General features: G+C 62.3%; 211 protein-coding genes, 2 tRNA genes and 15 pseudogenes (2 of these 228 cut by a window edge). 128 read left to right on the forward strand and 100 right to left on the reverse strand.

What is annotated here, in order from left to right; genetic code table 11:
- Together nudC and ACZ1G0_RS02555 are read left to right on the forward strand one after the other, a co-directional pair.
- Positions 1-872: pseudogene (gene nudC, locus ACZ1G0_RS02550) on the forward strand (NAD(+) diphosphatase) (it extends 66 nt beyond the left edge of the window).
- Positions 873-917: 45 nt separating this feature from the next.
- On the forward strand, positions 918-1,382 hold the full coding sequence (locus ACZ1G0_RS02555; protein ID WP_472735501.1) for an SRPBCC family protein: 465 nt from the start codon (positions 918-920) through the stop codon (positions 1,380-1,382).
- Positions 1,383-1,390: 8 nt separating this feature from the next.
- Here the strand turns inward: ACZ1G0_RS02555 and ACZ1G0_RS02560 are convergent, their stop codons facing one another.
- Positions 1,391-2,230 (reverse strand): prephenate dehydratase, encoded by an 840-nt coding sequence (locus tag ACZ1G0_RS02560; protein ID WP_472735502.1) that lies wholly within the window; start codon positions 2,228-2,230, stop codon positions 1,391-1,393.
- Positions 2,231-2,333: 103 nt separating this feature from the next.
- On the opposite strand from ACZ1G0_RS02560, the gene ACZ1G0_RS02565 reads away from it, so the two are divergent.
- The 5 genes and pseudogenes from ACZ1G0_RS02565 (at position 2,334) to ACZ1G0_RS02585 (ending at position 8,659) form a co-directional block, all read left to right on the forward strand.
- A complete protein-coding gene (locus ACZ1G0_RS02565; protein ID WP_472735503.1) occupies positions 2,334-2,858 on the forward strand; it encodes a c-type cytochrome in 525 nt (174 codons plus the stop codon).
- A gap of 162 nt (positions 2,859-3,020) precedes the next feature.
- On the forward strand, positions 3,021-4,877 hold the full coding sequence (locus ACZ1G0_RS02570) for an extracellular solute-binding protein (protein ID WP_472735504.1): 1,857 nt from the start codon (positions 3,021-3,023) through the stop codon (positions 4,875-4,877).
- The gene (locus ACZ1G0_RS02575; RefSeq protein WP_472735505.1) at positions 4,878-5,960 is read left to right on the forward strand and encodes a microcin C ABC transporter permease YejB; all 1,083 of its coding nucleotides are present in this window, start codon (positions 4,878-4,880) and stop codon (positions 5,958-5,960) included.
- Position 5,961: 1 nt separating this feature from the next.
- The gene (locus ACZ1G0_RS02580) at positions 5,962-7,053 is read left to right on the forward strand and encodes an ABC transporter permease (protein WP_472735506.1); all 1,092 of its coding nucleotides are present in this window, start codon (positions 5,962-5,964) and stop codon (positions 7,051-7,053) included.
- Positions 7,050-8,659 (forward strand): annotated as a pseudogene (locus ACZ1G0_RS02585) (ABC transporter ATP-binding protein). The gene ACZ1G0_RS02580 and the pseudogene ACZ1G0_RS02585 overlap by 4 nt, the downstream one beginning before the upstream one ends.
- On the opposite strand, the gene hemN reads toward ACZ1G0_RS02585, so the two are convergent.
- Positions 8,656-10,008 carry an oxygen-independent coproporphyrinogen III oxidase gene (gene hemN / locus ACZ1G0_RS02590; protein ID WP_472735507.1) on the reverse strand — a complete coding sequence of 451 codons (1,353 nt, stop codon included), beginning with the start codon at positions 10,006-10,008 and terminating at the stop codon, positions 8,656-8,658. The pseudogene ACZ1G0_RS02585 and the gene hemN sit on opposite strands and share 4 nt — an antisense overlap.
- Positions 10,009-10,070: 62 nt before the next feature.
- Between hemN and fnrL the strand changes: the two genes are divergently transcribed.
- From fnrL to ccoS, 9 genes are all read left to right on the forward strand, one after another.
- Entirely contained in the window at positions 10,071-10,826 is a 756-nt protein-coding gene (gene fnrL / locus ACZ1G0_RS02595) for a transcriptional regulator FnrL (RefSeq protein WP_472735508.1), read from the forward strand.
- A 327-nt stretch (positions 10,827-11,153) separates the two neighbouring features.
- Positions 11,154-12,752, forward strand: a complete 1,599-nt coding sequence (ccoN, locus tag ACZ1G0_RS02600; RefSeq protein ID WP_472735509.1) for a cytochrome-c oxidase, cbb3-type subunit I — start codon at positions 11,154-11,156, stop codon at positions 12,750-12,752.
- A 12-nt stretch (positions 12,753-12,764) separates the two neighbouring features.
- Positions 12,765-13,490 carry a cytochrome-c oxidase, cbb3-type subunit II gene (gene ccoO / locus ACZ1G0_RS02605; RefSeq protein ID WP_472735510.1) on the forward strand — a complete coding sequence of 242 codons (726 nt, stop codon included), beginning with the start codon at positions 12,765-12,767 and terminating at the stop codon, positions 13,488-13,490.
- Positions 13,491-13,502: 12 nt separating this feature from the next.
- Entirely contained in the window at positions 13,503-13,688 is a 186-nt protein-coding gene (locus ACZ1G0_RS02610; RefSeq protein WP_472735511.1) for a cbb3-type cytochrome c oxidase subunit 3, read from the forward strand.
- Positions 13,685-14,563 (forward strand): cytochrome-c oxidase, cbb3-type subunit III, encoded by an 879-nt coding sequence (ccoP, locus tag ACZ1G0_RS02615; RefSeq protein ID WP_472735512.1) that lies wholly within the window; start codon positions 13,685-13,687, stop codon positions 14,561-14,563. The genes ACZ1G0_RS02610 and ccoP overlap by 4 nt, the downstream gene beginning before the upstream one ends.
- Before the next feature lie 209 nt (positions 14,564-14,772).
- Complete coding sequence (gene ccoG, locus ACZ1G0_RS02620; protein ID WP_472735513.1) at positions 14,773-16,194, forward strand: cytochrome c oxidase accessory protein CcoG; 1,422 nt, start codon at positions 14,773-14,775, stop codon at positions 16,192-16,194.
- Complete coding sequence (locus tag ACZ1G0_RS02625) at positions 16,191-16,670, forward strand: FixH family protein (RefSeq protein ID WP_472735514.1); 480 nt, start codon at positions 16,191-16,193, stop codon at positions 16,668-16,670. Before ccoG ends, ACZ1G0_RS02625 begins: the two co-directional genes overlap by 4 nt.
- A 3-nt stretch (positions 16,671-16,673) precedes the next feature.
- Entirely contained in the window at positions 16,674-18,860 is a 2,187-nt protein-coding gene (locus tag ACZ1G0_RS02630; protein ID WP_472735515.1) for a heavy metal translocating P-type ATPase, read from the forward strand.
- A 9-nt stretch (positions 18,861-18,869) separates the two neighbouring features.
- The gene (gene ccoS, locus ACZ1G0_RS02635; protein WP_472735516.1) at positions 18,870-19,028 is read left to right on the forward strand and encodes a cbb3-type cytochrome oxidase assembly protein CcoS; all 159 of its coding nucleotides are present in this window, start codon (positions 18,870-18,872) and stop codon (positions 19,026-19,028) included.
- Here ccoS and ACZ1G0_RS02640 read toward each other — a convergent pair.
- From ACZ1G0_RS02640 to fliF, 5 genes are all read right to left on the reverse strand, one after another.
- Complete coding sequence (locus ACZ1G0_RS02640) at positions 19,018-19,497, reverse strand: hypothetical protein (protein ID WP_472735517.1); 480 nt, start codon at positions 19,495-19,497, stop codon at positions 19,018-19,020. The genes ccoS and ACZ1G0_RS02640 overlap by 11 nt on opposite strands.
- On the reverse strand, positions 19,497-20,219 hold the full coding sequence (gene fliP, locus ACZ1G0_RS02645) for a flagellar type III secretion system pore protein FliP (protein WP_472735518.1): 723 nt from the start codon (positions 20,217-20,219) through the stop codon (positions 19,497-19,499). The genes ACZ1G0_RS02640 and fliP overlap by 1 nt, the downstream gene beginning before the upstream one ends.
- The gene (locus ACZ1G0_RS02650; protein ID WP_472735519.1) at positions 20,216-20,479 is read right to left on the reverse strand and encodes a FliM/FliN family flagellar motor switch protein; all 264 of its coding nucleotides are present in this window, start codon (positions 20,477-20,479) and stop codon (positions 20,216-20,218) included. Before ACZ1G0_RS02650 ends, fliP begins: the two co-directional genes overlap by 4 nt.
- On the reverse strand, positions 20,472-20,969 hold the full coding sequence (locus ACZ1G0_RS02655) for a hypothetical protein (protein WP_472735520.1): 498 nt from the start codon (positions 20,967-20,969) through the stop codon (positions 20,472-20,474). Before ACZ1G0_RS02655 ends, ACZ1G0_RS02650 begins: the two co-directional genes overlap by 8 nt.
- A gap of 101 nt (positions 20,970-21,070) precedes the next feature.
- The gene (gene fliF, locus ACZ1G0_RS02660; RefSeq protein ID WP_472735521.1) at positions 21,071-22,777 is read right to left on the reverse strand and encodes a flagellar basal-body MS-ring/collar protein FliF; all 1,707 of its coding nucleotides are present in this window, start codon (positions 22,775-22,777) and stop codon (positions 21,071-21,073) included.
- Between the two features lie 115 nt (positions 22,778-22,892).
- Between fliF and ACZ1G0_RS02665 the strand changes: the two genes are divergently transcribed.
- From ACZ1G0_RS02665 to ACZ1G0_RS02705, 9 genes and pseudogenes are all read left to right on the forward strand, one after another.
- Positions 22,893-23,378, forward strand: a complete 486-nt coding sequence (locus tag ACZ1G0_RS02665; RefSeq protein ID WP_472735522.1) for a flagellar basal body-associated FliL family protein — start codon at positions 22,893-22,895, stop codon at positions 23,376-23,378.
- A 9-nt stretch (positions 23,379-23,387) separates the two neighbouring features.
- A complete protein-coding gene (locus tag ACZ1G0_RS02670) occupies positions 23,388-23,789 on the forward strand; it encodes a DUF6468 domain-containing protein (RefSeq protein WP_472735523.1) in 402 nt (133 codons plus the stop codon).
- A complete protein-coding gene (locus tag ACZ1G0_RS02675) occupies positions 23,789-24,349 on the forward strand; it encodes a MotE family protein (protein ID WP_472735524.1) in 561 nt (186 codons plus the stop codon). The genes ACZ1G0_RS02670 and ACZ1G0_RS02675 overlap by 1 nt, the downstream gene beginning before the upstream one ends.
- Positions 24,350-24,355: 6 nt before the next feature.
- Positions 24,356-25,219, forward strand: coding sequence for a flagellar motor stator protein MotA (gene motA, locus ACZ1G0_RS02680; RefSeq protein ID WP_472735525.1), 864 nt, complete (start codon positions 24,356-24,358; stop codon positions 25,217-25,219).
- Positions 25,216-27,198: a hypothetical protein gene (locus tag ACZ1G0_RS02685; protein ID WP_472735526.1), complete on the forward strand. Its 1,983-nt coding sequence runs from the start codon at positions 25,216-25,218 to the stop codon at positions 27,196-27,198. Before motA ends, ACZ1G0_RS02685 begins: the two co-directional genes overlap by 4 nt.
- Before the next feature lie 58 nt (positions 27,199-27,256).
- Positions 27,257-29,332 (forward strand): flagellar biosynthesis protein FlhA, encoded by a 2,076-nt coding sequence (gene flhA / locus ACZ1G0_RS02690; protein ID WP_472735527.1) that lies wholly within the window; start codon positions 27,257-27,259, stop codon positions 29,330-29,332.
- A complete protein-coding gene (locus ACZ1G0_RS02695) occupies positions 29,329-30,102 on the forward strand; it encodes a flagellar biosynthetic protein FliR (RefSeq protein ID WP_472735528.1) in 774 nt (257 codons plus the stop codon). The genes flhA and ACZ1G0_RS02695 overlap by 4 nt, the downstream gene beginning before the upstream one ends.
- Positions 30,099-31,204, forward strand: a pseudogene (locus ACZ1G0_RS02700) (EscU/YscU/HrcU family type III secretion system export apparatus switch protein). Before ACZ1G0_RS02695 ends, ACZ1G0_RS02700 begins: the two are co-directional and overlap by 4 nt.
- The gene (locus tag ACZ1G0_RS02705) at positions 31,177-31,539 is read left to right on the forward strand and encodes a hypothetical protein (RefSeq protein WP_472735529.1); all 363 of its coding nucleotides are present in this window, start codon (positions 31,177-31,179) and stop codon (positions 31,537-31,539) included. Before ACZ1G0_RS02700 ends, ACZ1G0_RS02705 begins: the two are co-directional and overlap by 28 nt.
- On the opposite strand, the gene ACZ1G0_RS02710 is transcribed toward ACZ1G0_RS02705, so the two are convergent.
- From ACZ1G0_RS02710 to ACZ1G0_RS02720, 3 genes are all read right to left on the reverse strand, one after another.
- Positions 31,511-33,808 (reverse strand): glycosyl hydrolase family 28-related protein, encoded by a 2,298-nt coding sequence (locus tag ACZ1G0_RS02710; RefSeq protein ID WP_472735530.1) that lies wholly within the window; start codon positions 33,806-33,808, stop codon positions 31,511-31,513. The genes ACZ1G0_RS02705 and ACZ1G0_RS02710 overlap by 29 nt on opposite strands.
- Before the next feature lie 153 nt (positions 33,809-33,961).
- Positions 33,962-34,363 (reverse strand): DUF4864 domain-containing protein, encoded by a 402-nt coding sequence (locus ACZ1G0_RS02715; RefSeq protein ID WP_472735531.1) that lies wholly within the window; start codon positions 34,361-34,363, stop codon positions 33,962-33,964.
- A gap of 57 nt (positions 34,364-34,420) precedes the next feature.
- Positions 34,421-36,064, reverse strand: a complete 1,644-nt coding sequence (locus tag ACZ1G0_RS02720) for a lysine--tRNA ligase (RefSeq protein ID WP_472735532.1) — start codon at positions 36,062-36,064, stop codon at positions 34,421-34,423.
- A 103-nt stretch (positions 36,065-36,167) separates the two neighbouring features.
- Between ACZ1G0_RS02720 and ACZ1G0_RS02725 the strand changes: the two genes are divergently transcribed.
- Complete coding sequence (locus ACZ1G0_RS02725; RefSeq protein ID WP_472735533.1) at positions 36,168-36,584, forward strand: tellurite resistance TerB family protein; 417 nt, start codon at positions 36,168-36,170, stop codon at positions 36,582-36,584.
- Here the strand turns inward: ACZ1G0_RS02725 and ACZ1G0_RS02730 are convergent.
- The 5 genes from ACZ1G0_RS02730 to ACZ1G0_RS02750 form a co-directional block, all read right to left on the reverse strand.
- Complete coding sequence (locus ACZ1G0_RS02730; RefSeq protein ID WP_472735534.1) at positions 36,581-38,119, reverse strand: ATP-dependent DNA helicase; 1,539 nt, start codon at positions 38,117-38,119, stop codon at positions 36,581-36,583. The genes ACZ1G0_RS02725 and ACZ1G0_RS02730 overlap by 4 nt on opposite strands.
- A gap of 40 nt (positions 38,120-38,159) precedes the next feature.
- Positions 38,160-38,774, reverse strand: a complete 615-nt coding sequence (locus ACZ1G0_RS02735; protein WP_472735535.1) for an acyl-homoserine-lactone synthase — start codon at positions 38,772-38,774, stop codon at positions 38,160-38,162.
- Between the two features lie 102 nt (positions 38,775-38,876).
- Positions 38,877-39,590 (reverse strand): helix-turn-helix transcriptional regulator, encoded by a 714-nt coding sequence (locus ACZ1G0_RS02740; protein ID WP_472735536.1) that lies wholly within the window; start codon positions 39,588-39,590, stop codon positions 38,877-38,879.
- A 379-nt stretch (positions 39,591-39,969) separates the two neighbouring features.
- The gene (ccrA, locus tag ACZ1G0_RS02745; protein ID WP_472735537.1) at positions 39,970-41,262 is read right to left on the reverse strand and encodes a crotonyl-CoA carboxylase/reductase; all 1,293 of its coding nucleotides are present in this window, start codon (positions 41,260-41,262) and stop codon (positions 39,970-39,972) included.
- A gap of 112 nt (positions 41,263-41,374) precedes the next feature.
- Complete coding sequence (locus ACZ1G0_RS02750) at positions 41,375-42,754, reverse strand: 1-acyl-sn-glycerol-3-phosphate acyltransferase (RefSeq protein WP_472735538.1); 1,380 nt, start codon at positions 42,752-42,754, stop codon at positions 41,375-41,377.
- A 148-nt stretch (positions 42,755-42,902) separates the two neighbouring features.
- On the opposite strand from ACZ1G0_RS02750, the pseudogene ACZ1G0_RS02755 reads away from it, so the two are divergent.
- Positions 42,903-44,884, forward strand: a pseudogene (locus ACZ1G0_RS02755) (methylmalonyl-CoA mutase family protein).
- Between the two features lie 36 nt (positions 44,885-44,920).
- Positions 44,921-45,523: a nicotinate-nucleotide adenylyltransferase gene (locus tag ACZ1G0_RS02760; RefSeq protein WP_472735539.1), complete on the forward strand. Its 603-nt coding sequence runs from the start codon at positions 44,921-44,923 to the stop codon at positions 45,521-45,523.
- A gap of 72 nt (positions 45,524-45,595) precedes the next feature.
- Here ACZ1G0_RS02760 and ACZ1G0_RS02765 read toward each other — a convergent pair whose 3' ends face one another.
- Positions 45,596-45,907 carry an ETC complex I subunit gene (locus ACZ1G0_RS02765; protein WP_472735540.1) on the reverse strand — a complete coding sequence of 104 codons (312 nt, stop codon included), beginning with the start codon at positions 45,905-45,907 and terminating at the stop codon, positions 45,596-45,598.
- A 388-nt stretch (positions 45,908-46,295) separates the two neighbouring features.
- Between ACZ1G0_RS02765 and uvrB the strand changes: the two genes are divergently transcribed.
- Positions 46,296-48,452, forward strand: coding sequence for an excinuclease ABC subunit UvrB (uvrB, locus tag ACZ1G0_RS02770; protein WP_472735541.1), 2,157 nt, complete (start codon positions 46,296-46,298; stop codon positions 48,450-48,452).
- 185 nt (positions 48,453-48,637) lie between these two features.
- Here the strand turns inward: uvrB and ACZ1G0_RS02775 are convergent, their stop codons facing one another.
- A complete protein-coding gene (locus tag ACZ1G0_RS02775) occupies positions 48,638-49,480 on the reverse strand; it encodes a DMT family transporter (protein ID WP_472735542.1) in 843 nt (280 codons plus the stop codon).
- A gap of 93 nt (positions 49,481-49,573) precedes the next feature.
- On the opposite strand from ACZ1G0_RS02775, the gene dacB reads away from it, so the two are divergent.
- Both dacB and ACZ1G0_RS02785 read left to right on the forward strand, forming a co-directional pair.
- Positions 49,574-51,049, forward strand: coding sequence for a D-alanyl-D-alanine carboxypeptidase/D-alanyl-D-alanine endopeptidase (gene dacB, locus ACZ1G0_RS02780; RefSeq protein ID WP_472735543.1), 1,476 nt, complete (start codon positions 49,574-49,576; stop codon positions 51,047-51,049).
- Complete coding sequence (locus tag ACZ1G0_RS02785; RefSeq protein WP_472735545.1) at positions 51,042-51,518, forward strand: tRNA (cytidine(34)-2'-O)-methyltransferase; 477 nt, start codon at positions 51,042-51,044, stop codon at positions 51,516-51,518. The genes dacB and ACZ1G0_RS02785 overlap by 8 nt, the downstream gene beginning before the upstream one ends.
- On the opposite strand, the gene ACZ1G0_RS02790 is transcribed toward ACZ1G0_RS02785, so the two are convergent.
- The 6 genes from ACZ1G0_RS02790 to ACZ1G0_RS02815 all read right to left on the reverse strand — a co-directional run bounded on the left by ACZ1G0_RS02790 (position 51,505) and on the right by ACZ1G0_RS02815 (position 55,451).
- Positions 51,505-52,305 carry a DUF1217 domain-containing protein gene (locus ACZ1G0_RS02790; RefSeq protein ID WP_472735546.1) on the reverse strand — a complete coding sequence of 267 codons (801 nt, stop codon included), beginning with the start codon at positions 52,303-52,305 and terminating at the stop codon, positions 51,505-51,507. The genes ACZ1G0_RS02785 and ACZ1G0_RS02790 overlap by 14 nt on opposite strands.
- Positions 52,302-52,706, reverse strand: coding sequence for a flagellar biosynthesis repressor FlbT (gene flbT, locus ACZ1G0_RS02795; protein ID WP_472735547.1), 405 nt, complete (start codon positions 52,704-52,706; stop codon positions 52,302-52,304). The genes ACZ1G0_RS02790 and flbT overlap by 4 nt, the downstream gene beginning before the upstream one ends.
- Positions 52,706-53,080 (reverse strand): flagellar biosynthesis regulator FlaF, encoded by a 375-nt coding sequence (gene flaF / locus ACZ1G0_RS02800; RefSeq protein ID WP_472735548.1) that lies wholly within the window; start codon positions 53,078-53,080, stop codon positions 52,706-52,708. Before flaF ends, flbT begins: the two co-directional genes overlap by 1 nt.
- Positions 53,081-53,153: 73 nt before the next feature.
- On the reverse strand, positions 53,154-54,638 hold the full coding sequence (locus ACZ1G0_RS02805) for a flagellin N-terminal helical domain-containing protein (RefSeq protein WP_472735549.1): 1,485 nt from the start codon (positions 54,636-54,638) through the stop codon (positions 53,154-53,156).
- Between the two features lie 209 nt (positions 54,639-54,847).
- Positions 54,848-55,168: a hypothetical protein gene (locus ACZ1G0_RS02810; RefSeq protein ID WP_472735550.1), complete on the reverse strand. Its 321-nt coding sequence runs from the start codon at positions 55,166-55,168 to the stop codon at positions 54,848-54,850.
- Positions 55,161-55,451: a rod-binding protein gene (locus ACZ1G0_RS02815; protein WP_472735551.1), complete on the reverse strand. Its 291-nt coding sequence runs from the start codon at positions 55,449-55,451 to the stop codon at positions 55,161-55,163. The genes ACZ1G0_RS02810 and ACZ1G0_RS02815 overlap by 8 nt, the downstream gene beginning before the upstream one ends.
- 73 nt (positions 55,452-55,524) lie before the next feature.
- Here ACZ1G0_RS02815 and fliK point away from each other — a divergent pair, with 73 nt between their 5' ends.
- Together fliK and ACZ1G0_RS02825 are read left to right on the forward strand one after the other, a co-directional pair.
- The gene (gene fliK, locus ACZ1G0_RS02820) at positions 55,525-57,774 is read left to right on the forward strand and encodes a flagellar hook-length control protein FliK (RefSeq protein ID WP_472735552.1); all 2,250 of its coding nucleotides are present in this window, start codon (positions 55,525-55,527) and stop codon (positions 57,772-57,774) included.
- Positions 57,775-57,787: 13 nt separating this feature from the next.
- Positions 57,788-58,444, forward strand: coding sequence for a flagellar hook capping FlgD N-terminal domain-containing protein (locus tag ACZ1G0_RS02825; protein WP_472735553.1), 657 nt, complete (start codon positions 57,788-57,790; stop codon positions 58,442-58,444).
- Here the strand turns inward: ACZ1G0_RS02825 and ubiB are convergent.
- Both ubiB and ubiE read right to left on the reverse strand, forming a co-directional pair.
- Positions 58,441-59,970, reverse strand: coding sequence for a 2-polyprenylphenol 6-hydroxylase (gene ubiB / locus ACZ1G0_RS02830; RefSeq protein ID WP_472735554.1), 1,530 nt, complete (start codon positions 59,968-59,970; stop codon positions 58,441-58,443). The two genes, ACZ1G0_RS02825 and ubiB, sit on opposite strands and share 4 nt — an antisense overlap.
- A gap of 1 nt (position 59,971) precedes the next feature.
- A complete protein-coding gene (gene ubiE / locus ACZ1G0_RS02835; protein ID WP_472735555.1) occupies positions 59,972-60,724 on the reverse strand; it encodes a bifunctional demethylmenaquinone methyltransferase/2-methoxy-6-polyprenyl-1,4-benzoquinol methylase UbiE in 753 nt (250 codons plus the stop codon).
- A gap of 64 nt (positions 60,725-60,788) precedes the next feature.
- Between ubiE and mutM the strand changes: the two genes are divergently transcribed.
- The 8 genes from mutM to gyrB all read left to right on the forward strand — a co-directional run bounded on the left by mutM (position 60,789) and on the right by gyrB (position 69,744).
- A complete protein-coding gene (gene mutM / locus ACZ1G0_RS02840) occupies positions 60,789-61,643 on the forward strand; it encodes a bifunctional DNA-formamidopyrimidine glycosylase/DNA-(apurinic or apyrimidinic site) lyase (RefSeq protein WP_472735556.1) in 855 nt (284 codons plus the stop codon).
- 63 nt (positions 61,644-61,706) lie between these two features.
- Positions 61,707-62,483, forward strand: coding sequence for an enoyl-CoA hydratase (locus tag ACZ1G0_RS02845; RefSeq protein ID WP_472735557.1), 777 nt, complete (start codon positions 61,707-61,709; stop codon positions 62,481-62,483).
- Between the two features lie 145 nt (positions 62,484-62,628).
- Entirely contained in the window at positions 62,629-62,895 is a 267-nt protein-coding gene (gene rpsT / locus ACZ1G0_RS02850; RefSeq protein ID WP_472735558.1) for a 30S ribosomal protein S20, read from the forward strand.
- 234 nt (positions 62,896-63,129) lie between these two features.
- Positions 63,130-63,573, forward strand: a complete 444-nt coding sequence (locus ACZ1G0_RS02855; RefSeq protein WP_472735559.1) for a rhodanese-like domain-containing protein — start codon at positions 63,130-63,132, stop codon at positions 63,571-63,573.
- A gap of 28 nt (positions 63,574-63,601) precedes the next feature.
- A complete protein-coding gene (dnaA, locus tag ACZ1G0_RS02860) occupies positions 63,602-64,954 on the forward strand; it encodes a chromosomal replication initiator protein DnaA (protein ID WP_472735560.1) in 1,353 nt (450 codons plus the stop codon).
- A 59-nt stretch (positions 64,955-65,013) separates the two neighbouring features.
- On the forward strand, positions 65,014-66,132 hold the full coding sequence (dnaN, locus tag ACZ1G0_RS02865) for a DNA polymerase III subunit beta (protein ID WP_472735561.1): 1,119 nt from the start codon (positions 65,014-65,016) through the stop codon (positions 66,130-66,132).
- Between the two features lies 1 nt (position 66,133).
- A complete protein-coding gene (recF, locus tag ACZ1G0_RS02870) occupies positions 66,134-67,252 on the forward strand; it encodes a DNA replication/repair protein RecF (protein ID WP_472737760.1) in 1,119 nt (372 codons plus the stop codon).
- Between the two features lie 80 nt (positions 67,253-67,332).
- Entirely contained in the window at positions 67,333-69,744 is a 2,412-nt protein-coding gene (gene gyrB / locus ACZ1G0_RS02875; RefSeq protein ID WP_472735562.1) for a DNA topoisomerase (ATP-hydrolyzing) subunit B, read from the forward strand.
- A gap of 69 nt (positions 69,745-69,813) precedes the next feature.
- Here the strand turns inward: gyrB and ACZ1G0_RS02880 are convergent, their stop codons facing one another.
- The 4 genes from ACZ1G0_RS02880 to ACZ1G0_RS02895 are packed head-to-tail and all read right to left on the reverse strand — an operon-like array spanning position 69,814 to position 76,543.
- Positions 69,814-71,889 (reverse strand): hypothetical protein, encoded by a 2,076-nt coding sequence (locus ACZ1G0_RS02880; RefSeq protein ID WP_472737761.1) that lies wholly within the window; start codon positions 71,887-71,889, stop codon positions 69,814-69,816.
- Positions 71,890-71,892: 3 nt separating this feature from the next.
- On the reverse strand, positions 71,893-74,628 hold the full coding sequence (locus tag ACZ1G0_RS02885; protein WP_472735563.1) for a DUF4159 domain-containing protein: 2,736 nt from the start codon (positions 74,626-74,628) through the stop codon (positions 71,893-71,895).
- The gene (locus ACZ1G0_RS02890; RefSeq protein WP_472735564.1) at positions 74,625-75,530 is read right to left on the reverse strand and encodes a DUF58 domain-containing protein; all 906 of its coding nucleotides are present in this window, start codon (positions 75,528-75,530) and stop codon (positions 74,625-74,627) included. Before ACZ1G0_RS02890 ends, ACZ1G0_RS02885 begins: the two co-directional genes overlap by 4 nt.
- A complete protein-coding gene (locus ACZ1G0_RS02895; protein ID WP_472735565.1) occupies positions 75,527-76,543 on the reverse strand; it encodes an AAA family ATPase in 1,017 nt (338 codons plus the stop codon). The genes ACZ1G0_RS02890 and ACZ1G0_RS02895 overlap by 4 nt, the downstream gene beginning before the upstream one ends.
- Before the next feature lie 71 nt (positions 76,544-76,614).
- Here ACZ1G0_RS02895 and ACZ1G0_RS02900 point away from each other — a divergent pair, with 71 nt between their 5' ends.
- Positions 76,615-77,175: a DUF1285 domain-containing protein gene (locus tag ACZ1G0_RS02900; RefSeq protein ID WP_472735566.1), complete on the forward strand. Its 561-nt coding sequence runs from the start codon at positions 76,615-76,617 to the stop codon at positions 77,173-77,175.
- Between the two features lie 18 nt (positions 77,176-77,193).
- On the opposite strand, the gene ACZ1G0_RS02905 is transcribed toward ACZ1G0_RS02900, so the two are convergent.
- Together ACZ1G0_RS02905 and ACZ1G0_RS02910 are read right to left on the reverse strand one after the other, a co-directional pair.
- Positions 77,194-79,512 carry a methyl-accepting chemotaxis protein gene (locus ACZ1G0_RS02905; RefSeq protein ID WP_472735567.1) on the reverse strand — a complete coding sequence of 773 codons (2,319 nt, stop codon included), beginning with the start codon at positions 79,510-79,512 and terminating at the stop codon, positions 77,194-77,196.
- A gap of 123 nt (positions 79,513-79,635) precedes the next feature.
- Positions 79,636-81,813, reverse strand: coding sequence for a thiamine pyrophosphate-dependent enzyme (locus ACZ1G0_RS02910; RefSeq protein ID WP_472735568.1), 2,178 nt, complete (start codon positions 81,811-81,813; stop codon positions 79,636-79,638).
- Between the two features lie 132 nt (positions 81,814-81,945).
- Here ACZ1G0_RS02910 and ACZ1G0_RS02915 point away from each other — a divergent pair, with 132 nt between their 5' ends.
- From ACZ1G0_RS02915 to choV, 3 genes are read left to right on the forward strand one after another with little or no spacing between them, the layout of a single operon-like run.
- A complete protein-coding gene (locus tag ACZ1G0_RS02915; protein WP_472735569.1) occupies positions 81,946-82,869 on the forward strand; it encodes a choline ABC transporter substrate-binding protein in 924 nt (307 codons plus the stop codon).
- A gap of 3 nt (positions 82,870-82,872) precedes the next feature.
- Positions 82,873-83,706 (forward strand): choline ABC transporter permease subunit, encoded by an 834-nt coding sequence (choW, locus tag ACZ1G0_RS02920; RefSeq protein WP_472735570.1) that lies wholly within the window; start codon positions 82,873-82,875, stop codon positions 83,704-83,706.
- Complete coding sequence (choV, locus tag ACZ1G0_RS02925) at positions 83,703-84,722, forward strand: choline ABC transporter ATP-binding protein (protein ID WP_472735571.1); 1,020 nt, start codon at positions 83,703-83,705, stop codon at positions 84,720-84,722. Before choW ends, choV begins: the two co-directional genes overlap by 4 nt.
- On the opposite strand, the gene ACZ1G0_RS02930 is transcribed toward choV, so the two are convergent.
- The 11 genes from ACZ1G0_RS02930 to ACZ1G0_RS02980 all read right to left on the reverse strand — a co-directional run bounded on the left by ACZ1G0_RS02930 (position 84,723) and on the right by ACZ1G0_RS02980 (position 92,651).
- Positions 84,723-85,103 carry a VOC family protein gene (locus ACZ1G0_RS02930; protein WP_472735572.1) on the reverse strand — a complete coding sequence of 127 codons (381 nt, stop codon included), beginning with the start codon at positions 85,101-85,103 and terminating at the stop codon, positions 84,723-84,725. It lies immediately after the preceding gene.
- Between the two features lie 62 nt (positions 85,104-85,165).
- Positions 85,166-85,906: a helix-turn-helix domain-containing protein gene (locus ACZ1G0_RS02935; RefSeq protein WP_472735573.1), complete on the reverse strand. Its 741-nt coding sequence runs from the start codon at positions 85,904-85,906 to the stop codon at positions 85,166-85,168.
- The gene (locus ACZ1G0_RS02940) at positions 85,899-86,870 is read right to left on the reverse strand and encodes a DMT family transporter (RefSeq protein ID WP_472735574.1); all 972 of its coding nucleotides are present in this window, start codon (positions 86,868-86,870) and stop codon (positions 85,899-85,901) included. Before ACZ1G0_RS02940 ends, ACZ1G0_RS02935 begins: the two co-directional genes overlap by 8 nt.
- 57 nt (positions 86,871-86,927) lie before the next feature.
- Complete coding sequence (locus ACZ1G0_RS02945; protein ID WP_472735575.1) at positions 86,928-87,287, reverse strand: hypothetical protein; 360 nt, start codon at positions 87,285-87,287, stop codon at positions 86,928-86,930.
- Between the two features lie 98 nt (positions 87,288-87,385).
- Positions 87,386-87,844 (reverse strand): GNAT family N-acetyltransferase, encoded by a 459-nt coding sequence (locus ACZ1G0_RS02950; protein ID WP_472735576.1) that lies wholly within the window; start codon positions 87,842-87,844, stop codon positions 87,386-87,388.
- On the reverse strand, positions 87,841-88,947 hold the full coding sequence (gene leuB, locus ACZ1G0_RS02955) for a 3-isopropylmalate dehydrogenase (protein WP_472735577.1): 1,107 nt from the start codon (positions 88,945-88,947) through the stop codon (positions 87,841-87,843). The genes ACZ1G0_RS02950 and leuB overlap by 4 nt, the downstream gene beginning before the upstream one ends.
- Before the next feature lie 11 nt (positions 88,948-88,958).
- On the reverse strand, positions 88,959-89,549 hold the full coding sequence (locus ACZ1G0_RS02960) for a hypothetical protein (RefSeq protein ID WP_472735578.1): 591 nt from the start codon (positions 89,547-89,549) through the stop codon (positions 88,959-88,961).
- A gap of 20 nt (positions 89,550-89,569) precedes the next feature.
- Positions 89,570-89,971: a hypothetical protein gene (locus ACZ1G0_RS02965; protein WP_472735579.1), complete on the reverse strand. Its 402-nt coding sequence runs from the start codon at positions 89,969-89,971 to the stop codon at positions 89,570-89,572.
- Between the two features lie 5 nt (positions 89,972-89,976).
- On the reverse strand, positions 89,977-90,792 hold the full coding sequence (locus ACZ1G0_RS02970) for a hypothetical protein (RefSeq protein WP_472735580.1): 816 nt from the start codon (positions 90,790-90,792) through the stop codon (positions 89,977-89,979).
- 305 nt (positions 90,793-91,097) lie between these two features.
- On the reverse strand, positions 91,098-91,703 hold the full coding sequence (gene leuD / locus ACZ1G0_RS02975; RefSeq protein WP_472735581.1) for a 3-isopropylmalate dehydratase small subunit: 606 nt from the start codon (positions 91,701-91,703) through the stop codon (positions 91,098-91,100).
- Positions 91,704-91,853: 150 nt separating this feature from the next.
- A complete protein-coding gene (locus tag ACZ1G0_RS02980; RefSeq protein ID WP_472735582.1) occupies positions 91,854-92,651 on the reverse strand; it encodes a DUF4198 domain-containing protein in 798 nt (265 codons plus the stop codon).
- Here ACZ1G0_RS02980 and ACZ1G0_RS02985 point away from each other — a divergent pair.
- The 15 genes and pseudogenes from ACZ1G0_RS02985 to ACZ1G0_RS03055 all read left to right on the forward strand — a co-directional run bounded on the left by ACZ1G0_RS02985 (position 92,650) and on the right by ACZ1G0_RS03055 (position 105,935).
- Positions 92,650-93,594, forward strand: coding sequence for a HupE/UreJ family protein (locus ACZ1G0_RS02985; protein ID WP_472735583.1), 945 nt, complete (start codon positions 92,650-92,652; stop codon positions 93,592-93,594). The genes ACZ1G0_RS02980 and ACZ1G0_RS02985 overlap by 2 nt on opposite strands.
- The gene (locus ACZ1G0_RS02990) at positions 93,555-93,779 is read left to right on the forward strand and encodes a HupE/UreJ family protein (protein WP_472735584.1); all 225 of its coding nucleotides are present in this window, start codon (positions 93,555-93,557) and stop codon (positions 93,777-93,779) included. Before ACZ1G0_RS02985 ends, ACZ1G0_RS02990 begins: the two co-directional genes overlap by 40 nt.
- A 126-nt stretch (positions 93,780-93,905) precedes the next feature.
- Positions 93,906-95,858, forward strand: a complete 1,953-nt coding sequence (locus ACZ1G0_RS02995) for an AMP-binding protein (RefSeq protein WP_472735585.1) — start codon at positions 93,906-93,908, stop codon at positions 95,856-95,858.
- Between the two features lie 58 nt (positions 95,859-95,916).
- Positions 95,917-96,735, forward strand: a complete 819-nt coding sequence (locus ACZ1G0_RS03000) for an ABC transporter ATP-binding protein (RefSeq protein ID WP_472735586.1) — start codon at positions 95,917-95,919, stop codon at positions 96,733-96,735.
- Between the two features lie 44 nt (positions 96,736-96,779).
- Positions 96,780-97,769, forward strand: coding sequence for a branched-chain amino acid ABC transporter permease (locus ACZ1G0_RS03005; protein WP_472735587.1), 990 nt, complete (start codon positions 96,780-96,782; stop codon positions 97,767-97,769).
- 5 nt (positions 97,770-97,774) lie between these two features.
- Positions 97,775-98,002 (forward strand): hypothetical protein, encoded by a 228-nt coding sequence (locus ACZ1G0_RS03010; RefSeq protein WP_472735588.1) that lies wholly within the window; start codon positions 97,775-97,777, stop codon positions 98,000-98,002.
- Between the two features lie 6 nt (positions 98,003-98,008).
- Positions 98,009-99,085 (forward strand): branched-chain amino acid ABC transporter permease, encoded by a 1,077-nt coding sequence (locus ACZ1G0_RS03015; protein ID WP_472735589.1) that lies wholly within the window; start codon positions 98,009-98,011, stop codon positions 99,083-99,085.
- 56 nt (positions 99,086-99,141) lie between these two features.
- Positions 99,142-100,428 carry an ABC transporter substrate-binding protein gene (locus ACZ1G0_RS03020; RefSeq protein WP_472735590.1) on the forward strand — a complete coding sequence of 429 codons (1,287 nt, stop codon included), beginning with the start codon at positions 99,142-99,144 and terminating at the stop codon, positions 100,426-100,428.
- A gap of 124 nt (positions 100,429-100,552) precedes the next feature.
- Positions 100,553-101,385: pseudogene (locus ACZ1G0_RS03025) on the forward strand (ABC transporter ATP-binding protein).
- A gap of 10 nt (positions 101,386-101,395) precedes the next feature.
- A pseudogene (locus tag ACZ1G0_RS03030) lies at positions 101,396-102,558 on the forward strand (phenylacetate--CoA ligase family protein).
- Positions 102,559-102,769: 211 nt separating this feature from the next.
- Positions 102,770-103,597 (forward strand): S-formylglutathione hydrolase, encoded by an 828-nt coding sequence (gene fghA, locus ACZ1G0_RS03035; RefSeq protein WP_472735591.1) that lies wholly within the window; start codon positions 102,770-102,772, stop codon positions 103,595-103,597.
- A complete protein-coding gene (locus tag ACZ1G0_RS03040; protein ID WP_472735592.1) occupies positions 103,594-104,214 on the forward strand; it encodes an HAD family hydrolase in 621 nt (206 codons plus the stop codon). The genes fghA and ACZ1G0_RS03040 overlap by 4 nt, the downstream gene beginning before the upstream one ends.
- Positions 104,211-105,107 (forward strand): ornithine cyclodeaminase family protein, encoded by an 897-nt coding sequence (locus ACZ1G0_RS03045; RefSeq protein ID WP_472735593.1) that lies wholly within the window; start codon positions 104,211-104,213, stop codon positions 105,105-105,107. Before ACZ1G0_RS03040 ends, ACZ1G0_RS03045 begins: the two co-directional genes overlap by 4 nt.
- On the forward strand, positions 105,094-105,522 hold the full coding sequence (locus ACZ1G0_RS03050; protein ID WP_472735594.1) for an alpha/beta fold hydrolase: 429 nt from the start codon (positions 105,094-105,096) through the stop codon (positions 105,520-105,522). The genes ACZ1G0_RS03045 and ACZ1G0_RS03050 overlap by 14 nt, the downstream gene beginning before the upstream one ends.
- Positions 105,489-105,935: an alpha/beta fold hydrolase gene (locus tag ACZ1G0_RS03055; protein WP_472735595.1), complete on the forward strand. Its 447-nt coding sequence runs from the start codon at positions 105,489-105,491 to the stop codon at positions 105,933-105,935. Before ACZ1G0_RS03050 ends, ACZ1G0_RS03055 begins: the two co-directional genes overlap by 34 nt.
- On the opposite strand, the gene ACZ1G0_RS03060 is transcribed toward ACZ1G0_RS03055, so the two are convergent.
- Positions 105,870-107,117, reverse strand: a complete 1,248-nt coding sequence (locus ACZ1G0_RS03060; protein WP_472735596.1) for an MFS transporter — start codon at positions 107,115-107,117, stop codon at positions 105,870-105,872. The genes ACZ1G0_RS03055 and ACZ1G0_RS03060 overlap by 66 nt on opposite strands.
- A 100-nt stretch (positions 107,118-107,217) precedes the next feature.
- Here ACZ1G0_RS03060 and zapE point away from each other — a divergent pair, with 100 nt between their 5' ends.
- Entirely contained in the window at positions 107,218-108,291 is a 1,074-nt protein-coding gene (gene zapE, locus ACZ1G0_RS03065; RefSeq protein ID WP_472735597.1) for a cell division protein ZapE, read from the forward strand.
- A gap of 81 nt (positions 108,292-108,372) precedes the next feature.
- On the opposite strand, the gene ACZ1G0_RS03070 is transcribed toward zapE, so the two are convergent.
- The 6 genes from ACZ1G0_RS03070 to ACZ1G0_RS03095 are packed head-to-tail and all read right to left on the reverse strand — an operon-like array spanning position 108,373 to position 110,755.
- Complete coding sequence (locus ACZ1G0_RS03070) at positions 108,373-108,546, reverse strand: hypothetical protein (RefSeq protein WP_472735598.1); 174 nt, start codon at positions 108,544-108,546, stop codon at positions 108,373-108,375.
- Positions 108,543-108,740, reverse strand: coding sequence for a hypothetical protein (locus ACZ1G0_RS03075; protein WP_472735599.1), 198 nt, complete (start codon positions 108,738-108,740; stop codon positions 108,543-108,545). Before ACZ1G0_RS03075 ends, ACZ1G0_RS03070 begins: the two co-directional genes overlap by 4 nt.
- A complete protein-coding gene (locus tag ACZ1G0_RS03080; RefSeq protein ID WP_472735600.1) occupies positions 108,737-108,907 on the reverse strand; it encodes a hypothetical protein in 171 nt (56 codons plus the stop codon). The genes ACZ1G0_RS03075 and ACZ1G0_RS03080 overlap by 4 nt, the downstream gene beginning before the upstream one ends.
- Positions 108,908-108,938: 31 nt before the next feature.
- Positions 108,939-109,538, reverse strand: a complete 600-nt coding sequence (locus ACZ1G0_RS03085) for a LysE family translocator (RefSeq protein ID WP_472735601.1) — start codon at positions 109,536-109,538, stop codon at positions 108,939-108,941.
- Positions 109,539-109,543: 5 nt separating this feature from the next.
- The gene (locus ACZ1G0_RS03090) at positions 109,544-110,200 is read right to left on the reverse strand and encodes a ChrR family anti-sigma-E factor (RefSeq protein ID WP_472735602.1); all 657 of its coding nucleotides are present in this window, start codon (positions 110,198-110,200) and stop codon (positions 109,544-109,546) included.
- A complete protein-coding gene (locus ACZ1G0_RS03095; protein WP_472735603.1) occupies positions 110,201-110,755 on the reverse strand; it encodes a sigma-70 family RNA polymerase sigma factor in 555 nt (184 codons plus the stop codon).
- A 199-nt stretch (positions 110,756-110,954) separates the two neighbouring features.
- On the opposite strand from ACZ1G0_RS03095, the gene ACZ1G0_RS03100 reads away from it, so the two are divergent.
- The 6 genes and pseudogenes from ACZ1G0_RS03100 to ACZ1G0_RS03125 all read left to right on the forward strand — a co-directional run bounded on the left by ACZ1G0_RS03100 (position 110,955) and on the right by ACZ1G0_RS03125 (position 115,889).
- Positions 110,955-112,253 (forward strand): NAD(P)/FAD-dependent oxidoreductase, encoded by a 1,299-nt coding sequence (locus ACZ1G0_RS03100; protein WP_472735604.1) that lies wholly within the window; start codon positions 110,955-110,957, stop codon positions 112,251-112,253.
- Positions 112,250-113,008, forward strand: a pseudogene (locus ACZ1G0_RS03105) (DUF1365 domain-containing protein). The gene ACZ1G0_RS03100 and the pseudogene ACZ1G0_RS03105 overlap by 4 nt, the downstream one beginning before the upstream one ends.
- The gene (locus tag ACZ1G0_RS03110) at positions 113,005-114,222 is read left to right on the forward strand and encodes an MFS transporter (RefSeq protein WP_472735605.1); all 1,218 of its coding nucleotides are present in this window, start codon (positions 113,005-113,007) and stop codon (positions 114,220-114,222) included. The pseudogene ACZ1G0_RS03105 and the gene ACZ1G0_RS03110 overlap by 4 nt, the downstream one beginning before the upstream one ends.
- 3 nt (positions 114,223-114,225) lie before the next feature.
- Entirely contained in the window at positions 114,226-114,789 is a 564-nt protein-coding gene (locus tag ACZ1G0_RS03115; RefSeq protein ID WP_472735606.1) for a DUF3833 domain-containing protein, read from the forward strand.
- A complete protein-coding gene (locus ACZ1G0_RS03120; RefSeq protein WP_472735607.1) occupies positions 114,782-115,525 on the forward strand; it encodes an SDR family NAD(P)-dependent oxidoreductase in 744 nt (247 codons plus the stop codon). The genes ACZ1G0_RS03115 and ACZ1G0_RS03120 overlap by 8 nt, the downstream gene beginning before the upstream one ends.
- 58 nt (positions 115,526-115,583) lie before the next feature.
- Positions 115,584-115,889, forward strand: a complete 306-nt coding sequence (locus ACZ1G0_RS03125; protein ID WP_472735608.1) for a DUF3775 domain-containing protein — start codon at positions 115,584-115,586, stop codon at positions 115,887-115,889.
- A 56-nt stretch (positions 115,890-115,945) separates the two neighbouring features.
- On the opposite strand, the gene ACZ1G0_RS03130 is transcribed toward ACZ1G0_RS03125, so the two are convergent.
- The 3 genes from ACZ1G0_RS03130 to ACZ1G0_RS03140 form a co-directional block, all read right to left on the reverse strand.
- A complete protein-coding gene (locus ACZ1G0_RS03130; protein WP_472735609.1) occupies positions 115,946-117,088 on the reverse strand; it encodes a saccharopine dehydrogenase family protein in 1,143 nt (380 codons plus the stop codon).
- A gap of 66 nt (positions 117,089-117,154) precedes the next feature.
- Positions 117,155-118,201, reverse strand: coding sequence for a saccharopine dehydrogenase (locus tag ACZ1G0_RS03135; RefSeq protein ID WP_472735610.1), 1,047 nt, complete (start codon positions 118,199-118,201; stop codon positions 117,155-117,157).
- Between the two features lie 10 nt (positions 118,202-118,211).
- Positions 118,212-118,859 (reverse strand): histidine phosphatase family protein, encoded by a 648-nt coding sequence (locus ACZ1G0_RS03140; RefSeq protein WP_472735611.1) that lies wholly within the window; start codon positions 118,857-118,859, stop codon positions 118,212-118,214.
- Between the two features lie 130 nt (positions 118,860-118,989).
- Here ACZ1G0_RS03140 and fdhF point away from each other — a divergent pair, with 130 nt between their 5' ends.
- The gene (gene fdhF, locus ACZ1G0_RS03145) at positions 118,990-121,746 is read left to right on the forward strand and encodes a formate dehydrogenase subunit alpha (RefSeq protein ID WP_472735612.1); all 2,757 of its coding nucleotides are present in this window, start codon (positions 118,990-118,992) and stop codon (positions 121,744-121,746) included.
- 108 nt (positions 121,747-121,854) lie between these two features.
- The gene (locus ACZ1G0_RS03150; RefSeq protein ID WP_472735613.1) at positions 121,855-122,694 is read left to right on the forward strand and encodes a DUF3800 domain-containing protein; all 840 of its coding nucleotides are present in this window, start codon (positions 121,855-121,857) and stop codon (positions 122,692-122,694) included.
- A gap of 165 nt (positions 122,695-122,859) precedes the next feature.
- On the opposite strand, the gene leuC is transcribed toward ACZ1G0_RS03150, so the two are convergent.
- Positions 122,860-124,266, reverse strand: a complete 1,407-nt coding sequence (leuC, locus tag ACZ1G0_RS03155; protein WP_472735614.1) for a 3-isopropylmalate dehydratase large subunit — start codon at positions 124,264-124,266, stop codon at positions 122,860-122,862.
- Between the two features lie 211 nt (positions 124,267-124,477).
- Between leuC and ACZ1G0_RS03160 the strand changes: the two genes are divergently transcribed.
- Positions 124,478-125,848, forward strand: coding sequence for a mechanosensitive ion channel family protein (locus ACZ1G0_RS03160; protein WP_472735615.1), 1,371 nt, complete (start codon positions 124,478-124,480; stop codon positions 125,846-125,848).
- Here the strand turns inward: ACZ1G0_RS03160 and ACZ1G0_RS03165 are convergent.
- Positions 125,812-126,018, reverse strand: a complete 207-nt coding sequence (locus ACZ1G0_RS03165; protein ID WP_472735616.1) for a helix-turn-helix domain-containing protein — start codon at positions 126,016-126,018, stop codon at positions 125,812-125,814. The genes ACZ1G0_RS03160 and ACZ1G0_RS03165 overlap by 37 nt on opposite strands.
- Complete coding sequence (locus ACZ1G0_RS03170) at positions 126,018-126,551, reverse strand: hypothetical protein (RefSeq protein WP_472735617.1); 534 nt, start codon at positions 126,549-126,551, stop codon at positions 126,018-126,020. The genes ACZ1G0_RS03165 and ACZ1G0_RS03170 overlap by 1 nt, the downstream gene beginning before the upstream one ends.
- Positions 126,552-126,620: 69 nt before the next feature.
- On the opposite strand from ACZ1G0_RS03170, the gene ACZ1G0_RS03175 reads away from it, so the two are divergent.
- The 9 genes and pseudogenes from ACZ1G0_RS03175 (at position 126,621) to ACZ1G0_RS03215 (ending at position 133,443) form a co-directional block, all read left to right on the forward strand.
- Entirely contained in the window at positions 126,621-126,767 is a 147-nt protein-coding gene (locus tag ACZ1G0_RS03175) for a hypothetical protein (protein WP_472735618.1), read from the forward strand.
- Entirely contained in the window at positions 126,764-127,126 is a 363-nt protein-coding gene (locus tag ACZ1G0_RS03180) for a hypothetical protein (RefSeq protein WP_472735619.1), read from the forward strand. Before ACZ1G0_RS03175 ends, ACZ1G0_RS03180 begins: the two co-directional genes overlap by 4 nt.
- A gap of 212 nt (positions 127,127-127,338) precedes the next feature.
- A complete protein-coding gene (gene rsfS / locus ACZ1G0_RS03185; RefSeq protein WP_472735620.1) occupies positions 127,339-127,758 on the forward strand; it encodes a ribosome silencing factor in 420 nt (139 codons plus the stop codon).
- Position 127,759: 1 nt separating this feature from the next.
- Positions 127,760-128,227, forward strand: coding sequence for a 23S rRNA (pseudouridine(1915)-N(3))-methyltransferase RlmH (gene rlmH, locus ACZ1G0_RS03190; protein ID WP_472735621.1), 468 nt, complete (start codon positions 127,760-127,762; stop codon positions 128,225-128,227).
- A 280-nt stretch (positions 128,228-128,507) separates the two neighbouring features.
- A pseudogene (gpmI, locus tag ACZ1G0_RS03195) lies at positions 128,508-130,012 on the forward strand (2,3-bisphosphoglycerate-independent phosphoglycerate mutase).
- Positions 130,009-131,130 (forward strand): murein hydrolase activator EnvC family protein, encoded by a 1,122-nt coding sequence (locus ACZ1G0_RS03200; protein ID WP_472735622.1) that lies wholly within the window; start codon positions 130,009-130,011, stop codon positions 131,128-131,130. Before gpmI ends, ACZ1G0_RS03200 begins: the two are co-directional and overlap by 4 nt.
- Before the next feature lie 12 nt (positions 131,131-131,142).
- Positions 131,143-132,480 carry a S41 family peptidase gene (locus ACZ1G0_RS03205; protein WP_472735623.1) on the forward strand — a complete coding sequence of 446 codons (1,338 nt, stop codon included), beginning with the start codon at positions 131,143-131,145 and terminating at the stop codon, positions 132,478-132,480.
- Positions 132,477-132,949 (forward strand): annotated as a pseudogene (locus ACZ1G0_RS03210) (RNA pyrophosphohydrolase). Before ACZ1G0_RS03205 ends, ACZ1G0_RS03210 begins: the two are co-directional and overlap by 4 nt.
- Positions 132,946-133,443: a hypothetical protein gene (locus tag ACZ1G0_RS03215; RefSeq protein WP_472735624.1), complete on the forward strand. Its 498-nt coding sequence runs from the start codon at positions 132,946-132,948 to the stop codon at positions 133,441-133,443. Before ACZ1G0_RS03210 ends, ACZ1G0_RS03215 begins: the two are co-directional and overlap by 4 nt.
- Here ACZ1G0_RS03215 and pip read toward each other — a convergent pair.
- Positions 133,436-134,427, reverse strand: a pseudogene (gene pip, locus ACZ1G0_RS03220) (prolyl aminopeptidase). The gene ACZ1G0_RS03215 and the pseudogene pip overlap by 8 nt on opposite strands.
- 63 nt (positions 134,428-134,490) lie before the next feature.
- On the opposite strand from pip, the gene ubiG reads away from it, so the two are divergent.
- Complete coding sequence (ubiG, locus tag ACZ1G0_RS03225) at positions 134,491-135,234, forward strand: bifunctional 2-polyprenyl-6-hydroxyphenol methylase/3-demethylubiquinol 3-O-methyltransferase UbiG (protein ID WP_472735625.1); 744 nt, start codon at positions 134,491-134,493, stop codon at positions 135,232-135,234.
- Here the strand turns inward: ubiG and ACZ1G0_RS03230 are convergent.
- The 4 genes from ACZ1G0_RS03230 to ACZ1G0_RS03245 are packed head-to-tail and all read right to left on the reverse strand — an operon-like array spanning position 135,231 to position 137,506.
- Entirely contained in the window at positions 135,231-135,665 is a 435-nt protein-coding gene (locus ACZ1G0_RS03230; RefSeq protein WP_472735626.1) for a MarR family winged helix-turn-helix transcriptional regulator, read from the reverse strand. The genes ubiG and ACZ1G0_RS03230 overlap by 4 nt on opposite strands.
- Position 135,666: 1 nt before the next feature.
- Complete coding sequence (locus ACZ1G0_RS03235) at positions 135,667-136,497, reverse strand: carbon-nitrogen hydrolase family protein (RefSeq protein ID WP_472735627.1); 831 nt, start codon at positions 136,495-136,497, stop codon at positions 135,667-135,669.
- Positions 136,497-136,751: a glutaredoxin 3 gene (grxC, locus tag ACZ1G0_RS03240; protein ID WP_472735628.1), complete on the reverse strand. Its 255-nt coding sequence runs from the start codon at positions 136,749-136,751 to the stop codon at positions 136,497-136,499. The genes ACZ1G0_RS03235 and grxC overlap by 1 nt, the downstream gene beginning before the upstream one ends.
- Positions 136,752-136,777: 26 nt before the next feature.
- Complete coding sequence (locus tag ACZ1G0_RS03245; RefSeq protein WP_472735629.1) at positions 136,778-137,506, reverse strand: double zinc ribbon domain-containing protein; 729 nt, start codon at positions 137,504-137,506, stop codon at positions 136,778-136,780.
- A gap of 23 nt (positions 137,507-137,529) precedes the next feature.
- Between ACZ1G0_RS03245 and ACZ1G0_RS03250 the strand changes: the two genes are divergently transcribed.
- Both ACZ1G0_RS03250 and hemH read left to right on the forward strand, forming a co-directional pair.
- Complete coding sequence (locus ACZ1G0_RS03250) at positions 137,530-138,366, forward strand: methyltransferase domain-containing protein (RefSeq protein WP_472735630.1); 837 nt, start codon at positions 137,530-137,532, stop codon at positions 138,364-138,366.
- Positions 138,367-138,370: 4 nt separating this feature from the next.
- Complete coding sequence (gene hemH, locus ACZ1G0_RS03255; RefSeq protein WP_472735631.1) at positions 138,371-139,441, forward strand: ferrochelatase; 1,071 nt, start codon at positions 138,371-138,373, stop codon at positions 139,439-139,441.
- A 34-nt stretch (positions 139,442-139,475) separates the two neighbouring features.
- On the opposite strand, the gene ACZ1G0_RS03260 is transcribed toward hemH, so the two are convergent.
- The 4 genes from ACZ1G0_RS03260 to ACZ1G0_RS03275 all read right to left on the reverse strand — a co-directional run bounded on the left by ACZ1G0_RS03260 (position 139,476) and on the right by ACZ1G0_RS03275 (position 142,297).
- Positions 139,476-139,601 carry a hypothetical protein gene (locus ACZ1G0_RS03260; RefSeq protein ID WP_472735632.1) on the reverse strand — a complete coding sequence of 42 codons (126 nt, stop codon included), beginning with the start codon at positions 139,599-139,601 and terminating at the stop codon, positions 139,476-139,478.
- Positions 139,602-139,748: 147 nt separating this feature from the next.
- Positions 139,749-140,147: an 8-oxo-dGTP diphosphatase MutT gene (gene mutT / locus ACZ1G0_RS03265; RefSeq protein ID WP_472735633.1), complete on the reverse strand. Its 399-nt coding sequence runs from the start codon at positions 140,145-140,147 to the stop codon at positions 139,749-139,751.
- Complete coding sequence (argJ, locus tag ACZ1G0_RS03270; RefSeq protein WP_472735634.1) at positions 140,144-141,466, reverse strand: bifunctional glutamate N-acetyltransferase/amino-acid acetyltransferase ArgJ; 1,323 nt, start codon at positions 141,464-141,466, stop codon at positions 140,144-140,146. The genes mutT and argJ overlap by 4 nt, the downstream gene beginning before the upstream one ends.
- Before the next feature lie 3 nt (positions 141,467-141,469).
- A complete protein-coding gene (locus ACZ1G0_RS03275; RefSeq protein ID WP_472735635.1) occupies positions 141,470-142,297 on the reverse strand; it encodes a peptidylprolyl isomerase in 828 nt (275 codons plus the stop codon).
- Positions 142,298-142,486: 189 nt separating this feature from the next.
- On the opposite strand from ACZ1G0_RS03275, the gene secA reads away from it, so the two are divergent.
- Both secA and ACZ1G0_RS03285 read left to right on the forward strand, forming a co-directional pair.
- Entirely contained in the window at positions 142,487-145,189 is a 2,703-nt protein-coding gene (gene secA, locus ACZ1G0_RS03280; RefSeq protein ID WP_472735636.1) for a preprotein translocase subunit SecA, read from the forward strand.
- Between the two features lie 87 nt (positions 145,190-145,276).
- Positions 145,277-146,308, forward strand: coding sequence for a hypothetical protein (locus ACZ1G0_RS03285; RefSeq protein WP_472735637.1), 1,032 nt, complete (start codon positions 145,277-145,279; stop codon positions 146,306-146,308).
- Here ACZ1G0_RS03285 and radC read toward each other — a convergent pair.
- The 3 genes from radC to sfsA all read right to left on the reverse strand — a co-directional run bounded on the left by radC (position 146,305) and on the right by sfsA (position 148,701).
- Positions 146,305-147,039, reverse strand: coding sequence for a RadC family protein (gene radC, locus ACZ1G0_RS03290; RefSeq protein WP_472735638.1), 735 nt, complete (start codon positions 147,037-147,039; stop codon positions 146,305-146,307). The two genes, ACZ1G0_RS03285 and radC, sit on opposite strands and share 4 nt — an antisense overlap.
- An 84-nt stretch (positions 147,040-147,123) precedes the next feature.
- A complete protein-coding gene (gene map / locus ACZ1G0_RS03295; RefSeq protein ID WP_472735639.1) occupies positions 147,124-147,933 on the reverse strand; it encodes a type I methionyl aminopeptidase in 810 nt (269 codons plus the stop codon).
- Positions 147,934-147,978: 45 nt separating this feature from the next.
- Positions 147,979-148,701 (reverse strand): DNA/RNA nuclease SfsA, encoded by a 723-nt coding sequence (gene sfsA, locus ACZ1G0_RS03300; RefSeq protein ID WP_472735640.1) that lies wholly within the window; start codon positions 148,699-148,701, stop codon positions 147,979-147,981.
- Between the two features lie 46 nt (positions 148,702-148,747).
- Between sfsA and ACZ1G0_RS03305 the strand changes: the two genes are divergently transcribed.
- From ACZ1G0_RS03305 to ACZ1G0_RS03320, 4 genes are read left to right on the forward strand one after another with little or no spacing between them, the layout of a single operon-like run.
- A complete protein-coding gene (locus ACZ1G0_RS03305; RefSeq protein WP_472735641.1) occupies positions 148,748-149,467 on the forward strand; it encodes a competence/damage-inducible protein A in 720 nt (239 codons plus the stop codon).
- The gene (locus ACZ1G0_RS03310) at positions 149,464-150,177 is read left to right on the forward strand and encodes a GNAT family N-acetyltransferase (protein WP_472735642.1); all 714 of its coding nucleotides are present in this window, start codon (positions 149,464-149,466) and stop codon (positions 150,175-150,177) included. The genes ACZ1G0_RS03305 and ACZ1G0_RS03310 overlap by 4 nt, the downstream gene beginning before the upstream one ends.
- 2 nt (positions 150,178-150,179) lie before the next feature.
- Positions 150,180-150,743, forward strand: a complete 564-nt coding sequence (locus ACZ1G0_RS03315) for a peroxidase-related enzyme (protein WP_472735643.1) — start codon at positions 150,180-150,182, stop codon at positions 150,741-150,743.
- A complete protein-coding gene (locus tag ACZ1G0_RS03320) occupies positions 150,740-151,630 on the forward strand; it encodes an OmpA family protein (protein ID WP_472735644.1) in 891 nt (296 codons plus the stop codon). The genes ACZ1G0_RS03315 and ACZ1G0_RS03320 overlap by 4 nt, the downstream gene beginning before the upstream one ends.
- A gap of 18 nt (positions 151,631-151,648) precedes the next feature.
- Here the strand turns inward: ACZ1G0_RS03320 and ACZ1G0_RS03325 are convergent, their stop codons facing one another.
- The 6 genes from ACZ1G0_RS03325 to ilvD all read right to left on the reverse strand — a co-directional run bounded on the left by ACZ1G0_RS03325 (position 151,649) and on the right by ilvD (position 158,430).
- The gene (locus ACZ1G0_RS03325) at positions 151,649-152,554 is read right to left on the reverse strand and encodes a LysR family transcriptional regulator (RefSeq protein ID WP_472735645.1); all 906 of its coding nucleotides are present in this window, start codon (positions 152,552-152,554) and stop codon (positions 151,649-151,651) included.
- A 142-nt stretch (positions 152,555-152,696) separates the two neighbouring features.
- Complete coding sequence (locus ACZ1G0_RS03330; protein ID WP_472735646.1) at positions 152,697-154,715, reverse strand: FAD-dependent oxidoreductase; 2,019 nt, start codon at positions 154,713-154,715, stop codon at positions 152,697-152,699.
- 70 nt (positions 154,716-154,785) lie between these two features.
- Entirely contained in the window at positions 154,786-155,034 is a 249-nt protein-coding gene (locus tag ACZ1G0_RS03335) for a hypothetical protein (protein WP_472735647.1), read from the reverse strand.
- Positions 155,035-155,151: 117 nt separating this feature from the next.
- Positions 155,152-155,925, reverse strand: a complete 774-nt coding sequence (locus ACZ1G0_RS03340; RefSeq protein ID WP_472735648.1) for a DUF6478 family protein — start codon at positions 155,923-155,925, stop codon at positions 155,152-155,154.
- 41 nt (positions 155,926-155,966) lie between these two features.
- Positions 155,967-156,716, reverse strand: coding sequence for a hypothetical protein (locus tag ACZ1G0_RS03345; RefSeq protein ID WP_472735649.1), 750 nt, complete (start codon positions 156,714-156,716; stop codon positions 155,967-155,969).
- Positions 156,697-158,430: a dihydroxy-acid dehydratase gene (ilvD, locus tag ACZ1G0_RS03350; RefSeq protein WP_472735650.1), complete on the reverse strand. Its 1,734-nt coding sequence runs from the start codon at positions 158,428-158,430 to the stop codon at positions 156,697-156,699. The genes ACZ1G0_RS03345 and ilvD overlap by 20 nt, the downstream gene beginning before the upstream one ends.
- A 126-nt stretch (positions 158,431-158,556) precedes the next feature.
- Here ilvD and ACZ1G0_RS03355 point away from each other — a divergent pair, with 126 nt between their 5' ends.
- The 7 genes from ACZ1G0_RS03355 (at position 158,557) to ACZ1G0_RS03385 (ending at position 164,558) form a co-directional block, all read left to right on the forward strand.
- Positions 158,557-159,480 (forward strand): lysostaphin resistance A-like protein, encoded by a 924-nt coding sequence (locus ACZ1G0_RS03355; protein ID WP_472735651.1) that lies wholly within the window; start codon positions 158,557-158,559, stop codon positions 159,478-159,480.
- A gap of 75 nt (positions 159,481-159,555) precedes the next feature.
- Positions 159,556-160,062: a hypothetical protein gene (locus ACZ1G0_RS03360; protein WP_472735652.1), complete on the forward strand. Its 507-nt coding sequence runs from the start codon at positions 159,556-159,558 to the stop codon at positions 160,060-160,062.
- Positions 160,063-160,174: 112 nt separating this feature from the next.
- Complete coding sequence (gene accD / locus ACZ1G0_RS03365; RefSeq protein WP_472735653.1) at positions 160,175-161,098, forward strand: acetyl-CoA carboxylase, carboxyltransferase subunit beta; 924 nt, start codon at positions 160,175-160,177, stop codon at positions 161,096-161,098.
- Entirely contained in the window at positions 161,095-162,363 is a 1,269-nt protein-coding gene (locus ACZ1G0_RS03370; protein ID WP_472735654.1) for a bifunctional folylpolyglutamate synthase/dihydrofolate synthase, read from the forward strand. The genes accD and ACZ1G0_RS03370 overlap by 4 nt, the downstream gene beginning before the upstream one ends.
- A 10-nt stretch (positions 162,364-162,373) precedes the next feature.
- Positions 162,374-163,024: an RluA family pseudouridine synthase gene (locus tag ACZ1G0_RS03375; RefSeq protein ID WP_472737762.1), complete on the forward strand. Its 651-nt coding sequence runs from the start codon at positions 162,374-162,376 to the stop codon at positions 163,022-163,024.
- A 136-nt stretch (positions 163,025-163,160) separates the two neighbouring features.
- Positions 163,161-163,820 carry a peroxiredoxin gene (locus ACZ1G0_RS03380; RefSeq protein ID WP_472735655.1) on the forward strand — a complete coding sequence of 220 codons (660 nt, stop codon included), beginning with the start codon at positions 163,161-163,163 and terminating at the stop codon, positions 163,818-163,820.
- A gap of 177 nt (positions 163,821-163,997) precedes the next feature.
- The gene (locus ACZ1G0_RS03385; protein WP_472735656.1) at positions 163,998-164,558 is read left to right on the forward strand and encodes a hypothetical protein; all 561 of its coding nucleotides are present in this window, start codon (positions 163,998-164,000) and stop codon (positions 164,556-164,558) included.
- Between the two features lie 74 nt (positions 164,559-164,632).
- On the opposite strand, the gene ACZ1G0_RS03390 is transcribed toward ACZ1G0_RS03385, so the two are convergent.
- Genes ACZ1G0_RS03390 through tsaD form a run of 6 tightly spaced genes read right to left on the reverse strand, consistent with a single transcriptional unit; the run spans position 164,633 to position 168,724 of the window.
- Complete coding sequence (locus tag ACZ1G0_RS03390; RefSeq protein WP_472735657.1) at positions 164,633-165,295, reverse strand: lipoyl protein ligase domain-containing protein; 663 nt, start codon at positions 165,293-165,295, stop codon at positions 164,633-164,635.
- Positions 165,292-165,975: an orotidine-5'-phosphate decarboxylase gene (pyrF, locus tag ACZ1G0_RS03395; RefSeq protein ID WP_472735658.1), complete on the reverse strand. Its 684-nt coding sequence runs from the start codon at positions 165,973-165,975 to the stop codon at positions 165,292-165,294. Before pyrF ends, ACZ1G0_RS03390 begins: the two co-directional genes overlap by 4 nt.
- Before the next feature lie 60 nt (positions 165,976-166,035).
- A complete protein-coding gene (locus tag ACZ1G0_RS03400; RefSeq protein WP_472737763.1) occupies positions 166,036-166,446 on the reverse strand; it encodes an EVE domain-containing protein in 411 nt (136 codons plus the stop codon).
- Positions 166,446-166,718 carry a YciI family protein gene (locus ACZ1G0_RS03405; protein WP_472735659.1) on the reverse strand — a complete coding sequence of 91 codons (273 nt, stop codon included), beginning with the start codon at positions 166,716-166,718 and terminating at the stop codon, positions 166,446-166,448. The genes ACZ1G0_RS03400 and ACZ1G0_RS03405 overlap by 1 nt, the downstream gene beginning before the upstream one ends.
- Positions 166,719-166,721: 3 nt before the next feature.
- Positions 166,722-167,654, reverse strand: coding sequence for an NAD(P)H-dependent glycerol-3-phosphate dehydrogenase (locus tag ACZ1G0_RS03410; protein WP_472735660.1), 933 nt, complete (start codon positions 167,652-167,654; stop codon positions 166,722-166,724).
- Positions 167,651-168,724, reverse strand: coding sequence for a tRNA (adenosine(37)-N6)-threonylcarbamoyltransferase complex transferase subunit TsaD (gene tsaD, locus ACZ1G0_RS03415; protein WP_472735661.1), 1,074 nt, complete (start codon positions 168,722-168,724; stop codon positions 167,651-167,653). The genes ACZ1G0_RS03410 and tsaD overlap by 4 nt, the downstream gene beginning before the upstream one ends.
- Before the next feature lie 75 nt (positions 168,725-168,799).
- Here tsaD and ACZ1G0_RS03420 point away from each other — a divergent pair, with 75 nt between their 5' ends.
- From ACZ1G0_RS03420 to ACZ1G0_RS03435, 4 genes are all read left to right on the forward strand, one after another.
- Positions 168,800-169,360, forward strand: coding sequence for a uroporphyrinogen-III synthase (locus tag ACZ1G0_RS03420; protein ID WP_472735662.1), 561 nt, complete (start codon positions 168,800-168,802; stop codon positions 169,358-169,360).
- A gap of 213 nt (positions 169,361-169,573) precedes the next feature.
- A complete protein-coding gene (locus ACZ1G0_RS03425; protein ID WP_472735663.1) occupies positions 169,574-170,803 on the forward strand; it encodes a COG4223 family protein in 1,230 nt (409 codons plus the stop codon).
- Between the two features lie 11 nt (positions 170,804-170,814).
- Positions 170,815-172,299 carry a heme biosynthesis HemY N-terminal domain-containing protein gene (locus ACZ1G0_RS03430; RefSeq protein WP_472735664.1) on the forward strand — a complete coding sequence of 495 codons (1,485 nt, stop codon included), beginning with the start codon at positions 170,815-170,817 and terminating at the stop codon, positions 172,297-172,299.
- Between the two features lie 41 nt (positions 172,300-172,340).
- Positions 172,341-172,416 (forward strand) — tRNA-Thr (locus ACZ1G0_RS03435).
- 40 nt (positions 172,417-172,456) lie between these two features.
- Here ACZ1G0_RS03435 and ACZ1G0_RS03440 read toward each other — a convergent pair.
- From ACZ1G0_RS03440 to polA, 3 genes and pseudogenes are all read right to left on the reverse strand, one after another.
- Positions 172,457-172,992, reverse strand: a pseudogene (locus tag ACZ1G0_RS03440) (pseudouridine synthase).
- Entirely contained in the window at positions 172,993-173,721 is a 729-nt protein-coding gene (locus ACZ1G0_RS03445; protein WP_472735665.1) for an SGNH/GDSL hydrolase family protein, read from the reverse strand.
- Between the two features lie 62 nt (positions 173,722-173,783).
- Positions 173,784-176,581: pseudogene (gene polA / locus ACZ1G0_RS03450) on the reverse strand (DNA polymerase I).
- A 34-nt stretch (positions 176,582-176,615) separates the two neighbouring features.
- Here polA and ACZ1G0_RS03455 point away from each other — a divergent pair.
- The gene (locus ACZ1G0_RS03455) at positions 176,616-177,095 is read left to right on the forward strand and encodes a hypothetical protein (protein ID WP_472735666.1); all 480 of its coding nucleotides are present in this window, start codon (positions 176,616-176,618) and stop codon (positions 177,093-177,095) included.
- 15 nt (positions 177,096-177,110) lie between these two features.
- Here the strand turns inward: ACZ1G0_RS03455 and trhA are convergent, their stop codons facing one another.
- Positions 177,111-177,767, reverse strand: a complete 657-nt coding sequence (trhA, locus tag ACZ1G0_RS03460; RefSeq protein ID WP_472735667.1) for a PAQR family membrane homeostasis protein TrhA — start codon at positions 177,765-177,767, stop codon at positions 177,111-177,113.
- Between the two features lie 349 nt (positions 177,768-178,116).
- On the opposite strand from trhA, the gene ACZ1G0_RS03465 reads away from it, so the two are divergent.
- On the forward strand, positions 178,117-178,590 hold the full coding sequence (locus ACZ1G0_RS03465) for a hypothetical protein (RefSeq protein ID WP_472735668.1): 474 nt from the start codon (positions 178,117-178,119) through the stop codon (positions 178,588-178,590).
- Here the strand turns inward: ACZ1G0_RS03465 and ACZ1G0_RS03470 are convergent.
- Positions 178,587-178,766: a zinc-finger domain-containing protein gene (locus tag ACZ1G0_RS03470; protein ID WP_472735669.1), complete on the reverse strand. Its 180-nt coding sequence runs from the start codon at positions 178,764-178,766 to the stop codon at positions 178,587-178,589. The genes ACZ1G0_RS03465 and ACZ1G0_RS03470 overlap by 4 nt on opposite strands.
- Before the next feature lie 91 nt (positions 178,767-178,857).
- Here ACZ1G0_RS03470 and ACZ1G0_RS03475 point away from each other — a divergent pair, with 91 nt between their 5' ends.
- Entirely contained in the window at positions 178,858-179,784 is a 927-nt protein-coding gene (locus ACZ1G0_RS03475; RefSeq protein ID WP_472735670.1) for an ABC transporter ATP-binding protein, read from the forward strand.
- A 179-nt stretch (positions 179,785-179,963) separates the two neighbouring features.
- Positions 179,964-181,783: pseudogene (typA, locus tag ACZ1G0_RS03480) on the forward strand (translational GTPase TypA).
- Between the two features lie 126 nt (positions 181,784-181,909).
- On the opposite strand, the gene ACZ1G0_RS03485 reads toward typA, so the two are convergent.
- Positions 181,910-182,314, reverse strand: coding sequence for a hypothetical protein (locus tag ACZ1G0_RS03485; protein ID WP_472735671.1), 405 nt, complete (start codon positions 182,312-182,314; stop codon positions 181,910-181,912).
- 124 nt (positions 182,315-182,438) lie between these two features.
- Between ACZ1G0_RS03485 and ACZ1G0_RS03490 the strand changes: the two genes are divergently transcribed.
- Complete coding sequence (locus ACZ1G0_RS03490; RefSeq protein ID WP_472735672.1) at positions 182,439-183,062, forward strand: trimeric intracellular cation channel family protein; 624 nt, start codon at positions 182,439-182,441, stop codon at positions 183,060-183,062.
- Between the two features lie 41 nt (positions 183,063-183,103).
- On the opposite strand, the gene ACZ1G0_RS03495 is transcribed toward ACZ1G0_RS03490, so the two are convergent.
- A complete protein-coding gene (locus ACZ1G0_RS03495) occupies positions 183,104-183,676 on the reverse strand; it encodes a LabA-like NYN domain-containing protein (protein ID WP_472735673.1) in 573 nt (190 codons plus the stop codon).
- Positions 183,677-183,803: 127 nt separating this feature from the next.
- On the opposite strand from ACZ1G0_RS03495, the gene folK reads away from it, so the two are divergent.
- From folK to recO, 13 genes are all read left to right on the forward strand, one after another.
- Positions 183,804-184,361 (forward strand): 2-amino-4-hydroxy-6-hydroxymethyldihydropteridine diphosphokinase, encoded by a 558-nt coding sequence (gene folK, locus ACZ1G0_RS03500; protein WP_472735674.1) that lies wholly within the window; start codon positions 183,804-183,806, stop codon positions 184,359-184,361.
- Between the two features lie 86 nt (positions 184,362-184,447).
- On the forward strand, positions 184,448-184,801 hold the full coding sequence (rpoZ, locus tag ACZ1G0_RS03505; protein WP_472735675.1) for a DNA-directed RNA polymerase subunit omega: 354 nt from the start codon (positions 184,448-184,450) through the stop codon (positions 184,799-184,801).
- A 12-nt stretch (positions 184,802-184,813) separates the two neighbouring features.
- The gene (locus tag ACZ1G0_RS03510; RefSeq protein WP_472735676.1) at positions 184,814-186,940 is read left to right on the forward strand and encodes a RelA/SpoT family protein; all 2,127 of its coding nucleotides are present in this window, start codon (positions 184,814-184,816) and stop codon (positions 186,938-186,940) included.
- Positions 186,941-186,967: 27 nt separating this feature from the next.
- Complete coding sequence (locus tag ACZ1G0_RS03515) at positions 186,968-187,612, forward strand: DUF2062 domain-containing protein (protein WP_472735677.1); 645 nt, start codon at positions 186,968-186,970, stop codon at positions 187,610-187,612.
- On the forward strand, positions 187,605-188,351 hold the full coding sequence (locus ACZ1G0_RS03520; RefSeq protein ID WP_472735678.1) for a pyridoxine 5'-phosphate synthase: 747 nt from the start codon (positions 187,605-187,607) through the stop codon (positions 188,349-188,351). Before ACZ1G0_RS03515 ends, ACZ1G0_RS03520 begins: the two co-directional genes overlap by 8 nt.
- Complete coding sequence (locus tag ACZ1G0_RS03525) at positions 188,338-188,775, forward strand: ABZJ_00895 family protein (protein WP_472735679.1); 438 nt, start codon at positions 188,338-188,340, stop codon at positions 188,773-188,775. The genes ACZ1G0_RS03520 and ACZ1G0_RS03525 overlap by 14 nt, the downstream gene beginning before the upstream one ends.
- Complete coding sequence (locus tag ACZ1G0_RS03530; RefSeq protein ID WP_472735680.1) at positions 188,772-189,404, forward strand: LysE family translocator; 633 nt, start codon at positions 188,772-188,774, stop codon at positions 189,402-189,404. The genes ACZ1G0_RS03525 and ACZ1G0_RS03530 overlap by 4 nt, the downstream gene beginning before the upstream one ends.
- Before the next feature lie 125 nt (positions 189,405-189,529).
- The gene (acpS, locus tag ACZ1G0_RS03535; RefSeq protein ID WP_472735681.1) at positions 189,530-189,931 is read left to right on the forward strand and encodes a holo-ACP synthase; all 402 of its coding nucleotides are present in this window, start codon (positions 189,530-189,532) and stop codon (positions 189,929-189,931) included.
- A 53-nt stretch (positions 189,932-189,984) separates the two neighbouring features.
- Positions 189,985-190,770, forward strand: coding sequence for a signal peptidase I (lepB, locus tag ACZ1G0_RS03540; RefSeq protein WP_472735682.1), 786 nt, complete (start codon positions 189,985-189,987; stop codon positions 190,768-190,770).
- A complete protein-coding gene (gene rnc, locus ACZ1G0_RS03545) occupies positions 190,767-191,447 on the forward strand; it encodes a ribonuclease III (RefSeq protein WP_472735683.1) in 681 nt (226 codons plus the stop codon). Before lepB ends, rnc begins: the two co-directional genes overlap by 4 nt.
- A 220-nt stretch (positions 191,448-191,667) precedes the next feature.
- Positions 191,668-192,603, forward strand: a complete 936-nt coding sequence (gene era / locus ACZ1G0_RS03550) for a GTPase Era (protein WP_472735684.1) — start codon at positions 191,668-191,670, stop codon at positions 192,601-192,603.
- Positions 192,600-192,932: a DUF1491 family protein gene (locus tag ACZ1G0_RS03555; protein WP_472735685.1), complete on the forward strand. Its 333-nt coding sequence runs from the start codon at positions 192,600-192,602 to the stop codon at positions 192,930-192,932. The genes era and ACZ1G0_RS03555 overlap by 4 nt, the downstream gene beginning before the upstream one ends.
- Positions 192,933-192,941: 9 nt before the next feature.
- Positions 192,942-193,670: a DNA repair protein RecO gene (gene recO, locus ACZ1G0_RS03560; protein ID WP_472735686.1), complete on the forward strand. Its 729-nt coding sequence runs from the start codon at positions 192,942-192,944 to the stop codon at positions 193,668-193,670.
- A gap of 69 nt (positions 193,671-193,739) precedes the next feature.
- Here recO and ACZ1G0_RS03565 read toward each other — a convergent pair whose 3' ends face one another.
- The gene (locus ACZ1G0_RS03565) at positions 193,740-194,138 is read right to left on the reverse strand and encodes an META domain-containing protein (RefSeq protein WP_472735687.1); all 399 of its coding nucleotides are present in this window, start codon (positions 194,136-194,138) and stop codon (positions 193,740-193,742) included.
- 152 nt (positions 194,139-194,290) lie between these two features.
- Between ACZ1G0_RS03565 and ACZ1G0_RS03570 the strand changes: the two genes are divergently transcribed.
- Complete coding sequence (locus ACZ1G0_RS03570; protein WP_472735688.1) at positions 194,291-196,312, forward strand: AsmA family protein; 2,022 nt, start codon at positions 194,291-194,293, stop codon at positions 196,310-196,312.
- A gap of 45 nt (positions 196,313-196,357) precedes the next feature.
- Here ACZ1G0_RS03570 and ACZ1G0_RS03575 read toward each other — a convergent pair whose 3' ends face one another.
- Positions 196,358-196,948 (reverse strand): GcrA family cell cycle regulator, encoded by a 591-nt coding sequence (locus ACZ1G0_RS03575; protein ID WP_472735689.1) that lies wholly within the window; start codon positions 196,946-196,948, stop codon positions 196,358-196,360.
- A gap of 123 nt (positions 196,949-197,071) precedes the next feature.
- Between ACZ1G0_RS03575 and ACZ1G0_RS03580 the strand changes: the two are divergent.
- Positions 197,072-197,856, forward strand: a pseudogene (locus tag ACZ1G0_RS03580) (ABC transporter permease).
- On the opposite strand, the gene ACZ1G0_RS03585 reads toward ACZ1G0_RS03580, so the two are convergent.
- From ACZ1G0_RS03585 to ACZ1G0_RS03595, 3 genes are read right to left on the reverse strand one after another with little or no spacing between them, the layout of a single operon-like run.
- A complete protein-coding gene (locus tag ACZ1G0_RS03585) occupies positions 197,846-198,706 on the reverse strand; it encodes a DMT family transporter (RefSeq protein ID WP_472735690.1) in 861 nt (286 codons plus the stop codon). The pseudogene ACZ1G0_RS03580 and the gene ACZ1G0_RS03585 sit on opposite strands and share 11 nt — an antisense overlap.
- A complete protein-coding gene (argF, locus tag ACZ1G0_RS03590) occupies positions 198,703-199,629 on the reverse strand; it encodes an ornithine carbamoyltransferase (protein ID WP_472735691.1) in 927 nt (308 codons plus the stop codon). The genes ACZ1G0_RS03585 and argF overlap by 4 nt, the downstream gene beginning before the upstream one ends.
- Positions 199,630-199,687: 58 nt before the next feature.
- On the reverse strand, positions 199,688-200,875 hold the full coding sequence (locus ACZ1G0_RS03595) for an acetylornithine transaminase (RefSeq protein ID WP_472735692.1): 1,188 nt from the start codon (positions 200,873-200,875) through the stop codon (positions 199,688-199,690).
- Positions 200,876-201,200: 325 nt separating this feature from the next.
- Between ACZ1G0_RS03595 and ACZ1G0_RS03600 the strand changes: the two genes are divergently transcribed.
- Positions 201,201-209,639: a Hint domain-containing protein gene (locus ACZ1G0_RS03600; RefSeq protein WP_472735693.1), complete on the forward strand. Its 8,439-nt coding sequence runs from the start codon at positions 201,201-201,203 to the stop codon at positions 209,637-209,639.
- 69 nt (positions 209,640-209,708) lie between these two features.
- Here the strand turns inward: ACZ1G0_RS03600 and ACZ1G0_RS03605 are convergent, their stop codons facing one another.
- The 5 genes and pseudogenes from ACZ1G0_RS03605 to ACZ1G0_RS03625 form a co-directional block, all read right to left on the reverse strand.
- The gene (locus ACZ1G0_RS03605) at positions 209,709-210,587 is read right to left on the reverse strand and encodes an extensin-like domain-containing protein (RefSeq protein ID WP_472735694.1); all 879 of its coding nucleotides are present in this window, start codon (positions 210,585-210,587) and stop codon (positions 209,709-209,711) included.
- Positions 210,588-211,511, reverse strand: coding sequence for a prephenate/arogenate dehydrogenase family protein (locus ACZ1G0_RS03610; protein WP_472735695.1), 924 nt, complete (start codon positions 211,509-211,511; stop codon positions 210,588-210,590).
- Positions 211,508-212,599 carry a histidinol-phosphate transaminase gene (gene hisC, locus ACZ1G0_RS03615; RefSeq protein ID WP_472735696.1) on the reverse strand — a complete coding sequence of 364 codons (1,092 nt, stop codon included), beginning with the start codon at positions 212,597-212,599 and terminating at the stop codon, positions 211,508-211,510. Before hisC ends, ACZ1G0_RS03610 begins: the two co-directional genes overlap by 4 nt.
- 185 nt (positions 212,600-212,784) lie before the next feature.
- Positions 212,785-214,975 (reverse strand): annotated as a pseudogene (locus ACZ1G0_RS03620) (primosomal protein N').
- A complete protein-coding gene (locus ACZ1G0_RS03625; RefSeq protein ID WP_472735697.1) occupies positions 214,972-215,601 on the reverse strand; it encodes a LysE family translocator in 630 nt (209 codons plus the stop codon). The pseudogene ACZ1G0_RS03620 and the gene ACZ1G0_RS03625 overlap by 4 nt, the downstream one beginning before the upstream one ends.
- Before the next feature lie 82 nt (positions 215,602-215,683).
- Here ACZ1G0_RS03625 and fsa point away from each other — a divergent pair, with 82 nt between their 5' ends.
- The 4 genes from fsa to ACZ1G0_RS03645 all read left to right on the forward strand — a co-directional run bounded on the left by fsa (position 215,684) and on the right by ACZ1G0_RS03645 (position 218,795).
- Positions 215,684-216,337: a fructose-6-phosphate aldolase gene (gene fsa / locus ACZ1G0_RS03630; protein WP_472735698.1), complete on the forward strand. Its 654-nt coding sequence runs from the start codon at positions 215,684-215,686 to the stop codon at positions 216,335-216,337.
- A gap of 69 nt (positions 216,338-216,406) precedes the next feature.
- Positions 216,407-217,123: a DUF484 family protein gene (locus ACZ1G0_RS03635; protein WP_472735699.1), complete on the forward strand. Its 717-nt coding sequence runs from the start codon at positions 216,407-216,409 to the stop codon at positions 217,121-217,123.
- Entirely contained in the window at positions 217,120-218,070 is a 951-nt protein-coding gene (locus tag ACZ1G0_RS03640; RefSeq protein ID WP_472735700.1) for a tyrosine recombinase XerC, read from the forward strand. The genes ACZ1G0_RS03635 and ACZ1G0_RS03640 overlap by 4 nt, the downstream gene beginning before the upstream one ends.
- A 38-nt stretch (positions 218,071-218,108) precedes the next feature.
- Entirely contained in the window at positions 218,109-218,795 is a 687-nt protein-coding gene (locus ACZ1G0_RS03645; RefSeq protein WP_472735701.1) for a CDP-alcohol phosphatidyltransferase family protein, read from the forward strand.
- Here the strand turns inward: ACZ1G0_RS03645 and ACZ1G0_RS03650 are convergent.
- From ACZ1G0_RS03650 to ACZ1G0_RS03660, 3 genes are all read right to left on the reverse strand, one after another.
- Entirely contained in the window at positions 218,792-219,106 is a 315-nt protein-coding gene (locus tag ACZ1G0_RS03650) for a Flp family type IVb pilin (protein ID WP_472735702.1), read from the reverse strand. The two genes, ACZ1G0_RS03645 and ACZ1G0_RS03650, sit on opposite strands and share 4 nt — an antisense overlap.
- 163 nt (positions 219,107-219,269) lie before the next feature.
- Complete coding sequence (locus ACZ1G0_RS03655) at positions 219,270-220,067, reverse strand: inositol monophosphatase family protein (RefSeq protein ID WP_472735703.1); 798 nt, start codon at positions 220,065-220,067, stop codon at positions 219,270-219,272.
- A 56-nt stretch (positions 220,068-220,123) separates the two neighbouring features.
- Positions 220,124-221,038, reverse strand: coding sequence for a LysR family transcriptional regulator (locus tag ACZ1G0_RS03660; RefSeq protein ID WP_472737764.1), 915 nt, complete (start codon positions 221,036-221,038; stop codon positions 220,124-220,126).
- Positions 221,039-221,132: 94 nt separating this feature from the next.
- On the opposite strand from ACZ1G0_RS03660, the gene metF reads away from it, so the two are divergent.
- On the forward strand, positions 221,133-221,999 hold the full coding sequence (gene metF / locus ACZ1G0_RS03665) for a methylenetetrahydrofolate reductase [NAD(P)H] (protein WP_472735704.1): 867 nt from the start codon (positions 221,133-221,135) through the stop codon (positions 221,997-221,999).
- Positions 222,000-222,186: 187 nt separating this feature from the next.
- Here the strand turns inward: metF and ACZ1G0_RS03670 are convergent, their stop codons facing one another.
- Positions 222,187-223,362, reverse strand: a complete 1,176-nt coding sequence (locus ACZ1G0_RS03670) for a BaiN/RdsA family NAD(P)/FAD-dependent oxidoreductase (RefSeq protein ID WP_472737765.1) — start codon at positions 223,360-223,362, stop codon at positions 222,187-222,189.
- Positions 223,363-223,451: 89 nt separating this feature from the next.
- Here ACZ1G0_RS03670 and ACZ1G0_RS03675 point away from each other — a divergent pair.
- The 3 genes from ACZ1G0_RS03675 to ACZ1G0_RS03685 form a co-directional block, all read left to right on the forward strand.
- Positions 223,452-223,527, forward strand: a tRNA-Gln gene (locus tag ACZ1G0_RS03675).
- A gap of 245 nt (positions 223,528-223,772) precedes the next feature.
- Complete coding sequence (locus ACZ1G0_RS03680; protein WP_472735705.1) at positions 223,773-224,543, forward strand: SHOCT domain-containing protein; 771 nt, start codon at positions 223,773-223,775, stop codon at positions 224,541-224,543.
- A gap of 105 nt (positions 224,544-224,648) precedes the next feature.
- Positions 224,649-226,362, forward strand: partial view of an O-fucosyltransferase family protein gene (locus ACZ1G0_RS03685; protein WP_472735706.1) — the 5' portion only. It continues 386 nt past the right edge of the window; 1,714 of the gene's 2,100 nt are visible here — the first part of the coding sequence; the start codon lies at positions 224,649-224,651; its stop codon lies off the right edge, out of view.

The raw sequence follows: 226,362 nt of genomic DNA on the forward strand, positions 1-226,362 counted from the left end.
GACCCGGTGGCGCTGGGTCGCTTGCGTGCGGGGGGCGTGTGCTGCCCCTGTGGCGCGGCAAGGTGGCGATGAACGCCGCCCGGGACGGGTTGGCCTATATCGAGGGGCCGCCCCAAGGTCTGGAGGTGTTTTTGGGCCAAGACGCTCAGGGCGGCATCTGGGCCCGGGATGTGTCGGGTTGGACCGTGGATGGGGCCGATCTGGCGGGCACGGGGTTCAGCGATCCGTCCGAACAGACCCACCGCAACCTGCCCAAGGGGGCCGCCTTTTGCGAGCTGCGCGGCGTGATGACTCAAGTGTCCGCCCGGGACGCCGAACTGGCCGCCACCGCCCGCGCCATGGTAGAATGGCACCGCACCCACAGCCATTGCGCCAACTGCGGCGCGGCCAGTGACGTGACCAAGGCGGGCTGGTCGCGCACCTGCGGGGCCTGTGGGCGGTTCCATTTCCCGCGCACGGACCCGGTGGTCATCATGCTGATCACGCGCGGCAATTCCGTTCTGGTGGGCCGGTCGCCGGGCTGGCCCGAGGGGATGTATTCCCTGCTGGCGGGCTTTGTCGAACCCGGCGAAACCCTGGAGGCCGCGGTGCGCCGCGAGGTCTGGGAAGAAACCGGCGTGCGCGTGGGCGAGGTGGGCTATCTCGCCAGTCAGCCCTGGCCGTTTCCCGCCTCTCTGATGTTTGGCTGCCACGGGCAGGCCACGTCCGAGGCAATCAACATCGACCCCGAAGAGATTGAGGACGCCCTGTGGGTCACACGAGAGGAGATGGCACAGGCGTTTGTCGGCGCCCATCCGGTGATCACCCCGGCGCGCAAAGGGTCCATTGCGCAGTTTCTGCTGGAAAACTGGTTGGCGGATACTTTGCAGTAATCGTTTTGCGGTCTATTCTTAGGGGAACAGGCGAAAGGTGTGGCGATGAAATTCAAGTCCAAGAACGAGGTCGAGGCCCCGATTGAACATGTGTTCGAACACATCCGCACGTCCAATCGCCTGCGAGAGGTGGCGAAAAAACGCAAGGTGAAGGTCACCCGCACGCCCGAGGGGCCGATGGTGCAAGGCACCCGTTGGGACAGCGAGTTCACATTTCGCGGCACCAAGCGGCGCATGACCTTTGCATTGGACCAGTTGATCACGCCCGAGGCGTTTCGGTTTTCCGGCGGGTCGGACGGCATGGACATCTGGGTCAACATCGACCTGCTGCCCCTGACCCCGCACACCTGCCACATGACCATAGAGGTGGAGGCGAAGCCGAAATCCCTTGGCGCGCGTCTGCTGATGCAATCGGCGCGGCTGGCCAAGCGGCGGCTGGAAAAGCGGTTCAAGAACCGCACCGCCAAACTGGCCAAGAAGATCGGCGAAAGCTATCTGGTCGACGCCTAGGCCCCAGGCTACCCTTTGCCGAAATGATCGGGGTCCGCCGGGTAGACGCCCAGCACCTTGATCATGGAGGTGAAATACGCCAACTCCTCCAACGCGCGGGCCACGGCGGGATCGTCCGGGTGGCCTTCGATATCGGCATAAAACTGGGTCGCGGTGAACTGTCCGTCCACCATGTAGCTTTCCAGTTTGGTCATGTTCACCCCATTGGTCGCGAATCCTCCCATGGCCTTGTAAAGGGCCGCCGGGATATTGCGCACGCGGAACACGAAAGTGGTTTTGACCGGGCCGTCGGGTTTTGTCTGCGCCGGGTCCCGGGACATCAACAGGAACCGCGTGGTGTTCTTGTCGTGATCCTCGATGTGACGGGCCAGGACGTTCAGCCCGTAAATCTCCCCCGCCAGTTCGGACGCCAGCGCCGCCGTGCCTGCATCGCCCAAGGCCGCAACGTCCTTGGCCGCGCCCGCCGTGTCGGCGGCAATTTCCGGGCGGATGCCGTTGTCGCGCAGAAAATCCCGGCACTGGCCCAGCAACACCACGTGGGATTGCGCGACCTTGATGTCCTGTAACGCAACACCCGGCAGGGCCAGCAGGTTGATGTGCACGCGCACGAAAGCCTCTGATATGATGTGCAGATCGCTGTCGGGCAGCAGGGAATGGATATCCGCCACGCGCCCGTAGGTGGAGTTTTCCACGGGCAGCATTGCCAGATCCGCGCGCCCGTCCCGTACGGCGTCAATGGCCGATTCGAAAGTCGGGCAGGGCAGGGGGTCGAGGCCCGGCATGGCGTCCCGGCAGGCCTGATGGGAATAGGCGCCAAGCTCTCCTTGGAAGGCAATCCGTCCGGTCATGGCGCTATTTCCTCAAGTTGGGCGTTTCGTCGCGCCATGTACACCTTGCCCTGCATCGGGGAAAGACCCATATACGCGCAAACAAGCGACAGTGAGGCGAACAATGTTCGATACGATGACGATTACGAAAGTTGGCGGCTCCCTCTGTGCGGCGCTGCTGGTGTTTATGCTGGGCGGCTGGGCTGCCGAGGGGCTGTACCATGTGGGCGGCAAACACCACAAAGGCGAAGAGCGCGTGATGGGCTGGAACATCCAAGTTGCCGAGGATGAACCGGGCGAAGTCGAAGAAGTGATCCAAGTCGCATTTGCCGATGTTTACGCTGCTGCCGATGCCGGTGCTGGCGAGCGTCTGTGGCGTCAGTGCCAAGCCTGTCACAAGTTGGAGCCCGGTGCGAACGGCACAGGCCCCTACCTGCACGGTCTGGTCGGTCGTGAAAAGCACATGGCGGACGGCTATGCCTATTCCGACGCCCTGCTGTCCCAAGACGGCGCATGGACGCCCGAGAACATCAGCGCCTTCCTTGAGAACCCACGCGAATACGCCCCCGGCACCAAGATGGCCTACCGTGGCATGGCCGACGTGGAAGATCGTGCGAACCTGATCGCCTACATCGCGACCTTCAACTAAGTCGCCTTGCAAAGCGTCAAAGCCGCCCCCGGGGGCGGCTTTTTTGATTCTGCGCCCTAAATCTTGTCACAGATACGTCAGGTGGGTTGAAGTTTGCGGGCCTTCGTCCTTTTGTGAAGGAAACAAGCGGCCAAGATGCCCGGACAACACGGAGGATTGCAGATGCAGATGACACGCGGTTGGATTGCGACGCTGGCGGCGGGGATGCTGGCCCTGCCTGCGTTGGCCGAGGATATCACGGTCACCCACGCCTACACGAATTTCGGCGCGCCTGTGCATGGGCCCGACATCCCGCATCTGCCTTATGTGAACCCCAATGCCCCCAAGGGCGGTGAAATCAGCCTGTGGTCCCAAGCCAATTTTGACAGTTTCAGCGGCTACACGCGCAAAGGGGTCGAAGAGACGACCCAGCGGTCCCTGATCCCCGAACGCATCCTTGCCAGTGCCGCGGACGACCCCTACGCCGCCTACTGCTATCTGTGCACCACCATGGAATACCCCGCCAGCCGCGACTGGGTGATTTTCAACCTGCGCGATGACGTGACCTTCTCCGACGGGCGCCCTCTGACCGCCGAGGATATCAAGTTCAGCTTTGATCTGGTGATGGAACAGGGGATCACGGAATTCCGCGCCGTCGTGTCCAGTTTTATCGACACGGTCGAGGTGCTGGACACGCACCGCATCAAATTCACCTTCACCGATACGGCCCCGCGCAACGATGTGATCAGCTTTGCCGGTGGGACGACTGCGTTTTCCAAATCGCACTTCGAGGAAAACGCGCTGCGGCTGGATGAAACCCAGAATGTGCCCTTCCTTGGCACCGGGCCGTATGTGTTGGACGAGGTCGATATGGGCCGGTCCGTGACCTATGTGCGTGACCCCGATTGGTGGGGGGCGGATCATCCGTTCAACATCGGACGGTACAATTTCGACAGCGTCCGGGTCGAGGTCTTTGCCGATGCCGCCGCTGCGATGGAGGGGTTCAAGGCGGGCACCTACACCATGCGGATCGAGAACAGCTCTCTGCAATGGGCAACGGCCTATGATTTCCCGGCGCTGGAAAACGGTTTCGTCAAGAAGGAGGAACTGCCCGACGGGTCCATCGGGTCCGCTCAGGGGTTCGTGTTCAACCTCAAGCGCGAGATCTGGCAGGACCCCCGCGTGCGCGATGCGGTCAGCCGGATGTTGAATTTCGAATGGGCGAACGAGACCTTGTTCTACGGTCTGTACAAGCGCCCCGAAAGTTTCTGGCAGAACACCAACCTGCAAGCCCGCGGCCTGCCCGAGGGTGAGGAGTTGGCGCTGTTGACCCGTTTGGTGGACGAAGGTCTGCTGGATGCCGCGATCCTGACCGAAGAGGCGCGCGTGCCCTTTGCCAACCGCGCCTCTGACAACGCGCCCGGTCGTCGGGCGTTTCGCGCAGCCGCAGCGGATCTGGAGGCGGCGGGCTGGGTGTCCGGTCCCGATGGGATCCGCGTGAAGGACGGCCAGACGCTGGACCTTGAAATCCTCAGCTTTTCGCCCGCCTTTGACCGGATCATTAACCCCTACGTGGAAAACCTGAAACGGGCGGGGATCAATGCGCGCCTGAACCGCGTCGACGTCAGCCAGTACATCGAACGCCGCCGCAACGGCGATTGGGACCTGACGACCCATACCCCGACCCAAGGGTACGAGCCGACGATCACCAGCCTGAAACAATGGTTCCATTCCGAGACCGCCGAGGACAGCAGCCGCAACCTGATGGCCCTGCGCGACCCCGGCATCGACGCACTGATCGAGGCGTTTGACGGGGCCGAGACACTGGAACAGGTTGAGGCGCGCGCCCGTGCGCTGGACCGTGCCTTGCGCGCCTATGGCTTCTGGATCCCCCAATGGTTCAAGGACACCCATTGGGTCGCCTATTGGGACCAGTACAGCTATCCCGATCCCCTGCCGCCTTTGGCCTTGGGCACTTTGGACCTGTGGTGGTTCGATGCCGACAAGGCGCAGGCCCTGCGCGATGCGGGTGCCCTGTAAGTGGCGGCCTATATCTTTCGACGTCTGCTGTTGATGATCCCCACGCTGCTGGGGATCATGATCATCAATTTCAGTCTGATCCAGTTCGTGCCCGGTGGCCCCGTGGAACAGGTGCTTGCCAATCTCGAAGGGCAGGGCGACGTACTGGCGGGCATATCCGGGGCCGCCAATGAGTTGGCCGCCGACAGCAGTGGCGAGGGCGGCTATCTCGGCTCCCGCGGCCTGCCCCCCGAGTTCATCGCAGAGCTAGAGGCGCAGTTCGGGTTCGACAAACCGCCCCTTGAACGGTTCCTGACCATGATGTGGGACTACATGCGGTTCGATTTTGGCGAAAGCTATTTCCGGTCCATCAGCGTTGTCGACTTGGTGCTGGAAAAAATGCCTGTGTCCATCACGCTGGGTCTTTGGTCCACGGTGCTGGCCTATCTGATCTCGATCCCCTTGGGCATCCGCAAGGCAGTACGCGACGGGTCCAGCTTTGACACTTGGACCAGCGGGTTGATCATCGTGGCCTATGCCATCCCCGGCTTCCTGTTTGCGATCCTGTTGCTGGTGTTGTTCGCGGGCGGGTCCTACCTGCAATGGTTCCCCCTGCGCGGCCTGACGTCTGATAACTGGGAGGAGTTGTCGGCCATCGGCAAGGTGCTGGACTACCTGTGGCACATCATTCTGCCCGTGACCGCCAGCACGATCGCCGCCTTTGCGACCCTGACCCTGCTGACCAAGAACAGCTTTCTGGACGAGATCAAGAAGCAATACGTGATGACCGCCAAGGCCAAGGGGCTGGCCGAGAACCGCGTGCTGTATGGGCATGTGTTCCGCAACGCGATGTTGATCATCATCAGCGGCTTTCCGGCCCTGTTCGTCGGTGTGTTCTTCGGCGGGTCCTTGATCATCGAGACGATCTTCAGCCTGGACGGTCTGGGCCGCATGGGGTTCGAGGCGACAGTGGCCCGCGACTACCCCGTGATCTTTGGCACGCTGTTCGCCTTTACCCTGATCGGGCTGGTGGTGAACCTGATTTCCGACCTGACCTATGTGTGGATCGACCCGCGCATCGACTTTGCATCGAGGGAGACCTGATATGGCCCTCCTCTCTCCGCTCAACCAACGGCGCTTGCGCAATTTCAAGGCGAACCGGCGGGCGTTTTGGTCGTTCTGGATCTTCGGGGTTTTGTTCGGCCTGACCCTGTGCGCCGAACTGATCGCCAACGACAAACCCCTGTTGGTCAAGTTTGAGGGCGAGTATTACACGCCCTTTCGCACGTTCTATCCCGAAACGGCCTTTGGCGGCGATTTCGCCACCGAGGCTGTGTACAGGGATATCGAGGTGCAATGCCTGATCATATCCGGCGGGCAAGAGACCTGTTTTGACGACCCCGAGGGGGTGATCGAAACGGCCCAATCCCTGCCCGACGCGGGCTGGATCATGTGGCCGATCATCCCCTACAGCTACAACACGGTGAACAACATCGACGGCTCTGCCCCCAGTGCGCCGGACGCCAACCATTGGCTGGGCACGGACGACACGGCGCGGGACGTGCTGGCGCGGGTGATCTATGGGTTCCGGTTGTCGGTCCTGTTTGCGCTGATCGTGACCCTGTTGACCACGGTGATCGGCATCGCGGCGGGGGCGGTGCAGGGATATTTTGGCGGCTGGGTGGACCTGTTGTTCCAACGCTTGATCGAGATTTGGGGATCCACCCCCAGCCTGTACATCATCATTATTGTGGCGGCGATCATCCCCATGAACTTCTGGCTGTTGGTCGGGCTGACGGTCCTGTTCGGCTGGACCGTGCTGGTGGGTGTGGTGCGTGCGGAATTCCTGCGCGCGCGGAACTTCGAATATGTCCGCGCGGCCCGCGCCTTGGGCGTCAGCAATGCCACCATCATGTTCCGCCACGTCCTGCCCAACGCCATGGTCGCCACGATCACCATGCTGCCGTTCATCGTGACGGGGGCCATTGGGGGGCTGGCGACGCTGGATTTCCTCGGGTTCGGTCTGCCGTCCTCTGCTCCGTCCCTGGGCGAGCTGACGTTGCAAGCCAAGCAGAACCTGCAGGCGCCATGGCTGGCCTTTACGGCATTTTTCACCTTTGCGATCATGCTGTCGCTGCTGGTGTTCGTGTTCGAAGGGGTGCGCGATGCGTTCGACCCCAGAAAGACCTTTTCATGAGCCTTCTGTCGATCAAAGACCTTAGCATCGGGTTCCGCCAAGACGGTGGTGTTTCCCAAGCCGTGCGTGGCGTCAGCTTTGACGTGGCCCAGGGGGAAACCGTAGCGTTGGTGGGGGAATCCGGGTCGGGCAAATCCGTGACCGCCCTGTCCACCGTGTCCCTGTTGCCGGAGTCTGCCGACGTGTCGGGATCCATCACCTATGGCGGCACGGAAATGGTCGGCGCGTCCGAGGCGGATTTGCGCCGGGTGCGTGGCAACGACATCAGCTTTATCTTTCAGGAACCGATGACGTCCCTGAACCCGCTGCACACCATCGAAAAGCAGATCGTCGAAAGCCTGGCCCTGCACCAGGACCTGACGGGCGATGCGGCGCGGGACAGGGTGATCGAGCTTTTGACCCAAGTGGGCATCCATGATCCCGAAAGCCGCCTGTCGGCCTATCCGCACCAACTGTCCGGCGGGCAGCGCCAGCGGGTGATGATCGCCATGGCGCTGGCCAATGGGCCGGAATTGCTGATCGCTGATGAACCCACGACCGCGCTGGACGTGACCATTCAGGCGCAAATCCTCGATTTGCTGGCGGATCTGAAACGGGACATGGGCATGAGCCTTTTGTTCATCACCCATGACTTGGGCGTTGTGCGCAAGATCGCCGATCGGGTCTGTGTGATGAAGAACGGCGAGATCGTGGAAACCGGCCCCACGGCCGAGATTTTCGCCAATCCCCAGCATCCCTACACCAAGACCCTGCTGGCCGCCGAACCCTCGGGCACGCCGGACGCGCCGCCTGCGGGGGCGAGGTGATGGTGGAAACGGACGCCCTGCGCATCTGGTTCCCGATCACGGCGGGGTTCCTGCGCCGCACCGTGGGGCACGTGAAGGCCGTCAACGCCGCCACCCTGTCTATCCGCGCGGGCGAAACCATCGGCATCGTGGGCGAAAGCGGGTCCGGCAAGACGACGCTTGCGCTGGCGATCATGCGCCTTGTGTCCAGCGAGGGGCCGATCCGGTTCATGGGGCAAGACATTCAGGGCTGGAAATCGAAACAGCTGCGGTCCTTGCGCAAGGACATGCAGATCGTGTTCCAAGACCCCTATGGGTCCTTGTCCCCGCGCATGACCATTGCGCAGATCGTGGCCGAAGGGCTGTCGGTCCATGATCTGGGCGACGGGCGCTCGGACCGCGAATTGGTGGCAGAGATCCTGACCGAAGTGGGTCTTGATCCGTCCATGATGGACCGTTACCCGCACGAGTTTTCCGGGGGTCAGCGGCAGCGCATCGCCATCGCGCGGGCCATGATCCTGCGGCCCAAGCTGGTGGTGCTGGACGAACCGACATCGGCCCTGGACATGACCGTGCAGGTGCAGATCGTCGATCTGCTGCGGGATTTGCAAAAGAAATACGGGCTGGCCTATCTGTTCATCAGCCACGACCTAAAGGTCGTGCGCGCCCTGTCGCACAAGGTGATGGTGATGAAGCGCGGCGATATCGTCGAGGCGGGGGATGCGGGGCAGATCTTTGACGCGCCGCAAACCGAATATACCCGGGCCTTGATGGCCGCGGCCTTTGACATGAAGGCCGCAGAGATTGTCAAAGAGGCCTAGAAGGCCGCCGAGTGGCTGCCGGCCTCCATGTCGTAGGCGTCAAAGGCGCGGGCGATCATGCGGCACAGGGCCTGGCCCTCTGGCTTGATCTCGAACCCGGCGGGTGTGACGTCCACAGCCCCGGCAAACTTGGTCGCAGCCTCGGCGAACAGCATGTCCAGAAGGGCAGCATCCGCCCCCATGGCCAGCATCTCCGCCCGATCGATCCGCCAATCGCACATCAGCGTTTCGATCATGCGCGACCGGATGATGTCGTCCTTGGTGAAGGCATGCCCGCGCGCGGTGGTGAATTCGCCCGCCCGCGCTGCCTTTTGGTATTTGGCCGTGGCACTTTCGTTCTGGGCATAACCCTGCGGAAAGCGCGAGATGGACGACGCGCCCAACCCGATCAACACATCACAGGTGTCATCGGTGTAGCCTTGGAAGTTGCGGCGCAGATGCCCTGTCTTCGCGGCCTTGGCCAGCGAATCTGTGGGGCGGGCGAAATGGTCGATGCCAATCGTCTCGTACCCGTCCCACGCGAACAGGCGGCGCGCGGTGTTGAACAGATTAACGCGTTCCTCGGGCGTGGGCAGTTGATCCGTGGGGATCAGGCTTTGGCGCCGCGCCATCCAAGGCACGTGGGCATAGCCGTACAATGCCACCCGGTCCGGGGACAGGGACAGCAATTGCTGCACGGAATGGGACAGGCGTTCGCGAGTCTGCATGGGCAGGCCAAACAGAATATCAGCGTTCAGGCTGTTGACCCCGACGGCGCGCAGGCCTTGCACGGCGGCCTCTGTCACCTCGTAGGATTGTTCGCGGCCAATGATCTCTTGGATTTTTGGATCAAAGTCCTGCACCCCAATAGAGGCGCGGTTCATCCCGATCGCCGCCAGCGCGTCGAGGCGTGCGGCATCAATCTCGTTTGGATCTATTTCGACCGAGAATTCAGCGTCTTCCGCGAATGGCAGCATATCATGCAGCGCCTTGCCCAGTTTCAGGATCAGATCCGGTGACAACAGGGTGGGCGTACCGCCGCCCCAATGGAGGCGTTGCAGGCTGACGCCTTGGGGCAGGGTGGCGCGTAGGGTTTTGATTTCTTCCAGCAGGGTGTCCACATAGGTGACGACCGGATCGTTGCTGCTGACACCTTGGGTGCGGCAGGCGCAGAACCAGCACAGGCGGCGGCAAAAGGGAACGTGCAAGTAGACGGACACCTTCGAACCGCGGGGGATTGCGGTGACCCAAGACTTGAATGTGTCGGGGCCTACGTTGCCTGCAAACTTTGTCGAGGGCGGGTAGCTGGTATAGCGCGGGACTTTTGCATCAAAAAGTCCGTATCGCTTGAGTTGTATTTGATCCATCATAAGCCTACACTGAAGGCGGGGAGCGGTTTCGGCTTTGATCGAGATCAACTTGAAAGACCAAAATGACCCGCAGTGTCACCATACCTAAGGCTGCGCACCAGGATTGTAGTGATTGCCCGATCAGACATCGGGCGGTGTGTGCAAGGTGTGAGAACGACGAGCTAGAGCGGCTTGAAGCGATAAAGTACTACCGTACCTTCGAGGCCGGGCAGCAAATCGCCTGGGCCGGAGAGCGGCTGGACTTTGTGGCGTCGGTCGTTGACGGCGTTGCGACGCTGACCCAGACCATGGAAGACGGGCGCCGTCAGATGGTGGGCTTGCTGTTGCCGTCTGATTTCCTGGGTCGGCCAAATCGTCCGCGCGCCGCATATGATGTGGTTGCCACGACGGATGTAACCTTGTGCTGTTTCCGCCATGCGCCGTTTGGTGAGTTGTTGCACGACGTGCCCCATATCTCCCAACGGCTGTTGGAGATGACACTGGACGAGCTTGACGCCGCCCGGGAATGGATGCTGTTGCTGGGTCGCAAGACGGCGCGGGAAAAGATTGCCAGTCTGCTGTCCATTATCGCTCGGCGCGATGCAGCGTTGCAGGGGGGCATGACCAGTGGCACGCAAGTGGCATTCGATCTGCCCCTGACGCGCGAGGCGATGGCCGATTATCTGGGCCTGACCTTGGAAACCGTAAGCCGTCAAATGTCCGCTCTCAAGAAGGACGGTGTGATCCAACTGCAGGGCAAGCGGCATATCATCGTTCCTGATTTTAACAGGTTGATGGAAGAATCGGGCGACGACAACGACGGTGGGTTCGAAGTCTAGTCCTGTTCCACTTTGCCTGTGACATCTGGTCCCCCATCTGCGGAGCGGGGGGCCTTTAAGCGTTTTGCAGGACTGGCCTTTTAGGGGTAAGGCCATAGCATGGCCCCCAGATAAACTAATATTTACAATATCTTAGAGGTGATGGGCGTTCTGTTGAACCTTGCGCTGTTCTTATTCTTTGTCGTGGCCCCCTTTCTGGGTTCCATGGTCGCTCTTTGACTTGGATCAAGGTTCGCGACCGCGCCTTTCGCCATCTCTGACCCATAGACAAAAGCCCGAACCCCCGAATTCACGGGGGGCAGGGCACTACAAAAGGGGTCGAAAGAGATGTCAGACTATCTCAAACTGCTCGTGCTGGCTGTGATTACGGTTTGTGCCGCAATCGCCGCCAACTACGCGCGCGACGTCGCATACTTGGTCCATGCCATCCTTGTGATGGTGACCGCCGGGGGCCTGTTCCTTTGGCAATTGCGTCGTACAGATGAACCGAAACCAGCACCCGTGAACGAATATATGGATGGTCCAGTGAGAGCTGCGGCCATCGCAACCGTTTTCTGGGGTGTCGTCGGGTTTCTTGCGGGGACGTTCATTGCGTTCCAACTGGCGTTCCCGGTGCTCAACTTTGAATGGGCCCAAGGGTATTTGAACTTTGGCCGTCTGCGCCCGCTGCACACATCGGCGGTCATTTTTGCATTCGGGGGCAACGCCCTGATCGCATCGGCGTTCTACGTGGTGCAGCGCACCTCCGCTGCGCGCATGTGGGGCGGGAACCTGTCGTGGTTCGTGTTCTGGGGCTACCAGTTCTTTATCGTACTGGCCGCAACCGGTTACATCCTGGGCGGGACCCAAGGCAAAGAATACGCCGAACCTGAGTGGTACGTCGACATCTGGCTGACCGTCGTCTGGGTCGCCTTCCTGGCTGTCTACGTGGGCACGCTGGTGAAACGCAAAGAGCCGCACATCTACGTGGCCAACTGGTTCTACCTGGCCTTCATCATCACCGTGGCCATGTTGCACCTTGTGAACAACCTGTCCCTGCCCGTGTCGATCTATGGCTCGCGCTCTGTTCAGGTGATGTCCGGTGTGCAGGATGCGATGACCCAGTGGTGGTACGGCCACAACGCTGTGGGCTTCTTCCTGACTGCGGGCTTCCTGGGCATGATGTACTACTTCATTCCCAAGCAAGCTGACCGTCCGGTGTTTTCGTACAAACTGTCGATCATCCACTTCTGGGCGCTGATCTTCCTGTATATCTGGGCCGGTCCACACCACCTGCACTATACCGCGCTGCCTGACTGGGCCTCGACCCTTGGCATGGTGTTTTCGATCGTGCTGTGGATGCCTAGCTGGGGTGGGATGATCAACGGTCTGATGACGCTGTCAGGCGCCTGGGACAAGCTGCGCACGGACCCCGTGCTGCGGATGATGGTGACCTCGGTCGCGTTCTACGGGATGTCGACCTTCGAGGGGCCGATGATGTCGATCAAGGCCGTGAACTCCCTGTCGCACTACACCGACTGGACGATCGGGCACGTGCACTCCGGCGCGCTTGGCTGGAACGGCATGATCACCTTCGGGATGCTGTACTTCCTGTTCCCCAAACTGTGGAACAAGACGTCGCTCTATTCGCTGAAACTGGTCAGCTGGCACTACTGGTTGGCCACCATCGGGATCGTGCTCTACGCGTCCTCGATGTGGGTGACCGGGATCATGGAAGGCCTGATGTGGCGTGAAGTGGATGCCAACGGGTTCCTTGTGAACAGCTTTGCTGACACCGTATCCGCCAAGTTCCCAATGTATGTGGTCCGTGGCCTGGGTGGGGTAATGTTCCTCGGCGGCTCGCTGATCATGGCTTACAACCTGTGGATGACTGTTGTGAAGGGCGAGGCCAAGGCCGACACCCGCGCAGCTGTCCCCGCCGAATAAGGAGACGAACAGATGTCTATCCTTAACAAACACGGTAAGATCGAGCGTAACGTGACCTTGCTGATGGTGCTGTCTTTCCTGACAGTCTCCATCGGTGGGATCGTCCAGATAGCGCCACTGTTCTACCTGGAAAACACCATCGAGGATGTAGAGGGCATGCGCCCCTACTCCCCGCTGGAGCTGGCCGGGCGTGAGGTCTACATCCGCGAGGGCTGCTATGTCTGCCACTCTCAGATGATCCGGCCCATGCGCGACGAGGTGGAACGCTATGGCCACTATTCGCTGGCGGCGGAATCGCAATACGATCACCCGTTCCAGTGGGGGTCCAAGCGGACCGGGCCTGATCTGGCCCGCGTGGGCGGTCGGTATTCGGACGACTGGCATGTGGATCACCTGATCAACCCCCAGTCGGTCGTGCCTGAATCCATCATGCCCAGCTATGGCTTCTTGATGAACCGCGAAGTGGACGCCGAGATGGTCCGCGATCTGGTCGTCACCCACCGCATGGTCGGCGTGCCCTACACCGATGAAATGGTGGAAAACGCCGTTGCAGACGTGAGTGCGCAAACCGACCCATGGGGGGACGTGGATGCGATCACCGCCCGCTATCCAAAGGCACAAGTCCGTAACTTCGATGGCCAAGAGGCTGTCACGGAAATGGATGCCCTTGTGGCCTACCTGCAAATGCTTGGCACGCTGGTCGACTTCTCGACCTTCATCGCCGACGAAAGCCGTTAAGGAGACCTGATTATGGATACCTATTCAATCACCCGGGAATTCGCTGACAGCTTTGGTTTGCTGGCCATGTTCCTGCTGTTCATGGGGATCATCCTGTTCGCCTTCCGTCCCGGATCGAACAAGATCCACAAGGACATCGCGAACACCCCCTTCCGCAACGAGGATCGGCCCATCGTCGATCAGGAGGATCAGTCATGAGCGATCACGACAAAAAATCCAGAACCCACCAAGAAGGTGACCCGAACACAACGGGTCACAGCTGGGACGGGATCGAGGAATTCGACAACCCGATGCCCCGCTGGTGGCTGTGGACTTTCTATGCCTGTATCATCTGGGGGCTGATCTATGTTGTTCTGTACCCCGCGTGGCCCATGCTGTCGAAGGCCACGCCCGGTTTGCTGGGCTATTCCACCCGAGGCGAAGTCGCTGCTGACATCGCCGCCGTCGAGGCCCAGTTGAAACCCCAGTGGGACAAGCTGGAAACCATAGAGCTGGCCGGTCTTGCAGAGACTGATGCCGACTTGCACGGCTTTGCCGTCAACGGCGGGGCCGCGATCTTCCGCACATGGTGTGCGCAGTGTCACGGGTCCGGTGCGGCAGGCGCGGTGGGCTATCCCAACCTGCTGGATGACGACTGGCTTTGGGGCGGTACGATGGAGGATATCCAGATGACCATCGCCCACGGCATCCGCCAAGAGGAAGACCCTGACAGCCGCTTCAGCCAGATGCCCGCCTTTGGCGACATCTTGGCCGAAGAGGAAGTGGCACAGGTCGTGCACTACGTCCGGGCCCTGTCCGGGGCCGACCATGATGCAGACCTCGCGGCTGCGGGCACCGAGCTGTTCCTCGACAATTGTTCCAGCTGTCACATGGAAGATGGCACAGGCGATATCTACCAAGGTGCGCCGAACCTGACCGATGCCATCTGGCTGTACGGCGGGTCCGTGGATGCGCTGACCTATACGGTCAACAACGCGCGCTACGGGGTCATGCCATCGTGGAACACGCGTTTGACCGAGGGTGAAATCCGCGCCGTCACGGCCTACGTCCACCAGTTGGGCGGCGGCGAGTAAGCCTTACGCCCGCATTTTCCGGCGGTCCTCCCGTCTGCCGGAAAGACAGCACCGGTCCCTGCCTGTTCGCGCAAGGGGGCCGGTGTTTTGCTTTTTGACACAGGTCAAGGTGCGTGCAGTCGTCCTGGGCTAGTGTGGGAATCACAGACGTAGTGCCCGGATCACCACTCCCCTCCTCTCCGGGCGTCCCAACCCAAAGCGAGCCCACGATGTCAACGACACCGGACAAGCCTCCATCTCTATACGCCGCACAAGAACCCATCTTCCCGCGTGACGTAAAAGGTTGGTTCCGCAGATTCAAATGGGGCGTGATGTTGGTCACGCTGGGCATCTACTACCTTGTCCCGTGGATTCGCTGGGACCGCGGCCCAGAATTGCCGGACCAAGCGGTGCTGCTGGATCTGGCCGGGCGGCGCTTTTTCTTCTTTTGGGTCGAGATCTGGCCCCACGAATTCTACTTCGTCGCCATGCTGTTGATCATGGCGGGTTTGGGGCTGTTCCTGTTCACCTCGGCCCTGGGTCGGGTGTGGTGCGGGTATGCCTGCCCCCAAACCGTCTGGACCGATCTTTTCATCGCCGTGGAGCGTTGGATCGAAGGCGACCGCAACGCCCGTGTGCGTCTGTGGAAGGCCAAGTGGGACGCCCGCAAATGGCGCCTGCGCCTGACCAAGTGGACGGTCTGGCTGTTCATCTCGGTCGCAACCGGTGGGGCATGGGTTTTCTACTTCACCGACGCGCCGACCCTGCTGCGCGACCTGCTGACCTTCAGCGCGCACCCGATCGCCTACACCACGATCGCCATTCTGACTGCGACGACCTTCATCTTTGGCGGGTTCATGCGCGAGCAAATCTGTCTGTACGCCTGCCCATGGCCCCGGATCCAAGGTGCCATGATGGACGAGGATACCCTGACCGTGGCCTACCGCGATTGGCGCGGAGAGCCGCGCGGCAAGAAGCGCAGCGCGGACACAGGGGACTGTATTGACTGCATGGCCTGTGTGAACGTCTGCCCAACGGGGGTGGACATTCGCGATGGGCAACAGATGGGCTGCATCACCTGTGGTCTTTGCATCGACGCCTGCGACGACATCATGGAGAAGATCGGCAAGCCACGCGGGCTGATCGACTACATGGCGCTGACGGACGAAACCCGCGAACGGGCAGGAGAGCCGATCAAACCCGTGATCAGTCACATCCTGCGCCCCCGCACGATCATCTACACCCTGCTCTGGGGCGGGATCGGTATAGCCCTCGTGGTCCTGCTGTTCATGCGGTCCGCCATCGACATGACCGTGGCCCCGATCCGCAACCCGGTGAACGTGATCCTGTCCGATGGGTCCATCCGCAACACCTACGACATTCGCCTGCGCAATATGTCTGGCCGGGAAAAGCCGTTCTACATCTCGATCAAGGGCGACGAGGACTTGATCCTCCAGCTGGAGGGGCGCGACGGCCAAGTCACCTACGTGCCCGCCAATGAGACATACCTGCAACGCGTCTACGTTATTGCCCCTAGTGGGTCTGACGTGGCCGCCGAACACCGCACGGACCTGCGCTTCTGGGTTGATGATTTCATCAACGAGGAACGCGCCCACACCGACACCGCATTCTTTGGGAGGACACCAGAATGACTGCAACCAACACGGACACCCCCGTCAAGGAACTGACTGGCGGCAAATTCTTTGCCATCATGGTCACCATGTTCGGGATCATCATCACCGTGAACGTCTTTATGGCCTATTCGGCGATCTCGACCTTTCCCGGGCTGGTGGTCAAAAACGGCTATATTGCCTCGCAGACGTTTGACGATGAACGGGCCGCGCAACAAGCCCTGGGCCTGACCTTCGCCGCCGCCTACGAAAATGGCACAGTGCACGTGAACATCGACAGCCTTGCCGCGATGCCGCCCCAAGTGGCCGAAGTGACCGTTGTGATCGGACGTCCAACCCACGACCGGGATGACATTGCGCTGCCCGTGGAACGTGTGGCCGGTGGCTATGCCGGGACCGTTGATCTGGAACCGGGCGCTTGGGTTGTGCGTCTGACCGGCACCGTGGCGGATGGTACGCCCTTCCGCTACGACATGGGGCTCGCGGTGCGTCGCTGACCCATGACCTACGTTGCTGAACATTCTCGGCCCATGGCCTGCCCCGCTTGTGTGGGGTTGCCGGATATGCCCCAAGACGCAGGTGTGACCGAGGGGGACATCATCCTTGCCCTGCCCTCCATCCATTGCGCCGCGTGCATTTCCGGGGTCGAGCGTGTTTTGGCCAAGGTGCCCGGTGTCAGCCAGTCGCGGGTCAACCTGACCCTGCACCGGGTCATGATCCGCGCCACCTCCGACGTCACCCCGGATGACTTGATCGAGATTTTGACCGATGCAGGCTATCCGGCCCAAGAACTAGACGCCGCCCTGCTCGAGGCCGGTGGGCGCGACGATCACGGGCGGATGTTGCTGATGCGTCTGGGTGTGGCAGGCTTTGCCATGATGAACGTCATGCTGCTTTCGGTGGCAGTCTGGTCCGGGGCGGATGCGTCCACGCGGGATATGATGCACTGGATTTCGGCGGCGATCACCCTGCCGGCCATCGTGTTCTGCGCCCAGCCTTTCTTTGTGTCGGCGTGGTCGGCCCTGCGCGGACGGCGTTTGAACATGGACGTGCCGATTGTTCTGGCGATCTTGCTGGCGGCGGGCACGTCGCTTTATGAAACCGCGCTCAGTGGGCATCACGCGTATTTTGATGCGGCCATTACGCTCACGTTCTTTCTGCTGGCAGGCCGGTATCTGGACCACCGCACCCGCGCCTCTGCCCAATCCGCCGCGCAAGAGCTTTCGGCCCTCGAAGTCCACCGCGCCCTCAAGATTGTCGGCCTCACCGAAGTGGTCGTCCCCGTGGCGGAACTTCGCGCAGGTGATCTGGTGCGTGTCATGCCCGGTGCACGCTTTCCGGTGGACGGTGTCGTGCGCGCTGGCCAAAGCGAGGTGGACACCTCGTTCCTGACAGGTGAAAGCCTGCCTGCCTTTGTGGGGCAGGGCGGGACGGTCCATGCAGGCGCCATCAACCTGACCGGGCCGCTCGACGTGACCGTGACGGCGGCGGGCGAAGACACGTCCTTGCGCCAGATTGCCAACCTTGTGGCGGTCGCGGAAAGTGGCCGCGCGCGGTACACATCGCTGGCCGATCAGGCGGCGAAACTCTACGCCCCCGGCGTCCACATCCTGTCGGTTTTGGCGGCGGCGGGGTGGTTCATCTACACCCAAGACATGCGCGTGTCCCTAAACATCGCGGCGGCGGTCCTGATCATCACCTGCCCCTGTGCCCTTGGCCTCGCGGTGCCTGCGGTGACAACGGCGGCCAGTGGTCGGCTGTACCGCAGGGGCCTGCTGGTCAAACACGAAACCGCGTTGGAGCGTTTGGCCGAGGTCGACACAATCGTGTTCGACAAGACCGGCACCCTGACCGAAGGCGCGCCGTGCCCGACCAACCTGACCGATTTGACCCAAGCACAAGCGGCGCTGGTGCTGGCCTTGTCCCAAGGCTCTGCCCATCCGTTGTCCATGTCCCTTTGCGCCGCCTTGCGTAGGGTGGGTGTCTCGGCGGCTGATGTCGCGGACGTGACCGAGGTGCCCGGTTTTGGCGTCCAAGGCACGTTGGACGGTCGCATGGTCCGCTTGGGGCGCGGGTCGTGGGTCGGTGCATTGACCGAGGCAGAGACGACCGCAACCTACCTGCAAATGGGCGATGATCTTCCCTTGGCCCTGACGTTCGAGGATTCCTTGCGCGAAGGTGCGCAACAAGCCGTCGCCGGTCTGCGCGCCATGGGCAAAAACGTGATCATGCTGTCGGGCGACGCCCATGCGCCTGTGGCGCGACTGGCCCATGCGGTCGGCATCACCGACTACACGTCGCAGATGCTGCCAGCCGACAAGGCGGCGATGATCCAAGACATGTCCGACGCGGGTCACAAGGTGATGATGATCGGGGATGGCCTGAACGATACGGCGGCACTGGCCGCGGCCCATGTATCCATGTCCCCCGCCTCTGCCCTGGATGCGGCGCGCATGGCCTCTGATATCGTATTGGTGAAATCCGACTTGTCAGTTGTGCCCGATATGGTCGCCTTGGCGGGCCAAGCGCGCAAACGCATCCGCGAGAACTTCCGTCTGGCAACATGGTACAACGTGCTGGCCGTTCCATTGGCGATTGCCGGTCTCGCGACCCCATTGATTGCAGCACTGGCTATGTCCGCATCGTCCCTGACGGTGTCCCTTAACGCCCTGCGGCTGCGCAAGTAAGGAGAGAGCATGAGCGTCTTGGCATATCTGATCCCGGTCTCTTTGTTCCTTGGCTTGGTGGGTCTGGTCGCGTTCCTTTGGACGTTGAACGCGCGGCAATACGACGATCCCGAAGGGGACGCCCAACGCATTTTGCGTACCGATTACGACGATGTCCCTAAGGCCTAGCGCTCTGCAGTGCGGTCAGGGCCGTTTGCACACGCCGCGCCCGGGCACCGTCCATGGCGCGAAGGGCTTGGGATTTGGTCTGGCTGCTTTGGTTTTGCAGCACAAGCGCCACGACCGCTGGGTGTTCGGCGTCCAAGTCAGCCTCCCCGACCAAGGCCGCAACCGTTGTGCGCACAACCGCCAAAGAGGGCGCTTTGCGCTGCTTTGGCTGGGCAACGGGCGGTGCCTTACGCTCCAGCCGTTTCAAAAGCGCGCGCGCGCCCCGTCTCAGGTCAGCTTCTGACAGCGCGCCCTCTGGTGCTTTGGCATCCGCTGCGGAGGCCGCCTGTTCCCGCAAAGACTGCAAATCCGGTGCCGCAGTCTCTCGATTTATCAGTTGCAGCAAAAGTCGGGCCCGGTCGCTGACGTCAAGGTCGGCGTTTACGTCAATTTGGGTCGCGGGGGCGGTGGGTTTCGGGGCGGGTTGCATCACATATAACTCCGGACAAGGGCGCTGGTGACGAGGGTCCAACCATCGGCCACAACAAAGAACGCTAGTTTGAAGGGAAGAGAGACGATGGCCGGGGGCACCATCATCATGCCCATGGACATCAGGATCGCGGCCACCACCATGTCGATGATCAGAAACGGCAGAAAGATCAGGAACCCAACCTGGAAAGCGCGGGCGACCTCACTGATCAGGAAAGAGGGGATCAGAACCGACAGCGGCGCTTGATCGGTCTCAGGCACGCCGTCCGGAAACCGAAGCACCGCCATTTCTGCAAACGTATCCGGGTCCACGCGGGCCAGCATGAAGGCACGAAAGGGTTCCATTGTTGGGGCAAAGGCTTGTTCCACGGACAGCGTGCCCTCGACCAAAGGGGACAGCCCTGATCGCCAGCTTTCCATAAAAACCGGCTCCATCACGAAGTAGGTGAGGAACAGCGCCAGACTGATCAGCAGCATATTGGGCGGCGACTGTTGCAACCCGATGCCTTGGCGCAGAATGGCAAGGACCGTCACGATGAACGGAAAACAGGTGATCATGATGGCCAAGCCGGGTGCAAGGCTTAAGACCGTGATCAGGGCGATCAGTTGCAGCGTGCGCGCCGTCAGCGCACCGTCACCCCCAAGATCAATGGAGATATCCTGCGCCTGGGCGCCCTGCGCCGCGAGAATGATCAGCAGAGCAATGGCGAGGCGGCGCATCATGGTCCGTCCTCGCTGACCACGTCAGTCAACTTGACCGCAAGCTGTCCGCCGGTGGTCCCCTCGACCTCCTGCAACTCACCCCGTGCGATCAATCTGTCCCCGATATAGAGTTCGACAGGGTCATTGACCGTGCGATCCAGCTCTAGGATCGTGTCTTGTTGCAACGACATCAATTGTCCGACGGTTGGTCGCGCATGGCCGACACATACGCGTATCTCGACCGGCACCCTGACCAGTGGGTTGTCCTTGATGCTATCCATGTGCTGCGTCCTTGAATGCTAACTGTGTATCGCCAAAAATGCTATCGACCTCGTCGAGAATTCCCATGATATCAACGCTATGGGTCGTTTCACCGACTGTCAGTCGTGCTTGGGACAGGCCCATGGTGGGATCCGTGTGTACGTCGACTTCGGGCAGGTCGGGATGGGCGCGCAAGAAAGAACGTACGGCCTGCGCTTCGTCCTCCGAGACCGTGATTGCCACGGCAACGGATCCTGCGGCGGGCATTTGCGTTTGGATCATTTCAACGAGGTGATGCTTAAAGCTGTGTTGGGCGATGCGTGGCAGGATCTTGTCGAGCAGTTCGCCGAGAAACCCCTGAACATCTGTGTTGACCCGGTGTTGAACCGCTTCGATCTGCGTCTGCATTTCAGAAAGGCGCAGGCCCAGTGCCTCTGACACGCGTTGTTCGGTGTCCTTGATATTGGTCAGACAGTCCTCCCAGCCGTCGCGATAGGCGGCCTCGGTCATTTTTGCGATTTGATCGTCGCTTGGACCAGCGGGCGCCGGGGCGGATGTCGTGACCGAAGCCACGGGTTGGGCGAAATCTTCCCAGATGAACGGAGCGGCGCTCATTGCACTTCCTCCTCGGATTCATCCATCCATCCGCGCAGGATTTCGACTGTTTCTTCGCGCCGATCTTCGATCAGCTGCATCAAACGCTCGACCGGGTCCTGATCGTCTTCGGCGCCGGTTCCGGCCTGAGGTGTCATGAATTGGCTGAGGTCTGCGACCGTTCCAAGGGCCGGCATTTCAAAGGCCTCGTCGCCATCCTCAATTGTGCCGTCCATGGGCGGCAAGTCTGGCAAGCTGAAGTTGGAGCCGTCAGCCTGGCCCTGCATCGCGGCGGGCGCCCCCAAGGCTGGGGGCAGCTGCGTTGCCCCTTGCAAGGCGGGCGCATTTGGTGCGGGCAACGCCGCCGGTTTGCTTTGCTTCAGCATCGGGCGGAGCACAAAGAAGGCAAGCGCAAATACGATTGCCGCCAAAACCAACTGCTGAAGGACGGCCGTCAGGTCGACAGGCTGTAACCATGAGGGCGCGGCACCTGGTGTGCCAAGGATGTCGGGTACGGGCTGCAACTCCAAAGACTTGATCGTCACGGCATCACCGCGTTCGGCGGAAAAACCCACGGCGGACTTTACGAGGTCTTCAAGCACCTCCAACTCCGCCTCCGGGCGGGCTTGCCATTGATATGTCCCCTCCGTTCCTGCCGTGCGCAACCCGTCCACAAGAACCGCCACCGTGATCCTTTCGATCTGACCGCTGTCCCGTTGAATCCGTCGTTCCGTGGCCGATACGTCGTAGTTGATGCGTTCCCGTGTCGATGTATCCTCGGAGTTTGACCGCCGTTCCCCCGCACCTGCGTCACCCTCGGGCAGGTTACTGGCCACGGTGACGGCATTCTGACTGCCCGTGTCGGACGAAACGGTCGCACGCTCTTCTATCTCGGTGCTGATGACGACGCGGCTGGCGGGGTCTACGACCCGTTCGATCAACTGCACATCGTCGCCGTTCGTATCGACGCTGACCTCAACAACAAAATTGCCGGCACCCAGTCGCGCGGTCAGCAGCCTTTCAACCCGTTGTTGCAGAAGCAACGCCTTGTCTTGCGCATCGCTTAACCCTGTGTCCGCGTCCGAGTTAGACAAAAGACGTCCAGAGTTTGCGTCAAGGACGGAAACATCTTCTGCCAGCAATCCGGGCGTTGCGGAGGCCACCAAGAACTGGATTGCGCGCGTTTGCTCGCCCGTCAGGGCCCCTTGTCGGGCGCTGACCGATACCGAGGCGGTTGGGCGTACGTCCCTTTGAAAGGGCGCAGCTGTCGATTTGGCGATATGCACCCGTGCCATCTGGATAGCAGGCCCGGCCATGATGGTGCGGGCCAACTCCCCCTCCTTGGCGCGCCAGTATGCGGCGTCAAACATTTGCGATGTTGTCCCAAAGCCGGACATCCCGTCCAATAACTCATAGCCGGCGGCCCCATTTGCGGGCAGGCCCTGGCCGGCCAAGGTCAGGCGCAGGCGGTCGCGCTCGGTCGATGGGACATAGACCGACGTGCCCTCAACCCGGTACGGCACCCCTTCTTGGTCCAATGCGGCGACAACGTCTCCGGCCGATGTGGCGTCCATTTGGGCGTAAAGCAGCGACATCGTCGGGGCTGTTGCCGTGCGCGCGATGAAAAAGACCGTTGTAAGAAGCGCAATCCCCGCCAGCGCCCCAATGACCCTGTTCTGTACCGACAGTCCCGTCCAAGTCGTAGCAATACGTTCCAAAGGCATTCTCCTTCAATCACCACTCTTTTGAGTGCCGTTGCGGAACAATTGCTGAACGAAATTAACAACCGGTTAGCTATAGGCCGGTATTTCAATCCCAATCGCAGATTTGGGAAAAAACATGACGGATACGACAGACATCCCCGAAGAGTCGCCCAAGAAGGGCAGCAAACTGCCGCTTCTGGCCGCCTGTCTTGTTGCGCTCTTGGGCGCGGGTGGCGCGTTCTATGCAACCTTTAGCGGGATGCTTTTTACGGGCCAACCCTCAGAAATAACAGAACAATCGTCAGAAACCACGCAGGGTATGGACGTCGAGTTTCTGGCGCTGGACCCCATGATCATCTCCATCAACGAAGGTGACAGAGTGCGACAGCTCAGATTTTCGGCGCACCTCGAAGTATCCGGCGATTCGCTCAGCCGCGTATCGGACCTGTCCCCGCGCATCGTGGATGTTCTGAACACTTATTTGCGGGCCGTTGATCTGGCCCTGCTCGAAGATCGCCGCGCGCTGATCCAGCTGCGGGCGCATATGTTGCACCGGGTGCAGATCGTAGTTGGCGATGATGTCGTGCGCGATCTTTTGATCACTGAATTTGTCCTCGTTTAGGAGCGTATCATGCTGTCTCTTATTTCTGACGCTCTGCTGTTTGCCGCTGCTCTTGGTGCAGGGGTCTACTGCTTTGTGCTTTCGCGAAAAATCAAGCGGCTCAACGGGTTCGAATCCGGTGTCGGTGGTGCCATTGCCGTATTGTCGAAACAGGTCGATGATATGAAGCGTGCACTTGAGAAGGCCGAAAAGCAGGCCGGATCGGCAACGGCTGGCCTGCGCGAGGCCATCGTCGAAGGTGAACAGATCGCCGATCGGCTAGAGTTGATGATGGCGTCTTTGCACGACGTCGCTGATCCTCCCGAGGACACATTTGTGCAGGCCAAACCATCCGCGCCCCCAGTTGAAACCGAGGAACCCGAGGTTCCATTCTTTCATGCCCGTCGGGCGCGTTTTTCGGGAACGGACTGATGGCGCAGGTCGCAAAGCGCAAGATAACCGGCTTGGTGCCCACACTGGTTCTGCTGTTTCTGGCGTCTGCTGCGTTTCGCTTGGCAGACGTGGGTGTTGCTATCGCCGAAGATACGCAGGACCTTTTCCCGCCCCAGCAGATGCAGACCACACCAGAGTTGGCCATCATCGCCGAAGACTTGCTGGCCGAAAAAGCACGGTTGGAGGATTGGAACCGCAGGCTGGAGCTGCGCGCACAGGATCTTGCCGTGGCCGAGGTCGAAATCCGCGAGGCGCTGACCCAGCTCGAAGCAACAGAGCAGGCCCTTGCCGCACGCATGAGCGCATCCTCCAGCGCGGCCGATGACGATTTGGGCCAGCTGACAGCGGTCTACGAGGCCATGAAGCCGAAAGAAGCGGCCGCGATCTTCGAGGCCATGCCGCCGGAATTCGCTGCCGGTTTTCTGTCACGCATGCAGCCGCCCTCTGCGGCGGCGGTCTTTGCAGGCCTGTCGCCGGAGCAGGCCTATTCCGTCAGCGTGGTCTTGGCCGGGCGCAATGCAAACGCAGTCAGAGAGTGATCAAAAATGCTAGGTGTAATCGGAATTATCTGTGTCTTTGCCATGGTCTTTGGCGGCTACATCGCGGCCGGTGGCAAAATGGATATCATCCTCAAGGCGCTCCCCTACGAGATGACGATGATTGGTGGCGCGGCTGTGGGCGCATTCTTGATCGCCAACGACATGTCGGCGGTCAAACACACGCTTAAAGACATCGCCAAGGTCTTTAAGGGACCGCAGTGGAAAAAGCAGGACTACAAAGATCTATTGTGTCTTCTGTTCGCCTTGATCCGCCTTGGTCGCCAAAACGCAGTGGCCCTTGAAGAACATATCGAGGCGCCCGCGACCTCGTCCATTTTTCAGGAATACCCACGTATCTTGGCCGATGCAGAGGTCATTAACCTGATCTGCGACACCCTGCGCGCCGTTTCTATGAACTACGATGATCCGCACCAAGTCGAAGAGGTGTTGGAAAAGCGGATGGATGCCAATGCGCACCATGCCGAACACTCCTCTCATGCCTTGCAAACGGTGGCCGATGGCCTGCCTGCCCTTGGGATTGTTGCGGCGGTGCTGGGGGTGATCAAGACGATGGGGTCCATTGATCAACCGCCAGAGGTACTGGGCAAATTGATTGGTGGCGCGCTTGTCGGGACGTTTCTAGGCGTGTTTCTGGCCTATGGTCTGGTGGGTCCGTTTGCGGCGCGGCTGAAGACCATCATGGAAGAAGACGCGCATTTTTACGAACTTGTCCGCGAAGTATTGGTGGCCAACTTGCACAACCATGCCACGAACATCTGCATTGAGGTCGGACGCCAGAATACACCAACGCACAATCGGCCCAGCTTTGCCGACCTCGAAGAAGCGCTGAAATCGGTGCAGATGACATGAAGCGGTTTTGGATCGTATTGGCGGCTTGGATGTGCTCGGCCCAACCCGGGCAGGCGCAGCAGATCACGGCGCGCTCTGGCGAACACAGTGATTTTTCCCGAATCGTGTTCGAATATCCTGCGGATCAGTCGTGGGCCGTGGAACGGACCGGGGACGGCCATGTGGTGACCTTGTCAAACACGCTTCGCGTGGATGTCGCAGGGGTGTTGGGGCGCCTTCCAAGTGGTCGGTTGAACGCAATTTCGTCCGCGGCCGGCGAAATCACTCTCAATCATGCATGCGATTGTTCAGTAGAGGTTTTTCGTTTCGACAATGCGTTTCTTGTGATTGATCTGGCGGGCGCGCCCGAGGCGGCAGCGCCGGAATCCGTTGCCAGCGTAGCGCTGCCATTGCAGTTCAACGCGGTTGCAGACGCCACGGTGATTGACCCGCGCGCGGCGAACCTCGGTGCTGTCCACACACAACAGAACCCGGCACCTGACGTGGATTCGGCGCTGCAGGATTTAGTGGCAGAGGCGTTGGATCGGTCAATGGTGGCACACACGGCCCTTGATCAAATGCAAGTCGGCACCGCTGAACCCGGCGCGGCACAGTCTCAATTTACGATCTCGTCGGGATTGCGGCAGGGTTTGGATGCGTTTGACGCCAGCGCGGACGCGAAATGCCAAGGTGCTGTGCCGCGTCTTGATCTGGCAGCCTGGAACGACCCAAAGGACGTGATGGACCGGTTGGGCGCACTGCGGCAAGCGGGCGTCACCCCGGCCTTGGATGTGGATCTCGACGCCGCAAAGGACCTCGCCGTGGCTTACATATCGCTTCGTTTCGGGGCAGAGGCGCGTGCAGTTCTGCGCGCCTATGGGCTGAACGATCCACAACTGCTGGCCGCAAGCCAGATCATGGACGGAGTCACGCCGCTCGTGTCCCCCTTCGCTGACATGATGGCTTGCGCGGATCACAGCGCCCTTTGGTTCGTGCTGGGCGCGCGCGATGCCATAGACCCGGCAACCCTGAACCAAAGGGCGGTTTTGGGCACAATTTCCCAGATACGTGGGCCCAATCGGATGTTCGTCATTGAGCGTGTTTTGCGGAAGATACCGGAAAATACGATGCTGGCGCGAGAGCTTGCCGTGGAACGCGAAGCCCAGCAAAAGGACGCGGCACCAGACTTGGCATCGGCGGTCAATGATCCCGGATCACCCCCCGTGTTGGCGGCTATGCTGGAGGAGAACGCCTCCCGCGGCGCAGCCACCTCCGAGGTACAGCGTGGCCTTGCAGCCTCGGTTTTGCGCACGATACCACGGGATCAGGCGTATGATCGGCTGGCGAATGCCTTGGTCATCTCGCACCTTTGGGCACAAGACGTAGAGGCCGCATCGGATCTAATGATCGAAGCGTCGCCCGAAGCGGCCCTGCACGCGGATGATATCATCACCACAGCGACGCGAGCTTTGGGCTCTGTCCTTTTGGCGCAGTTTTTGTTGCTGACCGAAGACCAGGGTGTTTTGGCCGAGGCGGGCCTTGCAACGCGTGCGGCAGCCCTTTCCCAACTGGCGGCCGTGGGACATGGCCTGACGGCCCTCAGGCTGCTGGACGAAGACCCGGCCCGTGGCCAAAGCGTCATGCAAGAAGTGCGTGTCGAAGCGCTTCTGTCCTTGGGGGATGCCGCCCGCGCCGTGCCTCGCTTGGCCGAGGTCCCCATTGCGAGCCAGCCCGCCCTTGCCGAACGCGCAGCGTGGCTTGCGGGCAATCCGATGATCGCCCGTCCGGGGGTGCGGTCGGCGGAATTGGAATGGATCGCGGGGGATCCGGCTGTCCTTGCCGCCACCCCGGATGCCGACGCACGCGCGACATTGGCCCAATATGCCACGCGCGCATCTGTACCGGCTGCGGATACATCCCTTGCTGCGGCCAATGATCAGCTGGAACAGAGCCAACGGCTCCGCGGCGCGATTTCGCAGCTACTGGACGAGGGCCGCTAACCTCTTGGTAACGATGTTCCGATAGCCAGAGCAGGACAGGATCGGGAGTACGCACGCCATGACATTTTCGGCCAAGGACTTGTTCCAGCCCACCGTCTTGCTTGCACTGGCGCTGATGGCGGTGATCGTCATGATGATCCTACCGGTCCCGGCCTGGGCCCTTGACCTCGGGCTGGCAGCCTCCTTCGCTTTGGCGATCTTGATCTTTACGGTCACATTGTTCATCGAACGTCCCCTCGACTTTTCCTCTTTCCCGACAATCTTGCTAGCGTCCCTCATGCTGCGTCTGTCTTTGAACGTGTCCTCGACCAAACTGATCATTGGAGAAGGGCACACGGGCACATCTGCCGCCGGCAGTGTGATCGAAGGGTTCGCCAACTTCGTGATGGGCGGCAGCATCCTGCTGGGGCTCGTTGTGTTCTGTGTGCTGTTGATCGTGAACTTTGTGGTCATCACCAAGGGTGCCACCCGCATGGCCGAGGTGGGCGCCCGCTTTGCCCTTGATGGTATGCCGGGCAAGCAATTGGCGATTGATGCGGATGTATCCGCGGGCTCCATAGACCACGCAGAGGCCAAACGCCGCCGCGAGCTAGAGCAGGCGGAAACCACCTTCTTCGGATCGTTGGACGGCGCCTCCAAATTCGTGAAGGGCGATGCCATCGCAGGCCTGTTGATCACTATGCTGAACTTGGTCATGGGTCTTGTGATCGGGGTCGTAGTCCACGATCTGTCCTTGGGGGTCGCTTTTGAAACCTACGCCATTCTGACCGTGGGCGACGGGTTGGTCAGTCAGATCCCGGCCGTGATCATTTCGATCGCTTCGGCTCTGCTCTTGGCGCGCGGTGGTGCGACGGGGGCTGCGGACACCGCCCTGATGGCGCAATTGGGCAAATACCCCAAGGCGCTGTACACGGTCGGGGGCCTGTTGATGCTGTTTGCGCTGGTCCCCGGCTTGCCCTTCATTCCCTTCATTGCCGGGGCTTTGGCGCTTTTGGGCGCAGGCTACTACGTCAGCCGGGTGGACCCCGTCACCACACCCGATGCCGATGAAGCGGAGGCCGCGCCCGCGCCGCCCAAACGGACCGGCGACATCCTCGACTTTGACGAAATACACCTGCAATTCGCGCCGGATCTTGTGTCGCTGGCCCTTGATCCCGCCACTGGATTGGACGCCCGGATCGACCGTATGCGCGAACATATCGCCGAGACATACGGTCTGATCCTACCCGAAATTCGGTTGACCGATGCGGCGGAGCTGCCCGTCGGTCACTACGTGATCAAGCTGATGGGCGTGCCGCAGGCCGAAGATGTTCTGTACCCGGACCGCGTTCTTGTTCTGACCTCCGGCATAGAGTTGACGACCCCCGGCACCGACGTGAAAGAGCCGGTCTATGGCGCACCCGCCCGGTGGGTGGCCCGCGATGCGGAGGAAGACTTGACCTTGGCCGGGCACACGGTCGTCGCCCCGGGCGAGGTGCTTGCCACACACCTTCTGGAGGTGATCAAAACCAACTTTGCAAGGCTGTTGGGCCTGCGCTCTTTGCAGCGACTGCTGGACGAATTCACCAACATCAGCGACCCGGCTCGTGCGGCGGCCAACCAGCGCCTGTTGGACGATCTTATTCCGGAAAAGGTCCCGGTCGAGACGCTGCTGGCGGTTCTGCGGCTGCTGCTGTCAGAACGGATATCCATCCGCAACCTGCCTCTGATCCTCGAAAGTCTGGCTGAATTGAAAGGGACAGGTCTGTCGGCAGACGCGATGTATGAACATGTCCGACAACGCCTCGCCTTTCAGATATTGGCAGAGTTGAAGCGCGGCGACGGGGCTCTGCCGATCATCCAACTCGCACCGGAGTGGGAGCAGAAGTTCTCCGACTACCAAACCATGAAAGAGGGCGGTATGGTGGATATCGCCCTGCCCCCCGATGCCTTTGGTAGGCTGTCCCGATCCCTTGTGGAAAAGATATCCGAGGTGGCGGAACGGGGCGAGTATCCGGCCCTGATCACATCGGCGCTGCGGCGGCGGTATTTACAGACCATCGTGCGCAGCAAGGGGCTGTCCAATCCCGTTCTGGCCTACGAGGAAATTGGCCCAGATGACCGCCCTGCCGTGCTTGGGGTTGTGCCCGCATGACCGAAATCATCACAGCGGTGATGGCCCAATCCCAAGGGATCTTTTGGGGCTTTGCGGTGGTCTTCGCCCGCGTGGCCCCGATCGTATTCCTTTTACCGGCCTTGGGCGAACAAATGATCCCCGCGCGCGTGCGGTTGGGTGTGGCCCTCGCCATTGCGGCCATCGTGACCCCGATATTGGTTCCGGTTTCCGTGCTGCCCGGGCAGGCCACGTTGCCCATCTTGTTGTCTGAAACCGCGATTGGGCTGGCCTATGGCGCGTCTTTGAAAATCATGTCCCACGCCTTGCTGATCGCAGGCACGATTGCCGCGCAATCCACGTCACTGTCCCAATTGTTCGGAGGCTCCGCCGCGACAGAGCCTCAGCCCGCGCTTGCAAATTTCATCTACATGGCGGGGCTGACCCTTTTGGTCATCTCCCACGCCCATGTGTTCCTGATCAAAGCACTGGTGGACAGCTATACCGCCTTGCCGGTCGGGCAGATCTTGCGCGGCAGTGATATCGCCACATGGGGCGTTTCCTTGATCGCGGATGTGTTCGCGCTTGGGTTCACGCTGGCGGCTGCGTTCGTCATCGCCTCTACGATTTACAACGTCGCCCTAGGCGTCGTGAACCGGGCGATGCCGCAATTGATGGTGTCCTTCGTTGGCGCCCCGGCCATCACGGCGGGGGGGATCATCCTGACCTTGCTGGTGATCCCCATTTTGTTGCCCGTGTGGAAGCTGCAGTTTGACCGCGTTTTGATGGCACCCTTGGGCCTTGTTCCATGAGCGGATCTGACGGCGGTGAAAAGTCATTTGATGCAACGCCTCAAAAGCTGGACGAGGCGCGCAAGAAGGGTGATCTGGTCCGCTCGGCGGAACTGAACACAGCCGCGAGCTACATCGGTTTCCTGCTGGGCCTGTTCATTGCAGTGCCCTTTGCGGTGGACCGTTTGGGCAATCTCGGCATCATGTTGCTGGCCCGCCCCGAGGAGGTTAGCGCGCAGATGATCGGCATGGGCGGGTTTGCGGTGTCCGGCGCCATGGTGTGGGAGGGGACCTTGGCCGCCTTGATTGTGTCAGCCGGGCCTGCGGCCGGGGCGATGCTGGCGATCGCCGCCCAACAAAGCTTTGTCGTTGCCCCCAGCAAGCTTGCGCCCAAGTGGTCCAAGATATCCCTGCTGCAGAATGCAAAACAGAAATTTGGCCCGGACGGGATCGTCGAGTTTCTGAAATCCTTTGCCAAGTTGATCATTTTTTGCACCGTTCTTGGCGTTGTCCTGATCCGGCAGCGCGACGCGATCCTTGCCAGTACAACACTGGACGCCGGTCCCGTGATGACCCTGTTGGTGCAGCTTTTGATCGACTTTCTTTGGATCGTGATTGTGGTTTCGCTGGCCATCGGGGCTGCGGATTACTTCTGGCAGCGGCATTCGCACCTGAAGAAACAGATGATGACCCGGCAAGAGGTGCAGGACGAGGCTAAGAAATCCGAAGGGGATCCGCACCTTAAAGGTAAGCGCCGCCAGCGCGCGCAGGAAATTGCGATGAACCAGATGCTGGCTGATGTGCCAGAGGCGTCGGTGATCATCGTCAACCCAACGCATTATGCCGTGGCGCTGAAATGGTCGCCCATGGACCCGTCCCCCCCGTCTGTCTGGCCAAGGGCGTGGATGAGATCGCGGCCAAAATCCGCGAAGTCGCGCAGGAACATGGCATTCCGATCCACAGTGACCCGCCGACCGCCCGTGCAATCTATGCCGTCGTCGAGGTGGGCACCCCGATCCAGCGGGAACATTTCGCGCCGGTGGCCTTGGCCATCCGGTTTGCCGAGGACATGCGCCAGAAAGCAAGGAGCCGTGGATGGGGACATCGCAAAAGGACCGACTAGCGGCCTTGCACCAGATTGCAACCCTCAAGGCGGAACGGCAGTTGGCGCGCTTCAGTCGGGCGGATCAACCGCGCCAACACTTAGAGGCGCAGCGCCAGCGCATCGCAAACGCAGGGCAGGCGCACGCCCCAGATACTCTGGAGGCCGCGCGCGCAGCGGCGCAGTTCCAAGCGTGGCAGCGGCAGCGCCTGGGCCAGTTGCAAACGCAAATTGCCCGGGAACGGGCCAAGACCCAGCCCCTGAAGGAGGCCGCGCAACGGGATGCTGCGCGGCGGGATGTCACGTCCAAGCTGCTGGATCAGGCGATCACGTCGGCGCGTCGACGCGGGCTGTGACAAAGGCCTTTCCCTTGGCCGCCTCGGGCCATGTGATCCGGATGGACCGCCGGTCGGGACCGATGCGCCCCGATGCAAAGGGGAAGGCATCAATTCGCTGGTTGCTGGCGTTGCGGATCTGACCCTCGGGCATCAGGGCGGTGACAACGCGCGCCTGCCCGCCAAAGGGCAGGTAGTCGGTCAAATCCTCCTCCCACACGGCGGCGGCGGAATTGCGAGTGACGGGCACAGTGATCGGGTTCTGGAACTGTTTGGAAACCCCGTGAAATGTGTTGCCTTTCACGTTCACATCCACGAACCGGGAATAGTCCAGATCGGCAAAGGTGGTGTTGACCGTATCCACACGGTCCAACGCGGGGCCCTTGATCTGTTTAAAAATGTTGCCGGTGATGTTCATCCCGTTGATGAAATGCCCGCTGCCGTGGGGCTTGATGTGGATGGGGCGATAGCCTGCGCCGACATTGGACGACATGAAGATGTTGCCCATGATGGACAGGCCGCCGAAGGACAGCTCTGACTGGAAATCGGGGGCGCCGTCGTGTTCGTTGGTCCATTCCAGATAGGCGTTGTCGATGTAATTCCCCATGAACGAGGTTTTCACATTCGCCTCCGTCAGGGCCAGCCCGGCGCTGCGCACGCCGTTGTTCACCCCGTCCCCCTGAAAGAAGTGGTTGCCCGTGATCAGGTGCCCGGTGCCATGCATCACCGCCCAGTGTAAGAACCGCACGCCCCGGTTGTCGCGCACCTTCACGTCGTTCTTGTTGGTGTTGAACCCGATGGTGCGCCGGTTTTGCACCAATTGCCCCTGTTCGGAACTCAGCCATTGGTTTCGGTCCAGCAGCATGCCCTGACACCCCGTGGCGTGGGACGTCAGCCCGCGATCCTTGGGGCCGGTAAAGAACGAATCCTTTACCTGAAAGATCAAACCATTGCTCGGGATCAGGATCCCACTGGCATTGCCTGCACAAAGCAACTCGATATCGGACAGGACAAACCGTTGCAGGTTGGTAAAGCCGCTGAAATCCAGCGCATATTTGAACCGGCTGAAGGTGTAGGTCTGTGATCCAGGCGCGCCATACAGGGCCTGGCTCAGGAACAGGATGCCTTGGGCGGTGTTCTTGCCACTGACATAGACCTCGCGCCCGACGCCCACAGGTCCCTCGACCAGAGACCCGACCTGGATGTTGGCGATGTTGGGCACGTTCGACAGCTGCCGCGGCTCGGTCGTGTCAAAGGTGCACTGGGCGTTGACGACATCCGTGTCCCAATGGGGGGAGGCGACGCAGTTGAACTGCCCGTTTGCAATCACCCGCCGGTTCGCGAACGAGGTCTTGTTTTCCACAATCGCCTGAATGTCCAAGGGGCGGTCCAGCTCCAGCCGCCGTCCGTTCATGTCCAGCGTGTCGTGGTCGGAAAAGTTGAACAGGACCTGCACGGCGTTCTTGAACCCCTCCACCTCGTTGCCGAAGGCGTCGGCATAGGTGTTCAGGTCGTAGTTCTGGGTCAGGGCCAGCCGCTTGTCGGCGGGGATGGTCACTGTACCCTCGAACCGTACGGGGGACCGCATGGTGACATGGTCTGTCAGGCGGTACGTGCCCTTGGACACCAGCACGACCCGGCCCTGCGCGGCTTGGTCGGCCTGTTCAAAGGCGTCGGTGTCATCCGTCACCCCGTCCCCACGCGCCCCGTAGTCGCGCACATCGACCCAATCCAGCATATCGCGCAGAAAGGCGCCGGTGACATCCTCGACCTCGATATCGTCCACGCGGATGATCCCGCCGTTGGGGCCGGTCAGATCAAGGCCCACGTGGGCATAGATTACCTCGTCGTCCCATGCCAGATCGACACCGGATCGCGCCCCGGTGGCGATGATGGCCTCGACGATTTCAACCTTGCCATAGGTGTTCAGCTGGGTGGCCGGGCCGGACACAGGCAGGCCACCGACCGCCGAGCCATTGGCGCGGGCCGGGTAGGCCGCGATGCGCACGCTGGGCATGTTGCCACTGACCGCTTTCACCCGCGCCCGCACCCGGATGTAGCAGCCCGGGATGATCGGCGTCTGCCCCATGGACCGGATCTGCGTGGTTGGCGCCACCTTTTGCAATTCCAGACACCCGGCGAAATCCGCATCGGCGGGCACAAAGGCCGCATTGGCCGCGTTTTCGTAGGTATCGCTGCCCGGCGTGCCGTCCTGCGAGGACCAGACATCCAGCCCATTTTGAAATGCGGGGGGTGTCAGCACCAGCCCGTCGGTGATCGCTTTGTTCATCCGGTAACCTTTCGCGTTGCCAATGGCCAAAAGAAAACCGCCCACGGGCCGGGCCCGGGACGGTCTCATGATAGGGGGACGCACCCGGTCTGGGCGGCCTAGAGCATTGGAAGTAGGAATGAACAGTTAACGGATGGTTAAGCGCCCGGGACTTTAGACACCGATATCGGGCGCGCGCAACAGTTGCACACCGTCGATGCGCCAGCCGTCCTCGGTCGCCTCCATGAAATAGGCGAGGAAGTGCAGATCGCCCGCTTGGTCCCGGATGCGCACCGTTTGCAGGTGCCGCTCCCCCAGATCCTCAAGGGACAGGAAATCCACCTGCGCGGGCCGCCACACCATGGGATAGCCCTGCCGCACCATCATCCCGAACCGAGAGGGAGAGCCGAAAAGCCCCTGAATGGTCGGGCTGGCGTAGGTCCAGGCCTGTTCGAAATCGTCCGCCTGGAAGGCTTGGATCTGCGCGCCGATGACGCCCTGGATGGCACCTTCGTCCGCGCGTAGGGGCAGGGCGGACAGAAGGATCGCGAATAAGATAGCAAGGGGTCGGGTCATGGGGGCCTCCGGGTGTCTGGTGATCTTAACCCTAGACCCCGCGGCCGCCCCGTCAAATCACGACAACTTGCCCGCCAGCCCGTCTTCGATCAATTGGATCGACGCATCCACCCCGTAAAGGGCCATGAAGGACCCGAAACGCGGGCCCTGCGACGCGCCCAACAGCACCTCATACAGGGTCTTGAACCAGTCCCGCAGGGGGTCAAATCCGTGCAGCTTGCCGATGGCGAACACGATGGATTGCAGGAATTCCTCGCTGGTGAAATCCACCTGCGGCGCGGGGTCGTCGTTGCCCATCATGGCGTTCTTGTCCGCAATCGCCTGCAACGCCGCCTCGGGCGAGGACAGGGCGCGGGCCAGATGTTCCAGTGCGGCGCGTTCTTGATCGCTCGGCGCGCGGAATACCCGGGTCGGTTTCACGAAATCGTTGTAATAGCGCACGGCATAGCCCGCCGCGGCGTCCAGGGCGGGGTTGCCCTCGGGCGTGGCATCGGGGGCGTATTTGCCGATGAAGCCCCACAGGGCGTCCTTGTCCTCGGCCCCTGCAACGCTGGCAAGGTTCAGCAGCATGGAAAACGGCACCACCATGTCGGACGTGGGCACATCGCCGGAATGGATATGGAACACCGGGTTATTGACCTGCTGTTCGGGCGTTTGCCCGGCATAGGCGCGCAGCTGCTGGTGGTATTCATCCACCGCCTTTGGGATCACATCAAAATGCATCCGCTTGGCGGTCTTGGGTTTCAAGTACATGAAATAGCTGAGCGACTCCGTGGCCGCATAGGTCAGCCATTCATCAATCGAAATCCCGTTGCCAGAGGTTTTGGAGATCTTCTGCCCATTGGCATCCAAAAACAATTCATAGGTGAAATGCTCCGGCGCGCGGCCCCCCAGCACCCGACAAATCCCGTCATAGATCGGGGTGTTGGTGCTGTGGTCCTTGCCGTACATCTCGAAATCCACGTCCAGTGCGGCCCAGCGGGCGCCGAAATCGGGCTTCCACTGCAACTTCACGTTGCCGCCCGTGACGGGCAGTGTGAACTCGCGCCCGTCCTCGTCGTCAAAGGTCACGGTGCCGGCGGTCGCATCCACATGTTTCATCGGGACATAAAGCACCCGGCCCGTTTCGGGGTGGATCGGCAGAAAGATCGAATAGGTCTCGCGCCGTTCCTCGCGCAGGGATTTCAGCATGATCTTCATCACGTCGTCATAGCGTTCGGCGGCGCGCAGCAGCACCTCGTCGAACTGGCCGGACCCGTAAAACTCGGTCGAGCTGATGAACTCATACTCAAACCCGAAGGTGTCCAGGAACCGGCGCAACATGGCGTTGTTGTGGTGGCCGAAACTCTCGTGGGTGCCGAACGGATCAGGGACGGACGTCAGGGGGCGCTGCAAATGCGCCTCCAGGGCCTGCGGGTCGGGCACATTGCCGGGCACCTTGCGCATCCCGTCCAGATCGTCGGAAAAACAGATCAGCTTGGTGGGGATGTCGGAAATCATCTCGAAGGCGCGTTTGACCATGGTCGTGCGCGCCACCTCGCCAAAGGTGCCGATATGGGGCAGGCCGGACGGGCCATAGCCCGTCTCGAACAGGACATAGCCCTTTTCGGGGGGCTTCTTGGCATAGCGTTTCGACAACCGGCGGGCTTCTTCAAAGGGCCAAGCCTTGGAGGTCAGTGCAGCGTCGCGCAGGGTCGTCATCATCACATCCTTGAGATGGGTTAAAACAGGTGCCACTCCCTATTGCGGGGGGGCGGTGTCGTCAATAAATTAAGCCATATCGCACATTTGGAAGGCGCACACCGTGACAGACTCCGCATTTAGCCCGCAAGACGCCCTCGTGGCCTTGATGATCGCGGTGTCCGCCTCGGACGCCAACATTAACACGTCAGAGCTGTTGACCATTCAGCGCATCGTGGACCACCTGCCGATCTTTGCGGAATATGACATCGACCGGATGCAGCAGGCCGCACAAACCGTGTTTGACCTGTTGGAGGAAGAAGACGGTCTGGACGCCCTGTTCGGCCTGATCCGCGACGCCCTGCCCGACACACATTACGAAACCGCCTACGCCATGGCCTGCGACGTGGCCGCCGCCGATGGCCGGTTGCAGCAGTCCGAACTGGCGATGTTGTCGGAAATCCGGGCAGAGCTGGAGATTGACCGCCTGCACGCCGCCGCGATCGAGCGCGGGGCGCGCGCCCGTCACCTGACGCTTTAACCCGCCTCTGGGTCCTGAGCCTCCAGGGTCAATTGCGCGGCAGGGGCCTGTATGTCGTCGGTACCAAGGGCCGCCACGGGGCGGGCCAGGGCATAGCGGCGCACCCAGATCAGTTGTTCGGCGGCGCGGGTGATGGCCACATAAGCCAGCCGTTTCCACAGGGGTTGCCCCGCCTCGGTCCGGCCCACCCGGGCGGCGGCGTAGAGGTCGGGGGCAAAGACCTGCACCCGGTCCCACTGCGATCCTTGCGCCTTGTGGATGGTCACGGCGGCCCCATGCAGGAACGTGGCCCCCATGCGCGCGGCGTAAGGCAGGAACGGTTCCTCCTCGTCCGGGCTTTCGATCTTGACGATGCTGGCCGCACTCACCTGCGGGTCGGGTGCGCCGATCACATGCAGGCGGCTGAACCCGGGTTTGCGCCCGGGGCCCAGATAGATCACCTGCGCGCCCTTGATCAGGCCCCGCGCCTCTAGGTCGATGCGTTTCTTGCGGTGTTTCAGGGGCAGTTCCAGCCCGTCGCAGATCATCGGTTCCCCGGCCAGCAGTTGATCCTCGGGGGCGCCGTGGGCGTTGCGAAAGGCGCGGATCAGGCGGATCCTGGTGGCGTTGCGCCAGACCAGCACGGGGCTGCGTGCCATCAAATCGCTGTCCACGCGGGGGGCCATCTGCACCCGTTCGTCCCGGGTGCTGGCGTCTTCGATCATCCGCTCAAACTCCTCGAACCCCAGTTGCGGGTCGGCCAAGGCGTGGGCCAGATCAAGGATCGGGTTGTCAGCGGCCTGTCGGTGCACGCGGGACAGTTCCAGCACCTTTGTCTTGGGCAGCTTTTCGAACACCATCTGGCCCGATTGCCCCACGGGGGCCAGCTGTGCCGGGTCCCCGAACAGGATCAGGGTTGGGAAAATCTCGCGCAGGTCCTCATATTGCTTATCATCCAGCATGGAGGATTCGTCCACGAACCCGATGTCCAGCGGCGCGTCCCGGCGTTTCCACCCGGTGATGAAATCCGACCCGCGCAGCCCAGCGGCCGCCAGCGCCCCGGGCACGGATTTATGCTGGGCATAGACCCGGGCGGCGCGTTCCATCAACTCGTCGGTCAGCCCCTCGATCTCGGGGCGCTCGCCCTCGCCCGCCAGCCATTCGGCGACCTTTTCGTATTCGGGATCGTAGACCGGGGTGTACAGGATCCGGTGGATCGTGGTGGCGGGCACGCCGCGGTTGCGCAAGACGCTGGCGGCCTTGTTGGTGGGGGCGAGGATGGCCAGGGTGCGTCGGTCCTTGCGCGCGCGCCCCTCGTAGTCGCCGCTGACCAGATCGACGCCCGCCGCCTCCAACGCCTTGACCAATTCGGCCAGCAGCAGGGTCTTGCCCGACCCCGCCTTGCCGATCACCGCCAAAACCTGGGATGTCCCATCCGACGGCGGGGTCAGCAGGGCATCGGACAGGTTCACGCCCGCGTGGGACAGAACCTCCGACACACGGTCGAAGGCCTCTGCCTGATCGTCGGAGAAGGTGATGACGGTGCGTGTATCCATGGTCGCACCCTATTGGAGCGGCCCGCCCGCCACCAGTGCCCTAGACGTTCATTTGCGGCAGGGGCCCGAAGGTCGCGTCGAACCAGCCTTTGGATGCCGCAGGCGTGACCCCCGCCCGGCGCGCAAGGTCCGCCCGGCGGTCCGGGTGAAACGCCCATAGCCCCGCGCTGATCCCGTCGCGGGTGCCGATCACCGTGGGCGCCCAGCCCAGACGTTTGTACAGCCGCGGCATGACCGCGTCGAACACCCCCACGGAATGGGTCAGCCCCATGCCCACGCCCAGCTCTGCCGCGCCCAGCATCAGGCCTGCCGCCACCGCGCCCTTGGCCCCGGGGGCCAGACAGAACCGCGTGCATTCCCAGATACGCGGGCTGCGGATGTCCACACCCTCCGTCAGGTGGCCGAAGTGGTCCGCCAGCATGGTCGGCCCCGTGGTGGGCAGAAACCGCATGGACCCAGCGTGCCCGCCCTTGGCGTCCTGCCAGATCACATACAGCGGGTTCATGCGGTCGTAGTCGTCCGTTTCCCAGCCCAGATCATCGACGGTCACATCCCAGTCCAGCCGGTCGCGAAACTGCGCGGTGCGGTGGCGAAACATCTGATCGGCCAGCGCGGGGTGGTCGGCCAGTTCGGTGGAATAAAGGTAGCGGATCATCGGAGCCTCCTGTCCATTTCGTGATGGAAAGGGGGTCTGCGCCTGAGCAGATTACCGATGTCTTAGCGCGCGCTGCCTAAAAGCCCGCGCAACAGCCCGCGTTCACAGGCAGATCAACCCGCGAGTCATCGCATTGGCCACCGCGTGGGTGGTGTTGGCCGCCCCCAGTTTGAAGCGCGCGGATTCGATGTAGACCCGCAGGGTATGTTCCGAAATCTGCAACTTTTCGGCTGCCTGCGCCCGGTTCAGGCCCATGGCCAGCAGGGACAGGGCGTCGGTTTCGCGCGGGGACAGGGCCTGCCGGTCGGCCACATCGGCCTTGCCTTCGATCGCCAAGGCCCGCTCGTTGATGTAGTGGGCGGCAAGGATCAGGTTGGGCATGAAGGCCCGGGTGAAATCGGCCCATTGGTCGTCGTTGGCCTTGTGATTGATGGTGAACAGGGCGAATTGACCGTTCGGGCCCCGGATCGGCACGGAAAACCCCTGATTGCCCAGACCGGCGGCGATCCCTTCGCCCAGCACCTCGCGGGCGGGCTTGCCGGTCCAGTCCAGCCGTTTCCAGTCCACGGGGGTGAAGCGCTGGAAACAGCCTTGGACCACGGGGTCGATCTTTTCGTATTGCTGGCCCACGTAGGTCTCGATCCACGTGGGCGCATAGGTCAGGGCCGCGTATTGCTGGCCCGTGGATTTCACCGAATGGTAAACGAGGTGTTCCACATCGTAGGCATCGCGCAGATGTTCGACGCAGCCCTGTAGGTCATCCTGGGTTTGGATGGCTTGCAGTCGGTCCAGAAAGTCTTCCAATCGATGGGTCACGGGTTACGCCTGCTGGGGGATGCAGCACCTCGGCCTGCGCAAGCTCGTGCACCGCGATCAACACCGTGTCATCCAGCTGTGCAGCGAGAATCGACATGTCGTTGGCACGGGCAAAGTCGCGTATGTCCGATAGAACGGTAATCATCCAGTTGTTCGACATCTTCAAATCCTCACAGCAAGGTTAACGTAAGATTAACACAACCTTAGCGGGAGCGGCTTTTCCGCGAAATTCGCTGTTTTTCCCTCCCCCGAAATAGCGAGGGGCGGTCTTGTAAGTCTTTGCAATCCCTACGCACCACTCAAACGCAAACCGCCCCGGCGGCGTGTGGGCCATCGGGGCGGTCAGAATCGGGGGGCGTACAGGTCGCCGTGCGGGCGGTCAGCCCTTGGGCGCGGCGTCCAACACCTCGTCAAAGGTGCGCATCCCCGTCTTTGACGCTTGCACCAGAACGGACATATTGCCGGGCTTATGCTCGTTGCGCAGCATCTTCATGTGCGCCTCGGGCAGGTCGTCCCAGGGGAACACTTCGGACATGCAGGGGTCGATCCGACGTTCCAGCATCATCTTGTTCGCCGCGCTGGCCTGTTTGAGGTGGGCAAAGTGTGACCCCTGCAGGCGTTTCTGGTGGGACCACATGTGGCGCACGTCAAAGGTGCAGTTGTAGCCAGAGGTGCCCGCACAGATCACCACCATGCCGCCGCGTTTCACCACAAAGGTGGACACGGGGAAGGTCGCCTCGCCCGGGTGTTCGAACACCATATCCACGTTGTTGCCCTTGCCGGTGATGTCCCAGATCGCCTTGCCGAACTTGCGCACCTCGGCGAACCATTCGACGTATTCGTCGGTGCCCACCTCGGGCAGGCGGCCCCAGCATTTGAAATCCTTGCGGTTGATCACGCCCTTGGCGCCCAGATCCATGACAAAGTCGCGCTTGTCCTCGTCCGAGATCACGCCGATGGCATTGGCCCCGGCAGCGTTGATCAGCTGGATCGCAAAGGATCCAAGGCCCCCGGATGCGCCCCAGACCAGTACGTTCTGGCCCGGTTTCAGGTCGTGGGGTTCATGGCCGAACAACATGCGGTAGGCCGTGGCAAGGGTCAGGGTGTAACACGCGGCCTCTTCCCAGGTCAGGTGCTTGGGGCGGGGCATCAACTGTTGGCTTTGCACGCGGGTGAATTGCGCAAAGGATCCGTCTGCGGTCTCGTAGCCCCAGATGCGCTGGGACGGGGACAACATCGGGTCGCCGCCATTGCATTCTTCGTCGTCGCCATCGTCCTGGTTGCAGTGCACCACCACCTCGTCACCCACCTTCCAGCGGGTCACGCGGTCGCCCACGGCCCAGACGATCCCGGCCGCGTCGGATCCGATGATCGCATAGGGCGCCTTGTGCTGGCGGAACACGGACGCGGGCTGTCCAAGGCAGGCCCAGACGCCGTTATAGTTCACGCCTGCCGCCATCACCATGATCAGCACGTCGTGACTGTCCAGCTTGGGGGTGTCTACAACCTCGACCTGCAAGGCCTCGGTCGGGTCGCCGTGGCGTTCCTGGCGCAGAATCCAGCCATACATCTGCTTTGGCACGTGACCCATGGGGGGAATTTCGCCCATCTCGTACAGGTCTTTTACAGGGGCGTCATAGGCCGCGATGTCGGTTTGCGTGTCCAAAGCCATGCTCCGTACTCCTCAAGTTGCCGCAGCGCAGAATCTCAATCTCGCTGCATTGCAACATTGGATAAGAGCCGCTCCGCAATAAAGCAACGTGAAAATGGTCGCAGGCGTAATTTTATTTCAAAAAGATCGCCGACGGTTCCGCAGGCAGCATATTGGCGTAGTACTCCAGCAGGGCGCGCTCTGCCGGGTTCGGGGTCAGGCCCGCGTCGGTTTCGGTCACAATGCGGCGCAGGGTCAGGGTGCGCAGGCCCACCTCGGCGGCGTAATCCATATCGTCGCGGGGGATGTGCACGTGGCAGCCGCGCGCCTGCAGGTCGGCCACGGCGGCCTGGAAGGTGGCGCGCAGGGCATCCCGGGTCAGGGGTCCTTCGGCGTGGCGCAGGGCGGCGGCCATGACCGGGACGGGCAGCACCGGCAGGATGGCGTCGATGCGCTGCATCAACTCTTGCCCCAGTGCGTCCGCCGGGGCCTCGGGGTTCGTGGCCAAGAAATCGCGCAAGGACACCGGCGCGCCAAAGCTGACGGCGGCATAGCCGAAGCGGTGGAAATTGCCCCGCAACCGCAGCCGCAGGTGCAGCCAGAGATAGCGCAGGACCATGGCCGCGCGCAGCTTGAAACGCCCCGGGCCCGCATCCTTGGCGCGGGTCAGCACGCGATCCTCCAGCACCCGGTCGTAGTTCAGACCCACGGGCACGAACACCACATCGCGCGTCGCCGGATCGTGGCCCGCAATGATGTAGGACAGGATGCCCAGCTTGGGCTGGCCCAGTTTGCCGGTCAGGGACAGGCGCCCCTCGGGGAAGACGGCCTGCGTGACCCCCCCGTCGGTGGCCATCTGGACATAGCGTTGCAGCACCCGGCGATAGAGGGGGTTGAGCTGTTTGCGCCGCACGAAAAACCCGCCCATGGCCCGGATCAGGGTCTGCAGGGGCCAGACCCGCGCCCATTCGCCCACCGCATAGGCCAGCGCAGACCGTTCCGCGGCCAGCCACGTGACCAGCACGTAATCCATGTTGGACCGGTGGTTCATCACAAAGACCACCGTGGCCGAGGGGTCGATCTTGGCCAGCGCGTCCTCGTCATAATAGCCCAGCCGCACGCGGTAGAGGGATTTGGAAATCAGCTTGGCCGCCCGGATCGCAAAGCCGAAATAGGCCAGCGCGGAAAAGCCCGGCACGATCTCGCGCGCGTAGCGTTGCGCCTTCTCGAAGGCGACCTGTTCGGGGATGCCCTCGGCCAGGGCATGTTCCTGGATCGCCACCGCCACCTCGGGGTCGTAGGACAGACGCTGGATCGTGTCGTAGCGGCGCGCCAGTTTGAACGGCTGAATCGGGCGCTGCAGCCGGGTGTTCAGCCGCGCGACCGCCCGTTCCAGGCGGCGGCGCAGGAACCAACGCACCGAGGGCAGCAGCACCTTGTCAAGGATCGCCACCACCGCAAACAGTCCGAACAGCACCAGCGCCCAGACAGGTATATCCACCGTTTGAAACATCTGGCGCACCATGGACTGAACGGGGCGCGCGGTAAATGGCGCGCGGTAAATCGGCCCATGCCGCACTGCGGCGATTGACAGTGATATAATCTGTCGCATATGCAGCACATAACGAAACGAAATTGCGCATTGTGAATCGGAGGCCCCCATGACTCAGGCATCGACCCAGCCCACGCAGAAAGATCGCCCCTGGCTTTTCCGCACCTATGCCGGCCACTCGACGGCCACGGCCTCCAACGCGCTGTACCGGGGCAATCTGGCCAAGGGGCAGACGGGCCTGTCCGTGGCCTTCGACCTGCCCACCCAGACAGGCTATGACAGCGACCACATTCTGGCCCGCGGCGAGGTCGGCAAGGTCGGCGTGCCCGTCAGCCACCTGGGCGATATGCGCACCCTGTTCAAGGACATCCCGCTGGATCAGATGAACACCTCCATGACGATCAACGCGACCGCGCCTTGGTTGTTGGCGCTCTATGTCGCCGTGGCCGAGGAACAGGGGGCCGACGCCGCGACCCTGCAAGGCACGGTGCAGAACGATCTGATCAAGGAATACCTGTCGCGCGGCACCTATGTCCTGCCCCCGCAACCCAGCCTGAAAATGATCGCGGATGTGGCCGAATACTGCTACACCAACATCCCGAAATGGAACCCGATGAACGTGTGTTCCTACCACCTGCAAGAGGCGGGTGCGACGCCGGAACAGGAACTGGCCTTTGCCCTGGCCACCGCCACCGCCGTACTGGACGAGTTGCGCCCCCGTGTCCCGGCCGAGGATTTCCCGACGCTGGTGGGCCGGATTTCGTTCTTTGTGAACGCGGGCATCCGCTTTGTGACCGAGATGTGCAAGATGCGCGCCTTCGTGGACCTGTGGGACGAGATCTGCCGGGACCGGTACGGCGTCGAGGATCCCAAGATGCGGCGGTTCCGGTATGGGGTGCAGGTGAACTCCCTTGGGTTGACGGAACAGCAGCCCGAAAACAATGTGTACCGCATCCTGATCGAAATGCTGGCCGTGACCCTGTCGAAAAAGGCCCGGGCGCGGGCGGTGCAGCTGCCCGCGTGGAACGAGGCGCTTGGCCTGCCGCGCCCTTGGGACCAGCAGTGGTCCCTGCGGATGCAGCAGATCTTGGCGCTTGAGACGGACCTGTTGGAATACCCCGACCTGTTTGACGGCAACCCCGCCGTGGATGCCAAGGTCGAAGAGTTGAAGGCGGGCGCGCGCGCGGAACTGGCCAATCTCGATGCCATGGGCGGCGCGGTGGCCAGCATCGAATACATGAAATCCCGCCTTGTGGAATCCAACGCCGACCGCCTGAACGGGATCGAGCGGGGGGATACCACAGTCGTCGGCGTCAACAAGTACGAAAAGGGCGAACCCTCCCCCTTATGGACGAAGATGGCGGCATCATGGTCGTGGACCCGGCCGTGGAACAGGACCAGATCGACCGCCTGAACGACTGGCGCGACGCGCGGGATGCGGACGCGGTGCAAAAGGCCCTGGCTGATCTGCAAGCCGCCGCCCAAAACGGCACCAACGTCATGCCCGCCTCCATCGCGGCGGCCAAGGCCGGTGTCACCACGGGCGAATGGGCGGGCGTCATGCGCAAGGTCCACGGCGAATACCGCGGCCCCACGGGCGTGTCGCAATCGGTGTCCAACAAGACCGAAGGCTTGGACGATCTGCGCGCCGCCGTGGATGCCGTGTCCGACCAATTGGGCCGCCGCCTGAAATTCCTGATGGGCAAGCCCGGTCTGGACGGCCATTCCAACGGTGCCGAACAGATCGCCTTCCGCGCCCGCGATTGCGGCATGGACATCGCATACGAGGGCATCCGCCTGACCCCGGAACAGATCGTGGCCGCCGCCGCCGACGAGGGCGCCCATGTGGTCGGCCTGTCGATCCTGTCGGGCAGCCACATTCCCCTGATCGAGGACGTCATGCACCGCATGCGCGCCGCCGGTCTGGGCGACACGCCGGTCGTTGTCGGCGGGATCATCCCCGACGAAGATGCGGATCGGTTGCGCGCCATGGGTGTGGCCAAGGTCTATACCCCCAAGGATTTCGAGTTGAACCGGATCATGTCCGATATCGTGACACTGGCTACGCCGGAAACCGTCGCGGCCCAGTAGGCTTGCGCGCGCCCGGTTGCCGTGGCACGCGAGGGCATGCGCTACCGCTTGCCATACGCGGCCCCCGGCCAGGTGGTCGGATTGCTGGGCGGGTCCTTTGACCCGGCCCACGCTGGCCACGTGCACATCACACGCGAGGCGATGAAGCGGTTTGGGTTGGATCGTGTGTGGTGGCTGGTCAGTCCCGGGAACCCCCTTAAATTGCATGGCCCCGCGCCCTTGGCCGACCGCATGGAACAGGCGCGCGGGGTGATGCACCACCCCCGCGTCACTGTCACCGATATCGAGGCGCAGATTGGCACCCGGTATACGGCGCAGACCTTAACAAAACTCCAACGCCTGTACCCTCGGGTCCGGTTTGTCTGGATTATGGGGGCCGATAACCTGACGCAGTTTCACCGTTGGGACAATTGGCAGACGATCTTGCGCACTGTGCCGGTGGGTGTCCTGGCGCGCCCCGGCGATCGTATCCCCGCACGCACGTCCCGCGCAGCACAGCTGCTCGCCCCCTACCGCCTGCGCAAGCGCGCAGCTTTTGGTCTGGGGCGTCATACGGCTCCGGCCTGGGCGTTCGTTAACATTCCTTTACGTAATGTATCCTCCAGCGCGATCCGGGCACGCGGAGATTGGGCGCCCTAGGCGACCTGTGCGGGATCATGCACGGGTTTTGGGCGACGCGTGCGCAAACGTGCACGAGTCGTGAGATCGGAGTTAATGGGTCCAGACGGCCCGGCGGTTGGTCGCGAAATTTTCGCCATAGCCACCGGCGCGGACGTTGGGGCGGCGCACCTTGGGCTTTTGCACGACATAGTCGATGCCCTTGGATTTCGCGTAAGACTCGGCCGCTTGCTGAGTGTCAAAACGCAGCTTGACCTGGGTTTGCGTGTCCGACGACGAGGTCCAACCCATCAACGGGTCCACTTCACGCGCAGAGGTTTGCGCGAATTCAAGCACCCAAGCCTTTGTTTTTGCTGTGCCCGATTGCATCGCGGTCTTGGCGGGGCAGTAAATGCGTGCGCGCATGGTGATCTCCGATTGGTCTGTGGGTGTTATATTGATCACTGAACCGTCCCGCGCAAGAGGGCGCGACGTCGCAAATTTAATCATGTCCGGAAGGTAGCGTGCCGTCAGTCGAGCCCGAGGGAGCGAGGGGTGGGTGGGTGTACGGACCCGACTGACAGCATATCTGCTGCTTGCCCTTAGAGCGTATGTGTAAACTGGCAAGGGGTCTAGTCTAATTTACACGTTTAAGGCGAGTTTAGCGCATTTTGTACACTTTTGTTGAATAGGTATAGAAAGAACAACGTGAGATATGCGTCAGTCGTGCGACATTCACGCCGCGCACCCCAGTCTGGAACTGCCAATGGCGCACCCCATCCTATAGGATGCACGAAACATTGGGGGCATGTTCATGCCAGATACAGCGAATCATATGGTCCGGAACAAACTGGAAGGTGGACGCCGGTTCGTCATGCAGACCGACTTTGAACCGGCGGGCGACCAGCCCACCGCCATCAAAGAGCTGTCGGAACAGGTCCTTGCAGGCGAACGCGATCAGGTTCTGCTGGGCGCGACCGGCACGGGCAAGACGTTCACCATGGCCAAAGTCATCGAAGAGACGCAGCGCCCCGCGATCATCTTGGCCCCGAACAAGACCCTCGCGGCGCAATTATACGGCGAATTCAAAGGCTTCTTCCCCGACAACGCCGTCGAATACTTCGTCAGCTACTACGATTACTACCAGCCAGAGGCCTATGTCGCGCGGTCCGACACCTACATCGAAAAAGAAAGTCAGATCAACGAACAGATCGATCGTATGCGCCACTCGGCCACGCGGGCCTTGTTGGAACGGGACGATGTGATCATCGTGGCGTCGGTGTCGTGCATCTATGGCATCGGGTCCGTGGAAACCTACGGGGCGATGACCCAGGACCTGATCGCGGGTGAGGAGTATGACCAGCGCAAGGTGATCGCGGATCTGATCGCCCAGCAGTACAAACGCAACGATGCCGCCTTTGGGCGGGGCACGTTCCGGGTGCGCGGGGACAGTCTGGAAATCTGGCCCGCCCACCTTGAGGACCGGGCATGGAAGCTGTCGTTCTTTGGCGAAGAGTTGGAGGGAATCACCGAGTTTGATCCCCTGACCGGGGCCAAATCCGCCAGCATGGAAAAGGTCCGGATCTATGCGAACTCTCACTACGTGACGCCGCGCCCGACGATGCAGCAGGCGATCAAGGGCATCAAGGCAGAGCTGAAGCTGCGGTTGGATCAACTGGTTGGCGAGGGCAAGTTGCTGGAGGCGCAGCGCTTGGAACAGCGCACAAATTTTGACCTGGAAATGCTGGAGGCCACGGGGGTTTGCAACGGCATCGAAAACTATTCCCGCTATCTGACGGGGCGCGCCCCCGGTGAACCACCCCCGACATTGTTCGAATATATCCCCGACAATGCCATTGTTTTTGCTGATGAATCCCACGTTTCGGTCCCGCAGATCGGGGGCATGTACAAGGGTGACTTCAGGCGCAAGATGACGCTGGCCGAACACGGGTTCCGCCTGCCGTCCTGCATGGACAATCGCCCCCTGAAGTTCGAAGAATGGGACGCCATGCGCCCGCAGTCCGTCTTTGTGTCTGCCACCCCCGCCGCGTGGGAGATCGAGCAATCGGGCGGTGTGTTCGTGGAACAGGTGATCCGGCCCACGGGTCTGATTGACCCCGAGATCGAGATCCGGCCGGTCGAGACGCAAGTTGACGATCTGCTGGACGAGGTGCACCGCGTCACCGCCGCCGGATACCGGACCCTGTGCACGACCCTGACCAAACGCATGGCCGAGGATTTGACCGAGTACATGCACGAACAGGGGATCAAGGTCCGCTACATGCACTCTGACATCGACACGATCGAGCGGATCGAAATCCTGCGGGACCTGCGGTTGGGCGCCTTTGATGTGCTGATCGGGATCAACCTGCTGCGCGAGGGTTTGGATATCCCCGAATGCGGCTTGGTCGCTATCTTAGATGCTGACAAAGAGGGGTTCTTGCGGTCCGAGACCTCGCTGGTGCAGACCATTGGCCGGGCCGCGCGGAACTCCGAAGGGCGCGTGATCATGTACGCCGACCGCGTTACCGGGTCCATGGAGCGCGCCATGCGCGAAACCGAACGCCGCCGTGCCAAGCAGTTGGCTTACAACGAGGAACACGGGATCACGCCCGCGACGGTCAAGAAGAACGTCGAGGATATCCTTGCCGGGCTTTACAAGGGCGACGTGGATATGAACCGGGTCACGGCCAAGGTGGACAAGCCATTGGTGGGCGCAAACCTGCAAGCTCACCTTGATGGCCTGCGGATCGAGATGCGCAAAGCGGCCGAGAACCTCGAATTCGAAGAAGCTGCACGTCTGCGCGACGAGGTCAAACGCCTGGAGGCGGTGGAGCTTGCGGTGGCAGACGACCCGCTGGCACGGCAATCAGCGGTGGAACAGGCCGTGGATGACGCGCGCAAGGCAGAGGGTCGGTCTACGGCAGGTCGCCCCGGTCAGCGCGGCGGGGTGAAGCGTCGCAAACGGTAGGCTGTGGCAAATCAAACTGAGTCAGCGCCTCGGCGGTGGCGGGCGGGTGATCGGGTCTGCGAGGCGTCGCCTCTGCCTGACGGATCAGGCGCGCAGTGACTTGGTGCAAGGTTTGGAAGGCAATTTGTGGTGACATGGGTTTCTCCCTTCTATCACCACTCTTGCCGTAAATCCTTAAAGCGCGCCTAACGGCGCAGCAAAAACGTCGCCAAACCGGATGCAATGAGAAGTCCAAGGCCTGCAAAGGCCAGCGTGTCGGGCAGCGTGCCGAACACCGCCGCTCCCAACACCGTGGCCGCGACCAGTTGCGTATAGACCAGCGGGGCCAGAACCGTGGCGTTCGCGCGGCTGTAGGCGACGATCAACAGAAGGTTGCCAAGCCCCGAACATGCCGCCGACGCCAGCGTTAATCCCGCAACCTGCGCTGTCATCAGTGGGATCGCGGGTATGCCCAGGGGGGCCAGCAAAATCGTGCCCACGATCAGTTGGCTTAGCAACAATTGCCGTGGTGTTCCGACCCCCGAAAGCCAGCGCGATGCGGTCAGAAACGCCCCATAAAACACCCCGGCCAGCACCGCAAACAAAAGACCCGGTGACATGTTCCAGCCCGGTTGCACGACCAGCAGGACGCCTACGAACCCCAAGCCCACAAGGGCCGCGCGCGCCCAATCGAAACGCTCCCCCAACAGCCAGACCGCCAGGATATAGCTGATGACAGGGCCTACAAAAAACGCGCCGAACACGTTTGCAATCGGCTCTGTGCGCAGGGCGGTCAGAATGCATAAGATGCCTGCGGTGATCAAACTGCCGCGCAGCCAGATGCGCCAATCTCGGTAGATCGCCAAACGCGGGGCCGTGCGCAGCAGCGCCATCACCAGAACCGCGCCCAAGGCAAACCGTGACCAAGCCACGTAGACCGGCGCCGCGCCGTAGGACCCAGTCAACAGTTTTCCCGCCGTGTCCCCTGCGGGGATCAGGCTCATGGCCAGCATCATCAGCAAGACCGAGGAAAGGGGAAGGCGTTCCATGGTCCGCGCCTAGCACCTTTGTCGCGCAGAGCGAAGGGCGCTTGTATGCCCTTGGCCGGTCTGGTTTCATTGATTCCACGGATGGAGGGTTTGATGGATCGGCGTGTGTTTTTGCAATTGGGCTTGGCAAGCTTGGCGGCCCCGGCGGTTGCGGGTGCGCCGCTGTCCTCGGACCGACCGGTTTTGCGCCCGGCCCAAGTGGCACGGCAGTCGGCACCGGGGGCCGAGGGTCTGATCGCGCAGGCGCGTTTGGGCGGGAAAACCAGCTATGTGGTGGCCGATGCAAGCACTGGTCGGGTGCTGGAATCCCTATCCCCTTTGGTCAAGTTGCCGCCTGCGAGTGTGGCCAAGGCTGCGACGGCGCTTTACGCATTGGAAACCTTGGGCGGGGATCGTCGGTTTGCGACCCGTTTGATGGCGACCGCACCCTTGCAGGGCGGGCGATTGAACGGCGATCTCGTGCTTGTGGGCGGCGGCGACCCAACGTTCGATACAAACGCCGCGCTGGCCTTGGCGGCGGCGGCCAAAAATGCGGGCCTGCGCGAGGTTACGGGCCGTTTTCTGGTTTGGGATCGCGCCCTGCCTGCTTTGCGTCAGATCGACAGCGATCAGCCGGAGCATGTGGGGTACAACCCAGCCGTCTCGGGCATGAACTTGAATTTCAACCGCGTGCATTTTGAATGGAAGCGAGCCGGTGGGGGTTATGCCGTGACGATGGACGCGCGTTCTGACCGGGTCCGACCCGAGGTGTCTATGGCACGCATGAAGATTTCTGGGCGCGATGTGCCGGTCTATACATATCGCGCGCGGGGGGATGTGGATGAATGGACCGTCGCGCGGTCCGCTCTCGGCAATAGCGGCAGCCGATGGTTGCCCGTGCGCCAGCCTGGTTTGTACGCCGGCGATGTGATGCGGACCCTTCTGCGCAGTCATGGCATCCTTGTGCCTGCAGCGAAACTCGTTGGCCGTGCGCCCGCCGGGCAGGTGTTGGCCCAAGTGAACAGTGCGCCTTTGACGCAAATCACACGTGATATGTTGCGGTTTTCGACGAACCTGACGGCGGAATGCTTGGGGCTGACGGCAAGCCTTACCCGTGGCAGCCGGGGTGGCAGTTTGCGCGGCAGTGGCGGCGCGATGGCAGATTGGTTGGCCCGCCGGTGCAATGCGCGCGGGCTGGTGTTTCACGATCATTCGGGCCTGAATGATGAAAGTCGTGTTTCTGCACGCACGTTCATAGACATTTTGACGGCCAATGGAGTGAAACGACAGTTGGATCCTGTTCTAAAAGACATTCCGATGCGCGATGTGGACGGTAGGAAACTTGCACGGCCCAGCTTGGATATTGTGGCGAAGACCGGCACTTTGAATTTTGTGAGCGGCCTTGCAGGATACGCGCGCAGTACGACTGGGCAAGAACTGGCCTTCGCAATCTTCTCGGGTGACATGAACATGCGCGGTCGGCTTGCGAAATCCGAACGGGAGCGGCCCTCTGGCGGGCGGGCATGGACGCGCCGGGCCCGTGGATTGCAAAATGATTTGCTGCGTCGCTGGGGCGCCGTTCATGGTTGATAAAACGGCCAAGGTTGTCTTGGTCGCGCCGGAGATACCGGGCAACACGGGATCCATCGGGCGTACGTGTGTTGCATTGGACATGGAGCTGATTCTGATCCGTCCCTACGGCTTTGAGTTGACGGACAAAACGGTGCGGCGGGCGGGGCTGGACTACTGGCAACACGTTAAGCTGAGCGAGTTTGACAGCTGGGCCGATTTTGTTGAGCGCCGCGCCCCGTGCCCCTCCGATATGTTCTTTTTGGAGGATTTCGGCGCACGCAGCTTTTATGAACCGACGTATCCCGCCGCGCCTTGGCTTGTTTTTGGCCAAGAAACCAAAGGCTTGCCGAACGATGTCATTGCATGGGCGGGGGATCGGATCTTTCATATGCCCATGACCTCGCCACATATTCGCTCCCTCAATCTGTCGAACGCGGTCACGGCGGTCGCGTATCAGGCTTTGCGCGGAAAACTTACCGCCGGATAGACTGCAAAAGCGTAAGTGCGGTCGCGGCGGGTGAGAACGCCTGAAGTCCCGCCTGCACGGATTGATTCAGCATGAACCGCTGGATCAAGGACTCGACCTTATCGGGATCTTGAAACTGGGCAATCTCGGAACTGCCAAAGAACCGCTCTGACCTCTCTTGGAACTCTGTCAATTGTGTATCGATGGGCAATGTTGCGAAGGTGTCAGGTAGGTTCAGGGCAGCCTCAAAAACCGTACGCAGGGGCGGGTTGCCCATGATCGTAAACCACTTGGTGGCATCGGAGCTTGTCTGCCCTGCGATATCAACCAGTTCTCTTTGTGTATTCAAGGCCAGCCGCATGTCTTCGTTCACATTGCCCACAGCCGTTTCAAAACTGCGTTCCTTGAATTTGGCAGCGATATCCGCCGCAAACGTAGGCAATTGCGTGTTTGGCGTTTCAAAGTCGCCAAAACCAAAGGCCTTCGCCATAGAGCGATACCGTGTATCGGTCAGTCGGTTGGCAAGAGCCTCGTCGTTTGATGTGCCTTCCTCCAGCACTTTGCGAATGAAGAACTTGCTGCCAATGTCTTCTTCTAGGCCGAACGCCGCGAGGGACACCCGCAAAAGCCTGAAGTCGTTGACCAATTGTTCCGGCGTTTCAATCTTGCCGATATTGTCTTTGAAATAGTCTAGATCGCGTTTGATTTGAGCGCTGTTGTCGAAGGCCGCGCGTTGCGTGGCCTCCGTTCTTTGCAGGAACTTCCAACCGGTATAGCCACCAATCGGCAGCACGGGCTGATAAGTCATTTCGCTGCAACAGCCATCAGACGTTCCTCACGTGGCAGCAGCAGTCGTAAAGCTTTGAGTGCGCCATAGTAATTGTCGTCAACAACGTTGTGGGTTGCCGATGCAAGGCAGGCCCGGCTGTCATCGTCGCGGAATACTTGGCTGAGTTGTTCAATCCCAGAAATCAGTTGCTGTTTTGCGGTCGCGGCCTCTGCGTCGCCGGACAGCACCATTTGTGCGATGTAGCAGACCCGGCGGACAGGTGTTTTGACTTCATCCGGGTGAATGGCATCGCGAAGGCGCAAGATATTGGCGTTTGGCGTGACGATGTTCATGCGTGACCTGCGATCACCGTTTTCAATGACCGCGCCATTGATCAACACGCGCTCTCTGGGCGCAAGTTTAAGGACGAGACCCCCCATTATGCTGCCTCCCGGTTGTTGAGGCCCATCATGATTGCTTTGTTGATATCAATCAGGGGCCGCATGTCAGCGCGCTTTTCCAAGACTTCGCGGGTGTGATGGGTGGTGAATTCCGACAGGTAGAAAAGCCGCGCGCGCAGATCCGGCGGCAGTTGGTTGTCGTCGTCTGCGACCAGAACGGCCAATTCAATCCATAGGCGGCGATTGTCGTGCAAGGCCTGCGCACGATAGACAAATGAGGTGTTCCTACCGTTCTCGACCTCAATCATCATTTTGGTTACGCGGGCGAGGGCCGCATACTCGATTCGCCGGGGATCGTTGGTTGTCGGGTTTGTCTTGGCATAAGCTGCTTTGGCTAAAGTGTGCACAGTCACTAGAACGCTCCAGAAAGTAAGGACAAAAGAAGTGCCAGCCCGCGTTTTACGGGCTGACCAAGCGTCTAGCGCCTTAGCGGAACAGGGACAGGATTGACTGTGGCGCCTGATTGGCGATCGACAGCGACTGTGTTGCAAGCTGCTGCTGGACTTGCAGGGCCTGTAGGCGTGCTGATGTTTCCTCCATATCAGCATCCACCATTGCACCAATGCCGGAGCGCAAATTGTCCGTCAGTTTGCTTACAAAGTCCATTTGTGTTTCGATACGGCCTTGATCAGAACCGAAAGAAGCAGCCGCGTCGATAGATGTCTGGATCATACCTTCGATATCGCGCAAGGCATCGTCAGCCCCTTGATCTGTCGAGACATTAATGTTCTTCAGACCGGCCAGGCCACCTGCGACTTCGCCCCCTTCGCGCGCCTCAATGGTGAACGCGACCGAAGCACCGGTGTTGTTCATAACGGCCAAGGTGGGATCGGTTTCAGTCCCGGAAAGTTGTACTGAGAAATCGCCATCAAGCGCTTCGATTTGCGATTGCAAGTTGGTTGCTACGTCCTGGAAGGTATCGTTCGCGCGGGCCGTATACGTCAACTCGTTGTCACCAAGTGTCAGTTGAAAGCTGTCTCCGGCAGCCAATTCTCGTGTGTCATTGGTTAGGTCAACCGTTTCTGCCTTGGTTGCGATCGTAGCGGCGCTGGCAGTTACGCTTGCACCGGTATCGCCCAATGCTACGTCCTCAAAACCGGTTGCGTTCGTAACAGTGATGGCATCCGATCCACTGGCTGCAAATGTAACATCGGTCGAGATATCACCATTTGCTTGTGCATCGGTGAGGGCAGTCAGGAACTTGTCACGTGTTTGTTCAGCCGTGTCGGCGGCCAAAACCGCAACCGTCATTGTGAAACCGCCGACCGAAAATTCCTCGTTACCGTTCGTCGATGGGGAGACGAGGGTGAATGTGGCGCTGTTGGCTGTGCCGACGTTTGTACCACCACCGCTGATGGACGTCAGATCCGCAGTTACATCATCGCCTGTTCCCAGTTGATCGTCGGTTTGTGTCAGGTCTTGGCGCGCCACGGAGATCTCGCGCGCTACGACTGAGCCGTTTTCTTGACGGTCGAGCGAAGCGAGGATCTTCATATCGTCGCTGCCGTCCACAAGATTCAACCCGTTGAACTGTGCGGCGTTCGTGATAGAGCCCACTTGATCGACAAGCTCGGCGATATCCGTCTGAATTTTTGCGCGATCAACGTTTTCTTCCTGAGCGGCAACGATCTTGCCTTTGATATCGGTCAGCAGGTCGGTGATCGATTCTGCCGCATTGCGCGCAACAGAAATTGTCGACGATCCCAGCGACAAGCTTTCTGAAATACCTTTAAACCCTTTCACGTCGGACTCCATCACCTTGGAGATAGACCAGATCGCAGCGTTGTCCTTTGCCGAAGACACAGATTTACCGGTAGAGATTTCGTTTTGTGTCGACGCCAAGTTGGAGTTCACGGATTTCAAAGTTTGCAGAGCGACCATCGCGCTGTTGTTAGTCAGAATACTGGACATCTCGTTTCCTTATGCCAAAGCAAAACGGTTTTCCGTCATGCGTTACAAATGCACCGTTATTGATGCGCTAAGCGTCTTTCTGACGGCATTGCCCGGAAGATCGGGCACACATTTCGTGTGAAGGCTTTCTGCCACCTAAATCCTAACTTGGACCTAAGGCTCTGACAGCATTTTCAGGAAAACATGTACAGTTTAAGGCAACTAAAGGGCTAAACTTGGCGCTTTTCGCCTGTTGCAGTGTATGTATTGAATCCCTTGGGATGTTTCGACCGTGTCTTAAGACGGATCACGGCCTCGACACCTTGCCGCGCGGACAAAAGCAACTGTGCGTTTTGTCGGGCGGTGTTCTGCAAGGCTTGCAACTGGCTGTTCGACAGGGGGACCGTGTTGGCCTGGGACATTAACGCGGCATAGGCCTTTGATTTACGGTCCGAGATCTGGGTCAGCGCCCCTAAGTCGCCTGACCTGAGCGCTTGTGCTTCGGCCTGCAGAGCGTGTCTTAGATCGGCAACGCAAGGATGATCATGCATTTTCAACCCTTTCCTTCAAAGATTGAAACAGATTTTCGGCCAAACCGATCCCACCGGCCGCTACAATGGTGCGGGCCTGTTCTTTGACCAAAAAGGACGAAAATTGATCCTCTCCGGCACCACCGCCAAACATGTCGCGGCTTTGCCCCAATCCTGCGTGTTTCAGCATCTCAGCAAGGAAAGTTGCCTCCAGATCCTCGGCGACTTGCCTGAGGCGGCTTTCGTTTGATGCAACGGGTGTGACGCGGTGCGCGGCTCCAACTGTCTCCATGTCATCCTCCATTTGAACGAATTGCGTTGAAACTGTCACAGCGAGGTAAACAATTTCGTAACTCTCCTTGGGTTAGGTGACGGTCATGGAAGAATTCCACTGGAGAGGCTCTTTGAATATACTCAGCACACCTCTGTTCGCCTTGCGTGATGCCGCGTCTGTCGCGGGCGAACCTGTCCCGGACATGCAGGCTGGCGCGCTTTTTTCAGCAGAATATGCGCTTACGGACGAGGCAGAGTTACTCGCGGTGACTGAGATCCGCGCTTTGGAACAAGGGACGACGCTTGTTGAAGGCATGCTGTCGGAGCGTTCTGATGTTGAGGTCGAAATGCCGTTGGCGGATGATCCGGACAACACGGCAAATGTTGTATTTGGTGAGGTAGGTCGAAGCGCCCAGGCCAAACTGGATCTGACGGTGATCCCGGATGCACCACGACCCACTCATGACGTGCAGATTGATAACAGTGCTGTCTTGGCCGTTGCCAAAACCCAAGGCTTGGATCGTGCACCCAATCCGCCGTTGATCGCGCCACGCTTGGACAAGACCACCATTGTGGGTGATGCTCCACTGTCAGGACTGGCAAGTCAGATGGCTGATCCGCCGCTTCGGGCTGAAGATGGCCCTATTGCTAAGGCCTCGGACGCACTACCCGAGGCGCCTTTGGTACAGTCCACATCGCCCCAACGGTTTGAATCTCCTGTACCTGGCAGTGTTCCAACGGATCGGACGATTGTTCAGGACCCAGTGCCTCGAATGAAAGAGCCAATGGTCCAGCATGGTCGTGCTGTGCCTATGGTGTCGGCAAACGTGGTGCCTGATCAGCCCATGCAGCCTGCTATGTCGGAGCGCGTTAAGGCCCCGGTAAATCCCGTTGGCCTTGCCGCATCGCCTGAACCGCTCTCGCAAGTCCTACACATTTACACCGAGCGGCCAAAACCGCTTTGGGCCATGGTTGAAACCACGCCAGCTGCTGGCGAACCGACGTCTGATATCGACGCCCGATCACCTATCGTACCCATGTTTTCAACCAACGAACACCAAAAGCCCTCTGCCGGAGCGATAACAACTCCGGCGTATATTGCGCAGCAACCGATCGCTCGTGAGAGCCCTGTTCCGTCGCCGGCGCTACCGAAAAAGAGTGATCCAACCGTTGCCGAGATTGCGCCCATTGCAATCCAAAATATGCCTCGTGACCCGAAGGCTGAAAACCCTGCAGTACGTGGTACCAATCTGCCTACTGCAAAAATGCCGGAAGGTTTCAAAGTCGCTCCAAGTGGTGACCAAATGCAGCTTGGGCTTGCCGCTCACGATAACCTCCACCTCAAACCCCAAGAGCCGCAGGCCGATATCCGCCGCACAATCACATCCAGCCAAGTGGTGGCCCAAGACCTTGTTGCAAACAATAAACTGGCCAGTGAAATCGGCGTGCGGCCCGGTGCGGATACGACGACATCCGCCCCTGTGTCCGTAGGGGAGTATCGCCAGAACGCTCTAATAAGCAATCATGATGCCGCGACCCAAACAGAACCTCCGCGCGCAGAAGCTGCCAACCTGATCCAAGTGGAGATGTCAAAGCAACAGACTGCCCGCGCAGAGCCGCCCATCCCGCATCAAGAACAGCCTCAAAGTCTTACTCAAGGTAAGCATTCAAACCACACAGAACCAACTGCGTCTGAAAGTAAAGTTGGGACTGTATCGCCGATCGCGACTGACAAAACCTCAGTCGAGGTGGCTACGTCGCCCCCACCACGGGACGTTCGCACCACGATCGCCGAGGTTGGGCAAGCGCCTCACCCAGTTGCTGAACCGGCTCGAGTCTTGCTGGGATCGACCGACGTGCTTCCCGACGGTCCCGAGGCCACCGAACTGATTTTGCGAGACGGGCTTTCCGTGCGTTCTGATATTCAAGCGCGCCCAATGTCTCCGCCGCCGGTTGCGATGCTGATCGCGCAGCAGATGGCGCCGTCTGTTCCGAGTGATCGTGTGCCCATCGAGATCGCCTTGGATCCCCCTGAATTGGGGTCGGTCCGCATGGTCGTCAGTACAAACGAGGCTGGCCTGCCGACGTTGATCATTTCCGCCGAGCGTCCTGAGGTCATTGAACTGATGCGTCGCCACAGCGCAGCACTGGAAGATGCCTTTGCATCCGCAGGCCACGGCGAACTGAATCTGTCATTCCGTCAAGGTGAACATGGCGGCCGGGAAGAGCACCGAAAAAACGAGGTAATCTCGGGTTATCAAAGTGAAGGGGATACCCATGTGCCGCAATCTGATAACGTCCCAAGTCCAGCATCTGCCCCGGCTGGTTCGGGTCGGCTCAATTTGACACTTTAGAAAGGGCGTTCCTATGGAGATCAACCCGTTTCAACCGCCATCCGTGCCCGGTGTCAGTACGGAGCAATCCGCCGCCGGTCTTGCATCCGATTTTGACACTTTTTTGCGATTGCTGACCACGCAAATCCGAAATCAAGACCCACTCAACCCAGCAGAGTCCACGGAATTTGTTTCGCAACTGGCCACATTTTCGAATGTGGAACAGTCTATCTTGACCAACGATTTGCTCAAGGACTTGGGCGGACAGATGTCGCTGCAGAATATGGGCAGCCTTGCAAATTGGGTTGGGATGGAGGTGCGCAGCACACGGCCCGTCGCACTCGCCGGAGAGCCGATCACTTTGTATCCGGCCACGTCTGCGTTTGCAGATCGTGCACAATTGGTCGTGGTCAACGATCTGGGCGAAGAGGTGCAGCGGCTTGATATTGATCCGACAGCAGACACGCTCAGCTGGAATGGCAGGGCCCCTGATGGCAGTGCGCTGCCACCGGGCACTTATGGTCTGACTGTGCAAAGTTGGACTGGCGACCGTCCCCTTGATGACGTCCCTGTTGAAACATACGCCATGGTGCAAGAGGCGCGTACGGAACAGGGACAGGTCATGTTACGGCTGCCTGGCGGGGTAGAAGTGGCCGCCGGTGCCGTGTCCGCCCTGCGCAACGCGCGCTAGATCAGGGCCGCAATGGCGGTCCCGAACCCGCAGACGGCGATCCCAATGGCGAACCACAGGGCCTTATCACGGTTGGCCGTGGCAGGTTCAGTCGGTTCAGGTTCGGACGCACGAATGAGCGCGCGTTCTGCCATGGCCGGCAAGCGGGGGCCGAACCGGGACAGGACAATCGCCGTTCTATACAAATCGCGGGCCAGGGCTTTGGGGCCGATGCTATCTCGAATGTAGCTTTCGACGACAGGGCGCGCGACCTCCCAGATATTGATGTTGGGGTTCAGCGTGCGGGCCACGCCTTCGACCACAACCATTGTGCGCTGCAACAGGATCAGCTCCGTCCGCGTTTCCATTCCAAAGGTTTGCGTCACCTCAAACAGGAAGTTCAACAACCGCCCCATGGAGATGCGTGTCGCATCCATGCCAAAGATTGGCTCGCCCACGGACCGGAGTGCCTGAGCAAATTCGTCGATGTCTTGATCAGCGGGCACATACCCCGCTTCGAAATGCACCTCGGCCACGCGGCGATAGTCCTTTCGGATAAAGCCGATCAGGATTTCGGCGTAAACGCGGCGGGTGTATTCATCCAACCGCCCCATGATCCCGAAATCCAGCGCGACGATATCGCCATCGGGGGCGACGCGCAGGTTGCCTTGGTGCATGTCCGCATGGAAAAAGCCGTCACGCAGGGCGTGGCGCAGGAACATCTGCAAGACGCGGTCGCCCAGTTCCGCCCGGTTGTGACCTGCGGCGTCAATCGCCTCGACATCGGCCAGTGGCAGACCATCGGCCCATTCCATCGTCATCACGTTCCGGCCGGACAGGCCCCATTCGATCTTGGGTACGCGAAAGCCATTGTCCTGCTTGGTCGTCGCCGCGAATTCGGCTGCGGCAGAGCTTTCGATGCGCAGGTCCAGCTCTTTGACCACGGTCGCTTCGAAATGCGCGATGACGTCCCGGGGCCGCAGGCGGCGCGAGGCGGGGGACAGAAACTCAATCATCCCGGCGGCGAAATAGAAGGCGTCGATATCCCTGCGAAATGCGCGCTCAATCCCGGGCCGCAGGACCTTTACCGCGACCTCGGCTCCGGTATCGGCCAGCCGCGCCTTGTGCACTTGTGCAATGGATGCGGCGGCGACGGGTTCAGAGATCTCGGCAAAGATCGCGTCGACGGGACCGTCCAGATCCTTTGCCATCATGGCCTTGGCAGTGTCCGTCCCGAAGGGCGGCAGCTTGTCTTGCAGAACACGCAACTGGGTCGCCAGATCGACACCGACGAAGTCGGGTCGCGTGGACAGGATTTGCCCGAACTTGATGTAGCTCGGCCCAAGGGCCGTGATCGCGCGGGTAACGGGGGGCTGAGTCGGATCTCCCTTGAACCCCAACCACATGAATGGGGTGCCCAAGACCCACGCCGCCAGCCGCAGCCCGCGGGGGGCCCCCACTGCCTCCATCACGACATCCATGGCACCGGTGCGGCGAAAAGTGCCGGCCGTGCGGATCAATCTGAAAATGTTGTGGGGGCCACGCACGCTACAGCTTCCACCCCGAATGCAGGGCGGCGACACCGAAGGTCAAATTGCGGTATTTTACCTGACCGAAGCCCGCGTCCACGATCATCTGGGCAAAGCGGTCCTGATCGGGGAATTTTCGGATCGATTCCACGAGGTACTGATAGCTGTCCGAATCGCCAGCGATCACTTGGCCCAGTTTTGGGATCACATTGAACGAATACAAGTCGTAGGCCTTTTGCATCATGGGGTTGGGCAATTGGCTGAATTCCAACACCATCAACCGTCCCCCGGGGCGTAGGACGCGGTAGGCCTCGGACAGGGCGTCTTGGATGCGTGTGACGTTCCGGATCCCAAAGGAAATCGTGTAGACATCAAAGCTGTTGTCGTCGAAGGGCAGGGCCATGGCATCGCCGACCACCCAGTCCAGACGGTCTTCCATGCTGCTGGCCTCGGCCCGTTTGCGGCCCTCGACCAGCATGGATTCGGTCATGTCACAGACCACGGCAGTGGATCCGGGTGCACGTTTGAGAAACCGGAACGCGATGTCGCCGGTGCCGCCCGCCACGTCCAGCAGCCGCTGGTCGCCACGCGGGCCCAGCCAATCCATCATCGCGTCCTTCCAAACGCGGTGGATGCCCACGGACATGGCGTCGTTCATCACGTCATACTTGGACGCCACGTTGGAAAAGACGCCGTGGACCAACCCGGCCTTTTCCCCCTCCGCCACGTTTCGGAAACCAAAATGCGTTGTTTTGTCGGTATCGTTTGCCATGGGCCTTGCCGTTTGCGAGATCTACACCTTCTTATAGGCCGTACCGACACAGGGGGAAGGGCCGATGCCAGAACTGCCAGAGGTAGAGACAGTGCGTCGCGGATTGGTCCCCGTGATGGAAGGGGCCGTGATCACGCGCGCCGATGTGAACCGCCCCGACTTGCGCTGGCCGTTTCCTGACCGGATGGCGGATCGGTTGACCGGCCAGCGGATCGTGCGGCTGGGGCGACGGTCCAAATACATCCTGGCCGAGATGGATGGCGGCGAGACTTTGATCATTCATCTAGGCATGTCGGGTCGGATGCTGATCGCAGGCGCGCCGACGCCCGGAGTGTTCCATCACGAGGAGGCTGCGCCGCAAAAGCATGACCATGTGGTGTTCCACATGGACCACGGCGGGACAGTCACGTTTAATGATGCCCGCCGGTTCGGGGCGATGGATTTGTGCAAGACCGGCGAGGAGGAGGCGCATTGGCTGATGGAAAAGCTGGGGCCCGAACCGCTGGGCAACGGGTTTGACGAAGCGCATCTGATCGCCGCCTTTAGCGAGCGCAACACGCCGGTGAAATCGGCGCTTCTGGATCAGCGGATCGTCTCGGGGCTGGGCAATATCTATGTCTGCGAGGTGCTGCACCGCACAGGCATCAGCCCCAAGCGCAAGGCGGGCCGGATTGCGCCTGCGCGCGTGGCCGCGATGGTGCCCGTGATCCGCGCAGTGCTGTCCGAGGCGATTGAGGCGGGCGGGTCATCCCTGCGCGACTACCGCCAGGCGGACGGGGAGTTGGGCTATTTCCAGCACACCTTCCGGGTCTATGATCGCGAAGGGCAGCCCTGTGTGCGGGACGGCTGTAGCGGGACAGTGAGCCGAATCATGCAGTCTGGGCGCAGTTCGTTCTATTGCCCGCAATGCCAAAGATAACTTGAACCCCGGGCACACTCGCGCCAAGGTCCGCACCTGAGGGAATGACAAGGAGCCTGACCCATGGGCTACGAGACATTGGTGGTGGAGGTCGAGGACCGCGTCGCCGTTATCAAATTGAACCGGCCAGACGCGCTGAACGCGTTGAATGCGCAGCTGCTGGATGAATTGGGCCGTGCGTTGCAGGCGGCGGATCACAACGATAAAATCAAGTGCATCGTTCTGACCGGGTCCGACAAAGCCTTTGCTGCCGGGGCTGACATCAAGGAGATGAGCGAGAAATCCTTCGCGGATGTCTACTCCGAAGACTTATTTGGCGATCACGTCATAGGTGCATTGCGCACCCGCAAGCCGATCATTGCCGCTGTTGCAGGATACGCTTTGGGCGGGGGCTGCGAACTGGCGATGATGTGCGATTTCATCATTGCGGCGGATACTGCCAAGTTCGGCCAGCCCGAGATCAACCTTGGCGTTGTGGCAGGTCTAGGTGGCACGCAACGCTTGACCCGCTTTTGCGGCAAATCGAAATCCATGGATATGCACCTGACGGGACGCTTTATGGATGCCGAAGAGGCGGAGCGTGCGGGGCTGGTCAGCCGCGTTGTGCCGGCCAAGAAACTGATGGAAGAGGCGATGGCCGCCGCAGACAAGATCAGCCACAAGTCCTTAATGGCGATCTTGGCGGTCAAAGAGGCTGTGAACCGCGCCCAAGAGGTGCCCTTGAACGAAGGCCTGCTGTTTGAGCGGCGTTTGTTCCAAATGCTGTTTGCCACCGAAGATCAGACCGAGGGTATGGCCGCTTTTGTCGAAAAGCGCGAGGCGCAGTTCCGCGACAAGTAGGGGGTTGGCAACGGCCTCCTTCCGCCGTATACGCCGCGTCAGATATGCGTGTGAGGCCCGCTTTGGCCAGATGTCCGGTACATGAAACCCGGGGCAGGTGCGAGCACGCTAGATATTCACATTTGCCTTAGACAGGACAGACACCATGGCCAATTCGCCCCAAGCAAAAAAACGCGCCCGCCAGAACGAACGCCGCTTCGAAGTTAACAAAGCCCGTCGTTCGCGCATTCGCACCTACCTGCGCAAAGTCGAAGAGGCGATTGCCTCTGGCGATCAAACTGCCGCAGCCGCGGCTCTGAAGGAATGCCAGCCCGAACTGATGCGCGGCGTCACAAAAGGCGTTTTGCACAAGAATACAGTAGCACGCAAAATGTCCCGTTTGTCCGCGCGGGTGAAGTCGCTGAGTGCGTAATTTCGCACCCGTCTGACTCGCCCAATTGGGTGGTGCAAACAGGCCACATAGAATCGGAAAACGCGTCCCATGCGGGGCGCGTTTTTTTATGCAGTGTTTCTGCAGGTTTAGTCGCAAGGCGTCAGATTCTTGGACGTCGGGGGCCTGTCAACGGCATTGTGCAGGTTCCCGCTCACACGCTGAATTGCTAGAAGTCTTGCAGCGAGTCTCTCTCGCTACAACCTGGGGGTATGTATGAATACGGGCTTATCGCCTTTGGTGTCTGAGGTATCGCCTCGGGCAGCTTGGGAATTATTGTCTGCTGACAAACAAGCGCGGATCGTAGATGTCCGAACCCGTCCTGAGTGGGGATTTGTGGGCGGGCCAGATGTGTCGGAGTTGGGTCATAAGGCGCTTTGCGTTGAATGGGCCACATACCCCGGCATGCACCAAAACGCGGCCTTCGTCGCGGACTTGGAACAGGCGTTGAGCGGGCATTGTCCGTCGAAAGTGTTGTTCCTTTGTCGATCCGGCGTGAGATCGATGCATGCGGCGCAAGCCGTCGCAGCCAGCGGGCGTTGGCCCGGGGTGAAGTGCATCAATATCATCGGCGGATTTGAGGGTGATCTGGACAGCAGGGGGCAGAGAGGCGCGACAAACGGGTGGAAAGCCCTTGGGCTGGCTTGGCGCCAGACCTGATCAGTGGGACAGAAAAAGAGAATAAATAATGCTGGAAGACATATGGGGTGACGTATCGGACGCGATCAAATCCGACATCGGGAATAACAATCACAAGGCGTGGATCGCTCCCCTCGAACCGGTAGACGCTGTAGACGGCGTTTTGCGTCTTGCAGCGCCGACCAACTTTTTCGGCAATTGGGTCAAGCAGAACTACTCGGACCTGATCCGCAGCAAATGCATTTTGCGCGGTTTGGATGTCAGTCGCATGGAATGTGTAGTCGTCCAAGCCAAGGCCGCACCGGCCCGCCCCATCACAATCGTACCGCAAGCCCAGACTGCTGCGCCGTCCCATGGGGAACTGCCCGGTGCGTCGCTGGATCCGCGCCTGACTTTCGATGCCTTCGTCGTGGGCAAACCAAACGAGCTGGCCCATGCCGCCGCGCGCCGCGTGGCCGAGGGCGGTCGCGCCGATTTTAACCCGCTGTTCTTGTACGGCGGTGTGGGTCTGGGCAAAACGCACCTGATGCAGGCCATCGCGTGGCAATTGCAGACCCACAAGCCCGAGATGCGCGTGCTATATCTGTCGGCCGAACAGTTCATGTACCGTTTCGTGCAGTCTTTGCGTGAAAAGGATACGATCAGCTTCAAACAGTTGTTCCGCTCCGTCGATGTGTTGATGGTGGACGACCTGCAATTCATCGCGGGCAAGGAAAGCACGCAAGAAGAGTTCTTTCACACGTTCAATGCGCTGGTGGATCAGGGCAAGCAGATCGTGATTTCTGCCGACAGGTCGCCCGCTGACATCACCAACCTAGAGGAACGCATCCGGTCTCGCTTGCAAAGCGGTCTGGTGGTTGACCTGCACCCCGCCGACTACGAATTGCGCCTGGGAGTGTTGCAGCACAAGGTCGATCACTACCGCGGCCAGTACCCAGATTTGGCCGTGGCACCCGGTGTGCTCGAATTCCTTGCGGATCGGATCAGTTCGAACATCCGCGTGCTGGAGGGGGCGATGACCCGTCTGTTCGCGTTTGCCACGTTGGTGGGTCGTGAAATCACGCTGGATCAGGCGCAGGATTGTCTGGCCGATGTGCTGCGCCAGTCCGAACGCAAGCTGACCATCGACGAGATCATGAAACTGGTGTGCGAACACTATCACTTGCGCATGTCCGATATGGTGTCTGCGCGCCGGACCCGCACGATTGCGCGGCCCCGTCAGATGGCAATGTATCTGGCCAAGACCCTGACCGCGCGCAGCTATCCCGAGATTGGGCGCAAGTTTGGCAACCGTGATCACACAACCGTTTTGCATGCCGTACGCAAGATCGAAGAGTTGATCGCCCAAGACAGTCAGATCGCCGAAGATGCGCTGCTTTTGAAACGGCGTCTCGAAGGGTAAACGCTTGTGCACAGGGGGATTTCGACTAAGATCGAAAGCCCAGCAGGTGAGGGCAGGACATGAAATTCAGCATCGAACGGGCCGCGCTTTTGAAGGCGGTCAGCCAAGCGCAATCTGTGGTGGAACGGCGCAACACCATTCCGATCCTCGCCAACGTGTTGATGGAGGCGGAGGGGGACGGCGTAAGTTTCCGCGCGACCGATCTGGATATCGAGGTTGTGGACAAAACCATCGCCCATGTGGAACGGGCTGGTTCAACTACCGTGTCTGCCGTGACGCTGCATGAAATCGTGCGCAAACTGCCAGATGGGGCGTTGGTGCAGGTCAGTGAAGAGCCTGCCTCTGGCCGTTTGACCGTCAGCGCGGGCCGCTCGCACTTCAGCCTTGCAACCCTGCCGCGCGAGGATTTCCCCGTGATGGCATCGTCTGAATACGCCGCGAACTTCTCGTGCCCCGCGCCCGTGTTGCGCCGCCTGTTCGACAAATCCCGATTTGCCATTTCGACCGAAGAGACGCGTTATTACCTCAACGGTGTTTACATGCACGTGGCCGAGGCCGAGGGCGGCAAGACCCTTCGCTGTGTGGCGACGGACGGGCACCGCTTGGCCCGGGTGGATGCGGACCTGCCCGAAGGCGCGGATCTGATGCCCGGCGTGATTGTGCCCCGCAAAACCGTGGGCGAGCTGCGCAAGTTGCTCGATGATGATGAGGCGAAGATCGCCGTTTCGGTCTCTGAAACGAAGGTGCGCTTTGCGACGCCCGAAATCACCCTGACATCCAAGGTCATCGACGGAACATTCCCCGACTACACCCGCGTCATTCCCACCGGCAACACGCGCGAGCTGCGCGTGGATGCGGCCGAGTTTGCCCAAGCCGTGGACCGTGTGGCGACGGTGTCTTCGGAACGATCCCGTGCCGTGAAGTTGCAGTTGGACGAGGATCGGTTGGTCCTGTCCGTGAACTCCCCCGACAGCGGTGCGGCGGAAGAAGAGCTGAACGTGGCCTACAACGACGAGCGGTTGGAAATTGGCTTCAACGCCAAATACCTGCTGGAAATCGCAAGCCAAGTGGACCGGGAGAACGCGGTGTTCCTATTCAACTCCTCCGGCGATCCGACCCTGATGCGCGAGGGCAACGACACCTCTGCCGTCTACGTCGTGATGCCGATGCGGGTTTAAGCTGACCCGCCATGTCCTGACCCACCTGCGCCTGTCGCATTTCCGGTCACACCATCAGGCCAAACTGGCCCTTGATGGGCGGCCTGTTGCGCTATTTGGGCCCAACGGTGCGGGCAAGACCAACATCCTAGAGGCGATCTCGATGCTGTCCCCGGGCCGGGGTTTGCGCCGTGCTTTGGCCGAGGAATTGATCCGCAGGCCCGAGGCGCTTGGCTGGAAGATCACGGCGCAGCTGACAAGCGACGTGCAGGTGTCAGAGGTGGAACTGACCGCGCAGCCCGGCCAACCGCGCACCACCCGGATTGATGGTAAACAGGTGCCCCAGAACGCCCTGTCCCGCCTCGTCCGCATCCTGTGGTTGATCCCCGCCATGGACCGGTTGTGGATTGAAGGGGCCGAGGGGCGGCGCCGGTTTCTGGATCGGATGACCCTGTCCTTCGTGCCCGAACATGCGGACGTGACCGTGGCCTATGAAAAGACCATGCGCGACCGGAACCGCCTGTTGAAGGACGGCGTGCGTGACGCCCATTGGTACACCGCCTTGGAGGCGCAGATGGCCACCCTTGGTGCCCAGATTGCAGCGCATCGCCGCCATGCGCTAGAGACCTTGCAAGGGGCGCAGGACGCGGCGGACACGACCTTTCCTACGGGGTTGCTATCCATAACCGCACCTGACGCGGCGGTGCCCGAAGAGGCCGAGGACCTGCGTGCAGCGCTTGCCGACAGCCGCTCCCGGGACATGGCTGCGGGTCGTACCTTGGTCGGCCCCCACCGCATTGATCTGGACGCGGTTTTTGCGGCCAAGGGCGTGCCCGCGCGCCAGTGCTCCACCGGGGAGCAAAAGGCGCTGTTGATTTCTCTGATCCTTGCCAATGCCCGGGCCTTGCACGCCACTGTGGGTGCAGCCCCTATTCTGCTGCTGGACGAGGTGGCCGCCCACCTTGATGCCACCCGCCGCGCGGCGCTCTATGATGAAATCTGTGCCCTTGGGGCGCAGGCGTTTTTGACGGGCACAGGCGCGGAACTGTTCACCGAACTGGGCCCCCGCGCGGCCCATATAGAGGTGACGGAGGCCGCCGAAGGCTCCGTCCTGACAGAGGCGATCTCGGGGGCTGGCTAACCCCCAAATGTAGGGGCAATCGCGTGACAAGGGCCGGCCAAGACGCTATACCTTGGGCAACCAATGCAAGGACCGAACGCATGTCTGATACGCCCCAAACGCCCGAAGAATACGGCGCGGATTCCATCAAGGTTCTCAAAGGCCTAGAGGCCGTGCGCAAGCGTCCGGGCATGTATATCGGCGACACCGATGATGGGTCTGGCCTGCATCACATGGTTTACGAGGTTGTGGACAATGGCATCGACGAGGCGCTGGCGGGCCATGCGACCGAAGTGCGGGTGAAAATCCACGCCGACAGCTCCGTCTCTGTGCGCGATAACGGGCGTGGCATCCCCGTCGGTATGCACGAGGAAGAGGGGGTTTCGGCCGCCGAAGTCATCATGACCCAGCTGCACGCGGGCGGTAAATTCGACAGCAACAGCTACAAGGTGTCTGGCGGTCTGCACGGCGTGGGCGTGTCCGTGGTCAACGCCCTGTCCAACTGGTTGGAGCTGCGGATTTGGCGTGAGGGCAAGGAGCACACCGCACGGTTCGAACACGGCGATACGGTCGAACATCTGAAGGTCGTGGGCGAGACGGATCAGACAGGCACGCAAGTCCGCTTCATGGCGTCTTTGGAAACATTTTCGAACCGGGATTTCGTGTTCAAGACCCTCGAAAATCGCCTGCGGGAACTGGCGTTCTTGAACTCCGGCGTGAAGATCGTGTTGGAGGATGAACGTCCCGCCGAACCCCTACGCACCGAGTTGTTCTATGAGGGCGGCGTTAAGGAATTCGTGCGCTATCTGGATCGGTCCAAATCTGCCGTTATGCAGGATCCGATCTACATTGTGGGCGAAAAGGACGACATCGGCGTCGAGATCGCCATGTGGTGGAATGACAGCTACCACGAGAATGTCCTGCCCTTTACCAACAACATCCCGCAGCGGGATGGGGGCACGCACATGGCGGGCCTGCGCGGGGCGCTGACACGGACGATCAACAACTATGCCCAGACCAGTGGGATCGCCAAGCGCGAGAAGGTGAATTTCACCGGTGACGACGCGCGCGAGGGGCTGACCTGTGTGCTGTCGGTGAAGGTGCCGGACCCGAAATTCTCCAGCCAGACCAAGGATAAACTCGTCAGCTCCGAGGTGCGGCCCGCCGTCGAAAGCCTTGTGAATGAAAAACTGGCGGAGTGGTTTGAAGAGAACCCGCAACAAGCCAAGGGCATTGTGGGCAAGATCATCGAAGCGGCCCTGGCCCGCGAAGCCGCCCGCAAGGCCCGTGAATTGACCCGCCGCAAGACGGCGATGGATGTCGCCTCTCTGCCCGGAAAGCTGGCCGATTGTCAGGAAAAAGACCCCAGCAAATCCGAACTGTTTTTGGTCGAGGGGGACAGTGCGGGCGGGTCTGCCAAGCAGGGCCGCAGCCGCCACAATCAGGCGATCTTGCCCCTGAAAGGCAAGATCCTGAACGTAGAGCGCGCGCGGTTTGACCGGATGTTGTCCAGCCAAGAGATCGGCACGTTGATCACCGCACTTGGCACCGGGATCGGTCGGGACGAGTTCAACATCGAAAAGCTGCGCTACCACAAGATCGTCATCATGACCGACGCGGACGTGGATGGGGCACACATCCGGACGCTGTTGCTGACGTTCTTTTTCCGGCAAATGCCCGAGCTGATCGAAGGCGGGTATCTGTATATCGCGCAGCCGCCGCTGTTCAAAGTGGCACGCGGCAAGTCCGAGGTGTACCTCAAGGACGAACAGGCCATGGAGGATTATTTGATCCAGCAGGGCCTTGCCAGCACCGTGTTGCGCCTGCCCTCTGGCGAAGAAATCGCGGGTCAGGATTTGGCGCGCGTGGTGGATGGTGCGCGTGCGTTCAAACGTATTTTGGACGCCTTTCCAACGCATTATCCCCGTCACATCTTGGAGCAAGCCGCGATTGCAGGTGCCTTTGATGCAGGGGCGCAGGGCGAATTGGCCACTCTGGCCGAGACCGTCGCACAGCGCCTTGATCTGGTTGCGGCCGAGTATGAGCGCGGTTGGACTGGCCGCATCACCCAAGACCATGGTATCCGTCTGGCCCGTGTTCTGCGCGGTGTGGAAGAGGTGCGCACCTTGGATGGCGCGGTCCTGCGGTCTGGCGAGGGCCGCAAGCTCCACGAGGTCGCAGGCCGCACCCGTGACGTTTATGCCAAACCCGCCCGCCTTGCCCGCAAAGAGCGGGAGGTGGTGGTCCACGGTCCATCCGAATTGCTGCGGGCCATTTTGGAAGAGGGCGAGAAGGGTCTGTCCCTTCAGCGCTACAAGGGCCTAGGAGAGATGAACCCCGACCAGTTGTGGGAAACCACCCTGGACCCGGACGCGCGTACGTTGTTGCAGGTCAAGATTGACGATCTGGCAGAGGCTGATGACATCTTTACCAAACTGATGGGCGATGTCGTTGAACCACGCCGGGCGTTTATCCAGGACAATGCATTGTCGGTCGAGAACTTGGACTTCTAAGTGGCTTGACCCCATTCGGATCTGCAGACGCTCCCAGAGGGTGTTGATCGTCCCAAAAAGGTGTGCGTCTTAACGGCTTTCGCGCAGCCACGCCCAGACGGACATCGCTGATGCAAGCAGTAGGAAAAGCCATGCTGGGACAAGCGATGTGATGCGCAGGTCTGTCGTCAGATAGGCGTTGCGCGGGGTCAGGCCGACCCAGCCCCGTCCCGCTGCGTTCCGCCCTTCCCGCACTGTTCGCAAGTTCGGCGTTCCGTCCTCTAGCCGAATTGCGCCGCCGCGCTGGCTGTCAATCAGTGGGGCGAGGGGTGCGGCGGAGGCGATCGTCTGCACAAACTCGCGGGGGGCAGCGGGGCCCAAGGCGAAGACGGTTTCCTGATCTCCTTCACGGGCGCGGTACAGGCCTTGTTGCGCCCCGTTAAAGGTGCCAGCGAAGCGCCCCGGCCCCTCTTCCGCCAAAGTCAGCGTGAAAACGGTGCCGTCGGGGCGCGTGATTTGGATGTCTGATGGGCGGTCGCCCAGTGTCCGCCGGGTGATGGTCACATCTGTACCGACGGCGGTGGCGATCAGCGCCTCCTCCTCAAGGTCAGGCTCCTTCATCATCCAATGGGCCAGTCGACGCAGCAGTTCCAACTGCGGACCGCCCCCTTCAAAGCCGCGGTCCCAAAGCCAAACATGATCGGATGCGAGCAGTGCCACGCGCCCTTCACCGATCCGGTCCAGCAGCAACAGCGGTGTCTCGTTGGGACCGGTCATGACTTGCTGGGCGGTGTTCGTGTCGGCCGAGGGTGTGAGTTCAACCGACCGAAACCAGCGGCCCCAAGGCGCGTCTGCATCCGTAAGCGGGGAATGCGCGGCCAGCCCTTCGGTGACCGGGTGGCGTTCGCCCAAATCGGTGATTTGAGGCAAGAACCCTTCTTCGATCACGCGCGCCGTGGGGGCGCCGGGCAGAACGGGGGCAAGCGGTGTGCGGAACAGGCTGTCTGCCGTGGCAAAATCCGGGCCTGCCGCGACCAGCAAGGCACCACCACGGGCCACGTATTGGGCAACATTATCAAGATAGATGGGCGACAGGATGCCCCGCCGTTTGTAACGATCAAAGATGATCAGATCGAATTCGTCGATCTTCTCTAGGAACAGCTCGCGGGTTGGGAATGCGATCAAGGACAGCTCGTCCACCGGTACACCATCCTGCTTGCCAGGCGGGCGCAGGATCGTGAAGTGAACCAGATCGACAGAAGCATCCGATTTCAACAGATTGCGCCATGTGCGTTGACCGGGGTGAGGCTGTCCGGACACCAGCAAAACGCGCAGGCGGTCTCGCACACCGTTGATCTGGACCACGGCAGCGTTGTTGCGCGGGGTCAGTTCGCCCTGCGCCTCTGCCACCTCAAATTGCAGGATGTTCATGCCGCCGTGAGGCAGGGTCAGGGGCAGGTCCAGCTCCACATTGGTGGGAATGCGATAGGTCTGCGGATCGCCCCCGTCTATGGCAATCGTCAGCTCCGCTTCCGGGGACAGGCCGGCGGGCAGGGCACCTTGGTCGGCCACTTCGACCGTTATTGTGAATTCTTCGTCCAGAATGGCAAAGGAGGGCGCGTTGCGGATGATCAGACGTCGGTCCCAATCCGTCGCCAAACCCGTCTGCAACAAATGGGTCGGTGCGGGCAGATCAAGGGCCAAATCGGCGTCATGCACTTGCCCGTCTGACAGGATCAACGCGCCAGCGATCCGCGCGCGGGGCACCTCGGACGCCAAGGCAGCGAGTTGGGTCAGAACCTGAGAGCCCGCGTCGCCTTGCCCGTCACCGATGCGGGTGATCCGATGTTCCATACCAAGTCTGTCCAGTTGGGTCAGGACATCTGCCAGCGCCCGTTCTGTTTGATCGGACCGTGGGGGCAGGGATTGAGACGCGGTCTCATCCACCGCGATCAAGACGATATCTGACAGGGGGCTGCGTTCTTCGGTTTGCAGGGACGGGTTGGCCAATGCCAAGACAAGTGCGGCCGCCGCCGCCGCGCGCAGCCAAGCGCCCGACAGGCCCCGCACCGCCGCGAGGAGCAGCAGCACGGCCATTGTGGCCCCCATGGCCCCCAGTGCCAGCCAAGGAACGAGCGGATCAAAGATCAGGCGCGCGGTATCCATCATCTAGTTCCCCAACCGATCCAAGAGGGCAGGCACATGCACTTGATCGGATTTGTAGTTGCCAGACAGCACATGCATCACAAGATTGACGCCGAAGCGGTAGGCGATTTCGCGCTGTCGTTCACCGGCAAAGCCGCGCCCGACGGGCAACATCGGTTGGCCGTTGCTGTTCACGGCCCAAGCTGCGGCCCAATCGTTACCGCCGATCAGCACGGGCGTGACGCCATCATTCAGGGTGCGAAACGGCATGCCCTCAACGGCGGTGGCCTGCGGGCTGGCCTCGACCCAGATGTCACGGCTGGCGAAACGTCCGGGAAAGTCTTGCAGCAGGTAAAAGGCCCGGGTCAGGACGTGATCGCCGGGGATGGGCTCCAGCGGGGGAATATCCAATGGGGCCGCCAGTTGCTGCAACCTTTGGCCGTTCGGTGAGGTCCCAAAGCCACCCAAGTCCGCATCGCGCGTGTCAAAAACGATCATGCCGCCACCGCGCAGGTAACGGTTCAGTTTGGCGTATGCCTCGGCGGAGGGTGTGGACTGTGTCGCCGTGACCGGCCAGTACAGCAGGGGGTAGAAGGCCAATTCGTCCCGTTCCAAATCCACGGGCGAGGGGGCGATGGGTTCAACCGAAGTTCGCCGGGTCAACGCCGCACTCAGACCCTTCAACCCGGCGTTGGATGTGTCGTCCACACGCGCGTCGCCCGTCACAACGTAGGCCAGGGTGATCTCGTTCGCAGCCGTCAGGGCGGCCAGATCATCCTGCGCCTGTGCTGGCGGAACGGGAAAGGTCAGAGCGGCGAGCGCCAAAAGCGCTGCCGTGCCTTGGCGCAAACGGCCCCCGATCCAAAGGGATGCAAGAATATCTATGGCCAACAGCAATAATGCCGCCGACAGAAACAGGGGCAGCAGGCGCAGCTCGGGTTGCGTGTCCAATGTCTCTACTGACACGGTGGCGGGCCAGTCGTCCGCAATCGAAATCGTTGTGTCAGATGTGTTCACGTTCAAGGCGATGGATCGTTCTGCGGCTTGGTACAGGCCGGGCAAAAGGTCGGGGCCGAACGCGCGATCGGCAAGGGCAGACCCTGGTTGGCCGGATCGGGCCGAGGCATCCATGCCCACTCCAAACCCATCAAGCGTGATGGTCGGGGACCACGTCGTACCCGCCAGATCCTCGGATGTCTGGACGGCTGGGCGGGACGAGATCGCCAGCCGTTCCAACATCTCAACAAACAGACCAGACAGCGGTAGAGTGGACCATTCGGCGTTTGCGGTGACGTGGAACAAAACGACTTGTCCTTGCCCCATGGCCTTGCGCGTTACCAGTGGCGTGCCGTCTGCGAGGGCCGCGACCGACCGCGCGGCCAGCGTTGGATCCGGTTGTGCCATCACTTGGCTGGACACCGTAACATCGTCCGGGATTTGCAGGCCAAAGAAGGGGCTGTCTTGATTGAAGGGACGCAGGGTTTTGGGCTCGCCCCACGACAGCGCGCCGCCGACGGTGCGACCGCCTGACCGCAGACGCACTGGCAGCAAGGGTTCTTCCGTGCTGCGCGCCTCGTCGCTGGCGGCCAGACGCGGTCCGGCGAAACGCACCAGTAGACCGCCGTCCTCGACCCAAGTTTCAACATCCGCAGTCTCGGCCACCGACAGGTTGGCCACATCAGCGAGGATCAGAACGTCCGGATTGGCCAGCAACAGATCCTCCAACGCGCCTTCGATCAGATCGGCGGACGGTTCCAACGCGCGGCGCAGGTAGTAGAGCGGCGACAACAAAGAGGAGGTTTCTGCATCACTGGCCGCCGTCAAAAGGCCAACCTCACGCCGGCGCAGGGCATCGTCGGTCAGCGCGACAGCGCCCGCGCTGCGTTGGCCTGCGATTTCAAACCGTTGCACACGGTTGCGCAGCTCTGGCGGCAGGATCAGCGAAACGTCTGCCTCGGTTTCGCCAGCGGCAAAGGTTACGGTGCCCACGGCGAGTTGTTGGACAATGCCATTCGGGTCCGGGCCTATTACTCGAATATCCGCCGTGCTTTCGGGCAAGGCAGCGGCGGCGCGCAAGGCCGTCAGGTTGATCTCACCATCCTCAAAAGATGCAGGACGCAGGGCGAAGATATCACGGGGGGATTGGATCACGCGACTGACGGGCAGTGCGTTCAGGGCTGCCTGGCGGTCTCGCGCCAGCCCGTCCGAAAACCAAACAACCTCGCGCGCCGTGTCACCATGCGACGCGGCCCATTCGGTGACAATCGCTTCGGTTGGGGCGTAGGCGGCGGGGCGGATGCTGGGCAAGCGGGCGCGCCACGTGCGGGGGGCAGCGTATTCCGGAGCCACCAACGGAGCGGTCAGGGCTTGGATTGCGACGGGCCTGTCCGCACGCTCCGCCTCCGACAACAGCTCTTCCACACGTTCCATGCGCGCCGGCCAATCGCGGGCAGAGGCCCAGGTCGCCTCCATCACGATCAGCAGTGGCCCATTGCCCTGAGCCGTTTCGCGCGGGTTCAAGACGGGACCCGCAAATCCGATGATCACCGCTGCAAGGGCCGCGATCCGTAAGGCCAGCAGCCACCACGGCGTTTTGTCTGTTTCGCTGTCATCGTCCTTTAACCCCAACAGCAGTGCAACGCCAGGGAATCGGCGTTTGACCGGGGCCGGTGGGACCGCGCGCAAGATCCACCACAAGATGGGCAAAGCCGCGAGGGCCAGCAGTAAAAGCGGTGCGGTGAACCCCAGTGCGCCGATCATCTTTGCCGCTCCAGTGCTTGGTAAATCCACATCAATGTGGGTTCCGGTGGTGTGTCGGTATGGTGCATGTGATAGCGCCATCCGGTGCGCGCGCACAGATCCTGCAGGGCGGCTTTACGTTTGGCGAGGCGATTAAGGTAGGCGTCCCGCAAGGATTTCGCGCGGAAGGTTTCAAACTCAATCGCACCGGACATGGATTGGAATATGGTGCGTCCATCGAAAGGAAAACTTTCTTCGGTTGGGTCAAGGATTTGTACCAAAGCCCCTTTAACGCCGCGATCCGTTGCAGACGTCACCGCTGTGACGGTCGCCTCCAGATCGCCCAAGAAGTCAGACAAAAACACCGCGCGCGACCCGGGCGGTAAGACCCGTGGGCGTGGCGCGCCAAAGTCATCGGATACGTCTGGGTCCATCATCGATTGTCCCATGCGCATCAATTGCGCCTGACCGGAGCGTGGCGGCTCTGGCAGGTTGCACAGGCCCGTGCGTTCTCCGGCGCGCGAGGCGAGAATGGCAACGGCCAATCCCAAGGTCTGTGCGCGGCGCAATTTTGACGCGCGGTTTTTGTCCGCCGAATAGGCCATGGATTGCGCGTCATCGACCCACAGCATGACCGACTGTGCCGCTTGCCACTCGGTCTCGCGCACAAAGTGTCCATCACCTCGGGCCGACTGCCGCCAGTCGATGCGCCGTCGACTGTCACCGGGTTGGGCAGGGCGGTATTGCCAAAAGTTGTCACCTTGGCCCGCCCGTTTGCGCCCGTGTTCACCCAGCAATACGGTTGCCGCCAAATGCTGCGCATCCGCAAGAAGGGCTGGAAGACCTGCCGACACTTTCTGCGCCCGCGCGCGTAGCGTTTCCGGCGTATGCAGTGCGGTCGTATGGGTGTTGTGGTCGGTCACGCGGCTGCGGCGGTTCCGGTCACGGAGTGCGTAACCTCGGCGATGATATCATCCAACACACGCCCTTCTGCCCGGGCTGAAAAGGACAGGGCCATTCGGTGAGACAAGACCGGCCCAGCCATTGCGGCGACATCTTCAGCCGACGGGGCCAAGCGTCCGTCCAGCAGCGCGTTGGCCCGCACGGTCAGCATCAATGCCTGCGCGGCGCGCGGCCCGGGACCCCATGCAACCGCGTCCTTGACGATCTGTGGCGCTTCAACGCCGTCCGGTCGACACGCCCGAACAAGGTCAAGGATGATGTCCATCACGCCTTCGCCAACGGGCATTCGGCGCACCACCTGTTGCGCGGCGATCAGTGTTTCGGCGTCAAACACCGCTGACACTCGTGATGACTTTGTACCCGTGGTGGCCAGCAAAATGCCCTTCTCCGTCTCGCGATCCGGATAGGCTACGTCAATTTTGAGCAAAAAGCGGTCTAATTGTGCTTCGGGCAGGGGGTAGGTGCCCTCCTGCTCAATCGGGTTCTGGGTGGCCAAAACATGGAAAGGAGCAGGCAATTTTCGAGTTTGCCCGGCGACAGTGACTTCACGTTCTTGCATGGCTTGCAGCAACGCCGATTGCGTGCGTGGGCTGGCGCGGTTGATTTCATCGGCCATCAACAGTTGCGCAAAGATTGGGCCCTCGATGTATCGAAATGTCCGGCTGCCATCGGGCGCCGTCTCCAGCACCTCAGATCCAAGAATATCGCCGGGCATTAGGTCAGGCGTGAACTGAATGCGATTTCCAGAAAGTCCCATCACAGTGGAAAGGGTTTCAACCAAAAGGGTTTTCCCCAAACCCGGCAATCCCATTAGCAAGGCGTGACCACCCGACAGCATAGCCGCAAGGGACAGGTTCACCACGTCGTTTTGGCCAATGATCTTGTTGCCGATTTCGCGGCGCGCATGGGCAAGCTTGGCACCCAGATCATCTATTTCTTGCAACAGGGTTTCGTCTGAGGATGTATCAACCATGGGCGCGCTCCGGCGTGTGACCTATATGCTTCAACAAACCAGATATTGCGAAAAAGCAGAATGGCAAAAACATGAGCGGACAAAACAATGTGACCCCGGATGTTGGGGCATTGGCGGCCAGCGCTAAAGCCGCCGCTAAAACAGGGTCTTTGCCGCCGGTGCATTTGTGGAACCCGCCGTTTTGCGGGGACATAGATATGCGCATCGCGCGGGACGGCACTTGGTTCTATGAAGGAACACCAATTGGGCGCGCTCCTTTGGTCCGTTTGTTTTCGACGATCCTAAAACAAGAGGACGGTCAGTTCTTTCTGGTCACCCCGGTGGAAAAGGTGGGCATCGTCGTAGATGATGCGCCCTTCGTTGCCGTGGACTTTGATACGTCTTCCGACGCCATTGTCTTTACAACCAACGTCGGGGACGAGGTTGTTGCTTCTGATGACTGTCCAATACGCGTTGAGATTGCCACTGATGGCGAGCCCGCGCCTTATGTTCATGTGCGGGCTGGATTAGAGGCACTCATTGATCGCAAGTCCTTCTATCGCCTGGTCGAAATCGGCGTTCACCACAATGGAAGCTTTGGCGTTTGGTCACGGGGCACGTTTTTCCCATTCATCCCATCCGATCAAATGTGAAACTGTTTGAGCGGGTCTCTAGGCGGCCTGTTCTGATCCGTTGTGGGACGTTTGAGTGACTTCGAACAATGTCAAAGCACCCTCCAGATTGCGCGCCTCGTCGGACATGGTGACGCTGGACGCCGTCATCTCCTCCAGTGTTGCGGCGTTTGTCTGAGCGGAAGCATCCAAGGACCGAATGGCGGCGTTCACTTCTTCGACGCCTTGGGATTGCTGTTCGACGGCCGACGCAATTTCAGCGATCTGATTTGCCACGGCGTCGACCTCGGACGTGATGCTGTCGATGGCTGCACGCGACAATTCTACCTGAGCAACGCCTGCCTCAACCGATTTGGAGTTTTGTGTGATCACTTGGTTGATTTCCTGAACGGCATCTTGGGATCGCTGTGCCAATGCGCGCACTTCGGATGCCACGACGGAAAAACCGCGTCCGGCTTCTCCGGCCCGGGCAGCTTCGACGCCTGCGTTCAGGGCCAAGAGGTTGATCTGGAACGCAATGCCTTCGATCACCTTCATCACATCATCAATCTTCTTAGAGGCTGCGGTTACCTCGTTGATTGATTTTTCTGTTTCGTTCGCCACTTCGCGTGTGCGCTCCGCGCTTTCCTTGACCCGCTGGGTGGCGTCATTGGCGGTTTTTGCGTTGGACACGACTTGGCGAATTGTTGCTGTCACTTCCTCGACAGCGGCCGAAGTTTCTTCGATTGCGGCTGCTGCATTTTCTGCACGTTTCGCCATTCCATGGGCCGCGGTGGTCAGCTCGGAAGAAGTTGATGACACGCTCTGGCTACTCGCCATTACGCTTTGCATCGTTTGGTTCAAAGTTTCGAGTGACGCATTGAAGTCCTCCTGCATCTTCAGGAACACCCCTTGGCGATTGCCCGTCATGCGTGCACTCAGTTTACCTTGCGCGAGCGCACCGACGCTGGACACAATGTCAACGATATTGTCATGAGTCGTATCAAGTAGGCTGTTGATCGCGCGGGCCAGATCAGCAAGCCCATCTTCAGTGTCCAGCTGTAAACGATTGCTGAAATCGCCGTTCGCAGCTTGGTTGAGCACATGTTCCATCTCGATTTGGAAACGTTGGAACGCTTTAAGGCGTGTCTGCTCCGCGTTTGCGGCCTGTAGGCGCTGTTCTTCCGCTTTTGCCTCAGCAGCGCGGCGTGCCTCGCGGTCTTGTTCTGCGGCTTTGCGCTCTGCTTCGCGCGCCTCTGCATCGTCGAGGGCGGTCATGAGATCTCGTGTCTTGCGCGCGTTATCAATAAACACGACCATCGCGTTATTCATTCGCGCCAATTCGTCGGATTGTGTGCTGGGGTGCAGTTCAACATCAAGATTGCCTTCTGCAACGACAGTCATGGTGTCGGTCATGTCGCGCAGGCTGCGTGCAACTTTGCGCCCGATCAGTGCTGCGATGCTCACACCGAGGACCCCACCAAGTGTCGCGAGGCCGAGGACAATCCAGATCGTTTGCTGGGCCAACGCAGCACCGGCTGGACCAAGGGTGTTCTGCCGCTCCACGACTTCGTCAATTCCGGCGTCAATCTTTGCGATCAGAGACGGCGCAATAGACTGGAGCACTTCGGTCTGTGCCGATACTTTTTCGATTACTGCACCGGTGGCCAAGACATCTGCGTTAAACTCTTCGATCTGCGAAATGACCTGTAGCAGGTCACGCGCTTGCGCACTGCTCGTATCGGCGTCGCGGGCATCTTGCACACGCATTAGCGCCGCGTCGCTATTGGTAATCGTTTGTTCCAATTCATTTTGTGCGCCGCTGTTCACGAAACGCTCGAAATGAACGCGCGCGAGTAGCAGATCCACTGCAGCGCGGCCGAGCGCTGTCGCGGTGTCAAAATCTCTTACTGCGTAGGATCGATCGACCATATCTACCATTTTAAGGCGGACCGACTGGCTTGAAGAGAGTGCGTCCGTCACGAGGGCACTTTGTTGCGATGAAAGCTCCGCAATCTGTGATTGTGCCGCGTCAAACTCTGCAATGGGGCCTAGGATATCTTCAAGGGAGACTGCGAGGTCGCTTTGCTCAAGGATCGCAGCCTGATCGGCTGGTATATTTTTTATGTCGTTCAGGTTGTCGTGAACCTCGTCCAAATAGGCACGATCCCCGGTCTCTTGGAACCGCAGCGACGCGATGCGCGCCTCAAACAGGTCTTCGATCAATTCCGCACCGACAAGGCTGGTGCGCGCGGTTGCGCGATATTCGATGAAGGTTTCGGAAAGCCCGGCTGTCTTGAATGCAGCAAGTCCACCAACTGCCCCGATCAGGACCACCAAAATACACATTCCCACGTAGACACGTGTCACGATCGACATTGCAATCTCCCTCGCACTTGAGGGTCGGTTTATGCCGCACATTCCTTTCTAATCGGTGAACTACGCAGCCGATCTATCTTCCATTTTATCGAATAGAACGACCACGGCGGCACCGCGTGCCGCTCACACTTTCGTCGTTATCGAGGCCGCTTGTTTGCACAGGCTGTGTGCCGCCTCCACGATGCTGTCGACGCTGGGCAAGGTCGCGGCATAGGCCGGGCCTGTGGCGATAAAGCTGTCGCAGGCCGTAACGCGGGCGAGTGGCCAATATCCGGCCTCGGCAAACAGTGTCATGACCCCTTCGGATTGGCTGCCCGTGCGGCGACATTCGTCGACGATCAAGACAGCGTTGCAGTCCTTGGTTGCCTCAAGCAGCGCGGTTTCGGGCACAGGGGCCAGCCACCGCATGTCGATCACGCGGGCGTTGATGCCCGCCTTGGCCAAGCGCCCCTGCGCCTGACGCGACAGGTGGTGCCCGTTGCCATAGGTGACAATCGCAAGGTCTGTGCCGTCACCCTTCACGCCGATTTCACCCAAGGGGATGGTCCGGTCCGGGGCAGGGTAGGGGGTCAGCCACGCCTTGTCGTCCGGGTGCAGATCACGCATGGGATAAAGCGCAATCGGTTCGACAAAGGCGACGATACGCTGTTCCTCGCGCGCCAACCGGACCGCCTCCCGCAGCATCATGGCGGCATCCTCGCCGGTGGAGGGGCAGGCGATGATCAGCCCCGGAATGTCGCGCAAAACGGCGAGGGAGTTGTCGTTGTGGAAGTGCCCGCCAAACCCCTTTTGATAGCCAAGCCCTGCGATGCGCAGGACCATGGGGTTGGTGAACTGGCCGTTGGAAAAGAATGGCAGGGTCGCGGCCTCTCCGCGCACCTGATCCTCGGCGTTGTGCAGATAGGCGAGGAACTGGATTTCGGGGATTGGGACAAAGCCGTTGTGCGCCATGCCCAGTGCAAGGCCCAGGATCGATTGTTCGTCCAACAGTGTGTCGATCACGCGACCCGCGCCGAACCGGGCCTGTAACCCGCGGGTGGCCCCGTAGACGCCGCCCTTTTTGCCCACGTCTTCGCCCGCCACGATCACCTCGGGGTGGGTCAGCATCAGGTCCGCCAGCGCCCAAGCGATGTGACGGCTCATGGGTTGGGGATCGTCCATGGCGGTCAGGTCGGGGCCAAAGAGCTGTGCCCGAGCGTCTGCGCTTGGCCCGCTGGTCGGAGGGTTGGTGCGGGCAGGGGGGATCAGGCTGGCCATGACCTGTGACGCGCTGCCAAGGCGAGGCCGGGACAGGATATCCGGCAGAAGGTCCGCACATTCCGCGCCGGCCGCCTCGTAGATCGCAAGCGCTTCCTGCGCACCCAGCAGGGCCGCGCTGTGGATCAGGGGGTCGTTCGCCTCGTCCGCCGCGATGGCGGCCTTGTCGCGGTAGGTCGCCTCGATGTCCGACCCGGCGTGACCGTACAGGCGCACGGTCCGGATGTGCAGAAAGGCGGGCTTGCGGCGCGTGCGGGTGTAGTCCGCCGCCGCCTGCGCCGTGGCCAGCGTGTCCGCCAGGTTCAGGCCGTCGCAGGCGAAATAGCGCAATCCCGGGCGATGGGCGAAATTCGCGGCAATCCAGCCCTCGGGCGTGGGGGTCGAGATGCCGATCCCGTTATCCTCGCACACCAGCAGCAGGGGCATGGGGGCGTTTTGAAACGACGCCCAGCACGCCGCATTGATTGCTCCAAGGGCGGTGGAGTGGTTGGCCGAGGCATCCCCGAAGGACGCCATGACGATCCCGTTTTCCGCCAGTGCTTGGTGCTGCGGCGGATGCTTGCGCGCGGTGCCAATGGAATAGGCGACCCCCATGGCCTTGGGCAGATGGCTGGCGATGGTGCTGGTCTGGGGCGGGATGTTCAGGGTCTTGGACCCCAGCACCTTGTGCCGGCCGCCCGAAATCGGATCCTCCATCGAGGCGGCAAAAGACAAAAGGATATCGCGGGCGGGGTTTTGCCCCGGCACTTGCAGGGCGCGGGCAATCTGAAAGGCGCAATCGCGGTAGTGCAGAAAGGCCATGTCCGTGGGGCGTAGGGCGTGGGCCACGGCTGCCATCCCCTCGTGCCCCGAAGAGCCGATGGTGTAAAACCCCTGCCCCTCGCGCTGCATCATGCGGCTGGTGCGGTCCAATTGGCGCGACAGGCATTGGGCGCGGAACAGGGTGCGCAGGGTGTCGGGGGCGATGTCGCCCCGGGTGTCGGGCAGGTCCCCTTCGGCCAGACGGCGCAGGAAGGATTGGTGAACGATGTCGGCGCGATCCATGGGGCAAGCTCCGGGTCGGGTGGGTCGCGCCACTATTGCGGGGTTTGTGCCGCTTTGCAAAGCGTCCCCGCCCCCTGTTTACATTCCGACCGCAACCCTTACCCTGCGCCCCAGATCAACAGGAGAGACCCGATGCTCAGAACGACCGTTTCCGCTGCCGCCCTTACCCTTGCGGCCACCTCTGCGTTTGCCGATTGTGGCACCGTGACATTCTCGGACGTGGGCTGGACGGATATCACCGCCACCACCGCCGCCACGACCACCGTGTTGCAGGCCTTGGGCTACGAGACCGACATCAAGGTGCTGTCCGTCCCTGTGACGTATACTTCCATGGCCGCGGGCGACATTGACGTGTTCCTGGGCAACTGGATGCCCACGATGGAAGGCGATATCGCCCCCTACCGCGAGGCGGGCACTGTTGACACCGTGCGCGCCAACCTTGAGGGGGCCAAGTACACCCTGGCCGTGAACAAGGCCGCCGCCGATCTGGGGATCGCCACCTTTGCGGACATCGCGGCACAGGCCGACGCGCTGGAGGGCAAGATTTACGGCATCGAGGCTGGCAATGATGGCAACCGCCTGATCATGGACATGATCGCAGACGATGCCTTTGGCCTGAGCGGGTTCGAGGTTGTCGAATCCTCCGAACAGGGGATGCTGGCGCAGGTCGCCCGTGCCGACCGCCGGGGGGAGCCTGTCGTGTTCCTGGGCTGGGAACCGCACCCCATGAACGCGAACTTTGACATGTCCTACCTGGAAGGCGGCGATGATTGGTTCGGCCCGAACCTTGGGGGTGCCACCGTGTTCACCAACACCCGCGCAGGCTATGTCGCGGAGTGCCCGAACGTGGGTGCCCTGCTGAACAACCTCGAATTCAGCCTTGCCATGGAAAACGAGATCATGGGCGCGATCCTGAACGATGGCACCGACCCCGCCGAGGCTGCGACCGCTTGGTTGACCGCCAACCCCGGTGTGCTGGACACTTGGCTGGACGGTGTAACCACCCAGAACGGTGGCGACGCGATGATGGCTGTCAAAGGCGCGCTTGGCCTGTAATCGGTGGACTGGCTGACTGACACCAAAATCCCCGTGGGCAAAACAGCTGCCCGCGGGTTCGATTGGTTGCAGGACAACGGCGCGTGGTTTTTCGACGGCCTGTCCGACGGGATGGAGGCGTTGATCGACGCGGTCCTGTGGGTCCTGCAAACCCCGCACCCTTTCATCATTATCGCGGTCTTCGTCGGTCTGACATGGCTGCTGCAACGGTCGTGGAAGACCTGCGCGCTGATTGCCCTTGGATTTCTGTTCATCCTCAATCAAGGCTATTGGGAGGAAACGACCGAAAGCCTGACCCTCGTCCTGTCGGCCTGCGTGGTGTGCATGGGGGTCGGCGTGCCCATTGGGATCGCCGCCGCCCACCGTCCTCGCCTGTACCGTGTGATGCGGCCCGTACTGGACCTGATGCAGACCCTGCCGACCTTTGTGTACCTGATCCCGGCCATCGTGTTCTTTGGCATCGGCATGGTGCCGGGCCTAATTGCGACCGTGATCTTCGTCCTGCCCGCGCCGATCCGTTTGACGCACCTTGGGGTGACATCGACCCCCAAACCCCTGCTGGAGGCGGCGCAGGCCTTTGGCGGCACCCCGCGCCAAGTCCTGTGGAAAGTCGAGCTGCCTTACGCCTTTCCCCAGATCATGGCGGGGCTGAACCAGACCATCATGTTGTCCCTGTCCATGGTCGTCATCGCCGCCCTTGTGGGGGCAGATGGGCTGGGCGTGCCGGTGGTGCGTGCGCTGAACCAAGTCAACACGTCCCTTGGCTTCGAGTCCGGGTTCGTGATTGTGGTCGTGGCGATCATGCTGGACCGTGCCTTGCGGGTGGACCGGTCATGAGCGCGGTTGAATTCGACAAGGTCTGCATTGTCTTTGGCGACCGTCCTGAGGCGGCCCTGCCCCTGATGGATCAGGGGCAAGAGCGCGGCGAGATCCAGGAGGCGACGGGGCAAATCCTCGGCGTGCACGATTGCTCCCTGAGTGTGGAGGAGGGTGAGATCCTCGTCCTGATGGGGTTGTCAGGCTCGGGTAAGTCCACCTTGCTGCGGGCTGTGAACGGGTTGAACCCCGTCGCGCGGGGCGAAGTGCGGGTGCATGACGGGTCCAACATGGTTTCGGTTACAGGGGCGTCCAAGACGCAACTGCGCTCTCTTCGGACCTACAACATCGCCATGGTGTTCCAGCAATTCGGCCTTCTGCCTTGGCGCACTGTGGCCGAGAATGTGGGTCTGGGGTTGGAACTGGGCGGCATGTCCAAACCGGAACGCCGCACCAAAGTGGCCGAGCAGTTGGACTTGGTGGGCCTGTCCGATTGGGCCGACCGCAAGGTGGCAGAGCTGTCGGGCGGGATGCAACAGCGCGTGGGCCTTGCCCGCGCCTTTGCCACGGATGCGCCGATCCTTTTGATGGACGAGCCGTTCTCGGCCCTTGACCCCCTGATCCGCACCCGCCTTCAGGACGAACTTCTGGACCTGCAAGCGCGCCTGAAACGCACCATCATCTTTGTCAGCCACGATCTGGACGAGGCGTTCAAACTGGGCAACCGCATCGCGATCATGGAAGGCGGGCGTATCGTGCAGTGCGGCACCCCGCGCGACATCTACTCTGCCCCTGCATCCGATTACGTGGCCGACTTCGTGGCCGAGATGAACCCGCTGGGCGTCCTGTGTGCCCAAGACGTGATGGAGCCCGGGGCGGGCGGTGATGTAACCGTTACCCCCAACGCCCCCTTGGCAGAGGTGATGCCTCTGGTCCAAGACAGTGACGCCCCGGTGACCGTCGCCAGCGACACCCGAGTGCTGGGCCAGATCACCAAGGCCAGTGTCTTGGGGCGGCTGATGCGCCCCAAGGCATGATCACTGCATGGAATTCAGTCCAAAGATGTTGCCTTCGGTGTCTTGGATCATGGTGATCCACCCGAACTCCCCGATCGAGAATTTGGGTTGGACCACAGTGCCTCCGGCCTTTGCCACCCGGCCTGCGTTCACGGCGCAGTCCTCGACCCCGAAATAGACCACCGTTCCCCCCGGCCCGGGGCGCACGTGGGGGGATTGCGTCAACGCTCCGCCCGCGCCATAGGCGGCCATGTCGGCGGGAAAGCTGTTCATCTGTGTCTGGCCCGAGGGGTCGGGCATCGGGTCCAACTTGACCCCCAGCACGGCCTCGTAAAAGGCGGTCGCGCGGTCCAGATCGTCTACGTAAATGTCAAACCAGCCTACGGCGTTCATCTGTGTCATGGGTCATTCCTTTTTGGTGATGACCCTGTGTAGTCCGACGTGCGCCCTTCGTATTGTAGATATCAGACATCAAACGTGCGGGCGAATTTGCCGGGGGTGTAGCCTGTGGCCGCGCGAAACGAATGGATAAAATGGGACTGATCCGCGTAGGACAGCGACGGCTCTCCGCGCAGGGCCTGTTGCAGGCGCAGCACCTTCAGAAAGTCATGGGGGGCGAGGCCCGTGGTGCGTTTCAGCACCCGCTGCAAATGGCGCGGTGACAGGGCAGCCACATCCGCCATGTCCGCAACGCTTGCGATGTCGTCGATCCGGGCAAAGATCCGTTCGGTGACGGGGTTGGGGGCCAACAGCCCTTGCGCCAACAGGTCCTCGACCAAACCGGTCAGCACGTCTTGCTGGGCCGCGAACGGGAGGCCGCGCAGGGCGCTGCTGGTGGTCAGCAGGGGTAGGGGCCCGGTGTAGGGCTGATCCACGGCGGCATAGTCCACGGCGGCTTTGCTGGCCTGCCAGACCCCGGGCAGGAACCGGATGTTCACGAAATGAAAACTGCGGCCAAGGTTCAACTCCTCCGCCGAGGCTTGCAGTTTGGTCACCCCGGCGATGGCCGGATCGGTCTGATCAAAGATCATGTAGGTGCAGGCGTCGGGCAGGGCGTGAAACCTGTAGTCGTCGTCCAGCACCTGCGCCGTGCGCAGGGTCAGATAGCGGTGCACGATCCCGCGCAGGTGATCTGGCGGCGCGGCTTCGGTGAACTGGACCCCTTCGGCGCGCTTGGCGCGGCTGTTGCCCTTGGGGTCATACATCGTCGGGGCTTTTTCCGCGCCGCTTCCCCTTGGGTAGGAACGGGGCCAGCCGTGGGGCTGACGGTGTCGCAATGCGCGATCGTGTCCGCAGGACCGGGGTGTTTGCCGATGTCCCGCTCTTGCTTTCGCGCAGGACGATGTACAGGCCGCTGGCGATGATGATGGCCGTACCCAGCCCGGTGTTCAGGTCTGGCGTTTCGCCAAAGAACAGGGTGCCGTAAAGCGTGGCCCAGATGATCTGGCTGTACTGCATGGGCGCAATGACCGCCGCGTCCCCGTCTGTATAGGCGCGGATCAGGCAGATAGAGGCCAAGAGCGCCAGCAGCGCGATGATGAACAGGATGCCAAGGTCTTGGGCGGGCATGGGCACATAGACAAAGGGCAGCAGCGCCCCCATGACGATAAAGTTGGCGACCATAGGGTACAGGACCAGCACGACCGACCGTTCCTCTTGCCCGATCTTGCGGACCACGATGGATGCAAAGGCCCCTGCCACCGCGCAGACCAGTGCGGCGCCGTGTCCCAAGGTCAGCTCGGTCGTGCCGGGGTTCAGCACCACCATCACGCCGATCAGCCCGACCACCACCGCCAGACCTCGGCGCAGGCCCACCTTTTCGCCCAGGATCGGGATTGCCATCAGCGTGATCAACAAGGGCGAGGCAAAGATGATGGCATAGACCTGTGTCAGGGGCAGCACCGTAAAGGCGTAAAACGCGCTGACCCCAGTGGCGACCGCTGCGACCGTCCGCGCCACCGTCCACCAAGGGTGGTTGGGGATCAGCGTGCCTTGGGTCGTATCCCGCAACAGTCGGATCGTGATCAAGGGGAACCCCAGCAGGACACTGAAGAATACGATCTGGAACGGCGCATAGGTCCCGCCCAACAGCTTCACCAGCACATCGTGGCCCGAGAACAGGGCAAAGGCCAAAAGGGCAAAAAGGATCGCACGTGTGGATTGGGTCATGGTCTTTCCTGATCTGGTCCCGCGCGTGCTAACAAATTCACACGCGCGGGCCAATGGTCAGAGCATGGCAGCCTGTTGCCCGAACAAAAAGGTCCAACGGCTGCCATCGCGCATCGTGACCTCGCCGGCCCCCCGGGTGGACGTCTCGAACGTTGCGCGTCCGATCCCGCGCATCCCGTTGGAACAGGTTACAGGAAAGCTGACATCCTTGATGTCGGAATGCTGATTGAACTGTCCTGTACAGGTGATGGCCCCGTTTGTGGCGCTGAACATGCCGCCTTGCAGAACGGTGTTGGTGGCCGCTCCGCGAAAGACCTGACCGTCTTGGCCAATGACCGCCACGGGATAGGCCACGTCGCAGGCAGCAAGGGTAAGGGCGGTGCCCACAGCAAGGGAAAGTAGAGCCAGGCGTTGCATCGTATACTCCAGAATTGAACATTGCTCATTAAGTGAACATTGTTCAAATATGAAGTGAGCCCCCCTTTGGCCAGTCAGGTTTTCCCGCCCTTGACGGATCAGCGTGCCAGTTGGATCAGGGCGCGCGCGTTTGCGGTGAAAGAGGTTTTGCCATTTGAGGTCATCCCCAAACGGTCATAGAACGCTAGCGCGCCGGCTTCGCCACTTTCCCACCGCACGGAATGTGCGCCTTGATCCAAGGCACGTCTGGCAAGGGTTTGCATCAACGCGCGCCCGGCACCGGTGCCCCGGGCAGAAGCGTCCACGTAAAGCTCTTTCATGTACAGGGCAAAGCTGTTGCCTGCGGGGACGACGCGCATCCAGCAGGTGAACCCCACGGCCCGATCGCCCGCCAAGGCGATATCTGCAAACGTGCCCCGCGGGGCTGCGAGTTCTAGCAAGATATCCCTCAACAAGGCCGGATCGGCAGAGGGTTCGCCGTAATGGGTCAGGCAGTCGTGATAGAGGCGGCTGAACGCCGCCTCGTCACCTTGTTCAAACGGTCGCACCGTGATCATGCAGCCGCGTCAAGCTTGGCCAGGATCGCGTCGCCCATGCCACTGGTGGAGACAGGTACGGTGCCCTCGTCCGCCAACAGATCTGCCGTGCGCACGCCGTCTGCCAGCACGCCTTCAATGGCCGCTTCCAGCAGGTCCGCCTCGGCGCCTGCGTCGAAGGAATAGCGCAGTGCCATGGCAAACGACAGGATACAGGCGATGGGGTTGGCCTTGCCCTGACCCGTGATATCGGGGGCAGAGCCGTGCACCGGCTCGTACATCGCCTTGGGACGGCCATTCGCCATGGGCTGACCCAGCGACGCAGAGGGCAGCATGCCCAGCGACCCGGTCAGCATCGCGGCACAGTCAGACAGGATGTCGCCGAACAGGTTGTCGGTCAGGATGACGTCGAACTGCTTGGGCGCGCGGACCAACTGCATGGCACCGTTGTCGGCGTACATATGCGACAGCTCCACCTCGGGGTATTCGGCGGCGTGGATCTCGTTCACCACGTCGCGCCACAAAATACCGGACTCCATCACGTTGGCCTTCTCCATGGAGCAGACCTTGTTGTTCCGGCGCTTGGCCAACTCGAACGCGGAGCGGGCGGCGCGGGCGATCTCGGACTCGGTATAGCGTTGGGTGTTGATGCCCACACGCTCGTTCCCCTCTTTGTGGATGCCACGGGGTTCGCCGAAGTACACACCGCTGGTCAGCTCGCGCACGATCATGATGTCGAGGCCCGCGACCACGTCCTTTTTCAGGGACGAAAAATCGGCCAGCGCGTCAAAGCACTGGGCCGGGCGCAGGTTGGCGTACAGGTCCATTTCCTTGCGCAGGCGCAGCAACCCACGCTCGGGTTTCACGCTGAAATCCAGATTGTCATACTTCGGCCCGCCAACGGCCCCCAGCAGAACGGCGTCCACCTCTTGCGCCTTGGCCATGGTGTCGTCGTGCAACGGCACCCCGTGGGCGTCATAGGCGGCCCCGCCGACCAGGTCCTCGGACACGTCGAAGGTCAGGCCTCTGTTGGTGCCGAACCAGTCGATCACACGGCGCACTTGCGCCATGACTTCGGGGCCGATGCCGTCGCCGGGCAGGATCAGAAGGGAAGGGTTCGCCATAGGGGCCTCCGTTAAGCGCTTGAAAGGGTCCCGGGCGGGTTACTCTTGGGGGGCGCAGGGTCAAGGTCGTGGTCAAGGTCGTGCTCAAGGTCCACCCAGACCGGCCGACCAGATCCCGCAGTGGCAAGGGTGTCGGCCAGCGGTCCGACCTCAGGCCACAGGATGCCCGTGCCCCTGACCTGCGCATCCGCCCAAGGCAGAACATAGTCCACCCGCATGGGGCCGGTGCTGGCCCAGTCGGCGGTGGCGGTGCCCCTGTCCCCACGGGGCGTCAGGGGGTGCAAGGCTGGGTGGCGGATCAGGTCGGTCAGGGCCGCGCGTACCCCTTCGCCCCGCGCGGGGTCTTGATTGGCGCGGCCCACCAGAACGGGGTTCGGCCAATCCCCAAGCAGGCCAGCGATGTGGCGCAACTGGTCCCGGTTGCGCAGGCCATTGAAATCCTCGGGCCCGTCCAGCGCGGGGGTCGAGGCGGCAAAGGCGATCAGGGTAACACCGGCCACGGACACCGCCCAGATGCCCTTGGTGGCGATGGGCACCACGGGCAGCGCCTCGGGCGGCAACAGGTCCGGGGCGGCGCTGCCCGGCACGTCCGCCCAGGGCATCGCCCCCACATCCGTCACCGTCAGGGGCAGGCGCGACAGGATCGCAAGCCCCCGTCCCCGCGAAAAAAGCCAAAGGCGAGGGCGTCCTCAGGCTCCCCCAAGCGATTGTTCCCGTTCAGGTCGAGGCCAGAGGCAGCACCGGTGAACGGTTCCAGCGCGGCGATGTGGGCGTAATCCAGCCCCGCATCGGCCACCCGGTCGCGCAGGGCCGCCAACCCTGCCAACCCAAGATCCCAATCCACACTGGACAGCACGATCACATCCGCCCGCGTCGCGGCAATCACGGCGGCAGTGGCGAGCGCCTTGTCCGTGGGGCGCGACGTCAGATCCCGCAGCATCAGTCCCGGGCCATTGGCGGACAGGTCGGTGTCATAGAAGGCAATGCGCAAGGGGTCGGCGGCGACAGGTCCGGCCAGCAGCAACAGGATCAGGCCAGCTGCATAGCCTCTTCGGGTTCCAGCTCGGCCACCAGACGCCGCCGCTTGGCTGCGATCATGTCCGACAGCCGCCGCATGGCGATGCCGCGCATGAACAGGGAGGCTGGCAAAAAGGCCCATAGTGTCATCGTCCAGATCACGGTTTGGTCGTCAGCGAACAACGACACGTTGTAATGTCGCGAGATCAGACCCGCGAGGATAGGGGTAATGTAGGGCAAGATCAGGCCCAGAAGTACGTTTATCCGCGCATCCCGGTTCAGGCGTTTGACGATATCGGCCCCGGCGGTGGGCTCGAACGTGGGCAGATTGACCCAGACATTGAACGATCCCGTGGGGGACGGCCAGGATTTCAGGCGGATCAGGATGGCAAAGACCGTCAGCGAAACCAGCGCCACCAGATAGGCCAGCCCGGCCATCGTGCGCACGGTGGCGGCCTGGTCGGCGGTCGTGCCCTCGGGCAGGCTTGCCATGATCACCCGCACCGGAGAGCCGACGAAATCCACCGACAGGCCCAGCAACATGCCAACGGCGGACACGAACTCTGTCAACATCGTGGGCTGATAGGACCCGCGCATGACGACAGCCATCAGGAACACCGTGATGAAAATCATCAAGAACCGCACACGGTTGAACGGCGGTGCGTCGCGGAATTCGATCAAGCCGGGGTAGGTGCTGGCGTATTCGATAAAGATAAATGCGGCGGCAAATAGCCCCAGCAGGGCCACCACTTGCGTCACCTCCGGGGCGACGCCAGGCAGGAGAAGCGACGGTGTGGCAATCAACAATGCCACAAGACCGGCGCGCATCACTGCACCTGTGAGTTGCGTTATCACGCTCTGTTTACCTCAACTTGGACGGTCCGATCTAATGCCGAGCCTTTGTTCCAACTTGATCTGTCCCCGTGGGGACGGACTGCCTCATTCTTTCGATCACTTTGCCTTGATTAGCTTCATTTCGCAAGCATCTGACGCGGCTTGATAAAAGTTTCTGGCCTCACGGCATGGATCAAGGGCGCAATTTCTGGGGTTTGCCCAAAGAAATAGCCCCGGACCAAGGGCGCGGGGCTAGATGTAGTTTCCGTACCTGAGTCTTTCAGGTCACACTTTGCAGATTAGACCCAAGGGCGGGCCTGTGCCGCTTGCGCCTCGAAGGTGTCGATGGCGGCGGCCTTTTCCATGGTCAGGCCGATATCGTCCAGACCTTCCAGCAGGCAGTGTTTCTTGTGGCTGTCCACCTCGAAGGCGTATTGGGTGCCGTCCGTGGTCACGACCACTTGGTTCACAAGGTCCACGGTGATCCGCGCGTTCTCGCCATTCTGGGCGTCGTCCATGACGGCATCCACAGCTTCTTGTGGCAAAACAACGGGTAGGATGCCGTTCTTAAAGCAATTGTTGTAGAAGATATCGGCAAAGCTGGGCGCGATCACGGCGCGGATGCCAAAGTCCAGCAGGGCCCAAGGGGCGTGTTCGCGGGACGATCCGCAGCCGAAGTTGTCGCCCGCGACCATGATCTGCGCATTGCGATAGGCGGGCTGGTTCAGCACGAAATCCGGGATTTCGTTGCCATTGTCGTCATAGCGCATTTCGTCGAACAGGTTCACACCCAGGCCCGAGCGTTTGATCGTTTTCAGGAATTGCTTGGGGATGATCATATCGGTGTCGATGTTGATCAGGGGCAGGGGGGCGGCCACACCCGTCAGCGTTTCGAACTTGTCCATATCGGGTCTCCTTTGGGTGGGATGTACCGCCCCCGCGCCGGGCGCACAAGACCCCTGCAACCGGGCAAAACCCGCACCCCCGAAACCCACCCCGAAAACACCCCCGAAACGCCCCCCGATAAATTCCGGGCGATGGCCGGGCGTACAGGGTTATTCCACCGCGAAGGTCAACGCGGCCCAAAGCGAATACCAGACCGCGCCGCCGTTCGCCTGCGTCGGCTCCAGCGGCAGCATGGCGACACTGTCGGCCAGATAGCTGTGGCCGGGGCGGACGGGCAGGATGGCGATGCCGTCCGCGTCCGCCCTGTGCAGCGTGATGGCGACGGAGCCGCTCGCGGCCTTCTCGAACAGCTCGACCTGCGCGCCGGGGCGGGGGGCACCGTCCAGCAGGACTTGCACGCGGATCGGGCCGGGGTCGGTGTAGGGGTTGTCCAGCGCCACGATTTCCGTGCGCAGGCCCGTGGGCGCATCGGCCCCGGCCCCGTCCCCCACGGCGATCAGGGATTTGGCAAAGCGGCGGTATTGTTCCTTGAACCCCGCCTTGGGCAGGCCGCGGGCCGCGTGGGCCTTCAGCACGCCCGCCATGGCCTTGTGATCCACGAATTTCTGAAACTTGGCCATTTCGGTATAGGTCAGGGTGCTGTCGGTGGTTTCATGGACCACCACCAGCAGGCCGTCCGCCGTGTCCGGCCAATTCAGCGCCGGGTTGTCGCCCATGCGCGGGGTCACGGGCTGGGCGGTGTCCTGGATCACCTCGAACCGTTCTGTCCGACTGGGGATATAGATCATGGTGGGCGCCTTGAACTCTTGCCCTACGTGCAGCGTGGCTTGGGCGGGGGCCCCGGGTACGATGGTGTAGTCCAACGGCTCCACCCAGAACTCATGGGCTTGCACCCCTGCGCCAATCAGGCAAAGAAGACACGCGATACTGTAACGGAGAGATGACATGGCCCGGTTCCTTATACTGGCTTTCACAGTGGTGTTCGCGGGGTGGATGTCAATCGCCCCCGGTGTGGCCCACGAAATCAGGCCATCGGTCGCGGATGTGACCGTGGGGGCCGACACGGTCGAGGTCACCCTGCGCACCACCTTGGAACCGATCCTTGCGGGCATCGACAAGACACAATTTGCCGATACCGATGACAGCCCCCTGTCGGGTCTGAACGACACCCTGCGCGCCATGGACCCTGCCGCCCTGCGCGCGGAATTCGACACCCTTTGGCCGACGCTGGCCCCGCAGATGGGCCTGTGGGTCGATGGGGTGCGCTTGGACACGCAGGTCGTGGATGTGGCGATTCCGGCCGTGGGGGATGTGGATCTGCCCCGGGATTCGGTCCTGACCCTGCGCGCGGCCCTGCCGGCCACGGGCGATGTAGTGCTGGGCTGGAACGCGGCCCTTGGCCAAGTGGCCGTGCGGCAGGTGGACGAGGGGGCCACCTACGAGGTGCTGATCTCGGGCGGCGGCGAAACCGACCCTATGCCGCGCATCGGTGTGGCCGTACAATCGGCGGGGGACGTGTTCAGCGAATATGTCTGGCAGGGCATCCTGCACATCATCCCCATGGGTCTGGACCACATTCTGTTCGTGCTGGGCCTGTTCTTCTTCAGCCTCGCGTGGCGGCCCCTGCTGTGGCAGGTGACGACCTTTACGCTGGCGCACACGGTCACTTTGGCCATGGCGGTGCTGGGTCTGGTGAATGTGCCCGGATCGGTGGTGGAGCCTTTGATCGCCCTGTCCATCGTGATCGTGGCCGTGGAAAACATCCTGCGCGGGGGCGTGACCCCATCGGGTGGGGGCGCATCGGCGTGGTGTTCGCCTTTGGCCTGCTGCACGGGCTGGGCTTTGCCAGCGTGTTCGGGGATCTGGATGTGGCGGGCAACCTTGTCCTGAAACTGGTCGCCTTCAACATCGGGGTAGAGCTGGGCCAGCTGGCGGTGATTGCGGTGGCCTTCCTTGCGGTTGGGATCTGGTTCGGGCGCAAGCCCTGGTACCGCCGGATCATCGCCATCCCGGCCTCTCTGGCGATTGCGGCCGTGGGGGCGTGGTGGGCGTTCGAACGGGTGTTCCTGGGCTGATTGTTTTCCACGAAAGAATCTGTCGTCAACGCTTGACCTAGGAAAATTTATCTTCCTTCATAGCCCAGCGAGTAGCCCCGTCAGAGGGCACCGCTGGAAGGCCGGGCAACCGGCCAGGGAGGATAAATGGCCAACGACACCGCGCAATCGCGCGCCCTGACGACTGTTCCACAGTACCTGAACCGCAACGCGCAGGATTATCCGCGCGCTGCGGCCTACCGGGAAAAAGAGTTCGGGATCTGGCAGGAATGGTCGTGGACCCGGGCCAAGGCCGAAATTGACCAGATGGCCATGGGCCTGATTGATCTGGGCTTGGCAGTGGGCGAACACGTCGCCGTCATCGGGCGCAACCGGCCCGCCCTGTATATGTCCATGGTGGCCGTGCAATCGGCGGGGGGCATTCCTGTGCCCCTGTACCAAGATGCCGTGGGCGAAGAGATTGCCTATGTGCTGGGTCATTGCCACGCCAAGTTCGTGATCGCGGGGGATCAGGAACAGGTGGACAAGGTGATCGAGGTGCAGGACCGTATCGAGGGTCTGCGCCACATCCTGTACCACGAGCCGCGCGGATTGCGGAAATACGACCACAGCGCCATGTCGTCCCTGTCGGACCTGATGGCGCGGACCTCGGACCGGGCGGAGTTGGACCGGCGGCTGGCGGTGCAGAACGGCCAGACCACCTGCGTGATGCTCTATACCTCGGGGACGACCGGCAAGCCCAAGGGCGTGGTCCTGTCCCACGACAACATCATCAAGACGAGCCTTGCCAGTTCCGAATTCGACGGGCTGCGCCAGACCGACGATGTGCTGGCGTATCTGCCGATGGCATGGGTGGGGGATTTCATCTTTTCCATCGGCCAGGCCATGGTCACGGGGTTCTGCGTCAATTGCCCCGAAAGTGCGGACACGATGATGACCGACCTGCGCGAGATTGGGCCGACATACTATTTCGCCCCGCCGCGGGTGTTCGAAAGCCAGCTGACCAACGTCATGATCCGCATGGAAGACGCCAGCCGGATGAAGAAATGGCTGTTCGACACCTTCATGGCCCACGCGAAAACCGTGGGGCCGAAGCTGCTGGACGGGGAAACGGTTGGGTTCATGGACCGCCTGAAATACGGGCTGGGTGAATTGCTGGTGTTTGGGCCGTTGAAGAACACGCTGGGCTTCAGCCGCGTGCGCGTGGGCTATACAGCCGGGGAGGCGATCGGCCCCGAGATCTTTGATTTCTACCGGTCCATGGGGATCAACCTGAAACAGCTGTATGGGCAGACCGAAGCCAGCGTTTTCATCACCCAGCAGCGCGATAACGAGGTGCGGTCCGACACCGTGGGCACGCCCACCCCGGGGGTGGAATTGCGGATCGCGGACAACGGGGAGGTCTACTACCGGTCCCCGGGTGTCTTCGTGGAGTACTACCAGAACGCCGAAAGCACCGCGTCCACCAAGGATGCGGAGGGCTGGGTCGCCACGGGGGACGCCGGGTTCATCGAGGAAGACACCGGGCACCTGCGGATCATCGACCGCGCCAAGGACGTGGGCAAAATGGCGAGCGGCGCGATGTTTGCGCCCAAGTACGTCGAGAACAAGTTGAAGTTCTTTCCCGAGATCTACGAGACCGTGGTGTTCGGCAACGGGCGCGAGATGTGCGTGGCGTTCATCAACATCGACCTGACGGCGGTGGGCAACTGGGCGGAACGCAACAACATCGCCTATGCGTCCTATCAGGAATTGGCGGGGCATCCCCGGGTGCTGGATACGATCCAGAGCCATGTGGAGGCGGTCAACGAAAGCGTGGCACAGGATGCGATGCTGTCGGGCTGTCAGATCTCTCGGTTCTTGGTGCTGCACAAGCAGCTGGACGCAGATGACGATGAAATGACCCGCACGCAGAAGGTGAAACGGCGGACCATCGAAGCGAAATACGCGGACCTGATTGACGCGCTCTATGATGGCAAGTCGGAGATCTATACCGAGACCGAAGTGACCTATGAAGACGGGCGCAAGGGCAAGATCACCGCCACGCTGGAGCTGCGCGATGCCAAGGTCGTAGATGCGAAACGGATGGCGGCGGAATGATGGGAGACGCTCGCCTCCGGCAATCGCCCCTCCCACCATCCCGTAAGGGGGACTGCATATGAAAGACACCGTGGACAGCTATGTCACCGCGGATGGGCGCACCATTGGGGCGGTCATGATGGAGATGAAAAACATCACGCTGCGGTTTGGCGGGGTGGTGGCGATCAAGGATATCTCGTTCGATATCCGGCAGGGCGAGATCCGCGCGATCATTGGGCCCAATGGCGCGGGCAAGTCCTCCATGCTGAATGTGATCAGCGGGTTTTATAATCCGCAGGAGGGCGAGGTGTGGTTCAACGGGTCCAAGCGCGCGCCCATGCGGCCCTATCAGGTGGCCCAGCAGGGGATTGCCCGGACCTTCCAGAACATCGCCCTGTTTGAAGGCATGAGCGTGCTGGACAACGTGATGACGGGGCGGCTGAATTACATGAAGTCCAACATGCTGCAACAGGCCCTGTGGTGGGGCAAGGCGCAGCGCGAGGAGGTCGAGAACCGCGAACGTGTGGAACGGGTGATCGACTTTCTAGAGATCCAACACATCCGCAAGACCCCCGTGGGGCGGCTGCCGTATGGCCTGAAGAAACGGGTGGAGCTGGCCCGGGCGCTGGCCGCGGAACCCAAGCTGTTGCTGCTGGACGAACCCATGGCCGGGATGAACGTCGAGGAGAAAGAGGACATGTCCCGTTTTATCCTGGATGTGAACGACGAATTCGGCACCACGATTGCCCTGATCGAGCATGACATGGGGGTCGTGATGGACCTGTCTGATCGTGTGGTCGTGATGGATTACGGCAAGAAGATCGGGGACGGCACGCCCGACGAAGTGCGCAACAATCAGCAGGTGATCGACGCCTATCTGGGGGTGGCTCATGATTGAGATGTCGCGCGGGGGTATTTGGGACCCAATGAAGGGAGGGCGCCATGCCTGATCAACTGCTGTTTGCTATTGAGGTGAGCCTGAACGGGCTGATGGCCGGGGTGATGTATGCGCTGGTGGCCCTTGGGTTCGTGCTGATCTTCAAGGCCTCGGGGATTTTCAACTATGCCCAGGGGGTGATGGCGCTGTTTGCGGCGATGACCCTTGTAGGCATCCAGAACGGGCAGGTGCCTTTTGCCCATCTGATCAACGCGATATTCGGGACCAACATCCACTACTTTGGTTGGAACGTGCCCGCCCTGGGTGCGATCATCCTGACGGTGATCGTGATGATCGGCTTTGCCTGGGCGGTGAACCGATTTGTCCTGCGCCATCTGGTGAATCAGGAACCGATCATTCTGTTCATGGCGACCATCGGGCTGGCGTACTTCCTGGAGGGGGTCGCGGATCTGATGTGGGGGGCCGAGATCAAGAAGCTGGACGTGGGCCTGCCCCAGGGCATCAACGAGACGATTGACGCCGTGACCTTCAACGCCTTTGGCTATGGTCTGTTCATCGACAATCTGGACATTGTGGCCACCATCATTGCGGGGCTGCTGGTGGCGGGGCTGGTTATTTTCAGCCAGTACACCAAGGAAGGCCGCGCCTTGCGGGCCGTGGCGGATGATCACCAAGCGGCCCTGTCTGTCGGCATCTCGCTGAATTTCATCTGGGTGCTGGTCTGGTCCATCGCAGGCTTTGTCGCGCTGGTGGCGGGCATCATGTGGGGCGCGAAATCCGGGGTGCAGTTTTCCCTGTCGCTGATCGCGCTCAAGGCACTGCCGGTGCTGATGCTGGGGGGCTTCACCTCGATCCCCGGGGCGATCATTGGCGGTTTGATCATCGGGGTCGGTGAAAAGCTGTTCGAATTCCTGATCGGTCAGCCTTTCCTTGGCGGCGCGACCGAGAACTGGTTTGCCTATGTTTTGGCGCTGATCTTCCTTGTGTTCCGGCCCCAAGGCCTGTTCGGCGAGAAGATCATTGAGAGGGTATGACGCTAATGGCTGAGAAAGTTTCGACCACGTGGCACAAGTGGGGGAACCGCATGTTCCTTGCCGCGGCGGTGATTTTCGGGGCGACCTACCTTTTGTCGATGAATTCGGCGGCTGCCGGTGTGCAAAGCGGCGCGCCTGTTTGGTTCGTGGCCGTGACCTATGCCATGGCCCCCGTGGGGGCTGGACTGGGTGCGCATATGATGGGTTTCGTGACCCGCAAGATGAAAAGGTAGGGGCAGATGTTTTACCGCGAAGCCGGGGATTTCAAGACGTCCTATCAGGACGACAGCCAGACCTTTCCGATCAAGTTTGATCGGTATCGGTACTATTTCGTGTTGGCCGTGGCCTTGGGCGTCCTGCCGTTCATTGTGAACGATTATTGGGCCAACGCCTTTTTGGTGCCGTTCCTGATCTATGCCATCGCGGCGATCGGGTTGAACATCCTGACGGGGTACTGCGGGCAAGTGTCCTTGGGCACGGGCGGGTTCATGGCCGTGGGGGCCTATGCGGCCTACAAGTTGATGACCGGGTTTCCCGAGATGAACATGATCTTTGTGATCTTGTTGTCCGGGGGCATCACGGCGGTGGTCTGCGTGTTGTTCGGCCTGCCCAGCCTGCGGATCAAGGGGTTCTATCTGGCGGTGGCCACGCTGGCGGCGCAGTTCTTCCTTGTGTGGATGTTCAACAAGGTGGGGTGGTTCTACAACTACTCCGCCTCTGGTCAGATCAACGCGCCGGAGCGGACGGTGGCGGGCGTCGCCGTGACCGGCCCCGCCGTGGAGGCGTGGGCCGCCTACAGTTTCTGTCTGGTCTTTGTGATCTTGACCGCGTGGATCGCGCGCAACCTGACACGCGGGTCTATCGGGCGTCAGTGGATGGCGATCCGGGACATGGACATCGCCGCCGAGATCATCGGGGTGAACCCCCTGCGGGCCAAACTGTCGGCCTTTGCGGTCTCGGGCTTTTTCATCGGCATCTCGGGCGCGCTGTTCTTTGCGGTGTATCTGGGCGCGGTCGAAGTGGGGGAGGCCTTTGGCATCACAAAATCCTTCCTCGTGTTGTTCATGATCATCATCGGGGGGCTCGGCTCGATCTTCGGGTCCTTTGCGGGGGCGGCGTTTCTGGTGCTGCTGCCTGTGGCGCTGAAGATCGTGGGCGTGGATTGGTTCGGCTGGCCCACGGATATCGTGGCGCACCTGAACCTGGTCGTCGTGGGCTTTCTGATCATCGTGTTTCTGGTGGCCGAACCCCACGGGCTGGCGCAGCTGTGGCGCGTGGCGAAAGAGAAGTTACGGCTTTGGCCGTTTCCCCACTAGAGGGGCGGTGGGACAAGTCCCACCCTACAACAAGACGTTCAATGGGAGGAACGAACATGAAGAAACTAGCAACCTACGCGGTGGCCGCCACGATGGCCGCCAGCCCTGTGATGGCGGACCTTGTGTTCCCGTCCCTGTCGTACCGCACCGGGCCCTATGCGGCCGGTGGCATCCCTTTTGCGGATGGTTACGCGGATTACTTTACCCTGCTGAACGAGCGGGACGGCGGCATCGGTGGCGTGCCCACCCGTGTGCTGGAGTGTGAGACCGGCTATAACACCGAAAAGGGCGTTGAGTGTTACGAAAGCACCAAGGGCGAAGGGTCCCTGGTCTATCAACCCCTGTCCACGGGCATCACCTATCAGCTGATCCCGCGCACGGCGGCCGATGGCATCCCCCTGCACACCATGGGCTATGGCCGGACATCTGCGGTGAATGGCACGGTGTTCCCCAACGTGTTCAACTATCCCGCCAACTATTGGGACGGGGCGTCCATCGCCGTGAACCACCTGTTGGAGGAGAACGGCGGGTCGCTGGAAGGCAAGTCGATTGCGCTGGTTTACCACAACTCTGCCTATGGCAAGGAACCGATCCGCACCCTCGAAGTGCTGTCGGAGAAGTACGGTTTTGACGTGACCCTGTTGGCGGTGGACCATCCCGGGCAAGAGCAAAAGTCCCAGTGGCTGCAAATCCGGCGCGAGCGTCCCGATTACGTGGTGATGTGGGGCTGGGGCGTGATGAACCAGGTTGCGATCCAAGAGGCCGCGAACATCCGTTTCCCCATGGAGAACTTTATCGGCAACTGGTGGGCCGGGTCTGAAAATGACGTTCTGCCCGTGGGTGAGGCCGCCAATGGCTACAAGTCCCTTGCCATGCACAACGTAGGGTCGGATTTCCCCGTGTTTGCTGACATTCAGGAACATGTGGTGGCCAAGGGTCTGGCCGCTGGCAACGGCGATCAGATCGGATCGGTGCTGTACAACCGTGGTCTATACGCCGCGATGCTGGCCGCCGAGGCGGTGAAAAAGGCGCAAGAGATCCACGGGGTTGCCGACATCACGCCTGCGATGATGCAAGACGGCATGGCCGCGTTGGAGATCACCGAAGAGGTGATGGCCGCCGCCGGTATGGCGGACTTTGGCCCGGCGTTCAGCGTGTCCTGTGGCAACCACGGCGGGTCTGGTGAGGCCAAGGTGCAGCAGTGGGATGCCGCTGCGGGCGAGTGGAACATCATCACCGATTGGATTGCCTCTGAGCGGGAGGAGGTCATCATGCCTTTGGTGATGGAGGACTCCATGGCCTATGCGAACGAGAACGGGATCACGCCCGCCTCGTGCAACTGATGTGATCTGATCCGGCGGCAGCATTCGTTGCCGCCGGAGCTTTGGGGTATTTTTGACCCAATGAAGCTGTGGGTTTGTCTTTTGGGGCAGTGCCCGCGCGTTAACCTTAATCGGGGATGAAGAGATGTTGGATGGTGCCAAGGACCAAGTGCAGGCCGAAACCCTGTTGGAGGTCAACAACATCGAGGTGATCTACAATCACGTGATCCTAGTGTTGAAGGGTGTCAGCCTGACCGTGCCCAAGGGCGGGATTACGGCTCTGCTGGGGGGCAACGGCGCGGGCAAGACCACGACGCTGAAGGCGATTTCCAATCTGTTGCGGTCCGAGCGGGGCGAGGTGACCAAGGGGTCCATCGAGTACCACGGCGAGCGGGTGCAGGACCTGTCCCCCGCTGATCTGGTGAAAAAGGGTGTGATCCAGGTGATGGAGGGGCGCCACTGTTTTGAGCACCTGACCGTCGAGGAGAACCTGTTGACCGGTGCCTACACCCGGCGCGACGGTGGCAAGGCTGTGGCCGATGATCTGGACCTTGTGTATACATATTTCCCGCGCCTTAAGGAGCGGCGGAAATCCCAGGCAGGCTATACGTCTGGGGGGAGCAACAGATGTGCGCCATTGGCCGCGCGCTGATGTCGCGGCCCGAGACGATCTTGCTGGACGAACCGTCAATGGGGTTGGCCCCGCAGCTGGTCGAAGAGATTTTTGGCATCGTGAAGGACCTGAACGAGCGCGAGGGCGTGTCGTTCCTGTTGGCTGAGCAAAACACCAATGTGGCCCTGCGGTTTGCGCACTATGGCTATATTCTGGAGAGTGGCCGTGTGGTGATGGACGGGCCCGCCGCCGAGTTGCGGGAAAACCCGGACGTCAAGGAATTCTATCTGGGCATGTCGGATGAGGGGCGCAAATCATTCCGGGATGTGCGCAGTTATCGCCGCCGCAAACGCTGGCTGTCGTAAGGGACAATTTATGACATATTATGATGAGCTTGAGACCCGCAGCGCGGACAGCCGGGCCCATGCCCAGTTGGAAAGCCTCAATGGCCAGTTGATCCGCAATGGGATCCCCCCTATCGCGGAGCTGTCGGATCTGACGATGCTGCCGGTGATGCGCAAGGATCAGTTGGTGGGATTGCAAAAGGAAGCGCCGCCCTTTGGTGGCTTGCCGGTCAAGAATGTGGGCCATGTATTTCAGTCTCCGGGGCCGATTTATGAACCTGGCGGCGTGACGGAGGATTGGTGGCGGTTCGGGCGGTTTCTGCATGCTCTGGGCATCGGGTCCCGGGATGTGGTGCAGAACTGTTTTGGCTATCACCTGACCCCTGCGGGGCACATGTTTGAAAGCGGTGCGCGGGCGGTGGGGGCCACGGTGTTGCCTGCAGGCACAGGCCAGACAGAGTTGCAGGCGCGCGCGGCCCATGACATCGGGGTGACGGCCTATGCGGGGACGCCCGACTATCTGAAGGTGATCATGGATAAGGCCGCCGAGATGGGCCTGCCCCTGGGGATCACCCGGGCGGCGGTGTCCGGGGGGCCTTGTTCCCCGCCTTGCGTGCGGAATACGGCGACCGGGGTGTGACGTGCCGACAGTGCTATGCCACCGCTGATCTGGGGCTGCTGGCCTATGAGAGTGAGGCCGAAGAAGGCATGATCCTGGATGAAAGCGTCATTCTGGAGATCGTGCGCCCGGGCACGGGTGACCCGGTGGCCGAGGGCGAAGTGGGCGAAGTGGTGATTACGACACTGAACCCGGATTATCCGTTGATCCGGTTTGCCACCGGGGACCTGTCGGCGGTGATGCCGGGGCAGTCGCCTTGCGGGCGGACGAACACGCGGATCAAGGGCTGGATGGGTCGTGCGGATCAGACGACCAAGGTGAAGGGCATGTTTGTGCGCCCCGAACAGGTTGCCGAATTTGTATCTCGACATCCAGAGGTTGCGCGGGCGCGTGTCGTTGTGACCCGGGACGGTGCGCAGGATGCCATGGCCGTGCAGGTGGAGGCCGCGGGCGGCGATGCCGCCGCTTGGGCCGCATCGGTGCAAGAGGTGTTGAAACTGCGGGGCACGGTTGAGCGCGTGGAGGCTTTGCCCAACGACGGCAAGGTGATCGACGATCAGCGCGTCTACGACTAGGGGACCGGCCCTCGGCGGCATTGAGCCCCTTCGGTCCGCGCCTGATGCGATGCACAGGCGGTGCCTCGCTGTTGGTGGCGGGTTTGGATTGGATAGGGTGTGTTGGGGTATTTTGAACCCAATGAAGCCGGGTGGGCGCCCTTGAGTTGTGAGGCGGTGCTTGCATGCGGGCGCGGCCCCGGCCATGGTCTGGGCAAACAGGAGGCGCATCATGGAAACCCTGAGTGAAAACCGGTGCTTTGGCGGCACCCAAGGCGTGTATCGCCATGCCTCGGAGACATGTGGCGTGGACATGACCTTTGGTTTGTTCTTGCCTGAAGAGGCGGCGGACGGCCCTGTGCCCGTGCTGTGGTATCTGTCGGGTCTGACCTGCACCCATGAAAACGCCATGGTGAAGGCGGGCGCGCAGGCTTGGGCCGCAGATCAGGGGATCGCGTTGATCTTTCCCGACACCTCGCCGCGCGGGGCGGAGGTGGCGGACCACGATGACTATGATCTGGGCCAAGGGGCCGGGTTCTATGTGGATGCGACCGAAGGGCCTTGGGCGCCGCATTTTTCCATGGAATCCTACATCATGGAGGATCTGCCCGCCCTCGTGTTCGACCGCTTTGCGCTGGACCCCGAACGCCAGTCGATCACCGGCCATTCCATGGGCGGGCATGGGGCATTGACCTTGGCCATGAAGCACTCGGACCGGTTTCGGTCGGTGTCGGCTTTTTCGCCCATTTGCAATCCGGCGGCCAGTGATTGGGGGCAAAAGCAGCTGGGTGCCTATCTGGGCGAGGGGGCCGAGTTTGAAGACCACGACGCCAGCCACCTGATGCGGGTGGATGGGCTGGATATCCCGCTGTTGGTGGACACGGGCACAGAGGATCAGTTCTGGGACCTTCTGCGCACCGAGGCGCTGGCCAAGGCCATGGCCGATGCGCGCGTGGCCGGGCAGCTGCGCCTGCAAAAGGGCTATGATCACAGCTATTTCTTTGTCTCGACCTTTATCGAAGACCACATCGCATTCCACGCAGAGGCGCTTTACGCATGATCGACGCAGTTGTTTTCGACATCGGGAATGTGTTGATCGAGTGGCAGCCAGAGCATTATTTTGACCGCCATTTTGGTGAGCATCGCCGCCGGGACCTGTTTGGCACGGTGGATCTGCATGCCATGAACGACCGGGTCGACAGCGGCGAGAACTTTCACGATGTGCTGGCGGAAACCGAGGCCGCCTATCCCGCCTTTGCCACTGAAATCCGCGCGTGGCACGACGACTGGATCCAGCTGGCCAGCCCGGTGATCCCTCATTCCGTACACCTGCTGCGCGCATTGCGGGCCAAGGGTGTGCCAGTGTTCAGTCTGACCAATTTCGGGGTGGAGACATTTGATTATGCCGCCTCGATCTACAGTTTCCTGAACGAATTTGACCAGGACTATGTGTCGGGGCGCATGGGGGTGATCAAGCCCAGCCCGCGCATCTACGAGATGTTGGAACAGGGTTGCGGCGTCGCCCCGGACCGCCTGCTGTTCACCGATGACCGCGACGACAACATCGCCGCGGCCCGGGCGCGCGGCTGGCAGACCCATCTGTTCAAGGATCCGCAGGGCTGGGCCGACAGCCTTGTGCGCCACGGCCTGTTGACGGCCGAGGAAGCCACGCGATGACAGCCCCCCTATGGATCGGGCCCGAGGCGGAGGCACGGTTGGATTGGTTGGGCCTGTGTCGCGCGTTCGAGGCCGGGCACCGCCTGCCCCGCGCAGAGATCGGCGATACGTTCCTGTATCGGGGCAAGGACACAGTTCTTTCCCGCGCGGCGTGGATCGACGGGCTGGGGATGCTGGTCAAAACCGCCACGATCTTTCCGGGCAACACCGATCGGCCCACGGTGGGCGGTGCGGTCAGCCTGTTTGACGATGGGAACGGGACCCTTGCCGCGACCCTTGATTTCGGGCTGATCACCAAGTGGAAGACCGCAGGCGACAGCCTTTGGGCCGCGTTGCAGCTGGCCCGGCCGGGCAGTCAGCGGATTTTGATCGTGGGTGCTGGCACTGTGGCGGCGAACCTGCGTGCGGCCTACGGCGCCGGGTTCCCGGACGCGCAGTTCACCATCTGGGCCCGCGACCCGGTCAAGGCAGCGGCCTTTGGCGCGGCCTACGATTGTGCGGTGGCCGATGATTTGCAAAGCGCCGTGCAGGCCGCGGACATCATCACAAGCGCCACCATGGCGACGGACCCGTTCATCAAGGGCGACTGGCTGCGCCCGGGCCAGCACCTTGACCTGATCGGCGCCTACCGCCCCGACATGCGCGAGGCGGACGACACCGCCCTGACACGGTCGGCTATTTATGTGGACAGCCGCGCCACGACCATCGGCCATATCGGAGAGATCGAAACGCCCTTGCAAGCGGGCACCATCACCCCTGCCGATATCCGCGCCGATTATTATGACGGGCCGTTGGTCCGGCCCAGTGACGACGCGATTACACTGTTCAAAAACGGTGGCGGCGCGCATCTCGACCTGATGACAGCGCGCTATATTTTAGATGCTGCGAGTTGACCTGCCCGAGGGGGCCACGGCCTACGAGGTGCAGGGCAAGGGGCCGCTGATCCTTTTGATCCACGGGCTGACCACGCCGATGTTCGTCTGGGATGCGCTGGTGCCCGAGCTGGTCGCGGCAGGCTACCGCGTGCTGCGGTATGACTTGCTGGGGCGGGGCGCCTCAGCGGCCCCACTTGGTCCCTACGACACCGACCGATACCTGCGCCAAGCGGTGCAGCTGCTGGACCATCTGGCGGTGGAAGGCCCGGTGACGGTCGTGGGTTTTTCCATGGGCGGGTCCATCGCCACGGCCTTGGCTACGGACAGGCCCGACCGGGTGGGACGGGTCGTCCTGATCTCGCCTGGGGGCTGGGTCATGTGCTGGGCTGGGGCTACCGTATGGGGGACTTGGTGCCGGTGCTGGGGCCGCTGATGTGGTACGCCTTGGGGGCGTGGTACTTGCGGCGCGGCATTGCCGCCGACACCACACTGCCCGGCGAGATGAAGGCCAAGTTGGTGGCCGAGACGCGCAAGCGGGGATATCTGCGGGCGGTCCTGTCGTCCTACATCGAGACGCTGGGCGAGGATCACATCATCCGCCACGCGCGTCTGTCGGAACGGGGTATGCCGGTCTGTGCGATCTGGGGGGCGAGGGACGAGGTCATCCCCATTGTGAACCGCGACCGCCTTGCGGGCCTGAACGCGGAGGCGGTGCAAGTGACGGTGGATGCGGCGGGTCACGACCTGCCCTATGCGCACGCCGAGGCGGTGCTGCGCGTGCTACTGGGCGGGGACGAGGGCGGTGGGTTTCTCGCGGATCGGGATGTGGACGATAGCCGACAGTAGCCCGACGCCGACCCCGACCCACCAGACCGTTTCGTACCCGCCCGTTGCATCATACAGGGTGCCCCCCAGCCAGACGCCCATGAAGCTGCCCAATTGGTGGCTGAAGAACACGATACCATAGAGCGTCCCCATATAGCGCAGCCCGTAGATATGGGCGACAAGACCGGATGTCAGGGGCACCGTCGCCAGCCAGAGCGACCCCATCACAAGGCTGAACAAGACTACGGTGAACGGTGTGATCGGGGCCATGATGAAGGCAGCGGCGGCAAGTGTGCGCCCCAGATAGATCGCCACCAGCAGGTTCTTGCGGCTGTAGGTCTTGCCCAGATAGCCTGCATAGATCGTGCCTGCAATATTGGTCAGACCGATCAGCGCGATGGCAAAGGCCCCAAGGGCGCTGGTGGTGGTCACGCCGATGCTGGACAACATGCCGTTGGGGTCGATCGGGCCGCAGTATTCGGTGATCATGGCCGGAAAGTGGGCGGTGATGAAGGCCAGTTGGTAGCCACAGGAAAAGAAGCCGATGAAGATCAGGATGTAGCTGCGGTCGGTCAGGGCGCGTCTGAGGACGGTGCCCATGCTTTCCTCCAGCTCGGCGCGGGTGGCCATGGGCTGGGCCCGCAGCAGGGGCAGGCAGGCAAAGGTGATGACCAGGATGCCGCCTGCGAAGATCAGAAAAACGCCCTGCCATGTCATCACGGCCAGCAGGGTGGCCGCTACAATGGGCCCTACGACTTGGCCCGCAGACCCGGCGGCGGTGGCGATGCCAAGGGCCATGGACCGGTTTTCGTCGCTGGCCGCGCGGCCCACGACCGCCAGCACCACGCCGAACCCCGTGCCTGCGATGCCAAAGCCCACAAGGATGTTCAGAAACTGGTGCTGCCCGGGGGTGAAGGCATAGGCCGACAGGGCCATGCCCACCGCATACATCAGCGCGCCCCAGATGATCGCCTTGCGGTCCCCGAACTTTTCCGCCAGCGCGCCAAAAATCGGCTGGCCAATCCCCCAGGCCAGGTTCTGGATGGCAATGGCGAGGGAGAATTCTGCCCGGGGCCAGCCGAACTCTGTCTCGATGGGGATCTGAAAGATGCCAAAGGCGGCGCGAATGGCAAAGCCCGCCATCAGGACGATGCAGCCCCCGATGAGGATGGGCGTGAAAAGGGGGGTACGGGTCTGTGTCATTGGCCGACTGTGGTGGGCGCGCGCGTTCGGGTCAAATGAAAGATTTTGCCGCAACGGTTCAGCTTTTCTAATGTGGGCGGCGTGGGTTAGACACGAGGCCATGGCTGATCCGTTAACCGCTATCTACGACGCCCGTGTGGCCGAAGGGGCCTTGCGCCCGGACCCCGCGCAACGGGCCGCCCTTGTCCCGTTGGAGGAGCTGCGGGAGCGTTTGGACCACCCCGAGCGTAAGGGTCTGTTCGCCCGCGTGTTCCGCAAGGATACCCCAGAGGGGCCCCTTGGGGTCTATATGTGGGGCGGGGTCGGGCGCGGCAAATCCATGCTGATGGACCTGTTCTATGACGCCCTTCGGGTGCCCGCGCGCCGGGTACATTTTCATGCCTTCATGCAGGAGATCCACGCGGGCATGGCCGAGGCGCGCAAGCGCGGGGTGTCTGACGCGCTGGCCCCCGTGGCCGAAGGGATCATCCGCGATGTGCGGGTGCTGTGTTTCGACGAGATGCAGATCACCGACATTACCGACGCCATGATCGTGGGCCGCCTGTTCGAGGCGCTGTTCAAGGGCGGCGTCTATGTGGTGACGACGTCCAACAGGGCGCCCAGCGACCTCTACAAGGATGGGCTGAACCGCCAGCTGTTCCTGCCCTTCATAGCGCTGATTGAAGAGCGGTTGGAGGTGCGGGAGTTGGTCAGCGCGACGGATTATCGCCAGAATCGCCTTGCGGGCAGTGGCGTCTATTTCGCGCCGTTGAACGCAGACACCCGGGCGCAGGTGAACGGGATCTGGGACGACCTGACCGGTGGCCAGCGAGAGGGTCTGGTGCTGCATGTCAAAGGGCGGCAGGTCGAGATCCCGGCGTTTTGGGGCGGTGTGGCCAAGGCGACCTTTACGGAGCTGTGCGGGCGGCCCTTGGGCGCGGGGGACTATCTGGCCTTAGCCCAGGCCTGTCGGGTATTGATCCTGACGGAGGTGCCGCAGCTGTCGTCGGAGCGGTTCAACGAGGCCAAGCGGTTCGTCACCCTGATCGACGCGCTCTACGAGGCGCGGGTGCGCGTGATCGTGCAGGCGGCGGCGGTGCCGGATATGCTGTATCTGGACGGTGCGGGCAGTTTTGAGTTTGAGCGCACCGCAAGCCGGTTGATGGAAATGCAGGACGCGGCGTGGGGTGCCTGACCTGAAGGGCGCGACCTAGTCGGTCGCGGTTGCGGATGTGGGGGCTCTGCCCCCGGCGCGGTGCGCCGCCCCCGAGGGTATTTAGGGAACAATGAGGGTGAGGGTCGTGGCCAGTGCGGCGATCAGTGCTGTCAGGCCCAACCAAGCGTAGCGTTTGTTGGGGTCGGATCGGTCTTGGATCAGAACCAGCGTCAGCACCGCCCAAAAGATACCGGCGAGGGCCATCAGGGCCAGCAGTGTGATCGTCAGCTTCATTTGGTTTTCCACAGCTGCCACGCCGACCAGATGCCTGTACCGCCGAAAAACAGAGTGCCGATGGCTGCGACCTCCATCCATGCGTAGCCGGTCAGGTCTTGGGTGCCGAGCGCGACTGCCATGGCGCAGAGGCCAAAGATCGAAAAGCCAAGGCGGAACCAGAGCTCGCCACGCGAAGGGCCAAACTTGTTCACAGCAATGCGTCCAACGCGACGTAGAGCAGGGTTTGGGCCACGACGAAGCTGGCGAAGGCGATCATCGTCAGGCGGATCAGGCGCAACAGCTGGGCACGGCGTTGACCGGCGGGCTGTTTGACCAGCGAGATGCCTTGTGTGCGAGAGATGTGGATGGCCCAAGTCATGGGCAAGAGTGTGGGCCGCGCGGACGTCGTGTCAAGTCAGAGCCAGTGCCGTGCCGCAAGCCACAAAGCACAGGGCCATGGCCCGTCGGAACCAGACGCTGAACACGGCCCCAAGGGCGCGGCGGCCCAGCCAGTGGCCAAGGGCCGTGTAGGTCGTGTAGCTGGCTGCGGTCAGGGTCAGGGCGGTGGGCAGGATCACCCACATCTGTGTCAGGATCGGCACGTCCGGTTGGACGAACTGGCTGAACGCCGCGATATAGCCTGCCACGGATTTCGCGTTGAGCGTTGCGATCAGGAAAGCGCGTCCGAACAGCCCGCCCGAGGTTGCGGGGATCTTGGGCGGCTTGTGTGCGGTCAGCCAGCCCTTGACGCCGAGACAGATCAGGAAGGCTGCACCGCCGAGTTTCAGGGCAACAAAGGCGGTAGGGGAGGCGAGTATCAGGGCGGTCACCCCCAAGGCCGCGCCCCACAGAAACAGGAAGGCTTGGGTCAGGATGGCCGCAACGCACCACAGGGCACGCGGTAGCCCCGTTTGCATGGCAGTGGTGATGCAGTTGACGGCATTGGGGCCGGGAGTCGTCACAAAGACCACCCAAAACATGGTGAAGGTGATCCATGCCTCGAACGTCAAGGACGCTAGATGCGCAGGATTTTCTGTGCGATGCGCGGCAAGAACCCGTTGAAGCGCAGGGGCGCGTCGGTGACGATCAGGCAAATGCAGTCTTCGCCAATATCCGCCACGGGGGTGTGTTCGTCGTCAGTGTTGGCGATTTCGATATCGCCACGCCCGAACCGTTCACCGTCGTCGATGAAGGCCCCTTGCAGGACCAGCGTGACTTCGATGCCGTGGTGGCCGTGATCCGGCATGGCTTGGCCGGCGGGGATGCGCAGCAAGCGGGCAACGGCGCCCTCGTCCCCGGTTTGCAGGACGCATTGTTTGACGCCCAGGCCGGCAGGTTTCCATGCCACCGCGTCCACGTCGCCGCCCGCATAGTCGCGCAGGCATCGTGGGAAAACGGCGTTGTGGGAGGGAGCCTTGGCGGCCTCTGGCACGGTGTCGGCGGGGGCGGTGCCCATGATGCGGGCCATCGTCGCCTCGAAGCTGTCGTCGGCCAGTTCGGCCTCGCCTGCGTCTTGCAGCACAGCGCCGCCAAGCGCCTCGAACGAAGACAGGCGCGCGCGGGCGTCATCGTTTAGGGACACATGGGATGCGACCACAAGGTCAAACGCCTCGGGCAAGGCGCCCGCCGCATATCCCATCAAAAGGTCGTCGTTGATATGGTGAGTAACCATTTATAATGCCTCCGCGCCCATGGAGTGGCGCAACCGTTCGATCGCCAACCTAATGCGCGACTTGATCGTGCCAAGGGGAAGTCCGGTTTCAGCGGCGATTTCGCTATGCGTCAAATCGCCGAAAAAGGCACGTTCCACCAAAATGCGCTGTTTGTCGGGAAGTGTTTTCAAAGCCTCTGCGAGCCGCGCGCTGTCTTGTTGCAGCGCGATGACGTCCCCTTGTTCAGGTTCAGCCTCGGGGCCCCAGGGCAAATCTTCGGGTTCGGGGCGGCGTGATTTTCGGATGATGTCGATCTTGCGGTTCCGCGCAATCGTAAAAATCCACGTCGAGACGGAGGCTCGCGTGGGGTCATAAAGATGCGCCTTGCGCCATAGCGTTGCCATGACTTCCTGCATACATTCCTCCGCCAGGGACATATCGGCCCCGGATTTCAACAAAAACGCCTTCACACGGGGGGCAAAGTGGCGGAACAGTTCAGCGAAGGCCCGTTGGTCCTTGTCGGTCCCAACGGCGATGATCTGTGCAACCCAATGCGCCTCGTCGTCTTTTGTCATCATAACGGCAGAAGTCCGGTGTTCCCCATCGCGCGGTGGATACGCACGCGAAGGTTGTATCATCCGCCCATCTGACGTTGCGATCAACATAAATCTGTTACGGGGCGGTCTTCCGCTTGGATCACAAATTCTTTTTTTGAACCATTTGGGATTTTGGTCCGTATATGTAAACAAAACTAGACAGATCAGAGGTTTCACAGTGCCATTCGAAGTTTACACCACCGCCCCCCGCCGTATCGCAATCATTGGGGGTGGGATTTCTGGCATGGCTGCCGCCTATCACCTGAGTCAGGAACACTCGGTCACCTTGTACGAGGCAGAGGGACGTTTGGGTGGTCACGCGCGCACCAAGATCGCGGGCAAGAACGGGGATCAGCCTGTGGATACGGGCTTTATCGTCTTCAACTACGCTAACTATCCCCATCTGACGCGCCTGTTTGCGGAACTAGACGTGCCAGTTGCTAAATCGGACATGAGCTTTGGTGCGTCCTTCGACGATGGGCGGTTGGAGTATAGTCTGCAAACGATGGACGCGCTGTTTGCGCAACGCAAGAACGCGGTCAGCCCGACCTTCCTGCGAATGGTGCGTGATATCTTGCGCTTCAACGCCAAGGCCGAGGCAGCAGCGGAGGCGGGCGAGATGACGCTGGGCGCGCTGTGCGATCAACTCGGCATGAGCAAGGCGTTCCGCGAGTTGTACATTGGCCCCATGTCTGGCGCGATCTGGTCCACCCCGTCCATGAACATTTTTGATTTCCCTGCCAAAGCCTTTGTGGAGTTCTTCAAGAACCATGCCCTGTTGCACCACACTGGCCAGCATCAGTGGTACACGGTGGACGGTGGGTCGATCCAGTATGTCACCCGGCTGGAGGCGGCCCTGACCAACCGCACGGTGCAGGTCAACAAGGGCGCACCCGTTGATGCGGTGCGCCGGACGGACGGCGGCGGTGTCGAGGTCAAAGCCCAAGGGGCCGAATGGAAGGGCTATGACGAGGTGATCTTCGCCACACACTCCGATCAGACACTGGCCCTGCTGTCTGATGCGACACCCGAGGAACGCGCCAATCTGGCCGCCGTACGCTACCAGCCCAACCGCGCCACCCTGCACGCTGACCCAAGCGTGATGCCCAAGCGCAAGAAATGCTGGGCGTCCTGGGTCTATTCGGAAACCGGGGGCAACCGCACCGGGGCCATCGACCTGACCTACTGGATGAACCGCCTGCAAAACATCCCCGAGGATGACCTGCTGTTGGTGACGCTGAACAGTCAGAAAGAGATCCGGCAGGAGTTGATCTACGACGAAGTCACCTTTGCCCACCCTGTGTTCGACGTGGCCATGGCCGGCGCGGTGGACCGGATCAAGGCCACCAATGGCGCGGCCAACACGTGGTTCTGTGGTGCGTGGATGCGCAACGGATTCCACGAGGACGGCTATGCCAGCGCTTGGGATGTAGTTGAGGGGATCAACAAATCCGCACCGGCGCTGGCGGCCCAATGACCCGCGTCCTTGACCATATCGCGGGCCACACGTGGCACGGGCGTAAGGGCGATGTGTCCAACGCGTTCAAGTATTCCATTGACTACGTGATGCTGGATTTGGCCGACGAGGGGCCCTTGCCCGCGCTGTTCTCGCGCAACGGGCGGGGGCTGGCGTCGGTGCATGACACGGATCACGGGGGGCGCCCGGCGCGGGGCGGGGCCTGTCGTGGGTGGCAGACGTGCTGGACGCCCATGCCTTGCATTTCGCGCGCGGCAAGACCTTGCTGCTGACCCAGCCGCGCATGTTCGGCTATGTGTTCAACCCGGTCAGCTTTTGGCTGTGCTACGACACGGAGCAAGAGCTGCGGGTGGTGATTGCCGAGGTCAACAACACCTTTGGCGACCGTCATTCCTATTTGTGCCACACGGAAAACCTCGCGCCTATTGATCCCAGCACCAAGATGCTGGCGACCAAGATTTTCCACGTCTCGCCGTTTCAGGTGGTCGAGGGAGGCTATACGTTCCGTTTCGACATCACCGCGGACCGGATTGGCATCTGGATCGACTATTCCGCCGGGAAGGGGGCTTGATCGCAACGCTATGTGGGCCACGCAAGCCGCTGACCTCTGTGGGTCTGCTGCGCGCCGCGATCCGCCGCCCCTTGGGCGCGCGCCGGGTCATGGCCCTGATCCACTGGCAGGCGCTGAAGTTGTGGTGGAAGGGGGCCAAGTACCACCCCGTCCGACACCGCCCGCGTCCGAGGTGTCCCGTTGACCCAAGGCCTGCCACGGTATGCGGTGTTTGCAGGCGTGTTGGCGGCGGCGGGCCTGCCGATCTATATCCACGCGCCCAAGTTCTACGTGGACGAATACGGCGTCTCCTTGGGGGCGCTGGCGATTGCCCTGTTCGCCCTGCGCCTGATCGACGTGATCCAAGACCCGCTGCTAGGGTGGGTGTCAGAGGCCGCGCGCCGCTATCGCGGAGCCATGGTCGCGGGGGGCGGGGCGCTGATGGCCGTGGCCATGGTCGGCCTTTTTGCTGTCACTCCGCCGATCGCGCCGGTGTGGTGGTTTGCCGTGACACTGGCGGCGCTGTTTTCGGGCTTTTCCCTGCTGACGATCAATTTCTACACCCAAGGCGTGTTGAAGGCCGAGGCGTTGGGCGCTGGCGGCCACGTGCGCCTTGCCACATGGCGCGAGACCGGCGCGCTGGTGGGCGTCTGCCTCGCCGCCGTGGCCCCGGTGGTCCTGATGGGTACGGGCGCGCCTTTTGCCGCCTACGCGGGCCTGTTCGCCGTGGGGGCCGGGCTGGCCGTCTGGTTGATGCGCAGCGAATGGCGCACCGCCACCACGGACCCCGGCGCGCCCATGTCGCTGGTGTTGCGTGACGCGACGGCCCGGCGTCTGCTGTTGATCGCGCTGATCAATGCAGCCCCCGTAGCGGTGACCTCGACCCTGTTTCTGTTTTTTGTGGAATCCCGGCTGGACGCTCCGGGGCAAGAGGGGCCGATGCTGCTGCTGTTCTTCCTCGCCGCCGCCGCAAGCGCGCCGGTTTGGGGCAAGATCGCCGCCCGACTGGGCGCACGCCGCACGCTGTTGATCGGCATGGCGTTGGCGATTGTCACCTTTGCCTTTGCCTTAACCCTTGGATCGGGCGATCTGTGGTTGTTTGCGGTGATCTGCGTCGCCTCGGGTGCAGCGCTTGGCGCGGACCTTACCCTGCTGCCTGCGATTTTCGCCCGCCACATGGGGCGGATCGCGCCCAATGCGGGCCAGGCCTTTGGCCTGTGGTCCTTTGTTTCCAAGTTCACCCTCGCTTTTGCCGCCGTCACGCTACTTCCTATCCTACACGCCAGCGGCTTTGCCTCGGGAACGACCAATCCCCCACAGGCGTTGACCACCCTGACGATCCTATACGCAGGGGTGCCCTGCGCCCTGAAACTCGTCGCCATCGCCCTTTTGGCTGCGACCCCGCTAGAGGAGACCTGACCCATGGAGATGCTATTGATCCTTGTCGGCGCGCTGCTGATGGCTGCCGTGTTCTGGGCCCGCGCACGTTTTGCGTCTTTCTCGGCGCAGTCTATGTCCGACTACGTAGGCCAGGGCCCGGTCTTGGACATCCGCAAGGAATTGAACGGCCCCCTGCTGTGTGAGGGTGTGATCTACGGACCCACGGGGCGCGTCACCTCGCGCTTTGTGGCGGAAATGAATGCCACCTGGGACGGGAACGTGGGCCGCATGACCGAGCATTTCCGCTATGACAACGGCAACACTCAGGACCGCGAGTGGACCCTGACCCTTGGGGACGACGGTGAAATCACCGCAAGCGCCCCGGACCTGAAGGGCGAGGGCATCGGTTGGCAGGCCGGCCCCGCGGTGCAACTGAATTACAACATCATCTTGCCCGCAACCGCTGGCGGTCATACCCTATCGGTGACCGATTGGATGTATCAGGTCGAAAACGGCACGATCATGAATCGCAGCCAGTTTAGAAAGTTTGGAATAAAGGTGGCGGAGCTTGTGGCCACCATGAGGAAGGTCCCCCAAGATGCGTGATTTCAAAGGCAAAAACTACTGGCTGGTTGGCGCGTCCGAGGGGTTGGGCGCGGCCCTTGCCCACAAACTCAGCCGTGCCGGGGCCGAAGTCGTCGTATCCGCCCGGTCCGAAGATAAACTGAACGCCCTTGTGGCCGACCTGCCGGGCAAGGCACGCGCTGTGCCGGTGGATGTGTCGGACATGGCCTCTGTCAGCCAAGCTGCCGCGGATATCGGCCAGATCGACGGTCTGGTATATCTGGCGGGGGTCTACTGGCCGCAACCCGCGCAGGAATGGGACGCCGAACAGGTGGAGGCGATGTGCGACATCAACTTCACCGGGTGCGCCCGCACCGTGGGTGCCGTGGTCAAGGACATGGTTGCGCGCGACGACGGGCATATCGTTCTGACCGGGTCTTTGTCGGGATTTCGGGGTTTGCCCGGGGCCACCGGCTACGGCGCGTCCAAGTCCGGTGTCATGTGGCTGGCCGAGGGGATGGAATGCGACCTGCGCAACACCGGCGTCACCGTTCAGGTCGCCAACCCGGGCTTTATCAAGACCCGCCTGACCGACAAGAACGACTTCAAGATGCCGTTCCTGATGACGCCCGAACAGGCGGCGGACGAGATGTTTGATCTGATGTGCTCCGACGCCTTCAAGAAAAGCTTCCCCATGGCGTTTTCGTGGATGTTCCGCGCCAGTCAGTTCCTGCCCGACTGGGCCTACTATCCCCTGTTTGGCCGCAAGTCCGGTTGATCCGGGTCAAATCGCGCGCAAGGCAGTGTGGGGTAGTGTCACCTTAAAGGAGACCCCCATGGACCTGAACCCAAGCAAAATCATCCGCGTCATCGCCTTGGCGCGCGAGAACGAAAACCTGACCCTCGCCCGCTATATCAGTGGTATGAACAGTGATGAACAGGCGCAGCTTGTGGCGCTGATGTGGGTCGGGCGCGACAGCTTTGACGCCGACGACTGGGACGAGGCTGTCCTGACCGCCCGGCGCGAAAAGACCGCCCCGACCGAGGATTACCTGACATCGGACCCGCTGCTGCCCGACTACCTTGAAGACGGGCTTGAGGCGATGGGGATTTCCGTCGCCGATGCGGAAGGTGAACTGTAAGGTGTTTCGCACGCGTAACAATCAGTCAGCATAACTGACTGATTGTTCACACTTTATTAACCTGCCAAGTGGTCCACGACCTCTAGGTGCTGGGCGATCTGGCCGACCTTTTCCATGAATTCTGACACCAACGCCGGGTCGCTTGGGGCGGCTTGCACGCCGGGGGCCATGCGCCCGTCCAGCACCGCCTCGATGGCCAGGGACACCGGGATCGACACCAGCCGCGCCATGGCCGTGATGCCGTCCGTGCCCCATGCATCCATGGCGTAGGTCTTGTGGTAGACCGGTTGACCGTCCCGCTTGGCCTGCACGACAACGCACAGGACCACGCGGTCAGGCTCCCCTTCGTCATAGGCGTTCTCGGCCCAGAACTGGTCCGACATTTCCTTCAGCCGTGCCTCGCCAGCCGCGCCCTCCAGCGTTTCAATTTCCTTGAACACGGGGCCCCATGCTTCGGTCCAGCCGTTCAGGCGCAGTGTGCCGCGCACGAATTTGTCCACCGACCAAGCGGGGTCGAACCCGTATTCCGCCATGAAGGGGAGGCTGTCGCGGTTAGGGTATACCTCGAAACTCTCGGCCTCGGCCAAGGGCGCGGTATAGCTGCTGATGGCGTCCCAAGGGCGCGCCACGTCCAGCACCTGTCCGTTCTGGATCGACTTCGATGGCGACCGCAACGCCTTGAGCACGCCAAGGGGCGACCAGCTGAACTTGTATCGGAACGGGTTGGGCGTCTTGGGGATGCCGCCGCAATAGGACAGAAAGGTCAGGGTGTTGCCCGCGTCGAACGCACCGCTGGCCCGATAGTCCGTCACCAAGTGGTGGGCCATCAGGTGGTCAATCCCGGGGTCCAGCCCGACCTCGTTGACAAAGCACAGGCCCTTGTCGGCCGCCGCCGCGTTCAACGCCCGCATCTCGGGCGCAATATAGCTGGAGGACACGAAATGCGCCCCCGCGGCGAGGCATTTCTCGGCCACAGGCACATGCCAGTCGCCGGGCAGCATGGACACAACCACGTCACCGGCAGCTATGGCACCCGCCAGCGTGTCCAGATCAAAGTGTTGGATCCGATTGGTCAGATCCCCCACCGCCGCTTGCGCCTTGTCCACAGACCGGTTCCACACGGTAACGTCGTGCCCCGCCTCGATCAAGCGCCGCAAGCCCGGCACCGCGCTCAGGCCTGTTCCACACCAATGGATCATCTCGGACCCTCCCTTCCTCATTGTTCCAAAAATACCCTCGGGGGGTCCGGGGGCTGGCCCCCGGTCTCAAATATGTGCATCAAAGGTCGCTTTTGCGCGGCCCCAGACGCCAGCCTCGATGTCACCCAGTGTCAGTAAGCTGGGCAAGAGTTGATCTGCAAAGTCCTCGGACGATTCCGCCGGCAGCATGGACGGCAGGTTGTCGATCGCCATCACGTCCAGCGGCGGGTCATCGTGCACGCGCACCACCGGGTCGTCCCATGTGGTGGCACGGTCGTAGACCGGCACGGGGTTGTAGTCGCTGTCTGGGTCGCAGGCCACGTCCCCGATCACAGTCAATTTGCGCGCGGCGGTCTTGGCCGATGCGGGCACGAACACCGGACAACCCGGGCGGGCAAAGATGGAGTTGATGAAAATATCGTGGGCCAGAACCTCCGGAAAGGGCCCGCCGTGGGCGGTTTCGGCAATGTCCCATTTCGTCACGGGTACACCCATGGCCGTCATCAGGTCCGCCGCCCCGGTGCCCACGCGCCCCAATGCACCGATGATCAGGGCCGTGGGGCGATTGGTGCCCGCAGACACCAGTTGCCCTTGCAGATCGGCCAGCAGATGCGTGGCGCTGTCGCAGACACCCACCGCCCCGCATTGCGCGCCGCGCTGCTGGGCGATCCACGCCATCAGGCTCACGGCGGCGCCTGCGTAGCCCGCCCAGTAGCCGAAGGCCGCAACGCGCCGCCCGTCCGGGTCCACGAGGTATTCCAGATCGTACAGCGTCCCGCCCCCGGCCTTGAACCGGTCCAGCAGGGCTCGGCCCGACAGCTGTCCCTTGAAAGCGTGGCCGAACATGATGTGGCGGTGGCGCAGGGGGGTGCCGTCCTCAGGCAATTCTTTCAGGCCAAAGATAACGGCGTCCTCGGGCGCAGTTTCCCACGCCCATTCCGGCACGATTTCGGCCCCGGCGGCGCGGTAGCCGTCGATGGGGATCGCCCGTTGCGTGCTTTGCTCGACCGTGACGCGCAGGCCCGCCGCGATCAGTCTCGCGACGCCCTCGGGCGTGATGCCCACCCGTTGTTCGTTGGCGCGGCGTTCCGCGCGGACCCAAAGATGTGTCATGGCAGGCTCCTCAATAATAGGTGCGGAAGGGGGCGCGGTCGGGGTGGGCCAGATGGGGCACGCTGCCGTATTCGGCAACGTAGTAGCCACCGTGCAGGTGTTCGATCTGGTGCAGGGACGTGTTGCGGGTCTGCACAAGCAGCTTCATGTGGCCCGCGTGGGGCAGGTCCAGCACATGGCGCAGCACGATGGAAATGACGCCGGTCGAGGTGACGACAAGGCTGCGCCCGCCCTTTGCGGCAACATCCCCGAGGGCGTCAAGAATGCGTCCCTCGAACGCGGCATAGCTTTCTGGCACATCCGGCAACGCGTCGCGCCGCCAGTGGTCAAACACCTGATCCACGTGTTGGACAAAGCTTTCACCCGGTTCGGGGTGGGGGACGCCCGTCAGACGGTTTAGGGCATCGGCCAGCGCAAAATATCCCAGCTCGTTCCAGCGGGCGTCCACCTGCGCCTCGACCCCGATCCCATCGGCGGTTTCGCGGTGACGGCGCATGTCGCCGCGCACGATATGGTCGAAATGCGCTCCCGTGTCACGCAGGTGGTCGCCCAGCCAGCGGGCTTGTTTGTGGCCCACTTCGGATAGGCGGTCATAGCCCGCCTCGTCCGTTGCGCCTGAATTTGCCTGCCCGTGCCGGACCAAGATGATCTCTGCCATGTCGCCTCCTATCTGCGTCATGCCGCAGACGATCGGAAATGCCAATGGCGGAAACCGCGCGCGGCGGGTCGCCCATGGGCCTCGTGTCCGCCAGATTAGTCGCTAGGCTCATGCCAACGACCGGGAGAGTATGATGATCCGATTCACTTTGGATGGTGCGCGAGTAGAGGTGCCCGAGGGCACAACGATCTGGGAAGCGGCCCATGGGCGCGGCCTTGTGATCCCGCATCTGTGTCACAAACCCCAGCCCGGTTATCGCCCCGATGGCAACTGTCGGGCTTGCATGGTCGAGATTGAGGGAGAGCGGACCTTGGCCGCGTCCTGCATCCGCGAACCCGCCGAGGGAATGGTGGTCCACACCGATACCGAACGTGCGACAAAGGCCCGAGCCATGGTGGTCGAGATGCTGGTGGCCGACCAGCCTGACCGCGACGTGGCCCATGATAAGTCCGCGCATCTGTGGGATATTGCAGACCTGAATGGCGTGACCGAAAGCCGCTTTCCCAAGCTGGAAGACGGTCGCATTCCCCTGCTGGACGACAGCCATGTGGCCATGTCCGTGAACCTGGATGCCTGCATTCAGTGCGGGTTGTGCGTACGTGCCTGCCGCGAGGTTCAGGTCAACGACGTGATCGGCATGGCCGGGCGCGGGGCGGACAGCTATCCGACCTTCGACTTTGCCGACCCGATGGGCGACAGCACCTGTGTGGCCTGTGGCGAATGTGTGCAGGCTTGCCCTACCGGTGCGCTGATGCCCTCTACGGTCGTGGACGCGGATCAGGTGGGCGACCGGGCGGACTACGACGACGAGGTTGAGAGCGTCTGTGCATTCTGCGGTGTCGGATGTCAGATCTCCATCAAGGTCAAAGATGGTAAGGTAAAGTACGTCGAGGGCATCAATGGCCCGGCCAACGAGGGCCGTTTGTGCGTCAAAGGCCGGTTTGGCTTTGACTACATCCACCACAACCACCGCCTGACCAAACCCCTGATCCGCCGCGACGATGCGCCCGCCAAGGGGCTGAACGTGGACCCCGGCAACCTGCTGACCCATTTTCGCGAGGCAACCTGGGACGAGGCACTGGACGCCGCGGCTCGGGGCCTAAAGGGCCGCGGGCGCGAAGTTGCCGGTTTCGGATCTGCCAAATGCACCAACGAAGAAGCCTATTTGTTTCAGAAATTTATCCGCCAAGGGTTCGGCCACAACAATGTCGACCATTGTACCCGGCTATGTCATGCCTCCTCCGTTTCGGCCCTGTTGGAAAACGTGGGTTCCGGCGCTGTGACGGCGACCTTCAATGAGATTGAAAACGCTGATGTGGCCATCGTCATCGGGGCCAACCCCATCGAAAACCATCCTGTCGCCGCGACCTACTTCAAACAATTCACCAAGCGCGGCGGCAAGTTGATCGTCATGGACCCCCGCGGTCAGGCCCTGAAACGCTTTGCCACCCACATGCTGCAATTCCGTCCCGGCGCCGATGTCAGCATGTTGAACGCGATCATGCACACGATTGTTGAAGAAAACCTTTACGACCAGCAATACATCGACGCCTACACAGAAAACTGGGAGGCCGAGAAGGAACACCTGGCCGCTTTCACCCCCGAAAAGATGAGCGAAATCTGTGGGATAAGCGCGGAAGAACTGCGCGCCGTGGCCCGGACCTTTGCCGGTGCGAAGGCCGCGATGATTTTCTGGGGCATGGGTGTCAGCCAGCACATCCATGGCACGGACAACTCGCGGTGCCTGATTTCTCTTGCGCTGATGACGGGGCAGGTGGGGCGACCGGGGTCTGGCCTGCACCCCTTGCGGGGTCAGAACAACGTGCAGGGCGCTTCGGATGCCGGTTTGATCCCGATGTTCTTGCCTGATTATCAGACGGTTACCGATGATGGGGTGCGGTCTGCGTTTACGGATGTCTGGGGGTCCGGGGATTTCAGTGCGGAAAAGGGGCTGACGGTCACGGAAATCATGGACGATGTGCACGCGGGCAACATCAAGGCGATGTATATCCTTGGCGAAAACCCGGCCATGTCGGACCCGGATGTGGATCATGCGCGAGACGCTCTGGCGATGTTGGATCACTTGGTCGTGCAAGACATTTTCCTGACCGAAACGGCGAATTACGCCGATGTGATCCTTCCTGCCAGCGCGCTGTACGAAAAGTCCGGCACGGTCAGCAACACAAACCGGCAGGTGCAGATGGTGCGTCCCGCCGTGACCCCTCCGGGGGAGGCGCGGCAGGACTGGTGGATCGAGACGGAGTTGGCCAAGCGCTGCGGCTTGGACTGGACCTACGCCGATCCGTCCGAAGTGTTTGCCGAGATGGCTATCAACATGAAATCGCTGAATAACATCACTTGGGAGCGGCTGGAGCGGGAGGCAGTGACCTACCCCAGCCTGTCACCCACGGACCCCGGTCAGGCGGTCGTTTTCGGTGACGGTTTCCCCCGCCCCGAGGGGCGCGCGCGGTTCACGCCTGCGGATGTGATCGCCCCGGACGAGACGCCAGACGCGGATTACCCGATGATCCTGACCACGGGGCGGCAGTTGGAGCATTGGCACACCGGGTCCATGACGCGGCGCGCGACGGTGCTGGATGGGCTGGAGCCGGAGGCGAATTGTTCGTTGCATCCCTCTACGTTGCGGAAATTAAACGTAAACCCGGGCGGCATGGTGCGATTGTCGACACGGCGGGGCACGGTAGAATTGCTGGCCCGCGCGGACCGCGCGGTGGCCCCGGACATGGTGTTTTTGCCCTTTGCCTACGTCGAGGCGGCGGCGAACCTGCTCACCAACTCTGCCATCGACCCCTACGGCAAAATCCCCGAGTTCAAATTCTGCGCGGTGAAGGTGGAGAACCCAGAGGCCCAAATCGCCGCCGAATAGGGGGTGTCACCCGGCGTGCACCCCCTGTGCACCCCCGTGCATACGAGGGAGGGGGTGAAACTGCGCTGGTATCTCTGCTAGTTCTGGCAGTAGTCTTGACCGATGAGGATGAGTAAGTTCTACGCCTACATCGATGAAGCTGGAGGCGAGGGCTTCGGAAAGCTCAAGACTGCACGTTGTGGAGGGCAGTCTCGATGGTTCGCATTGGGTGCGGTGTTGGTATCCGACCAGAATGATATCAACCTACCTCGATGGCGTGACGAAGCGCTCCAGCTTTTTAAACACAAAAAGCATGATATCCATTTTAACAAGCTGAAGCATGAACAAAAAGTCGCTCTGTCTAGGCTGTTGTGTCGAAAGCCCTTCGGCGTTGCCACTGTATGTTCTGATAAAGTTGAAATCACCAACCTGAGACCGACGCTGTACGCAAAGTACAAAGAAAAAGGGCATCTCTATAACTACCTTACTCGATTTCTTCTGGAGAGGCTGACCTCCGCATGCGCTGCGAAGGCCCGATTGGATGGTACCCAAGCTCAACTGGAGGTAACATTTTCGAGGCGAGCAGGAACGGATTATGCGGTCATGCGTGACTACCTGTTCCTTATGCGCGATGGCAGAGAAAAGTTGCAGCCGACCCGCTCTATAGATTGGTCAGTTTTGAATCCTGAGGACATCAAGGTTGAAAACCACAGTAAGCGAGCAGGCCTTCAGTTAGCTGATGTAGTGACCAGCGCAACTTATGCTGCTCTGGAACCGAATCTTTATGGCGACGTCGAAACTAGGTATGCAAGAGCGCTGGCAAAGCGATTTTTGAGTGAGACGAAAACTATCTCAAATTGTGGACTTACAATAGTCCCTAAGTCGTCGTCTTTTAAGGACATACCTAACCAGCTATTGATTGATTTGGAAAAAGCTGCGGGCTCCCGGAGTCCTGATCCACGTCGCTAAGAACGCTGCTGCCCAATAGGCCACCCGAACTAAGCCCGGCGCATGCCCGCTCTCACACCATAGGACTTTTCAATTAAAAAGTCCATAAGGATGTGGTTGCTGAGCTATCGGCAAAATAGGCCACCCCCATCGGAGCGGCCTTTGGTCTGTCAACAGTCTGAGCGCCTACATCAACTCCCGCACGTCCGTCAGTTTGCCGGTGATGGCTGCCGCTGCCGCCATGCCGGGGGACATGAGGTGGGTGCGGCCGCCTCGGCCTTGGCGACCTTCGAAGTTGCGGTTGGACGTGGCGGCACAGCGTTCGCCGGGTTTCAGCTGATCGGGGTTCATCGCAAGGCACATGGAGCAGCCCGCGAGGCGCCATTCGAAACCGGCCTCTTTGAAGATGTCGGCGAGGCCTTCTTCTTCGGCTTGGGCGCGGACGAGGCCGGAGCCGGGGACGACCATCGCGCGGATGCCGTCCTTTTTCTTCTTGCCCTTCAGGATTGCGGCGGCGGCGCGCAAGTCTTCGATACGGCCGTTGGTGCAGGACCCGATAAAGACCGTGTCGATCTCCACCTCCGACAGGGGCGTGCCGGGCTCCAGCCCCATGTAGGCGAGGGACCGGGCGGCGGCGTCGACCTTGCCGCCGGTGAAATCACCGGGTGCGGGGACGGTGGCGGTGATGGGCAGCACATCTTCGGGCGAGGTGCCCCAAGTGACCACGGGGGCGATGTCTTCGCCCTTGATCGTGATGACCTCGTCCCAATGGGCGTCGTCGTCGGAATACAGGGTTTTCCACCACGCCACGGCGGCCTCCCACTGGGCGCCCTTGGGGGCGTGGGGGCGGCCTTGGCAGTATGCGAAGGTCTTCTCGTCCGGCGCGATGATGCCTGCGCGTGCGCCGCCTTCGATGGCCATGTTGCAGACAGTCATGCGCCCTTCCATGGACAGGTCGCGGATCGCCTCGCCACAGTATTCGATGACATAGCCGGTACCACCAGCGGTCCCAGTGCGCCCGATGACGGACAGGGTGATGTCTTTGGCGGTGACACCGGGGGCAAGCTTGCCGGTGATCTCGACCTTCATGTTTTTAGATTTCTTCTGGATCAGGGTCTGGGTGGCCAGCACATGCTCTACCTCGGAGGTGCCGATGCCGTGAGCCAAGGCCCCGAAGGCCCCGTGGGTCGCGGTGTGGCTGTCGCCGCACACAACGGTCATGCCGGGCAGGGTCCAGCCCTGTTCGGGGCCGACGATGTGCACGATTCCTTGGCGGACGTCGGACACGGGGTAGTAGTGGATGCCGAAATCCTTGGCGTTCTTGTCCAGCGCCGCCACCTGAATAGCCGAATCCTCGGTCATGTTGGCGGGGTCCTCGCGGCCCGGAGTTGTGGGCACATTGTGGTCCGGTACGGCGATGGTCTTGTCAGGCGCACGAACAGAGCGTCCTGTCATGCGCAGACCCTCGAAGGCTTGCGGGCTGGTGACTTCGTGCACCAGATGTCGGTCGATATACAGCAACGTCGTGCCGTCCTCGGCCTCATGTGCCACGTGGGCGTCCCAGATTTTGTCGTAGAGCGTTTTGCCGGCCATGGTGTGGTCCTCGGTCTGAATAAGGGGAAGGGTGGGTGCGGCGCTAGGATAGGCGCGCAGTCACCCCAAACGCCCGGCCAAAGAAGCGCCAAGGCAGGAACGCGTGGTCCGATATGTCGTAGATGCGTTGCATTGGGCACCGTTTACCCGGGCCGCGCGTGGGTCGCAAGATGCGCGTGCATGTGGCGGCGGGCTATGGCACGTTGCGTCCATGGAAGAAATCGAAACTGCGGACGAGGCGGCCCAGGCCGAGGTGCCCCCAGAGGCGTTGGATGAGGTGATTGACGTGGGCCAGGCCCTGCTGGGTCAGGTCGATAGTCTTTTGAATCTGCTGTGGCGACCCTGGAGCCTTTATCAACTGGTGATCCTTGTGGCCGTATTCATTGCGGCCCACCTGCTGCGCACAGGGTTCGGCCCCCGGCTGCGGGCGTGGATGGCGGCGCGCGAAGGCTGGCCCACGTGGCGGATGCGGGTGCTGGTGGTGGTGCACCGGCGGCTGCGTCACATCTTTTTCGTGGCGCTGCTGTGGGCGGTGGTCTTGTTCATGCGGGAGTATACGTGGCCTTCGCGGTCCTATTTTCTGGGCATCGCGGCGACCCTGACGACGGCGTGGCTGGTGGTGGCCTTTGCCTCGCGCCTTGTGCGGTCGGCCCTGCTGCGCCAAGCGGTGCGCTATGGCGCGCTGATTTACGTGACCCTGTACATCCTTGGCATCACCGAAGAGGTCGCCCGCGTTCTGGACGCCGCCGCGCTGGAATTCGGTGCAGTGCGCATTTCGGCGCTTTTGGTGGTGCAGGCGGTGGTCGTGCTGGGCTGTCTGCTGGCGCTGGCGCGGTTTATCACGGTCACGACCAGCCAAAGGGTGCAGCGGAATGAGGACATCAGCCCGTCCATGCGCGTGCTGATCGTCAAACTGGTTCAGGTCGGTTTCTACGCCGCCGCCTTCTACATTGGGGTGCGGGCGCTTGGGATTGACCTGACAGGGCTGGCGGTTCTGTCGGGGGCCATCGGGGTCGGGCTGGGGTTCGGCCTGCAAAAGGTGGTATCGAACCTTGTGTCCGGGGTCATCATCCTGCTGGACAAGTCGATCAAGCCCGGGGACGTGATTTCGCTGGGCGAGACTTTTGGTTGGATCCAGACCTTGGGCGCGCGCTATGCCAGTGTGGTCACCCGCGACGGCAAGGAATACCTGATCCCGAACGAGGATCTGATCACGGGCCAAGTCGTCAACTGGTCCCACTCAAACGAATTCGTGCGCCTCGATATCCATTTCGGCACCGCTTACGACAATGACCCGCATCTGGTGCGGCGCTTGGCGATCGAGGCTGCGGCCGGTGTCCCGCGCGTTCTGTCCGACAAGGCCCCCGTCTGCCACGTGGTTGGCTTTGGCGACAGCAGCGTGGACTACATCCTGCGGTTCTGGATAAAGGACCCCACAGGCGGGCTGACCAACATTCGTGGCGCAGTGTTTCTGGCCCTGTGGGATACGTTCAAGGCCAACGACATCTCGATCCCCTTCCCGCAGCGCGAGGTGCGGATGCTGGGTCAGTCCTCCACCGATTCCAGCAAATCCCCCGGCTGACACTCCAGCGCACGGCATAGGGCGGACAGGGTCTCGAACCGTATGCCCTTGACCTTGCCCGATTTCAGCAGGCTCAGGTTCTGTTCAGTGATGCCGATTTCTGCGGCCAAGTCCCGGCCCTTGCGCTTGCGCAGGGCCATCATCACGTCGAGGCGGACAATGATCGCCATTACACAAAGGCCTCGTTTTCGGCCTGCGCTGCAGCGGCTTGTCCCATGACCCAACCTATCAACAGCATCAGCCCCCCGGCCAACAGCAGGCCGACCTCCCCTTGGGACAGGGCCACGGTAAAGGCCCGTTGCCCCGGTGGGTTGGCGGCGGTCAGGGCAAGGACGTTGAGGGTATAGCCCACGATACCCCAAACGCCAGCGGCGATCAGTCCCTGCGCAATGCGGATGATATGGTGCGCGCACCGGGGGCTTAGGGTTTCGGCCCGGGCGTAGCAGGCGAACAGGCCGCGCATGTGCCACAGGATCGACAGGGCCAAGGCAACGCTGATCGTCAGCACGGTATAATGAACCGCGATGGCCCACGGCGCGAGGGGCAGTGTCATCTGCACCCCCGCGAAAGCCTGCGGGATCTGTTCTGGCGCGAGGTGGCCGTAAACAGCGCTCAGGCCAATGGCCAGCGGCAACGCCATCAGACAGGCGTTGGTGGCCCACCAAAGGCCCGTTGCGACGCGGGTGACACGGGTCATGGTCATGCGGTTTCCTTTCAAATCGTGTTTAATTAATGTAAAACAATAAAAAATGATTCGAACAAGGTGAGAATGATGCGATACATACTCGTGCCCCTGCTTTGTGCAGGCTGCGCTTCGGTCAATCCGGTCACTGCGTGGCAAGTCTCTCGACTGGATCCCCTGACAGCGGACCCGGCGGATTTTGCCGTGCGCGTGGCCGTACCTGCGGGGGGCACTTGATCGAAGGAAGCGCCTATCTCGACCTCAACGCCACACGCGACGATCCGCCTGCGGTGTCCAACGCACGGTACATTTTGGCCAGTGAGGGTCAAAACTGGGCCATAGCCGCCGACGATTGGCCCCGGATGCGCGCGCAACAGGCCCAAGTGCGCGGGTGGAAAGAGGACGGCTCAGGCTCAGGCAGTATCAGCGTGAAGGTCGACCTTTGTGCCACCGATCAAGGCCCCGCCCCAGACTCGACCTTTGGCATTGATCTGCAAATCGAGGCGGGCGGCGCATTTTTGCCGTTGATTCAAAATGCCCCCCTGTCGTCGCTGGGTGTCGATGCCTTCCCACCGTGTGACGCCGTGGCAGGCTAGGGTGCGGCTTCGCTGCTCCGGGTGCGCCTGCCCGCGCTACGCGTCCAGCATGTGGTTGCGTTGCGCTGTGGGGGCTGGACTCTTGGGGCGCAGGCCCCCATACGGCGCGCTGATTGTTGTCCGGCGGCCCATATGGTGCTATGTCTGGGCAGACCCGGCGCCGGGGTGTGGACAGGCGCGCATATCAGGAGGGATCGACCCTGTCTGGACACATGTCCGCCGCCGACGCTTCGGCCGCAACACCCGCAAACACCAAGCCCAGCGTGGACACCCTGCTGGCCGCTGTTCTTGAAAGCCTGGACGCCGACAAGGCCGAGGATGTCGTTCAGATTGATCTGCGCGGCAAGTCCTCGATCGCCGATCACATGGTGGTGTGCTCTGGCCGGTCGTCCCGGCAAGTGGGCGCGATCTCCGAAAAACTGGCTGACAAGCTGAAGTCCGAGCTGCGGGTCAAGACCAAGCTGGAGGGCAAGGGCGCAGGCGACTGGGTTCTGGTGGATGCGGGCGATATCATCGTGCATGTCTTCCGCCCCGAAGTGCGCGAGTTCTACCAGCTCGAAAAGATGTGGCTGGACCCATCTGACCTGCCAGAGCCACCCAAGTCCGACCCACCCACGGCCGAAAACTCCTGACATGCGCGTCCACCTCGTTGTGGTGGGCCGGTTGCGTAAAGGGCCTGAAAAGGCCCTGATCGACGACTACCTTGACCGCTTTGGCAAAACCGGGAGGGCTTTGGGCCTTGGCCCGGTGTCAGTTTATGAGGTCGAAGCGAAAAAGGGCGGTATGGGGGCAGAGGCAGAGGCCCTGCGCGCCCGCATCCCCAAGGGGGCTGCGATGTGCGCTCTGGACGAACGGGGCGAGGTTATGACCAGCCCCACCTTCGCGGACAAACTGGGCGCTTGGCGCGATCAAGGGCGGGGCGATGTGGCATTCGTCATTGGCGGTGCGGATGGGATTGACCCCGGTCTGCGGGCCGAGGCGGATCAGCTTTTGTCTTTTGGGCAGATGGTCTGGCCCCATATGCTGGCGCGCGTGATGTTGGCCGAACAACTCTACCGCGCAGCCTCGATCCTTGCGGGCAGCCCCTACCACCGGGTCTGAAAGGCCACGCCTGACCAAAATGCGCGGCTGCGCCGCACGGGATTATTTTGGGTGGGGGCGCTGCCCCTCGCGTCTGTGACGCGCCCCCGAGGGTTTTTTGGCCCAAAGAAGCGGGGCGATGTGTCCGCAAGAACCCCGCGTTCCTTTTACGGGACACCCCCTGACTTCATTGGGTTCCAAATACCCCAATCCCCTGTTTGCCAAGGGCTGTGCCCCAAACAGCGCCGCACCCCGTAGGGCGGGACTTGTCCCGCCGCCCGGCTTGGGTCAGAACGGTGCCATGACCAAACCTGTAGTGCTTTGTATTCTCGACGGCTGGGGCATTTCTGACCGGCCCGAGACCTCCGCCCCCGATGTTGCCGCGACCCCAACCATGGATCGCCTTTTGTCCACGTGCCCAAGTGGCACCCTTGTGACCTACGGACCTGACGTGGGCCTGCCCAAGGGGCAGATGGGCAACTCCGAGGTGGGGCACATGAACATCGGCGCGGGGCGCGTTGTGGCCATGGATCTGGGCCAGATTGATCTGGCCATCGAAGAGGGGTCCTTTGCGACCGCCCCTGCCTTGCTGGACTGGTGCGCCAAGTTGAAGGAAACGGGCGGGACGGCCCATCTGATCGGCGTCATCTCGGACGGCGGGGTCCATGGGCATATCGAGCATGTTTTGGCGGCCTGTCACGCGGTCACGGCCCAAGGGGTTCCGGTGCAGTTGCATGCTATCACGGACGGCCGCGATGTGGCGCCGAAATCGGCGCTTGGCTTCTTTGAGACGTTGATGGACCGCTTGCCCGACGGGGCCACTGTAGGCAGTGTCACCGGGCGTTATTGGGCCATGGACCGCGACACGCGGTGGGACCGGGTGCAGCGCGCCTATGATGCGATGGTGCTGGGGCAGGGGGCTATGGCAGACACGCCTGCGGCCGCAATCCAGCAAAGCTACGCCTCGGATGCGGCGGATGAGTTCATTGCCCCGACTGTTCTACCCGGCCACCGGCCCATGGCGGACGGGGACGGGGTCTTATGCCTGAACTTCCGCGCTGACCGCGCGCGCGAGATTCTGTCGGCGCTGGCGGACCCCGCCTTTGATGGGTTCGCGCGGGACAGGCTGGACCTGCATATGCTGGGGATGGTGGATTATTCCGCCGCCCACAACGCCTTCATGTCCACGGTCTATCCCAAGCGGCAGGTGGAAAACACGCTCGGCGCTTGGGTCGCAAAACAGGGGCTGACCCAGTTTCATCTGGCCGAGACGGAAAAATACCCGCATGTCACCTTTTTTCTGAACGGCGGCAAAGAGGCGGCGGAGCCCGGCGAGGATCGGTTCATGCCCAGATCTCCCGCCGTGGCCACCTATGACTTGCAGCCAGAGATGTCGGCGGGCGAGGTGACAGATCACTTCGTGGCGGCCATCGAGGCGGGCTATGACCTGATCGTGGTGAATTACGCCAACCCCGACATGGTCGGGCACACCGGCGATCTGGCGGCCGCTGCCAAGGCCTGCGAGGCGGTGGATGCGGGTCTGGGCCGCGCGCTGACCGCACTGGAAAAGACCGGCGGTGCCATGGTGGTCTGCGCCGATCACGGCAATTGTGAAACCATGGTGGACCCGGACACGGGCGGGCCGCACACGGCGCATACGTTGAACCCCGTCCCCGTGGTGGTCTGGGGTGCGCCGCCCGGTGCAAAGGTGCGCGACGGGCGGCTGGCGGACCTTGCGCCGACGGTGCTGGACCTGATGGGTATTGCCCCCCGCCCGAGATGACGGGGACGACCCTGCTGTCATGATCTGGCGCGCCGTCCTTTTATGCGTGGCCTTGGCCCTGCCTGCCGCAGCGCAGGATAGGTTGGGTGACGTGGACCGCACCGCCCGCAACGCGGCGCAAGCCCTGATCGACGCGGGCGATCTGCTGGAGGCGGCGACCCTGGCCTCCGACCGGGTAGCCGCGCTGACGCAGACCGTGCGTGCCTACGAGACCGGCCTCATGGCCCTGCGCAGCGGGATGCGGCAGGTCACCTTGCGTGAACGCAGCCTTGCCCAGACCTTCGACACCCGCCGTGACGAGATTGCGACCCTGCTGGGTGTGCTGTCCACCATGGAACAGGCCCCGGCCCCGTTGCTGTTGCTGCACCCCTCTGGCCCCATCGGGACCGCGCGGTCCGGTCAGATGATCGCAGAGATCACGCCGGCCTTGCGCGCCCGGGCCGAGGCGTTGCGCATTGATCTGGAAACTCTGGCCGATCTGCGTGCGCTACAGTCCAATGCGGTGGCGACCCTTGAACAGGGGCTTGCGGGGGTCCAGCAGGCGCGGATTGAACTGGGGGCCGCCCTCGCCGAACGCCGCGCGCTGCCACAGCGTTTCGTGAACGACGGGGCCGCCATGTCCGCCTTGATCCAGAACGCCGATACGCTGTCGGGGTTTGCGGACGGTCTGATGGATCTGCCTGCGGGGGACGCGCCCGAGGCGCGTGATCTGTCCGCGCTGCCCCTGCCCGTGGCGGGTCAGGTAATCCGACGATTTCAGGAACGTGACGCCGCTGGCGTCCGCCGCCCCGGCTGGGTGGTGGCCGCGCCGCAAGGGGCGCTGGTGTCCACGCCCGTGCGCGCCTCGGTCCGGTATGCCGGACCGCTGCTGGACTACGGAAAAGTGATCATCCTTGAACCCCAGCAGGGGGCGCTGATGGTTTTCGCGGGGCTGGCCGAGGTCTATGGTCAACCGGGTGACATCCTGCCCCTTGGGTCCCCGATTGGGATCATGGGCGGGGCGTTGCCCACGGTTGACGACTTTTTGACCGAAATGCAGGACGGTGCTGGCATCGGCCGGACGGAAACGCTTTATATAGAAGTAAGAGAGGCCGGAGGGCCAGTGGACCCATCCCAGTGGTTCGCGCAAAGCCAGAGGTAGGACGAGACCGATATGAAGAAATTTTTCATGGCCGCAGCGGCGGGCACCATTCTGGGCGCTGCCGCGACAATACAAATCGCAGGCCCCTTGCTGGCCCAAGAGGCCGAGCGTGAGGCGAATGTGTACCAACAGCTGGACCTGTTCGGGGTGATCTTTGAACGGATCCGCGAATTCTATGTCGAGGATGTGGACGAGGCGGAATTGATCGAGGCGGCGATCAACGGGATGCTGACCTCCCTTGATCCACATTCCAGCTATCTGCCGCCCTCAGCTTTCGAAGATATGCAAGTCGACACGCGCGGCCAGTTCGGTGGCCTTGGCATCGAGGTCACGCAGGAAGAGGGCTACGTCAAAGTCATCACGCCGATGGACGGCACCCCTGCGTTTGATGCGGGCGTCGAGGCGGGCGACTTCATCACCTCGGTGGATGGCGAGAACCTGTTGGGCCTGACCCTGCAAGAGGCGGTGGAGTTGATGCGCGGGCCCGTCGGCTCCACCATCAGCCTGACCATCATCCGCGAGGGGCTGGAAGAGCCGCTGGATCTGGAGGTCACCCGCGACGTGATCCGTCTGACTGCGGCCCGCGTGCGTACCGTGTCCGATACGATCGTGGTGCGCGCGACCACCTTCAACGACCAGACCGTGCCCAATGTGCAAGAGGGTCTGGCCCGCGAGATCGAGGCCGCTGGCGGACTTGAGAACGTGAACGGCATTGTGCTGGACCTGCGCAACAACCCCGGTGGTCTGCTGACGGCGGGTGTGCGTCTGGCGGATGCGTTCCTTGAACAGGGCGAGATCGTGTCCACCCGGTCCCGCGATGCGGGCGACGGGGAACGGTTCAACGCCACACCCGGCGATCTGGTGGACGGTCTGCCCATGGTGGTGCTGATCAACGGCGGCTCCGCCTCTGCCTCGGAGATTGTGGCGGGGGCCTTGCAGGATCACCGCCGTGCGGTCGTCGTAGGGACCAAGTCCTTTGGCAAAGGGTCAGTGCAATCGGTCATGCCGCTGCAGGGCAATGGGGCCATGCGCCTGACCACCTCGCGTTATTACACGCCGTCGGGTCGGTCGATCCAAGCGCTTGGCGTCTCTCCTGACATTGTTGTGCGCCAACCCCCACGCACGCCCGAGGTTGAAGGCGAGGAAGAGAACCAGCGTCCTCAGCGGTCCGAGGCCGGGCTGCGCGGCAGCCTGTCCAATGACAGCCTGTCCGAGGATGAACGCCGTCAGGCCGAAGAGGAGCAAGAGCGCGCCGAACAAGCCGCCGAGCTGCGCAACGAGGATTACCAGCTGGCCTATGCGGTCGATATCCTCAAAGGCCTGTCGGCCATCGACATCGCCGCGCAATGACCCCTGAACAGGTCGCGGCTCTGCCATATCGCCCCTGCGTCGGGCTGTGCCTGACGCGCGGGGGGCGGGTCTGGGCGGGCGAACGGATCGACACCCCCGGGGCATGGCAAATGCCCCAAGGGGGATTGATCCGGGCGAAACGCCCCAAGCGGCGGCCTTGCGCGAACTGACCGAGGAAACCAGTCTTGCGCCCGATGATGTGCACTTGGTCGGGGCAACGGCCGACTGGCTGACGTACGATCTGCCCGTTGAACGGGTGCCCACCATCTGGAAGGGCCGCTACCGGGGCCAGAAACAGATGTGGTTCCGGTGCGAAATGCTGGCCGATGACAGCGCCGTGAGTATCGACACGGACCACCCGGAGTTTGCCCGCTGGCAGTGGATGGCGGCCCCCGATCTGGTGGACGCCATCGTGCCATTCAAGCGGGATCTTTACCGCGCGGTTTTGGCAGAGTTCGATTTGCTATGAGGTGGCTGGCCCTGATCGCAGCCCTCGCACCGATGCAGGCACAGGCCCTGTCTTGCGCACAGCCATCCGTCAGGTCCAGCTTTGGATTTTTTGACCGGGCCGAGCAAACCTACGTCGTGTTCCACGGCGATATCGTTTTGCCCAAGGGCGCACGGATGCAGGCCGACCGTCCCGACCCACATGATCTGGATGCGATCAACAATCGACAAGGATACGAGGTGCGCGCGCAAATGGTCGGGCACCTTGCGTCCCGGGCAGGCTTCCAGACAGCGATTGAGGCGCCTGTGACGATTGCTGTTGGCTGCGCGGCGGCATGGTGCGGCAGCACGCCCTCGGGCGAGGTGCTTGCCTTTGTGGAGCGGGAAGACGATGGCGGCTATCGGCTGTCGGTGGGGCCGTGCCCCGGTGCGGTGTTTCGGCCCGATGAACAGACGTTGGACGCCGCCGTCCGGTGCATAAAAGGGCGCTGTCCGACGGATGGCCTCATCAGATAAGCCGAAGGGACTGCACCCGGGCTCCGGCCCGGTCCATGGCGCGCACCAACTCTTCGGTGATGCCCGGTTCCGACAGGGCGTGCCCTGCTTTGTCCACCATGCGCAGATTGCCCAAGGGCCAAGCCTTGGCCACCCGTTGCGCCGACAGAGGCGGGCAAATCATGTCGTAGCGGCCCTGTACGATCACGCCGGGAATATCCTCGATCCGGTGAATGTTGGCAAGGATCCAATCGTCCCGTTCCAGCCAGCCCTTGTTGATGAAGTAGTGGTTTTCGAGGCGTGAGAAGGCGCGTGCGTATTCCGCCGGGCTGTCCCCGGACACGCCCCCCATCGCCATGGACGCCAGCGCGTTTTCCCAAGATGCCCATGCCCGCGCATAGCGGGTTTCCACCATCAGGTCGCCGGAAAACAGGCGCTTGTGATAGGCGGCGATGAAATCGTCCTGCTCTGTCTCCGGGATCAGGGACTTGAAGCGCGCCCATTGGTCGGGCCAAAACTGTCCCGCCCCGCCGCCGTAGAACCAGTCCAACTCTCGCTGCATCATCAGAAACACGCCACGCAGGGCGATGTAGCCCACATGGGCAGGGTGGCTGATGGCGTAGATCAGGGCCAGCGTCGCCCCCCAACTGCCGCCGAAAACCGCCCAACGGTCAATGCCCAACTGGCTGCGGATCGTCTCGATATCGCCCACCAGATGCCACGTCGTGTTGGCGGTGGTGCTGGCGTGGGGGCGGGACCGGCCACAGCCACGCTGATCAAACAGGATGATGCGCCACACTGCCGGATCGAAATACCGCCGCATGGCCGGGCTGCACCCACCGCCCGGACCGCCATGCAGGATCACCACGGGTGCGCCGTTCGGGTTGCCGCATTGTTCTACATAGATGGTGTGGCCATCGCCCACTTCGATCATCCGCTGGTCAAACGGATCAAGGGGGGATACAGAAACGACTGTGCGCTCTTTTGGCTCGGGTTTCGGTCCATAATTGCCCTATATAGCCTTGCGAGGCGTTATGCCCATGTAATGAGCAGCAGAAGGGGAAGTCCATGACCACCAGTACCGTCGACGCACATGAAATCGAAAAATTCCAAGCCATGGCCGCCGAATGGTGGGACCCGAACGGCAAGTTCAAACCCCTGCACATGCTGAACCCTTGCCGGTTGGACTACATCACCAACCAGATCGCCATGGAGTTCGACCGCGACCTGACCCAGCCCACGCCGTTCAAGGGCCTGCGTATTTTTGACATTGGCTGCGGCGGTGGTCTGTTGTCCGAACCCATGGCGCGCCTTGGGGCGACCGTGGTGGGGGTGGACGCCGCCGCGCGGAACATCCCCGTGGCACAGGCCCATGCGGAACAATCGGGCCTGGAGATCGACTATCGCCACACCACCGCCGAGGATGTGGCCGCCAGTGACGAGGAGCGTTTCGACGTGGTCCTGAACATGGAAGTGGTGGAGCACGTGGCCGATCCGCAAGGCTTTCTAGTCGCTTGCCAGCAGTTGCTGAAACCCGGTGGGCTGATGGTATGTTCGACCCTGAACCGTAACCCCAAGTCCTTTGTCATGGGGATCATCGGGGCGGAGTATGTCATGCGCTGGTTGCCAAAGGGCACCCATGATTGGCGCAAGTTCATCACGCCGGACGAGCTGTTCGAGTTGATCCGGGGCGCAGGGTTGGAGCCGGTGGACCGCAAGGGGTTCCAGTTCAATCCGATCACCTGGGGGTGGAAGATCTCGGACCGCGATCTGTCCGTGAATTATGTCACCGCCAGCACGAAACCCGCCTAGGATTTTGCAAAGCGCTGGCGCACGGCGCGCAGGACAGGCACTGCAGAGCGGACCTTTTCCTTGCCGATCTCGTCCACAGCGTCGGCCATTATGGGCATGATCGCTGCCAGCGCGCTGTCGCGGGCTGCGACGCCTGCGGTGCTGATGGCCACCAGCTTGCGTCGGGCGTCGTCCCAATCTGGGCGGATGTGGATGTGGCCCGCGGCCTCCAACTTGTTCAGGGTGTTGGTCATCGCCCCGCGCGTGACGTGAAACGTCTGGGCCAGTTGGGCGGGCGTGCGTTCCTCGCGCGTCTGTGCAAGGTGGTTCAGGACGGCAAAATGGCTCAACTCCATCCCCTTGGGCAGCATTTTGGTCAGGCGGTTGCGCACAAGTTGTTCGCCCATCAACATCTCGGAAAATAGGGCAATCGTCAGGGGGTCGGGGGTCATTTCACGGGCCTTGGTAGCGGGCGGTACTGGTCAAAGAGGGTACCCGCGTGCGGGCATCCGCCACGTCGTCCGGGTCGATATCTACCACATAGACCCCGGGGTTAACCTTTGCGTCAAGGCGCACATCGCCCCATGGGCCGATCACCATGGAATGGCCATGGGTGCTGCGTTGGCGGCCACGTGTGGTGGAGTGGGTGCCGGTTTGTGCCGGTGCAATGATAAAGCTGCCGGTCTCGATGGCGCGGGCGCGCAGCAGGCTTTCCCAATGGTCCGCTCCCGTGACCGGAGAGAATGCGGAGGGCACAGTGATGATCCCGGCCCCCGCCTGCGCCAGATCGCGGTAAAGGTGTGGGAACCGCAGGTCGTAGCAAATTGTCAGACCCACTTTACCCCAAGGCGTGTCTGCCGTCACGGCGCGGTCCCCGGGGCGATAACCGTCGCTTTCGCGGTAGGTCTCGGTTGCGCTGACGGCAACGTCGAACATGTGGATCTTGTCATAGCGGGCCGTGATCTCGCCCCAAGGATCAATCAGGTAGGATCGGTTGGCAAAGCGTCCATCCGGGTCGTCGGTCTTGATCGCCAGCGACCCGATCAGGACCCATACACCGTGTTTCGCGGCGGCCTCTTGCAGGGCAGGCAGGGTCTTGTCGTGGGCCTCCAGCTCCAGCACCTCCGTTTGGCGGGTGCGGCTGGCCGAGATGCAGTTTGTCACCTCGGGCGTCAGGACCCACTCTGCCCCCTCTGCCACCGCCGTGTCCACGGCGGCCAGTGTCGCCGTCAGGTTCGCCGCCGGATCATCGGACGCCGTGCACTGGATCAGCCCCGCACGCATCAGCCCGCCAGCAGGGGGTCAAGCTTGCCAGCACGCTCCAAGGCGAACAGATCATCGCAGCCGCCGACGTGGGTTGTACCGATGTAGATTTGCGGCACCGTGTGGCGGCCCGTGCGCTGCATCATCGCTTGCTTCAGGCTGGCGTCCCGGCTGACGTCGATCTCGGTAAAGGCCACGTCCTTTTGGGTCAGCAGGCGCTTGGCCGCGTGGCAAAAGCCGCACAGGGGCGAGGTGTAGATTTCAACGGTTTGCATATGGGGCCACCTTTCGTGTGTTGGCCTTATATAGCCCCCTCGCGGTGGGGTGCAACGCGGGCCACAACGCGCACCTCGACCCGGTCCGCCCCTGCCTGCCAGACTTGCGCGGCGCAGGCGCGCAGGGTCGCGCCCGTGGTGTAGACATCATCGACCAGGACAACCTGCGCCCCGCAGAGCGCGTCGGCTTGGCCCAGTGTGATGGCGTCTGCCAGCAACGCGTCCCGCTGGGCGAGGGACTTGCCGCGCAGCATGGGTGTGGGTTTTGGGCGGCGCAGGGCGTCGGGCAGATAGGTCGCGCCTGTCTGTTCCGCCAAGGCCTGCGCGACAAGGGCGGCCTGGTTGTACCGCCGCCTGACCCGCCTGCGCCAATGCAGCGGCACGGGTACAATGCAGGTGCGCCTGTCCCAGCCGTCCGTGCCCTTGCGCGCAATGAACCGGGCCAAGTGGGGGGCAAGCTCCGTCCGGTCCCCGTGTTTCAGGCCCAGCACCAGATGCCGCGCTTTGCCGTCGTACAGGAAAGGCGCTGCGGCCCGATCCCATGGCGGCGGTGTCCGCAGGCAGATATCGCAAAAGGAGTCGTGGCCGTCATCGGCCCCCGGCAAGGGCAGGGCGCAGCCAATACATTGGGGACCCAGCACCACGGGCGTATCCTTGCGGCAGTCGGGGCAGAGGCCTCCGTCCTCCATCATACGCGCCTCGCACCCCATGCAAGTGGGCGGAAAGAGTAGGCCAAGCATGGTTTGCAAACCCATCGGTTTCTCCTATCTAGCGGGCCATGAGTGATGCACCCGCCCTGACCGACCGCCATGCCCTGGCCTTGCACCGCGCCCGCGCAGGGGGCGAAGGAGCGTGGTTCCTGCACGACGAGGCGATCTTTGAGGTCCAAGAGAGACTCATCGACGTTAACAGAACGTTTACGGACATTGCGATTGTGACAGGCGCGCCCGGTATCTGGGGCGCGGCCTTTCCCGGGGCGAAGGTGGTGCCTGATGACGAAACGCTGGATCTGGCCGAGGCGTCGCATGATCTGGTGATCCACGCTATGTGCCTGCATTGGGCGGACGACCCCGTGGGCCAGATCATCCAATGCCGCCGCGCCCTGCGCCCCGACGGGCTGTTCCTGTCGGTGTCCTTCGGCGGGCAAACCCTGCACGAGTTGCGCACAGCCCTTGCCGAGGCGGAGGCGGCGGAGCTGGGCGGTCTGTCCCCCCGCGTGGCCCCCATGGGCGAGATCCGCGATCTGGGCGGTCTGTTGCAGCGGGCAGGGCTGGCCCTGCCGGTTGCGGATATCGACAGCCGGACGGTCAGCTACCGCGATCTGCTGCACCTTGCACGCGATTTGCGCGCCATGGGGGAAACAAATGCGCTGGCCTCCCGCCATCGCCGCACGCCGCCCCGTGGTCTTTTCGCCCGCGCGGCCCATATCTATAGCCAAGCCTTCCCGGCAGGGGAGGGGCGCATCGCCGCCACGTTCGAGTTTCAGTTCCTGACGGGCTGGGCCCCCTCTGCCGATCAACCCAAACCGCTGCGCCCCGGGTCCGCCCAGACGCGGCTGGCCGATGCCCTTGGCACGGTCGAGTTCGATAAAAATGCCAAACCATTGGCGGAGTGAGATGATGAAAGACAGTGCCCTGCCCATGACCGACGTGACGCCCTTGCCCCACGCCCCCAGCGATCACCCAAAGGTGCGTATGGGTAAAGTAGGCATTCTGCTGGCCAACCTCGGAACGCCGGATCACTACACGTATTGGCCCATGCGCAGGTATCTGAACGAGTTTTTGTCGGACCGTCGCGTGATCGACTACTCGCCTTTCATCTGGCAGCCCCTGTTACAGTTGATCATCCTGACAAAGCGGCCCTTTAGCTCTGGCGCGGCGTACAAGTCGATCTGGAACGAGGACAAGGGCGAAAGCCCTCTGGCTACGATCACCAAGGCCCAGACCGCCGCCATGGCGCGCCGCATGGCCGAGCAGTTCGGTGACCAAGTGGTCGTGGATTACTGCATGCGCTACGGGAACCCGTCCACCAAGTCAAAGGTGGATCAGATGCTGGCGGCGGGCTGCGACCGGATCCTGTTCTTCCCGCTGTATCCGCACTACGCCGGTGCGACCTCCGCCACGGCGAACGATCAGTTTTTTCGCGCGCTGATGACGCCCAAGTGGCAACCGTCCGTACGCACGGTGCCTGCCTACTACGAAGAGCCCGATTATATCGACGCCCTCGCCAAGTCGGTCGAGACCGCCTATGCGAACATCGAAAACCGCCCTGACATTTTGGTGTGTTCCTACCACGGGGTGCCCAAGCGTTACCTGATGGAGGGCGATCCGTACCATTGCCAGTGCCAAAAAACGACCCGTTTGCTCAAGGAACGGCTCGGCTGGGACGACACCCAGATCATGACCACCTTCCAGTCCAAGTTCGGACCGGAGGAGTGGTTGAAGCCCTACACCGTCGAGGAAGTTGCGCGCCAAGCCGAGGCGGGCAACAAAAAGATCGCCGTGATCGCCCCTGCGTTCAGCGCCGATTGCATCGAAACGCTGGAAGAGATCAACGAAGAGATCAAGGAAAGCTTTGAAGAAGCAGGCGGCGAAGAGTTCACCTACATACCTTGCCTGAACGACGACGACGCGCATATGGATGCGCTGGCGCGGATCGTGACGGACAACCTGAAAGGTTGGTTGGACTAGCCAGCCGCCTAGGCTGGCTGCGGGGTTGCTGCGGTTATTTGATCGGGTGCCCCGTCACAACCTGACCATCCACCATGACTTGGATCATCTTGTTTGGCAGGTCTTTGACGAATAGGCCCTGAACGGACACAAATTTACTGATCGAGATGGTGCGGATCATGTGCATTCCCCCAAATTGCATGATTCCCTTGACGTAACGTAAGATATCGCCCGACAAAGGCCAATCAGCCCGCACTGTTTTTTTGTGCGCTGCTGCGGAACGATGAACGACGAACGCCTAATTTTTAGTTAATCGACGAATTCCGCTCTATACCCAGTCGCGGATCATGGGGATCAAGGGCAGGTCCGCAGCGGGCATGGGGTAGTCTCGCAGCTCCTTGGCATAGACCCATTTCAGCGACTGCCCCTCGCGCGATTGGGGGGTGCCGTCCCATTTGCGGCAGGCGAACAGGGGCATCAGAAGGTGGAAACTGTCATAGGTGTGGGATGCAAAGGTCAGCGGAGCCAGACAGCTGGACCATGTGTCGATGCCCAACTCCTCTTGCAACTCACGGATCAAGGCGGCCTCGGGGGTTTCGCCTGGTTCGACCTTGCCGCCCGGAAATTCCCACAGGCCCGCCATGGACTTCCCCTCTGGCCGTTGGGCCAGAAGGATGCGGTTGTCGCGGTCAATCAGGCACACGGCCGAGACGAGCACGGTTTTCATGACCGGTAGTCCGCGTTGATTTCGACATAGCGGTATGTCAGATCGCAGGTCCACATAGTGGCCGCGCCCTCGCCCAGACCCAAGTCTACAGACAGGGTGATACGGTCGTTTTTCATGTAAAGCGCGCCTGCCTCTTCGGTGTAGGTCTCGGCCACCCAGCCCTTTTCAGCCACAAGCACATCTCCGAAATGGATGGTGATGCGGTCGCGGTCAGCCTCGGCCCCCGCCTTGCCGATGGCCATGACGATGCGGCCCCAGTTGGGATCCTCGCCCGCGATGGCGGTTTTCACCAGTGGCGAGTTTGCGATGGCGCTGGCCACCTTGCGCGCGTCCGCTGGGCCCGCCGCTCCGGTCACGTCCACGCGCACCAGTTTGGTCGCACCCTCGCCATCCGCGACGACCTGCAGGGCGAGGTCCTGCATCACGTCCCGCAGCCCCGCCTTGAACGCCTGCGCTGCCCCGGTGCGCGTGCTGTCGATCAGGGCGTTGCCGGCGCGACCCGTCGCGGCCAGCATCAGAGTATCCGAGGTGGAGGTGTCGCTGTCCACGGTGATGGCGTTAAAGGTGCCCTCGTTCAGGTCCGACAGCATGGCCTGCAGGGTGTCCTGGGTGATGGCGGCGTCCGTGAAGATGTAGACCAGCATCGTCGCCATGTCGGGCGCGATCATGCCTGACCCTTTGGCGAACCCGGCGATGCGCACGGGCGTACCATCAAGGTCAACGGTGACGGTCGCCCCCTTGGCAAATGTGTCGGTGGTCATGATGGCGTGGGCCGCGGCGGCCATGCCGTCATCGTTCAGCGTCGCTTTGAGGTCGCCAATCCGGGCGGTGATCCGATCATGGGGCAGTGGCTGCCCGATCACACCGGTGGCGGCGGTGAACACCCGCGCCGCTGGCAGGTCCAGCGTTTGGGCCACTTCGGTGCAAATCGCGGCCACAGACCCGTCGCCCGCCGCCCCGGTAAAGGCGTTGGAGTTGCCGGAATTCACGATGATCGCAGCGCCCGCGTCCGCCGGTCCGCCCAGTTTTGCCTGACAGTCGAGTACGTTGGCCGACCGCGTGGCAGACCGGGTAAACACCCCGGCCACCGCCGTGCCCGGCGCGCAGACCGCCAGCATCACGTCATCGCGGCCTTGGTATTTCACACCCGCTGCGACGGAGGCAAAGCGCACCCCGTCGATCACGGGCAGGTCAGGAAAGGCCACAGGGGCCAAAGGCGACACCAGTGGCCCCTTGGGGCCGTCCAGCGCGCGGCGAAGGCGTTTGACCTCCTTCTTCAGCTTTTTGATCTTCTTTGCGGCCTTGTCCTTTTTTGCCATCGGTCAGTCCGCCAACAGGTCCAGTTCGCGGATCAGCGATGGATCAATCTCTACCTCGGCGCGGGTGATTGTGGTGGCCGCGCTCAGCTCTGCGATTTTGGCATCAACAGCGCCTTCGCGCAGACTTTGTTCCAGCTGTGGGCGGACCTCGTCCAGCGCGGGGGCGCCCAACTCGCGGGTCTCGTTCAGCTTGACAACGTGCCAACCGAATTGAGTTTGCACCGGTTCGGACACGGCACCCATGTCCAAGGCGAGGACGGCGGCCTCGAACGGGGGCACCATCATGCCCAGACCGAACCAACCCAAGGACCCGCCATTGGGGCCGGAGGGGCCAGTGGAATGTTCTTGGGCCAATGCGGCAAAGTCCGCTCCGCCCTCAAGTTCTGCGATCAGGGCCAGCGCCTCTTCCTCGGTTTCGACCAGAATATGAGACGCGTTGAACTCAGGCTGCGGCGCTTGGTTGGCGTACTCGGCCTCGTAGGCCTCCAGCACGGCGGCCTCGTCCACGGGGGCGGTGGCGGCTTGGTCGATCAATTGCCCGGCCAGAAAGGCGCGCATTTCGTTTTCAAGCCCGACCTGTTGCAGGGGGGACAGATCCCCACGTGCGCTGGCCGCCAGCACCTCTTGCTGGATCAACTGGTCGAGCATGCCTTGGTACAACACCTCGTCGGGCAGCTGCTGGTACTGTTCGGGCAGGCGCGCGCGCATGGCGATCATGTGGCCCAAGGTGATCTCGGTCTCGCCCACGGTGGCCAGCACAGTGCTGGCGTCTTGCGCATAAGCGGGGGTCATAAGCGTGGCAAATGCCACACCGGCCAGTAACTTTTTCATGAGAATATCCTTTTTCCATGCGCAGGGCGCAGTGTTCCATGGCTGTTACAGGTGGGCGCGTTGACACCCCATAGGCAGCCGCTTATGTGCCAGTGTGTGGGCAGACTTGGCCCCACCGACGGCGATTTGCACCCTAGATATGGGGCGCAGCCCGCCGGGACAAGCGCGCAGATGAGCAAGGGTGATACGATGCTGGGTATGGGAACATTAGCCAAGAAGGTGTTTGGCACGCCAAATGACCGCAAGGTCAAAGCAACCCGCAAGATCGTGGATCAGATCAACGCCCTTGAGCCGGAGTTCCAGGCCCTGTCCGACGCCGAGATCATCGAGCGCACTGAGGCGCTGAAGGCGAGGGCCCAAGGGGGCGAGGATCTGGACGCCCTGCTGCCAGAGGCATTTGCCAACTGCCGCGAAGGTGCGCGCCGTGCCCTTGGTCTGCGCGCCTTTGACGTGCAGTTGATGGGCGGCATCTTTTTGCACCAAGGCAATATCGCCGAAATGAAGACGGGCGAGGGCAAGACCCTCGTCGCCACCTTCCCCGCCTATCTGAACGCGCTGGCGGGCAAGGGGGTGCATTGTGTGACAGTCAACGACTATCTGGCCAAACGCGACAGCGAATGGATGGGGCAGGTGTTTGCGCAACTGGGCATGACCACCGGCGTGGTCTACCCCATGCAGCCCGAGGCAGAGAAGAAGGCGGCCTACGCCTGCGATGTGACATATGCCACCAACAATGAGCTGGGCTTTGACTATCTGCGCGACAACATGAAGGCGTCCAAGGACGACATGGCGCAGCGCGGGCATTTCTTTGCCATCGTCGACGAGGTTGACAGTATCCTGATCGACGAGGCGCGGACGCCCCTTGTGATCTCTGGTCCCAGCTCGGACCGGTCCGAGCTTTATGTGACCATGGACCGGATCATCCCCGAAATTCAGGAACAGCATTTCACGCTGGACGAAAAAACCCGCAACGTGACCTTCACCGACGAAGGCAACGAGTGGCTGGAAGAACGTCTGCTGGCCGCCGGTCTGTTGCCCGAGGGGCAGTCCCTGTACGACCCGGAGTCTACGACGCTGGTCCACCACGTGAACCAGGGCCTGCGGGCTCACAAGTTGTTCCAGAAGGACATCCAGTACATCGTGCGCAACGACGAGGTCGTCCTGATCGACGAATTCACGGGCCGCATGATGGCCGGGCGGCGTCTGGGCGACGGTCTGCACCAGGCCATCGAGGCGAAAGAGGGCGTGACCATCCAACGCGAGAACGTCACGCTGGCCTCTGTCACCTTCCAAAATTACTTCCGCCTGTATGAAAAACTTGGCGGCATGACCGGGACGGCTGCGACTGAAGCCGAGGAATTTGCCTCGATCTACGGTCTGGGCGTCGTCGAAGTGCCCACCAACCGTCCCATCGCGCGGGTGGACGAGCATGACCAGATCTACCGCACATCCGCCGAGAAGTTTGAGGCCGTCGCCAAGACCATCAAAGAGGCCCACGCCACGGGCCAGCCGGTTCTGGTTGGCACGACCTCTATCGAGAAGTCAGAGGCGCTGAGCCAGCTTTTGACCAAGGCTGGGGTCACGCACAACGTCCTGAACGCCCGCCAGCACGAGCAAGAGGCGCAGATCGTCGCTGACGCCGGCAAGCTGGGTGCTGTAACGATCGCCACCAACATGGCCGGTCGCGGGACTGACATCAAACTGGGTGGCAACCTCGAATTCCAGATCATGGAAGCGATTGCCGCCGATCCTGACGCTGATCCTGATGAAATCCGCACCCGGATGGAAGCGGCCCATGACGCAGACGAAAAAGCGGTCAAGGACGCGGGCGGCCTGTTCGTTTTGGCGACCGAACGTCACGAATCCCGCCGGATCGACAACCAGCTGCGGGGCCGGTCTGGCCGTCAGGGCGACCCTGGGCGCTCCGTATTCTTCCTGTCGCTCGAAGACGATCTGATGCGCATCTTCGGGTCGGAGCGTTTGGAGAAAGTGCTCAACACCCTTGGCATGTCCGAGGGAGAGGCGATCACGCATCCGTGGGTGAACAAGTCCCTCGAAAAGGCGCAGGCCAAGGTTGAGGGCCGCAACTTTGACGTGCGCAAGCAGTTGTTGAAGTTTGACGATGTGATGAACGACCAGCGGAAGGTGATCTTCGGCCAACGTCTGGAGATCATGGAAGCCGAGGATATCGGCGAAATTGCAGCCGACATGCGCCAGCAGGTGATCGACGATCTGGTGGATCAATACATGCCCCCGCGCAGCTATGCCGATCAGTGGGACACCGAGGGACTGTATGGGGCCTTGGTTGAAAACCTGAGCCTTGATGTGCCCGTCATGGAATGGGCGGACGAAGACGGTGTTGATGCCGACGTCATGGCCGAGCGTATCTCCGAGGCGGCGGACGCCATGATGGCCGAAAAGGCAGAGGCGTTTGGCCCTGACCAGATGCGGTCCATCGAAAAACAAGTGTTGCTACAAACCATCGACGCCAAATGGCGGGAGCATTTGCTGACGCTGGAACACTTGCGGTCCGTTGTCGGCTTCCGCGGCTATGCCCAGCGGGACCCGTTGAACGAATACAAGACCGAGGCGTTCCAATTGTTCGGCGGTCTTTTGGATAGCTTGCGTGTGGATGTGACCAAGAAGCTGTCGCAAGTCCGCCCGCTGTCCGAGGAAGAGCAGCGCCAGATGATGGAGCAGTTCCGCGCTCAGCAACTGGCGGCACAATCCGCCGTCGACACCGCAAGCGCCAAGGCGGCTGGCGTCGCGCCCGAAGGGGCCAAGGAGGGCTTTGACGAAAACGATCCGGCGACGTGGGGCAACCCCGGCCGCAATGATGCCTGTCCCTGCGGATCTGGCAAAAAGTTTAAACATTGCCACGGGCGGATTTAGGCGACCGCCCCGACGTCTCCATAAAATGACCTTATTTCGGATGTAATCCCGTGGCGAAGTCTTTGGACACAGTCACGAGGGTACGTCATGCACGAGATGTTGGTAAAAGTTGTCATCCCCGCAGGCACGTTGGTTGCTGCAGGGATGGTGGGTATGTTGTTGATGCAGCAATCCCAAGCCCCCGCAAACCTGACCACCGAGTCGCGGACAGCAGCTGATTTCGAAGTGCGCGACTTTGAGGATACCTCTGCGGTTGCCTCTGTCGCGGTCGACCCGGTTGTGCCGGTGCCTCCCGCTGCGACCTTGGGGCCGTTGACCCTTGGTGCGACCTCCGTGACACCCGTGGCCGCCGACGGGGCCGTCGATATGGAAACCGCGCTGGACCCGTCGGTCCCGCTCGATCTGATCGGACCCATGCCGTCAGATCAGGCCGATTGTACTGTTGCCATTGATGCCCGTGCCCGCGCCTTGGCCATGGTCACGATTGATATCCACGCCCCCTGCGCGCCGAACACGCGGCTGGAATTGCGTCATGCGGGACTGCGCATTGCGGCGATGACGAACGACCAGGGGGCTGCGATGTTCAACCTCGCGGCGATGGACCACCCTGCGCGCGCCGGTGTGTTTGCGGGTGAGGACCTGCTGGGCGAAGTGACCGTGGATGTGGAGGATCTTTCTGACCTGCGCCGCGTGTCCCTAATCCAGGCCCCCGGACGTCAAGACGTAGAACTGCACGTGCTGGAAGGCGACGCGGACTACGACAGCGCCGGGCATATCCACGCGGGCAATCCACATACCATTGCACGTGCCCTGTCCGGGAACGGTGGCTTTGTGACTTTCATGGGAGATCTGAACATCCCGGAGCCCCGATTGGCCATGACCTATACCTTCCCGCGCGAGGCGCAGGATGTGGTCGGTCGCCCGGACATTAGTGCCGAAGTGGTTGTGACAGCGGACAATTGTGGCCAAGATCTGCGCGCCTTTGCGGTGCAGAATACCTGGGGCCAAGGGGTGCGCGCCTTGCCCATGGATATCGCCATGCCCGACTGCGATGCGGTGGGCGAGCTGTTGATCCTGCCCGGTATCTTTGACGGGCTGGATGTTGCGTCCAACGGTTAAAGCAGACCTTCGCTGCGGAAACTCAGGTGTCTGGCTTTGCCGATGATCAAATGGTCATGCAGGGTCAGGCCCAGCACATCGCCTGCATCGCGGATTTGGTAGGTCATATCCACGTCTTGCTGGGACGGTGTCGGATCACCGGACGGGTGGTTGTGCACAAGGATCAGGGCGGAGGCGTTGATCTCTAGCGCGCGTTTCACGATCTCGCGCGGGTAGACGGGGACGTGATCAATCGTGCCCTCAGCCTGCGCCTCGTCCGCGATCAGGACGTTTTTGCGGTCGAGAAACAGGACCCGAAACTGCTCAATCTCTTGGTGCGCCATCGCGGTTTTCAGATAGTCCAACAGGGCATCCCAAGACGACAAGATCGGTTGCTGGATTACCTTTGCACGGGCCATGCGGTGGCCCACAGCCTCGATAATCTTCAGTTGTTCCACCACGGATTGACCGACCCCTTTCACCTGCATCAGGCGCGCAGGCGCTGCGGCCATCACGCGGTTGAGATCGCCAAAGGTGGACAGAAGCCGCTTGGCCAAGGGTTTTGTGTCACCCCGAGGCAAGGCGCGGAACAGGATCAGTTCCAGCAATTCATAATCTGGCATGGCTGCTGCCCCGCCCTCCATAAACCTGGCGCGCAGCCGGGATCGGTGGGCAAGCCTATGGTCCGCCTCGGCCTGAGGGGCGGGGGCAGACGCGCTCTGGGGGGAATGGAGTGGAATGGTCCACGTCAAACCCGGGCAGGGGCGCTTCGGCAAAGGAGTGCGGGTCAGCAGTCATGACCCTACTACGCACGATTCAGGTTAACGCTTCGTTACTCAACCATAGGTTGGATGAAATTTTCCCGACGGCGACAGGGTGAAAATTTCGGCCCCCGTCGCGGTCACGCCTATGGAATGTTCAAACTGCGCCGACAGAGACTTGTCGCGGGTCACAGCGGTCCAGTCGTCGGCCAGCACCTTGGTGTCGGGGCGGCCAAGGTTCACCATGGGTTCAATCGTAAAGAACATACCCTCTTCCAGAACGGCGCCCGCACCCGCGCGCCCGTAGTGCAGCACATTCGGCGGAGCGTGGAACACAGTGCCCAGCCCGTGGCCGCAGAAATCGCGCACAACGGACATGCGGTGCGCCTCGACATAGGTCTGGATCGCGTTGCCGATATCGCCAAAGGTGTTGCCGGGTTTGACGGCCTCGATGCCTTTCATCAGGCTGTCATGGGTCACCTGGATCAGGCGTTCCGCCTTGCGCGACAACTTGCCCGCCACATACATCCGCGAGGTGTCGCCGAACCAGCCGTCTACGATCACAGTGACGTCGATGTTCAGGATATCCCCGTCTTTCAACGTCTTTGGGCCGGGGATGCCGTGACACACAACGTGGTTCACGGAAATGCACGACGCGTGTTTGTAACCCTTGTAGCCGATGGTCGCGGACTTGGCCCCGGCGGCGTTCACCTGATCTTCGATGGCCTTGTCCAGCGCCCCGGTCGTGACACCGGGTTGCACCATGGGCGCAATGTCATCGAGGATCTGCGCGGCCAGGCGGCCTGCCGCATGCATGCCCGCGAAATCCGCGTCTTCGTGGATGCGGATGCCATCTTTGGTCAGTCTGCCGCGATAATCGTCCAAGGTGTGTCTCCTTCTGCACGTGCAAAATAGGGTATGCCGCGCGCTTTATCCAGTGGCATGGGCGTGCAACTCGACGGGCAGGGCGGTGCCGATGGTCACACCTTGAGTGTCAATGTGGGTGCCATAGCACAGCATCTCGACCCCTGCGGACCGGGCCAGATCAAAGGCGGCGGCATAGCCGGGGTCCAGATCGGCGGCCAGACGCAGGCGTGCGCAATCGGTGCGCTGGACCAGATACAGCATCACCGCCCGGTGGCCCATAGCCACCACATCCGCCAGATCGCCCAGGTGTTTGGCCCCCCGTGTCGTCACGCTGTCGGGGAATTCAGCCCAGTCATCGGTGCGGCGCAGGTGGACGTTCTTGACCTCGACATAGCAATCGAGAGCACCGTCCTGGGTCAGCAGGAAATCCACGCGGCTGCGGGTGCCATATTTCACCTCGGCCCGGACATGGTGATAATGGGCCAGTTCGGTGATCTGACCCGCGCGCAGCGCTTCGCCCACAACGCGGTTCGGCACGCTGGTATCAATGCCCGCCATGTGCCCACCGGGCAGCTCGGCCAACCGCCAGCCATAATCCAGTTTCTTTTTCGGATCATCATTCGGTTCCACCCAGATCCGAAGGCCCGGATCCTTTAGGCCTAACATCGCACCGGGGTTGGGGCAGTGGGCGCGCGCTTCGGTCCCGTCATCGAACCGAATGTCAGACAGAAACCGGTTGTACCGGCGCAACAGAGTTGCGGGGATCAGGGGTGTGGCAAAGCGCATGGGGTCGCCCTATACCGTCCGTAACAGCCAATCAAGGAGAGCCGCCATGCCCAACCCCACTGCCGCCATGCTGGTCATCGGTGATGAAATCCTGTCTGGCCGCACCCGGGACGCCAACATGCACCATTTGGCGCAAGAGCTGACTAAGGTGGGCATTGGCCTGACCGAAGTGCGGATCGTCTCGGACGAACAGCCCGCGATTGTAGCGGCCCTGAATGCTTTGCGCGCGGGGTATGATCACGTTTTCACTTCTGGCGGGATCGGGCCGACACACGACGATATCACCGCCGATGCAGTGGGGGCGGCCTTTGGCGTGTCGGTTGATGTGCGTGACGATGCGCGGGCGCTGTTACAAGCCCACTACGACCGCCAAGGGACCGAGCTGAACGCGGCCCGCCTGCGCATGGCCCGTATCCCCGAAGGTGCGACCCTGATCGACAACCCGGTGTCAGTGGCGCCGGGGTTCACCTTGGGCAATGTGCACGTGATGGCGGGGGTGCCGTCGGTGTTCCAAGCCATGGTGGCAAGTGTTCTGCCGACCCTCACCGGGGGGCAGCCTCTGTTGTCACAAACCCTGCGCGTGATGCGTGGGGAAGGGGATATCGCAGGCCCGCTGGGTGAACTGGCCGCCGCGTTCCCGAACCTTTCCGTCGGCAGCTATCCGTTCCAAAAGGACGGCGTCTACGGATCGAACGTCGTTGTGCGCGGCACCGATAAGGCAGAGGTGGATGCGGCCATGGTGGCGCTTTCCGACGCCCTGTCATGACACTTGCGGCCTTGTCCAAGGCGTTACAAGCCACTTGGCCTGCGGCGACGGTGACCCCCGTGGGCGGTTGGTTGATCCGCGATGGGGCGGGGGCAGGGCGGCGTGCGTCTGCCGCCACGCCCACTGGCCCATTGACCGAGGACAGCGTGCAACAGGCGGAGGCGGCAATGCGCGCCTTGCCCATGCCCCCTCTGTTTGCGGTGCGGTCCGATCAGCCAGAGTTGGAGGCGCTTCTGTCGGCGCGTGGCTACCGTGACCATGATCATTCCGTTTTCTACACCTGCCCTTTGGATCGTGCTCTGACCCCGCCCCCACCGGTGACGGCCTTTTTGATGTGGCCACCGCTGGCGATCATGGAGGATATCTGGCGCGCCAACGACGTGGACCAACCGCGACTTGACCTGATGCAGCGGGCCACCTGTCCCAAGACCGCGATCTTGGGACGGATCGAGGATCGTGCTGCCGGCGCAGCTTTTGTGGGCGCACAGGATGGCTACGCTTTTCTTCATGCGCTGGTGGTTGCCCCCGATTACCGCCGCGCGGGGCTGGCCCGCCACATGTCCACCCAAGCGATGATCTGGGCCCAAAAGCAGGGCTGTCACACCTTTGCGTTGGCGGTGACCCGCGGAAACGAGGCTGCGCGCGCGCTCTACGCTTCCCTCGGGATGGAACCCGTGGGAGAGTACCATTACCGCAGCCTACCGGAGTGACCATGACCGCACCCACCGCCCTTGACCTGCCCCAAGCCGACCTGCCAGCCGAGACGCAGCGCTATTTCGACATTTGCGTGGAAAAGCTGGGCTTTGTGCCCAACGTCCTACGGGCCTACGCCTTCGACGTGGACAAGCTGAATGCGTTTACGGGCATGTACAACGACCTGATGCTGGGCGCGTCTGACCTGTCCAAGTTGGAGCGGGAGATGATCGCGGTTGTGGTGTCATCCGAGAACAAGTGCTTCTACTGCCTTGTGGCCCACGGGGCCGCCGTGCGCCAACTGTCCGGCGATCCGTCCTTGGGCGAAGCGTTGGTCATGAACTATCGCGTCGCCCCTGTGACCCCCAAGATGCGGGCAGCGCTGGATTTTGCGGTCAAGATGACCAAATCCTCCGCCAGTATCGAGGAACCGGACCGCGGCGCCCTGCGCGACGCAGGTTGGAGTGATCGGGACATCTGGGACATCGCCGCCGTGGCTGGGTTTTTCAACATGACCAACCGTGTGGCCTCTGCCACCGCCATGGTGCCCAACCCCGAATATCACGCCCAAGCGCGCGCGTGATCCGCGCCGCCGCCATATCACTGGCGCTGGCTAGTCCCGTGGCCGCGTTCGAGGTTGCGCTGCCCGGCACTATCACATTGCGTGACATAGTGCCTACGGCGACCCATAGGCTGGCAACCGGGCCCATGCGGGACGGAGTGCTTGAAACCTTGGATCAGGAAGGCCCGCGCACCACGCTGGTGGCCCAAGTGCCTGACGTACAATCAACCCTGACCCTTGCCACCGCCCTGCGGGATCAGTTGCGCGGGCAGGGGTTCGAGATACTGCTGGATTGCGCCACACAGTCCTGTGGCGGGTTTGACTTCCGCTTCGGGATCGAGGTTTTGTCCGCCCCGGACATGTTCGTGAACTTGGGCGATTTCCACTACCTGTCCTTTGTGCGCGACGACGCGGCGGGGTCGGTACTGGTGTCGCAGTCCGGCAACCTTGGCTACATCCAGATGATCCTGATGGGCGGGCCCGCGCCCGTTGCCGTGCCGGTGGTCAAGTCCACATCCTCTATCGCCGTGGCACCCTTGGCGCAGACCCTGTTGGCCGAGGGGCACGCGATATTGGACGATGTGGTGTTTGAAACAGGCTCCGACACGCTGGCGGATCCCAATGCCGCGTCCCTGATTGCGCTGGCGGATTTGCTGGCCACGGACCCGGACATGACGGTGGCACTGGTGGGGCACACCGATGCCGTTGGCGGGTTGGAGGGGAACATGGCCCTGTCCAAACGCCGGGCGGACGCGGTACGGGCAACGCTGATCAACACTTTCGGCACCGCAGCCGAACAGGTCGTGGCCCAAGGCATCGGCTTCCTCGCCCCGCGCGCCACGAACCAATCGGACGAGGGCAGGGCGCAAAACAGACGGGTCGAGGTGGTTGTCACCTCGACCCGCTGAAAGTTTGTTTGCTTAGGCTTACCAGTCGCCTGGACCGCGATCTTTGAACGTCTCGACCAGAAAGTCGATGAAGGCCCGGACCTTGGGTTGAGTGTAGCGCCCGGGGGGATAGACCGCGTAGATGCCTTGGGTCTCTACGGGCAGGTCCTTGATGGCGGGTTCCAGCAGCCCTTCGTTCAGGGCATCTTGGTACAGAAAGCTGGGCAGGTAGGCGATGCCCAGACCGTTGATCGCCGCCGTTAGCAGGGATTGCCCATCGTTGACGGTCAACCAACCGGCGGAACGGATCTGGCGCTTTTCACCCGAGGGCGCAGTCAGCTTCCACACGTTGCCCGCCGCTTGGTTCGAATAATGCAGCAGCTTGTGTTCGTTCAGATCGTCGATCTTTTCTGGCCGGCCGTATTCCTCGAAATACTTGGGGCTGGCGATCATCATCTTGGAGGTTTCGGCCAGCTTGCGGGCTCGCAGGCTGCTGTCCTCCAGCTCGCCAATGCGCACGGCAAGGTCGAACCCTTCTGAAATCAGTTCGACGTAGCGGTTGTTCAGGACCATGTTGACCGTGATGTCCGGGAATTCGTGCAGGAAGGCGCCCAGGTTGGGGCTGAGGTGATTGACACCAAAGTCCGTGGCCACAGACACCCGCAACAGGCCCGAGGGCGCAGACTGCATGGCCGTGACCAATGCGTCCGCCTCGCCTGCATCGTTCAGCACCCGGCGGGCGCGGTCATAGTAGGCAAGGCCGATTTCGGTCGGGCTGACCCGACGCGTCGTGCGGTTCAACAACCGTGCGCCAAGGCGGGTTTCCAGCGACGAGACGTGCTTTGACACAGCGCTCTTTGAGATCCCCATTTTCTTCGCGGCGTCCGTGAACCCACCTTGGTCCACCACCATCGCGAAGGCTTCCATTTCCGTCAGTCGGTCCATGTTCAATCCTCAACAGGTTGTTTCCGTGTTGAGGTCTAATGTGGCGGTGGAATCTGGCACGAATGGGTCACGGGCGCGCCAATACAGCGGACTCTTCAAGGATCGTTAATGGCATGGAAACAAACCCTGCCTTGATTGGAGTCTATAGTAGGCAGGCCAATCGGGTGCCCTGATCAATGGCGCGTTTGGCGTCCAATTCGGCTGCGACGTCGGCCCCGCCGATCACATGGTGCGGAGTGCCCTGTGCGTCCAGCGCATCTGCCAAAGACCGTTCGGGCAGTTGGCCTGCGCACATGACAATCGTATCCGCCTCGATCAAACGGGGCGTGCCGTCCACCGTGATATGCAGGCCATCGGCGTCGATCTTGTCGTAGGTTGCACCGGGGACCATGGCCACGTCTTTCATCTGTAGGCTGGTACGGTGAATCCAGCCAGTGGTCTTGCCCAGACCCTTGCCCAATTTGGTCTTTTTCCGTTGTAACAGAGTGACTTGCCTGGCCGGTGCAGTGGGCTGCGGACCTTCGGGGGCGACGCCGCCCCGGTGATCTGCGGGATCGGTCACGCCCCATTCGTGCCGCCACAGGTCGGGGTGTTCGGTTGGGCTATCGCCTTGGTGAGTCAGATATTCGGCCACGTCAAACCCGATGCCGCCCGCCCCGATGATCGCAACACGCTGGCCCACCTCTGCCTTGCGCGCCAGCACGTCGATATAGCTGACCACGTTCGGACCGGCCTGACCGGGGATTTCGGGATCACGGGGGATGACGCCGGTGGCGATGACCACTTCGTCAAATGTGGCAAGCTCTGTCGCATTTGCCGCCGTATTTAGTCGAATGTCGAGGTTTGCGCGATTGGCCATGGTTTCGAACCAATCGACCAGACCGTGGAATTCTTCCTTGCCGGGAATCACCCGAGCCATGTTCAGCTGCCCCCCGATGCGGTCGGCCTTTTCGAACACGGTAACACTGTGGCCCCGTTCGGCAGCGGTGATCGCAGTGGCCATGCCCGCGGCCCCGGCCCCCACGATGGCGATACGCTTGGGGGTCTGGGTCGGGGTCGGCACGATTTCGGTCTCGTGGCAGGCGCGGGGGTTCACCAGACACGACGACAACTTGCCGCTGAAGGTGTGATCCAGACAGGCTTGGTTGCAGGCAATGCAGGGCGCGATTTCGGCGGCGCGCCCATGGGCCGCTTTTTGAACAAAGGCGGCGTCGGCCAGAAACGGGCGGGCCATGGACACCATGTCGGCGCAGCCCTCGGCCAAGACATCCTCGGCCACCTCGGGCGTGTTGATCCGGTTGGAGGTGATGATCGGGATGTTCACCTCGCCCATCAATTTCTGCGTCACCCAGCTGAACGCGCGCCGGGGGACAGAGGTGGCGATGGTCGGAATGCGCGCCTCGTGCCAGCCGATGCCGGTGTTGATGATCGTGGCCCCCGCCTGTTCCACAGCGCGGGCCAGTTGCAACACCTCGTCCCAAGTGGACCCGCCCGGGATCAGGTCGATCATGGACAGGCGGTACATCAGGATGAAGTCCGGCCCCACGGCGGCGCGCACCCGGGCGACCACCTCGACCGGTAGGCGCATGCGGTTTTCGTAGCTGCCGCCCCAGCGGTCCGTGCGCTTGTTGGTGTGGGTGACAAGAAACTGGTTCAGGAAGTAGCCTTCCGAGCCCATCACCTCGACCCCGTCATAGCCCGCCGCCTGCGCCCGGGTGGCGGCGGTGACGATATCGGTGATCTGTTTCTCGATCCCGTCCTCGTCCAGCTCTTTCGGGGCGAAGGGTGAGATCGGTGATTTGACGGCACTGGGTGCGACACATTCTGGGCTGTAGGCATAGCGGCCCGCGTGCAGGATCTGCATCAGGATCTTGCCGCCAGCGTCGTGCACGGCCTTGGTGACGGTCCCGTGATTGGCGATGTCCTGATCGCTGAACAGGCCAGCGGCCCCCGGAAACACCCCGCCTTCGCGGTTCGGGGCCATGCCGCCGGTCACGATCAGGCCCACCCCGCCGCGCGCCCGTTCGGCGTAGAATTCCGCAACCCGACCCCAGTCCTTGGTTTCTTCCAGCCCCGTGTGCATGGACCCCATCAGCACCCGGTTTTTCAGGGTGGTAAAGCCAAGGTCAAGCGGGGCGAGCAGGTTGGGGTATGCGGTCATGGTATCCTCCGGTTCGCGCTACAGTGGCAGGCGTTGACGTGCGCGTCACGCAGGACGTGGCGTCATGGTCCTAGCGCGCAAACCTGCGGAAGGCGGTTTTCAGCATATCCACTTCGGCGCGCAGAAAATCGACCTCGGCGCGCAAGTCCTCGTGGGTGGACAGGCTGGTGTAGACCGCAATGGCGCTTAGTGTCTCGCCGTCCCCTGTGCGAAAGACGACTGACTGGACCTCGTCCGCCATCAAGTGCGCTGGCAGGGGCAGGGTGACCTGCCACTGGTCGGGTGCGCCGTCAATCGGGCTCACTGTTACGCCGTCCACGGCTTGCCCCTTGTGCACGGCCTCGACCCGGGGGGATCGCCCGCGCCTGTCAGCAGGCCGGTGTAGGTGCCCCCGTGCAGGGCGGTGGTGGTCAAGGTCCAGGCCATGGGCGTCTTTCTACAGGTCTGCGCGCGGGCGGCGCGCAAGGGTCAGATCGTCAATGACGATGCGGTTCATCTCGGGCTTATCAAAGATCAGGTCCAGCCAGATGTTTTCCAGCCGTTTCTCGTTCACCTCGGCGTGGCCAAGGTCGAACTCGGCCGTGACGCGGCCCTGCTCGGGCTTCAACTCGCTGACAAGCTGTTCCGTGTTGGGACCATGTTTGACGTTCAGGCGCGCGAAAATCTCGATGGGGCGTTCGGTGCGCAGCCGACCGTCGAGGCGGATGATATGGCTGCGCGTGGTGCTGCTGCGCCCCTCGGCGGGCAGGTCAAACACCACGGACAGAAAGCTGCCTTCAAAGCCCAGCACGTCTAGCGCCACGCCGAAGGGGGATTGGGCATCGGGGGCGGTATTGCGGTGCTGCGCAAAACTGATCTCGGTCAGGGTACAGTCGTGGAACAACTTCAGCCCCTCACCCATTTCCGTTGCGGGTGTCACGCCCGCCACGGCGCGCGTGGGCAATGCCGCACGCCACGGTTCGGGCCGCCATGCCCAGTCGCACTGGGCAGGGGTGTCGATGACATCCCTGTCGATCTGTGGGCCGTGCAGGCGCGCACTGGCCTCGCGCAGGATGGGGGCCACGGATTGATACACGCGCTTGGCCTGTTTTTCCAGTTTGGCCAGATCGGCAACGGACAGCGACGGGGCCGCATCCGCCGCCCGCGCCCATTCACGTAGCATGCGTTTGCGCACCCGCTTGCCAATCGCGCCTGTGAAAAACTCTGCCATGTCACCGCTGTCCTTCGCGTCTCCGGATCGTGGTGCCCGAATTATCCTAATATTCTGCGAAACAATCCCACGCCGCGCAAGGGATTGTCCATGACAGGTTGTGCGGGGCGGGGCGGAGCAACGGGTTGGGCGACGTTCACGGGGGGTGCAGTTGGGCGTGCCTGCCGGATGCGCGTGCTGAAATCCTGCATGATCTCTAGGCCCGCATCCTTGGAGAGTGCCGCATCTCGGAACCCAAGCACAGAGGCCGAGACCAACTGATCCCCAACACCAAAATAAGCGCGCCAATAGTCCGTGCCCAAATTCTGCACCGGCCCGTCGGAGGTGTCGCGGGTGTAGACGTAATACACCCCGTCCTTTTCAAACTTGTCCAACACCGTGACCGTATCCGCCCGATCCGCCCGGCTAAGCGCGCGGCGCCCTTCGTCAGAGGCAAGGAAGGCGGCCATTTGATCTGGCGCGATGTTCGGATTTGCAGAGGGCAGGACAGAGGCTGTCAGCACCGCCTTGACCCCCGGTTGCGGGGCGTTGGCATTGCCGGAAATCGCAGCGCAGTTGCCCATCAGCACAAACGGCTGGGCCGCGTTGGCGCGGGTTGTGTTGGGGTCCACGCAGAACCCCGGGGGACCTGCGACCACCACGGACCCACCGGCCACCGCAATCTGGGACTGGCCCGAGGATTGCGAGCCTTGCGGCGCGGCGCGGGTCACCCCGTCAAACCGACCGCCACCGCAAGCGGCAACGGTCATGGACAGGGCAACCAGTGTGGCCCTAAAGGTCCATGTAGACATGAGATTCGCCCGCGGCACCTGGATGTGTGACAGCGCCCTTCTTGGCCCCGCCCACCAGTTTGGCGTATTTGTACAGTGCACCGGACGAATAGATTGTCTTGCGCGGGCCTTTCCAATTCGCTTTGCGGGTGGCCAGTTCGTCGTCGGTCAGGGCGACAGACAATTCGCCGGTGATCGCGTTGATCGTGATCATGTCGCCATTTTCCAGCAGGCCGATGGGGCCAGCATGGGCGGCCTCGGGGCCGACGTGGCCCACACAGAACCCGCGGGTCGCGCCCGAAAAACGGCCATCGGTGATCAGGGCCACCTCTTTGCCCATGCCCTGGCCGGACAGGGCGGCGGTGGTGGCCAGCATCTCGCGCATGCCGGGACCGCCTGCGGGGCCTTCGTTGCGGATCACAAGCACCTCGCCCTTCTCATATTGGCGCGCCTTCACGGCGGCAAAGGCGTCTTCTTCACATTCAAACACGCGGGCGGGACCGGTAAAGACCTGCTGATCCTCGGACATGCCCGCAACCTTCACGATCGCGCCTTCGGGGGCCAGGTTGCCCTCCAGGCCCACAACGCCCCCGGTTTTGGTCAGGGGTGTTTCCACGGGGTAGATCACGCGGCCGTCCGCCTCGCGCGTGATCTTGTCCAACTCTTCGCCCATGGAGTGGCCGGTGGCGGTCATACAATCCTCGTGCATCAGGCCCGCTTTGCGCAACTCTTTCAGCACGACAGGCACGCCGCCCGCCTCGTACAGATCCTTGGCCACGTATTGGCCGCCGGGTTTGAGATCCACAAAATAGGGCGTGTCGCGGAAGATTTCGCAAACGTCCTTGAGGTCGAATTCGATCCCAGCCTCGTGGGCAATCGCGGGCAGGTGCAGGCCCGCGTTGGTGGAGCCACCGGTGCAGGCCACGACGCGGGCCGCGTTTTCCAGCGACTTGCGGGTGACGACATCACGAGCACGGATGTTCTTTTCCAGCAGGTTCATGACTGCTTGGCCCGATGCGATGCCATATTGATCGCGGCTCTCATAAGGGGCGGGCGCGCCGGAGGAGTTGGGCAGCGCCAGACCAATCGCCTCGGACACGCAGGCCATGGTGTTGGCGGTGAACTGGCCACCACAGGCCCCGGCGGAGGGGCAGGCGACACGCTCAAGGATCTCCAACTCCGCATCAGACATGTTGCCCGCCTGGTGCTGGCCCACGGCTTCGAACACGTCCTGAACGGTGACGTCCTTGCCCTGCAGACGGCCCGGCAGGATCGAGCCACCGTAGATGAACACGGACGGGGTGTTCAGACGGACCATGGCCATCATCATCCCGGGCAGGGATTTGTCACAGCCTGCCAGCCCCACGATCGCGTCATAGGCATGGCCGCGCATGGTTAGCTCAACGGTGTCGGCAATCGCCTCGCGCGACGCCAGGGAAGACCGCATCCCCTCGTGCCCCATGGCGATCCCGTCGGTGACGGTGATGGTGGTGAATTCGCGCGGCGTGCCGTTGCCCTGTTTCACACCCAGCTTCACAGCTTGGGCCTGACGGTTCAGCGCGATGTTGCACGGGGCCGCTTCGTTCCAGCAGGTTGCAACGCCAACCCAAGGCTGGTGGATTTCCTCTTCTCCCAGACCCATGGCATAGAAGTAGCTGCGGTGCGGCGCGCGCTGCGGCCCTTCGGTCACATGGCGGCTTGGCAGGTTGGACTTGTCGGTAATGCGCTTGGTCATCGCGAGGGCTCCTCCGGGAATTTTGTTGCGCTAAGGAATAGGGCGCGGGGCACAAGGGCACAAGCGCGATTGCCCGATTGATCCCACCGCGCTACACTGGCGCAAAACAACAATAGGCAGGCGAGCATGTTTACCCCGGCCTTCGAACGATTTGTCAATCCCGCGCGCAAGCGCCCGGAACCGTGGCGCCTGCTGGTGGCCTTGGTGCTGATCCTTGTGGTCTATGCGCTGTGGATTGCCGTGCTGCTGGCGGGGGTCTGGGTGACCTCGGGCACCGAAGCGCTGACCGCATGGATGGAGCGTATGGCGACCGAGGGCACGCCCACCTCTGTGATCCTGATGCTGATGACCTTCGTGGGCCTAGGACTTGGCCCGCTGCTGGCGGCACGTCTGCTGCACAAACGATCCATGGGCAGCGTGTTTGGACCGCGCGGCCCGGTGGTGCGCGACTTCCTTGTGGGCACGGCGGTCCTGTCCGTGGTGGTCGGCCTATCGGTCCTGATCCTGGGCTGGGGCATCGACCTTGTGCCGGGGGTGCCGCTGTTCCTGTGGCTCAACTTCCTGCCCTTGGCCCTGCTGGGGGTGCTGATCCAAACCGGCGCGGAAGAGGTCCTGTTTCGCGGCTACCTGCAAACGCAACTGGCGGCGCGCTACCGGTCCCCGATCATGTGGATGATCTTTCCGTCCGTGTTGTTTGGCGTGCTGCATTATGATCCCACTGGCGGTGCGAATGCGTGGCTGATTGTGGGGGCGGCGACCCTGTTCGGGGTACTGGCCGCCGATCTGACACGGATCACCGGCAACATCGGGGCGGCCTGGGGGTTCCACTTTGCCAACAACTGCACGGCCATCCTTGTGGTGACGCTGGCGGGCGGGCCACTGTCCGGTCTGGCGCTGTACCAGACGCCCTTCACCGCGTCCGACATCGAAACGCTGCAACCGCTGATCTACCGCGATTTGGCCACCACGGTGGTGATCTGGTTGATTTTGCGGGTCATTGTCCTGCGCATCATGGCCAAACGTCACAGTTCGGGCACGTTTTCGTCCTAGCACCGCCATTCCACGCCGGTACCAATCCACAATAGATTGACAAACCGCCGTAGAATGCGTGCGCAGGAGAATGACATGAATACCTTTATCACTGACGAAACTGGTGCCGTAACCGTGGATTGGGTTGTCCTGACGGCCGCCTTGGTGGGCCTTGGCCTTGCCACCATGGGCGTCGTTTCGGGCGGCGCCAAGGATATCTCCACCGACATCAGCAACGAGATGAAGCGCAGCGATATCATCAACACCGGCTTTTACGAGGTGTTTGCGTCTTCGGTCGAGGACGGGTTTGCAAGCGAGATCTGGCCTCGGTGCCCAGAGGGGGACACGCGTCAAAGCTGCTTTGCCTTCAACGTCTATGACACCACGATCATCGGCGAAGATGGTGCGAAATATGACGTGACCATGTACCAGCCGATCCACAAAGATGCAGGCGGCATCGCCCGGATCGAGATCCAGGACAGCGACCGTAAGGCTGTTGATCCCGGCAGCATCAACATGGGCAGCGTAGATTGCGCAGACTTCACGGACGCCTCCGACCCCAAGGCAACGCCAGCTACGGTTTGCATGTCGGACTTCATGTAGAACGAACGGTGCAGTGGGGGGCGGCTGGTCCTGAACGCCGCGCGCCCCGCGACACCGTTTGCAAATCACGCGGCCTCTGTTTATCTGACACGAAACACGTCAGGGGCCGCCTATGAACTGGATTTCCAACTACGTCCGTCCAAAGATCAACTCGCTGTTCTCTCGGCGCGAGGTGCCCGAGAACCTTTGGCGCAAGTGCGATGAGTGCGGCACCATGCTGTTTCACCGCGAACTGACGGACGCCCAGAACGTTTGCACCAATTGTGACCATCACATGCACATCAGCCCGCGTGCGCGGTTCGAGGCGTTGTTCGACGGCGGTATCTTCACCGAGATTGCCGTGCCCGATCCTGTCGTGGATCCCCTGAATTTCCGCGATCAAAAGAAATACCCCGACCGCCTGAAAGCCGCCCAGAAATCCGCCGAGGAACGCGAGGCGATGCTGGTCGTGGAGGGCGAGATCTTTCGCACTCCCATCGTCGCCGCCGGGCAGGATTTCGGCTTTATGGCCGGGTCCATGGGCATGTATGTGGGCAATGCCATCGTGGCCGCCGCCGAACGCGCGGTGGAGCTGGGCCGCCCGCTGGTTCTGTTCTCGGCCGCTGGTGGCGCGCGGATGCAGGAAGGCATCCTGAGCTTGATGCAGATGCCCCGCACCACCGTGGCCGTGCAAATGCTCAAAGAGGCGAACCTACCCTATATTGTGGTCCTGACGCATCCAACCACAGGGGGTGTCACCGCATCCTACGCAATGCTGGGGGACGTGCACATCGCGGAACCCAATGCGCTGATCTGTTTTGCCGGGCCACGGGTGATCGAACAGACCATCCGCGAAACCCTGCCCGAAGGGTTCCAGCGCGCCGAATACCTGTTGGAACACGGCATGTTGGACCGCGTGACCGCGCGGGCAGACCTGAAGGACGAGTTGGCGTCGATCATCCGTATGCTGATGGGCCAGACCCCACCCGTGAAGGGCGATTTGCCCAAACCGGTGGAACCGGCGCTGTCCACCCCATCGGACGAGGCGCAATCGTGACCCAAGGGTCCGACGTCATCCTTGATCGGATGATGGCCCTGCACCCCAAGATCATCGACCTGACGTTGGACCGGGTCTGGCGGTTGCTGGACGCGCTCGGCAATCCGCAGGCCGATCTGCCCCCGGTGATTCACATCGCAGGCACCAATGGCAAGGGGTCGTCACAGGCTATGTTCCGCGCGGGACTGGAAGGGGCGGGCCAGACCTGTCATGCCTACACCTCGCCCCATCTGGCGCGGTTTCACGAACGCATCCGCCTGCCTAACGGGTTGATTTCAGAGGAATATCTGACCGAAGTTCTTGCCGAATGTTATGCCGCCAATGCGGCCGAAAACATCACCTACTTCGAGATTACAACCGTCGCCGCCCTGCTGGCCTTTGCCCGCACGCCCGCCGATTGGACCCTGCTAGAGGTGGGCTTGGGCGGGCGTCTGGATGCCACCAACGTGATTCCGGTCCCCAAGCTGACGGTGATCACCCCGGTTTCCATGGACCACGAACAGTTTCTGGGCGACACCCTGCCCAAGATCGCGGGCGAAAAGGCCGGGATCATCAAGCGCGGGGTGCCCTGTGTGGTGGGCCCGCAACACGACGATGCGCTGGAGGTGATCGAGGCGCGGGCGGCAAAACTGGGCGCACCCCTGCTGGCCTATGGCCAACACTGGCACGTCTGGGAGGAGCGTAACCGCTTGATATTCCAAGACGAAGCCGGCCTGCTGGACCTGCCCCTGCCCAACCTGATCGGCGCGCACCAAGTACAAAACGCAGGGATGGTCATCGCGGGCCTGCGCGCCCTTGGTTTTGGCGAGGACGCCTGCGAGGCCGCCGTGACCCGCGCCCAATGGCCCGCCCGGATGCAGCGCCTGCGCAGCGGCCCCTTGGTGGAAAACGCTGGCAATTCAGAGGTTTGGCTGGATGGCGGCCACAACCCTGCGGCAGGTCACGCCTTGGCCGAGGCGCTGACCCGCCTGCCCAAACGCCCCCTTTATCTGATCTGCGGGATGCTCAACACCAAGGACGCGGCGGGCTTCCTTACACCGCTGTCGGACGCCGAACACCTCTACGCCGTGTCCATCCCGGGCGAGAAAAACACCCTCTCGGTCGAGGAAACCATGGCCGCCGCGACTCGTGCAGGTTTACGCACGAGTCCCGCCCAAAGCGTGCAGGAGGCCCAGCAGGTCATCCTGAAAACCGAACCGAACGCGCGCATCCTGATTTGCGGATCCCTGTATCTGGCCGGGCACATCCTGCGGTCCCACGGATGAGGGGCAGATGATCAGCAGCGACTATAATCCGCCCGACGGGCCGATCCCGGTGATCCACCGCGACGACGACATCCTTGTCGTGGACAAGCCCGAGGGGCTGTTGTCCGTACCGGGCAAGGGCGACCATCTGGCCGACTGCCTGCTGTCGCGGTTGCAGGACACCTACGCCGAGGTCTTGCTGGTGCACCGTCTGGACCGGGACACCTCGGGCATCATGATCTTTGCCCTGACCAAACTGGCGCAACGCAAACTGGGCCGCATGTTCGAGGTGAAGCGGGTCAAGAAAAGGTACATCGCCCGCGTCACCGGTCAGGTGCCCGAGGCGTCCGGCACCATCGATCTCCCTCTGATCGTGGACTGGCCCAATCGCCCCCTGCAGCACGTCAATCACGAGATCGGCAAACCCGCCGTCACCGATTGGCAGCGTATGGCGCACGAGGGCGACACCACCCGGATGAAGCTGATGCCCCGCACGGGCCGCAGCCACCAGTTGCGCGTGCATATGCAAAGCCTGGGCCACCCGATTCTAGGCGACCCGTTCTATGCAACGGGACCCGCGCGGGATGATCCGCCGCGCATGATGCTCCACGCCGAGGGGTTGAAGCTGGAACACCCGATCACGGGGCAGGTCCTGCGCCTAGAGGCCCCCTGTCCTTTCTGACGCCACCGCGCCGGAACACTGTCCCCATGGGGACAGGGGCACGGGGGTCTTTGTCCCCGATTTGACCAGCACCCTTGAGGTTGCCGCCCCCGCGCGCCTAAGTATGCCCCAACCGAACCTAACAGGAGGACCCGCCATGGGACTGCGCATCAACCAAGTCGTACCTGATTTCACCGCCGAGACCAGCGAAGGCCAGATCAGCTTTCACGACTGGATCGGGGACAGCTGGGCGATCATGTTCAGCCACCCCAAGGACTTTACCCCCGTATGCACCACGGAATTCAGCGCCGTGGCGCAGCTGGCTGATGAATGGGCCAAGCGCAACACCAAGGTGATCGGCGTGTCCGTGGACAGCGCCGAAGATCACCGCAAGTGGAAGGGCGACATCGAAAGCTATGGCGGCGCCAAGGCCGGCTTTCCGATCATCGCGGACGAGGGGCTGGAGGTGTCAAAGCTTTATGACATGCTGCCCGCCGACGCCTACCTGCCCGACGGGCGCACCCCCGCCGACAGCGCCACGGTGCGGTCGGTTTTTATCATCGGGCCGGACAAACAGCTGAAACTGTCCATGACCTATCCCATGACCGTGGGCCGCAACTTTGCAGAGATCGTGCGCGCGCTTGACGGGTTGCAAATGCTGCCCGCCCACGGGGTCGCCACCCCCGCCAACTGGGTCCCCGGCGAGGATGTGATCATCCCGCCCACCGTGTCCAACGAGGACGCGACGGCCAAGTTCGGTGAATTCGAGACCGTGTTCCCGTACTTGCGCAAGACCAAAGACCCAAGCCAAGGCTGACAAGTAAGGCCCGCCGGATCACCCCGGCGGGCCTAAACATACGCGTCGGGAAAAACTATAAATGTCCACAACGCGGGACAAAGCTGGCCTCGCACAAAAATGAGAAGTCCGCTTTCAAAGCTGGAACACAGGACTTTCTCCCTTATCAAATGTCGGAGAGATTTTGGTTCGTAGCGAATGACAAAGCAAAACAGACACTGTTCAAATTTGGTGGGCTTGCTGGCAGCGGTTTGGCCTGCCTTTGTAGGGGCGCAAAGCAATGGCGTCCCGGAAGTTGCCCAAGAATTTTCCTCGCTTTTGACCTTTCGCAATGAAACGACCACGGTTGAACTAGACCAGTGTACTTTGACGATTCAGACACGACTTCGAGAGTCCTGCAACCTTCCAACTACACCAAATTGGAATTCCAGGACTATTTATCTTAGTGAGATCAAAGCGTTAGAGTGGCGCCCGTTTCGCGACGGATATTCACTCCATATCGAATTTGATGTGCCCGAGCCGTCACGACTTGGAACGCTTGCGATACGACTGCAAGACGGTGAAGAAGCGTCGTTTGATTTCTATGTCAAGGAGTCCGCCCGCCTGTTGGAGGAAAGCGAACTCCAATCCAAGGATGTGATTACTACATGCAATGGCGACATTTACGAGCAACCGAAATCACGATCAACAATCCAATTTTTCGACGAAAAGCCCACGACTTGGCAGGACTTTGAAACAATTGTTCAAGGCTGCAACTGATTTGCTGACGATCGATTAGGATTGGCTCAAAACAGTCATTTGCGACACGCGCACGGGATGTCCACGGATTTAATTCACACTGCTGTTTCGAACGCCTCGCGCAGCGCGGTGCTGAACGCCTCGGTGTCCGTGGCGGCAGGCAGGCCTGTGTGGGCGGCCGGGTCGATTCGGCGGGGCTCGGCCACCAGTTCCAGGAACCTGTTGAGGGCGTCGATGGCCTGAGCCGTGGGCGGCCTGAACAGCATCAGCGCGTGGGCGAGGATGGCGAAGCGGGTGCGGTCGGGGCGTGTGGGGCGAAAGCGCATGGCGGTGCCTGCGAATTTCTTGCCCCGGTACTGCACGTTGTATGCGCCGTCGCAAAAGGCCCCGGGCTGCCAGCCGCGGCTGGCCCCTTCGCCCAAAGCGGCCTCGATGGGTGTGCACAGCCGCCCGTATTCCGCATCCAGATCGAACGCGGGCCCGGCGGGGCAGGCGTAGACATGGGTGACGTTGACGATGCCGGGGCCCTGGGGGGTCACGTCACCCCCCGTGGCGCGCAGGTGCACGGGCCAGCCGCGCGCCGCCATTTCCGCCTGCGCCGCTGCAAACCCGGGCAGGGTCGCCATTTTGCGCGGGGCCACCAACCCTTGGTGGCTTTGCCACAGCCACAAGTGGCGCTTGGTCGGATCCTCGGCCACTTCACCCAGCATCTCGACCTCGCGGGCCAGGGCGTTGGCAATGGGCAGGGTGTCGATCAAGGCAGCTCGGCCAGCACGGCGCGGGCGGCGGCGGCGGGATCGTCCGCTTGCCAGATGGGGCGGCCCACCACGATGTGATCGGCCCCGTCGGCAATGGCCTGCCCGGGGGTGGCCACGCGTTTCTGATCGCCAAGGGCGGCGCCTGCGGGGCGCACGCCGGGGGTCACGATCAGCTTGGCCTCGGGCAGGGCGCGGATCATCGCGGCCTCTTGCGGGGAGGCGATGACCCCGTCGGCGCCTGCGTCAAAGGCCCGGCCCGCCCGTTCGGTGACTAGGTCGGGGATGGCCCCCGCCTTGATCTGGGCCGCGTCCAGATCGGCACGGTCCAGGGATGTCAGCACCGTCACGGCAAGGATTTGCAGGTCCGTGCCAGACGCCCCTTCCTTCGCGGCGCGCACCACATGGGGGTCGCCGTGGACTGTCAGGAAATCGAGGTCATACTGGGCGATGCCGCGCACCGCCGCCTCGACCGTGGCCCCGATGTCAAAGAACTTCATGTCCAGAAAGATGCGCTTTCCGCGTTCCTGTTTCAGCTCGTTGGCCAAGGCCAGCCCGCCGCCGGTCAGCATCCCCAGCCCGATCTTGTAGAAGTTCACGTTGTCGCCAAGGCGGTCGGCAAGGTCCAACCCGTGGACGACGTTCGGCACGTCCAGGGCTACGATGAGGCGGTCGTCTGACATGGGGGCACTCTCCTTTTGCGCCTCGCATACGGGGGCGGGGGCGGTGGGACAAGTCCCACCCTACTGCGACATCTCCAGCACCCGGGCCCATTCTGCGGGCGTCACCGGTTGCACGGACAGGCGCGCCTGTTTGACCAGGGCCATGTCGGCCAGGGCCGGGTCCGCCTTGACCTGCGCGAGGGTCACGGGGTGGGCAAGGGGGCGGAGGGCGCGGATATCCACGCAGTCCCAGCGGGGATCGTCCGTGGTGCTGTCGGGATGGCTGGGGGCGATGACCTCGACGATGCCGACGATCGCCTTGTCCTTTTGGGAATGGTAAAAGAACCCCTGATCCCCCACGGCCATCTGGCGCATCATGTTGCGCGCCTGATAGTTGCGCACGCCGTCCCATTCTTCGCCCGCGTCGCCCTTGGCGACCTGTTGGTCCCAGGACCAGGCGTCGGGTTCGGATTTGAACAGCCAGTGGCGCATCAGCCGATCACCTTGTTCCACGCCTCGATCCGCACGTCCGCGAACAGGCCCGCGCGGGCGTAGGGGTCGTCTGCGGCCCAAGCCTCGGCCGCCGCGCGGTCCTCGACGTCGATGACCACAAGGCTGCCCGACATCTCGCCGCTTGCGTTCACGAAGGGGCCCGCGTGGGTCACAACGCCGGAGCCTTTGAGGTAGGCGACGTGGTCGGGGCGGTTTTCCATCCGGACGGGCAGGTGGTCGGGTTTGTCGGTGCAGATGAGGGCGAAGAGCATGGTTTATTCCTGTTTCAGGGGGCGGTTCAGCAGGGCATCCAGCGCCGTTGCCAATGTGGTGTCGCCGGACAACAGCCGGTCGATCTGTGCGGTGATGGGCAGGTCGAGGCCCTTGGCCCGGGCAAGGTCGGCCACGGCGCGGGCGGTGGCGGCGCCCTCAACGGTGGTGTCCTCGGCCCATGGGACGCCCGTGCCCAGCGACATGCCGAAGCGGAAGTTGCGCGATTGTTCGGAATAGCATGTCAGGGCCAGATCCCCCATGCCCGACAGGCCGGTCAGGGTGGCAGGATCCGCGCCAAGCGCCTCGGCTAGCCTTGTGATCTCCGCAAAGCCCCGGGTCATCAGGGCCGCGCGGGCGCTGTTGCCCAGCCCTGCGCCGATGCAGGCCCCGCAGGCGATGGCGATGACGTTCTTCAGCGCGCCGCCCAGTTCCGCCCCGATCACGTCCCCGGTGCGGTAAAGGCGCAAGCGCGGCGTGGACAGGGCGGTTTGCAGGGCCGCGCCCGCGCCGGCGTCCTCACAGGCCAGCGTCAGGGCGGTGGGCAGGCCCGCGGCTATGTCGTCGGCAAAGCTGGGTCCGGTCAACTGTGCGGCCACCGGTACGTGCCGCGCGGCCAGCGTTGCGGGGCCAAGGCCCGTGGCTTGGTCGATCCCCTTGGAACAGCACACCACATGGCGGGCGGACAGGGGCTGGCGGGTCAGAAAGGCACCGATCTGTTGCGTCGGGATGGCCAGCAGGGCGGTTTCGGCGGTGCAGTCGGACAGGTCGCCCGTCACCTTAATCTCGGGGGGCAGGGGGTGATTGGGCAGGCGCGGGCTGGTGTCCCGGATGGCGGTGGCGTTACGGGCCCACAGGGTCACAGCGTAGCCTTGGGTGGCATAGCTGATGGCGAGGGCGGTGCCAAAGGCCCCCGCGCCGATCACGTCGAGCCTCATGCCTTGGCCCCCTTCTTTCCGTGCCCCAGCATTGGCGCCGCGGCGCTGTCCAGGGGCCAGCGGGGCCGGGCGGACAGGGTCAGGTCGTCGCGCGCGCCTGCCGCAAAACGCTCTGCCCCCGCCCAGGCGATCATCGCGGCGTTGTCGGTGCAAAGGGCGAGGGGCGGCGCGCAGAACGGTATATCGCCCGCAACCTCCTGCAAGGCGCTGCGCAAGGTCTGGTTCGCGGCCACACCCCCGGCGACCGCAAGGGCGGTGACGTCCGGGCACAGGGCCAGCGCACGGCGGGTTTTCTCGGCCAGCACGTCGCGCACTGCCCCCTGAAATGCAGCGCACAGGTCCGCGCGGTCTTGGCGGGGCAGGCCGCCATGCTGGGCCACGATCCCGTCGCGCGCCCGCAGGACGGCGGTTTTCAGGCCCGAAAAAGACATGTCGCAGCCGGGGCGGTCCAGCAGGGGGCGGGGCAGGGGAATGGCCTTGGGGTCCCCGTGCCGCGCCTCGGCCTCGACGCTGGGGCCACCGGGTTGGGGCAAGCCCAGCAGGCGGGCGGTTTTGTCAAAGGCCTCGCCGGGGGCGTCGTCGATGGTACCGCCCAGCCGGGTGAAGGCCTCGGGCCCGTCCACGCGCAGGAACTGGCAGTGCCCGCCAGAGACCAGCAGCATCAGATAGGGATAGGCCAGCCCGTCCGTCAGGCGCGGGGTCAGGGCGTGGCCGGCAAGGTGGTTCACGCCCACCAGGGGTGTGCCCGACCCGGCGGCCAGCCCCTTGGCGCACATGACCCCGGCCAGCACGCCGCCGATCAGGCCCGGACCTGCGGTTACGGCGATGGCGTCCACCTGGGCCAAGGTGACGCGCGCCTGTTCCAAGGCGGCCTCGACTGCGAGGTCAATTTTTTCGGCATGGGCGCGGGCGGCGATTTCCGGCACCACCCCGCCAAAGGCCGCGTGCAATTCGGTCTGGCCCATGACAACGGAGGACAGGATCGGGGTCGGCGCGCCGTAGCGCACCACGGCGGCGGCTGTGTCATCACAGCTGCTTTCCAATCCCAGAACCGTAAGTGCTTGTACCATCGGGCGCCTTCGTTCAGCCTGACCCGCAACTAGCACCCGGACCCCGAGGACACAATGCGCCACACAGGCTTGCTTATGACCCGTCCTGCCCTCGCGTCCCGCCGGTTTCTGGCGGGGCTGACGGTGCCGGATGGGGTGCGCGTGGTGGTCTGTCCGGTGTTGGAGGTGTCGGTCACAGGGCCGCTGCCGGAGATGTCGGGGGCGGCGGGGGTGATCTTTAGCTCTGCCAATGGGGTCGCGGCCTTTGCGGATCTGGGCGGTGCGTTTGCCGGGCCCGCCCATGTGGTCGGGGAGCGCACGGCGCAGGCGGCGCGGGACCTTGGCCTGCGGGTAGAGAGCGTTGCGCAAGACGCCGCAGACTTGGTGGCGCAGGTGCAGGGGCCCGCGCCGTTGATCCATCTGCACGGGGTGCACACGCGCGGGGACGTGGCCGCGCGGCTGACCGCCCGGGGCATCCCGACCAAGGGGGCGGCGATATATGACCAGATCGCGCGGCCCCTGTCGGCGGAGGCGTTGGATCTGTTGCGCGCGAGGGGCGTGATTGTGCCCCTGTTCTCGCCCAGGTCCGCCGAATTGGTGGTGGCGGGGATGGAAACGGCCACGGAAACGGGGGCGCTGGCGCTGTTTTCCCCGTAATCTCGGACGCGGTTGCGCAGATGTTGCCCCAATCTGCGGATGTGCGCGTGGCCGATGCGCCCACGGGCGCGGCCATGCGTGCCATCGTCGCAAACCTTTTGGCGGAGGCGGCAAGTGGTTGAGGGTCTGGGCAAAGCAGACTAAGTTTTAGACTCATGGACTGTCACGACGGGTGGACAGTCCAATATGTAAACCTGCGAGGGGTGCCTGACGGTGGCGAAGAAGAAAAACACGGATCAAAGCCCGAAGGCCGAAGTGCAAGATGTGACCGACGCCGAAGTGGTGTCCGAAGCCGTCCCGGCAGAGGATACGGCCAAGCCCGATGCGGATGCGCCCAAGGTGTCAGAGGATCAAGGCGATCCGACCGCGCCCGCCGAGGAGGAAGCGGTTGAGCCTGTGGACGACGCCCCTGCGGAGGATATTTCGCCAGAGCCAGAGCCAGAGCCAGAGCCAGAGCCTGCGGAAACCCCAGTCGAAACACCGGTCGAAACCCCGGCCCAAGACCCCGCCCCTGCGAAATCCGGCGGCTTTCTGCCCCTCGTGATTGGCGGGCTGATCGCGGGCGGCATCGGCTATGCCATTCCGACCTATATCAATCCGCCTGCTGACCCGACGGACGCGCTCTCGGCGCAGATCGAACAGGTCCGCACGCAGCTGGAGGCGCAGACCGAAAGCGCCATTGCCGCGATTGAAATTCCGGACGTCGCCGCGCTGCAGGCCTCTGTGGACGCGCGCCTTGCCGATTTGACCACCGAGACCGCTGCGCTGGCGGACCGGATCACGGCGCTGGAGGCCCGCCCCATCGGCGAGACCGGCGTGACCGAGGGCGACATCGCCGCCCTGCGCAGCGCCCTTGAGGAACAGCGCGCCGCCTCTGCCGCCCTGAACGCCGAGTTGGAGGCGCTGGCCAACCAACAGGCCGAGGGCATCGCCAATGCCGAGACCGAGGCCCTGAACGCCGCCCGCGCCGCACAGGCCGCCGCCACGCGACAGACCCTTGTGGCGGCGATGGAGTCCGGCGCGCCCTTTGCCGACGCGCTGGCCGGGATCGAGGGTGACGTGCCCGCGGCCCTGTCCGCCGTGGCCGACAGCGGCGTGCCCACGGTCGAGACCCTGACCGAAGCCTTCCCCGATCTGGCCCGCGCGGCCCTAGCCACCGTGCGCGCCGAGGCCAGCCAAGAGGGCACCGCCGCTGATCGTGTGGGTGCTTTCCTGTCGCGGCAGTTGAACACCCGCTCCGTCGAGCCGCGCGCGGGCGATGACCCGGACGCCGTCTTGTCCCGGGCCGAGGCTGCCGTGCGCGGTGGCGACATAGATGAGGCGTTGAGCGAACTGGCAACCTTGCCCGACAACGCCCGCGCGCCCCTGCAAGGCTGGATCGATCAGGCCCAGACCCGGGCCGACGCGGTGGCGGCGGTCAACGAACTTCTTTCTGCGAACTAAGGACACAAACGATGCTTTGGACACTTTTGAAAATTGTCATCTTTGTCGTGCTGGTCGCGGCGCTGGCCTTTGGGGCCGAATACCTGATCGACAGCAGTGACAGCCTGACGCTGATCCTGTTTGGCACGGAATACATCATCCCACCCTTGTTCGCGATCCTTGGCCTTGCGCTGTTGTTGCTGGGCATGTGGCTGGTTCTGAAACTGGCCGGGTTCCTTGTGGCCCTGCTGCGCTTTATCAATGGCGACGAGACGGCCATGTCGCGCTACTTCGACCGCAACCGGGAACGCAAGGGCTATGCCGCGTTGACCGAAGGCATGATGGCCCTGGCCAGTGGGGAGCACAAGACCGCCATTGCCAAGGCGCAAAAGGCCGAGAAACTGTTGCAAAAGCCCGAACTGACCACCCTGCTGACCGCCCAGGCGGCGGAGGCTGCGGGCGACACCGCCAAGGCCACGGATGCCTACAAACGTCTGTTGCAGAACGACCAGACCCGGTTCGTGGGGGTGCGCGGGCTGTTGCAGCAAAAGCTGGACGCGGGCGACACCGATCTGGCCCTGAAACTGGCCGAGAAGGCCTTTGCCCTGAAACCGCGCCATACGGGCGTGCAGGACACTCTGCTGGCCTTGCAGGCTGGCGAGGAAAACTGGGACGGCGCGCGCAAGACCCTGACCGCCAAGCTGAAAGCCGGCGGCCTGTCACGGGACGTGCACAAACGCCGCGCGGCGGTGCTGGGGCTGGCCACGGCCCGGGATGCCTTGGCACAGGGCAAGACCGAAAAAGCGCGGGAAGAGGCGCTGGAAGCCGCCCGCCTGTCCCCGGATCTGGTGCCGGCGGCCGTTCTGGCCGCGCGCATGCACATCGACGCAGGGTCCGCCCGCAAGGCCACCAAGGCCATCAAGGTCGCGTGGAAGCAGTCGTCCCACCCTGACCTCGCCGCGGCCTTTGCCGATATCGCCCCGGACGAGACGCCTTATGCCCGTGTACAGCGGTTCCAGCCCCTGTTGAACTTGTTGCCGAACCACGCCGAGACTCGCCTTTTGGGTGCAGAGTTGCATCTTGCCAACGAGGATTACGCCGCCGCGCGCAAATCCCTTGGCGATCTGGCCGAAAGCGATCCCACCGCACGATCGTTGTCCCTGATGGCCGCGATCGAGCGGGGCGAGGGGGCCGAGGATCACGTGGTGCGTGGCTGGCTGGCACGCGCTGTCACCGCGTCGCGGGGGCCCCAGTGGGTCTGCGAGAATTGCGGCACAGTGCACGCCAAATGGACGCCGGTGTGCGAAAACTGCGCAAGTTTTGACACCCTGTCATGGACCACGCCGCCCCAATCGAACGAGGCCCCGGACGCCAATGTCGCCATGCTGCCCCTGATCGTGGGCGCCATCGAGGACAAGTCGGCGGACGCGGAACCTGCTGTCGAGGCGGAGGTCGTGGTCGAGGATGCCACCGTGACCGACGCGGATGCAGAAACTGACAAAAAGGCTGCAACTTAGGTCTTTTCTTGGCGGGCGGGTCTTGCTACTCCCCCGCCAGCGCCGCTGTAGCTCAGATGGTAGAGCACGTCATTCGTAATGATGGGGTCGGGGGTTCGAGTCCCTTCAGCGGCACCACTTCAGCACAAAGTCCTGGGCACAGCTTAGAATGTGCGTGTCACAGCACCACTTCGCGCCATTTTCCCTGCTCCAAGCCATCTAGCGTGGTGTCCCCGATGCGCCAGCGGATCAGGCGCAGGCAGGGCAGGCCCACGGCCGCGCACATGCGGCGGACCTGCCGGTTGCGCCCTTCGGTGATGGTCAGTTCCAGCCACGCGTCCGGTACGGTCTGGCGCACCCGCACGGGGGCGTTCTGGGCCACAGCCATGAGGGCGTGTCCACCTGGGCCACTTGGGCGGGTTTCGTGCGCCCGTCTTTCAGGTCCACGCCCAGGCGCAGCCGGGTCAAGGCATCCGCGTCTGGCGTGCCTTCGACCTGCACGTAGTAGGTTTTTGGCGTTTTGCTGCGTGGGCTGGTGATCTGCGCCTGCATCTTGCCGTTGTCCGTCAGCAAGAGCAGCCCCTCGCTGTCCCGGTCCAGACGGCCGGCGGCATAGACCCCGGGCACGTCAATCCAGTGGCGCAGGCCGGGCCATTTCCCTTCGTCCGTGAACTGGCTCAGGACGTTCATGGGCTTGTTGAAGGCGATGAGCATCTAGTCGGGGGTGCCCATTTGCACCGTGACCCGCTGCACCGGGGCAGCGTTGCGGATAAAGTCCGCGATGCGCGCGGCCATAGCGGCAGAGCCTTTGGGCGAGGGGTGGATGTGATCGGCGGACAGGTAGCGCTGCGGGTCGCCCGTGGCGATCAGATCCGCCATGGAGATATAGTCGATGCCGGGGATCAGGGCGGCCATGCGTTTGATGCGGCGCTCCAACTCTGCCCCCTCGTCCTTGCAGATCTCAATGATCGAATTCACACCGGGGCTGCGCAGATAGCCCACCCAGGCCACGCGCGCCCCCTCGTTATACAGGCGCACGGCCAGTTGCGGGATTGCACCGCGCGTGCCATCGGTCGAGATCAGACGTTCCATCATCCGGTCGCACCGCGAACAATCGCAGCCCAGCCACAGGTCGTTGCCCCCGCCGTTGACCACGACCCAATCCCAATCGCCCTTGCGGTACTGCCGGTCGATATCTAAGCCAAGGGCCCCAGTGACGGGCAGGGGATAGGTGATCGCGGCCCCCAGAACGGGGCGGTTTCGAACCGTGGCGTTCAATTCGCGGGCGAGCACATCACCCACAGACCGGCCCGTATTCTGGTGCGAGGCCAACGCACTGTCGCCCATCACAAGGATGTTCAGAGGCTGCTGCGCGGCGGCGGGCAGGCCCGCGCACAGGGTCGCAGACAGGGCCAGACACAAAAGGGTGCACAGTATTCTCATGGGGCGGTCCTACACCTTATGGGTAAACGCAGTGTGAAGGGTGCCGTGCCATGGGGCAAGCCCTAGTGCGCCTGTGCCCAATTGGCCCCTTGGCCTGCGTCCACGGACAGTTTCACATCTAGATGCACCACGGGATCGGCGGCGTTCTCCATCACCTCGCGGGCCGCAATGATCAGGGCGTCTGCGGCGTCTTCCTCTACCTCGAACAGCAATTCGTCGTGGACTTGCAACAGCATCTTGGCGGGCAGGTGGGCGATGGCGTCTGGCATCCGCACCATGGCGCGGCGGATGATATCGGCGGCGGTGCCTTGGATCGGCGCGTTGATTGCGGCGCGCTTGGCAAAGCCCGCGCCCGGCCCCTTGGCGTTGATGTCCGGGGTGTGGATGCGGCGGCCGAACAGGGTTTCCACCCGGTTGTGTTCCTTGGCGAACTTGGTGGTGTCGTCCATGTAGGCGCGGATGCCGGGGAAGCGTTCGAAGTATGTGTCGATAAACGCCTGCGCCTCGGCGCGCGGTATGCGAAGGTTGCGGGCAAGGCCAAAGCCGCTGATCCCATAGATCACGCCGAAGTTGATGGCCTTGGCCTGCCGGCGCACGTCCGGGGTCATTTCGTCCAAGGGCACCCCGAACATCTGGGACGCGGTGATGGCGTGGATGTCTTGGCCGTCCCTAAAGGCCTGTTTCAGCGCGTCGATACCCGCGATATGGGCCAAGATGCGCAGCTCGATCTGGCTATAGTCCAGCGCCACCAGAACCTTGCCCTCGTCGGCGACGAACGCCTCGCGGATGCGGCGGCCTTCTTCCGAACGGATCGGAATGTTTTGCAGGTTCGGATCGGTCGAGGCCAGACGTCCGGTGTTCGCCCCCGCGATGGAATAGGAGGTATGGACCCGGCCCGTATCGCGGTTGATGTGATCCTGCAGGGCGTCGGTGTAGGTGGATTTCAGTTTCGACAGCTGCCGCCAGTCCAGCACCCGGCGCGGCAGGTCATGTTCGGTGGCCAGGTCTTCGAGGATATCGGCCCCGGTGGAATACTTGCCCGTCTTGCCCTTTTTGCCGCCGGGCAGAGCCATCTTGCCGAACAGGATTTCGCCCAGTTGCGCGGGCGATCCGACGTTGAAGCTTTCGCCCGCCAGTTCGTGAATCTCTGCCTCCAGTCCCGCCATTTTCTGGGCAAAGGCATTGGACATGCGCGACAGGGTATCGCGGTCGACCTTGATCCCTGTACGTTCCATCTGGGCCAGCACCGGAACAAGGGGGCGTTCGAGGGTTTCATACACCCGTGTGACGCGGGCTGCGTGCAGGCGGGGCTTGAAGATCTGCCACAGGCGCAGGGTGATATCGGCGTCTTCGGCGGCGTATTTGACGGCCTCGTCGATGGGCACACGGTCAAAGGTGATCTGGGATTTGCCCGATCCGATCAGGTCCTTGATCGGGGTGGGCTGGTGGTTCAGGTACTGATCCGACAGCTTGTCCATGCCGTGGCTGTGCAGCCCTGCGTGCAGGGCGTAGGACATCAGCATGGTGTCGTCGATGGGGGCCACCGTGATCCCGTATTTGTGCAGGATTTTCAGGTCGTACTTGGCGTTTTGCAGGATTTTCAGGACCGATGGGTCCTCCAGCAGAGGCTTCAGCATCGCTAGCGCCTCGGCCTCGTCCATTTGTCCTTCGGCCAGTTGGTCGTCGCTGAACAGGTCATCCCCGCCCGTGCCCTTGTGGGTCAGGGGCAGGTAGGCGGCCTGTCCCGGTTCCACGCACAGGCAGATGCCCACCAGATCGGCAGTCATCTCGTTCAGGCCTGTCGTTTCGGTGTCGATGGCCACGTAGCCGCGCCGGTGCGCCTGCGCGATCCATGTGCGCAGGGTGTCCGCGTCGCGGATGCAGGTGTACTGGCCCGCGTCCATGGCCGGGGCCTCGGGCGCGTCGGGGACGGAGGCCTCGATCACGGGGGCAGCGGGGGGCTCGACCCCCTTGGCCGAGGCGATGCGGGTCGTCAGGGTGCGGAATTCCATCTGGTTGAGGAAGGCCAGCAGTTGATCCGCGTCCGGTTCGCGCACCTCTAGGTCGTGGATCGAGAAATCCAGCGTCATGTCACAATCCAGCTGTACAAGCTTCTTGGACAGCTCGATCTGGGCGCGGTGGTCGATCAGGGTCTGGCGGCGCTTGGGTTGTTTGATTTCCTCGGCCCGGTCCAGCAGGTCCTCTAGGGACCCATATTCGTTGATCAGCAGGGCCGCGGTCTTGATCCCGATGCCGGGGGCACCGGGCACGTTGTCCACGCTGTCCCCCGCCAGCGCCTGCACGTCCACCACGCGGTCGGGGGCCACGCCGAACTTTTCCACCACGCCGTCCGCGTCGATCCGCTTGTTTTTCATAGGGTCCAGCATTTCGACCCCGCCGCCCACCAGTTGCATCAGGTCCTTGTCGGAACTGAGGATTGTGGCCCGCCCGCCCAGCTCGCGCGCCTGGCAGGCGAGGGTGGCGATGATGTCGTCCGCCTCGAACCCCTCGATCTCATGGGTGGCGATGTTGAAAGCACGGCTGGCCTCGCGCGTCAGGGGGATCTGGGGGCGCAGATCCTCTGGCATGGCGTCGCGGTTGGCTTTGTACTGGTCATACAGATCATTGCGGAACGTGTGGCTGCCCTTGTCGAAAATCACCGCCACATGGGTGGGGGCATCGGGGCCGGTGTTCCCTTCCACGTAGCGGTGCAGCATGTTGCAGAACCCCGACACCGCGCCGACCGGCAGCCCGTCGGATTTGCGTGTCAGGGGGGCAGGGCGTGAAAGGCGCGAAAGATATAGGCCGATCCGTCGATCAGGTGCAGGTGGCACCCTTTTCCAAATTCCGATCCCGACATACATTCCACCCCGTTGTTGTTACAGGAGTGATATATGACGCGTTTTGGGATGGCGAGTGCATTGGCCTTGGTTTTCTGTGGACAGGTCAGTGCCCAGACCCTGCTGCTGGAGGTACCCGAGCGTCCCATGTGCGACCCGGACACCATGAACTGCTCCCCTCTGTTGGCCTGTATCGAGGAGACCGGGGAGTACTTCCGAGGGGCTTCTTTCGGGACGGACGAGGGTCCGTTTCATGCCCAAAGCATTCTTGGCGAGTGGTGCGACGGGACATGGTATCGCAATTTTCTGGGTGTGGGCGTCGCGGAGTTTGCCTGCGAGAACGGGCGCACCGGCAAATCCCTGTTCACCTGGTTCGAGCCCGAGACGGGGACCGCCGTGGGCAATGGGTCCTTTGACGACGGCTATGTGGCGCGGTTCTGGGCGGGCAACAATCTGGAAGGGTACTTCGATCAGATCGACCCGGGCGAGCGGGCGCGCATGTCCTGTCAGCCCGTGGATATGCTGATGATGTGATCCGGGGCCGCCGGGCTAGGGCGTCGTACTGATCATGTGGATCATGATCGCCACGTAGAACAGGACCGAGGCCAGCACCACAAAGATGTGCCAGATCGTGTTGTGGAACCGCAAATGCTGCGCCATCAGAAAGGCGCTGCCCACGGTGTACAAGACTCCGCCCGATACCATCAGGATCAGGACCGGCGCATCGAGGCTGGCCAGCAGGTCCCACCCGCCGACCACCACGGCCCAGCCCATGCACAGGCAAAAGATCAACCCGACCTTTGTATGGCGGGGCGGCAAGAACACCTGCACCGCTGTTCCCACCAGCGCCGCCGTCCATAAACCGGCCAGCATGGTGCCGCTGTGGGTGTCTGACAGCAGGGCAAAGGGCGTGTAGGTGCCCGCGATTTTGAAATAGATCGCCGAATGGTCCAACCGCCGCAGCGCCGCCTTCAGGTCCGGGGCGGGCAAGTGGTTGTACATCAGCGAACAGGTCAGCATTGCCACCAGCGTGACCCCATAGACCGAGATCGCAAGAATCGACACCGCATCCCCCCGCAGCACCGCCGTCAGGGTGATCATCACCGGCACCGCCAGCAGGGCGGCCACAAGGGCCGTGATATGCACGGCGGCATCGGACCAAAGCTCTGCCTTGGAATAGGGGCGGGTGTCGGGTGTCGCTGTCATCGCCTGTCCTTCGGTTCGGTTTTGTCTGCACGGTTCCAGACCACTGTTTCACAGTAATGTGTCATTTGCGTGCCGGGGGATGTGACGTTGGGTGAGGCCCCCTTGGGTGCCTGTTTGTCGCACCCGTCACGCCTGGGCTTGTAATCCTGATAAAAATAGTCAAGATATGGATATCCAGCGACAGGACGCCCAGCGTGCCCTCAGCCAGACACGAAATTCATGAATTCAGAAGGGGCCTGCAAGCAGACCCAATTGGTCGTTCGGTCCCTTGCCGCCCCTTCTGGATACGAACCTGCCCGCAAGCGTCTTGGGCAGGTTCCCGTTTGCGGCGCAATGAGAGGGACTTGCTATGGGAATTCAGGGACAACGTTGCGTCGCAGACGGCCGGGGCACACCGCTGAGCGTATTGGGGTACGACACGGGCGAACGGGCGGTCCTGACGGTATGCCGGTTCTATTTCAGCAGTTTTGCCGAGCCGGAAAAGCAAGGGTGGCTAAACGCACTGGGCGTTGCCCTGATGGCGTTCGAGGCCGAGGACGGCCCCCATGCCGCCATGGCTATCCTGTCTGCGGTGCAAACCATGCGCCGCAGTCGGTATTCTATGTTCAAATACAACTGCCCCGATTGCGGGTCGTGTTCAGACTTTGTCACGGATCACGAACGCGCCTTCATGACCGCCCTGCGGGCCACGGCGCGCGGGGCCCCGGATGCGGCCTCGGCCCATGCACTGTTGCTGTGTGAAGGCAACGACACCACTGCGTTTCTTAAGGCGCTGGAGGTGCTGGCAGATACCTGCGCCCTGGCGGATCAGCGCGTGACCTAGTGGCCCTCGGCACCCGCCGCTAGGACAAAGCGCTTGTCGCAATAGGGGCACTCCACATCGCCCGTATTGGGATCAATGGTCAGCCAGACGCGCGGATGTCCCAAGGCCCCTTCGCCGCCGTCACAGGCGATGCGTGTTGCAGTGACTTCTTCGGTTTCGGGCGGGGTGATGGGCATTTGGCTTGGCTCCGGTCTGTGGTTGGCCTATCTCGCGGTATGCCGGATTGGGCGGCGCCTTGGCAAGGGGCCGATAGGAAAGGGACGCGGGATGTCAGCAGCGATCGAGATCAAGGGCCTGAAAAAGACCTATGGCGGGGATGGTAAATCCCCGGCGAAAGAGGCGCTGAAGGGGCTGGATCTGGATATCCCCAAGGGCTCCATCTTCGGGCTGTTGGGGCCAAACGGGGCGGGCAAGTCCACCACCATCAACATCCTTGCGGGGTTGGTGAAAAAGACCGCAGGCTCCGTCAGGATCTGGGGCTTTGACCAAGACGTGAACCCGCGCCAAAGCCGGGCCGCGATCGGTGTGATGCCGCAGGAATTGAACCTCGATCCGTTCTTCAGCCCCGCCGGTGCCCTGGAGGTGCAGGCGGGCCTCTACGGTGTGCCCAAGGCCCAACGCCGCACCGCCGAAATCCTTGATTTCGTGGGGCTTGCGGATAAGGCCGACGCCTATGCGCGGACCCTGTCGGGCGGCATGCGGCGGCGGCTGTTGCTGGCCAAGGCACTGGTGCACCACCCGCAGATCCTTGTGCTGGATGAACCCACCGCAGGCGTGGATATCGAGCTGCGCCAGATGCTGTGGCGCAACGTGCGCAAGCTGAACGAAGAACGGGGCACGACGATCATCCTGACGACCCACTATCTGGAAGAAGCGCAGGAAATGTGTGACGAAATTGCCATCGTCAACCACGGGGAGCTGGTGATCCGCGACAAGACGGCGAACCTGCTGGACCGTCTGGACGGCAAGACCATGGTGATCGTCCCCGAGGGCGCGGTGGGCGACCTGACCCTGCCCGAAGGGGTCACTTGCGAGCGCCGCGGCCCGGCCCTTGCGCTGTCCTACGCGCGGTCGAAAGTGTCGGCGGATCAAGTGCTTGAGGCCGTGCGCGCCGCTGGTGTCACAGTGCGCGACGTGCGCACCGAGGAGGCGGATCTCGAAGATGTCTTCGTGTCCCTGACCCACACCGACTGACCAAAAGGGGCGCGCTGGTCGCGCGCGCTGTGGCATGAGGGACGCTGTCCCTCACACTCCCTGGGGTATTTCGGACCCAATGAAGAGGGTGCGGCGTCGCAGAATGGCCGCGAGGGCTGGTGTTTTGAGGCCGGGCGCGGTAGGGCGCGCGCAATCTTCCTCTTCCTAAGGCTACCTTAATGGACATTCGCAACATTGCGATCATCGCACACGTGGACCACGGCAAAACGACCCTGGTGGACGAACTGCTGAAACAATCGGGCACCTATCGTGAAAATCAGGCCACCACAGAGCGGGCCATGGACAGCAACGATCTGGAGCGCGAGCGCGGGATCACCATCCTGGCCAAGGCAACCTCTGTGGAATGGGGCGAGACGCGGATCAACATCGTGGACACCCCCGGCCACGCTGATTTCGGCGGCGAGGTGGAGCGGATCCTGTCCATGGTGGACGGCGTTGTTCTGTTGGTGGATGCCGCCGAGGGGCCCATGCCCCAGACCAAGTTCGTGACCTCCAAGGCCCTGGCCTTGGGTCTGCGGCCGATCGTCGTGGTGAACAAGGTCGACAAACCCGATGGGGAGCCGGACCGTGCGTTGGACGAATGCTTTGATTTGTTTGCCAATTTGGACGCCACGGACGAGCAGCTGGACTTCCCGCATATGTATGCCTCGGGCCGGGCGGGCTGGGCCGATATGGAGCTGGACGGGCCGCGCAAGGACCTGTCGGCCCTGTTCGATCTGATCGTCAAACACGTGCCCAAGCCCGCGCAGATTGCCCGTAAAGACGAGCCGTTTCAGATGCTTGCCACCACCCTTGGGGCCGACGCCTTTATCGGGCGCACCCTGACGGGCCGGGTCGAGGCGGGCACCCTGAAAACCGGCACCACCCTGAACGCGCTCAGCCGCGAGGGCGACCGGATCGAACAGTTCCGCGTGACCAAGATCCTGGCCTTCCGGGGCTTGGGTCAACAGCCCATCGACGTGGCCGAGGCAGGCGATATCGTGACCCTGGCCGGTATGTCCAAAGCGACTGTTGCGGACACCCTGTGCGACCCCTCCGTCACGGCGGCGATCCCTGCGCAACCCATTGATCCGCCTACGATTACCGTCACATTCGGCATCAACGATTCCCCCTTGCGGGGCGCGATGGCAAGAAGGTGCAATCCCGTGTGATCCGCGACCGTCTGATGAAGGAGGCCGAGACCAACGTGGCCATCAAGATCAGCGACACGCCGGGCGGCGAGGCCTTTGAGGTGGCAGGCCGGGGCGAGCTGCAGATGGGCGTGTTGATCGAGAACATGCGCCGGGAGGGGTTCGAGCTGTCGATCAGCCGCCCACAGGTTCTGTTCCAAGAGGTCGACGGCCAAAAAATGGAGCCTATTGAAGAGGTTACCATTGATGTGGACGACGAATACTCCGGCGCTGTGATCGAAAAGATCACCGGGGCCCGACGCGGTGAGTTGGCCGAGATGAAGCCCGCCGGGGCCGGCAAGACCCGCATCATCGCCCATGTGCCTGCGCGCGGCCTGATCGGCTATCACGGGGAGTTCCTGACCGACACGCGCGGCACCGGCGTGATGAACCGCGTGTTCCACGAATGGGCCCCCTTCAAAGGCCCCATCCCGGGCCGTCGTGCGGGCGTCCTTATCTCAATGGAATCAGGGGTTTCGGTGGCCTACGCCATCTTCAACCTAGAGGATCGGGGCAAGTTCTTTATCGGGTCCCAGGAACAGGTCTATCAGGGCATGATCATCGGCGAGCATAACCGGGAAAACGACCTGGAGGTGAACCCCCTGAAGGGCAAGAAACTGACCAACGTGCGGGCCAGCGGCACGGACGAGGCGGTGCGCCTGACCACCCCCGTCAAGATGTCCCTGGAGGAGGCGATTGCCTACATCGACAACGACGAATTGGTCGAGGTCACGCCCAACGCGATCCGTCTGCGCAAGCGCTATCTGGACCCGCACGAGCGCAAGCGCCAGTCCCGCACGGCCAGCTAGACAGGGGTCCGTTTCGGCACCCCCGAAACCCACCCCGAAAATACCCCCGAAACCCACCCCGATTTTCTGTCGGGGTGGTTTTTTCATTCACCATTATGCAAATGCCCTGAGACCCCGGCAGATCCGCTAAGGGTTGAGCGGGGATGTGCCAGAAATCACTTCGGAGGGCGCGTCGAAACAGGTGCCCGACAGCATAGTCCAATCTGTGGGAAATCCGCTGGAATGGAACACAAGGGTCAGCTGCCCCCACGACGCCCCCTCGAACCCATCGGGCCCGATCATGGTTGTGCCGCAGTCGGGTCCGGTGTCGCTGATCCACAGGCCGCTGTGCACTGCGCGGTTCTCGAAATTTCCGCCAAGCCCGTCGATGTAGAACCGGACCGCTGCTGTGTCCTGCCGGTCCACTTGCCAGACGGCCACGTCCCCCATGTCGTCGAGATACACCATAAGGCCGAGGTCGCTGTCCCAAACCTCGTCCGCCATGGCGCATACGGGTAGGAACAACAGGGCGAGGAGGGGCGAGATGCGCATGGTGGGCCTTTCACTTTGGTCCCCCAGTGAACGCCACGGGCCGGACCGGGTCAAGGCGCTGTGCGGTTCTTGTGAGGGCTGTGCCCCATGGGCTAGGCAGGGCGGACTGCTACCGGAGATTGCCATGACCGCCCTCGCCTTGTTGGATTACGCCGCCGTGATCGTCTTTGCGGTCACGGGTGCCCTTGTGGCCAGCCGGGCGCAGTTGGACCCGGTGGGTTTTATCTTCATCGCCTGTCTGACGGCGGTGGGCGGGGGCACGATCCGGGATCTGGTGTTGGACCGTCCGGTGTTCTGGCTGACGGACCCGGCGATCATTGCCGTGGCCGGTGCGGCGGCCTTGGTGGTGTTCTTTACCGCCCATCTGTTCGAAAGCCGGATCAAGGCGGTGGCGTGGCTGGACGCGCTGGCCTTGGGGATCGCGGTGACAGCGGGGGTGGTGGCGGCCCGGGGGATGGATCAATCGGTGTTCGTACAGGTGGTCATGGGGGTGATGACCGGCACCATGGGCGGGATGTTGCGTGACGTGGTGTGCAACGAAGTGCCCCTCGTCCTGAAGCAGGGAGAGCTGTATGTCACCGCCGGTCTGGCCGGGGCGATCAGCGCCGCTGTGGCCCTGCCTTACGGGGTGTGGCCCGCGCTGGCCGCTTGCGTCGCGGTCAGCTTTGGCCTGCGGGCGGGGTCCATGGTGCTGGGGTGGCGGCTGGAACCCTATCGCAGCCGCCCGCCCCGGGACAAGAAACCGTAGGGTGGGACTTGTCCCACCGCACGCGGTGCGGTGCGGGGCGCCTAGCCTGCGGCCACGTCCAGCGGGTCGTGTTCTTCACGCGGCTCGCGCGGGGGGCGTCCGATGACATCGCGCAGCTCGTCCAGCTCGATGAAGTTGTCGGCCTGACGGCGCAGATCGTCCGAGATCATGGGCGGCTGGCTGCGGATGGTGGACACCACTGACACCCGCACGCCCTTGCGTTGCAGGGCCTCGACCAGCGGGCGGAAATCCCCGTCGCCGGAAAAGATCACGATATGGTCCACGTGTTCCGCCGTCTCCATCGCGTCCACGGCCAGTTCGATGTCCATGTTGCCCTTGACCTTGCGGCGGCCTTGGCTGTCCACGAATTCCTTGGCCGGTTTGGTGACCATCTTGAACCCGTTGTAGTGCAACCAGTCCACCAGCGGGCGGATCGGCGAATAGTCGTCGTTTTCCAGCAGGGCGGTGTAATAAAACGCCCGCAGCATCTTGCCACGGCGCATGAATTCCTGCCGTAGGAGTTTGTAATCAATGTCGAATGAAAGCGCTTTGGCGGCTGCGTAAAGGTTGGAGCCGTCTATGAACAGAGCCAACCGCTCGTCGCGGTAAAACATTGCGATATCCCTTTTTAACCAGTGTGTGTGCAGCCTAATGGATGTGAGTCGGGTCGGCGCACACTGACCTATGGCAAAACAGGTAGTGCGTCTTCTATGTATAAACAAGCGTGCCGGAGGGTCAGTCGTGGAAGATGTGTGCATCGCCTTTGGCAGCAATCAGTCCGGTCCCTTTGGGGATCCGGGCCAGACCGTGGCGCGTGCGCTGGATCTGATGGCGGCGGCTTTGGGTCCTGCCGTGGCGTGCAGTCGGCTCTACCGGACCCCGGCCTTTCCCGCCGGATCGGGGCCGGATTTCGTGAACGGCGTGGTCCTGTATCGCAGCGCCTTGGCGCCCGAGGACGTGTTGCAGGCGCTGCACGGGATCGAGGCGCAGGCGGCCCGGGTGCGCGCGGCTCGCTGGGCCGCGCGGACGCTGGATCTGGATCTGATCGCCGTGGGGGCGGGGGTGCGGCCCGATCGAGCCACCGCGTGCCACTGGATGGAGGCCAGCGCACAGGTCCAGCGCAGCGCCGCCCCCGACCGCCTGATCCTGCCCCACCCGCGCGTGCAGGACCGGGCCTTCGTGTTGGTGCCCATGGCCGATGTGGCCCCCGATTGGGTCCATCCGATCACTGGCCTGACCACGGTGCAGATGCTGGCGGCGCTGCCCGACGCCGCCCGCGCCGAGGTGGTGGCGCTGTGACGCCGAAGGGTGATACCCGCACTTGTCAAGCCCCACAAGGGGCGTTATGTGGCAGGTTCTTATGACTTTGGATTCTGGAGGCTCCCATGGCCCGCGTTACCGTTGAAGATTGCGTCGACAAGGTTCCCAACCGGTTCGAACTGGTGATGCTTGCCGCCCACCGTGCGCGCGAGATCAGCGCAGGCTCTGCGGTGACTGTAGACCGGGACAACGACAAGAACCCCGTCGTGGCCCTGCGCGAGATTGCCGACGAGACCCAGAACGCCGCCGACCTGCGCGAACGTCTGGTCGAAAGCAACCAGACCCAGATCGAGGTGGACGAGCCTGAAGAAGATCAGATGGCCCTGCTGATGGGTGTCGAAAAGGACGCCCCCGCCGAAGATGACATGTCCGAAGAGAGAACGCTGCGCGCGCTTCTGGAGGCGCAAGAGCCCAAGTAAGGTGCAGGCGCGATGATCCCAGCCGAAGACCTGATTGCCAAGGTCCGCGCCTACAACCCAAACTCCGATGCTGACCTGATCCAGCGCGCCTATGACTATGGGCGCGACATGCATGACGGTCAGGTCCGCCGGTCGGGCGAACCCTATTTCACCCACCCCATCGAAGTGGCCATGTTGCTGACCGAACAGCGGTTGGATGATGCCACCATCGTCACCGCCCTGTTGCATGACACGATCGAGGACACCCGCGCGTCCTATGCCGAGGTGGCGCAGCTGTTCAGCCCCCAGATCGCCGAACTGGTGGACGGGGTCACCAAGCTGACGAACCTGCAGCTGAACTCTGCCGAGACCAAGCAGGCCGAGAACTTTCGCAAGCTGTTTATGGCCATGTCCAAGGACCTGCGCGTCATTCTGGTCAAGCTGACGGACCGGCTGCACAATATGCGGACGATCCGGCACATGCGCCCGGACAAACAGCTGCAAAAGGCGCAAGAGACTATGGACATCTATGCGCCACTTGCCGGGCGCATGGGGATGCAGTGGATGCGCGAAGAGTTGGAGGATCTGGCCTTCGAGGTGATCCAGCCCGATGCCCGCCGATCCATCATGCGCCGCTTTTTGACCCTGCAACGGGACGCGGGCGACGTGATCGCGCGCATCACCGAGGATATGAAGGCGGAACTGGCCAAGGTCGGTCTGACGGCCACGGTCCACGGGCGGGCCAAGCGGCCCTTTTCGATCTGGCGCAAGATGAAGGAAAAGGACATCCCCTTCTCGCGCCTGTCGGATATCTACGGCTTTCGCATCATCACCGAGGACGATCTGGACTGCTACAAGACACTGGGGGCGATCCATGCCCGGTGGCGCGCTGTGCCGGGGCGGTTCAAGGATTACATCAGCCAGCCCAAGACCAACGGCTACCGCTCGATCCACACCACGGTGTCCGGGCGCGATGGCAAACGGGTCGAGGTGCAGATCCGCACCCGCGTGATGCACGAGGTGGCCGAACGGGGCGTGGCCGCCCACTGGTCTTACCGCGATGGCGTGCGCTCCCAGAACCCCTTTGCGGTGGATCCGGCCAAGTGGCTGGCCACCATGACCGAACGGTTCGAGGCCGCCGAGGACCATGACGAATTCATGGAACACCTCAAGCTGGAAATGTACGCCGATCAGGTGTTCTGTTTTACGCCCAAGGGCGAGGTGGTGAAACTGCCCAAAGGAGCGACGCCTCTGGATTTCGCCTATGCCATCCACACCCGAATCGGTCATTCGTGTGTCGGGGCTAAGGTGGACGGGATGCGCGTGCCCCTGTGGACGCGGCTGAAGAACGGGCAATCGGTGGAAATCACCACCGCCGACGGGCAGACACCGCAGGCGACCTGGGTCGATATCGTGGCCACGGGGCGCGCCAAGGGGGCGATCCGCCGGGCCTTGCGCGAGGAAAGCAGCCTGCGGTTCCAGCGGCTGGGCCGTGAGCTGGCCCGCGTGGCCTTTGAACATGTGGGCAAGAAGGCCACGGACAAGGCGCTGGCCACCGCTGCCAAGGCGATGAATGAAAAGTCGGTCGAGGCGTTGTTGACCAAGATCGGCTCCACCGATCTGTCTGCCCATGCCGTGGTGGCCAAGCTCTACCCCGAGTTGGAAGGGCAGACCCCCGTGCCCGAAGTGGCTGCCGACAAGGCGATCATCGGTCTGGACCCCTCGGCCCATTTCGACCGGGGCACCTGTTGCCAGCCTGTGCCGGGCGAACGGATCGTGGGCATCACCTATCGCGGCGACGGGGTGGTGGTGCACGCCATCGACTGCGCCCGCATGGCCGAATTCGAGGATCAGCCCCAACGCTGGGTCGATGTGTCCTGGGCCACCGGGGCCCACGCCACGGCCTATGCGGTCAAGCTGCATCTGGCGATTTCCAACGACCGCGGCGTCTTGGGACGAATCTGCACATTGATCGGGGAACAAAAGGCCAATATCAGCGACCTGAGGTTCACGGACCGCAAGCCCGACTTCTTTCGGCTGGAACTGGAAGTCGAGGTCCGCAACGGTGAACATCTGCACGCGGTCATCATGGCCGTGGATGCAGACAGCGACGTGGCAGAGGTGTTCCGCCACCGGGACGAACGCCCCGTACCGGCGTGATGCAGGCGGGCAAAGGAAGGACGCGGCTTGATCTTCAAGCGCAGAGATACCCGCCCGTGGTGGCGCGCAGCCTTTGAGTTCTTGTGGCCCAAGGGCGGCTGGACCCGTGCCTTTCAATACGTCAAGCATCGCCTGCGCCGTCTGCCCGACAGCCCCCACAAGATCAGCCGGGGGATCATGGTCGGGGTCTTCACCAGCTTTACCCCGTTCTACGGCATCCACTTTGTGATTGCGGCGCTGTTGGCGCGGCTGGTGCAGGGCAACATCCTTGCGGCCCTGCTGGGGACCTTCTTTGGCAATCCGCTGACCTATGTGCCCATCGGGGTGGCGTCTTTGCAGACGGGCCACCTGTTGCTTGGCACGGAATACGACCGGATCGACGAGGGGCTGGGGTCCAAGTTCGCAGGGGCCGCGTGGGATCTGTATCACAACCTGATGACCCCCTTCACGGGGGAGCGTGCGGATTGGACCCTGCTGGCCAAGTTCTGGGACGAGGTGTTCTTTCCCTACATGGTCGGCGGCATCATTCCCGGTGTCATTGCCGGCGTTGCGGCCTACTATGTGTCTTTGCCGTTGATCTCGGCGTATCAGAAACGCCGCAAGGGTTTGCTCAAGGCCAAGTTCGAGGAACTGCGCCGCAAGCGGGCCGCGAAAGGGGAACAGGATGGATAAGCTGCGACTGGGTGTGAACATCGACCATGTGGCCACGCTGCGCAATGCGCGGGGCGGCGCGCTGCCCGATCCCGTGCGCGCGGCTGTGCTGGCGGAACAGGCGGGGGCCGATGGCATCACCGCGCACCTGCGCGAGGACCGCCGCCACATGCGTGACGCCGATATCCCCGCGATCATGGCGGCGATCTCGATCCCGCTGAATTTCGAAATGGCCGCCACGGACGAGATGCAGGCGATCTGCCTGTCCCATCTGCCCCATGCCGCCTGCATCGTGCCCGAGCGGCGCGAGGAACGCACCACCGAAGGCGGTCTGGAGGTCGCGGGCGACGACAACCGTCTGGCCGCCTATATCGCGCCCCTGCGCGAGGCGGGCATCCGCGTGTCCATGTTCATCGCCGCCGACCGCGCGCAGATCGAGGCCAGCCACCGCATCGGCGCCCCGGTGATCGAGCTACACACCGGCACCTATTGCGACGCCGTGGCCGAAGGGGACACTGCCTTGGCCGCATCAGAGCTGTCGCGCATCACCGACATGGCCGCCTTTGCCCACGATTTGGGCCTGGAGGTGCACGCGGGCCATGGCCTGACCTATGAAAGTGCCGCCCCGATTGCGGCCCTGCCCACGATTGCGGAATTGAACATCGGCCACTTCCTGATGGGGGAGGCGATGTTCGTGGGCCTGCCCGCCGCCATGGCGCGGATGCGCGACGTGATGGACGGTGCCCGTGCAAACGCCTGATCCTGTCCGCGTGAACCTGCTGCGCTACGGCGCGATCTGTCTTGGGCTGCACGTGGCGCTTTATGCGCTGACGGTCCTGCTGCTGCTGGCGTTGGAGTTCAATGTCTCCAGCTCTGCCAATGCGATCATCCCGGCCTTTATCGCGGCACTGATTGCAGGGCAGACGGCGGCCAAGGGCCTGTCCGCGATGCCCGACAAAGCGGTCCTGTGGCGCGAGGCCCGGCGCATGACCCTGATCAGCGCCCCGATCCTCGCCCTTTGGGAGGGGACGGTGGCCACCCTGTCCGGCAACACCGGTGTGCTGGTGCAGGCCTGGGGCCTTATTCTGGGCTTTTACGTCGTTGTGGTCGGGGTGCAGTTTCTGGCCAACAGATGGTTCTTTGGGCAAGGCATCAAGAATACCTTGCGGGCGGCGGCGACTTGACCCTGCCCGACATCCTTGCCCTGCCCCTGCCCGCGATTCTGCTGGGCTGGATCGCCATGGGCGGCAGTCCGGGGCCTGCGACCCTGACGATCTCGGGCACCTCCATGGAACAGGGGCGCGGTGCGGGCCTGCTGGTGGCCTCTGGCGTGGTGCTGGGGTCCGCGTGTTGGGGCGCTGTGGCGGCCCTTGGGTTTTCGGCGGTGATGATGACTCACGTCTGGCTGTTCGAGGCCGTGCGCATCGCGGGCGCGCTCTACCTGTTGTATCTGGCATTCAAGTCCTTGCGCGCGGCGTGGCGCGGGGGCGGGGCACCGGCCCCCATCGTGCGCCGCCGCCAGCTGTTCACCAAGGGGCTGTTGTTGCACCTGACGAATCCCAAGGCGGTTCTGGGCTGGGGGTCTGTGTTCGCGGTGGCCATGGCCCCGAGTGCCCCGGCCTACGGCGTCTGGGTGCTGTATGGTCTGTTGATCTGCACGTCTGGGGCGGTGTTCTGGGGTTATGCGCTGCTGTTCTCGACCCCCGCGATCGTACGCGGATATCTGTCAGCCAAGCGAGGGTTTGACGCCGTGTTCGGGCTTTTGTTCGGAGCGGCGGCGCTGAAGCTGCTGACCCTGCGGGTCTCGCAATAGAGCACTGTTATGTCTCTGACAGCGCACGCCTATCAAGTGCCTGAGATTTCGGCTTGAATTCGCCTGCCCGTTGGCTTGTGCCCCGCCATATGCTAGGCAACCTGCGAAGCTTGAAAGGCCCATCCATGATCCTAGGCATCGGTACAGACCTCGCGAATATCGAAAGGATACAGGGCACCCTGGATCGCTTTGGCGACCGGTTCCGCAACCGCGTTTTCACCGCCCATGAGCAAGCCAAGGCCACCAGCCGCGCCGACGAGGCGGGGACCTATGCCAAACGCTGGGCCGCGAAGGAGGCGTGCTCCAAGGCCCTTGGCACCGGGCTGCGCATGGGCATCGCCTGGAAGGATATGTCCGTCTCCAACCTGCCCACGGGGCAACCGGTGATGCACCTGACAGGTTGGGCGGCGGAACGGCTGGACCAGATGACACCCGACGGGCACGAGGCCATTGTGCACGTTTCCTTGACCGATGATCACCCCTGGGCACAGGCCTATGTCTTGATCGAGGCGCGCCGTATCGGTTGACACCGTGCCGCGCGCGGGGCAAGCCACGGCCAAACCGGAAAAGGGGTAGCGACATGGCGTCCAAGGCGGGCAAGGAAGACGGTGTTTGGGAAACGGTCAAGACAGTGGTCTATGCCCTGTTGATCGCGGGCGTGTTCCGCACCCTGTTCTTTCAGCCGTTCTGGATCCCCTCGGGGTCGATGAAGGACACCCTGCTGATCGGTGATTTCCTGTTCGTCAACAAGATGGCCTATGGATACAGCCGCCATTCGTGCCCGTTTTCCGCCTGCCCCATTTCGGGCCGGATCTTCGGATCGGAGCCTGAGCGTGGCGATGTCATCGTCTTTCGCCATCCCGTCAACGGGTCCGACTTCATCAAGCGCGTGGTCGGCCTGCCGGGTGACAAGGTCCAGATGAAGGACGGCGTGCTGCACCTGAACGACGCAGCCGTGGCCATGGTCGAGGTCGATCCCTTCATCGAGGTCAAGGACCGTCAGGGCAGTGCCGGAAACCTTCCACGCTGTGCCAATGATCCGGTCGGTCTGGGTGGCCAGTGCATCAAGGAACGGTTCACCGAGACCCTGCCTGGGGGCGCGGCACATTCGATCCTGAACACCCTGGACGGGCGCGGCGACAACACGCCCGCGTTCATCGTGCCCGAGGGCAACTATTTCTTTGTGGGTGACAACCGCGACAACAGCCAGGACAGCCGCTTTCCCCAGTCGGTCGGCGGTGTGGGCATGGTCCCGTTCGAAAACCTGATCGGGCGCGCAGACCGTGTGATCTTTTCCTCTGCCGGGCAACGCATGGTCTATTTCTGGACGTGGCGCGGGGACCGTTTCTTCAAGGCGATCGAGTGAAGCTGGCTTCTGAACTTGTAGACTTTCAGGATCGGATTGGGCACCGGTTTGCCCAGCCCGATCTTTTGGTGCGTGCGATGACGCACAGCTCGATCTCGTCCCAGACGCGCCCCGACAATCAACGGTTGGAGTTTCTGGGCGACCGGGTGCTGGGCCTGGTGCTGGCCGAGGCGCTGATGGCGGAGGACCCGACCGCCAGCGAGGGGCAATTGGCGCCCCGGTTCAACGCGCTGGTGCGCAAGGAGACCTGTGCCGATGTCGCCCGCGAGATTGATCTGGGCGCGGTCCTGAAACTGGGCAAGTCAGAGATGGTCACAGGCGGGCGGCGCAAGAACGCCCTGCTGGGCGACGGGATGGAAGCGCTGATTGCCGCCGTCTATCTGGACGCAGGCATCGACACCGCCCGGGCCATGATCCTGCGTTTGTGGGGCAAGCGGATCGGCGCGGTGGAGGCCGACGCCCGCGACGCCAAGACCGCCCTGCAGGAATGGGCGCAGGCCCGCAAGATGGCCCCGCCGAAGTATGTGGTCGCCGAACGTTCTGGCCCGGACCACGCGCCTGAGTTCGTGATCGAGGCGCGCTTGGACAACGGTGCATCTGCGCAGGCCAAGGGCACTAACAAGCGGCAGGCAGAGCAGGCCGCGGCCCGGGCCCTGTTGGATCAGGTGTCCGGTTAGGGTTTGCGCCGCACGCTGCGCGCGCGTCGCCACGCCCGGGGGCTACGCCCCCGGGGTTGGTTTAATGTCGGGGGCTACGCCCCCGGACCCCCTGTTGAGTGGGGGCTTTGCCCCGCGCCTGCGGCGCTCCCCCAGGGGTATTTGTGACCCAATGAAGGGCCGCGCGTTGGAGTTGATCGCAGCCGCCGCACCCCGTATGTGCAGGGTTAGAAACCAAAGGATGCTTCATTTGACCGACCCCCAACCCGCCACCCGCGCCGGATTTGTTGCCCTGATCGGAGAGCCCAATGCGGGCAAGTCCACCTTGTTGAATGCGATGGTGGGCGCGAAGGTGTCCATTGTGACCCACAAGGTGCAGACCACGCGGGCGCGTATTCGCGGGGTGGCGATGGAGCCCAACGCCCAGATCGTCTTCATCGACACGCCCGGTCTGTTCCGGCCCCGCCGCCGGTTGGATCGCGCCATGGTTGCGGCCGCGTGGTCCGGGGCGGCGGATGCGGATATCGTCGTACTGTTGATCGAGGCGCACCGGGGTCTGACCGAGGGCACGGAGGCGATTATCGCGGCGATGGAAGAGCGGGCGGTGGAGGGCCAGCGCTATATCCTTGCCATCAACAAGATCGACCGGGTGAAGGCGGATGTTTTGCTGGGGCTGACGGCCCGGATGAATGAACGGTTCGCCTTTGAGGAAACCTTTATGATTTCTGCCGAAAAGGGCCACGGTGTACCGCACTTGCGGGAATGGCTGGGGCGCGCGTTGCCCGAGAACCCCTATTACTATCCCGAGGATCAGATCGCCGATCTGCCCATGCGCATGATCGCCGCCGAGATGACCCGCGAGAAGCTGACCCTGCGCTTGCACCAGGAGCTGCCCTATCAAATGACCGTCGAGACGGAGAAGTGGGAAGAGCGCAAGGACGGCTCCGCCCGGGTGGATCAGGTCATCTATGTCATGCGCGACGGTCACAAGGGCATCGTGCTGGGCAAGAACGGCGAGACGGTCAAGGCCGTGGGCAAGGCCGCCCGGGCCGAACTGGAAGAGTTCATGGGCCGCAAGGTGCATCTGTTCTTGCAGGTGAAGGTCCGTCCCGGCTGGCTGGAAGAAAAAGAGCGTTACGACGAGATGGGTCTGAATTTCCGCGACGGGAACGCATGACCCGGCTGACGGCGGACTTTTGGGTCGCGGCCTACCGCGCGCGGCTGTCCTTGGTAGAGATCCCCTGTTTCGTCGTCCGAAAGGGTGATGCCACCGCCGGGGCGGTTCTGGTCAAGTTGAACACGCTTGACGGCAATGCGGTGGTTTACCAGCGCAGTTTCGATCTGATGACCGGGGCGCGGGCTTGGCTGGTGTTGGCCGAGGGGCCCGAGGCGACCTGCGACGCGGCACTTGCCAAGCAGGCGCAGTTTGATCCCGATGTCTGGGTGTTGGAGATCGAGGACCGGGCGGGGCGGCATTTGTTGGACGAACCGGGCCTGTCGGACTAAACTTGGGGCATGGACTGGCGCGACACGGGGGTGGTTCTGTCCGCCCGACCCCACGCAGAGACTTCGGTTATTCTAGAGGTGCTGACCGACGGTCATGGCCGTCACGCGGGCGTGGTGCGCGGGGGCGTCAGTCGCAAGATCGCGCCCCATATCCAACCTGGCGCCGAGGTGCAGGTCACGTGGCGCGCGCGGCTGGAGGCGCACCTTGGCAGCTATACCGTGGAGCCGGTGCGGTCGCGCATGGCGCCCGTGGTGGGCGATCCGTTGCGCCTGTCGGCCTTGTCAGCGGTTTGCGCGCTCGCGGGATTTGCCCTGCCGGAGCGGGAGGCCTTGCCCGATCTGACCACCCGCACCCGCGCGCTGGTAGATGCCATCGCGGACGGGGAGGGGTGGCTGACCGACTACATGCACTGGGAGGTGGCGCTGCTGGGCCAGCTGGGCTTTGGCCTTGATCTGAGCGAATGTGCCAATGGGGGCGGGGCCAACGATCTGGCCTATGTGTCCCCGCGCACGGGCCGGGCGGTCAGTCGCATGGGGGCGGGGGCGTGGGCGGATCGTCTGCTGCCCCTACCCGAATGTCTGTTGGGGGGGATGCCCACGGTGCAAGGTGTGCGTCAGGCGCTGGACCTGACCGGATACTTTTTGGGTGAAAAGTTGGCCCGCAGTCTGGGAGAGCGCCCCTTGCCCGCCGCCCGCCAGCGGTTTCTGGATCAGTTGGAACGTGCCGCGCGGGCGTGATACCCGGTAGGGCGGGACTTGTCCCGCCGCCCCCGGCGCAAAGGTGGGACAAGTCCCACCCTACCGCCCTCAGTCCGCGCGCACGAATACCATTTCATCCCCGTCCTCGGTGGACAGGATCATGGTGTTGCCCTGCACCTCGGCGATATTCACGGCGCGCAGGGCGTCGAAATACTGCTGCTCTGCCGCCAGTGCCGGGCAGGCGGTCTTGGTAGAGGCGATCCGCTCGATTTCCACCCATGGGTACGGCACCCCTTGGCGGGCTGTAAAGCTGTTGCAGGGACCGGACCCTTGCACGACGCCCGGGGCCGGAAAGGCCAGCGTGGCCCGGGCGGGATAGGTCGCCCCGTTCAGGATTTCCAACTGCCACAGGGCCCCGTCGGGGACAAAGCCGGAAATGGTCTCGTCCGGCACGCAGGCGGCCAGACCAAGGGTGGCGGCAAGGGCAAGGGGCAGGCGTGGGGACATGGAACCTCCGGTCGTCAGTGGGCGTTAGGTATACAGCCCAAAGCGGGTCTACAAGGTGCCTGCGGTGGTACGCCGACGGATCCGGCGTCCATTGCGCCTGTCTCGTCCCGTCCCTAGGGTGGCTTTAGATATGACCGTAAGGACCAACCCCCATGCGCTGGATTTTCCGCATTGCCCTGACCCTTGTGACCCTTGCCGTGGTGGCGGTGGGCGCGCTGTTCCTGATTCCATCGGACCGGATCGCCGGGCTTGCGGCGGATCAGTTCGAGGGCGCCACGGGGCGCGCCATGACGATCTCGGGTGACGTGTCTCCCACCCTGTTCCCCCGTCTTGGGGTCGCGGTAGAGGGGGTGACAATCGCCAACGCCCCATGGTCCGACCAAGGGCCGATGGTGCAGGCGGACCGGCTGGATGTTGGCGTGGATCTGATGGCGCTGGTGGGCGGTGCGGTGGAAATCACCCGGCTGCAGATCAACCGCCCCCAGATCATTCTGGAACGCTCTGCCGATGGTCGCGCGAATTGGGTATTTGAAACGCAGACCGCGCAGACCGACGCCCAAGCGCCCTCTGCGGGCGGTGACAGCGCGCCGGACGCAGCCAGTGAGACGGCGCTGCCCCCCATCTCGGTCGCGCTGGCGCAGATCACCGATGGTAGCCTGACCTACATCGACGCCGCCGCGAACCGACTGGAGCGGCTGGAGGCGCTGGACGTCACCGCCCGCCTGCCCAGCCTGACCGAGCGTGCGACGGCCGAGGCCTCTGCCCTTTACAACGGGGCCGCGATCACGGTGTCCGGAGAGGTGGCCAGCGTGGACCAACTGCTGTCCGGCGCGCTGACGGAAATGGCGGCCACGGTGACCTCGGGCGGGACGACAGTGGCGCTGGCCGGGCGCGCGGGGCTGGACCCCATCGGTTTTGAAGGACAGATCAATCTGAACAGTGCCGAACGGGCGCAGATTTTCGCGGCCTTGGGCCAAGCGGCCCCGGCGTTGCCCCAAGGGTTGGGTCGGGACCGGATTGCCCTGAAGGGCGCGCTGACCTTGGCCAGCGAAGGGTCGGTGCACCTGCGCGGGATGGACCTGACCCTTGATGGGAATGCCGTGGCGGGGGACGTTGATGTGTTCACCGCGGGCGACCGGCCCAAGATCGTGGCGCGCCTGACCGCCGGGGATTTGAACCTGCGCGGCTTGTCCGAACAGGGCCGCGCGGCCGAGGGGCAAGTGGACAGCACCCCGGGCTGGAGCACGGAGCGCATCGATGTCAGCGCCCTGTCCGCCGTGGATGCGGATGTGACCCTGTCCACCGGGGCGTGGTCGCTGGGGGATGCCACCATCGACCGGGTCGCAGCCTCTGTCGCGCTGGACGCGGGCCGTGCCGTGGCAGATCTGGACGCCATCGCGCTCTATGGGGGGACGGTGTCTGGCCAAGTCATCGTGAACGGACGCAACGGCCTGTCGAGCCGCGTGAACGTGGCGTTGAACGGGTTGCAACTTGGCCCCTTTTTGACGGAATTCATCGACTACGACCGCCTGCTGGGGCGGGTTGACGGGGCCGTAAATGTGCTGGCCGTGGGCAACACCATGGACGCGCTGATGCGCAGTCTGGACGGCGAAGGCCGTTTTGCCATCGGGAAGGGCGAGATCCTCGGCCTGGATCTGGCAGGTATGCTGCGCAACCTCGACACCAGCTACCGGGGCGAGGGGCAGAGCACGATTTTCGATGGGATCAGCGCCAGTTTTGCAATTGCGGGCGGTGTGCTGCGCAACGACGACCTGAGCGTTCAGGCTCCGCTTCTGACGGCCACGGGACGGGGGACCGTCGGCATCGGGGCGCAGACGCTGGACTACCGCGTGGTGCCACAGGTGATGCGCGGCGAGGCGGATACGGGGATCACGGTTCCCGTGCTGATCACAGGCACATGGGCCGCGCCGAAATTCCGACCCGATGTCGAGGCGCTGTTTGATCAAGAGTTGGAAGAGCAAAAGGCAGCCCTGGAGGCCCGCGCCAAGGCCGAAGAGGATCGTCTGAAAGAGCAGGCCCGCCAACGCCTCGCCGACGAGTTGGAGGTGGATGGCGCCACCCTAACCGACCGTGAAAGCGTCGAGGACGCCATCAAGGACAAGGTCGAGGATGAATTGCGCGGTGCCCTACGCGGGCTGTTGGGCGGAAACTGAAAAAGGCCCGCGCTTGCGGGCCTTTTTTCGTCACCATTAGGTTGTCTAGCGGCGGCGGTCCCGGCGCGACGACATGGGCTGGAACGCGACACCCACGTGCGCCTCGCAGTAGGGTTTGCCGGCCTGCACAGGCAGACCACAGAACCAGAATTCCGGTGTCGCTGGATCACCGATGGGCCATTTGCAGGTCCGCTCCGTCAGCTCCATCAGGTTGAGCTTTTTTGCGCCTTTTTCGATCTCACTGACCCGGGCCAAGGCCTCTGGGCTGATTTCGTTTGCCGATGGTTGCGGCGGCAGGGGCTGGCCTGCGGGCACGATGGCCTTGCGCATGGGGCTGATGGCCACGGGCTTGGGCGGTTCTGCCGACGTGGTCACAGGATCGGGTTTTGGCGCGGGGGCGGCCGGTTTGGGCGCGGCCTTCGGAGCCTCTGCCTTGGCGGCGGCCTTGGGCGCGTCTTTCTTGGCGGCGGCGGGTTTGGCCGTGCCTTGGTTCCGATTGGACAGGCCCAGACGGTGCACCTTGCCGATCACGGCGTTGCGGGTGACCCCGCCCAATTCCTTGGCGATCTGGCTGGCGGATTGCCCCTCCATCCACATCTTCTTCAGAACTTCTACGCGGTCATCGGTCCAGGACATAGGGTGCCTTTCATTTCAGTCGGGCTATTGTACGCCCTTGGGCACGCGCGATACAAGCGCGGCAAGACGCGGATATGGCAAGGCGAGGCAGAAATGACAAGTAGAGACAGCGAAATGGCCGAAATGGGCGTGCGTCGGTTCGGTGCCGTCAATTGGTTGGGCATGAAAACTCTGGCCGAGCGGGAGGTCCGCCGGTTCCTTGCCGTCTGGACCCAGACCCTGCTGGCCCCGCTGGTCACGGGTGGGTTGTTTCTGTTGATCTTCACCTTGGCCGTGGGCACCCGGCGCGGTGATGTGATGGGCGTGGAGTTCGTGCACTTTCTGGCGCCGGGCATCCTGATGATGACGGTGATCCAGAACAGCTTTGCCAATGTGTCGTCGTCCATCGTGATCAGCAAGGTACAGGGCAACATTGTCGATACGTTGATGCCCCCCTGTCCGCGACAGAGCTGGTGGTGGGCTATCTGGCGGGCGGTATCCTGCGGGGCATGGTGGTGGCCGTGGCCATTGCCGCAATCCTGTTTCCCTACATCGGGCTGGGCGTGGCGCACCCGGTGTTGGCGCTGGTCTACATCGTGCTGGGCGGTGCCTTTCTGGGGGCCCTTGGGATCATCGCCGGGGTCTTTGCCAACAAGTTTGACCAAATGGCGGCGATTACGAATTTCATCGTCACGCCCCTGTCGTTCCTGTCGGGCACCTTCTATTCGCTGGACAGCCTGCCGCCCTTCATGGTCACGCTCAGCCACCTGAACCCGGTGTTCTATCTGATCGACGGGCTGCGGTTCTCGGTCATTGGGGTGTCGGACAGCCCGGTGTGGCTGGGCCTGACGGTTGTGATCGGCAGCGTGGCGGTGGTGGTCGGCATCGCGTGGCGCATGTTCCACACGGGCTACCGGCTCAAGCCCTGATACGCTCCCGCCAGGCCAACAGGATCGCGCCCCCGATGATCAGCGCGGCCCCGGCGAGGGACACGCTGGTGGGCCAAACCGCAAAGATGGCCCCATCGTAGAGGGCCGCGAACACAAGGGTCAGATAGCTGAACGGTGTGACATAACTGGCGTCGGCCCGGGCCATGGCACTGACAAAGCAGAACTGCGCGCAGGCCATCAGGGTGCCAAGGGCCGCCATGGACGCCCATTGCACAGGGTTCGGTTGTGCCCAGGTCAGGGCCGCGACCACGGTGATCAGGCACACCCCGATGGAGTTGTTGAAAAATAGCACCTGCAACGGCGCCTCGCGCCCGGACAGACGTTTGATGAAGATCAGCTCGATCCCCATCAGCAGGGCGGCGGACAGGGCAAAGATCGCCCCGATTTCGATGCTGGCGGCGGGCCGGATCAGGATCAGCGCGCCCAGAAAGGCAATCACAGCGGCTAGCCAGCGCCACTTGCCCACCTTCTCGCCCAGCAGGGGGATGGCAAGGATCATGCCAATGATCGGGTTCAGAAAGCTGATGGCGGTGGCATCGGCCAGCGGGATCGCGGCGGCGGCGGCAAACATGCAGGTCACACCGCCCGCCCCGCACAGGGTGCGCCCGATGTGCAGGCCAAGGTGCGGGCGCGTCAGGCGCGTGCGGGTCAGGGCGATGACACCCGCGATGGCCACCCATGCAAAGGCAAACCGCCCGAAGGTCACCATGAAGGGCGGCAAAGGGTCCCCCAGGGTGTCGGTCCCAAGGGCCTTGGCCAGGATCATGGTTCCCGCAATGAACGCCGTGGCCACGACCATGAAGGCCACGGCCTGTAGGCGGGGCGTCACAGGCCGAGGCACCAGCGCATGACGGCCTTTTGGGCGTGCAGACGGTTTTCCGCCTCGTCAAAGATCACCGACGCGGGGCCGTCCATCACCTCGGACGTGACCTCCTCTTCGCGGTGGGCGGGCAGGCAGTGCATGAACAGCCCGTCGTCCTTGGCGTGGGCCATCAGGGCCGCGTTCACCTGATAGGGGCGCAGCATGTTGTGGCGGCGTTCCCGGGCGGATTGGCTATCGTGCATGGAGATCCAGGTGTCCGTGACCACAAGGTCCGCCCCCTCTACGGCGGACTGCGGGTCCCGGTCGATGGTGACGCGCGCCCCGCGCGACCGGGCAAAGCCGATGGCCGCATCCTCTGGGTCCAGCTGTTTGGGGCCGCTGAAGGTCAGGTCGAACCCGAACTGTCCAGCAGCATGGGCAAAGCTGGCAAAGACGTTGTTCCCGTCCCCCAGCCACGTGACCTTCTTGCCCCGGATCGGGCCGCGGTGTTCCTCGAACGTCAGGATATCGGCCATGATCTGGCAGGGGTGGGTCTGGTTCGTCAGCCCGTTGATCACGGGCACGGTGGCGTATTCGGCCATCTCGTGCAGGGTGTCCTCCTCGAAGGTGCGGATCATGATCAGGTCCACATAGCGCGACAGGACGCGGGCGGTGTCAGCGATGGTCTCCCCATGGCCCAACTGCATGTCCGCGCCGGACAGCACCATGGTTTCCCCACCCATCTGGCGCACGCCCACGTCAAAGCTGACCCGGGTGCGGGTCGATGGTTTTTCGAAGATCAGGGCGACCATGCGATTGGCCAGGGGCTGCTCGGTATCCGGGGCACCCTTGGGCTGGCCCGCGCGCGCGGCCTTCATGGCGGCGGCTTGGTCAATGATGGTCCGCAGATCGGAGGGGTCCGTGGTGTGGATGTCTAGAAAATGTGTCATGCGATGGTCCTTGTGGAGAAGGCTGGGGGGCTGTTGGCCCCCAGACCCCCGGGTATTTTCAACCCAATGAAGCAGAGGGCGAGAGCGCCGTGGCGGCGGCGTCCAAGCGGCGCAGCGCCTCGGCGATGTCGTCGTCTGTTATGTTCAGGGCGGGTAGCAGACGCAGGGTATTGTCGGCAGCGGGCACGAGGCACATCAACTGGTCGTACCCTGCTTGCACGACCTCGCCGACGGGTTTGACGCATTTGATGCCAAGCATCAGGCCCGCGCCCCGGACATGGTCAAAAACAGTGGGATGTGTGGCCACCAGCCCTTCCAGGCCTTGGCGCAGAAGGGCGGCCTTGCGGTTCACCTCGGCCAGAAAGGCGTCGGTGGCGACCGTGTCCATCACGGCATTGCCCACGGCGCAGCCCAAGGGGTTGCCGCCATAGGTGGATCCGTGACTTCCGGCGGTCATGCCGCTGGCCGCGTTCTCGGTGGCCAGCACAGCGCCCAATGGAAAGCCGCCCCCGATGCCCTTGGCCACCATCATGATATCGGGCGTGATGCCGGACCATTCGTGAGCGAACAGCTTGCCGGTCCGACCGACGCCGCATTGCACCTCGTCCAAAATCAACAGGGCGCCGGTCTGGTCGCACAGGTCGCGCAGGCCCTTGAGGCATTGGTCGGGCACGGGAATGATCCCGCCCTCGCCCTGTACCGGTTCGAGGATGACGGCGGCCACGGTGTCGTCCATGGCCGCTGTCAGCGCGTCGTGATCGCCGAAGGGCAGGTGTTCAAAACCCGGCAGCAGGGGGCCGAACCCCCGGGTCATCTTCTCGGACCCGGCGGCGGCGATGCCCGCGCTGGAGCGTCCGTGAAAGGACCCCGTGAACGCAAGGATCTTGACGCGTTCCGGCTGGCCCTTTTCGAACCAGTATTTGCGGGCCATCTTGACCGCCAGTTCGCAGGCTTCGGTGCCTGAATTGCAAAAGAACGCGGTGTCGGCAAAGGTCGCCTCGACCAACTTGTCCGCCAGCGCCTGTTGTTGCGGGATGTGGTAGAGGTTGGAGGTGTGCCAAAGCGCCCCCGCTTGCGCGGTCAGGGCATCCACCAATTGCGGGGCCGCGTGGCCCAAGCAGTTCACGGCGATGCCCGCGCCCAGATCCAGAAAACGTCGCCCCTCGGTGTCCACAAGCCAGCTGCCTTCGCCCTTCACGAAATGTAAAGGTGCGCGTGCGTATGTTGGCAAAACTGAGGGGATCATAGCGTTATCTCCATCCCTGAGGTTGAAGGAATGGCGTGGCGCAAAAGGCAAAGGGTGTCAATGCAGGCGAGCGGGAGAGCAGCGGTGCATCGAACTGCGTCAGGCGTTGGCCGCGACGTGATGTGTTGCAGGTTAGCCACTACTCGGCGCGCGAATAAAGGCAGAAATAAGGCAATTATTATGAAACAAAAAGACAATCACATTCTGCCCCATTCTTGCCTTATTTCCGTGTGACGCCTGATTCTAACCGACCATCAGTGTCGGACTGAGGTAAATTAGGGCAGATCCGCAAATGGACGCCCGGCGATGCTAGGAGCAGTAGGTTATGGCGTTTTATGTGGTTTCGGGCACCCAATTTGTGTCGGGTGCAATCTTTGGTCCTGGCAATAAGGAAACAGGTTCTGAGTTGACCGTGACGGGGGGGACGCGTCCTTTCGCCGAGGGTCTGGTCCGCTTGGAGGTCACAAATCTTGATGCTGACGGCAAGTTGACAGCAACGTCCGAGGTGGTCGGCCTGAACGTGTATGCGGACGTAAATGCGCTGAGCTCAGATACGCCAACTGTAACCTACGCACTGCCCGATGGCACCAGCAACATCGTGACCGCATCGGTCGACAACGATCTGATGCTGGATTTGGATCTGTCCAAGTTGGTCTCGACCGACACCGGTGCCCCCGCACTGACGAATGTCACACTGTTCACAATCGAAGATCAGGCAAACGCCTTGGCTGATGGGAAGACGGTCGAATACTCCCCACAATCCGTCCTTGGCGACGGCGATTTCTCGTTCAAGGACAGTGCGTCCGAAGTGCAGACGTCTGCCTCTGACGGCGGCTTGGTTCTGAACGATGTGATCGTGTCCACGACATCGCCTACGTCGGGCGCAGCCCTGCAAGCCGGTACCGATCTGACCGCTATTGTAGACGCCTTGTCTATTGATGTGACGGAAAAGGGCACCGCCAGTTTTACCTATGACGGCAAGCTGTATATCGTCGACAGCTATCAAGGTGGCGAAGGCGCGGTTGCACATAGTGGCGGCGTTGCAAATACGGAAATCCTGACTTTGCAGGCCAGCACGGCCTTGGGTGAAACGATCAGCTTGATCTCGGTCAGTGACAAGGCCGGTGATCTGGTCGAAATCTCGCAAGTGACGCCTACAAAGTTGGAAGCGGTCTCTGCGGACGTATCGCGTGAGTATCTTCTCAACAATGCGGTTGATGACAATTTGACCCTGACTGGCCGGGATGGCGGCGGGGACGGCGGGTCTACCGACGCCAAGATTGCTATCCACGATCTGCTGTTCATTAATGGCGGTACAGCGGGCAATTACGCTGCCTCTGACCTGACGCTTGTTGATACGGCGTATGTCGCCCCAGCCGATGCGTCCACGGCCGAGTTCGCCGTCGGCGATGCGATAAGCGTCGATGGCACAGCTTACACCATTGCCTCGATCAACACTGCGACCGGCAAGTACACCGTTGGCGGCGGCAAATCCGTGGAGGTGAGCACGCAGGTGTTTACGGCAACGGACGCAGTCGGTGACAGCGTAGAATTTATAGTGCCACTGGACGGCACGGATATCGGGGGCATCACCAATGTCGTGGTGACCGATATCAGGCCCAATTTCGGCGTAAAGTATTCGGATCTTGATGGAAACGATAACGTCACGCTTGGCACCCCGGAGGGTGGCACGGGCATTCACGATCTGACGGATGGTGTGGACAACGGCATCGTCACAGGCACGGACGCGAGCGAAGAGATCTTTGGCGGGCCGGGGGACAACCTGGCCGATAACGGTCTTGTCAGCGACGATACCATCAACGGCTTGGGCGGTGACGATACCATTGAGGCTGGCAACGGCAATGATCTGATTGACGGCGGTACAGGCAATGACAGCATCGTCGCGGGCACTGGCGATGATACCATCTTGGGTGGCGTGGGCGCAGATATCATCCGAGGTGAAGCAGGCGCTGATTTGCTAGACTATTCACAATCAGACGCGGGAGTTGCTGTCGATCTATCTGAACAAACGACGCTCGACATCGGCGGTGGAATTACAGCTGCCGTCGGAACTGGCGGACATGCCGAGGGCGATACAATTCGCGGTATGGACAACCTGCAAGGCTCCGCCTTCAATGACACCCTCACAGGTTATGATCAGGATGGGCCGGGCAACGAGATATCGGGCGGCGCGGGTGACGATCTTTTGGACGGTGGCGGTGGTACTGACACGCTTCTTGGTGAAAGCGGAAACGATACACTCATTGGCGGTGCGGGCGCAGATCAGCTGGATGGTGGCGCAGGCGACGACACGATCTACGCGAACGACGGCTCTGGTGGTGCGGGTGGCAGCGGGGTCAACCTGCTGACCAACGGCTCTTTCGAAGACGGCACCCACACGTCCAATGGCGTGGATGGCTTGACCGGCTGGACGAACGTCTCTGGCACGCCGGACAGCCCTGATGAAGGCACCTCGTCGGAAAGCTGGAACCCTGCGCTCTCTCCCGCCGACGGCACCGGCTACATCACGATGTGGACCAACAACAGCGGCACAAGTGCAGAAACCATGTCGCAGACCCTCGCGGCACCGCTTGAGGCTGGAAAAGCTTACGTGCTCAACTTCAGCGCCCACGGCGGTGAGTATCTGAACAGCCAGTGGTTCACGCCATCCGATAACCCCGTTCAGCTCGAGATTTACGATCTGGATACAGGGACATCCCTTGGCACGACCACTGTGCAGGGGCAGACCTATTCGGATTATTCCATCTCGTTCACGCCCAGTACAGATGTCGCCACGATCGGGATACGTCCACAGACACTTGGCACAGGAACCAACCCGTCGTTGACGCTTGACGCGATGTCGTTGACCGAGGCTGGGGTGCAACCTGACGCTGATGTCGTGACCGGTGGCACAGGCGACGACGTGATCTATGCCGATGCTGGTGACGTCGTCGACGGCGGCGAGGATACGGATGAGGCCGATGTCGATAAGCTGTATCTGGAAAATGTAAAATCCATCACCTACACCGGTACGGATCCGGGTGAAGAGCAGGAGACGGGCACGGTCGAATTCAACGACGGCTCCACCATGTCGTTCGCCAATATCGAAGAAGTCTATTCCGGCGGCACACGGGTGAACGATGGCGGTGGTTCGGGCAGCAAGGATATCATCCATGACCTGATCATGCTGGGCAGTCGTCCTGCGGACGGCACGCTGATTTCGGGTGATGAGTTGCTGAGCGTCCATGACAACGTGGAGTTGTCTGGCAACACACCGGGTGCGATCACAAACGGGACGACCACGTTCACCATCAACGGGGAAACGTACACTGTCGTCTCGCAGACGGGTGCCACGGCGGATGTGTCCTACGAGGGTGATACGGTCAATCAATTGTTCGCCAGTGATGCGTCGTTCGTTGTGCTGACCACGACGGACAGCCAAGGCAGAACGGTTGAGTTTTTGACCCAGACGGATCGCGAAGGCGATCTGCAGGACATCACGCAGATACAAGTGAAATCACTTTCTGCGATCACTTCAACAGATGTGAGTGATTTGGATGGTAACGACGCTGTGGACTTGTTCACACCGACAGATATCCAGATGACCGATGCGATCATCACAACGCTTGGTTCTGGCCAGCCGACCGTCAACGGGACGCTGACGTCAGGTTCAGAATTGGTATCTGTCGACGATAACCTCGTCTTCAAGAACGGTGCGGGCCAGAACAGTGCCAACAAGATTGAAGTCAACGACACCGTCACAGTCGGTGGCGTTGAATACACCGTATCTGGGATCAAAGGGTTCGTCGCGGACGTGGAGCATGCGCAGGATGGATCCTCGCAGCTGACCGTCACGTCTGATGTAAACATGTCCAGCATCACTCTGACCCCGTCCGCAGGGGAAGGGGCGCAGCTAAACATCATCGTACCCGATGATGGGCGCGCACTGCCCGGTATCACCGAAATCACGACCAAGTCGGTGGACGCTGGAACGGCTGGCGAAATCGACGGCAGTGAAGTTGATACAAACGACAACGTTACCCTAGCTGAAGGAACGGGTGGCACGGGTAAAAGCGAGACAGATGTTTTTGACATCATTGTCACAAATCAAGGTGCTGCGGGCATCAGCACGGGTGTACTCGAATCCGGTGCCGAATTGATTTCAGTCGAGCAGCCCGGCACGATTACCCATGACGCAGCCGGCGGTACCGATAACGCGATCGATGTTAACGACAAGCTAACATTCGGCGGTGTCGAATATACAATCACGGGCGTCAGTGGCTTGGTCGCCGATATCACACATGACGACGGCTTTGGCGGCACTACGGTATCCGCCAATGTGAAGCTGATAGAGATGAATTTGGCCCCAATCGAAGGGGGCCCCACCGTTACCGTCATGGTCCCTCAAGATGGCAATGCACTGCCTTTGATCACCCAGATCGATGTGACATCGGTCTCTTCGCTCGGACAGAGTATCGCATTCACGACCAGCGATTTGGACGATAAAGACGATGTATCCCTCGAACTCGATCTTGAAGTGCAGGTCTATGACTTGATCCAGCTGTCGGGCAATGTGCCTGCGCAGGGCACGACGCTCACCACCGCCGACAACGAATTGGTCGAAGTGGACGAGCCGATCACCTTTACCATCGGGATTGGGTCGAATGTGATCCAAGCCGGTGATACGGCGATGATCGACGGCGTCGAGTACACCGTGACGTCGCTGGCATCATCGGGCGATGTGGATGTGACCTATGAAGATGGCGCAACCACTCTGCCAACCGGCATTGACTTCACCTACATCACGCTTGCGCCCACGGCAGGCGGGTCGTCGATCACATACATGACCCCGACCGAAGGTGGCGGGCTGATCAACCTGCCCAACATCACGCAGATCACGCAAACCGGCGCTGTATCGACAGAGACCTCTGTTGCCGTGCCCGCAGTGGATGAGAACGACAACGTCACCCTGTCCAGCAAAACAGACGTGCAGATCTTTGACGCCATTGTCATGTCCGGTTCCACGCTCAATGCAGACAATGACGTAGCTACCACCATTGATGGTGACATGACGACCGTTCTTGATGGGATCATCTATACCGGGAACACCGGGTCGGTCATTGATCAGGGCAGCGACTTCATCATTGATGGCGTCACATGGGAGGTCGCAAGCCTTCAGGTGATCAACGCCGACGTGACCCACAACGACAACCTGTTCGGCCAGACGGTCACCAACACTGATGTTATCCAGTTGGAGCTGGGGGACGGCAGTGGCGGATCGCTCATTCTGACCCTTCCCACGGACACTGCGAACCCATCTGGCGACCTGCCCGATATCACCAAGATCGAGTTCAATGCGGTCCAAAGCACAAATGCCGCTCAAAACGTAAGCAGTGTTGACGACAATGATACCGTTACCCTGGCTACGGAAGAGCAGCAGGAGGTCAACGACCTGATCCAGCTGTCTGGTGGCGTTCCCTTGAACGGTCAGGCCCAAACGACGCTGAACGGTGATCTTGTCACGGTTGACGATGGTCTCGTGATCACAAGTCAAGCCTCGCCAAACCAGCTGTCAATCAACGACACGGTTGAGATTGGCGGCGTGGAGTACACGGTCACAGGCACCTCCGACGTCACGATGGATGTGGTGCATGACAACCAGTACGGCATCCCCACCACCACGACTGACGTTGACGGGTCCACCGTGACCCTGACGCCCGTGGGCGGCGGCGCGACAGTGACCTATCTTGTGCCCTTCGATAATGCAGATGATCTGCCAGAAATTCAGCAGATCACCCTGACCAATCAAGCCAATACCAACGGCGCGATCGAGGTGCAGAACCTCGCCAACGATGATGTCGACAACAATGACCTCGTGACCCTTGCCGGTTATGACGCCGACAACACCGCTGTGTTTGACATGATCCGGGTGACAGGGATTGATCCACAGGTCTCGGGCATGCTGGCCACGGACGCGGGCGTCGCAACCAACGGAGAGTTGGTTTCCGTCGCCGATAGCCTGCAATTTGAGTTGGTGGACCCCGCGCAACTTCAGGTGGGCGATACCACTGAAATCAATGGTGTCACCTGGACTGTGCAGGTGATGTACGATGGCGCCACCGGTGTGGTGTCCCATGATGACGTGAACACTGGCCTTCCGACCACCACGGCAGACGTGACCTTGATGGGTGTGCGTCTGACGGATGGCAGCACCACAATCGACTATGTCATCCCGTACGATAGCGAAGGCGATCTTCCCCAGATCACCCAGATTGACTATGACGCGACCACGGGCAGCGTGACAACTGCGGTGGACATCGGGGCGATCGACACCAACGATATCGTCACACTGGAATCAGCCGAAACGCCGAACATCTATGACGTGATCATGATTGAAGGCGGTATGCCGCAATCTGGCACGACACTGCTGTCAGGCACGCAGCTTAGTTCGGTTCAGGAACCGTTGACGTTCAACGTCAGCCAAGACGGGCAAATCGAACCGGGCGCGACCTTTACCTACGGTGGCGAGACCTACGAGATCACAGCGACATTTGCCGCCACTACGGCGATTTCTCAACCCCCGTCGGTTGGGAACGCAACCGGTGTGACGCCTGACGTGCAGACTGTGTTTTTCGAGGCCACTGCCAGTTCCGGCAACACGCTGAACTTCGCGATCCCTGCGGACGGTGAAAACGACTTCCCGGAAATCGTTGCGATTGGGGTTGGCCCCATGCTGGGCGGCGGCACGTGGGATGTGCCAGTCGGCGCGATCGATGACGATCAAGACGTCGAACTGTTCCAAATGACCCAGTTGCACGACCTGATCGAGCTGTCGCCATTGTCGCCGCCACAGTCGGGGGCCGTGTACAACACCGGCAGCGCACCCGGGGCCGCCAACGGCGACATCCGCGAGCTGGTCGAAGTTGATGAGCCGGTGTCCTACCTGCCTCAGACGCCTGGTCAGGTGTCCGTGGGGGATACCTTTGTAATCGATGGGGTTACCTACAGTATCTCCAGCATCGACACTGCAACGATGGACGTCACCTATGATGGTGGGCAGGTTGCCCTTGGCGTGACTGGGCACAACATTACCCTGACACCGACGTCACCCAATGCGCCGCCATTGATCTACACCGCCATTGACTCCGGCGCGAACTATCCCGGTATCACGCAAATCGTCTATGATACGGTTTCGACACAGGCCCCGTCCTACACGATCACGGCCACCAATCTGACGCCAGATGATGTTGTCACCTTGGACGTGCCAGACGCGCAGGATATTACCGGCGCCTTTGACATGATCCTTCTGGCCGATCCGACGCCGACAACGGGGGATATCCTGAACACCGACGACGGGGACCTGATTGCCGTGATCGAACCTTTGGTGTTCAATCAGGTGAACCCCAATGTTCTGGCCGTCGGGGAGACAACAGAAATTGGCGGGGTAACCTACACGGTCAGTGCCTTGGCCACTGGGGTGGATGCTACATACACCTTCACGCCGACCACCGCCTACCCAACGGGCGAGGCCACGCTGCAATCCAACCTGATCACGCTGGATGATGGGTCCGGCAATCTGCTGACGTATCTTGTGCCAGTGGACGCGAACGGCGATGTGCCGCAAATCACCTCCGTCGAGATGGTGGATACCGGCACGACCACCACCTCGATTGCGTTTGGCGCCATCAACTCTGACGACACCGTCACCCTGTCCAACACCACGGCAACGGTCATCTACGATGGGATCGAGTTGTCGGGAACGCCGACCCTGAACGCGATCTTCCAAAGTGCCGGTGTGGCTGGCCCGCAAGATGGTGATCTGATCGAGATTGACGAGCCGCTGGTCTTCAACGCCGAGACACCGGGCGAGATCAATGTTGGTGACACTATCGTCATCAATGGCGAGGTCTTCACGGTTTCGAACACGGACCAGTGGAACGCCACGATCAGTCACACGGATCCCGCCACCGATCTGCCGACAAACTCGTCGGTTTCCGGGGCGCTTGTCACGGTAGATAACGGCGATGGCACAACCTACACTTGGGCGCTGCCGTTCGATGATTTCGGTGATCTGCCAGAGATCACGCAGATTGCGTTCACGGGCTTTGACAACACGCCAACGCCGGGCATCGATCTGGACGATGTGGACTATAACGACTTCATCAGCTTGATCTGTTTCGCCAAGGGATCGCGCATCGCTACCCCGCGCGGCGAAGTGGCGGTCGAGGATTTGACCGAAGGTGACTTGGTCCTGACCCGTGACGCAGGCATCCAACCAATCCGCTGGGTGGCCTCGACCACCGTGGCCGCGATGGGCGACCATGCTCCGATCCGGATCGCAAAAGGGGCCTTGGGCAATACGCGCGACCTGATGGTCTCGCCCCAGCACCGGATGCTGGTGTCCGATTGGCGGGCAGAGATGATGTTCGGCGAAAGCGAATATCTGATCGCGGCCAAGCACCTGTGCAACGGCGATACCATCCACCGTGTCCCGGGCGGCGAGGTGGAGTATTTCCACATCATGTTCGACACGCACCAGATGGTCTTTGCCGAGGGCGTTGCGTCGGAATCGTTCCACCCCGGTGTCGGAGGCATCAAGGGATTGGACGCTGAAACACGCGCGGAACTGTTCCGCCTGTTCCCAGAGCTTCAAGTGAACCCATCGGCCTATGGCCCATCCGCACGATCCAGCCTCAAAGCGTTCGAGGCGCAGGCGCTGATGGCCACTATCGGAGAGCTGGAGCCCGCAATCGCGGCTGAGTGATCGGTGTAAAAACTAAAAAGGCCCGTCCCTGAAAAGGGGCGGGCCTTTTGCATTGTGGTATCGCTGTGTCTAACGACAGTATGTGCGCCCGGCATATTTTGCGGTATCAAAGTGAAAGTGATCTCGGTGTGCGGCGTTCGCGTCAGGCCCCAAGACCGTTCCGAACGGCCCACAGGCGGCGCGCCACATCTCGCGCAGGATACGCCCCTCGCGCCGTTTGCCCCAGTCGGTCAGCAGGGTGATTTTGCTGCCGTCATTGAAATTAAAACCTGCGATATCAATGGCTTTGCCCTTTGCGTGTTCGGACAAAACGCGGCCTCGGCGGCTTTGCCGGCTGCGGCATGAATAGTGGCTGACCACGCGCATGCTCTTTAGACCGCCGCCGTAGCGCCCCACCGCGGGAAGGGCGCCCTTGCTGACCCAGTCGTCCAAGGCGAGGGCGGTTTCACAATCAATCGTCGCCGCTTGGCTCAGGACGACGCCGGATACCTCGGTCACTCGGACGGCATTCGGTACTCCGCACCCGCCCCGGCCCGAGATGGGTGGGATGGATACAGCCTTGACGGAGCGTCGCCCGCAGGCCGCACCGGATTGGCGGCGCGCCACGGCGCGGGTCACGGCCCGGGGCCGGACCTTTGGCCGTATGGACCGTTGCAAGGCAGCCATCTCGATGACCGGCGCTGTGTTCGTCACGCGCCCGCCGTTGGGCGTGGACAGGACCGCCGCGATCCGCGACGCGAAATTCTGCGTGGGCTGACGCGCGGGCGTGGCGGAAGACTGCCGCAAAGTGGGCCGCAGCGACGCGGTCGGCGCCAATGTCGTGCCCTGAACCACACGCGTTTCAATGCCTTGCGCAACAGGGGCCACTGGGCGTGGAACCGGACGCATTTCGGCCCACGCGGGCAGGGCGAGGGTCAACGCGGTAAACATGGCCACGACTGTGCGCATCTACCCCTCCCGCTTTGTCGGGCGACCGAAGTTCGGGGCGTCCGTGTCTTGCCCAGCCTCAATGATCCCGCGCCGGATCGCGCGGGTGCGGGTGAAAAAGTCGTACAGGTGATCACCATCGCCCGTGCGGATGGCCCGTTGCAGGGCGAAGAGTTCCTCGGTGAAGCGGCCCAAAATCTCTAGCGTGGCATCTTTGTTGGACAGAAACACATCACGCCACATGGTCGGATCACTGGCCGCAATGCGCGTGAAATCGCGGAAACCTGCGGCGGAGTATTGGATGACTTCGCTGTCGGTCACGCGCTGCAAATCGTCTGCTACGCCCACCATCGTGTAGGCGATCAGGTGCGGCGCGTGAGAGGTAACGGCCAGAACAAGGTCGTGATGGTCGGGGTCCATCGTATCCACATTCGATCCCATGCCACGCCACAGTTTGGTCAGACGCGCGGTGGCCTCTGGATCCGTACCTTCGACCGGGGTCAGAAGGCACCAGCGGTTGTCGAACAGTTCGGCAAAGCCGGATCGGGGCCCGGAATGCTCCGTGCCTGCAAGGGGGTGACCGGGGATGAAGTGCACGGTGTCAGGCAAGTGTGGGGCCACGGCCTCGATCACCCCGCGCTTGACGGAGCCTACGTCGGTGATCGTCGCACCCGGGGCCAAGTGCGGCGCAATCTCGCGTGCTACGGTGTCCATGGCCCCCACGGGTACGCACAGGACGACCAGATCAGCACCCGCCACAGCCTCGGCCGCTGTGTCAGTCACCCGGTCCACCAGCTCGATTTCGGCGGCGGTCGCACGGGTTTCGGCGCTGCGCGCTGTGCCGACGATTTCGCCCACCAGCCCATCGCGGCGCATGGCATGGGCCATGGACCCCGCGATCAGGCCAAGGCCGATCAGGGCTACGCGGTTGTACAGGATGCTCATGCCGGGTGATCCGCGCGGAAGGCTTCCAGGGCGGCCAGCACCCGGTCCACGTCTGGCGCGTCGCCCACTGTGATGCGCAGCGCCGCGGGCAGGCCATAGCCCGTGACGCGTCGCACGATGATCCCTTGGGTTTTCAGGAAGGCGTCCGCCGCGCCAGCCTCGTCCCCATCGCGGGTGCGGGCCAGTACAAAGTTCGCCTCGGACGGGTCGGACGGAAAGCCCAGCTTGGCCAAACCCTTGGCCAACCGCGCGCGCTGTTCGGTGTTCACGGCGATGCAGTGGGACACGTAGTCTTGGTCCAGCACCGCAGCCTCCGCCGCCGCGAGGGCGATGTGGGACAGGTTGAAGGGTCCCCGGATCCGGTTCAGTGTGTCGATGATCTCGCGCGGGCCATAGCCCCAACCTACACGCATCCCGCCCAACCCGTAAACCTTGGAGAAGGTGCGCGTCATCACCACATTGGGCATGGTCGTCGCAAGGGTTGCGCCGCCGTCGTAACCTTCGGGGAATTCGGCGTAGGCCCCGTCCAGCACCAGCAGACAATCCTTGGGCAGTTCGCGTGCAAGGCGGGTGATGGCGTTGTCGCCGATCATGGTGCCTGTGGGGTTGTTGGGGTTGGCGATGAACACGATCCGGGTGCGGTCGGTGACGGCGTTCAGGATCGCATCCACGTCCGTTGTGCGGTTGGCTTCTGGCACCTCGACAGGTGTGGCGCCTGCGGCCAGCGCCCCGATCTTGTAGATGGCAAAGCCGTGTTCGGTGTGAATCACCTCGTCGCCGGGACCCGCGAAGGCTTGGCACAGCAGGTGCAACACCTCGTCGCTCCCCACGCCGCAGATGATCCGGTCGGGGTCCAGGTCATGGGTCTGCCCGATGGCCGCGCGCAGGGGGGCGTGGTCGGTGGAGGGATAGCGGTGCAATTCCCCCGCCGCCGCCTGTGCCGCGGCAATGGCCTTGGGCGAGGCCCCGAGGGGGTTCTCGTTGGAGGACAGTTTCAGAATGTCGGATACGCCGTCGATATGGCTCGCCCCGCCTTGGTACAGCGCGATGTCCATGATGCCAGGTTGGGGCGTTGGGGCGTGTGTCATTGACCTGTCCTGCGGTTGCTTGGGGATGGTTTAGCGGTGTAGCCCGCGCGGGGGAAGGGGGCACGCGTCGTTTGGGGGCGTTGCCGCCCTAGGCCTCTCTGATGCTGCGCACCTCCCCTGAGGGATTTATGGAACAATGGGCCGGTAGGGTGGAACTTGTCCCACCGCGCCCCGCGCTGTGCGGGTCAGAAGAATGACTGCGGGTCGATATCCACGGACAGGCGCAGAGAGGCGGGCGGTTTAAGTTGCGCGATCCACTTGGTCAGGGCCGATTGCAGGGGCGCGCCCTTGGGGGCCTTGACCAGCAGGCGCACCCGGTGGCGGCCCCGGATACGGGCGATGGGGGCCGGGGCGGGGCCGTAGACCACCGCGTTGGCGGCGGCCAGTGGGGCTGCGTTGGCGGCCAGTGCCGCACCGACGTCGAAGGCCACTTGCGGGTCCGGGTCCGACAGGATGATGCCTGCCATGCGGCCAAAGGGGGCATGGCGGCCAAGCGCCGCTCGTCCGCCTCGGCGGTCCAGAAGGGTTCTTCTTCGCCCGACAGGGTCGCCCGGATCACCGGGTGTTCGGGCTGGAAGGTCTGCAGCAGCGCCGTACCCTTTTTGCCCGCGCGTCCGGCCCGACCTGCCACTTGCCGCATCAGTTGGAACGTGCGCTCCGCCGCCCGCAGGTCGGAGCCTTGCAGGCCAAGGTCCGCATCCACCACCCCCACGAGGGTCAGCAGGGGAAAGTTGTGCCCTTTGGCCACCAACTGCGTGCCGATGATGATGTCTGCCCCGCCCGCCGCGATATCCTCGATCTGGGCCTTCAGCGCCCGGGCCGAGGCAAAGAGGTCCGACGACAGCACCGCGATGCGGGCGTCTGGGAACAGGGTGGTGATTTCCTCTTGGATGCGCTCGACACCGGGGCCGATAGGGGCCAGGGTGCCTTCGGCTTTGCACGCGGGACAGGCCTCGGGGATTGGTGTCGTTTCCCCGCATTGGTGGCACATCAGGCGCTTGAGGAACCGGTGTTCCACCATGCGCGCGTCGCATTGGGTGCAGCCGACCTGTTCGCCGCAGGCCCGGCACAGGGTCACAGGGGCGTAGCCCCGACGGTTCAGGAACACCAGCGCCTGTTCGCCCGCCTCGATCCGGGCGGCGATGGCATTGCGCAGCGTGGGAGAGATCCAGGTGCCCGAGGTCAGCGCCTCGGCACGCATGTCAATGGCCGACATGTCGGGCAGGGTCGCCGCGCCGAACCGAGAGGTCAGGTCGATGCGCGTGTACTTGCCCTCGCGCGCGTTGACCCAGCTTTCCAGCGACGGTGTGGCCGAGGCGAGGATGACCTGCGCGCTGCACAGGGACGCGCGCAGCACCGCCATGTCGCGGGCGTTGTACAGCACGCCGTCTTCCTGTTTGTAGCTGGTGTCGTGTTCTTCATCGACGACGATCAGGCCCAGGTCGCGAAAAGGCAGGAACAGGGCGGACCGCGCGCCGATCACCATCTGCGCCCCCCTTCGCCCACCATGCGCCAGCAGCGGCGGCGTTCGGTCATTGTCACGCCCGAATGCCATTCTGCCGGTTTCGCGCCAAAGCGGTCCTGCACCCGGGTCAGGAATTCGGCCGTCAGGGCGATCTCTGGCAACAGGACCAATGCCTGCCGACCGGCCGCAAGGCAGGCGGCGACGGCCTCTAGGTAGACTTCGGTCTTGCCGGACCCGGTCACGCCTTTCAGAAGGGTCGTGCCGTAGGTGCCGGTCTTGATGGCCGCGGACAGGGCGGCGGCTGCGGTCGCCTGATCGTCGGCCAGCGCTTTGCCCGGGCGGGACGGGTCGAGCGGCGGGTAGGGGGTGTCGCGCGGGGTGTCCTGTTCCAACAGTGCGCCCTGTTTGGCCAACCCCTTGACCACCGACGACGACACGCCCGCCATGTCCGCCAACTCGCCCAAAGTGAAAACGGCCCCTGCGAAATCTTCCAGCACCGCCAGCACCTTTTCGCGCGCCGGGGTCATGCGGTCGGGGGCGCGGTCGCCCAAACGGTAGACCTTTTGCATGGACACGGGGTTTTGCAGCCCCGGAGCGCGGGTGGCCAGGCGCAGCATCGCGGTCAGTGGCGTCAGCGTATAGGCGGCGGAGCGTTCGAGGAAATCGCGCATCTCGGTGCGCATGGGGGACACGTCCAGTGTGCGGATCACCCGGCGCACCTTGGCCGGATCCCAGTTGCCGCGCCCGGGGCCCCAGACCACACCCAGCACCTTACGCGGGCCCAGGGGCACCTCGACAAAGGCCCCCAGCCACAGGCCGCCCTCTGGGGCCTTGTAATCCAGCACACGGTCCAGGGGTTGCGTGGTCAGGACACCGACAAGGGTGCCCTCGGGGTAGTGCTCTGGCGTCATGTGGCGCGGCGCAGGGTGGCGGTGGCCACGCCCATTGCGATCAGGGCCAGCCCGCCTGTGCGTGTGATCCAGCGCAGGACACCTGCGCGCGTGATCACCCCGCGCAGTCGATCCGCCAACAGCGCATAGGCCAGAGCATTCAGGGTGGCGATGCCCACGAAGGTCGCAATCAGAATGGTGAACTGTGGCAGCAGCGGCGCGCCCGCATCCACGAATTGCGGCACGAAGGCGATGAAGAAGGCGATGGATTTCGGGTTCAAGGCCGTGACCAGCGTGGCATGGCCAAAGATGGCGCGGGCGCTTGTGACCGTAGGATTGGCAAGGCTAGCGGGTGTTACGTTTCGCGCTGACACGAACAGCCGCACCCCAAGGTAGACCAGATAGACCGCGCCGGCCCATTTCAGCACGGTGAACGCCGTGGCCGAGGCCAGCACCAACGCGCCCAGCCCGGCCAACGAAGCCGTCATCGCGATCAAATCTCCCAAGGCCACACCCCCGGCAGAGGCGACTGCCACCCGTTTGCCCTGGGACAACGCATAGGCCAGCACCAAAAGGACCGTGGGACCGGGGATCAGCACCAACGCCGTAGAGGCCGCAGCAAAGGCCAGCCAAAGTTCAAATGCCATGTCGTGTGCCTTTCGTCCGGGGAATGATTGCGCTAAGGGAGCCACGAACCCGCACCGCCCGCAAGCACCAAGGACCGCCAACATGAAATTCTTTGTAGACACCGCAGACATCGACGCCATCGCAGAGCTGAACGATCTGGGCATGGTGGATGGTGTGACCACCAACCCCTCGATCATCGCGAAATCGGGGCGTGACATCCTCGAAGTGACCAAGGAAATCTGCGCCATGGTCGAAGGCCCCGTCTCTGCGGAGGTGGTTGCCACCGACGCCGATACCATGATCCGCGAGGGTGAAAAGCTGGCCGAGATCGCCGAGAACATTGCGGTCAAGGTGCCCCTGACGTGGGATGGCTTGAAGGCGTGCAAGCACTTCTCCTCCAAGGGTTTGATGGTCAACGTCACCCTGTGTTTCAGCGTGAACCAAGCCATTCTGGCCGCCAAGGCGGGGGCCGCCTTTGTGTCGCCCTTCATCGGGCGTCTGGACGATATCAACCTTGATGGCATGGACCTGATTCAGGACATCCGCACGGTGTACGACAACTACTGCTACGACACCGAGATCCTGGCCGCTTCGATTCGCAACGCCAACCACATGAAGGACGCCGCCCTGATCGGGGCCGATGTGGCCACCGCCCCCCCTGCCGTGATCAAGGGCATGGCCAATCATGTCCTGACAGACAAGGGTTTGGCGGCCTTTGTGGCCGATGCGGCCAAGGCGAATATCAAGATCGTCTAAAATCCTAGCCAGAATTCCGCTGACCATGCTATAGCCATCTGCAACAACGGTAAAAACCGGAGAGAGCAGATGGCAGAGCAAACAGCCCCCGAACCGGGGCTTTCCGAAGATTGGCGTGATATGGTCATGTCCGACCCCGATATGGTGTTGGAGGATCGTGATGTGATGCGCGCCCTGATCGCCGCGAACGAGCGGCAGATGGGCGGCAACATCGTCGACATGCGCGGCATCGCCATGGAACGGCTGGAAACCCGGCTGGACCGTCTTGAAGACACCCACCGCAGCGTGATCGCCGCCGCCTACGAGAACCTCGCAGGCACCAATATGATCCACCGCGCGATCCTGCGCATGATGGATCATTCCGAATTTGAACCCTTCCTGCATTGCCTGTCCACGGACGTGGCGGAAATCCTGCGCGTGGACCGGGTGCGTCTGGTGCTGGAAAGCAAGGAAGCGGGCGAGGCGGACCTTGGATCCCTGTCGGACGTCATGACCGCCGTAGAGCCCGGGTTTATCCAAGACTACCTGACCGGCGGGCGCGACGTGCCCGCGCGGCAAGTGACTTTGCGCCAAGTGGTGCCAAGCTCCACCGTGGTGTTTGGCGAGGACGCGGACTGGATCCGGTCCGAGGCGCTGTTGAAGCTGGATCTGGGCGCGGGCCGTTTGCCCGGGATGCTATCGCTTGGGGCCGAAGACCCGCACCAGTTCCGGGCGGCTCAAGGCACCGACCTGCTGGCATTCTTTACCGGCATATTTGAACGGGTCATGCGCCGCCATCTGGCATGAGCGTCGCAATTTCTGACGGTGCGCGCGATGCCATGGCCCGTTGGCTGGACCATTGCCGCGCGCTGGATGGGGCCGCCGAGAACACTCTGACGGCCTACGCCGGGGATGTGGGCGGGTTTCTGGCATTCATGACCGAACATCAGGGCGGACCGCAGGGTTTGACGCCGCTGTTGCGGATCACCCAAAGCGACATGCGCGCGTGGATGGCCCACGAGCGCGGGCGCGGCGTCGCGGCGCGTTCGCTGGCGCGGTCCCTGTCGGCGGTCAAAAGCTTCTACCGGTGGCTGGGGGAGCGCGAGCAGTGTGAACCCACCGCCGTGCTGGCCACGCGCAGCCCCAAGTTTCGGCGCAAACTGCCCCGGCCCCTGTCGCCCGATGCGGCCAAGGCGGTGTTGGACACGGTTGCCCTGCAACACGACACCCCTTGGATCGCGGCCCGCGATGTGGCTGTGGTCACGATCCTTTACGGTCTCGGCCTGCGGATATCGGAGGCGTTGTCCCTGACGGCCAGCCAGGTTCCCCTGCCGGATGTGCTGACGATCAAGGGCAAGGGCGGCAAGGAACGGATCGTTCCGGTGTTGCCCGCCGCCCGGGCAGCGGTCGAAAAATACGTACGCCTGTGCCCCTTTGACCTGACGCCGGAAGCGCCCTTGTTCCGGGGGGCGCGGGGCGGGGCGTTGAACCCGCGCGCCATCTCGGGCGTGGTGGCGAATGTGCGGATGCAGTTGGGCCTGCCCGCCACGGCCACCCCCCACGCCATGCGCCACAGCTTTGCCACCCACCTGTTGGAGGCCGGGGGCGACCTGCGCGCAATCCAGGAATTGCTGGGCCATGCGTCACTGGCCACGACCCAGACCTACACGGCCGTGGACCAAGTCCGCCTGATGGAGGTGTATGCCCGGGCCCACCCCCACGGGGCAGGGGCATCTGCGACAAAGGCACTCTGACCGTGGACAGACCCGCTCCGATCCGTCATTGAGGGCAAATGTCGCCGAAAACACGCGCCCTCTCTGTTCACCTGCTGACCGCCACCGGCGCCATCTTTGCCATGGCGGCCATGTTGAACGCGGTGGAGCAGAACTGGCAATGGATGTTCCTGTGGCTCTTGGTGGCGCTGGTGGTGGACGGGGTCGATGGCCCCTTGGCCCGCCGCTATGACGTCACGATCCATGCGGCACGGTTTGACGGGGTGCTGTTGGACCTGATCATCGACTACCTGACCTATGTGTTCATCCCAGTTTACGCGCTTTATGCCAGCGGTCTGGTGCCGGGCTGGATCGGCTGGGGGGTGCTGTTCATTGTGCCCTTCGCCTCGGCCCTGTACTTTGCCGATGTGCAGATGAAGACCGAGGACAAGAGTTTCGAGGGTTTCCCGGGCTGTTGGAACATGATGGCGCTGGTGTGCTTTATCCTGACACCGGCCCCGTGGACGATCCTGCTGGCGGCGGTGGTCCTGTCTGTGGCGATGTTCGTACCGATCAAGTTCGTGCACCCCACGCGCACCGTGCGCTGGCGGCGGATCACCTTGCCAGCGGCGCTGGTGTGGACGGGCGTAGGCCTGTGGGCGACGTTCCTTCCGGGGTTCGACCTGCCGCTATGGGCTGACTGGGCCTTTGGGCTGACCACAGCATGGCTGTTGCTGGCAGGCGTGGCACAGCAAATCTTGCGCTAGCTGCACGATACGATTGCACCATCCACCACGAGGCATCCGTTGATCCAGCCATTGGGTAGGGCATCGGGGTCCGCCTGCACGGTATTCTCGCCGGTCAGGTTCAGGCCGTGTTGCCGAAAGGCATCCCATGCGGCAAAGCTGGTCATGATCGGGATGGATTTGAGGGTGTTGCCCATGTCATTTGCCGCGTTCTCGACCCCTTCACTGACCACGCCCATGACGGCCATGCCCATGCCCACGGTGGCGGCGGTCATCACGACCCACTCCACGGTTACAGCACCGCTGTCGTCTTTCAAAAACCGTGTCAGCATCGAATCGTCCCTTTGCCCGTTGCAGTCGTTTTAACGGGGACAGAGGGCGAAATTACGGCAAACAGGGGGCGGGTTGAACGGGGCATCGAGCCCCGTTTCCCCCCGCGTGAGGCGCGCGGCCCTCACACTCCACGGGGGTATTTCTGACCCAATGAAGCAAGGGTTAGCTGTCGCGGTCGCGGATGATCTTGGCAAATCTGTCGAAAGTGCCTTCGTTGGCACAGACCACATGGCCGTCTTCGAGGATGGATTGTTCGGCGCGGATGGGTTCGACCAGCGCGCCCGCCTCTTTGGCGATCAGGATGCCCGCGGCGAGGTCCCAGGGCTTCAGACCCCGTTCCCAGAAGCCTTCGTAACGGCCAGCGGCCACATAGGCCAGATCCAGCGAGGCAGCGCCCCAGCGGCGCAGGCCCGCGCAGACTGGCATCAGGCGGCCCAGATCGCGCAAGGTGGCGGGCAGGTATTTCGAACCCGCAAACGGAATACCAGAGGCATAGACGGACTCGATCAAGGCGGTCCGCCCCGACACGCGCAGACGTTGCTGATCGCCCAGCCATGCGCCCTGGCCCTTTTCGGCAAAGAACAGCTCGCCCTTGGCGGCGTCAAATACCACGGCCGATATGACCTCGCCTTTGTGTTCCAGCGCGATGCTGACGGCCCAGTGGGGCATGCCGTGCAGAAAGTTGGTGGTCCCGTCCAGCGGATCTACGATCCAGCGCCGGGTGGGGTCCTTGCCCTCGATCTCGCCCAGTTCTTCGCCCAGATAGCCATAGTTCGGGCGCGCTTCCATCAAGGCTTCATGGATGATGCGCTCGGCCTCTTTGTCGGCCCGGCTGACGAAATCGCCCGCCCCCTTGGCGGAGACTTGCAGGTTCTCGACCTCGCGGAAGTCTTTGACAAGGCTGCGGCCCGCCGCACGGGCGGCCTTGATCATCACGTTCAGATTTGCGCTGCCTTGCATCATCGGCTCCTAGGGGTTCGGTCAGAGGCGGGCTATAGACCCCAATGGCCCGCGCCTCAAGCCTCTACGTGACGTTGCAGCTTCACGGGTTCGGACCGCATCAGGCGCAACACATGGGCCATGAAGGGTTTTTGCGCGTCTACACTGCGCACCGCGGCGTACAGGCGGCGGGTGGTACCCGTGGGGCCAAGGGGCCGCGTGACGTAGTCGGAGTTGTACCGCACCTCGCGCACGACCCAATCGGGCAGGACGGCCACGCCCCGGTTCGAGGCCACCAGCAGCAGGATCACGGCGGTCAGTTCCACCTGCCGGATTGCGCGGGGTTCCACCTTGGCGGGGGTCAGCAGTTGGTTGAACACGTCGAGGCGGCTGCGTTCCACGGGGTAGGTGATCAGCAGTTCCCCCGCCAGATCCTCGGCCACGATGTGGTCCTTTTGGGCCAGGGGGTGCTGGGATGAGGCGACGAAAACGGGTTCGTAATCGAACAGGGGCAGGAATTCGATGCCTGGAAGATCCTCTGGGTCGGAGGACACGACAAGGTCCACCTCCTCGCGCGCGAGGGCATCAAGGGCGCTGAATTGCAGGCCTGGGCGGATGTCCACGTCCACCTCGCCCCATGCGCGGCGGAACTGTTCCAACACGGGAAACAGCCATTCGAAACAGGCGTGGCATTCGATGGCGATGTGCAGGCGCCCCGTCTTGCCTGCTTGCAGGCCAAGGAATTCTTCTTGCACGGCTTCGATCTGGGGCAGGACCTGTTCGGCCAAGCGCAGCAGGCGCAGACCGGCGGCGGACAGTTTCATGGGCTTGGTGCGGCGCACGAACAATTCCACCCCCGCTTGATCCTCCAGTCCCTTCACCTGGTGGGACAGGGCGGATTGGGTGATGTTCAGGCGATCGGCGGCGGCGGACAGGCCGCCACATTCGTGGATGGCCTTGACGGTGCGCAGGTGGCGGAATTCCAGATGCATGGTGCGGCTCATGATCTACATTAGAAATATGAAGTGGCTTCACGATGCTGCATATGCGAATGACGTTTGCGACACAACAAGGATCACAATCGTCATGGCCACGCCGACTGTCAGTTTCGAATTTTTCCCGCCGCAATCCCTCGAAGCCTCTTGGCGGCTGTGGGATACGGTGAACGCGCTGGCCCCACTGGACCCGACGCTGGTGTCTGTGACCTATGGGGCGGGGGGCACAACGCGGGCCCTGACCCACGAGGCTGTGGCGACCTTGCACAAGCGTATGGGCTTGCGGGTTGCCGCCCACCTGACCTGCGTGGATGCGACACGGGCAGAGACGTTGGAGATTGCCGATCAATACGCCGCCGTCGGGGTCACGGATATCGTGGCGTTGCGCGGGGACCCACCAAAGGGGCAGGGGGCCTTCACGCCCCATCCCGAGGGTTTTGCCAATTCGGTCGAGCTGATCGAGGCCTTGGCCGCAACAGGCAAGTTCACCCTGCGCGTGGGGGCCTATCCCGACCGCCACCCCGAGGCGGCCAGCGATACAGCGGATGTGGACTATCTGAAACGCAAGATCGACGCCGGCGCGGCAGAGGCGATCACGCAGTTCTTCTTTGACCCCGAGACATTCCTGCGGTTCCGCGACCGCTGCGCGGATGCCGGGATCACGGCGCCCATCGTGCCCGGCATCTTTCCGATCGAATCGTGGCCGGGGACCAAGCGCTTTGCCCAACGCTGTGGCACCCACGTGCCTGCGGAGCTGGATGCCGCCTTCGAGGTGGCGATCCGCGACGGGCGCGAGGATCTGATGGCGCTGGCCCATTGCACGGAGTTGTGCAGCACCCTGGCGGACGAAGGCGTGGAGCATCTGCATTTCTACACCCTCAACAAACCGGATCTGACCCGCGAGGTCTGCGCGGCGCTTGGCATCACGCCCAAGGTGGCCTTGCAAGAAGTCGCCTGAGTAGGGCGGGACTTGTCCCGCCGCCCCTGCTGTCCATTCCACTGGACACGCCTGTGCGCACCATCTCAAAGGCGCGACACAGGTGTGGCGTCTGGCGAAACACGGGGACTTGCTGGCACGCCTTACGCCACGGGTCCAACTACCGGCCTGATCATGGGGGCGGCGGGATAAATCCCGCCCTACCGGCCTAGCACACCTGACCGCACGCCCAGCCCGACGACCACGCCCATTGAAAGTTGTATCCGCCCAGCCAGCCGGTGATATCCACCACCTCGCCGATGAAATAAAGGCCCGGTTGCGATCGCGCGGCCATGGTCTTGGCATCCAGCTGATCCGTATCGACGCCACCCAAGGTCACTTCGGCGGTGCGGTAGCCTTCGGACCCGGCGGGGGTCACTTGCCAGTCGTGCACAGCCGCGCCCAGCTGGTCCAGCGCCGCGTTGGATTGATCCGCAAGGTTGCCCGAGGCCCCGGCACGCGCCACGACCTGCACCGCCAGCTTTTCGGGCAGATGCACGGCCAGGGCGTTCTTGATCGACATGCGTCCCCGTTCGGCCCGCGCCTCGGCCAGTCGGGCGGGGATGTCATCGTTGGCCGCAAGATTTACAGTGATGGCCTGCCCCTCGCGCCAATAGCTGCTGATCTGCAGGATCGAGGGGCCGGACAGGCCTCGGTGGGTGAATAACAGCCCCTCGTCGAAACTTGCGCCGCCGCCCGACACCCGCGCCGTGACCGACGCGCCCGAGATCGCGGCCATCTCGGACTTCAGCGCACCTTCGAAGGTCAGGGGCACAAGGGCGGGGCGCGTATCCACGATATCCAGCCCATAGGCGCGCGCGATTTTGTATCCGATCCCCGTGGCCCCCATCTTGGGTATCGACAGGCCGCCCGTGGCCACGACCACAGCCTCGGCCTGCACCGCGCCCTCGGTGGTGGCCAAGGTAAACGGCCCCGCGCCCGTGAGCCCCTCTACCCCGACGCCAAGGCGCAAGGTCCCGGCCGCCGCCCGCAAGTCGCCCGTGAGCATGGCAATGATCTGCTTGGCACTGTCATCACAGAACAGCTGGCCCAAGGTTTTCTCGTGCCAAGCGATCCCGGCCCGGTCCACCCGTTCGATGAAATCCCACTGGGTAAAGCGGTTCAGGGCGGACAGGGCAAAGCGCGGGTTCTGGCCGAGAAACTTTTCACCCTCGATGTACATATTGGTGAAATTGCACCGCCCCCCGCCCGAGATGCGAATCTTCTCGCCCGGGGCCTTGGCGTGGTCCAGAACAAGCACACGCCGCCCGCGCCGCGCGGCCTCTGCCCCACAAAACAGGCCCGCCGCACCCGCGCCCAACACTATGACATCCCAGTTTTCCATGGCCCCGGGATAGTCGGCCAATCCAGTCGCGTCCACGCGTCATTTTTCTCTTGCGAACGGACGCGCACACTTCTATCTAGCGCCCACGGTGGGATGTAGCTCAATTGGTAGAGCGCCGGTTTTTGGTACCGTAGGTTGCAGGTTCGAGTCCTGCCATCCCAGCCATGTTTACCCCTTAGATGCAACGCGGCCTTGGTGATTAAGCCCCTTGGATGTTGGCGTTTGCATTCATTTATGACCGACCACGCAACGGCGTCATCACGCTAGCGACCGCGCCACTGGGTCAGAAGTGGCAGGCCGCTATGCACAGATGTCTGTTGTGATCCGCCCCGCGGCCCGTCATAGCAGCGGGTGGCGCGGACAAACCGTGTCGCGCCGCGCATCTTCTCCCCATTCAAGGAACCACCGCCATGTCCGATCTTACGGAATTCGGCCGCACGACGATCAACGACGTGGCCCATCGGTACGGCCTGTCGCAGGGCGCGGTAGAGCATATGGCCCGCGCTGTCGCCAATGGCGGCGGCGGCATGGCACAGTTCAACGTGCCAGAGCTTGGCGGCTCGGGTCAGTGGATGATGGGGGGCATGACCATGGTTGGCGATATGTTCAACACTGGACTGCAAACCATGGTCAGCAACCTGTGCGGCGAGCTTTCGAATGCGCAGGCGAATGGGGACTTCTTCACCCGTCCGCAGACCATCGCAGGCTCCTCTTGGTGGCCGCAGGAGTTGGGCACGCCATCCTCCGTCGGGGGGCAGAATGCCGCGCGCTACGCCTATTTTCCGAACGCCAATCGTATCGCCTTTGACCCGGGCAATGGCGCGCCCGTTGTCATGTTGGACACTTTGAACAACGCAATTGGCGGGTTCAGCCAGCAGCAGTCGGGTCCGGGCGATCCTTTCATGGGGGTCACGTTTTCCAGTCAGTTCGGTCAGTTTCCCTTGTCATCCTTGCCGCGCGTGGGCGACGTGTTCTCCCAGAACCAACCCGCAGAGCCGGAGCCGACCGCGCTCTTCCAACCCATGGCAGAGGCCCCGCAGCCGTCTGCGCCCTCCACTATGCCCGGGCAAGATAACGATATCCTGTCCACGATTGAACGCCTTGCGCATCTGCGAGACGCCGGGGCGCTGAGCGAAGACGAATTCGCCGCAAAGAAGGCCGAGTTGCTGGCGCGGCTGTAGCCCCTGCGGCGGCGGGCGGGCCTCTGCCGCCTCGTCGCAATCTGGGTAAAAATGTTCCCTTCAAGCCCTGCCATTCGGTTTGGCTTTCGGTGTAGAGTCAATGGCATGACCCTGTCCAACACCCATGCCGCCGGCCGTGTGGTCGCGTTTCGCAATGACCGCCTTGGCGCACGGCTCAATGCCATTGCCAATGCGCGGCGGTTGTCCCGTGTGCTGGAGGCGCCCTTGGGCGTTCTGTGGCCCGATCACGAAGACACCAGCCCCGAATTGCAAAACCCCGACCAGCTCTTCTCGGCCCGGTTTATCGAGGATCACTTTCTGCGCGATGTGGATACAGAGGATCTGATGCAGTCAGGCGTGCAGGTGGATGGGGTCGGTCCTGCCCCGGCGCAAGACCGTCTGAAACGCCTGTTGGACCGCAAGGGCACGGTGTTGTGCCGCAACCCCCATAGCGCGTCCTACCTGCATGGCGAGGATCCAGAACAAGCCAAGGCCGCCTTGGCCCATCAGATCACCCCCGATATCCTGCATCCGGTGGTGCAGGACGCGCTGGCGCAGCTGGAGGTGAACCTGCCGCGCGGCACCTCTGTCGCTTATCACCTGCGCCGGGGGGATATCATCGATCCCAGCGTCCATGCCTCCCAGACCCTCTGGAGCACGAAATACGTGCCGCGCGTCTACTACGAGGCGCACATGCAGCGCCTGCTGGATCAGCATGGCTCGGATGTCACAATCATCGTGTTCAGCGATGCTCCGGACGAGATCGACAGGTTCCGCAGCGCGGGCCTGCCCGTCAAATCCATGGCTGATGTGATCGACACAAGCGATCTGACGATTGTGCAGCGGGACTCGCTGGAACTGCTGGCCATGGCGCGGTGCAAGCCGATCTATGCCCCCGCCGCCAGCGCCTTTTCCACCGTGGCCGCCACCTTGGGGCAATCGGTGATCGTGCCCCTGATCGAGGATCTGCCGATCGAGGATCAGCACAGCGCGGTCGATACCCTGACCCACCGTCTGTTGCACGATCACGGCAGCTTTCTTGGGGACGCTGACCTGGGCCAAAACCTGCCCTTCATGATCAAACACCAGCGCGCCAAGGGTCAGCCCGAGGTTTCGCTCAGGGTGTTACAGGACCTAGAGGCGCGGGGCTTTGACCGGGCCTACCTGCCCAACCTTTTGGCCAAAGAGCTGTTCTTTGCCCAAGACTGGCCCGCCAGCCGCGCCCTGCTGGACCGGATGGCGCAACAGCCCGTGCCCTTGCGGTCTGCCAGTACCCTTGCCACGCAATACGCGGCCATGACGGCCCTGTCCAAGGCCCCGCTGGATCAGGCCTTTGCCTTGGCGGGGGCGGCGGTTTATGCGGCGCCGTTCCACCCGAACGCGCGACTGATGATGGCGCTGCTGGGGCAGGACGCCCCGGCCAACACCCAGCCCCCCGTGGACATGTCGATCATGCGGGCGCGGCAAAAACTGGGCGGCAATTTCGCCGAGGAACAGGGGGTGCTGCTCGACGGTTTTGCCCAGCGGCCCGGCGTGGCCTCGGACACCCGCATCCAGTACCCGCTTTTGCCGCTGGATCTGGATGTGCGGGACTGGCGGCATTTGCATCGGCCTGACCTGCCCTCTGCCTTCAAAAGCCAACCGCGGATCATGACGCTGCTGCGGCAGATGAACATGGGCTATCGCGGCATGGAAAACCATCCCGGCTTTCTGGCGGCCGTGTCGGTCCTGCTGCGCGACATGGGGGAGTATGCGGCGGCCTTGCCCCAGATCGAAAAGGCCTTGGCCGATGAACCCGAAAACCCCCTGTATCTGAAAC

The organism is Thalassobacter sp. HA4-2, from assembly GCF_055693705.1.

Bases quoted from the DNA above. Each gene is read 5' to 3' on its own strand.
- ACZ1G0_RS02980 (WP_472735582.1), bottom strand. From the start codon at position 92,651: ATGTCATCTCTCCGTTACAGTATCGCGTGTCTTCTTTGCCTGATTGGC.
- ubiE (WP_472735555.1), bottom strand. From the start codon at position 60,724: ATGGCAAACGATACCGACAAAACAACGCATTTTGGTTTCCGAAACGTG.
- ACZ1G0_RS03235 (WP_472735627.1), bottom strand. From the start codon at position 136,497: ATGCGTGCGGGGCTGATCCAGTGCACGGCGTCCGATGATCCGGCGGCG.
- ACZ1G0_RS02810 (WP_472735550.1), bottom strand. From the start codon at position 55,168: ATGCATGATCATCCTTGCGTTGCCGATCTAAGACACGCTCTGCAGGCC.
- fnrL (WP_472735508.1), top strand. From the start codon at position 10,071: ATGACCCGCAGTGTCACCATACCTAAGGCTGCGCACCAGGATTGTAGT.
- argJ (WP_472735634.1), bottom strand. From the start codon at position 141,466: ATGGCAAAAAAGGACAAGGCCGCAAAGAAGATCAAAAAGCTGAAGAAG.
- ACZ1G0_RS03060 (WP_472735596.1), bottom strand. From the start codon at position 107,117: ATGACACAGACCCGTACCCCCCTTTTCACGCCCATCCTCATCGGGGGC.
- ACZ1G0_RS02695 (WP_472735528.1), top strand. From the start codon at position 29,329: ATGACCGAAATCATCACAGCGGTGATGGCCCAATCCCAAGGGATCTTT.
- ACZ1G0_RS03275 (WP_472735635.1), bottom strand. From the start codon at position 142,297: ATGAAAAAGTTACTGGCCGGTGTGGCATTTGCCACGCTTATGACCCCC.
- dnaA (WP_472735560.1), top strand. From the start codon at position 63,602: ATGCTGGAAGACATATGGGGTGACGTATCGGACGCGATCAAATCCGAC.
- ACZ1G0_RS03205 (WP_472735623.1), top strand. From the start codon at position 131,143: ATGAAGAAATTTTTCATGGCCGCAGCGGCGGGCACCATTCTGGGCGCT.
- ACZ1G0_RS02610 (WP_472735511.1), top strand. From the start codon at position 13,503: ATGGATACCTATTCAATCACCCGGGAATTCGCTGACAGCTTTGGTTTG.
- ACZ1G0_RS03165 (WP_472735616.1), bottom strand. From the start codon at position 126,018: ATGGCGATCATTGTCCGCCTCGACGTGATGATGGCCCTGCGCAAGCGC.
- ACZ1G0_RS02845 (WP_472735557.1), top strand. From the start codon at position 61,707: ATGGGCTACGAGACATTGGTGGTGGAGGTCGAGGACCGCGTCGCCGTT.
- ACZ1G0_RS03215 (WP_472735624.1), top strand. From the start codon at position 132,946: ATGAGGTGGCTGGCCCTGATCGCAGCCCTCGCACCGATGCAGGCACAG.
- lepB (WP_472735682.1), top strand. From the start codon at position 189,985: ATGGCGTCCAAGGCGGGCAAGGAAGACGGTGTTTGGGAAACGGTCAAG.
- ACZ1G0_RS03260 (WP_472735632.1), bottom strand. From the start codon at position 139,601: ATGATCCGCACCATCTCGATCAGTAAATTTGTGTCCGTTCAGGGCCTA.
- ACZ1G0_RS02555 (WP_472735501.1), top strand. From the start codon at position 918: ATGAAATTCAAGTCCAAGAACGAGGTCGAGGCCCCGATTGAACATGTG.
- ACZ1G0_RS03445 (WP_472735665.1), bottom strand. From the start codon at position 173,721: ATGAGAATACTGTGCACCCTTTTGTGTCTGGCCCTGTCTGCGACCCTG.
- fliP (WP_472735518.1), bottom strand. From the start codon at position 20,219: ATGATGCGCCGCCTCGCCATTGCTCTGCTGATCATTCTCGCGGCGCAG.
- hemN (WP_472735507.1), bottom strand. From the start codon at position 10,008: ATGATGGATCAAATACAACTCAAGCGATACGGACTTTTTGATGCAAAA.
- ccrA (WP_472735537.1), bottom strand. From the start codon at position 41,262: ATGGCTTTGGACACGCAAACCGACATCGCGGCCTATGACGCCCCTGTA.
- ACZ1G0_RS03605 (WP_472735694.1), bottom strand. From the start codon at position 210,587: ATGCGCACAGTCGTGGCCATGTTTACCGCGTTGACCCTCGCCCTGCCC.
- flbT (WP_472735547.1), bottom strand. From the start codon at position 52,706: ATGGGGGGTCTCGTCCTTAAACTTGCGCCCAGAGAGCGCGTGTTGATC.
- ACZ1G0_RS03655 (WP_472735703.1), bottom strand. From the start codon at position 220,067: ATGCAAGGCAGCGCAAATCTGAACGTGATGATCAAGGCCGCCCGTGCG.
- ACZ1G0_RS02815 (WP_472735551.1), bottom strand. From the start codon at position 55,451: ATGGAGGATGACATGGAGACAGTTGGAGCCGCGCACCGCGTCACACCC.
- ACZ1G0_RS02760 (WP_472735539.1), top strand. From the start codon at position 44,921: ATGCGCTACCGCTTGCCATACGCGGCCCCCGGCCAGGTGGTCGGATTG.
- ACZ1G0_RS03470 (WP_472735669.1), bottom strand. From the start codon at position 178,766: ATGCCCATCACCCCGCCCGAAACCGAAGAAGTCACTGCAACACGCATC.
- ACZ1G0_RS03600 (WP_472735693.1), top strand. From the start codon at position 201,201: ATGGCGTTTTATGTGGTTTCGGGCACCCAATTTGTGTCGGGTGCAATC.
- ACZ1G0_RS03050 (WP_472735594.1), top strand. From the start codon at position 105,094: ATGCTGCGAGTTGACCTGCCCGAGGGGGCCACGGCCTACGAGGTGCAG.
- ACZ1G0_RS03080 (WP_472735600.1), bottom strand. From the start codon at position 108,907: ATGACTTGGGCCATCCACATCTCTCGCACACAAGGCATCTCGCTGGTC.
- ACZ1G0_RS03310 (WP_472735642.1), top strand. From the start codon at position 149,464: ATGACACTTGCGGCCTTGTCCAAGGCGTTACAAGCCACTTGGCCTGCG.
- motA (WP_472735525.1), top strand. From the start codon at position 24,356: ATGCTAGGTGTAATCGGAATTATCTGTGTCTTTGCCATGGTCTTTGGC.
- flhA (WP_472735527.1), top strand. From the start codon at position 27,257: ATGACATTTTCGGCCAAGGACTTGTTCCAGCCCACCGTCTTGCTTGCA.
- ACZ1G0_RS03095 (WP_472735603.1), bottom strand. From the start codon at position 110,755: ATGACAAAAGACGACGAGGCGCATTGGGTTGCACAGATCATCGCCGTT.
- ccoO (WP_472735510.1), top strand. From the start codon at position 12,765: ATGTCTATCCTTAACAAACACGGTAAGATCGAGCGTAACGTGACCTTG.
- ACZ1G0_RS03555 (WP_472735685.1), top strand. From the start codon at position 192,600: ATGACCCGGCTGACGGCGGACTTTTGGGTCGCGGCCTACCGCGCGCGG.
- ACZ1G0_RS02625 (WP_472735514.1), top strand. From the start codon at position 16,191: ATGACTGCAACCAACACGGACACCCCCGTCAAGGAACTGACTGGCGGC.
- dnaN (WP_472735561.1), top strand. From the start codon at position 65,014: ATGAAATTCAGCATCGAACGGGCCGCGCTTTTGAAGGCGGTCAGCCAA.
- ACZ1G0_RS03005 (WP_472735587.1), top strand. From the start codon at position 96,780: ATGCCTGATCAACTGCTGTTTGCTATTGAGGTGAGCCTGAACGGGCTG.
- ACZ1G0_RS03625 (WP_472735697.1), bottom strand. From the start codon at position 215,601: ATGGCATTTGAACTTTGGCTGGCCTTTGCTGCGGCCTCTACGGCGTTG.
- ACZ1G0_RS02930 (WP_472735572.1), bottom strand. From the start codon at position 85,103: ATGACACAGATGAACGCCGTAGGCTGGTTTGACATTTACGTAGACGAT.
- ACZ1G0_RS02825 (WP_472735553.1), top strand. From the start codon at position 57,788: ATGGAGATCAACCCGTTTCAACCGCCATCCGTGCCCGGTGTCAGTACG.
- ACZ1G0_RS03115 (WP_472735606.1), top strand. From the start codon at position 114,226: ATGGAGATGCTATTGATCCTTGTCGGCGCGCTGCTGATGGCTGCCGTG.
- ACZ1G0_RS03355 (WP_472735651.1), top strand. From the start codon at position 158,557: ATGTTTACCCCGGCCTTCGAACGATTTGTCAATCCCGCGCGCAAGCGC.
- ACZ1G0_RS03045 (WP_472735593.1), top strand. From the start codon at position 104,211: ATGACAGCCCCCCTATGGATCGGGCCCGAGGCGGAGGCACGGTTGGAT.
- ACZ1G0_RS02895 (WP_472735565.1), bottom strand. From the start codon at position 76,543: ATGGTTGATACATCCTCAGACGAAACCCTGTTGCAAGAAATAGATGAT.
- ACZ1G0_RS02995 (WP_472735585.1), top strand. From the start codon at position 93,906: ATGGCCAACGACACCGCGCAATCGCGCGCCCTGACGACTGTTCCACAG.
- ACZ1G0_RS03610 (WP_472735695.1), bottom strand. From the start codon at position 211,511: ATGAGCATCCTGTACAACCGCGTAGCCCTGATCGGCCTTGGCCTGATC.
- ACZ1G0_RS02735 (WP_472735535.1), bottom strand. From the start codon at position 38,774: ATGATCCGCTACCTTTATTCCACCGAACTGGCCGACCACCCCGCGCTG.
- ACZ1G0_RS02630 (WP_472735515.1), top strand. From the start codon at position 16,674: ATGACCTACGTTGCTGAACATTCTCGGCCCATGGCCTGCCCCGCTTGT.
- rlmH (WP_472735621.1), top strand. From the start codon at position 127,760: ATGCGCGTCCACCTCGTTGTGGTGGGCCGGTTGCGTAAAGGGCCTGAA.
- ACZ1G0_RS03340 (WP_472735648.1), bottom strand. From the start codon at position 155,925: ATGGCAGAGTTTTTCACAGGCGCGATTGGCAAGCGGGTGCGCAAACGC.
- ACZ1G0_RS03015 (WP_472735589.1), top strand. From the start codon at position 98,009: ATGTTTTACCGCGAAGCCGGGGATTTCAAGACGTCCTATCAGGACGAC.
- ACZ1G0_RS03430 (WP_472735664.1), top strand. From the start codon at position 170,815: ATGCTTTGGACACTTTTGAAAATTGTCATCTTTGTCGTGCTGGTCGCG.
- ACZ1G0_RS03635 (WP_472735699.1), top strand. From the start codon at position 216,407: ATGGCAGAGCAAACAGCCCCCGAACCGGGGCTTTCCGAAGATTGGCGT.
- ACZ1G0_RS03345 (WP_472735649.1), bottom strand. From the start codon at position 156,716: ATGTCTACATGGACCTTTAGGGCCACACTGGTTGCCCTGTCCATGACC.
- ccoP (WP_472735512.1), top strand. From the start codon at position 13,685: ATGAGCGATCACGACAAAAAATCCAGAACCCACCAAGAAGGTGACCCG.
- ACZ1G0_RS03330 (WP_472735646.1), bottom strand. From the start codon at position 154,715: ATGACCGCATACCCCAACCTGCTCGCCCCGCTTGACCTTGGCTTTACC.
- ACZ1G0_RS03245 (WP_472735629.1), bottom strand. From the start codon at position 137,506: ATGGGTTTGCAAACCATGCTTGGCCTACTCTTTCCGCCCACTTGCATG.
- ACZ1G0_RS03420 (WP_472735662.1), top strand. From the start codon at position 168,800: ATGACCCGTCCTGCCCTCGCGTCCCGCCGGTTTCTGGCGGGGCTGACG.
- argF (WP_472735691.1), bottom strand. From the start codon at position 199,629: ATGACACATTTTCTAGACATCCACACCACGGACCCCTCCGATCTGCGG.
- ACZ1G0_RS02950 (WP_472735576.1), bottom strand. From the start codon at position 87,844: ATGATCACGGTGCGACCGTTTGAACAAGGTGACGAGGCGGCGTTCAGC.
- ACZ1G0_RS02715 (WP_472735531.1), bottom strand. From the start codon at position 34,363: ATGACCCGACCCCTTGCTATCTTATTCGCGATCCTTCTGTCCGCCCTG.
- ACZ1G0_RS03125 (WP_472735608.1), top strand. From the start codon at position 115,584: ATGGACCTGAACCCAAGCAAAATCATCCGCGTCATCGCCTTGGCGCGC.
- fdhF (WP_472735612.1), top strand. From the start codon at position 118,990: ATGATGATCCGATTCACTTTGGATGGTGCGCGAGTAGAGGTGCCCGAG.
- ACZ1G0_RS03575 (WP_472735689.1), bottom strand. From the start codon at position 196,948: ATGTCCTGGACCGATGACCGCGTAGAAGTTCTGAAGAAGATGTGGATG.
- ACZ1G0_RS02915 (WP_472735569.1), top strand. From the start codon at position 81,946: ATGCTCAGAACGACCGTTTCCGCTGCCGCCCTTACCCTTGCGGCCACC.
- sfsA (WP_472735640.1), bottom strand. From the start codon at position 148,701: ATGCGCTTTGCCACACCCCTGATCCCCGCAACTCTGTTGCGCCGGTAC.
- ACZ1G0_RS03570 (WP_472735688.1), top strand. From the start codon at position 194,291: ATGCGCTGGATTTTCCGCATTGCCCTGACCCTTGTGACCCTTGCCGTG.
- ACZ1G0_RS02880 (WP_472737761.1), bottom strand. From the start codon at position 71,889: ATGGATACCGCGCGCCTGATCTTTGATCCGCTCGTTCCTTGGCTGGCA.
- ACZ1G0_RS03400 (WP_472737763.1), bottom strand. From the start codon at position 166,446: ATGCGCCACTGGCTGTTCAAATCCGAACCCGACGCCTGGTCCTGGGAC.
- ACZ1G0_RS03360 (WP_472735652.1), top strand. From the start codon at position 159,556: ATGAATACCTTTATCACTGACGAAACTGGTGCCGTAACCGTGGATTGG.
- leuD (WP_472735581.1), bottom strand. From the start codon at position 91,703: ATGGACAAGTTCGAAACGCTGACGGGTGTGGCCGCCCCCCTGCCCCTG.
- choV (WP_472735571.1), top strand. From the start codon at position 83,703: ATGAGCGCGGTTGAATTCGACAAGGTCTGCATTGTCTTTGGCGACCGT.
- recO (WP_472735686.1), top strand. From the start codon at position 192,942: ATGGACTGGCGCGACACGGGGGTGGTTCTGTCCGCCCGACCCCACGCA.
- ACZ1G0_RS03670 (WP_472737765.1), bottom strand. From the start codon at position 223,362: ATGGAAAACTGGGATGTCATAGTGTTGGGCGCGGGTGCGGCGGGCCTG.
- era (WP_472735684.1), top strand. From the start codon at position 191,668: ATGCTTCATTTGACCGACCCCCAACCCGCCACCCGCGCCGGATTTGTT.
- trhA (WP_472735667.1), bottom strand. From the start codon at position 177,767: ATGACAGCGACACCCGACACCCGCCCCTATTCCAAGGCAGAGCTTTGG.
- fghA (WP_472735591.1), top strand. From the start codon at position 102,770: ATGGAAACCCTGAGTGAAAACCGGTGCTTTGGCGGCACCCAAGGCGTG.
- ACZ1G0_RS03520 (WP_472735678.1), top strand. From the start codon at position 187,605: ATGGATAAGCTGCGACTGGGTGTGAACATCGACCATGTGGCCACGCTG.
- ACZ1G0_RS02765 (WP_472735540.1), bottom strand. From the start codon at position 45,907: ATGCGCGCACGCATTTACTGCCCCGCCAAGACCGCGATGCAATCGGGC.
- ACZ1G0_RS03175 (WP_472735618.1), top strand. From the start codon at position 126,621: ATGCGATACATACTCGTGCCCCTGCTTTGTGCAGGCTGCGCTTCGGTC.
- leuB (WP_472735577.1), bottom strand. From the start codon at position 88,947: ATGGCGAACCCTTCCCTTCTGATCCTGCCCGGCGACGGCATCGGCCCC.
- ACZ1G0_RS03405 (WP_472735659.1), bottom strand. From the start codon at position 166,718: ATGCTCTTCGCCCTCATCTGCACCGACAAACCCGACCACCTGCCCGTC.
- ACZ1G0_RS02650 (WP_472735519.1), bottom strand. From the start codon at position 20,479: ATGGATAGCATCAAGGACAACCCACTGGTCAGGGTGCCGGTCGAGATA.
- uvrB (WP_472735541.1), top strand. From the start codon at position 46,296: ATGCCAGATACAGCGAATCATATGGTCCGGAACAAACTGGAAGGTGGA.
- ACZ1G0_RS03070 (WP_472735598.1), bottom strand. From the start codon at position 108,546: ATGAAGCTGACGATCACACTGCTGGCCCTGATGGCCCTCGCCGGTATC.
- ACZ1G0_RS02720 (WP_472735532.1), bottom strand. From the start codon at position 36,064: ATGACGACCCTGCGCGACGCTGCACTGACCTCCAAGGCTTGGCCCTTT.
- leuC (WP_472735614.1), bottom strand. From the start codon at position 124,266: ATGGCCGGCAAAACGCTCTACGACAAAATCTGGGACGCCCACGTGGCA.
- ACZ1G0_RS03325 (WP_472735645.1), bottom strand. From the start codon at position 152,554: ATGGACCGACTGACGGAAATGGAAGCCTTCGCGATGGTGGTGGACCAA.
- accD (WP_472735653.1), top strand. From the start codon at position 160,175: ATGAACTGGATTTCCAACTACGTCCGTCCAAAGATCAACTCGCTGTTC.
- ACZ1G0_RS02565 (WP_472735503.1), top strand. From the start codon at position 2,334: ATGTTCGATACGATGACGATTACGAAAGTTGGCGGCTCCCTCTGTGCG.
- ACZ1G0_RS03380 (WP_472735655.1), top strand. From the start codon at position 163,161: ATGGGACTGCGCATCAACCAAGTCGTACCTGATTTCACCGCCGAGACC.
- ACZ1G0_RS02580 (WP_472735506.1), top strand. From the start codon at position 5,962: ATGGCCCTCCTCTCTCCGCTCAACCAACGGCGCTTGCGCAATTTCAAG.
- ACZ1G0_RS02910 (WP_472735568.1), bottom strand. From the start codon at position 81,813: ATGGATCGCGCCGACATCGTTCACCAATCCTTCCTGCGCCGTCTGGCC.
- ACZ1G0_RS02790 (WP_472735546.1), bottom strand. From the start codon at position 52,305: ATGACTTATCAGCCCGTGCTGCCGATTGGTGGCTATACCGGTTGGAAG.
- ACZ1G0_RS03285 (WP_472735637.1), top strand. From the start codon at position 145,277: ATGCACGAGATGTTGGTAAAAGTTGTCATCCCCGCAGGCACGTTGGTT.
- ACZ1G0_RS03140 (WP_472735611.1), bottom strand. From the start codon at position 118,859: ATGGCAGAGATCATCTTGGTCCGGCACGGGCAGGCAAATTCAGGCGCA.
- ACZ1G0_RS02560 (WP_472735502.1), bottom strand. From the start codon at position 2,230: ATGACCGGACGGATTGCCTTCCAAGGAGAGCTTGGCGCCTATTCCCAT.
- ccoN (WP_472735509.1), top strand. From the start codon at position 11,154: ATGTCAGACTATCTCAAACTGCTCGTGCTGGCTGTGATTACGGTTTGT.
- ACZ1G0_RS03475 (WP_472735670.1), top strand. From the start codon at position 178,858: ATGTCAGCAGCGATCGAGATCAAGGGCCTGAAAAAGACCTATGGCGGG.
- ccoS (WP_472735516.1), top strand. From the start codon at position 18,870: ATGAGCGTCTTGGCATATCTGATCCCGGTCTCTTTGTTCCTTGGCTTG.
- ACZ1G0_RS03510 (WP_472735676.1), top strand. From the start codon at position 184,814: ATGATCCCAGCCGAAGACCTGATTGCCAAGGTCCGCGCCTACAACCCA.
- pyrF (WP_472735658.1), bottom strand. From the start codon at position 165,975: ATGTCAGACGACCGCCTCATCGTAGCCCTGGACGTGCCGAACGTCGTC.
- ACZ1G0_RS03020 (WP_472735590.1), top strand. From the start codon at position 99,142: ATGAAGAAACTAGCAACCTACGCGGTGGCCGCCACGATGGCCGCCAGC.
- ACZ1G0_RS02940 (WP_472735574.1), bottom strand. From the start codon at position 86,870: ATGACCCAATCCACACGTGCGATCCTTTTTGCCCTTTTGGCCTTTGCC.
- ACZ1G0_RS03160 (WP_472735615.1), top strand. From the start codon at position 124,478: ATGGAAGAAATCGAAACTGCGGACGAGGCGGCCCAGGCCGAGGTGCCC.
- ACZ1G0_RS03090 (WP_472735602.1), bottom strand. From the start codon at position 110,200: ATGGTTACTCACCATATCAACGACGACCTTTTGATGGGATATGCGGCG.
- ACZ1G0_RS02655 (WP_472735520.1), bottom strand. From the start codon at position 20,969: ATGACCGAGGCCGCCTATCGCGACGGCTGGGAGGACTGTCTGACCAAT.
- fliK (WP_472735552.1), top strand. From the start codon at position 55,525: ATGGAAGAATTCCACTGGAGAGGCTCTTTGAATATACTCAGCACACCT.
- ACZ1G0_RS02670 (WP_472735523.1), top strand. From the start codon at position 23,388: ATGCTGTCTCTTATTTCTGACGCTCTGCTGTTTGCCGCTGCTCTTGGT.
- ACZ1G0_RS03485 (WP_472735671.1), bottom strand. From the start codon at position 182,314: ATGCGCATCTCGCCCCTCCTCGCCCTGTTGTTCCTACCCGTATGCGCC.
- ACZ1G0_RS02970 (WP_472735580.1), bottom strand. From the start codon at position 90,792: ATGCGCGCCGGTCTTGTGGCATTGTTGATTGCCACACCGTCGCTTCTC.
- ACZ1G0_RS03650 (WP_472735702.1), bottom strand. From the start codon at position 219,106: ATGCTGACACGGTTTTTGAAAGACGACAGCGGTGCTGTAACCGTGGAG.
- hemH (WP_472735631.1), top strand. From the start codon at position 138,371: ATGAAAGACAGTGCCCTGCCCATGACCGACGTGACGCCCTTGCCCCAC.
- ACZ1G0_RS02985 (WP_472735583.1), top strand. From the start codon at position 92,650: ATGGCCCGGTTCCTTATACTGGCTTTCACAGTGGTGTTCGCGGGGTGG.
- ACZ1G0_RS02945 (WP_472735575.1), bottom strand. From the start codon at position 87,287: ATGCAACGCCTGGCTCTACTTTCCCTTGCTGTGGGCACCGCCCTTACC.
- tsaD (WP_472735661.1), bottom strand. From the start codon at position 168,724: ATGGTACAAGCACTTACGGTTCTGGGATTGGAAAGCAGCTGTGATGAC.
- ACZ1G0_RS02785 (WP_472735545.1), top strand. From the start codon at position 51,042: ATGGTTGATAAAACGGCCAAGGTTGTCTTGGTCGCGCCGGAGATACCG.
- ACZ1G0_RS03055 (WP_472735595.1), top strand. From the start codon at position 105,489: ATGGGGGACTTGGTGCCGGTGCTGGGGCCGCTGATGTGGTACGCCTTG.
- ACZ1G0_RS03595 (WP_472735692.1), bottom strand. From the start codon at position 200,875: ATGATCCCCTCAGTTTTGCCAACATACGCACGCGCACCTTTACATTTC.
- zapE (WP_472735597.1), top strand. From the start codon at position 107,218: ATGGCTGATCCGTTAACCGCTATCTACGACGCCCGTGTGGCCGAAGGG.
- mutT (WP_472735633.1), bottom strand. From the start codon at position 140,147: ATGAAAACCGTGCTCGTCTCGGCCGTGTGCCTGATTGACCGCGACAAC.
- ACZ1G0_RS03250 (WP_472735630.1), top strand. From the start codon at position 137,530: ATGAGTGATGCACCCGCCCTGACCGACCGCCATGCCCTGGCCTTGCAC.
- ACZ1G0_RS03150 (WP_472735613.1), top strand. From the start codon at position 121,855: ATGAGTAAGTTCTACGCCTACATCGATGAAGCTGGAGGCGAGGGCTTC.
- ACZ1G0_RS02805 (WP_472735549.1), bottom strand. From the start codon at position 54,638: ATGTCCAGTATTCTGACTAACAACAGCGCGATGGTCGCTCTGCAAACT.
- ACZ1G0_RS03170 (WP_472735617.1), bottom strand. From the start codon at position 126,551: ATGACCATGACCCGTGTCACCCGCGTCGCAACGGGCCTTTGGTGGGCC.
- ACZ1G0_RS03135 (WP_472735610.1), bottom strand. From the start codon at position 118,201: ATGACACATCTTTGGGTCCGCGCGGAACGCCGCGCCAACGAACAACGG.
- fliF (WP_472735521.1), bottom strand. From the start codon at position 22,777: ATGCCTTTGGAACGTATTGCTACGACTTGGACGGGACTGTCGGTACAG.
- ACZ1G0_RS03660 (WP_472737764.1), bottom strand. From the start codon at position 221,038: ATGCATCTGGAATTCCGCCACCTGCGCACCGTCAAGGCCATCCACGAA.
- ACZ1G0_RS03000 (WP_472735586.1), top strand. From the start codon at position 95,917: ATGAAAGACACCGTGGACAGCTATGTCACCGCGGATGGGCGCACCATT.
- ACZ1G0_RS02730 (WP_472735534.1), bottom strand. From the start codon at position 38,119: ATGGATACACGCACCGTCATCACCTTCTCCGACGATCAGGCAGAGGCC.
- ACZ1G0_RS03410 (WP_472735660.1), bottom strand. From the start codon at position 167,654: ATGAGGCTCGACGTGATCGGCGCGGGGGCCTTTGGCACCGCCCTCGCC.
- ACZ1G0_RS03645 (WP_472735701.1), top strand. From the start codon at position 218,109: ATGTCGCCGAAAACACGCGCCCTCTCTGTTCACCTGCTGACCGCCACC.
- ACZ1G0_RS03490 (WP_472735672.1), top strand. From the start codon at position 182,439: ATGACCGCCCTCGCCTTGTTGGATTACGCCGCCGTGATCGTCTTTGCG.
- ACZ1G0_RS02905 (WP_472735567.1), bottom strand. From the start codon at position 79,512: ATGTCGATCGTGACACGTGTCTACGTGGGAATGTGTATTTTGGTGGTC.
- ACZ1G0_RS02960 (WP_472735578.1), bottom strand. From the start codon at position 89,549: ATGCCCTGGGCGGACGTGCCGGGCAGCGCCGCCCCGGACCTGTTGCCG.
- ACZ1G0_RS03455 (WP_472735666.1), top strand. From the start codon at position 176,616: ATGACGCGTTTTGGGATGGCGAGTGCATTGGCCTTGGTTTTCTGTGGA.
- ACZ1G0_RS02705 (WP_472735529.1), top strand. From the start codon at position 31,177: ATGGGGACATCGCAAAAGGACCGACTAGCGGCCTTGCACCAGATTGCA.
- ACZ1G0_RS03385 (WP_472735656.1), top strand. From the start codon at position 163,998: ATGACAAAGCAAAACAGACACTGTTCAAATTTGGTGGGCTTGCTGGCA.
- ACZ1G0_RS03680 (WP_472735705.1), top strand. From the start codon at position 223,773: ATGTCCGATCTTACGGAATTCGGCCGCACGACGATCAACGACGTGGCC.
- ACZ1G0_RS02685 (WP_472735526.1), top strand. From the start codon at position 25,216: ATGAAGCGGTTTTGGATCGTATTGGCGGCTTGGATGTGCTCGGCCCAA.
- mutM (WP_472735556.1), top strand. From the start codon at position 60,789: ATGCCAGAACTGCCAGAGGTAGAGACAGTGCGTCGCGGATTGGTCCCC.
- ACZ1G0_RS03315 (WP_472735643.1), top strand. From the start codon at position 150,180: ATGACCGCACCCACCGCCCTTGACCTGCCCCAAGCCGACCTGCCAGCC.
- ACZ1G0_RS03465 (WP_472735668.1), top strand. From the start codon at position 178,117: ATGGGAATTCAGGGACAACGTTGCGTCGCAGACGGCCGGGGCACACCG.
- ubiG (WP_472735625.1), top strand. From the start codon at position 134,491: ATGACCACCAGTACCGTCGACGCACATGAAATCGAAAAATTCCAAGCC.
- ACZ1G0_RS03305 (WP_472735641.1), top strand. From the start codon at position 148,748: ATGCCCAACCCCACTGCCGCCATGCTGGTCATCGGTGATGAAATCCTG.
- ACZ1G0_RS02855 (WP_472735559.1), top strand. From the start codon at position 63,130: ATGAATACGGGCTTATCGCCTTTGGTGTCTGAGGTATCGCCTCGGGCA.
- ACZ1G0_RS02900 (WP_472735566.1), top strand. From the start codon at position 76,615: ATGAGCGGACAAAACAATGTGACCCCGGATGTTGGGGCATTGGCGGCC.
- ACZ1G0_RS02665 (WP_472735522.1), top strand. From the start codon at position 22,893: ATGACGGATACGACAGACATCCCCGAAGAGTCGCCCAAGAAGGGCAGC.
- ACZ1G0_RS02675 (WP_472735524.1), top strand. From the start codon at position 23,789: ATGGCGCAGGTCGCAAAGCGCAAGATAACCGGCTTGGTGCCCACACTG.
- acpS (WP_472735681.1), top strand. From the start codon at position 189,530: ATGATCCTAGGCATCGGTACAGACCTCGCGAATATCGAAAGGATACAG.
- ACZ1G0_RS02640 (WP_472735517.1), bottom strand. From the start codon at position 19,497: ATGCAACCCGCCCCGAAACCCACCGCCCCCGCGACCCAAATTGACGTA.
- metF (WP_472735704.1), top strand. From the start codon at position 221,133: ATGGCCACGCCGACTGTCAGTTTCGAATTTTTCCCGCCGCAATCCCTC.
- ACZ1G0_RS03495 (WP_472735673.1), bottom strand. From the start codon at position 183,676: ATGTTTTACCGCGACGAGCGGTTGGCTCTGTTCATAGACGGCTCCAAC.
- hisC (WP_472735696.1), bottom strand. From the start codon at position 212,599: ATGACACACGCCCCAACGCCCCAACCTGGCATCATGGACATCGCGCTG.
- ACZ1G0_RS02710 (WP_472735530.1), bottom strand. From the start codon at position 33,808: ATGAACAAAGCGATCACCGACGGGCTGGTGCTGACACCCCCCGCATTT.
- ACZ1G0_RS02775 (WP_472735542.1), bottom strand. From the start codon at position 49,480: ATGGAACGCCTTCCCCTTTCCTCGGTCTTGCTGATGATGCTGGCCATG.
- grxC (WP_472735628.1), bottom strand. From the start codon at position 136,751: ATGCAAACCGTTGAAATCTACACCTCGCCCCTGTGCGGCTTTTGCCAC.
- rsfS (WP_472735620.1), top strand. From the start codon at position 127,339: ATGTCCGCCGCCGACGCTTCGGCCGCAACACCCGCAAACACCAAGCCC.
- ACZ1G0_RS03230 (WP_472735626.1), bottom strand. From the start codon at position 135,665: ATGACCCCCGACCCCCTGACGATTGCCCTATTTTCCGAGATGTTGATG.
- ACZ1G0_RS03120 (WP_472735607.1), top strand. From the start codon at position 114,782: ATGCGTGATTTCAAAGGCAAAAACTACTGGCTGGTTGGCGCGTCCGAG.
- ACZ1G0_RS02750 (WP_472735538.1), bottom strand. From the start codon at position 42,754: ATGTTTCAAACGGTGGATATACCTGTCTGGGCGCTGGTGCTGTTCGGA.
- ACZ1G0_RS02570 (WP_472735504.1), top strand. From the start codon at position 3,021: ATGCAGATGACACGCGGTTGGATTGCGACGCTGGCGGCGGGGATGCTG.
- ACZ1G0_RS03640 (WP_472735700.1), top strand. From the start codon at position 217,120: ATGAGCGTCGCAATTTCTGACGGTGCGCGCGATGCCATGGCCCGTTGG.
- ACZ1G0_RS03565 (WP_472735687.1), bottom strand. From the start codon at position 194,138: ATGTCCCCACGCCTGCCCCTTGCCCTTGCCGCCACCCTTGGTCTGGCC.
- secA (WP_472735636.1), top strand. From the start codon at position 142,487: ATGCTGGGTATGGGAACATTAGCCAAGAAGGTGTTTGGCACGCCAAAT.
- rpoZ (WP_472735675.1), top strand. From the start codon at position 184,448: ATGGCCCGCGTTACCGTTGAAGATTGCGTCGACAAGGTTCCCAACCGG.
- ACZ1G0_RS03130 (WP_472735609.1), bottom strand. From the start codon at position 117,088: ATGATCCATTGGTGTGGAACAGGCCTGAGCGCGGTGCCGGGCTTGCGG.
- ccoG (WP_472735513.1), top strand. From the start codon at position 14,773: ATGTCAACGACACCGGACAAGCCTCCATCTCTATACGCCGCACAAGAA.
- ACZ1G0_RS03040 (WP_472735592.1), top strand. From the start codon at position 103,594: ATGATCGACGCAGTTGTTTTCGACATCGGGAATGTGTTGATCGAGTGG.
- ACZ1G0_RS02935 (WP_472735573.1), bottom strand. From the start codon at position 85,906: ATGTATGACCCCAAGGGCAACAGCCGCGCCAAGCGCGCCGAAGGGGTC.
- rpsT (WP_472735558.1), top strand. From the start codon at position 62,629: ATGGCCAATTCGCCCCAAGCAAAAAAACGCGCCCGCCAGAACGAACGC.
- ACZ1G0_RS03200 (WP_472735622.1), top strand. From the start codon at position 130,009: ATGATCTGGCGCGCCGTCCTTTTATGCGTGGCCTTGGCCCTGCCTGCC.
- fsa (WP_472735698.1), top strand. From the start codon at position 215,684: ATGAAATTCTTTGTAGACACCGCAGACATCGACGCCATCGCAGAGCTG.
- dacB (WP_472735543.1), top strand. From the start codon at position 49,574: ATGGATCGGCGTGTGTTTTTGCAATTGGGCTTGGCAAGCTTGGCGGCC.
- gyrB (WP_472735562.1), top strand. From the start codon at position 67,333: ATGTCTGATACGCCCCAAACGCCCGAAGAATACGGCGCGGATTCCATC.
- ACZ1G0_RS03010 (WP_472735588.1), top strand. From the start codon at position 97,775: ATGGCTGAGAAAGTTTCGACCACGTGGCACAAGTGGGGGAACCGCATG.
- ACZ1G0_RS02885 (WP_472735563.1), bottom strand. From the start codon at position 74,628: ATGATCGGCGCACTGGGGTTCACCGCACCGCTTTTACTGCTGGCCCTC.
- ilvD (WP_472735650.1), bottom strand. From the start codon at position 158,430: ATGACCAAGCGCATTACCGACAAGTCCAACCTGCCAAGCCGCCATGTG.